A 230,686-nucleotide genomic window follows, 5' to 3' on the forward strand; every position below is an offset into this window, starting at 1 on the left:
GCTTGTTCTTTCGATGTTCTTACTTTTCCTGTATCTCCTTCAAACTTTGTATAATCGTATTTGCCATCAACATAAAATTCTGCCGCGGCACAATCTAAAGCAATCATTACATCATCACCTAACGTGTAGCCTGCTTTTTTAACTGCTATTGCAATTGTATCTAAAGCATCTTCTGTTCCGTCTAACGTTGGTGCAAAACCACCTTCATCACCAACAGCAGTGCTCAAACCACGATCGTGAAGTACTTTTTTAAGGTTGTGAAAAATTTCACTTCCCATCTGCATTGCGTGTGTAAAAGAATTTGCTTTTACTGGCATTACCATAAACTCTTGAAATGCAATAGGAGCATCACTATGAGAACCTCCATTAATAATGTTCATCATAGGTACTGGCAGTGTTTTAGCACTTACACCACCTATGTAACGATACAATGGTAATCCCAATTCGTTCGCTGCTGCTTTTGAAGCCGCTAACGAAACTCCTAAAATTGCATTAGCACCTAATTTTGATTTGTTTGGAGTTCCGTCCAAATCAATCATTATTTTATCTATTAACGCTTGTTCAAAAACATCGACACCTAATAACGTTCCCGCAATTTTTCCGTTTACATTTTCTACAGCTGTTAATACTCCTTTTCCCATATAAGCATCACCACCGTCACGTAATTCGACAGCTTCATGTTCACCTGTTGAAGCTCCTGAAGGAACTGCAGCACGTCCTATAAAACCGTTTTCGGTAATTACATCAACTTCAATTGTTGGATTCCCTCTTGAGTCAAATATTTGTCTTGCATGGATGTCTATGATAATACTCATACGGCTTGTGGTTTATGATTTTTAATGGATTCTATAAATTGATCGAATAAATACGATGCGTCGTGTGGTCCTGGACTTGCTTCAGGATGGTATTGTACTGAAAATACAGGTTTGCTCTTCATTTGAATTCCAGCAACTGTATGATCGTTTAAATGAATATGTGTGATTTCAACATCACTATGTGCTTCTGTTTCTTCTCTGTTGATAGCGAAACCATGATTTTGAGATGTAATCTCTCCTTTTCCTGTTAATAGGTTTTTAATGGGATGATTAATACCTCTATGGCCGTGGTGCATTTTAAACGTTGAAATTCCATTTGCTAATGCAATTACTTGGTGCCCTAAACAGATTCCAAATAATGGATTTTCACTTTCTATGATTTGTTTTGCAGTTGCAATAGCAGCTGTTAATGGTTCTGGATCACCTGGACCATTTGAAAGAAAATAACCATCTGGTTGAAAGGCTTTCAATTCTGAAAATGTTGCGTTGTACGGAAACACTTTAATATAGCAGTCTCTTTCAGCAAGATTTCGAAGTATGTTTTTCTTGATTCCTATGTCTAAAGCTGAAATTTTATACGTAGCGTTTTCATTTCCGAAGAAATAAGGCTCTTTTGTAGACACTTTGCTTGCCAACTCAAGACCCTTCATACTCGGTACGTCATTTAGTTGCTCTTTAAGGGCATCTAAATTATCCACTTCCGTAGTAATAACAGCATTCATAGCGCCATTATCGCGAATATAATTTACCAATGCGCGAGTGTCAACATCACTAATAGCTAACAAGTTGTTATCTGATAGAAAATTTTCAAGGGTATCTGTTGCGGCGGCACGAGATTGATGGTAGCTAAAATTGCGGCAAATAAGTCCAGAAATCTTAATGCTTTCCGACTCTACTTCTTCTAAATTGGTCCCATAATTACCAATGTGTGCATTGGTGGTAACCATTAATTGTCCAAAATAAGATGGGTCTGTAAAAATTTCTTGGTAACCAGTCATCCCAGTGTTGAAACAAACTTCTCCAAAGGCTGATCCTTCTTTTCCACCTACAGCTTTTCCATGAAAAATGGTGCCATCGGCTAATAAAATAAGTGCTTTTTTTCTGTTCTGATACTTCATAAAATCGAAATGTTTTGCAAAAATACTTTAAATGATGGAGGTTTACAATTAAGGAGTTATAACTTTTAAAAAAAATAAAATCCTTACTGAACCTTCTTTGATTATTGGGTATAAAAAAAGGGATAAACAGTAACTGCTTATCCCTTTTGAATTTTATAAACGATGAATCATTTATTCTTCTTCTTTAGTTGCTTTAGTTGCTACTGGAGCAGCTGTTTTAGCATCACCACCACGACGACTACGACGTGTTGATTTCTTCTTAGTTGTTTTACCAGCGTTGTAAATCTCGTTAAAATCAACTAATTCGATCATTGCCATATCAGCATTATCTCCTAAACGATTTCCTAACTTGATGATACGTGTGTATCCTCCTGGTCGGTCACCTACTTTAGTAGCCACTTCTCTGAACAATTCTGCAACAGCTTCTTTTTGACGCAATCTAGCCATTACAATACGACGGTTGTGCGTAGTGTCTTCTTTAGATTTTGTAATCATCGGCTCTACAAATTGTTTTAAAGCTTTTGCTTTTGCAACAGTAGTGTTTATTCTTTTATGTTCAATTAGGGAACAAGCCATATTAGCAAGCATTGACTTCCTATGTGCTGTTTTTCTACCTAAGTGATTTACTTTTTTTCCGTGTCTCATGACATTTTGTTTTAATCATCATCTTGCTACCAAATCAGCAATTAGCTGAGAGCAAAATATGATGTATTAATCTTTATCTAATTTATATTTTGCTAAATCCATTCCGAAGTTTAGACCCTTTACGTTTACAAGCTCTTCCAATTCAGTAAGAGATTTTTTTCCGAAGTTCCTAAATTTCATTAGATCATTTTTGTTGAAAGATACTAAGTCACCTAATGTATCTACTTCAGCAGCTTTTAAACAATTTAGAGCACGAACCGAAAGATCCATATCTACTAATTTTGTTTTAAGCAACTGACGCATGTGCAATGATTCTTCATCGTATGTTTCAGTTTGAGCAATTTCATCAGCTTCTAATGTAATACGCTCGTCACTAAATAACATAAAGTGATGAATTAAGGTTTTAGCAGCTTCTGTTAAAGCATCCTTAGGATTGATTGAACCATCTGTAATGATTTCAAAAACTAATTTTTCATAATCAGTTTTTTGCTCTACACGGAAATTTTCAATGCTATACTTAACATTTTTAATTGGTGTGTAAATTGAATCAGTAAAGATAGTACCAAGTGGTGCGTTTGCTTTCTTATTTTCTTCAGCAGGAACATACCCTCTACCTTTTTCGATAGTAATTTCGAAATTAAGGTTTACTTTACTATCCATATTACAAATAACTAAATCTGGATTTAGTACTTGGAATCCAGAAATATATTTCTGAAAATCACCAGCTGTCAATTGATTTCCTCCGTTTAAAGAAATAGTAACAGTTTCGTTATCAATTTCATCAATCTGTCTTTTAAAACGAACTTGTTTTAAATTTAAGATGATCTCTGTAACGTCTTCTACTACTCCTGCAATTGTTGAAAACTCGTGGTCAACACCTTCGATTCGAACCGAAGTAATTGCAAATCCTTCTAATGAAGAAAGTAATACTCGTCTTAATGCGTTACCAACTGTTAATCCGTAACCTGGTTCCAAAGGGCGAAATTCAAATTTCCCCTCGAAATCGGTTGAATTAATCATGATAACTTTGTCAGGCTTTTGAAAACTAAATACTGCCATAGTGTGACTCGTGTGTTTTTATTATTTAGAATATAATTCGACGATAAACTGCTCGTTTATGTTCTCTGGAATTTGAATACGTTGTGGAATAGAAACGTATGTTCCTTCCATTTTTTCTCCGTTCCAAGAAATCCATTCATAAACATTGTTAGCATTGCTTAACGAAGATTGAATAGCTTCAAGAGATTTTGATTTCTCTCTAACTCCCACTACATCTCCAGCCTGTAACTGGTAAGATGGAATGTTTACTTTTTCACCATTTACAGTGATATGACGGTGAGAAACAAGTTGTCTTGCACCCGATCTACTTGGAGAAATCCCCATACGGTATACAACGTTGTCAAGTCTTGACTCACATAATTGTAACAATACTTGTCCTGTAATTCCAGGAGCAGCAGTTGCTTTTTTAAACATGTTTCTGAATTGACGCTCTAATACACCATAAGTATATTTTGCTTTTTGCTTTTCAGCTAATTGGATTGCGTATTCAGATTTTTTTCCACGACGGCGGTTGTTCCCGTGTTGCCCTGGAGGGTAATTTCTTTTTTCGAATGATTTGTCATCTCCGAAAATAGCTTCGCCAAATTTACGTGCTATTTTAGTTTTTGGACCAGTATATCTTGCCATTTCTAAATTGATTTTGAAGGAAAAACTAAATTAAGGTCTTACGTTAATCCTCTAGTTCTTGTACCCTTCGAGTTGATATTTATTAAATAATTATAATAGATAAAGACGTTGCAGTTGCAACGTCTTTATTATTTCGTGTTATACACGTCTTCTTTTAGGTGGTCTACATCCGTTATGTGGCATTGGAGTAACGTCGATAATTTCGGTTACTTCAATTCCTGAATTATGGATAGAACGAATTGCAGATTCTCTACCGTTACCTGGACCTTTTACGTAAACTTTTACTTTACGTAAACCTGCCTCGTGAGCAACTTTAGCACAATCCTCTGCTGCTAATTGAGCAGCGTAAGGAGTATTCTTTTTAGAACCTCTAAATCCCATTTTACCAGCAGAAGACCAAGAGATAACATCTCCAGCCTTGTTGCTTAATGATATAATAATGTTGTTAAAAGAAGCTGTTACGTGAGCTGCTCCAACTGATTCAACATTAACTTTACGTTTTTTAGTAGTCTTGGTACCTTTAGCACCTTTTCCTGTAGCCTTTGCCATATCTCTAGGTTATTTAGTTGCTTTCTTTTTGTTAGCAACTGTTTTACGCTTTCCTTTTCTTGTTCTTGAGTTATTCTTAGTACGTTGCCCTCTTAATGGAAGACCAACTCTATGACGAATTCCTCTATAACAACCAATATCCATTAAACGTTTAATGCTTAATTGAATTTCACTACGTAATTCACCTTCAATTTTGAAAGATCCAACAGCTTCACGAATAGCTCCGATTTCATCATCGTTCCATTCACTTACTTTTTTGTCTTCGCTAACTCCGGCTTTACCTAAAATTTCTTGTGCACGGCTTCTACCGATTCCAAAAATATACGTTAACGCGATTACACCCCTTTTTTGTTTAGGAATATCTACACCTGCGATTCTTGCCATAACTTATCCTTGTCTTTGTTTGAACTTTGGGTTCTTTTTATTAATTACATACAATCTGCCTTTTCTGCGAACTATCTTGCAGTCGGCACTTCTCTTTTTAACGGATGCTCTAACTTTCATTACTTAGTATCTATACGTTATGCGAGCCTTCGATAAATCGTAAGGACTCATTTCTAATTTAACTTTATCTCCGGGTAATAACTTAATGTAGTGCATACGCATTTTACCCGATATATGCGCGGTTACTATATGACCATTCTCCAATTCTACACGGAACATTGCATTAGACAATGCTTCTACGATGCTCCCATCTTGTTCGATTGCTGATTGTTTTGCCATAATTACGCTACTGCTTTTCTATTTTTTCCTGACTTCATTAAACCATCATAGTGACGATTTAATAAGTAAGAGTTTACTTGTTGCATTGTGTCAATTGCTACACCTACCATAATTAACAGAGATGTACCACCATAAAATAAAGCCCAACCTTGTTGGATTCCTAATAACTTAACAACGAAAGCAGGGAAAATTGCTATCAACGCTAAGAATACAGATCCCGGAAGTGTAATTTGAGACATTATTCTATCTAAATATTCTGCTGTATCTGTACCTGGTTTAATTCCTGGTATAAATCCACCACTACGCTTAAGATCATCTGCCATTTTATTGGTAGGAACCGTAATCGCGGTGTAAAAGTACGTAAATACTATGATTAAAAGTGCAAAAACTATATTATACCACAAACCAAATATATCGCTAAAGGTTGCTTGCATAGTTTGAGCCCAATCACTACTAGATAAACTAGCTACTGCAGAGGGAACAAACATAATAGCTTGTGCAAAGATAATTGGCATAACTCCAGAAGCATTAAGCTTTAAAGGAATGAATTGTCTTGCTCCAAATATATTTTTCTCATACTCTCCTGATGCAGTTCTTCTAGCATACTGAACAGGTATTTTACGAACTGCCATTACTAACATTATAGAAAGTAAGATAATCACAAACCATATAACCAATTCAATAAGAATCATAATTAAACCTCCATTAGATTCAAATACTCTAGAAGCAAATTCTTGAGCAAATGATAATGGTAAGTTAGCAATAATACCTACCATAATTAATATAGAGATACCATTTCCGATTCCTTTATCAGTAATTTTTTCACCTAACCACATTGCAAATACACAACCTGTAACTAAAATAATAACTGAAGAGATGTAAAACATAGCCCCTTGACCCATTATAAAGGCTTCAGCTGGAACTCCCAATGCTGAAAGACCTGCCAAATAAGACGGTGCTTGAACCAAACAAATACCAATTGTTAACCAACGAGTAATCTGATTGATTTTCTTTCTTCCACTTTCTCCTTCTTTTTGTAATTTCTGAAGATAGGGAACTGCAATTTGCATTAACTGAACAACAATAGATGCCGAGATGTATGGCATAATTCCAAGAGCAAATACAGATGCTTTTGAAAAAGCCCCTCCTGTAAATGCATCAAGCAAACTACCAATTCCACCACCAGCAAAATTACCAGAGAAACCTGCTAACATTGAAGCATCTATACTAGGCAGTGTTACTTGTGCACCAAAGCGGTACACTAATAATAATCCCAAGGTAAGGATGATCCGATTTCTCAGTTCCTCTATTTTCCAAACATTTTTTATGGTATCAATAAATTTCATCCTCAATCTATTATTACATTGTTATTACTTCACCACCAGCTGCTTCAATTGCTTTCTGTGCTGTGGCAGTAAACTTGTGTGCAGATACTTTTATTTTTGCCTTTAATTCTCCTCTTCCTAAAATCTTCACCATCTCATGTTTGCGAGCAAGACCTAAACTAACAATAGTTTCAAAGTCAATAGTATCATTTATCTTTTTGTCGTCTACTAATTCTTGAAGTTTATCAAGATTAATTCCTTGATATTCTTTACGATTAATATTTGTGAAACCAAACTTAGGCACACGACGTTGAAGAGGCATTTGTCCACCTTCAAAACCAAGTTTCTTGGAATATCCAGAACGAGACTTAGCTCCTTTGTGTCCACGAGTGGCAGTACCACCTTTACCTGAACCTTGTCCACGACCTACGCGTTTCCCTTGGTTTTTAACCGAACCTTCTGCGGGTTTTAAGCTACTTAAATCCATTGCGTTTATCTTAAACGGTTTCCATAGAAACCAAATGTTTAACTTTATTTACCATACCAAGGATACTTGGTGTGCCTTCATGCTCTACAACTTGACCTATCTTACGAAGACCTAAAGCTTCAAGCGTTCTCTTTTGGGTTTGTGTGCGATTAATAGCACTTTTCACCTTTGTTACTTTGATTTTTGCCATCTTCTTATCCTTTAAACAATTTTTCCAAAGAAATTCCTCTTTGATCTGCAACTGTCTGAGCGCTTCGTAATTGTAATAAAGCGTCAAATGTTGCTTTTACCACGTTATGTGGATTTGAAGAACCTTGCGATTTAGACAATACATCGTGAACTCCTACTGCTTCCAATACGGCACGAACTGCACCACCGGCGATTACCCCGGTACCAGGAGCTGCTGGTAAAAGATTTACTCTTGCACCACCAAATTTTCCTTTTTGCTCATGTGGAAGTGAAGCTTTATGCAATGGAATACGCACTAAGTTTTTCTTAGCATCTTCAATTGCCTTAGCAATTGCGCTCGCTACATCTTTAGACTTTCCAAGTCCGTGACCTACTACTCCATTCTCGTCTCCTACAACTACAATAGCTGAAAATCCGAAGGCTCTACCCCCTTTTGTTACTTTAGTAACACGTTGTACACCTACTAAACGATCTTTTAATTCAAGTCCGCCAGGTTTTACTAATTCTACGTTTTTATAATCTTGATACATACTTACTTAGAATTTAAGGCCACCTTCGCGTGCACCTTCAGCTAATGATTTGATTCTTCCGTGATATAGGTAACCTCCTCTGTCAAAAGAAATTGCATCTACTCCAGCTTTTACAGCTTTTTCAGCAATTGCTTTACCTACTAATTTCGCCGCTTCTACTTTGTTAACTTTTGAAGCGTCAATGTCTTTGTCTCTTGAAGATGCAGCGGTAATGGTTTTCCCACTTACATCGTCAATAAGTTGCGCATAAATCTCTTTATTGCTTCGGAAAACTGCTAAACGTGGTCGTTGTGCAGTTCCAGAAATTGTCTTACGTATTCTAAAACGTAAACGATTTCTTCTATCTGTTTTTGATAATGCCATAACTTTATATCTTATGCAGATTTACCTGCTTTTCTTCTAATTTGTTCACCTACAAACCTAACTCCTTTTCCTTTGTAAGGTTCTGGCTTACGGAATCCGCGAATTTTTGCAGCTACCTGTCCAACGAGTTGTTTATCAAATGATGTTAATTTTACAATTGGATTCTTTCCTTTTTCAGAAATAGTTTCCACTACTACTTCAGGAGCAATATCTAGCACAATATTGTGAGAGAAACCTAAAGCTAAATCTAATTTTTGGCCTTGATTACTTGCACGATATCCTACTCCAACTAATTCTAGTTGTTTTGTCCATCCGTTTGAAACACCTTCAATCATATTATTAACTAAAGATCTATACAAACCATGTTTTGCTCTATGGTCTTTAAAGTCTGAAGATCTTTCAACTATTACTTGATTTTCTTCAACTTTCACTGTAACATCAGAAAACTCCTGTGTTAACTCTCCTAATTTTCCTTTTACAGTAATTACGTTGTCTTTAACATCAACTGTAACTCCTGCTGGAATTGCTACCGGGTTTTTACCTATTCTTGACATTTCTTTTGTCTTTTTTTAGTATACGTAACACAATATCTCACCACCTACTTTTTGTTCTCTAGCTTGCTTGCTTGTCATTACTCCATGAGAAGTTGAAACAATAGCGATACCCAAACCGTTTAAAACACGAGGAAGTTCTGTAGAACCTGCATATTTACGTAAACCTGGTTTACTAATTCTTTGAATCTTCTTGATAACTGGATCTTTAGTCAGTTTATCATATTTCAAGGCGATTTTAATAGAACCTTGATAACCTTTATCGTCATCAAACTTATAACTTAAAATATACCCTTGATCAAAAAGGATCTTTGTGATCTCTTTTTTTAAATTTGAAGCCGGAATTTCGACTACACGGTGTCCTGCTTTCACAGCATTTCTAACTCTCGTTAGATAATCCGAAATTGGATCTGTATTCATATATAGAAATTTGCGGAAGTGGTTTTCAATAACAATCGAACCTACAACCAATTTATAATTTACTTTTTAGCAAAGTAGTTACAAACTACAATACTACCAAGAAGCTTTTCTAACTCCTGGGATCAAACCTTGATTAGCCATTTCACGGAATGTTACACGTGAAATACCAAAGGTTCTCATATACCCTCTTGGTCTTCCAGTTAATTTACAACGATTGTGTAAACGAATTGGAGAAGCATTTTTCGGTAATTTTTGTAATGCTTCATAATCGCCAGCTGCTTTTAAAGCTTTGCGTTTTTCAGCATACTTATCTACCGTTTTTTGTCTCTTAACCTCACGGGCTTTCATTGATTCTTTAGCCATCCTTAGTTCTTTTTAAAAGGTAATCCTAGTTCAGTAAGCAATGATTTTGCTTCTTTATCAGTTTCAGCAGAAGTTACAAACGTAATGTTCATTCCTTCAATCTTCTTAACTTTATCAATATCAATCTCTGGAAAGATGATTTGCTCAGTAACCCCTAAAGAGTAATTACCTCTACCATCAAAGCCAGTAGCTTTAATACCATTAAAATCACGAACCCTTGGCAATGCAGATGTAACAAGTCTATCTAAAAACTCATACATACGCTCTCCGCGCAACGTAACTTTCGTACCAATTGGCATTCCTTTACGAAGTTTGAAGGTTGCAACATCCTTTTTAGAAATTGTTGCAATTGCTTTCTGTCCTGTTAAATTAGTTAACTCTTCTACTGAATAGTCAATTAATTTTTTATCAGCTACTGCAGCTCCAACTCCACGAGACACAACGATGCGCTCTAATTTTGGAACTTGCATTACATTTTTGTAGCCAAACTCTTCTGTAAGAGCAGTTATTACTCTGCTCTTGTATTCTTCCTTAAGTCTTGGTGAATATCCCATAACTATACTACTTGATTCGATTGTTTGGAAAATCTAACTTTTTTACCATCTTCCATTTTATATCCTACTCGTGTTGCTTTTCCAGTGTTTGGATCAACAAGCGATAGGTTTGAAATGTGTATTGGAGCTTCTTTTTTTGCAATTCCTCCTTGCGGATTACTTGCACTTGGTTTCTCATGTTTTGAAACCATATTAACTCCTTCTACAATTGCTTTGTTTTTCTCAATCAACACCTTCATTACTTTACCTTCAGAACCTTTATGTTCTCCAGCTGTAACAACAACAGTGTCTCCTGATTTTATTTTAAGCTTTGCCATCTTAGTTTTCATATTAAAGCACCTCTGGTGCCAATGATACTATTTTCATAAATTGTCTATCACGAAGCTCTCTAGCTACGGGTCCAAATACACGTGTTCCTCTCATTTCGCCTTGGGCGTTTAAAAGTACACAAGCATTATCATCGAAACGGATGTAAGAACCATCTGGTCTTCTCACTTCCTTTACAGTACGCACTACAACAGCAGTAGAAACAGTTCCTTTCTTTACTGATCCATTAGGTGTAGCATCTTTTACAGAAACTACAATCTTGTCACCAATAGAAGCATATCTTCTTTTAGTTCCACCTAATACACGAATAGTAAGAACTTCTTTCGCTCCTGTGTTGTCTGCAACTTTAAGTCTTGATTCTTGTTGTATCATGGTTACTTCGCTCTTTCAATTATTTCTACTAATCTCCAACTTTTAGTTTTACTTAAAGGTCTTGTTTCCATGATCTTTACAGTATCTCCTTCGTTGCAGTCATTTTTCTCGTCGTGTGCTACGTATTTCTTCGTTTTCAAAACGAACTTTCCGTACATCGGGTGCTTTACTTTTTTTACTTCAGCAACAACTATAGATTTCTCCATTTTGTTACTAGTAACTACACCAATACGCTCTTTTCTTAAGTTTCTTTTTTCTTCCATCTTTCAGCTGGGTACAAAATTACTGTACTTCTCTTTTAGTTAGTTCTGTCGCAATTCTAGCTATTGATCTTCTGTGAGATCTTAACTGTATTGGATTTTCCAACGGTGAAATGGTGTGAGCCATTTTAAAATCTGAATAAGCTTTTCTAGCTTCAGCAAGTTTCTCTTGTAATTCTGCTGTTGATGATTCTTTTATCTCTGATTGTTTCATAGTGATAATATCAATAAATTAAGCTTGAAAATCTCTAGACATAATAAATTTTGTCTTTACCGGAAGCTTTTGAGCTGCAAGACGTAATGCCTCTTTTGCAGTTTCCAAAGATACTCCTGAAATTTCAAACAAAACTCTACCAGGTTTAACAACTGCTGCCCAATACTCTACTGCACCTTTTCCCTTACCCATACGAACCTCAAGAGGCTTTTTAGTAATTGGTTTGTCTGGAAAAATCATAATCCATAAGGACCCTTCTCTTTTCATAAAACGAGTTGCAGCAATACGTGCAGCTTCTATTTGACGAGCTGTCAAGAAATTTGAATCTAAAGACTTAATACCGAAGGTTCCATATGATAATTGGTTTCCGCGTGCTGCGTTACCTTTCATACGGCCTTTCATTTGTTTACGGAACTTTGTTCTCTTAGGTTGTAACATTTTCTTTTCTTTAAAAAATTACTTTCTGCGACGTGGCTTGTTATTTCCACCTCGACCTGCAGGTGCTTTACCTCCTTTTTTGGCTAAGCCAACTAATGGAGAAAGCTCTCTTTTCCCATATACTTCGCCTTTCATAATCCATACTTTAACACCTAACCTACCATAAGTAGTATGTGCCTCAACTAAAGCATAGTCAATATCAGCTCTAAATGTAGATAAAGGAATACGACCTTCTTTGTACGATTCAGATCGTGCCATTTCAGCACCATTTAATCGTCCAGAAATCAAAACTTTAACACCTTCAGAATTCATACGCATTGCAGCAGCAATTGCCATCTTGATTGCACGACGATACGAAATTCTATTTTCGATTTGTCTAGCAATACTTGACGCTACTAAGTGCGCATCTAATTCAGGTCTTTTAATCTCATGAATGTTGATCTGTACTTCTTTATCAGTAATTTTCTTAAGCTCTTCTTTTAACTTGTCTACCTCTTGACCGCCTTTACCAATAATGATACCTGGACGAGCCGTTGTGATAGTAACGGTTACAAGTTTAAGCGTACGCTCAATAATTACTCTGGACACACTAGCTTTACTTAAACGAGCGTGAATATACTTTCTAATCTTATCGTCTTCGGCTAATTTATCGCCGTAGTCGTTTCCTCCGTACCAGTTGGATTCCCATCCTCTAATAATACCTAGGCGATTTCCGATTGGATTTGTCTTCTGTCCCATTTATTAGTTGCTTTGTGTGTTATCGTTAGCTCCAAGCACGAGTGTTACGTGATTAGAACGTTTTCTTATTCTGTGTGCGCGACCTTGTGGTGCTGGGCGAAGTCTTTTCAACATTGTCCCACCATCTACACGGATTTCTTTTACAAAAAGATCTGCATCCTCTATTGATGCTTCTTCGTTTTTAGCTTGCCAGTTTGCAATTGCAGACAATAACAATGTTTCTAAACGACGTGAAGCTTCCTTAGAACTGAACTTTAAAATATTAAGCGCTTTATCAACTTTCTCACCTCTTACTAAATCCGCCATTAAACGCATTTTTCTTGGTGATGTAGGGCAATTATTCAACTTAGCAAAGTACATTGTTTTCTTTGCTTCCTTGATTTGCTCTGCTCTTTCTCTTTTACGAACTCCCATGGCTTACTATTTTTTTCCTTTATTTTTTGCACCTGCGTGACCACGGAATGATCTTGTTGGCGAAAATTCTCCTAATTTATGTCCTACCATATTCTCAGTTACATATACTGGAACGAATTGACGTCCATTATGCACTGCAATGGTTTGTCCAACAAAGTCTGGAGTTATCATAGAAGCTCTTGACCAAGTCTTGATCACAGTCTTCTTATTAGACTCAACATTTTGTTGTACTTTCTTATCTAACTTAAAGTGAACGTAAGGTCCTTTTTTTAACGATCTTGCCATAGCTTATTTCTTTCTACGTTCTATAATGTATTTATTACTCATTTTAGTCTTAGAACGGGTTCTAAATCCTTTAGCAGGAATTCCGTTTCTAGAACGTGGGTGTCCTCCAGAAGATTTACCTTCACCACCACCCATTGGGTGATCTACAGGATTCATCACTACCGGTCTTGTTCTTGGTCTTCTACCTAACCATCTAGATCTACCTGCTTTACCAGATACTAACAATTGATGATCACTGTTTGAAACAGCTCCGATAGTTGCCATACATGTAACAAGAACCATACGAGTTTCACCCGATGGTAATTTTACTGTAGCATACCTACCATCTCTTGCCATTAATTGAGCAAATGCACCAGCACTACGCGCTAAAACAGCACCTTGACCTGGACGTAACTCTAAACAAGAAATAATTGTTCCTAAAGGAATAGCTGAAAGCAACATTGCGTTTCCAACTTCTGGGGCTACATTATCACCTGAAACGATGTTTTGCCCTACTTGAAGACCGTTTTGAGCAATTATATAACGCTTTTCACCATCTTGATAGTTTAACAAAGCGATAAATGCTGTACGGTTTGGATCGTATTCTATACTTGCAACAGTAGCAGGAACTCCTGCCTTGTCACGTTTAAAATCGATAATTCGGTATTTTCTTTTATGCCCACCACCTATATAGCGCATGGTCATTTTACCTTGACTGTTTCTACCACCAGATCTTTTGTTCGGAGCTAATAAACTTTTCTCCGGCTTATCAGTTGTTATGGCGTCAAATCCATTTACAACTCTAAATCGCTGACCTGGGGTGATAGGTTTTAATTTTCTTACTGACATTTTTGTCTAATTAAATCTAGATTTCTCTAGATGTTGTTGTAAAAATCTATTGTATCACCTTCCGCCACCTGTACAATTGCTTTTTTGTAAGCATTTGTTTTACCAGTTTGAACACCTGTCTTTGTATGACGGGTTTTTCTATCGGGGCGGACATTCATTGTGCGAACTGCAGTAACAGAAACTCCGTAAGTAGCTTCCACTACTTTCTTGATTTCTACCTTGTTCGCCTTTGGGTTTACTACAAATCCGAAGATGTTATTTTCTTCAGCATCCTTAGTAGCTTTTTCCGTAATAATAGGTTTAATTAAGATACTCATCTCGTTTCTATTTACTTAAGTTTGTTTCAATTCCTTCCAAAGAACCTTCAAACAACACAACGCTGTTTGCATTCATTATTTTGTAAGTACTTAAATGTGAGTTGGTTACAACTTCTGTACCTTTCAAATTGCGCGAGGACAAATATACATTATTATTTGAGTCTCCCAACACAAATAAAGATTTTTTGTTTTCAAGACCTAAATTCTTTAAAACAGCAGTAAAATCTTTTGTCTTTGGAGCTTCAAAATTAAGATCCTCAATCACTACAATTGCCTTGTTATTAGCCTTCATTGTTAATGCCGACTTACGTGCAAGACGCTTTAAGTTTTTATTCAATTTGAAAGAATAGTTTCTTGGTCTAGGACCAAACATTCTACCCCCACCTTTAAACAGACCAGACTTAATACTACCCGCACGAGCAGTACCAGTTCCTTTTTGTTTTTTAATCTTTCTAGTTGACCCAGAAATTTCAGCACGCTCTTTTGCTTTATGCGTTCCTTGTCTTTGATTAGCAAGATATTGCTTCACATCAAGGTATACAGCGTGGTTATTAGGCTCAATCCCATACACATCCTTAGAAAGTTCAACCTTTCTACCTGTGTCTTTTCCGTTAATATCTAATACAGCTACCTTCATTATTTCTGAATAGTTAGGTAAGCGTTTTTATGGCCAGGAACACATCCTTTTACCACAAGTAGATTCTTTTCAGCAACTACTTTCAACACTCGTAAGTTTTGTACTTTCACTTTTTCATTCCCCATTTGTCCAGCCATTCTCATTCCTTTGAATACTCTCGCAGGATAAGAAGCAGCACCAATAGAACCTGGAGCTCTTAAACGGTTATGTTGACCGTGGGTCGCTTGACCTACACCACCAAAACCGTGACGTTTTACAACCCCTTGGAAACCTTTTCCTTTAGAAGTACCCGCTACATCAACGAATTCACCTTCAGCAAAATGATCTACAGTGATTGTATCACCTAATTTATAATCCTCTTCAAATCCTTGGAATTCGGCGACTTTACGTTTTGCAACGGTTCCTGCTTTTTTAGCGTGGCCTTCGGCAGCTTTAATAGCAGTCTTTTTGTCATCGAAACCAAGCTGAAGAGCTTCGTACCCGTCAACCTCTTTGGTTCTGACTTGGGTGACAACACAAGGTCCAACTTCAATAACGGTACACGGCATATTTTTTCCGTTCGCGTCAAAGATGCTGGTCATCCCTATCTTTTTTCCAATTAACCCAGACATATTTAATTATTTAGTTATTAATATTAATTCTCTTTATTACTTCTGAAACAAAAACTATTTCAGAAAAAAACAGGGTCAAAATAAATTCAACCCTGAATGTTATTTTGTAACCGTTTTTCCCTCGCACGCAGCTTAGGACATGTCACGCTTCATCTATCGAGAAGCGACTACCTTCGTAGCACTATACTTTAATCTCTACTTCTACTCCACTTGGCAACTCTAACTTCATTAGAGCGTCAATTGTTTTTGAAGAAGAGCTATAGATATCCAATAACCTCTTGTAAGAGCTTAATTGAAATTGCTCTCTACTCTTCTTGTTTACGTGTGGCGAACGTAATACTGTAAAGATTTTTTTATGTGTTGGTAAAGGAATTGGACCTGTAACTACAGCACCAGTACTCTTTACGGTCTTTACGATTTTTTCAGCAGATTTGTCCACTAAATTGTGATCGTAAGATTTTAATTTAATTCTTATTTTTTGACTCATTGCTGAAATATTAATCGTTAGTTCCTCTTGCTGCTTTAATTACTTCTTCTGAAATATTAGAAGGAGTTTCAGCATAGTGTGAAAATTCCATTGTTGACGTAGCACGACCTGAAGATAATGTTCTCAATGTTGTAACATATCCAAACATTTCTGAAAGCGGCACTTCAGCTTTTACAACCTTAGCTCCTGCTCTATCACCCATGTCATTAACTTGACCACGACGACGGTTAAGGTCACCTACGATATCCCCCATGTTTTCTTCTGGAGTAATAACTTCAAGTTTCATAATTGGCTCAAGAATAACAGCTCCTGCTGATTTTGCAACAGCCTTAAAGCCCATCTTAGCTGCAAGTTCGAATGACAATGCATCACTATCCACAGGGTGGAAAGATCCGTCTGTTAATGTCACTTTTAAACTATCAACCTCAAAACCTGCTAAAGGTCCGTTTATCATTGCTTGCTTAAATCCTTTTTCAACTGAAGGGACAAATTCCTTAGGAACATTACCACCTTTAATTTTATTTTCGAATGTCAATCCTTCTGGAGCATCAGCATCAGCTGGACCTAATTCAAATACAATATCAGCAAACTTTCCACGTCCACCAGATTGTTTCTTATAAACCTCTCTGTGTTGCGCAGTACGCGTTACAGCTTCTTTATACTCAACCTGAGGTTGTCCTTGGTTAACTTCAACCTTAAACTCACGTCTTAAACGATCTACAATAATATCTAAGTGAAGCTCTCCCATTCCAGAAATAATAGTCTGTCCTGAAGCTTCATCAGTACGCACTTGGAATGTTGGATCTTCTTCAGCCAATTTTCCTAATGCCATACCTAACTTATCAACATCTGCCTTAGTCTTAGGCTCTACCGCGATACCAATTACTGGATCCGGGAAGTCCATCGATTCTAAAACGATTGGATGCTTCTCGTCAGACATTGTATCTCCTGTTTTGATATCTTTAAATCCAACAGCTGCTCCAATATCTCCTGCTTCGATAAAATCGATTGCATTTTGCTTATTAGAGTGCATTTGATAGATACGAGAGATACGTTCTTTTTTACCTGAACGGTTGTTCAAGATATAAGAACCTGCATCTAAACGACCAGAATATGCACGGAAGAAAGCCAAACGTCCTACGAAAGGATCGGTAGCAATCTTAAACGCTAATGCTGCGAAAGGAGCATTTACATCTGGCTTACGAATTTCTTCTTTATCAGTATCTGGGTTAATCCCGATGATACCCTCTTTATCTACTGGTGATGGCAAGTAACGACAAACAGCATCCAACAAGAATTGAACCCCTTTGTTTTTAAATGATGATCCACACACCATAGGAATGATAGACATATCCATTACAGCAGCACGAAGCGCAGCATGCACCTCATCTTCAGTAATAGAATCTTCATCCTCCATATATTTTTCTAATAGAGTTTCGTCATATGCAGCAACTTCTTCAATAAGTTTTCCACGTAGCATTCTTGCTTCAGCTTTCAACTCATCAGGAATTTCAACGACATCGAATGTTGCTCCAAATGATTCATCATGCCAAACTACAGCACGATTCTTCACTAAATCAACAATACCTTTAAAATCTCCTTCGTCACCAATGTTCAATACGATTGGCACAGCATTAGATTTCAACATATCCTTCACTTGCTGACAAACAGCTAAGAAGTTAGACCCTTGACGGTCCATTTTGTTTACGAAACCAATACGTGGCACTTTGTAATTATCAGCTAATCTCCAGTTTGTTTCAGATTGCGGCTCAACACCATCTACTGCACTAAACAAAAACACCAAACCATCTAATACACGTAATGAACGATTTACCTCAACAGTAAAATCTACGTGACCAGGAGTATCAATAATATTAAAGTGATAATCTTTAGTATCATCAACTGGTTGTGCATTTTCTAAAGGAAACTTCCAAGTACAAGTAGTTGCAGCAGAAGTAATTGTAATACCTCTTTCTTGCTCTTGCTCCATCCAGTCCATTGTTGCAGCACCATCATGTACTTCACCAATTTTATGACTTACACCCGTGTAGAAAAGGATACGTTCAGTAGTAGTGGTTTTACCAGCATCAATATGCGCAGCAATTCCAATATTTCTTGTAAATTTTAAATCTCTTTGTGCCATTTTTTAGAATCTGAAATGTGAGAATGCTTTATTTGCTTCGGCCATTTTATGAGTATCCATTCTCTTTTTAACTGCCGCACCTTCTTCTTTTGCTGCAGCAAGAACTTCACCTGCTAATTTTTGAGCCATCGACTTTTCGTTTCTTTTTCTAGCATAAAGTATTAACCACTTCATTGCTGTAGAAATCTTACGATCAGCACGTATTTGCATTGGAATTTGGAACGTTGCTCCACCAACTCTACGACTACGAACCTCTACGTGAGGCATTACATTAGATAATGCGTCTTTCCACATCTCTAATCCTGTTTTTTCGTCGTCTGTCTTTTTTTCTTCTACGATATCAATTGCATCGTAAAACACTTTAAAAGCAACCGACTTCTTTCCATCCCACATTAAGTTATTTACAAAACGTGTCACCAATTGGTCATTAAACCTTGGATCTGGTAAAAGCGGTCTCTTTTTTGCTGCTCTTTTTCTCATGTCTTCTTTTTAAAAGTTTTAAAAATTACTTTTTAGGGCGTTTTGCACCATACTTAGATCTACGTTGTGTTCTTCCTTCTACACCTGCGGTGTCTAAAGCTCCACGAACAATGTGGTATCTAACTCCTGGTAAATCTTTTACCCTTCCACCTCTAACCAATACTATCGAGTGCTCTTGTAAATTGTGTCCTTCACCAGGGATGTATGCGTTTACTTCCTTACCGTTTGTCAATCTAACCCTTGCTACTTTACGCATTGCAGAGTTAGGTTTCTTAGGCGTAGTCGTATATACACGCGTACACACACCTCTTCTTTGAGGACACGAATCTAAAGCAGCCGATTTGCTCTTCTTGGTTATTTTGGCTCTTCCTATTCGTACTAATTGTGAAATTGTTGGCATATAAAATATGTATTACACTTTTTTAAAAATAAAATACCCCTTTTTTAGGGTTGGCAAATGTAGAAATAAAAATCTACTAATCAAACCTTAATCCACTAATTTTAAGAACTGTTTGATTATTTTTTGAAATAGATATGAAAAACCAAGATGTAACGTTAGTTTTACAGACGAAACATCAAAGCATTTGAAACGCAAATTTAACTCCTTTTTATTCCTATATATATGCACTTGTTTGTTTTTAACAGCATACGCGCAAAATTTAACCCTTTCTATAAAAGGTGAAGTTGAAATTTCTGAAACCTTAACCGATTCATTACAAAAAGAAAAAACCTTCAATTCATATAAAGCGCTCAAAGCCGAAACAGATTCTATTTTTATTCGATTGCAGAAAAAAGGGTTTCTAGAAAGTAAGCTTCAAAAAATTGAAAAAGAAAACGACTCCTTATATAGTGCCCATTTTTACTTCGGAAAAAAATACAGCTCTATTAAAGTGTATTACTCAGAAGAAACCTTCAGTAAAAGAGAACTGTCATTGGTCTCTTCTGAAATTACCGACCAATATTTCATCCTTCCTTTCGAATTGATTGAAGCAGCCCTTCAGAAGTTAAACAATATAAAATCTGAAAATGGAAACACTTTCGCCAAACTAAGTTTGAAAAACATCTCCATAGAAAATAACACTATGCTAAGCGCCTCTTTAGCTTCAGACAAGGGAGTAAAGCGAACAGTCGACTCTATTGCCGTAAAAGGCTATGAAAAATTTCCGAGGTCTTACTTAAAACATTACGCAGGAATTAGAAAAGGAAAAACATTCAGTAAGAAAAAAATAAACTCTCAAAACGAACTGATAAACAACCTTCCGTTTGCTACTAGCATAAAAGCCCCTGAAGTTTTGTTCAGAAAAGATACGACCGTTGTATATTTTTACTTAAAAAAAAGGAATGCTAACCAGTTTGACGGTGTGATTGGTTTTGCCACAGATGAAGAAACCCAGAAACTTCAACTTAATGGATATTTAAACCTAGAACTCAACAACAATCTAAACTACGGCGAGCAGCTCCTTATTAATTATAAAGAGGATGGGGACGAACAAAGAGACATTAGAGTAAAAGCCAGTTTGCCCTATTTATTTAAATCGCCTTTTGGTGTTGGACTTGAACTCAAAATTTTTAGAAGAGACAGTACTTTTATTACTACAGAGCAACAAGCTAGAGTTACCTATCAAATAAATCCAACGTCTAACAGCTATATAGGATACAAGGGATATGAATCTAGCAACCTCCTTGATGAAACTGCGACAGGATCACCTATTGAAGATTTCACTTCTAAATTTGTGACTGTTGGAGCTTCCTATACCAAATCTCAAAGCAGTAGCCTGTTCCCTGTTAAAACATATTTTTCAATAGACACCGAAATAGGTTCTAGAGATTTAAAAAATACAAGTGACGATCAAATAAAACTCTCTACAATTGTAAATCATATTTTCAATCTTAATTACAAGAATTCATTTTTTATTCAAAACAGCACCAACCTATTAATTAGTGATAATTATTTAACAAATGAATTGTACCGATTTGGAGGAATTACAAACATGCGGGGGTTTAGTGAAAACAGCATAGACGCTTCTTTATTTTCTGTATTGAACACAGAATACAGGTATCAATTCAATACCGGACTATACCTTCATAGCATCATCGACATTGGTTATTTTGAAAACCAAACCTTAGACCTCAAAGAAAAATTATACAGCTACGGAATTGGATTAGGGCTAGAAACAAAAGCAGGATTACTACGATTAAATATTGCGAACGGGACTTCAGAAAACAAATCTTTTAACTTCTCAAACACAAAAATCCATCTTATACTTTCTTCAAGATTTTAAGATAAAAGCTGTCAATTACCAATACTTTATAACAAAATTTTAAGATAAAAAGTTGTTTTATTAACTTTTTATTAAGATTTTTACATTGGCTAATTCAAATAAATTATAAAATGAGAACAAAGTTTAGTGGTACACTAACACTCTTGATAGTGTTAGTGGTGCAGATTACGTTTGCACAAGAAAAAACAATAACCGGAACGGTAAGTGACAACTCGGGACTACCTCTACCTGGTGTAAATATTGTTATTAAAGGAACCTCCAACGGTACACAATCTGATTTCGATGGGAACTACGCTTTAAAAGCGTCGGTAGGCCAAAACTTAGTGTTTACTTATGTAGGTTTTAAGACTCAAGAAAGAACAGTGACAGCAAATTCAAGTAGCATTAGCATCGCTATGGAAGAGGATGCTGCTGTACTAGAAGAAGTTGTAATTACAGCGATTGGACTTGAAAAGAAAAAAGAGGATGACTTATCTTCTGCAACAACGATTCAAGCAGAAACAATTACCAAATCTGGAGAAGCCGGAGTGGCAACTGCTTTGGCAGGAAAAACCTCTGGTGTAAACATTATTAAAAGTGGTGGTGATCCAGGAGCTGGGGTTTTTATCCAAATTCGAGGAGCTAACACCATACAAGGAGATGATGAACCTCTGTATGTAATTGACGGAGTTTTAATCAACAACTTCAACTTTGGCGCTGGCGTTGCTGGTGTTTCGGAACAATCAAGACTAAACGATATTTCTTCTGAAGACATAGAAAGCGTTACCGTACTTAAAGGAGCTTCCGCAGTAGCTATTTACGGAACTGGAGCTGCAAACGGAGTTATTGTCGTAAAAACAAAATCGGGCAAAGGGAAACCTGGAGAATGGAGCCTAGATTATAAATCGGGAGTATATATTGACAAAGTAAATGAAACTTGGGACCTACAAGACAAATATGGTCAAGGTCTTAATGGTGTTTTTAATGACGGTGGAGGTACAAGTACTAGCTGGGGAGATTTAATATCTGCAAGAGCTGGCGGACCTGATGAAGTGAACGTAGGGAACCAACGTTTTGAAGCACAAGACGGAACTGTTTATTACCCAATTATCACTAAGAATTCAAGAGAATCATTTTTAGAATCTAATTTTGATGCTGTGATCGGGCAAGGAATAACTTTTGAGCACGACATTAGCCTTAAATATTCAGGCCAGAGCGGTAGCACCTATATAAGCGCAAACAATTGGGACCAAAAAGGAATTGTGAGAAATGGTTCTAATTATGTTAGAAAAACATTGCGTTTTAATAACACTACTAATTTTTCGGACAAGCTTAGCGCAAAGATCGGTGCAAACTATATAAAAACGGATGCTGATGCCATTCAAACAGGATCTAATTTAAACGGTTTCTACTTAGGACTTTTAAGAACATCTCCAGATTTTGACAATAGAGACTATAAAGGTACTTCCTTTAATGCGGCAGGCGCTCCTTCAATTAATGCCATGAGAGCATACCGTGGTCCATTAGGACCAACATCTGCGTACAACAATCCATTATGGACAATGAACGAACAATCAAATACAATTGAAGTTGATCGTTTTTTAATCGCTCCAGAATTAAGCTATAGTTTTAGCGATAATGTAACAGTAACAACTCGGTATAGCAAAGACACATATCGAGACAAAAGGCAAGTGTTTTTCCCGTACAACTCATCGACTGATATCGGGAATGGATTAGGATATTTTGAAATTGACGAACGTTTTGTAAGCTCACAGTATTTAACCGCTTTTATTAACAGTAATCATACTATTTCAGAGAAATTTAATCTGTCTTGGATTTTAGGAGCATCATACGAAAATAATGAATTTGAACAATTAGCTACCTCTGCTACAAATTTTTCAAATCCATATATTACGCTAGATGACTTAATCTCTATTGAAAATGCTGCAGCTGCCAATATAGATGCAATCGACTCTTACGACTTAGAAAAACAAGTGGGCGCTTATCTATTAGTTAACGGAGAAATTTTTAATCAAGTGTTATTTGAACTTACAGGGCGTGTAGACAGATCTTCAACCCTACCCGATCAAACATTCTTTTACCCTGCAGTATCTTTAGGTTGGAAATTCTCAGAACTAGTAAAAGGAAGTGAATTTTTATCCTTCGGAAAAATTAGAGGTACTTACGGAGAGGTCGCTGTGGCACCTCAAACTTATTCTCTTACAAATGGATTTGGAATTGGCGGCGTAAACTCTTCATGGGGTGACACCTTAGCAGGAGGTCAATACGGAAGCACAGCCTCTTTAGATGATGTACAAGGAAATGCTAATCTTGTGGTAGAACGCGTAAAAGAATACGAATTAGGAACTGACTTGAAATTTTTTAATAATCGTCTGTCTATGAGTTTCACATACTATGATAGAAAAACGGAAGATGTATTATTAGAGCAGGCTGTATCACCTTCTTCTGGTTTCTCCAACTTGAATAACAATGCAGCTACTATTACAAACAAAGGAATCGAATTTGATTTATCGGCTGCTATTATAAAAACAGAAGACTTTAAATGGAGCATCGACTTAAACTATAGCCAAAATGACAACTTGGTAACCAGCCCTGATGGAAATGGAGAAGTACTCTCCTTTTTAAATGGATTTGTTGGAACCTCTTCAAATGTTGTAGATGGACAACCTTTTGCTGCATTACTAGGAAACCCTCTCGCGAGAGACGAAGATGGAAATTTAGCGCTTAACGATTTTGGATTCCCTGTTGTTTCTGAAGATGGAGAAGAAGTTATTGGTGACCCGAACCCAGATTGGCGTGGAGGTATTGGAACCAAAATTAATTATAAAGGCGTGGAACTTTCTGCTCTTTTCGATTTTGTACAAGGAATGGATGTTTGGAACGGAACGAAAGGAGTTTTAAACCATTTTGGTGTATCTGAAGTTACTGCAAACCAAGTAACCGTATCTGCTGAAGAAGCGGCAACAATACTCAACTTTAATGGTGTTGCAATTGCAGACTTACCCTATTCGCAACTTAATGAGGATGGATCGTACACCGTACGTGGAAACTTAGACGACTTTGGCGCCGGAACCGTGTTATTAGACCAAGCTTGGTACTTAGGAACAGCTAGTGGGTTTAATGGTTCTCCAGAATTAAATATTGAAGATGCATCGTATGTAAAATTACGTGAAGTCTCTTTAGGTTACACCTTCCCTTCAAAATTCATCGAAGGTATTGGCTTAGACAACTTAAGCTTTTCTGTCTCTGGAAGAAACTTAGTAACCTGGACAAATATTGAAGGATTCGATCCTGACAATAATTTAACAGGAGCTTCTAAAGGTAGAGGTTTAGAATACTTTACAAATCCATCTACCGCAAGTTACTTTTTCACTTTACGAGTAGGTTTATAATATAAAAAAAATAACATCATGAAAAACTTAAAAAAATTACTTTATCTGTTTTCTGCTTGTGCCTTGTTCATCTCGTGTGACTCATTGGTAGAAGAAGTAAACTATCAGGATGATCCAAATACGGTAGGTTCAGTACCTACTTTAAATTTAATTTCGCAGGCTGAAATCATTGCTATCTACCTTACTGAAAGCGACGCTTCAAGATATGCCGCAATTAATTCAAATTCAATTAGCGGGAGCAACAACCAGTGGATTGGATATGAAACGTACACCTATTCCCCTGCCGATTTTGACGCCCTTTGGTCTAATATTTATATTGAAGGAATTACACAAGCAAGACTCGCAAAGGAGCAAGCTGAAATAGAACTAGACGATGATGCTTTTGCAACCGCCTGCTTTTTTGAAGCATACTTTTTGGGTGAATTAGCAGCTTCTTTTGGAGACGTTCCAGACTCTGAAGCCTTCATTCCTGGAAACACCAGTCCAATGTACGATGCACAAGCTACAGTACTAAATCACGTTCAGGAACTACTTAGCTTAGCCATTTCAAGAGGAAACACCTCTACGTTATACATTACTGACGCCAATGGAGGAACAACTAGCACATCAACCCTTGGGCAATTAGCACATAGCATGAAAGCGCGTTACTATATGATATCAAAAGAGTATGGTAATGCTCTAACGGAAGCACAATCTGGAATTAACACGATAGACGGAGGCTTATTCGGAACTCATGCCGATGCTACTGGTGCTCAAAACATGTGGTATAATTTTACCGCTATTTCTCGACCTGGAGATACAAGCCCCGTTGGAAGCTATCTTCAAGAGTTAATCATGGTAGATGGCTCTGCAGATAGACTACTAGCTACTCCTGGGGAAGCAGAACGATTTGATTTCTACTACCGTGGAAATAGAAACTACAACAATAGAGACGGTGGAATTTTTGACAAAGTAGCCTCCTTACCAATTATAGGATGGCATGAAACACAATTAATTTTAGCAGAAGCCGCCTATAGATCAAGTCAAGAAGGAGTCGCCAGAACTGCACTAAACGCTGTTAGAACTGCACTAGAAACACAATACTCCGGAAGTTTCCCCGCTTCTACAGCAACAGGAAATACCTTATTATTACACATCCTGGAAGAGAGGTATATTACACTTTGGCCTTCTCCTCAAACATGGCACGACATTACACGTACTAATAATGCCTTAGGCGTGCCACCAAAAACAGGTTCTGAAATGCCGCAGCGTTTCTTATACCCTCAAGTAGAATTAAATACGAATAGTAACGCACCTTCCCCTATTCCTAGTTTATTTACACCAACACCCATAAACTAGGAACTTAATACTCATATATTAAGTTTTAAAAGCCTGTTGATAACAACAGGCTTTTTTTTTGAAAGAATATTACTAAAATCACCTCTTTTCTACGAGATGATTTTTTACTTTTACAGCATGAAAAAAGAGACCACCATATTTGGTATTCATCCTGTTGAAGAAGCTGTTTCTTCAAATGTATTTATTGATAAGCTTTTTATACAAAAAGGAATAGCAAACCCAAAAATTGACGCTATTGTAAAAGATCTTGAAAAAAAGCATTGTACAATTTCGTACGTGCCCTTCGAGAAACTTACAAAACTAACACAAGGAAACCATCAAGGTATTATTGCAATAACATCTCCTATTGCTTTTCACCCTTTGGAAGAAATCGTAGAAAACTTTATTCATGCCAAAGAGAATCCTCTTTTTCTAATTTTAGATCAGATTAGTGATGTTCGTAATTTTGGAGCCATTTTGCGTACTGCAGAGTGTACAGGCGTAGATGCTGTTATTATCCAGAAAAAAGGAGGTGCACCTGTAAGTGGTGATGCGGTAAAAACATCGGCAGGAGCTATTTACAAAATTCCTATTTGCAAAGTAGATCATATTAAAGATGCCATTTACTATTTACAAGGTTCTGGTGTTGAAACTATTGGTGCTACGGAAAAAACCGAAGATAGTTTATATAGTTTGGAACTTAAAAAACCACTTGCCGTTGTAATGGGGTCGGAGGACAAAGGAATTTCTAAATCTGTATTAGCAATTTTAGACCACAAAGCTTCATTGCCTCTATTAGGAGAAATAAACTCCTTAAATGTTTCTGTTGCGTGTGGTGCTTTTCTATATGAAATCGTAAGACAAAGAACGCTATAAAGAAGATTCTTCTTCATTCGTGTTCTTTTTAAAAGTATAGACTACTCGAATAACTTTAGGTTTCTGAACTATAGGAGTTTCTTCTTCTATTTCAGGAACCTTTTCTTTTTCTATAAAATTTCCATTTTCATCAAACTGCTTTATAAAATCATCTTCTTCAGGATTAAAATCATCTCGTTCCCAAGCATACTTTTTAGTTTCAATAGGAATCTCCCTAAAAACTAATGCTAATAAAAGTCCGACGCCAAATCCAGACAAATGTCCCTCCCATGATATTTTAGGATCGATAGGTAACACATACCATAACAACCCTCCATACACAAATACGACCACAAGAGACAAAGCAATTAACTGGTATTGTTTTGAGAAAATACCTTTAAAGAATAAAAAGGCGGTTAGCATATACACAACACCACTGGCGCCAATATGATAAGAGGGTCTTCCTATAATCCAAGTAAACAAGCCACACAGCAAAACACCTAACAACAAGACTTTCCAGCGAATGTTCCTGTAAAAATAAAAGAGCGCTGTTGATAGTACAAATATGGGAATAGAGTTATTAAATAAATGCTTCAGATTACCGTGAATAAAAGGACCTAATGCTATTCCAACCAAACCTGAAATTTTCCGGGGATAAATTCCTAAATAGTTAAAGTCCCAGTTAAATCTTATTTCAGCCCAAAACACTAACCACATAAGCAGTACAAATGCTATTGGATATAAAATAACATCATTCGAAAAAAATAATCCTTTTTGTTTAGACATACGAAACCGTATTCAAAAAATGCTCCTAAATATAAATTTATGATAAAATGTCAGTCAAAAGGTAGTCATAATATTGTAATTTTACACCTTATGAGCGCACCCCTTGCAGAACGTATTCGTCCTAAGACACTGTCCGATTATTTAAGTCAGCAACACTTAATTGGTCCTAACGGAGCACTTACTGCACAGTTGGACTCTGGCGTTCTTTCGTCCATGCTATTTTGGGGACCTCCAGGCACAGGTAAAACAACATTAGCTACTATTATTGCCAATCAGTCTAACAGACCTTTTTACACTTTAAGCGCTGTTGATAGCGGTGTCGCTGCCGTAAGAGAAGTGATTGAAAAAGCAAAAAAAACAGACACCCTTTTTTCTACTAAAAGCCCTATTTTATTTATTGATGAGATTCATCGCTTTAGCAAATCGCAACAAGATTCTTTATTAGGCGCTGTAGAAAAAGGACTTATCACGTTAATTGGAGCCACCACTGAAAACCCTAGCTTTGAAGTAATACCCGCACTTCTTTCACGTTGTCAGGTTTATATTCTAGAAGCTTTCAGTAAAAAAGACTTAGAAGATCTTTTACACCGAGCTATTAAGGAAGACGAGCTCCTTTCAAAAAAAGACATCACACTGAAAGAAACTGAAGCATTGCTTCGTATTTCGGGTGGTGATGCTCGAAAATTACTGAATGTTCTTGAACTCATCGTTCTTTCAGAAAAAGAACAAGAAGTTATTATTACGAATGACATTGTGCTTCAGAAAGTACAAAAAAACACGGTGTTGTATGACAAAACTGGTGAACAACACTACGATATTGTTTCAGCATTTATCAAATCGATAAGAGGAAGTGATCCCAATGCGGCGGTGTATTGGCTGGCACGAATGATTGAAGGTGGCGAAGACATTAAATTTATAGCCAGAAGGTTGGTTATATTAGCTTCCGAAGACATTGGAAATGCAAACCCGACTGCGCTTGTACTGGCAAACAATACTTTTCAAGCGGTGACCACCATTGGATTTCCTGAATCACGAATCATACTGAGTCAGTGCACCATTTACCTCGCTACTTCTGCAAAAAGTAATGCTTCGTATGCTGCAATTAATGAAGCACAGCGATTGGTAAAACAAACAGGTGATTTATCGGTTCCATTATCCATTCGGAATGCGCCTACAAAACTAATGAAAGAGTTAGGCTACGGAAAGAATTACGAGTACGCACATAATTACGAAGGCAATTTTGTGCCGCACGAATTTTTACCAAAAGAGATTAGTGGCACTACATTTTACAAACCTGGAAACAATCCGAAAGAGACGCATTTAAAAAATTATTTAAAAAGCCTTTGGAAGGATAAGTACAATTTCTAGTTTATTTTCTTATACACTTCGGAAGTGTTTTCTTTTTGAATTATTAGATTTCCTAACGCATCAAATGAAACTTTGTAAAGTGCTTCTGAAGTTGTTACAAAATACAACTTCTCTGAAGAAGCTCCTTCAATATTCCCTAACAATAACAAACCATCACCAGTCGTCGTTGTTTCTTCATATAAGCTATAGCCTTCAGCAGTTTTCCGAAGTAAAAACGATTTCCCATTAAATAAATAATTTGAAAACTTAGCGCTTGGTAACGTTGCTACTTTGCTGTTTTCGGCAGGTGCATTTTTAATTTCTTTTGTATTACTATTTTCAGAAACAGGTGTCTTTATAGTAGTAGGAACAGTTGTTGCTGCTGTCTCGTTGCTTAACAATTCTACATCCTTTTGATCTACACGTAAACTTTTAAAGCTCACAAAGGCTTTTCGTAAGGCATCTTGATAAGAACTTTTAAATTCCTTAATCTTACTAGTTCCTTCAACACTCGTATAGACTACAAAACCATTGCAATCTTTTAAAGTAACTTGTAGTTTTTTCCGAAGTACGGAAGGCAACTTTTCTACATTAGCATACAAGCCGTCACACCTATTCGCATTGGGGGTTTCGCTATTCAAATACGCATTAAACCCATGCTTTTCTAAGTAAAACTTAGCCATTGAGTTTAATTCATATTTGTCTTTTCCATCTAAAAAGTCAAATTGATCTGGAACTATTACATAACTAAATTCACTTAGGTTTGTTGTTTGTGAAATAGCGGTAGAAAATCCACTTACTATCAAAAATGCTGCTATAAAAAACTTATTCATTCTCTGTCAATTTTTATATTGAATCCTAATTGTAAAGATACACTTTTTGCTTTTGCAAGATTTGAATATGCTAATAGATTATCTGCTGCAATGTAAAAATTAAACTTTCCCACATCTGCCACCAACCCCAAGCCAATATTTGAAGCCGTATAAGAATCTACTGTATAGGTTGCCTTGGCTGCCAAGAAACTTGCGAAGCGTCTGTAATAAAAAAGAGTTCCTGCCAATTGCGGACCTTTTGGTCGAAAGACACTGTAATACTGCAAACCGATTGACTGGTTTTTAGGAATAGATCCAGACATATTCATACAATTACAATCAGTACCACCATCGGTAGGCCTTCCGAAATTATAGGCAATACTCGCGTTTACTTTCATGGGGAGCATTTGCGTATAAGAGTTATACAAGGTATCGATAGGCACTTCTCTTTCCACTTCATCTTCCAAATCACTGTAATACGGAAGAGTACCTTCCTCATTTGCGAGAGGAGGAAAAATAAGCTCTATTCCGTCTAATGTATAATTGGTTCTAGCTTGATACGTTTCCACGTCTTTGGTGTGAAAAATAGCTCCAAAATCTAAAATACTTGCCGTCGCTGTAATATCTCTAGTAATATCATACGTCATTCCCACATCGAAACCTATCCCTAAATTTCCCCCTAGTAATGCGCGACCTAAAATCTCACTTGATACTTGGGATGAATTCTCTTCATCTTGCAATGATGCAATTCCAGAAGTTTCTACCGACATATTTACATTTTCAAGACTGTGCTCGTATATATTTGGACTATCGTTATCTCCCAATCGGGTTACAAATTTCCCCGAATTATTGGTGCTTTTAAAACTAGCCATACTGGAATATAATTTTGCTCGAAGACCAACCGTTAGTTTTTTCCCTATTTGCTTATTAACGCCAAAATGATACACCGTCATTAAATCGGCAGTAGTACTAATTTCACCTAAATCAAATTCATAATTTATGTAATCACTATTTCCTTCCCAAACTAAAATTGCCAAATCTCTTGGAAAGTAGAATACAAAATCTAATTCTTCATAAATTCCTCCTGAAAAATATAGTTTGTTTTTTGCGAGCCATCCAAAATTAATGAGTTCTAGTTGTTGGGTTGCTGTAAAGAAATCTTTCGAACTCATCTCGAAAATTTTATCTCGGATTCGTGTATTAATGTCTTCGGTAGCATTTGATGCTCCAAAAATATCGTGTACTGAAACACCAGAAGTACCAACATTAAGATGTATTTGCGATAATAACGGAATGCCGTAATGCGCTTTTTGAGTCAGTTTGGTTCCGGGGTTCAGCAGTAGGTTTTGTGGAATATCTTCCATTCCGTACAGCACTTGCTTATTTTGTGCAATACCAACCACACCCAAAAGGGCCAATGAATAAAATAGTAGGATTTTCATGGTATTATAGCTCTACGTAGTACGTAACTTTAGATTGAAGATTTAGGGCTCCTTCAAGATTAGCATTAGACGATGGGATGGTTACTGAAACAATTACCTTAGAGGCTTGTGTAAGGTCAACAATATCGGCACCCTCTACATTTTCTATAAATTCTGTAATTATTGGATTTGAAACTGTTCCTTGAGCAACAACTGTTTGAGCTGTATAGGTTGTATCGTTTTGAGGTGTCAAAAATTGAAAATCTGCTTGAAACTCTCGTTCTATACTATTGGTAAACTTAAAATAAAATTCTGCTCTTTTAAGGTTTCTCTGAACTTCAATATCATTTAAAAACCGAAGTTCGGTAGTATCACTAACTGTTAAAACAGAAGTTGAAGTTGCAGGATCATAAAAATCGCTAGCAGAAAGATTGAAATAAATTAAATCTAGATCTATGGTAGGAGTAAGATCTACATTGTCAACTTGATCAAAGTCGGTGTCTTTTATACAAGACACAAACACAAAAAATAGCAGAAATCCTGCTACTACGGGGGATAGGTTTGTTTTCATTAATGGGGATTTAGTATACTAACGTTTTAAATCCCTAAAAAGTATGTTTACAGAAACTTTTTTATCTCCAACAAACTGTCTATCAATTTATAACCTTCAGGGATGGTTTCATTACGGTAATTATAAAATAAAGTTTCCATACCCACGGTTTCGGCACCAAGTATATCTGCTTCAAATGAGTCGCCAATCATAATACTTTGCGAAGCTTTTGTTTTTCCCTTCTGAAGAGCGGTTTCAAAAACCAACGGATTGGGTTTTTTAGCCCCCACTTCTTCGGAAGAGGTTACGGTTTCAAAAAAATCGGAGATGCCACTATTTTTCAGTTTCAGTAATTGTACTTGTTGAAAACCATTGGTTATTATATGAAGCCGATACTTTTCAGCTAAATAATTCAGAATGTCCATTGAACCCTCCAAAAGATGATTATCTACTGGTAATTCGTCAATATAGGACTCTGCCATTGCATCGATACTATCTACGGGAAATGTAATGTCAAAAACCGAAAACGCATCAATTAATCGTCCACGACGCAACTCTTGCTTACTCACTTTCTCCTCTCGAAATAACCTCCAATAGTCTAAATTGATAGGTTCGTATGTTTCTACAAATACTTGAACATCCAACGCTATCTCGTGTGTTTTAAAAACACGCTGAAACGCAAAAAATGAATTTTTATCAAAATCCCAAAGGGTATGATCTAAATCAAAGAAAACATCAGTGATGGATTTATGAGTCATATTTTTGTAGTTTTTCTGAAAAAATGGAACGCCAAATTTTATTCTTTTCCGAAGAAGAAAAATCTCGATTTGTAAATAGCATGGTAAATGTTCCGTTTACCTTTTCGACAGACCGAAACACATTTGCAATTGTTTTTTTAATATCTGATTCATACTTTTTTTCGAATGCCGTTGTGGTCATTGCTAAAGGCTGAATAATTAAAGGCGTTTTAATTTCACTGTCTAAATCGTAAAACAAAAAAGGCGTACAGGTACCAGCTCTAAAACCAACTTCATTTTCATACACCATGGTATAATCTTTAGCAACTTCTAGCTCGACAAGGTTTCTATAAATTTCAGGAAGACTTACCAAAAACCGAGCGTTCATAGTACTAAGTACGCTACGATTTGTAATTTCTTCCATACGTTTTTTCTCTTTTTTTAAAATTTCGTATTCTTTCAATGCTTCAAATGAAAAGATAAGTCCCGTTTCATTGTAATCGGCCACATATTTCACCAACATTTTAAAGGCCAGTCGGTGTGTATTCATGCTTTCCTTAAAAGTAAGGCTATCTCCCAACAGAAAGAAAACAGTGAGTTTTGACTTGCTTTTTTTAGACTTGTTTACAATCCATTTAAAACTATGATACGGATCTTTCCGAAGTCGCATAATCACTCTTGTCCGCTCTATAACCGCTCTAAATTTTAGCTTTGACACATCGGAAGCATACCCTAATAAGGTTCGTAAAAACCCTCGTTGGATATAGGCAAAAGGCTGAGATGCTTCTACAATGGTATGCACTTTGGTTTTCTTTAGTGGAAATTCAAGATCTGGAAATGCCGTATGTAATACTTCTTTAAATTTATACGCCCAAACATCTACAACAGGCTGTTTTAAAAAGCCTTCTTGATACGCCAAACTTTCGGTCACAGGATACCGTCCAATTTCATCTTTTACATGTGGCAAATACTCTTCGTACCTACTCATTAAGTAAAAACTTGCCGCAAAAATATCGAAAGGTAACGCACAGTGTCCGCTGGTCGAAAAAAAGCATTTGGTGTCTTCCCAATCTTTAACTGTAATATCTATAGACTCAAATCCTTGCTGTGTTAAAAGCCCTTCGCTTTGCAAAAAAAGTTCATTCCCCATCGCTTGTTTTCCGTAGGAAAGTTTTGGACCCGAATGAGAAATTAGCTCCTCAATAACAGAAGTAAAACCAATTTCAATCCCTAAAATCCGCGTACAAATATGCCGAAAAGCATACGTAATTCTAGGAGTTATTTTTTGAGTATAGATTAATAGCATATACAGTTACAAGAGGTTTTCATCTGCAAAGCTAAAGTACGATTTTTCAGTAATAATAAGGTGATCCAACACTTTTATGTCTAAACTTTCGCCGGCAATTTTAAGTTTTTTTGTCAGACTTAAATCTGCTTGACTCGGCTTTAGTGTACCAGAAGGATGATTGTGAACCAACACTACTGCTACCGACCCCAATTGCAAGGCATTTTTAAACACCAACCGAACATCGACCAAAGTTCCTGTTATACCTCCTTTACTAAGCTGTAGCGTTTGCAGCACTTTGTTCGAATTATTTAAATACACAATCCAAAATTCTTCATGCGGCAAATCGCCAATTATAGGTTGCATTAGTTCAAAAACAGACTTACTCGCTGTTATTTTTTTTCGTTCTAAAGCTACTTCAGCGCGACGTCGTTTCCCTAATTCTAGAGCAGCAGTTATCGATATCGCTTTGGCTTCACCAATTCCTTTAAACTGCATTAGGTCTTTTACTGAAAGTTTCGCGAGTTCATTTAAATTATTTGCTACGGAAGCTAATATGCGCTGACTTAATGCTACGGCGCTTTCATTTCTACTTCCTGAAGCAATTAAAATAGCGATTAACTCGGCGTCACTTAAAGCTGTTTTTCCTTTTAGCAGTAATTTTTCGCGCGGTCGATCGTCTTCGTTCCAGTTTTTTATTGAAAAATAAGCATTTGGATCGGACATAGATTCAATATATAAAGCGGGGAGCTGAATCGTATTTATCCTAAAAGTTCTGAATACTATAAATATAAAGTTTAATTTTTTATTTTACCTTTCTGAAAACTTAAACCTTTCTATTATGAAGTCAATTTTTGAAGCTGATAGTTACAAAGAAATTAGAGATCGCCTCAATAATCTATCTGAAAACTCTAAGCGTGAATGGGGTAAAATGAGTCACGGACAAATGCTTCACCATTGTCAAGGACCTTTAAATATCATGTTAGAGAAAACAGACTACGGCATGAAGCCCAATTGGTTTGTAAAACTATTTTTTAAGAAGATGATGTACAACGATAAACCCTTTGGAAAAAATATGCCAACCGCTAAGTTTTTAAAAGAAAGCGCACCTAAAGATTTTAAGCAAGAAAAAGCGACCATAGAAAGTCTTTTAGAAGAAGCAAATGCACAGAGAGACAAAACAGATTGGAAACCTCATCCTGGATTTGGCTATTATACTGCCCAGCAATGGGGAAAAATTCAGTACAAACATTTAGACCATCATTTACGCCAATTTGGAGTGTAATACCCCATTGAAGAGGTGGCGCGAGTATCAAATTTGTATATTTTGAAACAAATTTTAGAATCGTGGCGTCCCGAAAATCATCAAACATTTACGCCAATTGGGCGTATAACAAACTTCTATCTTAATTAAAAAACACAACCATATAACAACCTTTTATGAAAAAATACATCCTATTTCTCTTAACTACTATTATTACCCTTACAAGTTATTCACAAACCTCTTTTGAAAAGGGGTATTACATTACAAATTCGAATGAAAAAGTAGATTGTTTTATTAAAAATGAAGATTGGAAAAACAATCCAACAAGCTTTGAATATTCTTTGCTAGAAAATAGCGAAACAAAAACAGAAAGTATTAAGGCCGTTAAAGAATTTGGGATTTATAACATTTCAAAATATATTAAAGCTACCATAAATATCGATAGATCTACAAATGCGATTAATAATTTAACCTATGATAAAGCACCAAAATTTAAAGAAGAAGTGCTTTTTTTAAAGGTTCTGATTGAAGGAGAAGCAAATTTATATCTTTATGAAGATGCAAATTTAAAACGCTTTTTTTTCAGTAAAGACGATTCAAATATCGAACAGTTAGTTTATAAAAAGTACTTAAGTTCACACACTAAAATAGGAAAAAACAACCAATACAAACAACAATTATTAAATGCACTAAAATGTAGTTCTATTGCTTCTAGTACTTATGAAAACCTACAATATACAACGAATAGCATCACTAATTTTTTCATTTATTATAATGAATGTGTTCATGCCGATATTACAAATTACACTTCTAAAGAAAAAAAGGATTTATTTAATTTAACCCTACGTCCTCGCATTAATAATTCATCTCTAAATATTAATAATGGTATTTCTGACGGAAGAGATGCCGACTTTGAAAGTAAAACTGGATTTGGATTTGGTGCAGAAGTAGAATTTATTTTTCCATTTAACAATAACAAATGGGCACTTATTATTGAGCCTACATATCAAAACTTTAAGAAAGAAATCGCAAGAGATGCGAGTAACGTTTCTGGAGGAAAAATGATTATTAATGTGGATTACAAATCAATTGAACTTCCTATAGGTATTAGACACTATTTCTTTCTTACCGATAACTCAAAAATTTTCCTAAACGCTTTATATGTTATGGATTTAAGCTCTAAGTCTTCTATAGAATACACAAGAGGGGATAATTCAAGTTTAAATTCTCTAAATATTAAATCAGGAAACAATTTTGCCTTCGGAATAGGATACAAATTTAATGACAAATATAGCTTGGAAGTGAGACACCAAACAAGCAGAGACATTCTAAAAGACTATGTTTACTACAACTCTGAATATAATACAACATCATTAATATTCGGTTATTCGTTTTTGTAACAAACAAATTATAAAAACACTTATATTACAAAGAAAGCGTATAAATGTATCCACCTCCACACCATCAGTCTGAAGACCTTCAAAAAATGATTGCTGTTATCAAACAGTATCCATTAGGCATGTTAATTTCAGCAAAAGAAGGGACACCTTACATAACACACATTCCTATCGTTTACAATGAGCAAACAGGCAAACTAGTAGCACATATTGATGCCTCTAATCCGCAATTAGCAACTTTACAAGATGGCGCCGAAGTCACCGTTGTTTTTAAAGGTCCGGACACCTACATTTCACCTAGTATTTACACCACGAAGCAACTCCCCACTTGGAACTATATTATCGTGCATGTTACAGGAACCATCACATTAATTAACGACCCTGAAGCGGCTAAAGAAACCATGGTTGCTATGACAGAGTTTTTAGAAGGAACTACTCAGAAATTTGTGTTGGAGAAAGATGACCCTAGAATGGACCGATTTATAAATTACATACAAGCATTTGACATTACCATTACAAACTGGGAAGGAAAGTTTAAGTTATCGCAAGACAAGAATCCTAAAGATTATGAACATGCCAAACAAGAACTCATAAAAAAATCCGGTGAGGATATCACCGGATTTATTGAAAATATGTATCGTTAATTTACTTAATATATTCCTTCACGGTATCAAAATCCAAACCTCCGTAATTTCCACTACTCATTAAAAGCAGTGAGGTATTCTCATATTCTTGTGAATATAAATAGGTTTTAAAATCGGCAGGATTGGTAAATACAATTAAATCGTCTCTATCAAAAGCTGCATCAATTTGCTCTGTTTTAATCTCTTCCAATTGTTTAATCATAACTGCATGTGGAGAGTAGAATACTACTGCACTATCTGCAGCATCCAATGCTCCTTTGTATTGCGATAAAAATTCCGGGTTCAAACTACTGTAGGTATGCAATTCCAAACAAGCAATTAACTTCCGATCTGGAAATTGACTTTTAACAGCTTCTGTCGTTGCTTTTACTTTGCTTGGCGAATGCGCAAAATCTTTATAAGCAACAGCAGTTTTGGTTTCTGCTATTTTCTCTAACCGTTTGCTAGCTCCTTTAAAAGTTGCGATAGCTTCATAAAAGTCGGCTGCATCTACCCCCATCAACTGACAAATCCAACGTGCTCCTTCTAAGTTGTTTAAATTGTGTTTCCCAAATACTTCAATAGGCATAGGGCCTTCTGGCGTATCTAACAATGTCTCTCCGTCCACAACGGTATAACTTGGAGTTTGGTACGGATATTTTTTTATGAGACTAGTAGAATCTTCCACCACTCTTTTTACTTCGGAATCTTCTTCGTTGTAAATAATCGCTCCGCCGTTGGTAATTTGGTTTAGAAAAATATCAAATTGCTCCACGTAGTTTTCATACGTAGGAAACACATTAATATGATCCCAAGCAATTCCGCTTAGCAAGGCAATGTTCGGTTTGTACAAATGAAACTTCGGACGTCTATCAATGGGTGACGATAAATATTCATCACCTTCTAAAACGATAAAATCATTATCGTCTGTGAGTTTTACCATCACATCGAAACCTTCTAACTGGGCACCCACCATATAATCTACTTCTCTATCGTGATAATGCATCACGTGCAAAATCATAGAAGTAATGGTTGTTTTTCCGTGGGAACCACCAATCACAACTCGTGTTTTGTGTTTTGACTGTTCGTATAAAAATTCTGGGTACGAATAAATCGTCAATCCTAATTCTTTTGCCTTTAGCAATTCCGGATTGTCTGCCTTTGCGTGCATCCCTAGAATAATAGCATCTATATCGGTTGTAATTTTCTCTGGAAACCATCCAAATGCATCTGGAAGTAACCCTTTGGCATCGAGACGCCCTTTTGAAGGTTCAAAAATTTCGTCGTCGCTTCCTGTTACGTGATCTCCTTTAAGATGTAGTGCCAATGCCAAGTTGTGCATAGCGCTTCCGCCAATGGCAATAAAATGTATACGCATTATTCCGTTTTTTTATTCGAATGGACGTTGTAGAACGTCTGTACTTATTTTTGTAAAGATATTGAATTTAACTCGCAATAGGGATTGCGGCAGCTAGCTTTTGCACGGCAAAACTACAGCCAAAAGCCTGCCTCTGCCGAGCAGGCAGGCCCGACGCGTTCCCGATTCATTGGGAATGGGGAAGGCACAAATATTACAACGAAAGAATATGCTGCCTCTCTTGTAATGCTTCTTTAAAATCAGGTCTGTTTTTCAAGGCCTTATCAATCCATGTAATAGCTTGATGTTTATCGCCCTGATTTTTATAAATCTGCGCCAAACGATAATACGCCCAATCTAATGGCACGCCGTCTTTCACCGAATGATTTTGAATGTAAGCTTGCAAGCACTTCACTCCAAAATCGAGTTCTAAATTGTACTGTGCTGCAATTTTACCAATTTGGTAATTTAATTGATTCCGCTTGTGGATCCGTAATGATTTTGAAGCGGTTTCAATAGCTTGTTTGGGCTGATTATTATTTTCATAAAGGGTAGCCAGTTTTTCGTAGGTATGTGGCGAACCTCCAGCTTTAATAGCTTTTTTATAAAAAACCTCAGCATCTTTTGGGCGATCGCTATACTCGGCGATGTAACCATTTGCTAAAAAACCATCTACTGCCGACACTTTTCCGAGCTCGTTTGCAAACTTAATCGCTTTCGCCTCACTTCCTCCAACAATTCCGGGCAACTGAATATAAAATTCGACCAATGCCCAACGAACATCAATGTGATTGGGATCTAGCTTGGCAGACGTTTCGAAAGCATCTCGGATGTCTCCAATGTAGGTTACAGCACGAATTTTACTAATACTAAGGGCCTTCATTCCTAAAGCAGCTCCGTATTTAAATTGATAATTTGCATTGTTTTTTTCTTCGGAAACTAAAGATTCAAAGAATTCGATAGCGGTGTCCCACTCATCCATATAGCCTGCAATATCGCCTAAGTATTCTCGCGTTTTTGCATCGTTAGGATGAGAGTTTAAATACTCTTGAAACAAAGGCCTTGCTTCTTTAAATTTTTCTTTTTGGTAATAATCTACTGCTTTCTGAAAGGTATCTTGCGAAAAGCTAGTTCCGGATACGAACAAAAAAAGACACAGAATATATTTCATAAATAATTTGATTTATTAAGAGATGAAAAAGACATCAAATTTAATTACTTTCTTGTTCTGGCGGATATTCTTTTAGGACTTTTGAAACAACGGCTTCATAATACGCTTCTCGTTGTTTGGGGTTTGCTTTTTCTTTGAGTTCACCGTCGGCAATGGCTTGCCAGATTAATGCGTCGTTGGAAGCTGCTACAAAATCGATGGTCAAGGCTTGGTTTATCACACGACCTCCAATTGGGATTCCGCCGCTTACCCCTACTCCAACAGCACCACCACCTCCTCCAACTCCAATTCCCAAGGTGTTTCTAGAGTTGGAAACTGTTTCCTTGGCGTAAAAGTTCACCAATAATTGCGGCGCTTCCGATTTTATAAATCCTTTTTGCTGAAGCACGCTGTCCATGACACGCATGATGCGTTTGTCGTCTAATTGGTTTAATCCTGACTTTATATCTGGATAAAAATTATAGGAAGTGTATTCTGAAAAGGTTACTTCTTTATCATAATCTACCGCTACTGAAGCTCCACAAGAAGCTAAAACGACTGAGACCAATAGTATAATTCCGTATTTTTTTAGGTATTGCATGCGCTATTTACATTTTAAAGAACCACCAAATGGGCAGCTATTTAAATGTACGCAAAAAGCAAGCCAGCAGATTGGATTTTATTATTCTTTAACAATTTTCTTGCTAATGACTCCTTAAACTATTCTGATTTAATAAGGTAAACCCTTACTACTTACTCAGTCTCTTTGTTCAACATTTCCCAAAGCTTGTCTTTCAACTCCATAAGGCCTTGTTGTGCTACAGAAGAGAAAAACAGGTATGGAATGTTATGAAACTCTTCGTCCAATACTTCTTTCATTTCTGCTTTTAGCTCATCGTCCAGCATATCGCTTTTCGAAATAGCCACCAAACGCTCCTTGTCCAATAATTCTGGATTGTACCGTTTCAATTCGTCTAGTAAAATGTCGTATTGCTCTTTAATGTCTTTTGCATCAGCTGGAATTAAAAACAGAAGTGTCGAATTACGTTCGATATGACGTAAAAAACGATGTCCAATTCCTTTACCTTCAGCAGCACCTTCAATAATTCCTGGAATATCTGCCATCACAAACGTACGGTGATCGCGGTATTCTACAATCCCAAGATTGGGCTTTAGTGTTGTAAATTCGTAATCTGCAATTTTAGGTTTTGCAGCGGTAATCACAGACAATAAGGTCGATTTCCCCACATTTGGGAATCCTACCAAACCTACATCTGCTAATATTTTAAGTTCTAATGTGAAATCTAATTCTTGACCGTCAATTCCGGGTTGTGCATACCGAGGGGTTTGATTGGTAGACGATTTGAAATGTGCGTTTCCGCGACCTCCTTTACCACCTTCTGCTAAAATACGCTCTTCACCATCTTCGGTTAACTCAAATAAAATCTCTTGTGTTTCTGTATCTCTCACAACCGTACCCAAAGGCACATCTACATACACGTCGCCACCATCGGCTCCTGTACTGGTTTGCTTGCTTCCTGGCAATCCGTGATCGGCTCTAAAGTGACGCTTAAATTTTAAATGGAACAAAGTCCATAAATTTTTATCTGCTTTGATAATAATATGACCTCCACGACCACCATCTCCTCCATCAGGACCTCCTTTAGGGATGTATTTCTCTCTGCGTAAATGCGCACTTCCTTGCCCTCCTTTTCCGGATGTCACATGAATTTTAACGTAGTCTACAAAATTTCCTTCAGTCATATCTATTTCCCGCGCGGGCGGGATTCTTATTATAATTAATTATTCAACGCGTTTATTTAATGCGTTAGGGATAGAGGTGGCATCCTCGCCATTGCTGCTCGCGCAGGGATGGAGAGATACAGCCGAAAGCCCGGCCCTTCGTAGTTTTGAGGCACGAAAAGCGTAGCAGGGAACGCCCTACAATTGATCGATTACAGCACTCAAACGTTCTGTAATGTCTTCAATACTTCCTACACCGTCAACACCAAAATATTTATCTTGATTTTGATAAAACTCTTTTAAAATATCAGTTTTTCTATAGTATTCGGCAATACGTTCTCTAATGACTGCTTCATTGGCATCGTCTGCTCTTCCACTTGATTTTCCACGCTCTAAAAGACGTCCAACCAAAATCTCATCATCAACTTCTAACGCAACCATTGCATTTATTTGTGATTTCTTTTCTTCCATCAACACCGCCAAAGCTTCTGCTTGTGCAGCTGTACGTGGAAAACCATCAAATATAAAACCATTTGCATCTGTATTTTTCTCCACTTCAGCATTCAGCATATTGATTGTAACCTCATCAGGGACTAAATGTCCTTTGTCCATATACGACTTTGCCAAGGTTCCTAATTCTGTTTCGTTTTTAATATTGTAACGAAACACATCTCCCGTAGAGATATGAACCAGTTGGTATTTTTGCTTTAAGACTTCTGCTTGTGTTCCTTTCCCTGCTCCTGGAGGGCCAAATAATACGATGTTTTTCATTCGTTTACTTTTAGTTCTGAATAATGATGTTAAAAATCGGCACATAAATAAAAGTGCAAAGATAACAATTGCAAAGAAGATTGTACCTTTGTAGTATGGCTAATTATTTTTCTTCAAACTTTACCCTTGGAATCCTTGGTGGTGGCCAATTGGGCAAGATGATGCTTTACGAAACTCGTAAATTTGACATCAAAACAAATGTCTTAGATCCTAGTGCTGATGCGCCTTGCCGCATTGCCTGCGATGATTTTACACAAGGTGACTTATTAGATTACGACACCGTGTATCACTTCGGAAAAAAGGTAGACGTCCTCACCTTCGAGATAGAAAATGTAAATATTGAAGCATTAGAACAACTTGAAGCAGAGGGAAAAAAGGTTTATCCGTCGTCAAAAACGCTACGGAACATTCAAAATAAAGGAACGCAAAAGCAGTTTTATAAAGAACATAAAATTCCGACCGCTCCTTTTAAAGTGTTTCAAAATAAAAACGAGCTGAATGAAGCCATCGTAAGAAAAGAGTTTCACTATCCCTTCGTTTGGAAAAGTTGCACAGGCGGTTACGACGGAAAAGGCGTCAGTATTATTAGAGATGCCGAAGATATTATTCCGCTGCCCGATGTGGAGTGCATTGCTGAAAAACTAATTCCTTTCAAAAATGAATTGGCAGTGATAGTAGCACGCAACCCCAAAGGAGAGGTAAAAACATATCCTGTGGTGGAGATGGAATTTCATCCAGAAGCCAATCAGGTGGAGTATGTTATTTGTCCGGCACGAATCGATGCTGCTGTTGCTGAAAAAGCGCGTGACATTGCGACCAACGTTTCTCAAACATTTAAACATGTAGGATTACTTGCGGTTGAATTATTTCAAACGGAAGACGACGACATTATTGTAAACGAAGTGGCTCCAAGACCACATAATAGCGGACACCAAACCATTGAAGCTAGTTATACCAATCAATTTGAGCAGCACATTCGTGCGATTCTAAATTTACCCTTAGGAAAAACAGATAGCAAAGCGGGCGGAATTATGGTGAACCTTGTGGGCGCCGAAGGACATACCGGACCTGTTCTTTACAAAAACATTGAAGAAATTATGGCGATGGAGGGTGTTACACCACACATCTACGGAAAAAAAGAAACGCGTCCATTTCGTAAAATGGGGCACGTTACCATTGTGAACGAGGATCTTTCCGAAGCCAGAAAAATTGCCGAAAAAGTAAAAAAAACCATTCAAGTAATAAGTGAGTAATCACAACACACCAACGTTAAAAATATATATATGTCGAAAGTAGGAATCATTATGGGAAGCACAAGCGATTTGCCAGTTATGCAAGACGCTGTTGAAATTTTAAGAGGATTTGACATTGAAGTTGAAGTCGATATTGTTTCGGCACATCGCACACCCGACAAGCTTTATGACTACGGGAAAAACGCCCACACAAGAGGTATTTCTGTCATTATTGCGGGCGCTGGTGGCGCTGCCCACTTACCAGGAATGATTGCGTCATTATCACCCTTACCTGTAATTGGTGTTCCCGTAAAATCGAGCAATTCTATCGATGGATGGGATTCTATCCTTTCTATTTTGCAAATGCCTGGCGGTGTTCCTGTAGCAACCGTTGCCTTAAATGGCGCAAAAAATGCTGGGATTCTAGCCGCACAAATCATTGGATCTGCAGACAAATGTGTGTTAGATAAAATTTTAGCCTACAAAGAAGGGCTAAAAATGAAGGTAGAAGAAGGTGCTAGACAAATGAAAAAGTAAGCACATGCTAAAATAGAATGCAGAAATTAAACACATTCTAATTTTAAACCTACTCAAGAAGAGGTCTCGACTGCGCTCGATCAGACAGCAGATAACAGACTGACATTTGAAAATTAAACATTATGAAAAACATCTTATTAACACCTTTCAATACCGCTCCATTTTCAAGCATTAAAAACGAGCATTTTTTACCCGCTATACAATCGCTTATCGAGACGACCAAAGCTGAAGTGGAAGCAATTGCTTCTAATCCGGAAGCACCAACTTTCAGCAACACTGTAGAAGCCTTAGAAAATACAGGTATGCAATTAGATCGTGTGACTAGTATATTTTTCAATCTGAATAGCGCCGAAACCAATGACGAAATTCAGAAAATAGCACAAGAAATATCACCGCTATTGACCGACTTTCAAAATGATTTATTGCTGAATGAAGCCTTATTCGCAAGGGTAAAAGAAGTTTTCAATTCAAAAGACCAACTTACTTTGACGGGCGAACAGCAAATGTTACTTGAAAAACAGTACAAAGGTTTTTCTCGAAACGGTGCAAATCTTTCTGAAGAAAAGAAAGCGACCTTACGTAAAATCGATACCGAATTAGCAAAGCTGAAACTTACGTTTGGCGAGAATGTATTGGCCGAAACAAATGCTTTCGAGATGCTACTAACGGATGAAAAAGACCTTTCCGGATTGCCTGAAGGTGCGAAAGAAGCCGCTGCCCAAACCGCAAAAGAAAAAGGCAAAGAAGGTTGGATGTTTACTCTAGATTATCCTAGCTACATTCCATTTATGACCTATGCCGATTCTCGCGAACTTCGGAAAAAAATGTCCTTGGCATTTGGCGCAAAGGCATTTCAAAACAACGCATCAGACAACCAAAAAAACGTATTACAAATCGCAAAATTACGTTTCCAAAGAGCTAAATTATTAGGCTATGAAAGTCACGCACATTTCGTATTGGAAGAGCGCATGGCTGAAAAACCACAACATGTCATTTCTTTCTTAAATGAATTGTTAGAAAAAGCAAAACCTGCTGCCGAAAAAGAATTTAGTGAACTTGAAGCTTTTGCTAAAGAATTAGACGGTATTGACCAACTTCAAAAATGGGACAGTGGCTATTATGCTGAAAAATTGAAGCAGAAGTTATTCGACTTAGACGACGAGAAACTAAAACCTTATTTTGAACTTAAAAATGTGATTAACGGGGTATTTACAGTGGCTCAAAAACTCTACGGACTTTCATTCGAAGAGGTTCAAGATATTGACAAATACCATGCAGATGTAAAAACCTATCGCGTAACTGACGCCGAAGGTGAACTCGTTGCTATCTTTTACGCCGACTTCCACCCAAGAGCAGGGAAAAGAGGCGGTGCTTGGATGACATCCTTTAAACCGCAACAAATTAAAGACGGTGTAAACGACAGACCACACGTTTCTATTGTTTGCAATTTCACAAAACCAACAGCTAGCAAGCCTTCTTTACTAACCTTTAACGAGGTTACTACTTTGTTTCACGAGTTTGGACATGCCTTACACGGTATGCTTGCCAACACAACCTATAAAGGATTAAGCGGAACTAGTGTATTTTGGGATTTTGTGGAGCTTCCGAGTCAGATTTTAGAGAACTGGTGTTATGAAAAAGAGACGTTAGAGTTGTTTGCGACGCATTACGAAACAGGCGAAGTAATTCCGATGGAATTGGTAGAAAAGATTAAAGACTCTGCTACGTTTCACGAAGGAATGCAAACCTTGCGTCAGTTGAGTTTTGGCTTGTTAGATATGGCGTGGCATGGTGCAGACCCAACAACTATAGAAGATGTAAAAGCGTTTGAAAAAGCGGCCTTCGAACATACAAGCTTGTATCCTGATGTTGCGGAAAACTGTATGAGCACTTCGTTTTCTCATATTTTTCAAGGCGGGTATTCGGCTGGTTATTACAGTTATAAATGGGCCGAAGTACTAGATGCCGATGCGTTTGCATATTTTAAACAAGAAGGTATTTTCAATAAGAAAGTAGCCGATAAATTTAAAAACTTTGTGCTTTCACAAGGAGGAACGCAAGACCCTATGGAGTTGTATGTTCAGTTTCGCGGACAAAAACCAAATCCAGATGCCTTGTTGAAACGCGCTGGACTTATAGATTAAAAGATAATATTCAGAAAAAATAAAAAAACGTGTATCCTTTTAAGGAATTTAAAGTCTACTTATTGAACTTTAAATTTTATTCCTATGAAAAATTGTCAATGCACAAACTGCGAATGCACAAATTGTAACTGCGGAAACTGTTTAGAAAGCAAGTGTCCGTGCACGAAATGTGAATGTAAAAACTGTACGTGTTGCTAAATACAAAGGTTGGCTTTTGGGTCAACCTTTAAAAAATCGTTTTATGAATATTGAAACAAGCACATTATGGAATAGATTCAATACGCAAGTGTACTTTTTTATTCTGAAAAAGGTGAAAGACAAAGACGCTGCTAATGAAATTTTACAAAATTCTTTTCTGAAAATTCATCTCAATATAGCGCAGTTGAAGGATGTCGAAAAAGCAAAAGCGTGGACGTTTCAAATAGCTCGCAATGAAATTATAAATTACTTCAAAGCGGAATCAAAAACCGTTCACAAATCGAATTTAGACGCCATTACCACTACTGAAAACTACGAAGAGCTATGTTGTTTTGAGCGGTTTGTAACGAACTTACCTAAAGAATACAACGAAGTTATAGACTTGGTCTATCTAAAAGGCAAAAAACAAGCGGAAGCTGCCGAATTACTCGGAATAAGTATTGCAAATGTGAAAGCCCGAATACGACGATCAAAAGCGATTTTAACTAAAAACTTTAACGAATGCTGCAAGTTTGACCTCAATGATGAAGGAAAACTCGTTGGAGAATCGAACTGTTCGTATCCGCACCAAGAAACAGCCATAAAAAATTAATTCTCACAACTTTCGTCATGAGAATTAACTGATGTAATTTTAGCAAGTAATTTAGTTTAAAATCGTTACTCTACGATTATTTTCTTTGAAACAGAATCTTTTCCATCTGTACGTAATGTTGCTACATACACTCCAGAAGGCAATTCTTGTAAAGAAAGAGTTCCTTTTGTTTCAGTAAGCGTTGCTTCAAACACTTGCTTTCCTTGCATATCAACCAATGCTATATGCTCAAAGCTTTTTGTTGCAGCGGTAACATCGTACGTTAATGTTGTAGTATTCACTGCTACAAAAACAGTAGATGCTTGCGTATCATCTACAGATAGCAAATAACTTTTGGAAGCTTCAATTAAATACTCAACACATAATTTTGTGAATTTTGTTGCATGTGTAGCGGTTCCAGAAACAGCAAAGGTGTCACTTGCTGTGTGGATATTCGGATTGTGATCGCCAAAGTTAGCTTCAAAAGGAAAAGAAGCTTTATATCCTTCATTGTTCCAACTAGCGTGATCTGAACATCCATAATTACATAGAGATGTTGCGTATGTTACTTGATGAGAACCCGCAGCGTTATAATGATCTAAAAGTTGCATTAAATATCCGTTCAATTCAGAATTTGTATAATCGGTAATAAAAGAAATGTCATTTGCAGAACCATTATAATTGGTCATATCAAATTGTACTACTGATGTTACGTTAACATTATTTGAACTGTACTCTTGTGCAATTTCTTCAGATCCTACCAATCCAATTTCTTCGGCTGCATACGCCATTACCTCGATAGTTCTTTTTGGAGTAAACCCAATTTCGAATAACGCACGCGTTGCTTCTGTAATGGTTGCGATCCCTGAAGCATCGTCATCTCCTCCTGGTGCATCGTTATTTCCTTGATTAGAGGTAGAATCTAAATGTCCTCCTACGATTACATATTCGTCAGGAATTTCGGCTCCTTCAATGGTCATAATTACAGATGGCATTTGCGTATTTACGTGATTAAACAAACGCACACTTACGTCTGTTCTACCATACGACGCTGCCATTGCTTCCCATTTTGCTTTTAAATCGACTGCAGCTTGGGTTGCAGAAGCTCTGTTGTGGTAACGTGTACCGTAGGCCTCTAATTCTAAAATATGATCTTCAATATTTTGTGTATTAATAACATCCAATGCTTGGTTTACAAATGCATCTTCTGTGATAGTATACGCCATTAAAGCTCCTCTACTCTCAATATTTCCTCTTTTAATAGCAGCTATAGCCGCCTCTTTGTTGGCTTTAAAAATATATCCCGGTCCGTGCACCAATACTTTGTCATGCACGTAGTGCCCTGCTTCTGGAGACATATAAACGGCTGCTTCATTTCTGTATTTCTCTAAGATTTCAACCTCATCGGGGAGATCATTTTTAAGTTCTAAAGCATCTTGCAATGCCATTGTTGCGTAAAAATTTTCGGTTTCCTGGGCATAAACTGTAAGTGCAAAACCAAAAGCAAGAATAAGTGTAAAGAGTTTGTTTTTTTTCATAATTGTTTCTGTGTAAGGAGCTATAAATGTAGTTTTTTAATAAAAGCCATGCTCAAATTTAGAACTATTTAACCTTTTAGAGACGATAGAAACTGAAACTTTTCGATTATTCTAGGCAAAACTTTCCTATTTTTGAAAAAAATCATCAGAAGAAAAACTATGTCTTCAGAAAAATTATTCCCTGAAACTTGGGTAGATCGATATTCGGACTACCTATATAACTATACTATTACGCGAGTTAATGACCACGAAATAGCGCAAGATATAGTTTCAGAAACATTTTTAGCAGCACTTAAATCGAAGGCGAATTTTAAAGGGGAAGCTTCTGAAAGAACGTGGTTGATTTCGATTTTAAAGCGAAAAGTGATAGACCACTATCGTAAAATTAACTCCCGAAAAGGAAAAGCGGAAGTTAGAATGAACTATTCTGATGAAGATTCGGAAGGAGATTGGTTAGAAGAACGCGTAAGCGACCCTTTTGACAAAACTGCTGAAGACACTATGGAAAATGAAGAGTTAGGATTGGCAATTTTAAATTGTTTAGGTAAGTTAAATGAAAAACAAGCGACCATTTTTAAAATGAAAACCATAGAAGGTTTTGAAACTGAAGCTATTTGTAATGAATTCAATATTACTGCGTCTAATCTATGGGTAATCATTCATCGCGCAAGAAAATCGATGGCCGATTGTTTAGAAGAAAATTGGTTTTAAAAAAGATATGAAGCTATTTATAAACTGTGAAGAAGCAGGTCACAAATGTGACAAAGCTCAATATAGCGAAGCAACTATATTTGAGAAAATTAAGTTATTGACGCATAAACTTTTTTGCGCCAATTGTCGCGGGTATTCATCTAGGAACACCAAACTCACCAAGGCAATAAAAAAATCGAAACCGCAAATCCTTCCGAAGGAACAAAAAGAAGTGATGAAAGAGCAAATTAGGCAACAATTATCAAAATAAGCTTTCTAATACAACGAAAAGTCCCCACCAAAAAATAGGTACACTCTCCACCCAAAAAGAAGCAAAATACCTCGTTTGTTTTTTTTTCGAAGCAATTAACAATACTCCTATTAGCAAACACACAAACAACAAGCTATACAAATAGTTTGAAGAAAGCACATCCTTAAAACCTTCTACTAAAATACACAACATCAATAAAACGACTCCAAAAAGTTTCGTTTTACGTATTCCTATTTGCTGCGGAAGGGTTTTTAGAGCAGTGACATCGTACCGAAGATCGCGTATTTCGAACGGAAGTATTAATGCTACCACGATAAAAAAGCGTTGTACAAATGTAAGCCAATCGTCTGTTGTTAATTCCACTTTTGAAGCTGCTAAGGGAACAAAAACGGTAACACCCGCCCAAACCACTGCTACGATAAAAATTTTTAATCCGGAAAAGGTTCTTAAATTCTTATGTTTCAGAAAGGGAACCGCATAAAAAAAAGTAAGCATTGCAAAAACTCCTACCATGACCAATGTGTGAACGGAAAGATGGAATAGAAAAAAGAGTAATATTCCGAAGCAAAAAAAAGAAAAAACCTGAATCGTCTTTAAACTATCTGTCAAATTTCGATGCTGCAATCCCGCTACTTCGGCATATTTCACAAAATTATACCCCGTTATGGTTCCAAAAAACACAAAACCTAACAAATAATAGGGAATTGCTAAGTCGTATTCCATTACGGTAACCCCTACCAAAGCAACCACAGCTAAAGCTACATGAATGCTAGAATTTATATAAAAACGAAAGAGGCGTTTTAGGAGGTTCATCGCGTAAAAATAGCGAAAGTGTTCATAACCTTCTTTTTTAGTTGAAAAATACTGCGTTTACTCTCTTTAAAAAAATAAAAAATAGTATTAAAAACCGTATTTTTGCACCCTAATTTCAAATGCAAATTAATGAACACAGATTCTTTTGCCTTACGTCACATTGGTCCTCGTAGAAGCGACCTTTCTGAAATGCTTAAAACCGTTGGAGTTGACTCGATGGAGCAACTAATTTTCGAAACTGTTCCAGACGATATTCGTTTACAGAAGGAACTAAACCTCGATCCAGCCTTAAGCGAACATGAATACCTAGAACATATAAATGAGCTAGCAGCTAAAAACAAAGTTTTTAAAACATATATTGGTTTGGGATACAACCAATCCATCTCTCCTCCAGTAATCCAACGTAACATTCTTGAAAATCCGGGATGGTACACTGCATATACACCTTACCAAGCTGAAATCGCCCAAGGGAGATTAGAAGCCTTGTTAAATTTCCAAACCATGGTTATCGATTTAACAGGTATGGAACTTGCGAATGCTTCGTTGTTAGATGAAGCGACTGCTGCTGCAGAAGCAATGGCATTATTATTCGCTGTAAGAGAGCGCGACCAAAAGAAAAACAATGTTGTAAAATTCTTCGTTTCTGAAGAAGTATTACCACAAACATTATCGCTATTACAAACTAGATCGCAGCCTTTAGGAATCGAATTAGTCGTTGGAAATCATGAAACATTTGATTTTTCTTCGGAATTCTTCGGAATGATTCTTCAATATCCAGGAAAAACTGGACGTGTATATAATTATAAAGAGTTTATTGCAAAAGCAAAAGATGCACAAATTAAAGTTGCGGTTGCAGCCGACATCTTAAGCTTGGTAAAATTAGAATCGCCAGGTAATTTTGGAGTAGATGTTGTTGTAGGAACGACTCAACGTTTCGGAATTCCATTAGGGTATGGAGGCCCTCACGCTGCCTTTTTCGCAACTAAAGACGAATACAAACGTAGCATTCCAGGACGTATTATTGGAGTTACCAAAGATACCGATGGCAATCGTGCTTTGCGTATGGCACTTCAAACTCGTGAGCAGCATATTAAACGTGATAAAGCAACCTCTAACATATGTACTGCACAAGTACTTCTTGCAGTTATGGCTGGAATGTACGCCGTATATCACGGTCCGAGAGGCTTAGAAGATATTGCGACTAAATTGCACAATAAGGCAGTAACGTTGGCAGATTCATTGGAAAACTTAGGATACTTTCAAGCAAACGAAACCTATTTCGATACCATTGCCATTAAAACAGAAGCTTCAAAAATTAAAGCAATTGCTGAAGCCAATGAAGTGAACTTTTACTATCCAGACGACGCGACTGTTTCTATTTCTTTAAATGAAACAACTACGTTAAAAGACATTAATAGAATTGTACGCATTTTTGCCGAAGCTGCTCAAAAAGAAGCTTCAGAAATCACTGAATTACTTATTGGAAATAAAATTCCGAAGGAAGTAAACAGAAAAACAGATTTTTTAACCAACGAGGTTTTCAATTCGTATCACAGCGAAACGGAATTGATGCGCTATATTAAAAAATTAGAGCGTAAAGATTTATCGTTAAATCACTCTATGATTTCGTTAGGATCTTGTACTATGAAACTAAATGCTGCGGCTGAAATGCTTCCGTTAAGTGACCCTCAATGGGGAAACATGCACCCTTTTGTACCTGTTGCGCAAGCGGAAGGATACCAATTGATGCTTAGAAAATTAGAACAACAACTTACTGAAATCACTGGATTTGCAGGCACTTCATTACAACCAAACTCTGGGGCTCAAGGAGAGTATGCAGGGTTAATGGTTATTAGAGCGTACCACGAATCTCGCGGTGATGCACATAGAAATATTTGCCTAATCCCATCCTCTGCGCACGGAACAAATCCGGCAAGTGCAGTCATGGCTGGAATGAAAGTAGTTGTTACCAAAGCAACTGTTGAAGGAAATATTGATGTTGACGATTTAAGAGAAAAAGCAGCATTACACAAAGACAACTTAGCGTGTTTAATGGTAACATACCCTTCGACACATGGTGTGTACGAATCGGCAATTAAAGAAGTTACAAGTTTAATTCACGAAAACGGCGGACAAGTATATATGGACGGTGCAAACATGAATGCACAAGTAGCCCTTACAAATCCAGGTGCTATTGGCGCAGACGTTTGTCACTTAAACCTACACAAAACCTTTGCAATTCCACACGGTGGTGGAGGTCCAGGAGTAGGTCCAATTTGTGTTGCAAAACAATTAGTTCCGTTTTTACCAACAAATCCAGTCATTGAAACTGGAGGAGAAAATGCTATTTCGGCAATTTCAGCTGCTCCTTGGGGAAGCTCTTTGGTGTGTTTAATATCGTACGCATACATCACTATGCTTGGTGTTGACGGTTTAAAGAAATCGACACAATATGCTATTTTAAACGCAAACTATATTAAAGAACGTCTTAGCGGACATTTTGATGTATTATACACAGGAGAACGCGGTCGTGCAGCACACGAAATGATTGTAGATTGTCGTCCATTTAAAGAAAATGGAATTGAAGTAACTGACATCGCAAAACGATTAATGGATTATGGTTTTCACGCACCAACTGTTTCGTTTCCGGTAGCAGGAACATTAATGATTGAACCAACAGAAAGTGAAAGTAAGGCAGAGTTAGACCGTTTTTGTGACGCTATGATATCGATTCGCAAAGAGATTGATGCTTCAGAGAAAGACAATGCTAACAATGTTCTTAAAAATTCACCACATACCTTAACAATGGTAACTAGCGACACTTGGGAGTTTCCTTACTCTAGACAAGAAGCTGCTTTTCCGTTAGCGTATGTATCTGAAAATAAATTTTGGCCTACTGTACGTAGAGTTGATGACGCTTTTGGAGACCGTAACTTAATTTGCAGTTGCGAGCCTATTGAAGCGTATATGGAAACTAATGCATAGCACTGTTTTTTATACTAAAAGACCTTTCTACGGAAGGGTCTTTTTTTAATCAAATAACGCGCAACGACAATAATTACATTATAGAATTCTAGTTATTTAACCAAATAATTGTATAATACCCAAAAGAACGGAGTATTATTGAGAATTTGAGAAAGTAAAATTATTTCATTACTTCGGATGTTGTTAGGTTAGACCTTTTATGTACTTTTAAAAAAATTTTATAACAATGGGTGTTACCATTACAGGCATAGGCAGCTATATCCCCAGCGGAATTGCCAGAAACGATCAATTTGAAAACCACAATTTCTTTAATGAAGATGGTTCTCGATTTGGACATGAAAATGAGATCATTATAAAGAAGTTTAAAGCGATCACTGGCATTGCTGAAAGACGCTATATTAAAGACAATTTAACTACTTCAGACATTGCATCGTATGCCGCTCAAAAGGCGATTGACAATGCAAAAATTGACCCTGAAACGTTGGACTATATTATTGTAGCCCACAACTATGGAGATGTAAAACATGGCGATGCACAAAGTGATACCGTTCCTAGTATCGCAACACGTGTAAAGCACAATTTAAAAATTAAAAATCCTTCGTGTGTTGGATACGATGTCCTTTTTGGATGTCCAGGTTGGATAGAAGGTATGATTCAAGCGAATGCTTTTATCAAGGCTGGAATCGCAAAAAGATGTTTGATTATTGGCGCAGAAGCGCTTTCAAGAGTCATAGATCCACACGATAGAGATTCGATGATTTATAGCGATGGTGCAGGTGCGGCTATTATCGAGTTTACTGATGAAGCAAGTGGTATCTTATCTCATAAAACTGCAACATACACCTACGACGAGGCCCATTATATTTATTTTGGTCCCTCTAACAACCATGATTTAGAGGAAGAACGCCGTTACATAAAAATGTACGGTCGGAAAATTTACGAATTTGCGCTTAACAATGTTCCAGACGCTATGAAGGAATGTTTGGATGCAAGTGGTCAAAGCATTGATGATTTGAAAAAAATATTTATTCATCAAGCGAATGAAAAAATGGACGAAGCAATCGTAAAACGCTTTTATGGCTTATATGACAAACCGATTCCTGCCGATGTTATGCCAATGACCATTGAAGAGTTAGGAAATTCTAGTGTCGCTACAGTTCCTACTTTATACGATCTTGTTTTAAACGGGAAATTACAAGGTCAAAAAGTAAACAAAGGTGACATTGTGATGTTTGCTAGCGTTGGCGCTGGGATGAATATTAATGCAATTGTTTACAGAGTATAATAATGTACGAAGGCAAATTTCCAAAGAAGAGATACAAGCATACCTTTCAGTTTTTAGAAGAAGTTATTACAAAAGAGCATTCAATTTTAGATTTAGGAGTGTCCAATCCTTTTTCTGAAATTTTACAAAAGGAAGGCTACAATGTAACTAACACAGGAGGTGAAGACCTTGATTTAGATACTTCTGCTGTAAAAACGAACGACTATGATGTGGTTACAGCATTCGAAATTTTTGAACATTTAGTTTCTCCTTTTAATGTATTGAATGACATTAAAGCTAAAAAACTTATAGCCTCTGTTCCTTTAAAATTATGGTTTGCTTCTGCATATAGAAGTAAAACTGATAAATGGGACCGTCATTATCACGAATTTGAAGATTGGCAATTTGACTGGTTGTTAGAAAAAGCAGGTTGGAAGATTAAAAAAAGCATTCAATTTACCAATCCTGTAAAAAAAATAGGCTTTCGCCCTATTCTTAGACGATTCACACCAAGGTACTATTTGGTGTACGCCGAACGTATATAATGAAAATTTACATTGTCATACCCGCCTATAACGAAGAAGCTTCCATAACACGTACGCTTCAGTCGTTAGCGAAACAAAGCTTTTTACCGGAAAAGATTCTTGTGGTAAATGACAATTCAACAGACAACACTCAAAAATGCATCGATGCAGTTGCTGAAAAATATCCCTTCATCCACTCCGTTTCGTTTTCTTCCGAAGCAATACATCAACCCGGAAGTAAAGTAATTAACGCCTTTAATAAAGGACTAGAAACTCTTGACACAAACTACGACATTATCTGTAAGTTTGATGCTGATCTTATTTTCCCTGAAAATTACCTCCAACGCATTGCAGCCCTTTTTAAAGAAAATCCGACCTGCGGAATGGCTGGAGGATTTTGTTATATTGAAAAAAAGGGAGAATGGGTGTTAGAAAATCTCACCAATAAAGATCACATTCGAGGCGCCTTAAAAGCGTATCGAAAAGCGTGCTTCAACCAAATGAATGGTTTAAAGAATACCATGGGTTGGGATACTATAGACGAATTACTTGCACAGTATCACGGCTGGAGTGTAAAAACGGATCCTACGTTACACGTAAAACACTTAAAACCTACAGGCGCATCGTATTCAAAAGGCGCAAAATTTAAACAAGGAGAAGCTTTTTATAAAATGCGCTACGGAAAGATCCTCACGCATATTGCAGCTGCAAAATTAGCATTCAGAAAGAAGAGTTTCACCTACTACTTAAATTGTATAAAAGGATATCACAAAGCGAAAAAGAGTAATGCAGCATTTGTTGTTTCTGAAGAAGAAGGACATTTTATACGAACGCTTCGTTGGAAAGGCATTAAACGCAAATTTTTGTAACCTTATAACCTTCTTTTAACGTTATAAAATATCTTTATCCGTATTTTTGAAAAAGCAAAGTAAACAAACGTTATGAAATTAAAAACACCCCTTTTTATCCTCTCTATTGTAGCTGTTTTCACCTTTTCGTCATGTGTATCATTACAAGTAAACGAAAACGAAGTAACAGTAACTGAAACTACTGTCAAAAAACCTAAAAACATCATTTTTCTTGTTGGGGACGGAATGGGCTTAAGCCAAGTTTCTTCAAGTATTTACTACAATACGAACAAACCAAATTTTGAACGCTTCTCTACGATTGGACTGAGTAAAACTTCTTCATCAAGTGATTTAATTACAGATTCGGCAGCAGGCGCTACGGCTTTTTCTATCGGACTTAAAACCTACAACGGTGCCATTGGTGTTAACAAAGACACCATTGCCGTGGAAACAATTTCAGAAAAACTTTCGAAAAGAGGGTTCGGAATTGGTTTAATTTCAACTTCGTCAATTGTACATGCAACTCCTGCTAGCTTCTTTGCACATTCAAAATCCAGACGTTTGTATGATGATATTGCCGCTTTTTTACCTACTTCAAATGTAGATTTCTTTGCTGGCGGAGGTCTTAAGTTTTTCAATAAGCGTAAAGACGGAAAAAATTTAATTGAAGCGCTTCGGAAAAATGGGTATGATATTAATACAACTGAATTAACCGAGACTGTTTCAGACAAAAAACAAGGATTTCTATTGGCTGAAGATGGTATGCCGAAAATGATTGAAGGCCGTGGTAATTTTTTAGAAAAAGCTACAAAATTGGCGCTTCAGAAATTATCGAAAAACGACACAGGCTTCTTTTTAATGGTTGAAGGTTCTCAAATAGATTGGGGAGGTCACAACAACGAGGCAGACTACTTAATTAGCGAATTAATCGATTTTGATGCTACACTTGGAGCCGCTTTAGATTTTGCCAAACAAAACGGAGAAACGTTAGTCATTGTAACTGCCGATCATGAAACTGGAGGATTCACTTTATCGTCTGATAGTGGAGATTACAACAAAATTAAACCTACTTTTTCTACGAGTGGACATTCCGGAACAATGGTTCCTGTTTTTGCTGAAGGTCCTGGAGCTACTCTATTTAATGGTATTTATGAAAATACTGAGATTTACTATAAAATGCTCTCACTGCTTTCTGAAAAGTAAGGTTTCAGTCCACTTTTAAAAAACAGTCTGTAATATTTGTTACCTTAGCTTTAGCTATACTGATATGAAATACATCGAAGACATTGGTTCTTACTTTATAATGCTAAAAAAAATATTTAGCAGTCCTACTAAGACGTCTGTTTTAAAGGAATTAATTTTTAAAGAAATCGACGATTTAATTATCGATTCGATTCCGATTGTAGCGTTTATTTCATTTTTCGTAGGTGGTGTAGTCGCCATCCAAACAGCTTTAAATATTGACAATCCATTAATTCCAGAATACTTAGTTGGTTTTGCAACACGCCAATCCATTATTTTAGAGTTTGCCCCTACCTTTTTGTCTATTATTATGGCGGGTAAAGTAGGGTCTTTTATTACTTCCAGTATTGGCTCAATGCGAGTTACAGAGCAAATTGACGCCCTAGAAGTTATGGGTATTAACTCACTTAACTATCTTGTTTTTCCAAAGATAGTAGCGATTATGTTTTACCCATTTGTAATCGCTATCGCTATGTTTTTAGGAATTTTAGGCGGATGGGTTGCCGCAGTATATGGCGGATTTAGCTCCTCAGATGCTTTTATACAAGGACTACAAGAAGACTTTATTCCGTTTCACATTATATATGCATTTATAAAAACGTTTGTTTTTGCAATCATTTTAGCGACAGTTCCATCTTGGCAAGGTTATTACATGAAGGGTGGTGCTTTAGAGGTTGGTAAAGCAAGTACAAATTCATTTGTTTGGACCAGTGTCCTTATTATCTTATCCAATTATATAATAACACAACTTCTTTTAAGCTCATGATAAAAGTAGATAACATAAAGAAAAGCTTTGGAGAAGAGGAAATTCTAAAAGGAATTACAACTACTTTCTACAAAGGAAAAACCAATCTTATTATTGGGCAAAGTGGTAGTGGAAAAACAGTACTACTCAAATGTTTAATCGGATTGTTTAAACCTGATGATGGCAATATTTTTTTTGAAGATAAAGCCATTCAGAATATGGATGATGAAGAGCAAAGAACCCTAAGAGAAGAAATAGGCATGCTATTTCAAGGCGGGGCTCTATTTGATTCGATGACTATTGAAGAAAACGTCATGTTCCCACTTCGAATGTTTACCAAACAGAAAAAATCGGAGATGCTTGGGCGAGTAAATGAAGTTCTAAAAAGAGTAAAACTTGAAAATGTAAACAAAAAGTTTCCAGCCGAAATCTCTGGAGGAATGCAAAAAAGGGTTTCGATTGCTAGAGCTATTGTAAATAATCCAAAATACTTATTTTGTGACGAACCAAACTCAGGTTTAGATCCAAAGACAGCAACTGTAATTGATAATTTAATTCAAGAAATTACACACGAAAATAACATTACAACCGTAGTGGTAACTCACGACATGAATTCAGTAATGGAAATTGGAGAAAAAATTGTATTCCTTAAAAACGGCCTTTTAGTATGGCAAGGAGACAATGATCAAATTTTTAAAACAGACAATCAAGACGTTACCGATTTTGTATATTCTTCCAATTTATTTAAGAAAATAAGAGATATTCAAATTAGCGAGCAATAACATTAAGCCCCCTAACCTTTTAAAAATCAAATAATTTAGTTTAATTTTAGCTAGACTAAATTATCCACCATGAAAAAAGGCTTCCTTTTTACTGCCCTCCTTTTTAGCAGTACGTTTCTATTTGCACAAGTATCATTCACCAATCAAAGTTCATTACTTGGAAATTACACAGATTATTCTGAAGTTGCCGTAGATGTAAACAACGACTATCTAGACGATTATGTCCGGATATCGCAAAACGGTATCGGAATAGATTACCAACAAGGAGATCATACATTTAACTCTGTATGGATTCCTATGCCGATTCAAAACGTTCCCGATTGGAGTGTTGCTGCAGGTGACTTAGACGATAACGGACATATCGATTTTGTATTAGGACATAGCTCCCGAGTTTCTTTTCTACTAGCTAACAATGACGGAACAAGTTATTCTGAAATTACACATCCTGAATACATATTCTCTCAACGCTCTACCATTGCCGATATTGATAATGATGGCGATTTAGATTCGTTTGTGTGTCACGATGTGGATTTAAGTCATCCCTATCGAAACGATGGTAACGGGAATATGACCCTAGACCAAACACTAATTCAAACTGTTAATGCCCCAGGAAATTATGCTGCCGTATGGGTAGATTACGATAATGATGGCGACCAAGACATGTACCTTACCAAATGTCGTTCTGGCGCTAGTCCTGGCGACCCTTTTAGAGACAATGCTATGTACACAAATGATGGCTTTGGTGTGTTTACTGAAAATGCGGGTAGTATAGGAATGAAAGACAACGCACAATCATGGTCTACTGTTTTTGAAGATTTTGATAATGATGGTGACTTTGATGCTTTTATAGTAAATCACGATTTTCAAAATAGATTTATGCTAAATGATGGAACAGGAAATTTCACCGATATTATTGGCACGACTCAAATAAACCCTGACGACTTAGGTGCTTGGGAAAATCAGGCAGCCGATTTTGACAATAATGGTTTTGTCGATATTTTTTCTGAAATGTCTAATGAAATATACTTGAACAATGGAGACCTTACCTTTACAGGAATGAGTCTTGATTTTGATGAAGGTGCTATAGGTGACTTTAACAACGATGGTTTTTTAGATGTTGTAAACGACGGAAACCTTTTTATAAACAATGGAAATGCGAACAACTGGGTGAAATTTACGCTTGAAGGCGTTGAAAGCAACCCCAACGGAATTGGAGCTCGCATTCAGATTATGGGAAATTGGGGAACGCAAATGCGAGAAGTTAGATCTGGAGAAGGTTTTAGCCATATGAACTCCTTGGTAGCACATTTTGGAATAGGCTCTGAAACTGAAATAGATCAAGTGGTTGTTACATGGCCTTCAGGAACAGTAGATATTTTTGACACGCTTGACCCGAACATACATCATGTGATTGTAGAAGGAAGTTCTCCATTAGCAACAACCGACTTCAACATTGAAAACCTTTCTTTTTATCCGAATCCTTCAACAGGAATTTTAACTCTTTCAGAAAAAGGGTTTGAAAATGCACAGGTACGTATTATAGATGTGAATGGTAAAATTGTACTAACCACTTATATTTCTTCAGAAAACAGCGTTAACATCACTTCTATCCCTAGCGGAATTTACTTTTTACAACTAACACAAGATACCAAACGAAGTACTTTTAAATTCATAAAAGAATAAAACACGAATTCATAAATTCAATAAAAAAGCCTCTTTACAAAGAGGCTTTTTATTTGTATTATTTAACAACAAGTGTGTCTTTCTTCAACTTATACTTAAGCCACTCATAGAGCTTCTTTTTATCCTTTTTAACAGACTCTACCGTGCTTCCTGCTCCCCAAGTAACATTAAAAATTGTAAGTGTATCAATCTTCTTAAAATTAGAAACAAGCGTATTAGAGTAACTTAATGTCTCAATATTATCGTAATTAATTTTTGCTTCAGCACAAATAGACTCAAAAGGAATCATATCATCTTCAAGCCTACTCAATCTTGAAACTTTCTCTTCTAAATAAATAATTTTTTGATTCTTCGTTAATAAATCTAACGAATCTCTAGAACGCAACTCTTCCATATATCGAACCTCATCTTGAAAGTTATTGTCCTTCACATTTTGATTGATTAATAACTTCGTGTCCTCTAGGGCACTATAACTCAATAACCTATTTTTCAAGATATCCAATGTAGATGACGCAATTTGATCGGTACCAAAAGAAGTTAACTCAATAGTAGATATGTCATTCTCTCTAAAGTGGTATGTAGCATACTTTTTCATGTAGGCTGCATTTGGCAACGCGTCTAATTCTTTTTCAATAAACTCTTTGGCACTATTATTAAAAGCACTTTCTCGTAGTACATTGATAAATGTAAACGTTGCTGGAACCATCACTAAGATAGCCAAAAAGGAAGCAACTCTAGCTATATTTTTACGACGCTTAGAGTTTACATATTTAATCATTGGAAAACGCAACAACTTAAGTACGATAAAGGTTGCTAAGGCAATAAAGATGGTATTTATAATAAATAAATACATAGCTCCCATTGCAAAATTCAATCCTTTAGAGTTATCTGTAAATGCTTCAGCTAAACCGTATCCTACTGTACACAAAGGCGGCATTAAGGCGGTTGCAATTGCAACTCCAAAAATTACACTGGCAATAGTTCCTTTTTTAGTCCGAGCTATAATAAGTGCCAAACCACCAAAAAATGCAATTAAAACATCCCGAATATCTGGTTTTGTTCTCGCTAGTAACTCTGACGATTCTTCACGTAACGGAAACAGCCAAAAGAATAAAAAGGCTGTAAGTACACTCAGCAAAATCATAATCCCGAAATTGATTAATGATTTTTTTAAAGTATCAATATCATTAATAGCAAGTGAAAGTCCTATTCCTAAAATGGGTCCCATTAATGGAGAAATAAGCATGGCTCCAATTACCACAGCTGTCGAATTTGCATTCAACCCGACAGATGCCACAAAAATGGAACAAACAAGAATCCAAGCAGTAGCACCTTTTAAAGGAATATCTCCTTTAATAGCTTCTACTGTACTCTCTCGATCCGTGTCGGCTCTAAAATCTAATAGCTCTACAAAGAATTTCTTTAAACTTTGAAACAATCCTTGTGCATCCTTTTTTAAAGCTGCTTTATTTTGATCGTTAGAATCTTCTGTTTTGAATTGATTATGCATTGTGATTAGGTAAAATTTACGCCAAATTTATGTGATATCTCTGTTAATAATTCCTTAATTTTTTGCTCTTTTTTCTTCGGAAACAAAAGTAATACATCGTCTGTATCTACTACAATATAATCAGTTATCCCATCAATAACAACTAGCTTTTCTGAAGCTGTATATATCATATTGTCTGAAGCATCTACCAAATGAGTAGTAGCGCGTACTGTAGCATTATTATCCTCGTCTTTTTCAAGCTTATCGTGCAATGCACCCCAAGTTCCTAAATCGTTCCAATCGAAAGTGGCCTTCTTCACAAAAACGTTGTTTGCTTTTTCTAGAATACCATAATCGATCGAGATATTTTCAGCCAAACCGTACTGTTTGTCTATAAATTCTTTTTCTTCCGAAGTATTAAAAACTGAATTACCTTCTTCAAACAAAGCTGTCATCGTAGGCATATACGTTTCAAAAGAAGCTGTAATACTTTTCACGCTCCATATAAAAATACCTGCATTCCATACAAAATTACCTTCAGCTATAAATTGTTTTGCGGTTTCGTAATTTGGCTTTTCTCGAAATTGCTTTACTTTTTTTATTTCTGAAGTCGAATTCTTTTCATTTTCAATATACCCATAACCAGTATTCGGAAAGGTGGGCTGAATCCCTAAAGTGACCAACATGTCATTATTTTGAGCCGCAGTAAAACACACCTCTACATCGTTTGCAAAAGCGGCCTCATCTTCAATCCAATGGTCGCTAGGCGCCACTAGCATCACTGCATTGGGATTTTGTTTTTTTATTTTTAACGCCGCCATTAAAATACACGGAGCGGTATTGCGCATGGCAGGCTCTAAGATAACCTGCGATTGATTTATTTCTGGCAGTTGTTCTAACGTAATATCTAAATAGCGATCATTGGTTAGAATTACTATATTTTCCGAAGGGATAATAGCATTTAATCTCGAAAATGTTTTTTGCAATAACGTCTGCCCTGTTCCTAACATATCGTGAAATTGTTTTGGAAACCCTGCTCTACTTACCGGCCAAAATCGGGAACCAATTCCGCCTGCCATTATCACTGCATAATAATCATTCTTCATATTGTTATTTTAAAAATTCCACTTCGGCATTCGGGTTAAATAAATACACGCGTCCTGTTGCTACTTCTAAACATTCAAAACGTTTAATACGTTGTTTTCCACGCTTAAAAATTTTACCATTATACAACCTAAAATGCCCTCCTAAGGGTATTTCAAATATATAGTTTTTATCGTTTGGAGCATCGTAGTGTTTTAGCGCCAGCGCCAATCGCGTATCCGTATCACTTGTAGCCTTTGGGTTTTTAAAATGAAGCGCCAACAACGGCAGCAACTGACTGGGAAAAACTTCGGGTCTAATAAACGGAAGCATGAGTTGTTGAAACGTATGCTTCCACTCTCTTCCATGTGGTTTGATGCGTCTGCCAAACTTTTGAAATGCCACTAAATGTGCAATCTCATGAATTAAAGTGATAAAAAAACGAAATTTATTCAGGTTTGAATTTACCGTAATCTGATGCGCACCATCGGGTAACTTCCGGTAATCTCCATGACGGGTTACACGTTCGTTTACGATTTTAAGATGCACATTATTCATTTTAATCAACTCAAACGTTGGAATAACGGCAGCTTCAGGAATGTATTTTTCAAGGACTTCTGTCATATTTCATAAATACCAAAAACAAAGGTGAAAGCCTTTCTTTAGCACTTCAAAAATACCTAGTCTACTTTAATCAAACACATATTTTAGATAAAAAATAATTCATACATTTCTCTAAATCTCAAAGGGTTATATTTTTTTATTTAAAACAATTCTAAATAGACTTTGAAATCACAATTCCTCAAAGTACATTTGCACTCAATTTATATTTAATCTAAATAAAGATAGTGCCGAAATGAAGTATTTTTCTACCATCCTTTTCATACTTTTCACACATATTGTATTAGCGCAAGAAGCAGCAACAATTACTGGATCTGTAACCGACGACAGCAATAGTCCCGTTCCATTTGCAAGTGTTTATATTGTCGACCTTAACATGGGAACTGCAGCAGATGCTAATGGTCACTTTTCTATAGAAAATGTTCCCTATGGGACTTGGCAGCTAACAGCAAGCGCTTTGGGATATACAATTTTAACACAAACCATTACCTCTAAAGAACCAATCCTTAACGGTGTTAATTTTCAATTGACACATAACAATGAACTTGATCAAGTAGAGGTTTTTGGGAATCGAAACGACCATCCAGATAAAATAGAATCTATTACACGCTTACCGTTAAAACCGTACGAGCAGATTCAAAGTATTTCCGTTCTTTCCGAAAAATTAATTGAAAACCAAGGCGCTTTATCTATAGCCGAAGCTACCAAAAATGTCCCTGGAGTGTACACATTTGCTACGTATGGAAACAAACGTGAAAGTATGTCTTCACGTGGTTTTAGAGGAATTCCAATTTTAAAAAATGGAGTACGCATACACTCCGATTTTCGCGGTGTTGGTATTTTAACCGACATGCAAGGTGTGGATAATATTCAGGTTTTAAAAGGAAATGCTTCCATAACACAAGGAGTCGCAACAGATTTAGGGAGTCCGGGTGGAATTATAAATATTGTAACTAAAACCCCGAAATACACCTCTGGCGGAAGTGTGAGTCTTAGAGGAAATAGTTTTGGTCAAGTTCGCCCTACCTTTGATGTATATGGCCCACTAAACAAAGAAAAAAATATCGCATTCCGTTTAAATGGTGCTTTAGAAAGAGCTGATAGTTTTCGGGATATGGTAGAAAAAGAAAGCTTCTACTTCAATCCTTCTTTTGAATGGGAAATTAATGAGAAGACAACTGTAACACTAGAATTAGATCACTATTACGACAGTCGTACCCCCGATTTAGGAACCGTTAATTTAGGCGAAAATGATGTGAATGCAATTTATGATCTTCCGCATTCTCAATTTTTAGGATTTGAAAATGATCGTTCTATTACTCAAAATACTACCTACGCGATTAGAATGGATCGAGAACTAAGCGATAAACTTACGTTAAAAGGTGCCTTCTATAGTTCTTCCTTAAAACTTGATGATAAAGGAGCGAGTTTAGGTAATGCCATAGAAGAAAACGAAGTAAAACTATACAATACGCGGCAACGTAGTTATTCAACTTCCACTCGAAATGACAATAATAGCGTTCTACAATTCGACTTAATTGGTGATGATATTTACACCGGCTCTATAAAACACACCTTCCAAGTTGGTTTCGACTACCGTTCTTCACGTTTCAGTACTACAAGTCAATCTGCAGGAGTGGTAGACACCATAAATGTATATCAGAATATTGAAAACCGGTTGCCAGATGTTTCGCTAGGAGAAGCAAGTGTTAACGGTGGAAAAACAAACTCTTTAGGATTCGTTGCACAAGATGTAATTTCGTGGAATACCTGGTTAAAAACATTTTTAGGCGCACGTTTTAGCTCAACAGAAACACTATCTGAAGTAGAAAACACACGCAGCGATGCCTTTAATCCATTAGGTGGAATTATCATTTCTCCCATTAAAAATATAAATATTTTTGCTTCCTATACAAATAGTTCTTATCCTCGTACAGCCTCCCGTTTAGGATCTAATGGAGAAGAATTAGGAAACGAACGCTACGACCAATTAGAAACAGGCCTTAAAACCACTTGGCTTAACGATCGATTGCGTTTCAACTTGACACTCTATAAAATAAACAACAAAAACATAAACCTTCCTGTGTATGATGAAACTTGGGCAAACATCCTCTACTATCAAAAAGGTGGAAATGACCAACGTCAAGGGGTGGAAGTAGAAATTACAGGACGTCCTCTTGAAAACTTAGAACTTATCGGTGGTTATGCATACATCGATGCTCAGTATAAAGATCATACTTCTTTTGTTTATGGCTCAGCGCCATTAAATACACCAAAGCATACATTTAATGCCTACGCTAACTATACCTTCAGAAGTAACACATTGGAAGGACTTACAGTAGGTGCAGGAGCTTATTATACAGGAGAACGTCCTATTAATGATTGGTCGTCTGGTCCTGTCACACATCAAGGAATTGTACCCAACCAACAACCTTTTAATGTGGAAGCCTATACGTTAGTTAATTTTCAAGCACAATACAAATTTGACAAAAACTGGAGTGTTCAATTTTTATTGAATAATGTTTTCGACAAAATAGGATACAATGCATACCGAACAAGCTATATAAATCAAACAGATCCTAGAAGCTTTGCAGGAGTATTGCATTATAAATTTTAATTTTTTTTGAGTTGTTAAGTGGTAAGGGCATGACTTAGGTTGTGCCTTTAGTATTGTTTAAAATTCTTGTTATGAAAAAAAGAAAATATACCCTTCGGAAATGTATCAACGATATTCATCTTTGGTTAGGAATTGGTAGTGGAATTATTCTACTGGTAATATGTTTAACTGGAACCGTACTCACGTTTGAAGAAGAGATAAAAAGTCTTTTTGAAGAAGAAATTACTGTGGTTCCTGAAGCCAATACACTTTCCATAGAACAACTCACAAAAAAACTTGCTGAAGAAGGAGACGTAATGCGTGTAAGTATTAGCCCTGAAGCCACAAAACCCTATGAGTTTTCAGTAAAAACAAGCAAGAAAGACAGACGTGGCACTACTTTTTTTATGGACCAATACACAGGAACATATACTAAATCTGCTCCAAATGTATTAGATGGCTTTTTCATGACAATGTTTAAAATGCACCGCTGGTTACTTTTAGACATCTCAATAGGAAGACCCATTGTAGGTATTTCTACTATTATATTTTTAATCCTTTCCATTACTGGTATTGTACTTTGGTTTCCGAAGAAAAAATTAAAAAAACTAAAATGGAAAAATTTAAAGCCTGGGTTTAAAATCGCTTGGCATGCAAAATGGAAACGCCTTAATCATGACTTACACGTTACTTTGGGCTTTTACACCGCTATTTTTTTAGTCATTATGTCGCTTACAGGCTTGTTTTGGTCTTTTGAATGGTATAGGGATGCCGGAAGCGCAGTACTCGGCACAGAGGTTTTTGCAGGTCGCGGTGGTGGGCCAAAAATAAATTCAAAAGTTGATTCGAATGCAATAGATCTTAATTTTGCCAAAGTACTAAAGATTACAAAAAACGAATTACCTTTTGAAGGAACCACTGTTTTGCAAATTCCTAAAAGCAAAAAGGACATCTACAGTGTTCGAAAATACCACGATCAAGATTTTCTACAAACAGCAACAGACGAGCTTAAAATTGATCGCGATGGGACGATTATTTCAAAAGAACTTTTTTCTGAGAAACCTTTAAATGTTCAAATTGCAAGTTCTATAAAACCGCTGCACATGGGAACAATTTTTGGATGGTTCTCAAAATCTATCTATTTTATTTCCTGTCTAATCGCCACGAGTCTTCCTGTAACTGGAATCATTATTTGGCTGAATAAACTAAAAAAGAAACCCAAGAAGCCTTCTTCTAAAAGCATCAATTAAGGAGTAGAGCTGGAAACCTGTAAAATCTTTCCGTTGTAAAATTTATTTCCGTTTAATGAAAAGTCTAAAATATAGGCTGCCATTTCTTTCGCTGTCAATGGCGCTTCATACCCTGGAAACGCTTCTTCTAACATTTCAGTCTGAACTGCTCCCAAAGCCAATGCATTAAACGACGGACCCGTTTCTTTATATTCTTCCGCCCAAAGCTCTGTAAGCGTTAACACCGCACCTTTACTGCTGCTGTATGCACTTAACCCAGGAAACTTCATACTTCCTTGTATGCCGCCCATACTACTTATGGTAAGTACGTGCCCTTGCTTCGGAAGAAAAGGTAGTACCGCTTGTGTAATCGCCGCAACACCAAATACATTAACTGCATATACCTTTTGAAAATCGTCCATTTTTATTTCTGAAAAAGGCGCATTCACTAGTAATCCTGAGTTATTGATAAGCACATCTACCTGTGACCAGTTCTCCTTCACAAATGTTGAAACCTTTTCAATGGAAGAAGCTTCCGTGATATCGAATGAAAAGGCGGTACAATTTTTCAGTCTTAAATCAAGAATGGGCTGTGCGTTTCGTGAAAGAGCCAAGACGTTGTGTCCTGCTTCAGCAAATAACTGCACCAATTCAAAACCAATTCCCCTACTGGTTCCTGTTATAATAATGTTTTTCATAGTTTTTTAAAGATACATAAATCCCGCTATTTTCAGACAAACTGAACCTAGCGGGATTTTATAATACGCGTCTTTGCAGCGTGTAAACAACAAGGACTTTGATTTTATATTACACAAACATTGTTACTGGATTCTCAATGTATTGTCGCAAGGTTTGTAAAAACTTTGCGCCTGTCGCTCCATCAACTGTGCGATGATCGCAAGCCAAGGTAACTGTCATTGTGTTTCCAACAGCAATTGCTCCATTTTTAACTACTGGTTTTTCAACAATAGCTCCTACCGATAAAATGGCAGAATTTGGTGCATTAATAATAGAAGTAAACTCTTTTATACCGAACATTCCTAAGTTAGAAACAGTAAAGGTACTTCCATCCATCTCTTGAGGCGTAATTTTCTTGTTTCTAGCTTTTCCTGCCAACTCTTTTACATTCGCTCCAATTTGAGAGAAGGTCATTTGGTCTGCAAATTTCAATACAGGTACTAAAAGTCCTTCATCTACAGCAACAGCAACCCCAATATGTATGTGTTTTGCAATACGCGTTGCATCACCTGTCCATTGACTGTTTACTTGTGGATGCTTACGCAATGCCATCGCACACGCTTTTACCACCATATCATTGAATGATATTTTCACATCTGGATTTGAATTAATAGCGACACGGGCAGCAATTGCGTGGTCCATATCCAACTCTACCGTTAAATAATAGTGTGGTGCACTAAATTTAGATTCGCCCAAACGTTTTGCAATGGTTTTACGCATTTGAGAGTTCTTAACCTCTTCAAAGCTTTCAACCCCTACTGGCGTATATGCTTGCGCTCCACCTGCTGTAGGTTGGTAATTTTCAATATCACTTTTTACAATACGTCCATTTTCACCACTTCCTTGAACTTGCGCCAAGTTAATTCCTTTATCTTCCGCCATCTTTTTAGCTAGAGGAGATGCAAAAATACGTCCGCCGTCATTAGTTACTGCAGGTTGTGAAACGGATTTCTTAGCAGTTGTTTCAGTTTTAGAAGCCTCTTGTTTTGGAGCTTCCTTTTTTTCTTCTTTTACTTCGGAAGCTTTTTCAGCTTTGTTGTAGCTTTCCGTAAGACCAGAAACATCGGTTCCTTTAGGACCAATAATCGCGAGTAACGAATCTACGGGAGCAGACTCACCTTCTTGAATTCCAATTTTCAGTAAGACACCACTGTTGAAAGATTCAAACTCCATGGTGGCTTTATCGGTTTCAATTTCAGCTAAAATATCACCTTCTTCAACAGCATCACCTTCTTTTTTAAGCCAAGTAGCAACTGTCCCTTCGGTCATCGTATCACTAAGACGAGGCATAGTAACCATAACAACCCCTTCAGGTAATTCAGTTTCCTTTGAGCTAGTCTCTTCTTTCGTTTCTGTTTTAGTAGCCTCCGCTTCTTCTTTCGAATCTGAAGCTTCTTCTTTTTCTTCTGACTTTCCGTCGCCAGAAATCAGACTTGAAATATCTTCGTCTTTTTCACCTATAATTGCCAACAGTGTATCTACAGGAGCAGTTTCCCCCTCTTGAATACCAATATGAAGCAATACACCTTCGTTAAAAGATTCAAACTCCATGGTGGCTTTATCGGTTTCAATTTCGGCAAGAATATCACCTTCATTTACTGTATCGCCTACTTTTTTAAGCCAGGTTGCTACAGTTCCTTCTTCCATTGTATCGCTCAATCGCGGCATGTTGATTACTTCTGCCATATCAATTATAATTTATGTGGTAAAAAAGGGTAGTTTTCTTGATCGTACACTACGTCGTACATTACGTTTTTGTCTGGATATGGAGATTCGTCTGCAAATTTTTCACACTCACTCACCAAGTCTTTTACACGCTTGTCAATTTTCTTTATTTCAGCTTCTGTAGCATATTTCTTTTGGTAAATAGTATGCAATACACTTAAAATAGGATCTTCTTCTTGTTTTTTAGCCACCTCTTCTTTGGTACGGTAATGTTGTGCATCACTCATAGAATGACCTCTATAACGATACGTTCTTATTTCTAAGAATGTAGGTCCGTCACCTCTTCGTGCGCGTTGAATGGCTTCGTCCATTTCTTTCGCTACCAGTTCTGGTTTCATTCCATCTACTGGACGACAAGGCATTTCGTACCCTAATCCTAATTTATAAATATCGGTATGATTTGCTGTACGTGCTACAGAAGTTCCCATTGCGTATCCATTGTTTTCACAACAAAATACAACTGGAAGTTTCCAAAGCATTGCTAAGTTGAATGTTTCGTGAAGGGAACCTTGACGAACCGCTCCATCTCCCATAAAGGTTAATGTTACAGCATCGCTCCCATTATATTTATCAGCAAATGCAAGTCCAGCACCTAATGGAATTTGACCTCCAACAATACCATGACCTCCATAAAAACGATGTTCTTTAGAGAAAATATGCATCGAACCTCCCAAACCTTGAGATGTCCCTGTAGCTTTTCCATACAATTCCGCCATTACACGTTTAGGATCTACGCCCATCCCGATAGGTTGCACGTGATTTCTATACGCAGTAATCATCTTATCTTTTGTTAAATCCATAGCGTGCAAAGCACCTGCTAATACAGCTTCTTGCCCGTTATACAAATGCAAAAACCCTCTAACTTTTTGATTGATATACACTTGCGCTAATTTATCTTCAAATTTGCGCCAAAAAAGCATGTTCTCATACCAGTCTAGGTATGTTTTTTTTGTAATTTTCTTCATCTATAAATTGTAACAGTTTCCGAAGTGAAAACTCATTGCACGAAAAACAAAAATAGCATATTAAAAAGTTTTAAAAAAGAAGTATATCTTCAAATTCAAAAAAAGAAAGGTAAATTTTAAAAAGGACAATAAACTAATTTACTAAAAACACCAAAAAGCTAGGATTAACAAAGGGTTTACTGCTAATAAGCCTCGTGTTTATGGCACACTAAAGATGTAAAAATTAATTAACTTTTATTCCCAACAGCTACAATTTCACCTTGAAATTTAGGTAAAATTAAACATGTGTTTATTCTTTACTTCTTAAAAAAAAGGATTAAAACAGATAAGAGCCATCAAAAATAAGTGGCAATAAATCTTTTATAGAATTTGCCTTAATGACTTTTCCAGATTCGCCCATAAAGTAGATAGCCATCGGTGACTTTTGTTTTACCTCGTACTCTGCCAATGATTGTCGGCAAGCGCCACAAGGAGGAATAGGCGTAGTAATGGTTTGTTTTAAGGATCGCGCGGTAATAGCGAGGGTGGTAATTGGCACCCCTGGATATAACGCACCTGCCTGAAAAACTGCGACACGCTCGGCACACAAACCTGACGGGAACGCTGCATTTTCTTGATTGTTTCCCATTACAATCTCACCAGTTTCTAACTGAAGTGCTGCTCCCACATTAAAATGTGAATAAGGCGCATATGCGTTTTCACGTGCAATATGCGCCTTATTCATTAAGTCTTGCACGTTTTGTGGAAGTTCCGAAATAGCTTCGTAAACTTCTAAATGTGCCTCAATAGTTATTTTTTTCAAATTTCTAGTATTCGTCGTATTCGTCTCCAAAATTGAAAGTCAATCCAAAACGAAGACTTCCTTCTAATGGACTTACTACTTTCGAAGTAGAGAATAAATAAGAGATATCAAAGTTAATGGCAGTATATCTAAATCCAGCTCCTAATGACAAGAACTTTCTAGACCCTGCTTCTTCAGCTTCATTAAAATACCCTGCACGGAATGCAAATGCATCTTGATACCAGTATTCTGCCCCTAATGCCCAAACGTATTCTTTCAACTCATTATCACCATCACCAAAAGAAGAAATCATTCCACTAAAGAAACTTTCTTTGTAGTAGTCATCATTTCTATCAATTGTACCGTCTCCGTTAGAATCGCTAGGTGTAGGAACTAATAACTTATCTATTTCTAAAGACACTCCTACTTTATTGTATTCGTCCAAGATAAAGTCGAATCCACCTCCTAAAGCAAGATTGGTAGGAAGGTTACTTTCTGAACCAGCATCGTCATATTTAATTTTCGGTCCAATATTCGAAATATTGAAACCTAATCTCCAACGTCCGTCAAAATCACTATATGCAATCTCTTCACTTTGGTAGTAACCTGCTACATCTACGGCAAATGTACTTGCTGCGTTCCCTTCACTTGTACTTGACTGACCAAGTTTTAAGTCAGAGTTAATAAAACGACCTGCAACAGCCATAGAGAAACGCTCACTTAATCGAAGTGAATACGAAACATCTAACATTAATTCGTTCGGCTTTACAATAAGTGGTTCTTGATCTGGAGTATCTCTAAGTTCAATTTCTCCAGCACTAAAATAACGGAAACTTGCACCTACAGCACTTTGTTCGTTAATACGGTTATAATAGGTTACATTTCCTAAAAATATATCATTAACTAATTTACTTAAGTATGGTGTATATGTAATACCTACTCCTTGTTTTTTAAGAGCAAAAGCATACTTTGCAGGGTTCCATTGTTGTGAAAACGCATCTGCAGAGGTTACAACACCAATATCTCCCATACCCGCTGCACGAGCATCACCAGCAATTAAAAGAAACGGAACTCCTGTTGTAATAACACCTTGAAGTGATCCTGTTTCTGTTGGTTCTTGTGCGTTTGCGTTAAATGCTACTAAAGTTATTAGTATTGAAATAAAGAATTTCTTCATGAGGTTCAAATTTTGGACAAATATAATTTTAATTTTTAAAGGATAACAAGTTTTTCAAATTTTTCAACTTGCTTATTGGTTAACGTCGATTTTACCGTAATCTTATATACATAGACACCTTTTCCTATTCTATCGCCAAAATCGTCGGTTCCATCCCAAGTAATCTCCCTCGACAAGAAACCATCGGTAGTTACAATTTGATTTTGCGTCCATACTACCTTTCCAGTAACAGTGAACACCTGTACTTGAACTTCTAAAGGCTCGTACGGACGATTGTGATTGAACCAAAATTCGGTATAATTCACAAAAGGATTTGGGTAATTTAATACGTTTGTTATTTCAAGAGCATCATCTCCCGCTACTATAAATTGTATTTCTTCAGTAGAGGAATTATTATACACATCCCAAGCTTTTAGGGTTAAAGTATGTAATCCATCTTCCAAGTCACGTAATTTATAATTAAGTGTTCCTTTGGTAAAATCATCAACATCTGCTTGATAATATTCATTTACCACATACGGATTAGACTCATCTCCATCTAATACAGCCACAATATCATGTCCTACTCCACTTGAGGTATTAATACCATTCGTATCTTCTATTTTCGCCAATAGCACGGGAGAATCATTTGTAATTCCGCCAGAAATAAAACTCTCGTCATTCATAAATAGATTAATAAGCGGCCCTCTATCGTCCTCCGGAGCATTTTCATTTAAACCACCTACTTTAAAATCAACGTTTACACCTCCTTGATCTTGCAGCACATTGTCTCGCTTTGCATATAAACTAACACGACCATTTCCTACTGGGATTTGGGTATCTCTCGGCATCACAAATTCAAATTCAAAATTACCATTGGTTACCGTGGCTTGTCCGTTAAACAGAACCTCTCCTAACGTGATGAAATCAAGAATAAAGCCCGAATTATTAGCTCTATCATTCCCTAAGGTTTGTCGGTTTACGTTTTTATCAAAAAGTTTTGCTTCTAAAACACCATTGTATCCCGTTAACTTCTGACCGTTTTGATTTGTTACTTCTCCTTCAAAACGAACTTTACTAAGTGCTTTTAGAGTGTCTGTCGCTTGAGCAATTGGCACTCCGTTTAAAGTTGTTATCCGTATATCTTTCTTCGGAAAAGCAAGTGGAAGCGCAGGATCTCCTATAAAAAATACAACACGTCGCTCTTCACTATTAATATTATTTTTTGAAAGACGTAGTCCTTCAGCTGGCGTATTAGGATTTTCTACTCCAAACCCATAAAGCTCTGAAGCCAATGCTTCATTATAATCTATCCCTAACGAAATATTTATAGACCTCGTTGTAGTCACCAGCGATATCGCTCCTCCCTCTTTATTCTGATAGGTAAGTTCTCCTGCAGTAATCCGCAACGGATTATCAAACTTTGTAAACTCACAGGTTACTGTTATTACACAAGGGTATTTGTATTTATTTTGAAGGTTTTGAGCGGCTTCTTTGGTGTAAATAAATTCATGAGCCAATCCATCTTCACCTCCGTGACCGAAATAGTCTATAATTAGCGCCCCTAATTCTATATTATTTTTAATAGCTTCATTGACGGCAGGATATCTATTTCCGCCTGCTGATGTTTCTTGCTGAAAAGCATCTGAGTGAATCTTTTTTACATTTACAAAGGGTTTTTGTTCAGAAATAACATCTCCCAAAGCATCTAATTCAATTTCTAAAATTTGATCTCCATTGTCAACATCATCCGAAATTAATAAGAAATTGTTTCTCCAATTACCGTACGACTCTTTCAAACTGTAATCAATAATTTTTTGCACCATTGCATTTGCATGGGTCACTTCATCTGTTAAAATTCTTCCTACCGCTATATCTAGCAAATCGTCTGCACTCATCGTTCCTTCATCTTCATCCATCATTCCGAAGTAATCATCAGACACATACGAATAATGATTACTTACACTAGCCACCGTATGAAATGAAGGTACTACATTGTTGTTGTTTGAAATTCTATTTTTATAATCGACAGAAGTATCGCCAAAAAAGCACAAATATTTCACTCGATTTTCTTCCGAAGAAGCATTCTCATAAACATATCGTATAAAATTTCGAATCCCACCAATATCTTGCTGCCCCGAACTAAACTCTTCATAAATCATATCGGTAGTAACTACTTTCGTAGTTAATCCAGATACATTTTTATGATGATTTGCAAGTTTAAGTGCTGGCTGGATTAGATAAGGAGCCGTAATTATTAAATAATCAATATCCTTAAAACTTCCCGTTTCGTCATTAAAAATAGTTCCTTTTAAATCTTGATTAACCACCTGCGAATTAGCTATACGGACGGGCGCATAGTAATCATTAGGATGCACGGCGACGTACTTTCTTAAAAGCCCCATCTGAGCCTTAAATGTAAATGTACTTTCAGAAGCTTCATTTTGCTTTGCCGTAATTTGGTTTGTATTGGTAACATCCCAAACCTGAGTAAATTGAGAAGCATTACTTATTTGGTATTCTCCAACACCTGTCATCGCAGTAACACCATTATATTTAAACGGCAATTGTCCTTCTACTCCTGTTAACTGACGCAAAGCTTCAATACCTATATAATCTAAATACCCAATACTTGAAGGATTCCCTCCATTGTTATAAGCAAGATCTACCGTTACTGTTGATGATCCAGAGGCAGGTACTTCTCCTCTAAAATCGTCTACAGACAATACACTTTGCCCACTAAGTCCTGCAAAATTTAAGGGATCTAAACTTGTTCCATTTACCGAAAGAGCCATTGATGTGACACTTTCAGAAGTAGCTCCAGCTTTCACCACCACAAACATGGGATCACCATTAGAGACGATGTTAGGAAAATCAAATTCAAACGTTTGTTCACTTTCAATATCAAATCTATTTCCATACCATCTTCTTCCTACCAACCCAGGACTTGACTCGTCTAGTTCATGAAATTTGTAATCATGAAACTGAGTAATTGGAACTCCCGCTCCCACTGGCTCTACCATTGGTTGTACACGAAGTCCCGCGCCACCTTCAACCGTTACATAATAATATGCTTCATCACTATAAGGATTGATATTAGTATCATTTAACTGTCCGGTAGCAGACAAATCTCTAAAATCATCAACTGTATCATCATACCCCTGTGTACTTATTCCGTAGAACAAAATAGCATCTCCAGCATCAAAAGACCCATCTTCTTCGCCAATGACTTGAATGGAATTTTCAGGCAAATCAAAATCTGTATTTAACGAATTTAAAAACGGTAAGGGTTTTCCTCCATGTCCGTAAATTTTCAAATTACGAGGGTTAATTCCGTCGGTATTCATTCCTAAGTCATTCAAAAAAGACTTATCTATTTTATGAATACCTGTTTTTTCAACTTTAAATTTATACCAAGCTCCCGAAGCTAAAACTGAATTGGATAATTGAATTCTATTCTGAGTGTTTTTTGCATTCGTTTTTCTATAATCTGCAGAAAACGAAACTATTTTCCTCAAAACTCCATTGACATTTACTACTGGAGAAATTGAAAGAATTGTATATGTTATATTTCGTGCTTTTTTACTTCTAATAAAATACTCGGGCGTAGCAGGAACTAATGCGCTATTTACTTTTGCCAATTCTTCTGCGGAAAGTGAAGCGTATACAATATTGCTTACTCGTAAACTAGAAGGATCTGCGAAACCATTATCTTCCCATTGCTCACTATATTGAAGTGTTCTATCTGTCAACTGAAGATTCAACTTCGAGAAGGCCTTTTCTTTATAGGTCAGATAATTAGTCTCGGAAGGAGCCTCGCTAAGACTAGAAGATTGATTGTCCCAATCTATTGAAAAGGTTCGAACTTGCGCTTTCACAATGAAAGGCAGTAATAGTAGACTTAAAAAAAGGAAAAATTTTTTCATTAATATCAATAACGCTTCAAATATACACTTAGTATTATATCGGTTTCAAACTTTATTTTATTATAATTCAAATAATAATTATTAAAGTAATACGTTTGCATTTGTGTTAGTGGTAAAAACCACAAAAAACTAACATTGTATTAATGCTAAAATATTATTGCAATTTTATCGTTAATTACTATATTGCGAACCCAATTTCTTCATAATTGAAACTATGAACTTAAAAAAAACATTAGTATTACAGCTATGCATTGCTATAGCTGCAACTTCATTTTTAGTGAGTTGCAACAAATCACGAGACTACAAAGATAGTTCTAGAGCTACTGGTTGGAAGATGAACTCCAAAGAAGGAGGATTTCAATACAACCCAAAAGCGAAAGAACAGGAAACTGGTCCTGGCTTAGTCTTTATCGAAGGTGGAACTTTCACCATGGGTAAAGTGCAAGATGATCCTATGCACGACTGGAATAATAGTCCTAACCAACAACACGTTCAATCTTTCTACATGGATGAAACTGAGGTGACAAACCTTATGTATCTAGAATATTTAGATTGGATAAAAAATGTTTTCCCTCCATCCGACGAAAATTATCGTAGAATATACGAAGGAGCATTGCTTGACACTTTAGTTTGGAGAAACAGATTAGGGTACAACGAAGTAATGACAAACAACTACTTACGTCATCCTGCTTATGGTGATTACCCAGTAGTAGGTGTTAGTTGGATTCAAGCCGTTGAATTTAGCAACTGGAGAACAGATCGTGTGAATGAATTAATTCTTGAAAAAGAAGGTATCACTACAAGAAATGCGCGTTACGAGGTAGAGCCTGGCGAAACATTTAGCACAGAAACCTATTTAAATGCTCCTACTTTAACGTATGGCGGTAACGACTCTATTACTAGAGGAGGAAAACGTTCACAAGGAATCGCTAAGAAAAGCAAAGACAGTACTGGACTATATATCCAAAGAAAAGATGGTCTATTAATGCCATCGTACCGTCTTCCGACTGAAGCAGAATGGGAATACGCAGCTTTAGGTCTTGTTGGACTTCGTAACTACAATGTATATAGAGGAAGAAAAAAATATCCTTGGGATGGTCAATACACTCGTTCAGGAAAAAGAAGAAGCCGTGGAGATCAAATGGCAAACTTCAAACAAGGTGATGGAGATTATGGTGGTATTGCTGGATGGAGTGATGATGGTGCCGATATTACTGCTGAAGTAAAATCATACGAACCAAATGACTATGGTTTATACGATATGGCTGGTAATGTTGCAGAATGGGTTGCCGATATCTACCGTCCTATTGTTGATGATGAATTTAACGACTTTAACTACTATCGTGGTAACGTTTACACTAAAAACTCAATCGATAAAGATGGAAAAGTTAGAATTGTAACTGCCGACTCTATTGTATACGACACGTTAAGTAACGGTAGAATTGTCGCTAGAAATTTACCTGGTGAAATCTTACAAGTACCAGTTGACGATAAAGAAACATACTTAAGAACAAACTTTTCTGAAAGTGATAACCGTGATTACCGCGATGGAGACAAACGTTCTTCACGTTACTACCAATCATTTGGCGAAGATGAAGAAATGGACGAATCTGAAAGAATGTATAATTCTCCTAAGAACAAAGTATTTGCCGATAGCTTAGGAAACTTAGACCGTCAATTTGACAAATCGTCTAACAGAACTACATTAATTAACAACGAAGTTCGTGTGTACAAAGGTGGTTCTTGGAAAGATCGTGATTACTGGTTAGATCCAGCACAAAGAAGATACTTCCCAGAAGATATGGCTACAGATTACATAGGCTTTAGATGTGCTATGTCTCGTGTAGGTTCTAAATCTAAAAAAGGGAAAAGACCTAGAAATTAATCTGAATTTAATTTATAATTTAGCCCTCCTTTTCCATTCGGAATTGGAGGGTTTTTTATTACATTTATTTCTATGAAAATTGAAACAGTTTATCAGCATTTTATAGCAAGTACAGGAATTTGCACTGACACCCGAAAAATTAAAAAAGGGTGTTTGTTTTTTGCACTAAAAGGAGACAACTTTAATGGAAATAAATTTACTGAAGAAGCGCTAACTAAAGGAGCTTTAAAAGTGATTATCGATGAAGAAGAGTATCACAAACCCACCGGAGAAACCATTCGGTGCCCTAACAGCCTAGAACTGCTTCAAGAGCTTGCCACGTATCACAGAAAGCAATTAAACATCCCAATTATAGCATTAACAGGAAGCAATGGTAAAACAACAACCAAAGAGCTTATAAACGCTGTTTTAAAACAAAAATACAATACTACTGCCACCGTTGGCAATCTCAATAATCATATCGGAGTACCGCTTACACTCCTTTCTATGACAAAAGATACCGAAATAGGTATTATCGAAATGGGTGCCAATCATCCAAAAGAAATTGCGCTTTTATGTGAAATCGCACAACCAGATTATGGCTATATAACAAATTTCGGAAAAGCGCATTTAGAAGGCTTTGGAAGTATTGAAGGAGTTATAAAAGCGAAAACGGAACTATACGAATACCTTCGTAAACACCAAAAGACAGTATTTATTAATGCAAATGACCCTATTCAAAAATCTCTTTCAGAAGGCATACAAAGAAATACTTTCGGAACGGAAGGTCAAGATATAGGTGTAACTCTCCTAAATAGCAAGAAAGAACTTGTAGTTTCTTTTAAAAATTTAGATATCAAAAGCAATTTAATAGGAATTTACAACTTTAATAACATAGCTGCTGCAATAGCGATTGGTGATTATTTTAAGGTTTCTTCGGAAAAAATTAAAACTGCAATTGAAGCTTACACTCCCACAAACAATCGCTCGCAACGGATTGAAAAGGATACAAATCAAATTATTCTAGACGCCTACAACGCCAATCCAACAAGTATGCTTGCTGCTTTAGAGAACTTTAAACAAGCGGAAGGTGACAACAAAGTACTTTTTCTAGGCGATATGTTCGAACTAGGCGCTGAAGCAGCTTCAGAACACCAAAAAATAACAGATTACCTTACCGAAAACAACCTTGGCACAACGTATTTATTAGGAAGCAACTTTTTTAAAACAAAATCAAACGCTTCAAATATTTTACAGTTTGAAACTTTTGAAGACTTTAAAGCACAATTTTCAGAAAAGAGTATCCAGAAAAGTTTCATCCTAATTAAAGGATCTAGAGGCATGGCCTTAGAAAGAATTACGGAACTTCTTTAACCGTAATTACACGATAAAAATCAATTTTAGAAACTATCGCAACTTCCTTTTTTCCTCTAAATTAAACTTCCGAAGAAAAGAAATTACACCCAAAATTTTTAACACCAATCCTTCGTTTTAACATCTTATTATGTTAAAATTTCACTAGCTTGGTTAAAGAGCGTTAAAGTCCCTCTCTCAGCTCAAAATAGTTCTTACATTAGTACTAATCAAACACTTAAAACTCACATTTTTGAGTTTGTGTTTGAGTCAAACAAACTAATAATTAAAACTAAAAACAATATGTCTAAAACTGGCAATACCCTATTAGGGATCGTAGCAGGAGCAGCACTAGGAGCAACTTTAGGAATTCTATACGCACCTGAAAAAGGAACAAAAACTAGAAAAAAAATAAAAAAGAATGCAGTGCACGCTAAAGATGACATTATAGCTAAAACAAACGAGCTTACTTCGCAATTAAATTCTAAATTTAATGTGCATAAAGAAGAGTTTGGAACCAAACTAGACTCCATGGTAAGTGAAATGAGCGATAAAGCAGAAGATGTTATTTCTACGTTAGAAAAAAAATTAGCGACACTTAAAAAGCAGAATGAAAAAGTAAGCTAAGATGATTATGGACACGTTCAAATCATCTAAAGAAGAACTAATAGACGGAGGCTCGCATTTAAAAGAGTACGCTAAGAAAGAATATGAATACTCGAAATTAAAGATATTCTTTCAAATCGCTAGTTTAACTACTAGTATTGCAAAAGCGATTTTAATTGGTACAGCGTTCACCCTATTTACAGTTTTTATCTCCTTTGCCTTAGCCATAGGCTTGGGTCAATTATTTAACAACATGTATTTAGGATATATCGCTGTAGCTGGACTCTATCTTTTAATTGCAGTATTCATCTACGCGTTTAGAAGTAAATTAGAACGATTTATAGTGCAAAAATTATCCAAAACTTATTTCGACGATGAAAACATATAATTCACTCAAAGATATCGAGCTTGATCTTAAGAAAATGAAGTTGGAAAAGCAGATTTTAGTGGAAGAAATGAAACTAAATGTACATCGAATTGATGAAAACTTTTCATCGAACATTATTATGAGCACGTTACTTCCTATCGCGAAAAAGTTTGGAATTCCTTATTTGATTCATCGGATTTTCAAATAAAAATCTGAAAACATTAAAAAAACTCTCAACATTCAATTTGTTGGGAGTTTTTATTTTAAAACTCCTTTTTTTGCTACCCTCACAAAAAGCTGAAATACAACCTACTACTTTAGATCGAAACAAGCTTTTAAAAAAGGTGCAAAAAAAATCAATTATTTTTCAAATAAATGTTTGTGGAAACTAAAAACTAACTTATATTTGCCCTCGCTAACAATAAGGGCGATTAGCTCAGCTGGTTCAGAGCACTTGGTTTACACCCAAGGGGTCGGGGGTTCGAACCCCTCATCGCCCACAAAAAAAATCTCGAATTTTATTCGGGATTTTTTTATGCCTTATTTTTACAACACTTCCGCAACTACAAACGTACTTCCACCCACAAAAACAACATCACTCTTTGTTGCGGTTAACAAAGCATCTTTGTACGCCATTTTCACCGAAAGATACACTTCACCTTCCAAACCAAATTTCGCTGCCTTTTCTTCCAACACTTTTACTTTAAGTCCTCTTGGCACATCTGGTCTACAGAAATAATACTTTGCCTCTTTTGGAAACAGCGGCAATACCGTATCCAAATCTTTATCATCTACAGCTCCCAACACAATATGCAACGCATCGTACTTTTCAAGACTCAGTTGTTTCATCACTAACTGAAGCCCTTCTTTATTATGTGCTGTATCGCAAATTACTTTTGGTTGTTCTTTTAAAATCTGCCAACGCCCCATTAAGCCAGTATTCGGTATAGTTCGTAACAAGCCATTTTTAATGCTTTTTTCTGAAACCTTCCAACCTTTCTCTTGCAGTATAAGCAAGGTCGCCAGTACGGTTTTAATATTCTTTTTTTGATAGCTTCCTTTTAAGTCTGAAGCATAGGAAGCCTTTTTAGATTTTTCGGCAAATACAATGAGCGCATTCTTATCTAGCGCAACCTCTTGAAATATTGTTTTTGTTTCTGAAACAGTTTCACCAATCACAACAGGAATGCCTGACTTTATAATTCCAGCTTTTTCAGCAGCAATTTGCTGAAGTGTTGTTCCCAAAAATCGCATGTGATCCAAACCAATATTCGTAATAACCGATACTTCTGGTGTAATTATATTCGTACTATCCAATCGCCCTCCTAACCCTACTTCTATAATTGCAATATCAACTTTTTCTTTTTTGAAGTAATCAAACGCTAATCCTACAGTCATTTCAAAAAAGGACAACGAATGTGTTTCAAAAAAAGACTTGTGCTTCGATACAAAAGCAGAAACCGTTCGCTTCGGAACCATTGTCCCGTTTACTTTTATTCGTTCTCTAAAGTCTTTTAAATGCGGTGAGGTATACAAACCCACCTTATACCCTGCTTCTTGTAATACAGAAGCTAACATATGGCTAGTAGATCCTTTTCCGTTGGTTCCCGCTACATGAATTGTTTTAAAACCAGTATGAGGAGTTCCTAAATACTCTGCCAAAAGAAGGGTATTGGAAAGATCTGCCTTATAAGCAGATTTCCCTACCCGTTGATACATGGGCAATTGTGCAAAAAGCCACGCTATGGTATCTGAATAGTTGATAATAGTCTATTTTACAATTAATTTCTTAGTAACTTGAGACGTTCCGCTAGTTATTTTAACCCAATACATTCCTATTGAAAATTCTTCAACTGAAAACTGAATTGAATTTTCTCCTCCTGAAAATTTATGTTCAAAATAGGCCCTTCCTAAAGCATCATACACAATCACTGAAACAATTTCGGAAGGATTCTTCATCGAAATCGTAACAAGATCTGAAGCTGGATTTGGAGCCACCGAAACACTTTCAGCAAAATCAAAACCATCTACATTCGCCTCTCCTACATATATTTTATACATAGAACGCCCATAGGTTGCCGCGTACAAATAACTCGATTCAGAAGAATTCATAAACAAATCGGTCACCACTACTGACGGTAAGTTTTCACCAAATGGTTCCCAATCTTCACCTGGAGATTGAACTCTCATAACACCAATATCGGTTGCAAGAAAGACACCTTCCCAACCACCAATTTCAATATCACTTACAGGAATATTTGGAAGATTTCTAGTAATATCAATCCAAGTCTCCCCTCTGTCCTCACTATAAAAAACATGTCCTCCATCTTCGCCATAACGATACCCGGAAAAAGTAACATAGACCCGTTCCGATTCGTAAGGATCGGCTTTCACTTTCGTTACCCAACGCTCTGGTAAATTTGCAGACAATTGTTCCCAAGTAACTCCTCCGTCGTCCGTACGCCACACATTACCATCGTCAGTCCCTACAAAAATTAAGTTGGTGTCAATGGGAGATACATCAATGGTTGTTATGGTTCCAAACGTAAGATTCCCAGAATTCGTACCATTGCTTAAATCTCCACTTATCGCAGTCCAGTTACTTGCTGCATTCGTTGTTTTATACAAACGCTGTGTTCCATAATACAACACTTGCGAATTTAATGGATCTTGTGTTACAGGCGTATCCCAATTTTTGCGATCTCCAGAAGAAATCCCATTAGTAGCTCCAAAAAACGAGGCTCCATTATTGGTTGACTTCCCTAGATTTCCATTTTGTGACAATGCATAAATTACATTTGTATTCGTAAAATCGACTAAAGGCTGAAAACCATCTCCCCCATAAATAATATTCCAATCACTTAAACCTCCTGAAGTAGTTCTGCTGGTGCTATTATCTTGAGCGCCACCATAAATCTTACTTGGATTTAGCGCATCCACATACATTCTATAAAATTGAGTGATGGGCAAATTAAGGTTCTTAACCGAAGAAGCCCCATCGTTGGTACTTTTATACAATCCGCCGTCATTCCCCAACAACACCTCACCAGCTACAGAAGCATTAAATGCCATGGCATGCTGATCTACATGCACATTTGAAAATGAGTCAGACCAATTGGCCCCTCCGTTTGTTGACTTCTGAACTTCAAAATCTACATTGTAAACAATATCTTCATCAGTAGGATCGACAAAAACACCTCCAAACCACCAGTGAAAACCTACATTTGTTAATTGCCCTGTATTTTTCTCTACCCAAGTAGCACCGCCGTCATCGGTTCTATAAAACCCTTCAATACTACCTGCCGTATCTACATATCGTGCATACAACACATTAGGATTCGATTGAGAAATATCAATATTTATACGTCCTTTATCTGCCGCAGCTGTTGGCAAACCATTGGTTAATTCTGACCAGGTTTCTCCTCCATCTGTAGATTTATACAGCCCTGAAGTTTCTCCACCATATTGACGTCTATTAGGGCGTCTAATCCGCTCCCAACTTGCAGCATATACAATATCTCCATTGGTTGGATGCATTGCCATATCTATAATTCCTGTAGAGTCGCTTACAAATAATTTTTGTTCCCAAGTTGCTCCACCATCGGTCGTTTTATACACACCGCGATTCACATCGTTTCTAAAAAGTGGCCCCATAGCTCCTACTAAAACAGTATTTTCATCATTTGGATCGATTAAAATCTTTCCGATACTTCCTACATCTGGCAATCCTTTCGACTCCCATGTTAGTCCGCCATCGGCACTTCTAAACATTCCATTCCCGTCGTACGCTAACGAGCCTCCTCCAGCATTTACTTCTCCAGTTCCTACCCAAATAATATCGGTATCATTTTTTGAAATTTCTATATCTCCTATAGACAACATTTCTTGCTCGTCAAATATGGGATTCCAAGTCACTCCCCCATCAATTGTTTTGAACACACCACCAGAGGCAGCTCCTATATAATACGTTTGCGGCTGATCTATTGGAATCTCAATGTCGGTAATTCTTCCCCCTATATTTAAAGGCCCTGCAAATTCCCAAGGCAGTGCTGAACTCGAACGTCGTGGTTGTTGTTTTTTCCAAGCAATAGCTGCTGCGTATGCATCTGTTTTTAGCGTTCCTGTGGGATACGCGCGTTGCATAAACATAAAGTCGTGTGGTTTTTCTTCGGAAGGTTTTTCAGAGATATCACCCTTAGAGGAAGGCGCATTGCAACCCAGTATTGAAAGAAAGAAAATTGAAACCAGAATTATACGAGTCATAGCATTGTGTTTATACTGCTAAAGATAGTTAAATTCTAATTTGAAATACGGGAAGCGTTATTCTGAAAGGCTAAATTTATAGATAATTTTTCCTATTTGTTTTGCGGGTGCTTTATCGTCGCTGTTAAATCGTGTTGCTAACGCCGCTCTTTTTGCTGGTTCCAACAAGCATTTGGTATTGTTTGTAGTTCCGCGAACTCCTGCTGTAGCACTAATGACTTTACCATTACGATCTACCTCAATACTGACTACTACCGTTCCAGCTTCATTACAGTCTTGTACAAATTTCTCTTTGTTTAATGCTTTACGCCCCCCTAACAAGTAATTTCCATCACCGTCTAAGCCTTTTCCTGTTCCGTAGTAACTTTTAGCATTTGGATCACCGTTCGGGTCTCCTTTATCGCCAGGGGTTTTATCGTCGCCTTCTCCCCCTGAAGCAGTACCGTCACTTTTTGGACCATTAATCAAACTAGATAATGCATCGGTTGTTTTCTTGTCTGGCTTTGGATCGGGTTTTTTAGGCGGTTCCTTTTTAGGCGCTACCTTTTTAATTGGCGTTTCCTTTTTCTCTACCTTTTTTTCCTCTTTTTTAATAACAGGCGCCTCCTCATTATCTTGCGTCACCACCTCTTCTTTGATTTCAGATTTTGGTTGTGTTACAGGTTCAGGTTCGGTTTCTTTGGGTGCCGATTTAATAGCTTCGGAAGGTTGTATGTCTCCAGAGCCGGTTTCGGTCGTTCCAAAATTAACTGCAATTCCTTGTTCTGGTGGTGGGTCTAAATAGGTAAGTCCTACATAAAAAAGCAATAGCAAGATAATCACGTGTAACACTACCGTGATTGCCATGCTCTTTTTTTTATGTTCGGTATCTAACAGACTCAATGGAAAAGGTATTAATATTAGTACTTGTTTTGCAAGAGGGATTGAGTACACTACCGTGTAGTGACGAAAGCCCGACGCGCCCAAAGGCGGGTCTTGCCCAAAAATTAATTAGGACGTACTGCTAAAACGACTTTAAAGTTATTTTTATTAGCGATGTTCATTACAAAAACAGCGTCTTCGATAGGCACTCCTTCTTCGGCGCGTAATATAATCGTGGGTTTGTCTTCTCCAGCGAGAATGGTTTTTAATTCCTTTTCTATGCTGTATTCGCTAACACGCTCTTTGTTTACATAGTAAGCGCCATCTTTGGTGATGCTTACCGATGCTTTTTGAACGTTGGTGCTTTTTCCTTTTGCTTTTGGCAAAATAAGATCTAACGCATCTGGCGTTATGGCTGGCGAGGTTAGTAAAAAGAAGACCAATAACAAGAATACAATATCTGTCATGGAGCTCATACTAAACTCTGCACTTACTTTATTTCTACCTCGTAAATTCACTAAACTGGTTCGTTTAAGATGTCTAAAAAGTCAACAGCCGTTGCTTCCATTTGGTGCACAACTTTATCTGTTTTTACCACTAAATGATTGTATCCCATATACGCAATAATCCCCACAATTAATCCGGCTACGGTTGTTGTCATTGCGGTGTAAATACCTTCGGCTAGGGTTCCCATTTCTGCTTGCCCACTACTTGTTGCTAATTCATGGAATGCCAAAACCATACCAATTACGGTTCCTAAGAATCCAATCATTGGAGCAGCACCTGCAATTGTTGCTAAAATACTTACGTTCTTTTCGAGTTTGTACACTTCTAACTTCCCAGCATTTTCGATGGCTGTATTGATATCTTCTAACGGACTTCCGATTCGAGAAATACCTTTTTCAGTAAGTCGAGAGACTGGACTATTTTGTGAAGCACATAGTGTTTTTGCAGCTTGAATGTTCCCCGAAGCTACATTATCACGAATCTGATTCATAAAGTTACCGTCCATTTTTGAAGCGCCTTTAATTGCAAACAAACGCTCAAAATAAATATAAACGGCCACAAAAAGTAGTATAAAAAGAACTCCAATGATGATTTGACCTCCAAGGCCTCCATTCATAAGAAGTTCCATAATAGAAAGCGTCTTTTCTTCTACAACAGGCTCTACCGCCCCTGCAGCTTCTTGAGCGCTTTCTTGAATTAAGTAGTTAAGCATAAAATTACTTTTGTTTTAGTGAATAACGGATATCGTTTCTATAAATTGTTATACGTGGTGAAATAGAACTCTCTCGATGAATAAAAAGACCCCTGCCCCAGCTATAAAACCAATAAACGCTAACCAGCTTATTTTCTTAAGATACCAGATAAAATCGATTTTTTCCATTCCCATTGCAGCTACACCTGCAGCAGAACCGATAATTAACATACTTCCACCTGTTCCTGCAGAATACGCAATAAAGTGCCATAATACAGCATCTGTAGGTGCATCGTACATTCCCATAGAAGCAGCTACCAACGGTACATTATCAATAATCGCCGATAATACTCCTAAAAAGATTACCACAATATCTTGGTTTGGAATCGCTCCTTGTAAAATTTCGGCAACATATCTAAGGGTTCCGACGTCTTCGCCCCCAACAGTTCCATATACTAAACTTTCCAATCCTGCTACTGCCATTAAGATTCCTAAGAAGAAAAGAATACTTGAAATTTCAATTCTAGATAGGGCCTTATGCGCAGAGTATAAGTGTCTTCGTTCTTTCGTGAAGTCTTCTTCAGGGTGAATATATTCTGAAACCAACCAAACAACCCCAAGGGCTAACATCATTCCAATATATGGAGGTAAGTGTGTAATTGTTTTAAAAATTGGCACAGAAACAATCATTCCCAATCCTAAAAACAACATTGTTTTACTACTTAATAATTTATCGGTTTCTTCTTCATCCTCAGAGTTTACCTCTATTTGGCCTTTAAAAGCAGGCATATAACTTGCGATTCCGAAAGGAATTACAAAACACACAATAGAAGGTATAACCACAAATTCGATAAGTCCTGCTGCTGTAACGTTTTTAGCAATCCAAAGCATTGTTGTTGTTACGTCACCAATTGGAGACCAAGCACCCCCTGCATTTGCTGCAATTACAACCATTGCTGCAAACCAAAGGCGTTCTTCTCTACTAACAATAAGTTTTCTAAGTAGAGTAATTAATACAATTGTAGCTGTAAGGTTATCAATTATAGCAGAAAGTATAAAAGCCAACACTCCTATAATCCATAATAACTTTCGTTTACTCTTCGTTTTAACAGCCCCTTTAAGCACCTCAAACCCTTGGTGTAGATCGATAATCTCCACAATGGTCATAGCTCCAATCAGGAATATTAAGATTTCAGCCGTTTTCCCTAAGTGGTGTAACAGCGTATTTTCAAAACCATGTTCAGCGGCTTCTCCACCCGTAAGGAAGCTAAAAGCATTGTCATGCGAGTCGATTACATCGAACCAACCAGCGTGAAAACCAATAGCCAATACAGCCCATATTAATGCTGCCATGATTAAGGCAGGCACCGTTTTATCTAACTTTAATGGGTGTTCAAGCGTTATCGAAAGGTATCCAATAACGAAAATTAAAATAATAATTGATTCCATATAATTGTGAGGTTATTTATTATACTAATTGCTTTAATGCAATCTCAAAAGCGGTACTACTAATGTTCGTTTTAGAACTATTATTGTTAAATGTATTCTGAATTGCATTTTTAATCGTGATAGATGTATCATTAAAAATAGCTTCATCTGTCATTTGCACTTTACGCTCCATAAAGTATGCAAAAACTCTAGCCATTCCGCAATTACTAATAAAATCTGGAATTAAACTTACACGCTCATCGGTGTATTCCATAATAGATCCGAAGAAAATTTCTTTATCTGCAAAAGGTACATTCGCACCACAGCTAATTACTTCCAATCCAGTATCGATCATAGAAGAAATTTGTTCTTTTGTAATCAATCTAGAAGCGGCACAAGGTGCAAAAATTTCACATTCTAGCGTCCATATTTTTTCGTTGATCTCTTCAAAAGAAATCATATTATCTGCTTTTAGCGTGTTTCCGTCTTTATTTAGGAACATCTGCTTTATCTCATCGAAAGAGAAACCGTCTTTGTTTATAACTCCGCCAGCTCTGTCTATAATTCCGACAATCTTTGCTCCCATTTGCGCTAAATAATACGCTGCGGCAGCCCCAACATTTCCAAAACCTTGGACAATGGCACGTTTCCCTTTAATATCGCCACCATAAATATCGTAATAGTGATGCACAGCTTCCGCCACACCATATCCAGTAATCATGTCGGCAACCGTATATTTTCTTGTCACGTCTGGAGAATAGGCTGTATTTTCTAATACTTTTATCACACCATGACGCAATTGCCCAATGCGGTTAATTTTATCAGCTTCCGTAGGAGAAAAGTGTCCATTAAACACTCCTTCTTGTGGATGCCAAACCCCACTTTGCTCTGTAATTGGGATTACTTCGTGAATTTCATCTACATTTAAATCACCACCTGTTCCGTAATACGACTTTAATAACGGTGAAACTGCTTTGTACCAACGCTCTAAAACACCTTTTTTACGAGGATCTTTTGGATTAAAATTGATACCCGATTTTGCACCACCAATTGCTGGTCCAGAAACTGTAAATTTCACTTCCATTGTTTTGGCTAGCGACAATACCTCGTTCATATCCAAACCTTCACGCATACGCGTTCCTCCACCAGCAGCACCGCCGCGAAGAGAATTTATAACTGTCCACCCTTCGGCTTCAGTTTCTGGATCATTCCAATGAAAAACAATTTCAGGAGTTTTATTTTCGTACTTGCTAAGTAATTCTTTCATTAATAAGGTGAGTTAATTTTCATCTGTTTTTTTAGATGTGCATAGGCAAATATAAAAAATTGACGAAGGCTTACGATTGATTTTATGTAATTTTTATGCAAAGAAAATCATTCCGCCAGAATGATCCTTAGAAGCACCCGTTACACTTGCCAAACAATTTACTTCATTTCGCAATTTCAACACCCCTAACAGACCGAATATCAAGGCTTCTTTAAATTCTATCATTTTCGCATCTGGCACAATTAACGCTACATCTTTAGAACGTTTTATCATTTCAAGTAAATACCGATTGTAAGCGCCTCCACCTGTAACAAGTACTTTCGATCCTTTGTTAAATTGTCGTGCAATTACCGCAGCAATATGATCGGTAACTGTGCGCAATTTATAGGCATCACCATAGCGCTTATTATTCAATATGGGCAAAAACTCATTCTGAACCCACTCCAATCCTAAAGATTTCGGTGGCAACAGTTTGTAATACGGTATTTCTCGCAGTGCTGAAGACAAAGACAAACTAAATTTTCCATGTCGCGCCATTTCTCCACCATCATCGTACGGTTTTCCATAAGCCTCAGCCAACGGGTTTAGCACAATATTTACAGGACAAATATCGTACGCTATACGTTCGCCGTTTCGTTCAAAAGAGCAATTTGCAAAACCTCCCAAATTCAAACAGTAATCGTATTCTTTAAAAAGCAACGCATCGCCAATAGGCACCAACGGAGCTCCTTGTCCGCCAAGCGCAACATCTTCCACCCTAAAATCGCACACTACTGTTTGTTGAATCAGTTTTGCCAGTTTCGGTAGATTTCCAATTTGCAATGTAATTCCGTTGGCGGGCTGGTGTAGAATAGTATGTCCGTGACTGCAAACAGCATCTAGGTTTTTAATTGTATGTTTCTTAACAAACGTAAGAATCACTTCGGAAAGGTACTCGGTATATTCTAAGTTTAAGGTCTCGAGGGCAGCTTCAGAGTGCGACACCGCCTCTTGCAATTTTTGTTTCCAAGTGGAAGGATACGCAACCGTTTCCGAAGCAAAAAGCTCAAAACTCCAGGCATTCGTTTCAGAAAATGTAAAAACTATCTCACATAAATCAATCCCATCAAGAGAAGTTCCACTCATAACTCCTACCACATGATAGCTGTTTTTTTTCATCATTTGAATTACATTTAATGCATAAAAATAGCATTCAAATTGAATACTTTTGAAAATTAATCCATCTTTTTCAAAAAAGACTATTAAAAAATCAACAATCGTAGCCTTAGCCTGTTTGAGATTTGATTAATAAACGGTATCTTTGCGCCACTTTTCACACAAAATATAATTACGTATACCTATGGATTTTAGTCTTTCCGAAGAACATATAATGATACGCGATGCAGCTCGCGATTTTGCAAGAACCGAATTATTACCTGGTGTAATAGAACGTGATAACGCTCAGAAATTCCCTACAGAGCAAGTTAAAAAAATGGGCGAACTAGGATTCCTAGGAATGATGGTTGACCCAAAATACGGCGGTGGCGGTATGGATACGATTTCCTACGCGATTGTGGTTGAAGAATTAAGTAAAGTAGATGCTTCATGTTCAGTTATCGTATCGGTAAACAACTCTTTAGTTTGTTACGGTTTAGAGACCTACGGAACAGAAGATCAAAAACAAAAATACTTAACCAAATTAGCAACAGGACAATCAATTGGAGCCTTTTGCTTGAGTGAGCCAGAAGCAGGAAGTGATGCAACTTCACAAAAAACTACGGCTATCGACAAAGGCGATCACTACATTCTTAACGGAACTAAAAACTGGATTACCAATGGTGGTACTGCAGATTTTTACTTGGTAATCGCACAAACAGATAAAGAAAAAAAACACAAAGGAATTAACGCTTTTATTGTTGAAAAAGGCTGGGAAGGTTTCGAAATTGGACCTAAAGAGGACAAGTTAGGAATTCGTGGTAGCGACACCCATTCTCTTATCTTTAACGACGTAAAAGTGCCTAAAGAAAATAGAATTGGTGAAGACGGATTCGGATTCAAATTTGCCATGAAAACATTGGCAGGTGGACGTATCGGAATCGCAGCGCAAGCTCTTGGAATTGCAGGAGGTGCGTACGATTTAGCTCGCGAATATTCTAAAGTTCGTAAAGCTTTCGGAACCGAAATTTGCAACCATCAAGCCATTGCTTTTAAATTGGCAGACATGCACACAAGCATCGAAGCAGCCCGTCATTTAGTAATGAAAGCTGCCTGGGACAAAGACCAAGGCAACGACTACACCATGAGTGGTGCCATGGCAAAACTATACGCTTCGCAAGTTGCGATGGACGTTTCAGTAGAAGCAGTTCAAGTACACGGTGGAAACGGTTTTGTAAAAGAATACCATGTTGAACGTATGATGCGTGACGCGAAAATTACACAGATTTATGAAGGAACTTCAGAGATTCAAAAAATCGTAATCTCCAGAGGATTATTAAAAGACTAATACGTTTCATTTGCGATTCGCATTAAGAATCAATCACTATAGAACCCGGCTTTATGTCGGGTTTTTTTATGGGCAAGCACCCCGTTTTTAGAAATAAAAAACAGGGCACCGTGCTATTCGTTTCTACGCCACTCCGCCGTTGGCGGATGCGGGGTATCCACTGCTATCACTCTTGCAAAAGCAAAAAGGCACCTTACAACTTGTAACAATATTTCAGTTCGTCAGACTAATTAGTCGAAGCTTTTCAAAAATTGGGTTTCCAAACTCAATTATTTTCACGAAATTGAAACTCCAAAAAACAAATTAAAACAACCTTAAAATTAGATTCGCGCTATGTCTGACGATTTTGACTTATTAGAAACCGATTCCTCTTCCTCAAAACAAGAAAAAGTAGATGTAAACTGGGGTAAAACTGTGGACCAAATGAAGTCCAAACTCGCTCAAGAAGACGATCCAGAAATACGCCAAAAAATACTTAATGCGACCCTAGACGATGTGGTAGGCATGGCAGAAAAAGACAGAAGCTCTTTACTAGATGCTATTAAAGACCTTACCGATTACCAAGACGAAGTCGGAATCATTTTCGAAAAATTTTCTACGCTGAATCCGTCCGAACAAAAGGTTATCGACGATGCTCAAAAAGCATTGGAACGTGCCAAAATAGAATTGGAAGATGCTCAAAACGTAAAAGACAGCTGGTGGAACAACCTTTGGGGACGCAAAGCCAAAATAAAGAACAAAACTTCCGAATTAGCCGCTGCGCAAAAAGTGAGAGATGCTGCCGATATGAAAGCCAAAGAAATGTTTCAGCAACGTATCGAAACGGCAGACGTACAAACATTATTAAACGAACTTTCGTATAAAAGCCAGGCAGCTGTTACCCGTTTAAAAAATCGTGAGGTTGAAATCAAAGAAGTAGAAGACAAACTTCAAGTTGCCATTGTAGAAGCGAGTAACAACCACACCAAAGCACTTGAAAAAAAGAAAGAGACGGAAGACAAACTGGAAGAGCAATACGCATTGCTAAAACAAGCCAGACAAGAACTAGACGAAATTGCCGACAAACAATCGTCTGCCTATTCTGAAGCGATAGGAAAAATAACCACTATCGAACAGAAAGTAGAAGAACTAGAAGGTCTTAAAAACGCCTACACTACACTTGCGGCGAGTAAAGATAGTTTTGTACACAAACACAACTTAACGATTAAAGTACTTACATCGCTACGTAGTAACTTACAAACACACCGCGCCAAACTAAAAAGTGATACCGATGAGCGTCTTAAATATTACGAAGGATACGTAGTAGCGTTAAAAGCTAGAACCGATCAAGAATTTGCCGCTATTTTAGAACACTTGGGTGTAAAAACCGATGAGCATATTGGACAAACCTTAGCCGCAATGCATACTGCAAGTGCCAAAGCACGTCAGGAAATGATGGACAATATTCCGGTACATGAAAAAGTAATGCAAGGAGTTTATGGAAGTTATGCCGAATCGTTACAAGAAATACGCGAGAAAGATGCCGACATTCAGAAGAACTTTGCAAACCGCTACGGGATTGATATGAAAGAGATTTTTGAAGAGTATTACGCAAGCGAAAAAGGAACGCCTGCAAACGACAATCCGACGCCCGAAAAACCAAAACCAGCAGCCGAAGACGATTTGTTAGGATAATCCAAACACACTGTGTAATAATTGAGCGTTTTAAATACCTTCAATAACACGGTACACCAAACTGAAATCATTCGAAATCTGTACACATTAAAATGTCAATAAACCAAATTGTAACACCACTCGATAGTGCTGTTCTTGAAACCAAAGAACAGTACTCGGTGTACTTCAAGATAATAAATCATGCGTTTTCTGAGTTGGTAAGCAAAATAGCGCAACACAACATTTGTTCTACAATCGAAACCACTTTCATGGAGCAATACTGTGAGTTGCTTTTGTATTCGCTAGAAGCTTTTAGAGTCAAATATTTGTTCGACAGTGAAGAGAAAATGAAGGTAGATTTAACCGAATCTGGTTTTCCAAATTACTTGGAGTTTCGTTATCTTTTAAACGATTTAGAACTTAAAAACGAACACATCAGTAAGCTTCCGAAGGTAGAAGAACTAAAGGCCGAATTTTTAGAAACCTTACTGAAGAACAAGGAAGAAATTTCGGAACGGAAATTACACCAAGCAGCTTCTATTGTGTATTACAATTCGGTAGAACAGAAGTTTATTTTTAAACGTTTTGTACAAGGAAAAATCATTGCGAATGTCGGTACTGCAGCTTCCGAAGGAGAATATATGGTTAGTTGGTCGTTTTACGACGTAACCTATAACCGCCCATTTATTTGTTTTATGTATTTCGATTTATACAAAACGAGTATTTCAGAATACACACAACAGATTTACGAAGTTTTAGAAACCGTTGCCGATAGAGACATGTCAATGGATATGATGGCGTATGCTATTGACAAAAAATTACCGAAAGTCTGGCCTAAGAAACTTAAAAAAGTGGACATGGGTCCTTTTCATAATGTTTTTGCGAAAGATGAATTAGAGATTACGCACGTCATTTTAAAAGGGATAATTGAGAAAAACTTAGATCTTTCGGCGTTTGCTTTGTCGCTAACCATAAAAACAACCAACAGCACCGGGAATTTTTCCGAAGGAAATATTTTCAACAAGCAATACTTACAAGTTTGGGAAAACTCCAAACCTCAAAAATATGTATTTACGTCGCATAGAGTGATGCAAACCCTTTACGACCAAATACCCGACACCTTACACGCTTTAACCCAAGACCCAATCGAAATTTCGGCTTTAACTTTATAACTATGGAACACAACAGTACATTTCCTATTAAATTATCTGAACTTGAAGCCCTTCGAGAGGAAGCCACTTCGTATTTAAAAGGCGTACAATGGGAACAGGGAAATAAAGCTAGAAGTCGCGATAAAGACCAAAAGGACGATTCTATTTTACTGTACCTTTCGAAAGCAAATAATGGCGGAAGCACTGAAGTGACTTCGGTCGCTAAAACCATTGCAAGTGTTAAGAAACGCTTGTTGCCCGATTCGGTCGCCATTCCGTTGCACCTTAACAGAGCCTTGTTTGCCCTGCAGGAAGGGTTAACTATGGGGATTTGGCTAAAAGACAGTTATTACGATGCTTCCGGACTCTCAAGTTTAAACGAACGCAGAGGAAGTTTAGATGCAGCGCAACGCCGTGAGTTTGATTCGAAAATGCAAACGGCTACGGCTTTTATGCTCTTCGGAATTGCCTACAGAACTTTATTCGATTTAAAACAAGTGGCTTCAGACGACCTTAGTGTGATGAAAAATAAAATCTCATCCATTCCTGAAGTGTCTCTTTTATCACCATTGAAAGGAATTTCATGCTTGTTATTCTATTACGATGGTTTCTTAAATCACAACGAGATTATTACTTCAGACAAAGACGTAGTCGATTTTACCGTGGTCTTTTTTGAAAGTATTATTTCTGAAATTCAGTTGCGCATCAATTCCTTAGAATACACTGAAGTCATTACCGACCGAACCTATAAACTTGAAAAAAGTGAATTCGCTGTTTCAGGCTGGGAAAACACATTTGAAGGCACTGCGAAAAGTGTAGAATTCAACAAAATTGAATTTGAAGAAATTGTAGGGAACCGCGATGCTAAACATTTTGCGCGAAGACTAACCGAGCGAATGTTGAGCTATGATTTTGAAGCACAAAAAAATCCTTTTCAAGAATTGGGTGGTTTTATGCCCGTTTTTATGGGCTACGGAATTCCAGGAACAGGAAAAAGTATGCTCATCGCTGCCATTGCCACTCGCTTGAAAAAACATTGTGAAGCTTTAGACATTCCGTTTTTGTTTCATCCCATGCCAGATACGCTTATCTCAACCTTTCAAGGAGGTTCGGCCGAAAAAATGGTGCAATGGATGAAGCCCTTACAAGATCCTAACAAACTAATTTTCGCGCCTATTGACGATGCGGAAAACAATTTACAAGAACGAACTACACAAGGAGTCTCGGCTGGAGTTAAAGAAGTGATCGGTGTGTTTCTACGATATACGGAAGGCGCCTATGCGATTAACTACGGAAACAGCTCGATTGGTTTGTTTACGAACCTTCCTGAAATGCTTGATAAGGCAGTAATCTCAAGAGTGCAAGGACGTTTTAAAATTGACGGAGCTCGTACCCTACCCGATTTTATAGATCAGGATTATTTATGGTGGCGAAAACTAGAAAAAACAATGCCCGATTTCGTGAATATGAAGAATCCCGAAAAATACGACTTCCTAAGCGAGCAAGGGTTGGCTAAAAACTTGGGCGAAATCATGAACGTGAGCGACAAACCTTCCGAAGCAAAAATTTTAGAAATTTATGAGCAAACGGAAGCAAATCATTCAAATACCGAACATTTGTTTTTTGCCGAATTGTATAAAAACGTTCAGAAATCATTTCCGTTTTTCTCTTCTCGAGACATTCGGAACATACAAAGTGCTGTTTCACTTCGCTTAACTGATTTTGATCTTCCTCAAGCTTGGTTTGACGATGCTAGTTTGTATTTCAAAAAAGACTACGACACCAAACTTTCGATGCTTCAAGACTTGATGAAGCAAAACATGAAAGGCTTGAACTTTTCAGACATTCGCCGTCAGGAAGTGATTCGCTATTTAGACAACGTAGCTACCATTGCAGACACCGACTTTAAACGTCAGGTAGAAGGCAGAATTCACGATATGAATGTGCAAGTAGAAGCCAGACGTCAATTTGAAGAAAAAGAGTAAAACGATAAAAATTGAGATTCCTGTGTTCGCAGGAAATGAATATGGATAAATTAAAAGCAGCAGGATTATACGGTGGCGCCTTGGTTCCACTTTCAGGATCGTTGGCAAAACGCTATAACGGCTGTCTCGAAATGATGGGAATTACACCTACTGCCCTATCGCACTTTTCTATTGATGCGATGGGCTGGAGCCCTGAAATTGCTGAAGAGAAAAAGGACAATTATTACCTAAATATAGGAGAGGCCAACGTAAATGCAATTATTATTTCGCCAGCTCAAAACAACAAACCTGTGCACATGCCGTCGCATAGTTTTGATCGTGATTTGCTGAATGCAGTATTTGTCGCTTACGAAAAACCCATTCGAGATATTACTAAAGATTCCGCTATTTGTGTGCAGTTAGACCAGCATATTGACACCTTTTATGAAGCTTTCGATTTGTTGCGCTACGGAAAGATTACCGTTAATTTTAAAATTTTAAACGATCTTGACAAAAAACAAGAAGCCCAATTTGAACTCATTAAAAAGTTTCAAGAAGGGAATGCTTTTTTAGATCGTGAAGTACATAAAGAACTACTAGCATCGTCGCGTGCTTATGGCGATCTTCGGAATCGAAAACTAGACCTTGAACCTTTTTCATTAGAGGTGAGTTCTTTTTACACAAGAGCTTTTGGCGGTGTTTTTATTCTGAAAGATTTTTTGAAGCCCATCATGATTTTTGAATCGAAAGAAACCTTCAACGAAGCGATAAAAAATGACACGTTTGATGTACTTCTGTTTCATATTGAACACGACGAATTGTTAGAATCGTTAAAGAGTCATTTAATTTTAGAAAGCAATTTGAAGAAGTCGGTAAAAACCCCGAGTTACGAACGAATTAAGAAGCATCTGTTCTCTCGCCATGTTAAAAGTCCGCAGCAACCCTTCAAAGAGATCTTCGACAGTCATTTTCTGTTTCTTAAGTATTTGAATGAATTGGATATTGCTGTTCAGAAAAAAATAACAGGCGTCGAATTGTATTTTCAGAAATTAATTATCGACAAATCGTTACAACAAGAAGATTATATCGACAAACCTTTTTACAAAGCATTGCACCAACCGCATTCATCGCTTGAAGAAGATCAAAAACAACTGATTTGGAAACTAATTTCAACAATAGCGCCGCTAGACCCGGTCTATTTATTTTGGTATAACAAAGCGCAATTTTACAAAAACTACGCTTCTTGGGACGAAACCTATCAAGATTGGGTAATAGATTGTATCTTAGAAGAGAACAAAAAACAATAACCTATGACACTGGAAATCATCATTTTTATACTCGCCATTCTCTTCGGAATTGTTTTTTACTGGAGAGAAGCAAAAAACAATGCGTTGTATCGTTTTTGCAACAAAGTAACGCACTCGAAAGAGCTTCAGATGAAACTTGAGAACAGAAAAGGATTTATTCACCAACAACCGTTCTTATTGCGATTGGTTTGGGTTACGTTGTTCTTTTTAGTGATTGCAATTGTACTTACAATCATTATTCCGTTTACGGTGAATTACCTTCAGTACTTTATTGCAGCCATAGTAGGAACGCTTATCGGAACCTATATTGCTTCTTTATTTTTGTTCGCGAAGGAAAAAACGAATAAAGAAAATCTTGAAAAAACCTTTCAGAAAGGAAAAGATATCATCGATGATTTTTCTGAAGATGTACGTGAAAAATTTGAAGACGAAGTACAACCGGAAACCACTGAAATTCCGAAGAAAGAACCTGAAGCGCCTCAGAAATCGGCACGAGAACGATTAAAGGACAAAGGGATGATTAAGTAACGCATTCAATTAACGGTACTATATCATAACACAGTACGTCAACCTGAACTTGTTTCAGGTTCCCTCTTCAGGTATTTAAAACCTGCTTGATGTGACGCCGAAGCAAATTCGGAATGACGTGAAAATGATAGTATGTGACATAGTACGGATATACATTAGTGTATTCTTTTAAAACAACGAAAGATGATAAAAAAATATTGGCAAAAAGGAGGAAAACAAAAGCGCATCGTTGTACTAAGTGCGTTTGTATTGGTATTGTTGCTTTTCTTTTTACGAGACAACTACCAGCCTGCTTTATTGTTTGTTCGTAAGTATGTGTTCCTTATTTTAATGGGCGGACTCTTTTTAGGATTTACACTTTCAAAATTTAGAAGTGCGTTGACGGCTGGAAAACGAGTTTTAATCCTCATCGGAATTGTTGTCTTTTTTGGCGCGGGTTGGTTTTTAGGTTGGAAAATGGAATTGTACCAATTTATGCAAACCTATAATGTGTTTAACAACTTAAATTTGGTTGAGATTAGCGAATTGCCACTCACCCAAAACGAACGCATTCAGCCCTACAATAATATTGTAACCATGGCCTACGAGTCGATTGGTGAAACGCAAGAAGTTTCGGCACCGCAATTAGTGCGTGTAGATAGTACGAACCAATGGACCATGGCGGTACAACCTGCTGAAGAATATATGTGGCAACGTATGAACGACAATACCGAAGAGTTGTTTTCGGTTCCGAGTACGTCGCCGTTTCCTCGTTTTTCTGATAAAAGTAGAATTCCGATTACGTTTGCCATTGGAGAATCGTTAGCGTTTAGTAGAAACACCTACAATGCCGTAGTGCAACGTTTTAATTTCTTTCAACTGTTTACAATGGAGCCGAGCGAGGTTTTCTATATGAAAGACGACACCGGCAAGTGGGTTCAGGTAGTGAGTTTAATTAAATGGAAAGGGTTTTTCTTTCCGTATCCTTCGTATGGAGGTGTGATGGTTATAGAGCCTGGCGAACATGATTTTGGAGATTATATGGAACGTATTACCATTGGAAAAGGAACCTATATCTCGCCAAAAGAAACACAAAACCATCCTTTTTTAACGCGTCAAAATACGCTGAACGAGAAAGTATCGCGTTTGCAAGCACAATCGCTTCAGTTTTTAGGTGGATTTACAGATCCGTTGCCTTGGAATATGGAAACAGCCGTGAAAATTCCAGATTTGGCCGACGATCAGAATCAGCAGCCTTTTGTTACCGATTTCAATTTTGAAGGCATGAATACCGATGCGTTTAGCGGACTCTACCACTGGTTTGGTTTGGAACCTATTGGCGAAGAACGCACCAGTTTGGCATTTAGCGTACTCGTTCCTGCTGACGGAACGGATGCGTTGTACTACTACAATCACGCAGCCAAAAAAGAAGGACTTGCGGGTGTTTCGGCAATGCCATTAAAAGTGATTGAATCTAAAAAGGAATACGATTGGTCGGTAAACAAACCTGTTGAATTTAGACCTTTTGTTAAGTATATAGCGGGAAGAAAACGTTTATTTGTACTTAGTACGATTGCCGCAAAACGAGAAGGAAACAAAAAATTTGACGGTGCTGCAACACCCGATTTGGCACTAATCGATTTGGAATACAGAGATGTTATTTGGGTAGATGCCAAGCATCCTTCACAATGGGAAACGACTATTTTAAATCAGTTAGGCGAAACTTGGAAGGCTTCAGAAGGACTTACCGATAAAGAATTGTATCCTAATAAGATTGAAATTGATGTAGTGCCCATTCAGCAGCTTGACAGCCTTAACATTGATACACTTTCCGAAGAAAATATTGAAGTGGTAACCGATACCATTTCAAAGTAGTAAAAATTGGAGACGTTTTTCGTTTTCTAAGTACCCTAAATATGATTACATTGTGTAACATCCATTAAGACTTAAGGATCACTTGTATATTGCGTCAATAAATTTTTATTATGAAACTAAACTTATTGTCCTGCGATACTCCAAGACCCGACAGAAGAGCGATAGCCAAATGTATTGTAGAGATTTCTTCAAATATGGCTGAATCTTTGTCGTATGAACTTACAGCTATTCTTTTAGATGGAGACGCTGTTGATATTGAACTAAATGATAAAAACTCAGGTTCTGCTTTAAGAGCTCTACGAAAACTAAGTATTGATTACGAAATTATAGAGTGACTCAAAATAGAAAGCTATGTATGTTTGGTTTTCGCTAATCTGCTTATTGCAGTAAGAAAGGAGAAAATGTATTAGTTGACGTAGAAAACGAAGATACCTCATTGTAAATGCACCTTGTGCTTACAAAACTTGAAGTATACTGTTTTAAAAAAAATAACTATCTTAGTTTCTGACAAAACCACAACACTTACATTTCTGATTTACAGCTAGCTAAAACCAACACACAACTAAGATGAAAAGTTTCAATTCGTTGCCCATTTCCCCACTATACCATCCCCTAGCACCGTGTTTATAAGACCATTTATATATTAATTTAAGTAAAAACTATTTGTATGCAGTCAAAAATTTTAGGGTTATGTTTCGTAGTTCTTTTCTTCTCTTGTAAAGAAGAAGCAAAAGATAAAGCAATCGCAGAGCGTGAAATTCAACAATACACCATTGAACAATTTATGGACAATGAAGCTATTGGTGGCGGAAGTTTTTCAGCAGACAATAGCAATTTACTTATATCAAGCAATCGATCGGGTATTTATAACGTGTACACCATTCCTGTAAAAGGAGGCGAAATGACGGCCATTACTAAATCGGATAGCACCTCTATTTTTGCAGAATCCTATTTTCCGAATGACAACAGAATGTTATTAAGTGCCGATGGAAATGGGAATGAAATTGATCACTTATTTGTAAGAGATTTAGACGGAAATATTAAAGACATCACTCCAGAAAAAGAGGCTAAATCAGGCTTTTATGGATGGTCTAAAGATGATCAATATTTGTATTTTGGTTCAAATAAAAGAGATCCTAGATATTTTGATATATATAAAATGTCTATTGCCGATTTTTCTTCGGAAATGATTTATCAAAATAATGACGGTCTTGATTTTGAAGGTATGTCCAATGATGAATCGCATTTTGCGCTCTCAAAATCGATTAACACCAACGATAGCGACCTTTTTCTTTACAATGTGAGCACAAAAGAAATGACGAAGATTAACGAAAATCAGAGTGCAAATTCTGCTCAGGATTTTTCAAACGATAATTCTACCTTTTATTACACCACCGATGATGGTGGCGAATTTTCATATTTAGTCTCTTACAACCTAGGAACTAAGAAAAAGGAAAAAGCACAAGAAAGGTCATGGGATATTATGGGGAGTGGTTTTACTTCTGAAGGAAAATACATGGTTATGTACGTGAATGAAGATGGTAAAAACGCTATAGAAGTCTTAGATTCTAACACAATGACACCTATTGACCTGCCCGACTTTGGGGATAAAAGTATTACGAGCGTAGGTTTTAGCGATGATGAAAAATGGATGCGCATGTATGTAGGAGGTTCTAATACTCCTTCAGATTTATACACCTATAATTTTGAAACAAAAGAACAACACAAACTTACAAATGTTTTAAACAAAGAAATCAATGCAGACGATCTGGTAACGGCGAAAGTGATTCGTTATCCTTCATTCGACGGTACTGTTATTCCTGCAATATATTACCTACCTAAACAAGCTTCCGAAGCAAACAAAGTGCCTGCGATAGTTTGGGTACATGGGGGGCCTGGAGGACAAACGCGCCAAGGGTTTAATTCACTTATTCAATATATGGTAAATCACGGATATGCAGTATTAGCCGTAAATAATCGTGGGAGCAGTGGCTACGGAAAAACTTTTTTCCAAATGGACGATTTAAACCATGGAGAGAAAGATTTACAAGATTGCGTAGAAGGTAAAAATTGGTTGGCTTCTCAAGCTGAAATTGACGGTGATAAAATTGGAATTCTCGGCGGGTCTTATGGTGGATATATGACCATGGCTGCGCTTACCTATGCTCCTGAAGAATTTGATGTGGGTGTAAATTTATTTGGTGTTACCAATTGGATTCGTACGTTAAAAAGCATTCCACCGTATTGGGAATCACAACGTAAGTCATTGTACTTGGAACTAGGAGATCCTTATTCGGCAGATTCGGTTCGACTGAAGCGTATTTCTCCACTGTTTCATACAGACAAGGTAACCAAGCCGTTAATTGTATTACAAGGCTCTCAAGACCCAAGAGTATTACAAGTAGAAAGTGATGAAATTGTTGCGGGTGTTAGAAAAAATGGGGTTCCCGTAGAATATGTATTATTTGAAGATGAAGGACATGGTTTCGTTAAAAAAGAAAATCAGATAGAATCATACCGTAGAATTCTAAAATTTTTAGACACGTATCTTAAAAAGGAAACGGCACCAACTGATGGCACTACAACAGAAAGTATAGAGATTAAAAGTGAAACAGAATAACACTTACTTTTTCTGATTAAAAATCTTTTTCCGAACTCGTACAATGGCATGGGCTATTTTTGGGCTACTCGAAAACGCATCCGAAAATGTCATGCTTGCAAGTAAAGCGATTAGAGCCAAGGTTCCAATGGCGCCTCCGTACCCGTCGAAGAAACTGCTTTTATTAATGTAGATCACACTAAATATAGATCCTGCCACGATTAGGCGCGTATAACTTCCATTTTTGGAAGAAACCATTCCGATGAAGGAAGCGCCTATAAATACAATTTGAATATTTTTTGTTAGATAGTCGTTGAGTAAGTTTGGAAACACATAAAAAAATAATCCTACTAATAATGAAAGTAACGCAGAAGCTCGAACGGCTCCTTGGTTTAAACGTTTGCTCACGTAAAACGTAAGTGTTGCTCCAAGAATCCCAGTTAGTATAATAATGATATCATTCATAGCACTATCCAGTTAATTAAAGAAACAAGAACCACTCCCACAAAAGCAATTGTACCAAGTTTTCCGCCGATACCTAGAAATAAGTTTTTAGACAACATATAAAAGACTCCTGCTAAAATTCCGGCGGCAACTACAAAACCTATTGAAGGTGTTATTGCTACGCTTGACATTCCGACAAAAGCACCGCAATACATTGCGTTTGGCAACTTTTTAAGATAAAAAGACTCTTTACGCAATAAGGGCAAAAAAGAGGCCACAGTTCCAGTAATTCCTGCAGCTAAAACACTTCCTAGATTTCCATAAACATTTAGCACATAACAAACAACTGCTCCAATAGGAACCCAAATCACTACCGAAACCTGTTCGTATGCATATTCATGATGGTGCAAATCTAAGTACCTATATCCAAAAAAAATAGTCAGTAAAATTAGAAGTATTGATAGTATGGCGGCAAAGTTGTCGGTTTCGTATTTCTCTTTCACCGTGACTGCTAAAAATACAATTTGAAGTAGCAAGACAGTTAGTACTATGAAAAACCGAATGACTTTGTGTTTACTCATTAAAAATTATTAGTGTTTACTACAAGAAGTTTCTATAGTGTATAAAACATTATAAAAAGAAATCCCACACCAAGCCGAAACGAATCACAGCATCGCGATATGGATATCCAGGTGCTGAAAAGTATTCACTTTTATTGGAGAACAATGTATTAAAATGCTCCCATTTAAAGAAGATACGCGTTTGTTTAATTTTCGCATTAAAGAAAAAATCGACAAGTGGAAAACCACCTATTTCTTGATCGTTTTGCACATAGAATTCGGCCAACACAGGATCGTAGGCATTCATATGGTACGTTGTAAAATACTTAAAATTGATTCCTGTTTGCAAGAACAATGCTCTTTTAAATAAATGATCTTCGTAATAAACCGTGTTTCGAGTAAGTATTTGAGGCACGTTAAAAACAGACTCCCCATTAAGAACTTGTTGGTACATCACTGTATTTGCTAATCCCCATTTTTTATAACGAAACTCTTTTTCAGCTTTAATCTTTAAGTAATCAACCCGATCGTTAAACTGATTTGGTGTTGGTGTAGAATCGTTGGCTTTTATCCCAAAATAGGCATAATCATCAATTCCCGTATAACTTACCGAAGCATTCAGAAGTTTCTTAGATTTCAAATCAAAACGAAGTTCTTGTGTTTTTACATTATTCAAATTGTTTTGCCAATTGTAATTTATGTAATCACTTTGATATAGTTGAAAATTAAAATTTGGCGCTACAGAATGAATTGTAAGAGATGCTTCCGCTTTATTGTCGGCATCTAGTGCATAAGAAGCAGCTCCTCTTAGGTAATTTCCATCGTAATCGCCAGCGACATTGATCGCTCCTTTTCCGGAAAGTTGAAATCCACGATACTCTTTTTCATAAGTGGCTCCCACTTCCACGATACTCCCTTTCAAACGATTGGTGATACGCCCGTCTTCTAAAATGAGGACTGAATCATATCCATAATTATAATTGGTATATCCTGCGAAGGCACTTAGCTTTCCGAAGACAGAACTATTGAAATTTGCAAAAGCTTTCGCATTAAAATCTTCTAACTTCACGGTCTCTTTCAAATCAGCCGTTTCAAAAGATTCACCAAAACCATCATACGGACTGGTTTGTCGGTATTCGTAAAATTTATCCTCGTACGAAATACTATTTCCAATGGTTAACACAGAATAATTACTACTGTCGCGCTTCGAAATTAGCTCATATTCGTGTTCTCCATAGAATCGAAGTCCTTCCAATTTATTTTCGGCATTTTCAAAATTCACATCAAGACGTCCTCTATCGGAAAACTCAGAATCGTCATTTATAAACAATTCTAAGGAAGCATCTGCGAGTCCGCCGTTCTCTTCATTCAACACATCTTGGGCAGTCATATGTGCCTTAATTTTATACCGTTTGTTTTTTGTGTGGTAATTGGTTGTAAACGTAAAATTACCTGTACTTGTTAGCATTTGCTGGTACGCTCCTAACGAACGAATCCCTTTATAAGCGATTGAAAAATTAAATTGCTCGGAAGTATTTACCGTAAAAAAAGCATCCATTTGCTGTCCTTGACGAAAAGCTGTTTTAAAATACAATTCAGTTAAAGGTGTCGGAACGTGGTAATAGTTAATAGCTTCAATTTCGTGATAATTGAAATGATGCGACTGTGCGGCAAAAAGTGGTTTTAAATTAAGTCGGTCAAAATTATAAGCCAACGAATTATACGTTTGTCCAACATTGGAAAACGGCAACAATTCAAAATCATCCTTGCGTAGGTAATTAAATTTATAATCCTTCTGAATGGAAAGTGTTGTGTCTATATAAGTAGTATCGCGTTGGGCCGAAATAATACGGTACAAATCAATGGGGGGCTTTTCAGCTTTTCCTTTCGTATTATTTGACGCTGTTTGGGTTCTAGTGTTTTGAGCAGATCTATCTCCAGCAGGTTTATTTTGTGCATACACGATTGTTGACACACACATCCACAGAACTAGCAAAAAGGTTTTCTTCATCAATATTTTCCTTACGTTGCAAAATAACAAAATAAGCGCCAACTTTCAAGCACCAATCTTCAAAGAAGTTGCTTCAAAAATGAGTTTGCGAGTTGGTTCAATCTTCGTTTTTTGTAATTTGCACCCAATGTTAGAATTAAAAATACACAAGCATTTGTTAGAATGTGGTACCGACGAAGCGGGACGTGGTTGTTTATCGGGCCCTGTTACTGCGGCTGCGGTAATTTTACCAGACGATTTTAGTCATCCATTTTTAACCGATTCTAAACAGCTTTCAGAAAAAAAACGCTTACAACTGAAAGAAATTATAGAGGCCGAAGCTATTTGCTATAGTGTGACGCATGTAATGATGGAAGAAATTGACAAAATAAACATTCTTAACGCTTCCATTTTGGCAATGCACCGCTCTATTAAAAAGTTAACAACGCAACCTGAATTTATTGCAATTGATGGCAATCGTTTTAAGCCCTTCGGAAAGATTCCGTATGAATGTGTGATTAAAGGAGATGGAAAATATTTACACATTGCTGCAGCTTCCATTCTTGCAAAAACTGCGCGTGACGCTTATATGGAAGATTTACACGAGAAATTTCCTGCGTATAATTGGAAACAAAACAAAGGCTATCCCACCAAACAACACCGTGCTGCCATTTGCGAACACGGCACTACACCGTTTCACAGAATGAGTTTTAAACTCCTCCCCGAACAATTGCGTTTGGATGTTTAAACTGTTTTTCTACGTTGTTGAAAACCCGTCAATAAAGAATTGTTAATATGTACGAACAGCCAAAATTGATTGTTATTTTTGTAATATGAAGTGTTTTCTGAAAAACGTATTTTTTGTGCTTTCGCTATTGGTTTTATGGCGCTGCGACACCCCTGTTACAACCACTGGAGATCTTATCGATTATGTACCTGAAGGTGCTTCCGTTGTATTTAAAATTTCGGAAGTTCCCGATCCTGAAACGGGTTTTACAACCTTTACATCGGATGTGAATTCCAATACGGTACTTTCAGAAATTCAGAAAAAAGGACTCTTTAAAGGACTATCAGAAAGGGCTAATTTGCTAAAACATTTAACGCCTACTGCAAAAAGCATTGTGTGTATTACGGAAACAAACACTGTTTCAGACGTTACTTTTATTACGAGGTTAACCTCTAAATTATTCACCGCAGATTCTATCCCAAACAAAACCATTGAAACGATTACGTATAACGATAAAACGCTTCAAAAAATCACCATTGATGCACAAACATCGTTTACAACAATAAAAGACAGTGTGTTTATCGCTTCTACTTCGCAAGCTGTTTTACAAGGGATTTTAGATGGGAAAACAGAAAAAAGCAACACATTTAAAAAAGTGTTTTCAATTAACAACGGTAGTGATTTTACGGCCATTACAAAAGGAGAAAAAGTAACGCTAAACGATTCGCTTTCGGTTGATTTTACAAGTTGGACGGCCATGAGTATTACCGTGTTGCAAGACGGAATTACAGCGACGGGTGTTAGTATTGCCAATGATTCAGTGCCGCAAGTATTAGCCGTCTTTAAAGGTCAAGTACCACAACAAAACAATATAGCAGCCATACTTCCTACCGAAGCTACAGCGGCGTATTCGTTTACATTTAGCGATGCTGAATTGCTTCAGAAAAAACTACAAGTATTTAAAAAAGATTCTACAAAACTGACAACCACAGGTCTTTTCGGATCTGTAAATGAGGTTGGACATATCACCCTTTCAGAAGGGAATGCAATTGTTTTAAAGAGTATCGACCCGATGCTTACCGATGAAGCCTTGGCTCGTTTTGTTTCAGAAAAAAATACCTTTCGAGAAATTGATATTCGCACCTTTAGCGAGCCTAAATTATTTCGAAATGCTTTTTATCCTTTGATTAGTACAACGCTCCCAACCCTTGCGTTTCAGTTAGACGACTTTTTTGTTTTTACTGAAAATGAAGCCACCGCAGAGCAGCTTATTTCGGCTTATAAAAATAATGGCTGTTTGGACAAAAGCGCATATTATGAAATGCACCAATCGGAATTAGCCGCTGCATCATCGTTCGTACTTTTTAAAATGCAAGGTGCCATTCCTACCAATCTTTCTGGATTTTTCACCACTTCTGAAAGCTCTGAACACAACATTTCTCTCAAAAAATATCCATTAGCCGTGTTGCAATACAGTTATGACCGTGATTTTGCACATGTTAATTTTGTTTCGGAAGAAGCTTCAGAAAAGAAGCAAACTACAGGGACTGTTTCGGAAGATTTTAATGTGAAATTCACCAATCAACTACTTGGAGATCCGCAGTTTTTCAGCAATCACAAAACAAACCAAGAGGACATTGTGGTGCAAGACATGACCAACGCATTATTTTTTATCTCTTCCAACGGAAAAGTATTGTGGAAAGAAAAATTAGACGGCCCTATTTTAGGAACTATTACTGAAGTAGATTTACTACGGAACGGGAAAAAACAACTTGCGTTTACCACGAAACACACCTTTTACATTCTAGATCGTACAGGAAAAGCTGTTGCGCCGTTTCCTATAAAATTTAAAGACCCTATTACACAACCGCTTTCCGTTTTTGACTACGACAACAACCGAAAATACCGTTTTATAGTAACACAAAACGAGGAAGTATTTATGTACGACTCGGAAGGAAAAGCGGTAAAAGGATTTACTTTCAAAAAAACCAAAACACCAATTGTATTATCGCCGCAACACATTCGATTGGGCAATAAAGATTACATTGCAATTGCCGAAGAAAGTGGAAAGCTTAATTTACTAAGTCGGGTTGGAAAATCGAGAGTTACCGTTTCGAAAAATTTTCAATTTTCAGAAATACCTATTCAAAAAGAAGGTTCTAATTTTGTTGTTATTACAAAAGATCACAAAAAAGAAAGCATTTCACAAGCGGGTAAAGTGACATCGCTGCCTTTGCAAGTTTCAGACAATTATCATTTTGCCATGATGGGAAGCACCAAGGTAACATTAGATGATAATTTATTGCGAATTAACGGTCGCCTTGTTGAGCTTCCGTTTGGTGTGTATACACAGCCAAAATTATTTCTTGCCAATCGAAATACGTATGTTTCAATTACCGAAACACAACAAAACAAAGTGTATTTGTTTAAAAAAGACGGAGAACTTATTTCTGGATTCCCTGTTTTTGGTAGCGCGAGTGCTTCCGTTGAAGAAAGCTCTAAAAAAGGAAAGCTCATCCTTGTTGTGAAAGGTGACGCGAAAGAAATTTTAAAATATACGATTCAGTAAACACGTCTTTTCTGCATCGAGAATTGAAACCTTTATTTTCTATTTTCCAAATCTGATGGTTTTTATACCCGTATTTTTCAGAATAAAATATATTTTTGAGCAAATTCAATTCAGAAGAAAGCCATTTCGCTAATGTATAGCCCTATGAAAAATATTATTTCCCTCCTGTTAGTCTTATTTTCAACAACAATTGCTATTTCGCAAAGTTGCAGTACTTACTTTCCGCTTACAGAGGATGCTACTTATCAAATGACAAATTACAAAGATGGCGACACTCCCGTTTCTGTAGTTGATTATGCGGTTACTGAGGTTACAAAAAAGGATGGAAAAGCGATAGGAACTGTTCATTCAATTACGAAAGATGCCGCAGGAGCTGTCATTTCGGAAATGCCCTATAAAGTGTATTGTAAAAATAATGTGTTCTCTATCGATATGGAATCGATGATAGATCAAAAAACGTTGGAACAATACAAAGAGATGAACCTTAAAATGACTAGCACAACGCTAGATTACCCAAATGATTTATCGATAGGAAGTACGCTTAAAAGAGCTTCTATAAAAATGACAATGGATATTGCTGGAGAGTCAACGAGTATTGACATGGTTATTGGTAATAGAAAAGTGATTGGAGAAGAAACCATTACAACTGCAGCAGGCAGTTTTAAATGCTTGGTACTAACACGTACCTTTAATTACACAATTCCTTCTTTAAATATGTCCGAATCCTTTAAAACAAAACTATGGCTTGCTGAAGGACCTGGAATTGTAAAGCAATTGGATTACAATGCAGACGATGTTTTAACGATGAGAAGTGAGTTAACAAAATATAGTCAACCAAAATCAAGAAGGAGACTACAAATAATGCATTAACTAAGAAACGTATGGTTTTTAGTTGCTTACGAAATAGCTTCAGAAGCGACTTCTGCTTCAAAAAGGAGCAAGAAATGTTTTAATAATTTTGTTTTAACTTCTTCCATAGAAACAGACTCTTTTCCTAGTTCTAAATTTAAAGAGGTTACTGCCTTTCCTTTAATTCCGCAGGGAATCATATGATCAAAGTAGCCAAGATCCGAATTTACATTTAGAGCAAATCCGTGCATGGTCACCCAACGACTTGCGCGAACACCCATGGCACAAATTTTACGAGCAAAAGGAGTTCCTACATCAAGCCAAACACCTGTTTCTCCTTTAGATCGTTCGGCCTTAATACCGTATTCTGAAAGTGTATTTATGATCATCTCTTCCAAAAAACGCATGTATTTATGAATGTCTGTAAAGAAATTTTCTAAATCTAAGATGGGATAGCCTACAATTTGCCCTGGGCCGTGGTAGGTAATATCACCTCCTCGGTTAATTTTATAATACGTAGCATTAATTTGGGCTAATTTTTCTTCGGAAATCAATAAATTAGAGAGGTCGCCACTTTTTCCTAACGTATAGACATGCGGATGTTCTACAAACAACAAATAATTTGGAGTTTCAACTTCAGTTTCTTCTCTTCGATTTTTGATTTTAAGATCAATAATTTCTTTGAAGAGTTCCTCTTGATAATCCCAAGTTTGTTTGTAATCCTTTACTCCTAAATCTTCAACTACGACCTGTTTATTTAAGGACATTTATACAGTAATTTTAAAGAGCAAAATTAAGGATAAACACCCCTACAATTTAAAGATTTAAGAAGATTTTAGGTCTCGATTAAAGAATATTTCAATTATTACACCCTTTAAACCGCATTTATTGCACTTTCAATCCCTAAAAGTTTAAAAATAACATTAAATTTATGGCATAAATAAGGATGAAACACCCTTTTTTAAATACTAAACGCAATAGGAAAACAAAATAGTGTCTTTAAAATGATATATTTGTTTTCTACAAAATTAAATTAATCTATTATAAATGTTATGAAAAACTACCTATTAAAGGCTTCGTTTGCACTAGCAATTTTCTTTGCTGGTTTTCAATCACAAGCTCAAAATGCAACTAATGTATGGGAGTCTGTATCTTCAGACAGGACCCAGTCATTAGAAAAAGAAACAAGAAAAGCAGAACCGTCTAACTACGATTTATTTAGACTAAACACAGCTAATCTTAAAGCAATGCTTAGTGAAGCTCCTTCAAGAGACCAACTAGCAACTTCTCAAGTAATTATTCAATTACCAACATTAAACGGCGAAATGCAAAGTTTCCGTGTTGTAGAAGCTCCTACTTTCACTGAAGGTTTGCAAGCTCAATTTCCTGAAATCAGATCGTATGCTGCACAAGGAATTGATGACCCTACAGCAATTGCTAGATTTAGTGTTTCTCCACTTGGTTTAAACGCTATGATTTCTTCTGCAAATCATGAAACTACTTACATTGACCCATACACAAGAAACAAAGAATTCTACATTGGGTATTCAAGAAGTTCTATGCCTGCAGACTCTAACACATTTGAGTGTTTAGTTGAAGATTCTAACGAACCAACAATAGACTACGAAGCAGTAGCAGCTTTAAAAAATGCTGACGATGGTAAATTAAGAACTTTCAGATTGGCTTTAGCTTGTACTGGAGAGTATGCAACATACCACTTAAACAACCAAGGGATTCCTACCACTGCTACAGACGCTGTTAAAAAAGCAGCTGTTTTAAGTGCGATGAATACTTCTATGACTCGTGTAAATGGAATTTACGAAAGAGATCTTTCAGTTACAATGGTAATTGTTCCTAACAACACAGACATTATCTTTTTAAATGCAGCTACAGACCCTTACACAAACAATGATGGTGCGGTTATGTTAAACCAAAACCAAACTACATGTAACAACATTATTGGATCTGCAAATTATGACATCGGTCACGTATTTAGTACTGGTGGTGGAGGTATTGCTCAATTAAACTCTCCTTGTACTGCTAGTGGAAAAGCTAGAGGTGTAACAGGATTGCCTGCTCCAATTGGAGACTTTTTTGATGTAGATTACGTAGCGCACGAAATGGGTCACCAATTTGGTGGAAACCACACTCAAAACAACAACTGCCAAAGATCTTCAGCTTCTGTAGAGCCAGGTAGTGCTTCAACTATTATGGGATACGCAGGTATTTGTGCTCCTAATGTTCAAACACATAGTGACGATTACTTCAATGGAATTAACATTTTAGAAATGTGGAATAACATTTCTGTTGGAAATAGTACTTGTGGTGTTCAAACAAACACAGGAAACAACCCTCCAACTGCAGATGCAGGAGACAACTTTACAATTCCTAAGTCAACTCCTTTCGTATTAAAAGGTATCGCTTCTGATCCAGATGCAACAAACACTCTTTCGTACAACTGGGAACAAAGAGACAATCAAGCAGCAGCAATGCCACCACAACCAACATCGACTGTAGGGCCAGCTTTTAGATCATTACCATCTCAAGCAAGTCCAGACAGATACATGCCAGCATTACCTACAGTATTATTAGGTTCTACTCAAACTACTTGGGAAGTTGTTCCTTCAGTAAGTAGAGTTATGCGTTTCAGATTTACAGTTAGAGATAACGCAGCAGGTGGGTCTTCTACAGCTAGTGATATCACTGCTGTTTCTGTAGATGACAGTGCAGGTCCGTTTGTTGTAACTTCACAAGCTACTAACATTACTTGGAATGCAGCTCAAACAAGAGAGGTTACTTGGGATGTTGCAGGAACTGATTCTGGTACAGTGAACAGTCCAAATGTTGACATTTTACTTTCTGTTGATGGAGGTCTTAATTTTGATATTACGCTTGCAAGTGGAGTACCTAACAATGGTTCAGCTAACATTACTGTTCCTTCTAACATTGACACAACAGATGCTAGATTAATGGTTGCTAGTTCAAACAACATTTTCTACAATGTAAATGCATCTAACTTTACAATTGATAGTGAACTTAGTGTTAATGATGTTAATTTTTCTGATTTAGCAATTTACCCTAACCCATCTAACGGAACTTTTAAAGTGAACTTTACACCACTTTCAACTTCTGAAATCGCTATCTCTTTATATGATGTAAGAGGAAGAGAAATCAACACTCAAGTATTTGAAAGTACTGGAGCTACATTTAACGAAACATTTAACTACTCTAATTTAGTAGCTGGAATGTACTTCGTAACTGTAAAAAACAATGGATTAAGCCAAACAATGAAAGTTATCATTGAATAAGGAACTTTGTTCATTCATATAAAAAAAGCGGGACTTGTTATAAGTCCCGCTTTTTATTTATATAATACTCTTCTTTTTCTAAAGAGAAATATTTTTTGAAAAGTGATTTGTTTTTTGAGAAATTCCATCCACTACATAAGAAGCATCTACAGTAAGTTGATCTCCTTTTTTAGAAAGTTGTAAAGCTCCATTTTCAACTTTATAAAATCCAGCTTCTCCTCTACAAAAACACTGCTTTCCAAATAAGAAATTTACAGTTTGTAAAGTTCCATCTTTCAATGCTAAATCTGCATCCGAATTTTTAATTTCAAATTGAACTGTCTCTGAATAATCGCCATCTGCAGTTCCTTCAGGACCTTTTTCCATATACGAGTATTCAACCACAATATTCTCTCCAGGTGTAATCACTGGATATAATTGTCCCGTTTCATCTTCTTTAATCGTTAATGACGAATTTTTCATCACCTTTACGTTACAAGCTCCAGCATCTGGACACACACTTTCTGTAATTGCCATAGTTTCTTTTGAATCAGTTTTGGTAGTCTCGGCTCCTCCGGTTGTACTCTTACATGCGTTTATCATGATTAGAGGAATTAAAAAATAAAATGCTTTCATGTATTTGTGATTAAGGTTATTATTGATTTATATCTGCTTTTAACGCTTTCAAATATAGCTTATTTTTCTAACTCCACTTCTACATCTAAAATGTCAGGGTTTTCAATATACGCTACAAAATCACGATGAACTTCAATTGTTTTTCCATCTAAAGAGTAGGTTGCATCATCTACTGACGACTTTTTAATTCTCTTCGGAAAGGTATATTTTAATGTATATGTCATGCCCGACATAAATGCTTTCGCAGTCTGCATACTATCTATTTTCATTTGGTGTCGCTCCGCATCCATGATATAAGCGTCTCTTTTAAAAACATTTTTTTCAAAAGAAAAACGAACACCCACCGTTTCTTCTGAAGCATCATCGGGACTATTTTTCTTGCTATTAGACATTTCTGGCATTAGATTGGCACCTTCATTTAAGCCTTCAACCATATTATTAGCTTCGCTCACTTGTTTGAAATCTTGATACAATTCCAATTGCATTTCTGAAGATTCGGTATCCATTACCATATGAAACGTATAATCTTCAAGCTTTTTTAAGCGTTGTTGTTCTGCTTCAGAAAGCATCGAAATACTATCCTTCTTCGATTCTAAAAACTGTTTCATCACTATAATAGAATCTACTTTTATTTTAGTGGTATCAAAACCCATTCCGCCGAAAGACATCATATCGTCCATATTTAAATGCATCGTTATACGACCGCTACCATTTTCATTTAAAACCATGGTTTCAGTAAACTGGCAACTGATTAATAACATTGAAAAAACAACTACTAAAAAACGTTGTAACATAAATTAATTCTTAGGATTATTAATAATAATTAAAGCGGCAATGACACCTGGAATCCATCCGCAGATCGTTAAAATCAAAACAATCACAATAGACCCGCATCCCTTATCCAAAACGGCCAAAGGTGGAAACAAAATTGAAAGCAATACTCTCCAAATACTCATAGTACAAATTTACAAATTAAAAAAAACTGACCCTCTTATAAAGTACATTTAGCAATCTCAAAAAACAGTTCGAAAACCAAATTTTAAAGCGACCATCCATTATATCAAGGTTCACATTTTATTTGTCCTTTACAATTAGCTTTTGTTACACCTATTGATTTACAATTTGATTGTACTTATATTCGTACTTTACTTCCTTATGAATCGAAACCAACTTGTTTACACCTTTCTTTTTTGTTTAGCGACACTATCGAGTCATGCACAGTATCAATTTTCTGGGCACGTAGACACACAAGTAATCGATGGCAATGTATACCTTTCGGTTGTAGAAGACTACCGAAAAATTTCTGGGGTGTATCCAGAACAAATACTAAGTAAAACAACACCCGACACTACCGGATATTTTTCTTTTTTTGGTAATAATCTACCCTCCGAAAACAGAATTTATCGCATTCACGTAGATACCTGCAACGAAGCAGACCAAAACACCTCTCACTTCACAAGCCATTGCCCGAACAGCAAAGAAATCATTTTTATCGCCAATAATAATGACACCCTTACGCTTCCATTTAGCTTCGATAATGAAATGTTTTGCAAAGTAGTTTCTAAAAATGAAAAAGCAAACGCCTTTTTAAAAATAGACTCTTTAAAACACGATATGAGTTTTGCCTTCGGAACCTATCGAAGTGAAGCCAATAGAAGCATGAATTCAAAAAAATGGTTTCATATTTTACAAGAATATGGCGAACAATTACACGAACCCTTGGCCGAATTATACAGCTATGCATTTTTGTCGGACAGGACACAGAGTCTTCATTCGTATTATTTGGAAGACCTAAAAACCAATCCGTACTACGACAACTTATTAGAACGTCTTACCACAGCTTATCCAAACAGTCAGTACGTTTCACAATACAAAGCAGAACTAACATCTGATAAGTATATTATTTCTGAAAACCATACCATTAAATATCCGTGGTGGTTGTACTTATTAAGCGGCATCGCATTAGTTTCCATTTTGGGGAATTTTTATTTCTTCGGAAAGTTAAAAAAGGCAACCGCACAAATTCCGTCTCTTGAAGCATCTCTTTCCAAACAAGAGAAAAAAGTGCTCGATCTTATTTTGGAAGACAAAACCAATAAAGAAATTGCTGCGGAGATGTTTGTGAGTCTTAGCACTGTTAAAACGCACATCAACAATCTTTACAAAAAACTACATGTTTCTTCTCGAGAAGAAGTTAAGAAACTCAATAACTAGTCTTAGCAAAAACCTGATTTAAAACACTTTAACTCATTTCAACCTAGGACTAGACCTCTTTTCAAACCGCTAATTTTTCACTTTATGGGTCGTTTGGTATAGCTTCGTTTCAGAAACTAAAACCAAAAACAAATGAAAAATTTACTATTTCTATTATTCAGTCTATCCGCTTTAATAGCACCCGCACAACCTTTCAATCAAGAAATCGCGAGAGATGATACTTCTGTATTACTTGGAAAAATAAACAAAGACATCCTTCTAAATGGAACCTACAAAGAATGGTTTGAAACCCACTACAACGAATACCAACCCAATAAAGAACAACTATCTATTATAAAAAATAAACTTCCAGAATACACCATTACTGCATTTTTCGGAACTTGGTGTGGCGATAGTAGAGAAGAGCTTCCTCGCTTTTACAAAGTATTAGACGAAGCTAATTTTCCTTTAGCACGGTTAACAACGGTAGCCGTAAACAATGAAAGAGACCACTACAAACAAAGTCCCGGTGGCGAAGAAGAAGGACACACCATTCATAGAGTCCCTACGTTTATCTTTTACAAAGACGGAAAAGAAGTAAACCGAATTGTAGAACATCCCGTTAGTTCGTTTGAAGCCGATGTTGTAGAAATCCTTCAGCAAGAAAACTACATCCCCAATTATCAAGCGGTCACCACTGTATCAAACACGCTAGCAGAAATGGGATTGCAAAAGTTTCAGAAGAAATCGAAAAAACTCCTTCCGAAGTTAAAAAAAGAAGCCAAAAGTCTTTCGGAATTAAACACCTACTCTAGCGTACTATTTTATTCAGAACAAAAAGATGAAGCGATTGCTGTTGCAAAACTAAATACCTTATTATATCCTGAAGAAGCCTATACGTACGAGAATTTAGGGAACAAACTATACCTTACTCATAAACTACCGGAAGCACTTGAGTATTATAAAAAATCGTTTGCGTTAAACCCAAAAAACGAAAGGGTGCAAAAAGCGATCGCAAAAATTGAAGAAACCCAACAAGAAGCTAAAAAGTATTAAATACACCTAGAACCGAATTTATACCTAAAAAAGGCCAACGAAATTGAAAAACCCGTTGTTTGTCTCTATATTTGCGTCTTATTTTACACAAACATTATGCAACTTTCTGAACTCGAATTAGTACGAAGAGACAAACTAAACCAATTACGCAATTTAGGCATCAATCCTTATCCTGCCGACTTATACCCTGTAGATGCTACTAGTAAGGGGATAAAGAAGGATTTCAAGGAAGGTAAAAAGGTGACTATTGCAGGTAGATTAATGTCGAGACGTATTCAAGGTCCTGCTTCATTTGCAGAGCTACAAGATTCGGAAGGGCGTATTCAGGTGTATTTTAACAGGGATGAAATTTGCCCTGGAGAAGACAAATCTCACTACAATAATGTGTATAAAAAATTACTCGATATTGGTGATTTTATTGGAATTGTAGGTGAATTGTTCACCACCAAAGTAGGTGAAAAAACAGTGATGGTAAAAGAGTTTGTATTGCTTTCGAAAGCATTAAAACCCTTACCACAGCCTAGAGTTGATGCGGAAGGAAAAGTACACGATGCATTTACAGATCCAGAACAAAGATACCGTCAGCGGTACGCCGATTTGGTAGTGAATCCGCATGTGAAAGAAATATTCATGAAGCGCACCAAGCTTTTTAATGCCATGCGTACTTTCTTTAATGAGCGTGACTATTTCGAGGTAGAAACCCCTGTATTACAACCCATTCCTGGTGGTGCAGCAGCACGTCCGTTTACAACACATCACAACTCGTTAGACATTCCATTATACATGCGAATTGCGAACGAATTATACCTAAAACGCCTTATTGTTGGTGGTTTTGATGGTGTGTATGAGTTTTCTAAAAACTTCAGAAATGAAGGAATGGACAGAACGCACAATCCTGAGTTTACTGCGATGGAAATCTATGTAGCGTACAAGGATTACAACTGGATGATGGATTTCTGTGAGCAGTTGTTAGAATTTTGTGCTACGGAAGTAAACGGAACTACAAAAGCGACTTTTGGGGAACATGAAATAGATTTTAAAGCCCCTTATGCACGTGTTACCATGGCAGATTCTATCAAACATTTTACAGGATTTGATATTAATGGCAAATCGGAAGATGAAATTCGAAAAGCCGCACAAGAAATGGGCATCGAAGTAGATGACACGATGGGGAAAGGAAAACTGATTGATGAGATTTTTGGCGAAAAATGTGAAGGAAATTACATTCAACCCACTTTTATCACTGACTACCCTAAAGAAATGAGTCCGTTGTGTAAAGAACACCGAGACAATCCAGAGCTTACCGAACGCTTTGAGTTAATGGTCTGCGGAAAAGAAATCGCAAACGCATACAGTGAGTTAAACGACCCTATTGATCAACGCGAACGTTTTGAAGCACAGCTAAAACTTGCCGACAGAGGTGATGATGAAGCAACGGCTTTTATCGACTACGACTTTTTAAGAGCTTTGGAATACGGAATGCCTCCAACAAGTGGAATGGGAATTGGAATGGACCGTTTAATTATGTTCCTAACCAACAACGCTTCTATTCAAGAAGTTTTATTTTTCCCGCAAATGCGTCCGGAAAAGAAAAAAGTTGAAATGTCGGAAGACGAAAAAGCTGTGTTTACACTTCTAAAAGCAAATTCTCCTATGGAACTGAACACGCTAAAAGAACAAAGTGGATTAAGCAACAAAAAATGGGATAAGACGATTAAAGGCTTAACCAAAAGCAAAATTGCTACTGTCGAAAAAAACAACGAAGGCCTCTTTGTTAAGCTAGCTTAAATCACACTTATATAACTAAGTATAAAAAAAAGGGAGTAGCAAAAGCTACTCCCTTTTTTCGTTTGTAAGAATAATCATTTCTCATAAATTATTATTATCCTAAAAAATAAGGTTACTTTTATAAAAAACTAACTCTTAATCTTTAATCAATGAAAGTAATAGTATCTCTCTTGCTATGCATGTTTACACTGTCACAGGTAGTAATAGCGCAAGAAAACAAAGAACAAGTAGCCCAAACATGGCTTACTGAAAACGTACAAAATTTAAAAGCCAATCAGAGCTTTGCCTTAAATTCTAGCAGAGCTGGTCTTTCTGGAGAAACATTTAGATACCAACATACCGTTAATGGTGTGGAAGTTTTTGACTCGTCAATTGCGGTTCACGTCTCAAAAAAGAACAAAGTAACCTATCATTCTAGCACCTTCGACGAATCGATAGAAACAATTAACACAACACCTTCTATTTCTGAAAATGAAGCATTACAAGCTGCAATTACTGCATTAAGAATTGAAGGAGTAATTTATCAAGAAGAAGTAAAACTATATGTTTACAACAAGCTTGATGCTACAAAATTAGTATATCGAGTTACTACAATGTCTGAATTTTTAATTGGATACTGGGAAACGATTGTAGATGCTCAAACTGGAGCTGTTCTTAGCACTAACGATATTTCTATTTATGAAAAAGAAAAATCAGCAGAACCACAATATACAGGAAGCTCTAAAAAAAAAGCGGGAAAAAGAAGCGAAAGTGTTGGCTTTTCGGCGGTAGCTAATGGAACTGCAATGGTGTTTGATCCAGACCCATTAACAAAAACTCTTAATATTTACGGTGGAAACTACTCTGACAACAACGATGCTACAAATGCTGACTTAGATGCAGCTAGAACTGCGGTAACTCTTTTAGACATCGAACAAACAGGATCTGATTATAGATTAAGAGGTCCTTATGCTGAAATTGCAGAATTACAATCACCTGCGACTGGATTATTTATTCAAGATTCTCCTGATTTTGACTTCACGAGAGATGAGCAAGGTTTTGAAGCAGCAAACTGCTACTACCACCTAGACAAAGCAATTAGACATATTAATGAAGATTTAGGAATTACACTTGTATCTATTTATAATGGAGGTGTTGTTCGTTACGACCCACACGCTTTTAACGGAGCAGATAACTCATCATACGGTGGTGGAAGCCTTAACTTCGGAGAAGGTGGTGTTGATGATGCTGAAGATATGGATGTAATTTTACATGAATTAGGTCACGGACTTCACGATTGGATTACTAACGGAAACCTTTCTCAAGTAAATGGATTAAGTGAAGGTACTGGAGATTATTTCGCGAACTCTTATAAAAGAGGCTTAGGACAATGGCAAACTTCAGACCCATCCTACTATTATGTATTTGGATGGGATGGTCATAATCCTTATTGGCCAGGACGTGTAACAAACTACACAGCAATGTACCCAGGAGGTCTTACAGGTAGTATTCATACAGATGGTCAAATCTGGGCAACTGTATTATTAGAAATCTGGGAAATTATTGGAAAAGACAAAATGGACACCGCTGTACTAGAAGGTTTAGCGATGACAAACAGTTCTACCAACCAACAAAATGCTGCTATTGCAGTGCGTCAAGCTGCCATCGATATGGACTACACATGTGCTGAGATTGATGCGTTCACAGAACGTTTTGAAGCTAGAGGATATGTATTACCTCCTTACTCTTGTACAGGTTGTTCAATTTCAGACATAGAAGCGACAAACTTTTCTGCTTGTGATGACAATGGAACCAATACTGATCCATCTGACGACTTCTTTACAGCAGATATCGTAGTTACTTTTGAAAACACACCAGCAACTGGTACTTTAGACTTAACAGGTGATGGTACTGCTTCAGTTTCGGTAGCAGGTTTAGTTTCTCCTTACACATTTACAGGAGTAACACTTCCTTCAGACGGTGAAGCGATTGACTTAACAGCTGCTTTTTCTGATGACGCTGCTTGTTTGGTTAACGAATCTAATGCAGGTACTGCTCCAGAACCATGTAGCGCACTTGGTGTTGCCGATATAGATGCTGTATTAACAATATCACTATATCCAAACCCAGTAGATGATACTATAACATTCTTAGATGTTACGAAAGAGTACAATGCGACTGTTTATAACTTACTAGGTCAAAAAATACTAGAACAAACAATCGACACTAACGCTAACACGTTAAACGTTTCTAACGTTGCAACTGGAGCCTATATTATTAAAATAGAAGGTTACAGCGATGTTTTAAAGTTTATCAAAAAATAAAAACAGCCCCTTTTTAAGGAGCCGTTTTCATCATCAAAACAGGTATTTCTAACCTATAGGAATACCTGTTTTGTTTTTTTATTATTTATCTTGTTCGTCTATCCATTTAATGTCTCGCACGTTTTTCTGAACGGCAACAACACCAAATAATGCCAATGCAAACGACATTCCGTAGAACCCTTTCTCACTTAATTCTAAATCGGCATTCCACAAACCGATCACTAATAATACAATTGAAGCGATAGTTGTAAACCAACTAATTCCATAATAGATATCTGTTACGGGCACTCCTTCTTGCCTGTCTCGCACACTTTTCTGAACGGAAACGACCGAGAATAACCCAAATAGTAAAATGGTAAAATAATATCCTTTTTCATTAAGCATCATGTTTACATTCCACAGTCCGATGCAATACGAGACCATTCCTATAAATAGTGCCGACCAAGAGGCAGAAACAAATGCTGCAGTAGGTCTGCAATTAAACTTTTCTTCTTTTTTGTCTTTTGACGTTGAACTTTTTTTGTTCTCTATTGCGTCACTAAAAAATTGATTTTCCATAATAAATTGTTTTGATGATTATTTATTGATGATGGTACAAATATGCAATGCTTCTGAAGTGTGAGAAATAGCATTTTTACAAAAAACTTACGATTTAAAATATCAATAAATAATAAAAAGCTAATAATTAAAGCTATTTTTGAATAATAATCTTACGATTTAATGAAAGCTTTATCTACTATTATTTCCATTCTTTCTGAAGAAGAACAACAAGAATTCCTGCGATTTCTTCAGAAAAAGAACCGAAGAGGCGATACCAAAAACAGTGCGCTCTTTAAATTGATTGTAAATGGAAAAACCGAGAACCTTGATGTAATACTCTACGGAAAAGCAGCTAGAAATGCATATCATGCACTCTGCAAACGACTTCAAGACAACCTAATTGATTTTATTGCTTCTAAAAGTTTCGCTATTGAAAGCAATGAAGAAATGGAGATATTAAAACTCCTTCTCGCTGCTCGTATCTTTTTTGAACACAAACATTATAAAACAGCCTTTAAAACACTTGAAAAAGCCGAACGTAACGCACAGCAACTCGATGTCTATTCTATTCTTACTGAAATCTATCACACAAAAATTCAGTATGCACATTTACATCCGAAACTAGCACTTTCAGAAATTATAGCAGAAGCACAATTAAACTTAAAGTACTTTCAGCAAGAGCAACATCTAAATATGGCGTACGCTACTATAAAAGCGAAATTAAAAACAACCCCTAAGCAATCGATCAACGACATTATTTCCGAAGCCTTCTCAGCTTTCAATATTGAAATAAACAAAGCACTTACTTACAAATCGCTCTTTCAATTAATGAGTACTATTACAACGGCTGCGAGATTGCAAAGCAACTTTTACGAGATTGAAAACTTCATGTCTCAGACGTACGCGGTAATTTCAGAAAAACAAAAAGACATTACTACCGACAAGCATTTGTATTATCATATTGAGATATTGCATGCGATGGCCGTGACGCTTTTCAGAAATAAAAACTTTACGGCTTCTAAAGCATTTTCAGAAAAAATGGAACTGGAAATGGAAAAGAAAAACGGTGTTTACAAACAACGCTTTCAAGAAAAACTGATTCTAAACAAAGCCTTGGTTCAAATTTATACGGGAGAGTGTCTTGCCGCTACCGAACTCCTTCCGAAATATGCAAAAGACTCCTTAGATATTCAGCTTACTTTGGCAATGGGACTCTTTCAGCAAAATAGATGGAAAGAGGCCTATCAAATTTTTAAAGACTTACACCATAGCGATGTTTGGTATGAGAAAAAATCGGGTTGGCTCTGGGTTTTAAAAAAATCGATTCTCGAAATTTTAGTGCTAATAGAATTAGATCGTCTAGAACTTGTCCTTTCACGATTGCAAAGTTTCACCTCTAAATTCTCAAAACGCTTAAAGGAAGGAGATGAATTACGGGTACTAAACTTTATAAAACTAGTAGGCTTGTATTACGAAAATCCAAACGCGGTACAATCGGAAGCATTTAAAAATAAAGTCGAAGCTTCTTTCAATTGGATTGGAAAAGAACGCGAAGACATTTTTGTTATGAGTTTTTACGCTTGGTTAAAAGCAAAAATGGAACAAAAAGACGTGTACGAAGTCACTTTAGAATTGGTGCATTAAAAAAAACACCGCCCTCAACTTAAAAGCGAAGAACGGTGCCACTCACCAACCATTAATTTGTAGATTACAAAAAGTTACTCTCCTACTTTTCGTAAAAACTCAATATCATTTTCTACGGTTAACAACAACACACTGGTCGCAGTGCAAAACACCGGACTCGTAATACAGTGATGACCGTTCCAGCTTCCATCGGTATTTTGAATCTTTAAAATTCGTCCGCTCATATTATCGTACCATTTTTTCCAATCTTCATCTTTATTCACCACCATCGATTCCCCCGTTTGCAAAAAACTCAAAAACTCTTCACCGCCATTGTTTCCAAATCCGTTAAGCACATCATTTTGTTGCGCTTTATCTTTCGCAGATTGATACACATTATACGACGTTGAATACAGCAATGCTTCCGATTCGTCCAAACCAGCCGTTTTTAAATTGGCAACCGTCATAGGAGCATCTTTTTTCAATTTCCCTATTCTCTTAGCTTCATTCAAAGATTCTTCTGCCTTTCTCGCTTCTTTCGCACTGGCACGAACACTGCTGCTTACTGCGTACAACATAACACCTGCACCATCTTCGGTTTTTACATTTCCTGTTTCGTCGTTGTAATTTCCTTTTTGATAGTTTCGAGAGCGTTCCATCACTTCTTCATCCACTTCAGCACCGACTGCTTGTGCAGATTCTAAAGCACTATTTGCCAAGCCACTTTGCAATACTCCTGCCCAACCAGCTCCAGCTTGTTTACCATTGCCATCGGTTCCTTGTTGTATTTTTGAAACACAGATATCCAAACAACGAGCTACGCGTTTTTTATCAATGCCTTTAAGGTCGCGGTCTAATAAACTTGAAAGAAACTGAGCCGTTAACACAGCGTCTATATTCTCTCCCAATTTTGTTTGTATTTGCGTCCCGCGAACTTCTGTGATATACGGACTATCGGAAGGCGTGTTCTCCACAGTTTCAAGCAAATAATTTATGGCTCCTTTTAAGTTGTTGGCATACGCCCCTTTTTTTAAGGTAGTTCCGCTTCGTAAAAAAGCAGTTGCCACCATTGCAGTGGTTGCTGGATCGGCAGAAACAGCGTGCGGATTTTTAACATGTTGCGCACTATGACTTCCTGCGCCATAACCGCCGTTTGCTAATTGTGCCTCTCGCAACCATGAGAGTCCGTCGCGTACCGATAACCCAACATTTTCATTGGTCTTATACACATCAAAATCTGTAGAAGACTGCTCTCCCATGACCGTCATAAACACACAACCCTTTTCAGATTGCAGTGTTCTTTTTGTTTCTGGATAGGTTGCTTCTGAAGAAAAGAAAGCGATTAATACACTTACAACTACCGCTGGAAAACCTAGTAACATCAATTTTGTTTTCATAATTCTGTTTTATTTTTCACCGAAGCTATTGTAAACAGGCACTTTAAAAAACATAGGATTAGGCAACACTCTTTCTCATTGAGGGAACTTTACTGCTGAAAGAGTTTAGATTTTAACAACCCTATGGTAAACAACACAATGTATTTTCCTATTTTTAACAATAAATACCACTCAAATGAAGATTGTATCTCAGTTATGTAACTTTTTCTTAATACTCTTATTAATTTCCTGCGGAAGTGATGATAGCCCTGTAGCTACAGAAGACACTGAAGCACCTTCTACTCCTTTACAATTGACAGCTTCAAGTATTACTGAAACTTCAGCGCAACTTAGTTGGGAAGCGGCTACAGATAATGTAGGTGTTGCCTCCTATCAATTGTACGAAAATGGAACCTTAACTGAAACTGCGATCAACGCAACCTCATTCGCCGTTACGTCACTTTCCGAAGAAACAACCTATAATTTTAAAGTAACTGCTATAGATGCTGCTGGCAACGAATCTGGAGCCAGCAATACGGTTACTTTTTCAACAATTGCTGCACCGCTTCGATTTGAGACAAACTTATCGGATATGGGAATTTATACTGGCACGTTTTCCGATTTAACGCCTGCCGATGGTGTTCAGTTATACGAATTGAATAGTACATTGTTTACCGATTACGCAAAGAAACAACGTTTGGTTCGGCTTCCGAATGACACAAAACTAGAATACAATAATTCTGATTTACTTCCGAAGTTTCCAGACAACACCTTAATCGCTAAAACTTTTTATTACTATGTAAACGAAGGAGATCCAAGTCAAGGAAAGCAAATTATTGAAACGCGTGTGCTTTTAAAAATTGAAGGTTCTTGGCAAGTTGGAAATTATGTATGGAACGGAAGCATGACAGATGCTGTATATAGTGAAGCTGGAAGTGTTGACCCGATAAGCTACATTGACACAAATGGAGAAACACAAAATATAAATTATGTGATTCCCTCAAAAACGGACTGTTTTACCTGTCACAATAACGATGAAAATACATTTCCTATTGGAATGAAACTGAGAAGTATGAATTTTACACCGAGTTATGTGAGCCAGAATCAGTTGGATTATTTCTCTGGAATTGGATTGCTAGATGGTGTAAATTCAGCAAGCATTTCTATTCTTCCCGATTGGACAGATGAAAGTTTAGACATTTTTTCTCGTGCAAGAGCATATATTGACATCAATTGCGCGCATTGCCATCAACCTGGCGGACCTGTTTCTAATTTTGGTCTTGATTTTAGATTAGAGACTCCGTATGAAGGTACTGGAATTTACGCAAATAGAGGTGAAATTGAAGCGCGTACCCAAAGCAACATTCCGTCGTATATGATGCCACAATTAGGCAGAACCATTGTACACAATGAAGCGGTTGTTATGTTATTGCAGTACTTAGATGAAATTGAACCTTAAAAACGATTACGATTTATTTGCCAATTGACCACAAGCTGCGTCAATGTCTTTTCCACGACTTCTTCGAACGGTTACAGGGATTCTGTAGCGCTCCAACGTATTTATATACGCATCTATCGCGGTACTTTTGGCTTGTTGAAACTCTCCATCGTCGATAGGATTGTATTCAATCAAATTTACTTTACAAGGCACGGCTTTACAGAACTGCACCAAAGCTTCAATCGCTTCAGTGTTATCGTTTATTCCGTCCCAAACAATGTATTCGTAAGTGATTTTTCGGTTGGTTTTTTCATACCAATAAATCAGCGAATCTTTTAAATCGGGCAACGTAAAACTTTTTGCAAAGGGCATTATTTGCTCTCGCGTTTCCTGAATTGCCGAGTGCAACGAAACTGCCAAATGGAATTTCACTTCATCATCGGCCAATTTCCGAATCATTTTAGGAACCCCAGAAGTTGAAACAGTAATTCGCTTTGGAGACATTCCTAAACCACCTTCCGAAGTAATCTTATCGATTGACTCTAGAACATTCTTATAGTTCATTAAGGGTTCTCCCATCCCCATAAACACAATATTAGAAAGGGGTCTGTCATGGTACAACCTACTTTCTTTATCAATAGCGACTACCTGATCGTAAATCTCATCAGGATTTAGGTTTCGCATTCGTTTTAAACGAGAGGTCGCACAAAATTTACAATCCAAACTACACCCCACTTGCGAAGAAACACAGGCAGTTGTTCTGTTTTTGGTAGGTATCAACACCGATTCTACGATGAGTCCGTCGTGTAATTTTACGGCATTTTTAACGGTACCATCGTTACTACGTTGGATGTTATCAACTTCAATATGATTGATCACATAATTGGCTTCTAAATGGGCACGTGTTTCCTTAGAGATATTTGTCATATCCTCAAAACGGTGTATTCCTTTACTCCACAGCCACTCATATACTTGATTACCACGGAATGCTTTGTCACCAATACTTTCAAAGAAAACGCGTAGGTCTTCTTTGGAAAGTGATCTTATATCTTTTTTTTCTGAAGTCATTGAATGCAAAAATACAGAATTCAATATTCAATTATGCCTATTCAAGATGCAAACTTCTGAATAGCACTTCTGAATAGAAAAAAGGAGTGGCAAAATAAAAAGGATAAGAAATATTATCGTTCTACAACAATCTTCTTAGTGATTGTAGATTCAGAATCGGCATCTAAAAGATACAAGAAGTAAATCCCTTCGTTAAAACTTTCAAGAGAGATAGTGTTCATTGTATTCGACAAAGAACCTTCCATTAATTTCTGACCTAATGTAGAAAATAACTTGAACGACAAATTAGGGAATCTACTGTTTAAGACTGTAATGTTAGTAGCCGTTGGATTAGGGTAAATTTCAAGTGCCCCAATTTCTTGAACTTCTGGTACGTTCAGAATATTTTGTAAAGATTCAGTGCTAGAAATACCACTTCCCGTAGGATCTAACCAATCGCTTAATCTTGTTTCTGGTGTTGCACCCGCATTCCATGAAACGCCAAACCTTCCGTAGATATCATAATCGTTATTGTTCTGAAACCCGTCGCAGAAAGATTGCCCAGCATATAACTGCCCAATAATTTTACCGTCTTGATTAAATAAAGGAGAACCTGACGAACCACTTTCGGTAGTTCCAATTTCCCAGCCATCGCCTGTTCCAACCGACACACCACCAATAAGCCAGACTTCAGTTCCGTTGGCGTTTTCTTTCACAGCACCAGAATCGTCTCGACAAATTTTCATGATATCTCCATTAGGATGATGAATCCCTACTTCGAATAAAGGGTTTTCGTCTCTATTATCCCAACCGGCAAAGGTAACATCCCACGATTCCGGAATTGCATTATACATTTCGACCAGCGCAAAATCTGTTAGCGCATTGTTTGCTTTTAATTCGGCACCACTCATGGTAAAATTCGTTTGCAAATCTGGACTTTCTTCGCCCGTTGCGCACACAGGCCCTGGACTCATCCAATTAAACCGAACGGTCCAAAAAGCAGGATCGCTATTATCCAAACAGTGATTTGCGGTAAGTAAATACGGTGTTTTGTCTGCTTGCGAATTGTTCACTAAAGCGGCAGAACACAAATAGCCATTTCCTAAGGTTAATAAAGCAACTGCTTTTTTTACCACATCTTTTTTACTGTCAAAATCATCTCCAATAGGACAATTTACATCATAATTACATGCTCCAGAATCATTCATACCGCGATTTGCTCCTACAAATTGAGAAACACGATCCATTCGATATCCATGAATTATACTACCAATAGAAATATTCGCCTCTTCATTCACACTCTCTGGCTCAAAATATTCAATCCAGATTAGATCTCCTGTCACAAACCAAGATCCTAATATTTTATTGGCTCGGTTTTGTTTAGAAGAATAGGTCTGTGACACTTCAGAACGATCGCTATTATAAAGATGAAGTGTTGTTCCTTTTGGCAAGTAGAAACTATTAAAATTCACACTTAAATTAAGTGCGTTTGGCGATTTTATAGCACCGCGCCATATTCTTCCAATATTCGGAATGTCTGTCCATTGGCCTGTTTCAGAAAAATCGATATCAAGCCTTCTTTCAACTCCATAACGCCAAGGAAGTGTTTTATCTAAATCATTTATACTATCCTCTACAGCCAAAGCTTCTAAGTTAATAGACGGAAGCTGAACAATAGGAACATTTGTTGTGATAGGTAGTCGCCAACTAACAGGAACTGTTTCTATCTCTTGCGAAAAAGAGCTTAGAACAGTAAAGCAGATAAAACATAGAAGTAAAAATCGTTTCACTCGTAAGGTTTGTTAGTTAGCAAACAATCATACTAAAATAGCTATTTAAATTGGGATTTGAAAATCAATTTGTTACAAAATAAAAAACCCCGATGAAACATCGGGGTTTTAGTAGAATTATTGAACGTTACTTAGATAATAAGCATTGCGTCTCCGTAGGTATAGAACCTGTATTTTTCTTTAATTGCTTCATCGTACGCTTTCTTAATAAAATCGTGTCCTGCGAATGCAGAAACCATCATTAATAAAGTTGATTTTGGCGTATGGAAGTTCGTTATCATCGCATTTGCAATACTAAAATCGTATGGAGGAAAAATAAACTTATTTGTCCAACCCGAATATGCATTTAATCTATATCCTGAAGACACCGAGCTTTCTAGAGCACGCATTGCAGTTGTACCTACAGCACACACACGTTTTTTTCTTTCAATCCCGTTGTTGATAATTTTTGCTGCAGCTTCATCAATGATCATCTCTTCAGAATCCATTTTATGCTTCGAAAGGTCTTCAACCTCAACAGAGCTAAACGTACCTAGACCTACGTGAAGTGTTACTTCCGCAAAGTCAATTCCTTTTATCTCTAAACGTTTTAGCAAATGCTTCGAAAAGTGCAATCCAGCAGTTGGTGCTGCTACTGCTCCTTCATTTTTTGCAAAAATAGTTTGGTAACGCTCTGCATCTTCTGGCTCTACCTCTCTTTTAATGTATTTTGGAAGTGGCGTTTCACCAAGTTCGGTTAGTTTATTTCTAAACTCTTCATACGAACCATCAAACAAGAAACGCAATGTTCTTCCTCTTGAAGTTGTATTATCGATTACTTCAGCAACTAATGTTTCGTCATCGCCAAAGTATAATTTATTTCCAATTCTAATTTTACGTGCAGGATCTACCAACACATCCCAAAGACGTGTCTCAGGATTTAACTCACGCAACAAAAACACTTCGATTCTCGCTCCTGTTTTTTCTTTATTTCCGAACAAACGTGCTGGAAAAACTTTTGTGTTATTAAGAACCAAAACATCATCTTCTTCAAAATAATCGATAAGATCTTTAAACATTTTATGCTCAATAGTTTGCTCTTTTCGGTTTAACACCATTAATCGAGCCTCATCTCTGTTATCGGCTGGGTATTCGGCCAAAAGTTCGTCTGGAAGATTAAATTGAAAAGCAGAAAGTTTCATTCCCATAGTTAAATATTTATGTGTGTAAAAGGTGGCAAATATACAACCTCAGCATAGGCGTTGTCAAGTAAATAGCGAATTATTATTGAAAATCTGCAAGAACACCCATTTTCTGTATGTCCTCCCAAAAGCTTGGAAAGGATTTTGTTACCACCATCGGGTCGTTCATACAAACCAAAAACTGAAGTGCAAGTGGCGCAAATGCCATTGCCATTCTATGATCAGAATAGGTGTCTACGACAATAGTTTCTTTTGTTTTTTCTGAAAGGGCTTTGATATTACAAGATTCTAGCTGTAATGAATCGTTAGTAATTGAAACTTGAGCGCCAAATTTTTCAAGTTCATTTTTCAGTGCTGAAAGGCGATCGGTTTCTTTAATCTTCAGTGTATGTAAGCCTGTGAGTGTACAACCTATTCCTAATCCAAAACAAGTTACCACGATAGTTTGTGCTATATCGGGCGTGTTAGCAAGGTCAACAATAAGATTGGTTACATGTTTCTCTTCGGAAGCTGATAGCGTTACGGATGTTTCCGAAGCATTAAAAACAGTTTTCACCCCCAACTCTTTATAAATTGAAGCCAATGCTGCATCACCTTGAAGGCTTTTTTCCGAATAACTACTTATTGTTACTGAAGGTATTGCGCCCAAGGCTACAAAACTGTAAAAATATGAAGCCGAACTCCAATCCGACTCTACAACACATTCTGTTTGTGAAACATTGCTCTTTGGATGTACTGTTAAGGTATTTCCTTTAAATGTATTTTCAATACTTAAAGCATCTAACAATGCCAATGTCATTTTTATATACGGCACCGATGTGATTTTCCCTTCTAAAGAAATGGTGAGCCCGTGAGGCAATGAAGGCGCTATAAGTAACAAGGCAGAAATATACTGACTGCTTACATTTGCTTTTAAAGTTACTTGGTTGTGAATGATTTTCTTTCCCGAAATTTGCAATGGCGGATACCCTTCTTCTTTCAAATACGTGATAGAAGCTCCTAGAGAACACAACGCATCTACTAAAATTTTAATCGGTCTTTCGTGCATTCGTTTGCTTCCCGAAAGTGTGATTTCGGCACCTTCTTTGGTTGCAAAATAGGCAGTTAAAAACCGCATTGCTGTTCCGGCATGATGTACATCTACCAATCCACTTTCTACTTGCAATGCTTTTTGAAGTACGCGAGTATCGTCACTTTCTGAAAGATTTTTTATTGCAATAGAAGGATACAATGCTTGCAACAACAGTAATCTATTTGATTCACTCTTTGAGCCCGTTACTTTAATGAAAGTTTCTTTTTTAGAGACTCTCGTATGTTTCAATAATGCTTTCATTAATGACGCTCTTGATCTTTCAATTTTGCTTTAAACTTTCCGAAGGTTACAAAAAAACCATATACAAGTCCTGCTGCTAAAACTCCAACGATAAATTTAAGAGGATCTCTTTCAGAAAAAAATGTTGCACTAAAACCATCGATAGCCCATTTAATAAGAACGAATACTGCCGAAAAAATCACCGCTAATGAAACTACCGATTTCCAAAAGCCTTTATGATTCATTACTTTTTTTATCATTATTGCAATTTTTTATTGTTGTGATGGCGATCGTGATCGCGCTTGGTTTTTAAATCTAGTTTTTTATTGAAAGCTTCTTGAAGGTTCACTCCGGTCTGATTTGCTAGGCATAACACCACAAAAACCACATCGGCTAATTCTTCTCCTAAATCTTTATTCTTATCACTTTCTTTTTCACTTTGCTCTCCATAACGGCGTGCTATAATTCGAGCCACCTCACCTACTTCTTCTGTAAGCTGCGCCATGTTTGTGAGTTCATTAAAATAACGTACTCCGTGTTCTTTAATCCAATCATCAACTGCCGCTTGGGCGTCTTGAATATTCATATTTTATGCTTTAACTAATACTATTTTTTCTTTCTCTTTTTCTATTAAAAGTTCGTAAAACTTTTTAAGACTCAAATATTCATCTGCACCGATAAAAGGCTCATTAACAGAATATTCTACTGAAATTTGAATTTTCCCTCCTGCATTTGACAGAGCATATCGAAAACCTAATACATTTCGCTCGGCTACAAAACTAGCACTCTCCGGCATCGACTCTACTTGATATCCTTCAGGAATAGCAATTGTAACAAGGTATCTATCCTTCACAGGGTACATAAAATCTATTGGATACTTTCGATCGTCTAATTTAAAAGGACTTTCTTCAGTAGCCAAATATAACAAAGGAGAAAGATACAACTTCCCGCCAACCTCTTCAACAGCATCTGTTTTTTCAAAATCGTAACTTAGAACAACAGGCTTATATAATGTTTTTAAATTTTCAAATTCAATATTAGACACTTCTATTTCGCCCTTATCTTTCTCGATTATTTTACGAACATCGTCTTTATTAACATTTGCGTAATTATCTCTATAGAGTTTAGAATAATGACCTGTAAACCTACTTTTTAAAGACCCTGTCGCTGCTAAATCTTCATTAATAGCAACCGTAAGAAGGGTACTTTCTACCGCAGGCTTAGTTGGAATTAAAGGCACCCATGTAGAGCTTCCTTCCTCACGAATGATACGCCCTTTCCAGTTTAATAGTTCTGGTTTTAGAATATCAATTTCGGCTTCCTTATCTGTAGCATCAAGCAATAAAACATGATTGCTAATCTCAACCCCACAAATTAAATAGTTAAACCCATTTCTGGTAGGAAATAAAGGAATTCCATTTTTCTTAGTACTCAATAGAATAGGGTTTGCATTTAACCCTGCATAGCGCAACATTGCCGTTAGCATTAGATTAATATCTGCAACATTCCCTGTACCTTCTTTAAAAGCATTTCTAACTCCGTTTTGAGAATAAAGACTATTGAAGTTATTCCATGCCATTTTCTTTTTTACAAACTCAAAAATTAGCAGTGTTTTTTCTTCAGGACTACTTACACCACTAAGCAATGTATCAATTTCGTCTTTGAAATAATTGCTTTTATTTAACTGTACTCCAAAACCACTAGAATTATAAATAGAGTTAGAAACAGCTTCCCAAGTAGTTGCATAGCTATCCACACTAGAATTTGGATATTGAACGTATGACAACTCCATTTTTAATGAAGCACTATAATTATCTAGATAAGGAGCATAAGGCTCTTCTTTCAAGGCTGGAACATTATCAATATCTACAGTATAAATATTCTCTTTAAATGTGATATCGGTTCTTTCAACTTTACTTGCATCCCTTAAATCGGCAGCACTACCCGATCTAGTTCCTAATTTATAGGAATAAGACATTGTACGATCTCTAGCATTATTTTTAATTTGATAAGGCAGCCATCCGTTTTGATGTAATTTATAGTTATAATATTCTGGCACTGCAATTCGCAAACTCACTTTATTTACTGGAATTGTTTCTTGAAAACGATACTCATCAATTCCGTTGATATAGGCCGATTTTATGGAGTATTTGAATTCGATGACACACCCTTCTTTTAAATCGGGCATGGTAAATTTTTCTTCATTCCAAAACTCATTCACTTCTTCTTTAAAAATCCCACTTTTAGTCAGTTTTTTCTCTTGAACTTTACCCGACTCATCCAAATAATACGTGTATGCCTTCAGTCCCGTTAAGTCTTCTTCTTTACCTCCTTCAGCTTGATAAAGAATTATTTGTTTTGTAGCCCAATCAAACCCCTCTTTATCGTAAATTTTAATGCGCTCATGAAAATCTTCTACAATATAAAAACCCCAATCTACAGATTGTTCGTAACTCGCTTTATACTCTCTATACAAGATAGCTGCATGTGCTTCAGGGTCGGTAGGATGTGATTTTTCTTTAAGTTCTTCAACAGATACCTTTCCAAACTTGAAGTTTTGAGCTACGGAAATTTGAACTGTAAATACAAAAATAAATAAGAATAATGTGTTACGTTTCATGGGTTGGTTTTTAAATTGTTTTTGGCGTAATTAGCATTTTGGTTTTATCGTATTTCGCTATTTTTTTTCTGAAAGAGCGGTATTTAGCATAGTCTTCAGGAGGAAAAACTCCTTTAGTGATAAGTAACACTCGTGTATATTCAATTTTGTTTTTAGAAATCTCTTTGAAGCTAATTGTATAACTTCCAAACTTGCTTTCTAGGTGTTTTTCTTCTGGCAAACCTTCAAAAACATACCCTTCTGGTAATTCAATTTCAAAACGATCTACGTCTTTATACCCCATTGCAATATTTAGTTTCTGCTTTCTATTGAGAATTCTTGATGGAATGTATTGCGACTGATTAAATACATTGACGCAAAACAATAAATCATCACCCACAAGGGTGGTGTATTTAGGAGCATTAACCTCTAAATTTTCCGTAAAAACAATGTCTGTTCGATTATTATCTAATGTCGCTTTTTCAATTTCTAGCCCCGTTATATAGGACCATCTTTTTTTATAAGCAGTAATAAGATCTTCACTCGTTTTCTTTTCGAAATAGTATTTGTCGTCATATTGAAGTCCTTTAGACACTTCCTGAAAACTTGCTGCAATACCTCCTTCAGGATTGACCGCAATTTTTCCTACTGTTTCTTGTAAATTTTCTTCAGAGCTATATGCTTTTGTATGCACAATCTTGCCTCCTTCTGGTGTTATAATAAGCACGTCTCTATCGTCTGAAAAATTTCCGCCAAAACCAAACGGTGCATCTTGACTTGTACATTCTAACCAGATTATATCATCGCCTTCAGGAATTCCTAAAATAACGTGATTCCCTTCTATTCCTGAAAAGCCTTCAGTAATATCTAATTCATCATCTCCCGAATATAATATCGTGTAATACGATGGAACACCGACCGCATCTAATAACACCTTCATATAATTAGAAAGTGCCTTACAATCGCCATAACTTAATTTATCTACATCTGAAGCCAACATCGGTTTCCAGCCTCCAATACCAATTTGCACACTTATATAGCGCACCTTATCTTGAAGGTATTGATATATTTTACGTGCCTTTCCAATATTGGTAGTTTCATCTTTTACTAAAGATTTCATTTTAGCAACCGTAGCTTCTGGAACATCCTTTACATCATACAATAAATTACGTTCCATCCAAGCCCCATATTCGGCCCAATCTTTTGCTCGAGCTTCAACACCACTTAAATAAAACCTATCTAATGAAAATCGAGCTCGCGGAGCTATACTCTCAAAAGGCAAACTGCCTTCTTCATATTGGATTGCAGGAATATTGGTTGCTGTATACTCAAATGAATTTGGACCTTCCGAAGTATCTATAGTATATCCTTCAAAGTTTGTATGTAATGACCTTGGCTTATTTTCCGGGTCAAAAATCAACTTATAGGTGCTTTTTTTTGTGCTTGAAGCATAATCTTCTGTTGGCATCCATCCTTTAATAAAAGCGGTAGTAGAACTTTCAAGAGAAGAATTAAACACTAGTGTATAAGGATATGCTGCTGGAGTATAATTTAAATAAAGAACGCGATCATCACTGTATAAATTTACACCTCCTACCGCACTAGCGTCTGTGAAATCTTTTTTCTTGTAATGTTGAATTTCTTTACCAAATGCATCGTAAACACGTACTTCTGCTTTTTTAATTGTTGTATAATTATCGTAATGTAAATAACTATCTACATGTCGATTTCCATTTTTATTCAGCACAGTAATCGCACGATAAGACGTGTACATCATTTTTTTCTCTTCGGAAACATCTATCTCTGTATATTCACTTAGTAATACACTGTTAGCCTTATTAACTAACTCTAAAGGAATAGCCGCAATAGAATAATCTGTTTGCGAAAAAACACATTGAAAAACCCCTAAAAATAGAAGTAGGGAACATTTATACATAAGTTGCATTATATTGGGAGGGAGTAATAAAGGGTCAATATAAAAAGATTAATTAAAAAATAAAGAACTTATTCTCTTTTTTTAGAATCTATTAAAATTGTTACTGGCCCATCGTTTACAAGGGCTACGTCCATCATTGCGCCAAAAGAACCTGTCTGAACTATCCTACCCAACTGTTTTTCAAGCTGTAACACAAACAACTCATATAACGGAATAGCAACTTCAGGTCTAGCCGCCTTGATAAAGGAAGGTCGGTTCCCTTTTTTGGTGCTTGCATGTAAAGTAAACTGGCTTACTACAATAATATCGCCTTGAACATCCACAATCGAATTATTCATTGCATCATTTTCATCTGAAAAAACACGAAGCTTTACAATTTTTGCAACAAGCCAATCTATATCCTCTTGCGTGTCTTCTGCTTCAATCCCTAATAAAATAAGAAAACCATGTCCTATTGAAGCAATAATATTCTCTTCAACAGTAACAGAAGCTTTTTTAACACGCTGGATAACTATTCTCATTCGTTGGTATAGATGTCTTTTCGGTAGTGTTCTTCTTCCCCGTCAATTATTTGCAAATAACTTTTATAACGAGTCCATGCAATCTCTTCATTTTCTAAAGCCTCCTTTACAGCGCAATGCGGCTCTTCAATATGCAAACAGTTGTTAAATTTACAATGCTCTTTCAGTTTAAAAAACTCAGGAAAATAACCTCCTAATTCTTCTTTTTCAACTTCAACCACACCAAAACCTTTAATTCCTGGTGTGTCTATAATTTGTGCTCCAAAAGAAAGATCGAACATTTCAGCAAAAGTAGTCGTGTGCTGCCCTTGCATGTGCTGATTAGAAATTTCGGTCGTTTTGAGGTTTAAATTGGGTTCAATCGCATTTACAAGGGTCGATTTTCCCACACCACTATGTCCAGAAAACATACTTACTTTCCCTTTCATCATCTCCTTCAGCTTATCGATATTTTTTCCGGTAATGGCAGAGATCCCCATACACTCGTAACCAATATCACGATAAAGAGCTGCTAGGTATTTTACTTCTAGCAACTCGTCTTCGGTATACGTATCTATTTTATTAAAAAGTAAGATGGCTTTTATTTCGTACGCTTCCGCAGTCACCAAAAACCGATCTATAAAAGAGGTAAATGTGGGCGGATTATTAAGCGTGATGAGCAGAAAAGCAATGTCAATATTTGCAGCAATAATATGAGTTTGCTTCGAAAGATTTACCGACTTGCGAATAATGTAATTTTCGCGTTCTTCGATAATGGTGATAATTCCGATGGTTTCATCCCCTTTTGTTTCTACTTCAAACTGCACGTGATCTCCTACCGACACTGGATTGGTACTCTTAATTCCTTTAATACGAAACTTCCCTTTAATACGGCATTCGTAAAAAGTACCATCTTCAGCTTTCACCGTGTACCAACTTCCTGTAGATTTATAGACAACGCCTTTCTTCATCTTGCAAAGTTGCGAACTTTTTATTTATTTATGATCCTTTTCTGATGATTAATAGACTCTTGGTGAATCGCTTTATAGATTCGAAGCATAAATTCTTCACTCAATTCATTTTCTTCACCTTCCAAGATCATTTTACCTAGAATCTCGTTCCACCGTCTGTTTTGTAAAATGGCAACGTTGTTTTTCTTTTTAAGCATCCCAATAGAATCCGCAATTTTCATACGTTTCCCCATCATTTCAACCAACTTATTATCGATCACATCTATTTGTGTACGCAAGGTATTTAGCTCATTATTATACACCACAGTATCATCTTCAACCTTTCGAATGCGCAAATCTACCGTCATTTGATCCAACGTTTCTGGCGTAATCTGTTGTTTTGCATCACTCCATGCACTGTCTGGGTCGAAATGCGTTTCTACCATTAACCCATCGTAATTCAAGTCTAAAGCGGTCTGACATAAATCAAAAATGATGTCTCTACGCCCTGCAATGTGCGACGGATCTAAAATTAAAGGCAAATCTGGAAAGCGTGTTTGCAAATCAATCGGTATTTGCCATTCCGGATTGTTACGGTATTTGGTTTTTTCATACGTTGAAAACCCACGGTGAATTACCCCTAAATTATTGATATTAGCAGTATGCAAACGCTCTACAGCTCCCAACCAAAGTGATAAATCTGGATTTACTGGGTTTTTCACCAATACTACTTTATCGGTACCTTTTAAAGCTTCTGCAATTTCTTGTACAATAAATGGAGAAACGGTTGTTCTAGCACCAATCCACAAAATATCTACATCGTGCTTCAAAGCCAAATCTACGTGATTTGCATTGGCTACTTCCGTAGTTGTAAGCAGTCCCGTTTCTTCTTTTGCTTTTTGCAACCACTTTAAACCCAACGCACCTACGCCTTCAAAATTTCCTGGACGGGTTCTTGGTTTCCAGATTCCCGCACGTAATACTGTGGTATCTGTATCTTTTAATTGGTGTGCAATTTTAAGCACTTGTTCTTCTGTTTCTGCACTGCAAGGACCTGCGATAACTAATGGATGATCTAATCCAAAAGCGTCTAACCAAGATCTGAGGTTTTTATTATTTTCCATTTTCTAATACTTGTATTAATTGACTCGGTGTATTTTCTACGTTATGCTTGTATACCCCTAAAATTTTTAATTCTGAAACCGCTTTTTTCAACACCTTGGTTACTTCGGTGAATAACTGATAATCATCAAACATTACATCTACAAAGAAGGCGTACTGCCAGGGCTTCCCTACAATGGGTAATGATTGTATTTTTGTTAGGTTAATATTGAAGGTTGTAAACATCTGAAGCGTGTTTGACAAGCTTCCTAACGAATGCGACAACTCAAATTTTAACGTGGCTTTGTTTGCATTTTCAGCAGGTGCAATCGCTTCTTTTCCTATCAAAACAAAACGGGTCTGATTGTCTTTCTCATTCTGAATATTACTATCCAAAATCTCCAACCCAAATCGTTCAGCAACCTGTTTTCCCGCAATTGCAGCTACTCCTTTTAAATTTCCTTCTTTTATTTTTTTTGCTTCGGAAGCCGTATCCTTTCCTTCAATTATTTTAAGTTGTGGCGGAAGTTTCCGAAGATAATCTTTACATTGAAGCAATGCTACTGGATGCGAATGTACTTCGTCTATGTCGTAAATAGTTTGACCTCCTAACGCCATGATAAACATTTGAATATTTAAAAATACTTCGTCGTAAATCACCAATCCGCTCGCATCAATTAGATTGTAATTAGGCAAAATGGAACCTGCAATGGTGTTTTCTATGGCCAATACGCCAAAATCGGCACTCATGTTTTCAATACACTCGGTTACTTTTTCAAAGGTGTCACACATAATAAGTTCTATTTCTGTGTCAGGAAAAAGTAAGCGCGTTGCCATATCGTGAAATGAACTTTCGATTCCTTGGATTGCAATTTTCATAGCTTCAATTTTAAAAATTAGTATAAAAAAAAAGTCTCGGAATATATATCCGAGACTTTTAAATAATTAATATGATAATTAACTACATAGCGACCTCGGATCTTTCCGTAAAATAGAAAAACCAAAAGTTAAAATATGTAGTTACTGCTTTCATTCTGTAAATCTGAAATGCTAAAGTAATTAAAACTTTAAAACAACAAAGTCTTTTTTTCGTTTTTTTAATTATGTAATTTTACGCAACGAAAAAATATGTCCATACAAGTCACAAATATTACGAAAGAATACGGAACGCAAAAAGCACTGAATAACGTTTCATTTTCAATTCAAAAAGGAGAAATAGTTGGTTTCTTAGGCCCCAATGGTGCTGGGAAATCTACGATGATGAAAATTCTTACTACCTTTTTAAAGGCTTCGGAAGGCGACGCGGCTGTGAATAACTTTAATGTTTCAGAAGAAACGATAAACGTTCAGAAAAGTGTTGGATATCTTCCCGAACACAATCCGTTGTACTTAGACATGTACGTTCGCGAATACCTTCAGTTTAATGCAGACATTTATAAAATTCCAAAAACTGAAGTTGAAAAGGTGATAGAACGCACCGGACTTTTACCAGAAGCGCATAAAAAAATAGAACAGCTTTCAAAAGGGTACAGACAACGTGTCGGACTTGCAAATGCGTTGTTGCACAATCCGGAAGTATTAATTCTCGACGAGCCTACTACTGGACTCGATCCAAACCAATTAATTGAAATTAGAGAATTAATTAAAAACGTTGGAACCGAAAAAACAGTTTTACTTTCAACTCATATTATGCAAGAAGTTGAAGCGATTTGCGACCGCGTTATTATCATAAATAAAGGAGAAATAGTACTCGACAAAAAGCTAAGTGAGCTTACCAAAAACAAACAACAAATTGTAGAAGTTGAGTTCGATTACCGAGTTGAAGAAGTGATGCTACAACGCATCAACAACGTTGAAAAGGTTGAAAATACAGCGGGTTTTGTATATCAACTTTATTTCTCGACCGAAAAAGACATGCGAGGTGATGTATTCGACTTTGCTCATGACAACGGACTTAAAATTCTTCAGCTACATCAAAAAAACACCACGTTAGAAAAGCTGTTTATAGAGCTTACCAAAGACTAATATCTGTTACATCCGAATCCCGATTCCAAACTCGAAACCTTCCGCTTTTGCCCATTGCGATTTTACAGAAATAGTACCGAACATAGTACCGTCGAAAAAGTAGCGTTTAATCCCTAGTCTATTGTACACTCGGTCTTCAAACTCGTAGGGCCAATACACATAATACCCTAACTGCGTCATAAATGCGTTTTTATGAAAGCGAAACTCGTGTCCTATAAACATTCCCAATCGTCTGTAATCTTCCGTTCCTGTTAAGCCATCTTCAGGATACGCAATAGACCGATAGCGAATTAATTCTTTCAGAAAATCGGAGAAAAACACATCTACTCCTATTTGCAATGTGTTCTTGTACGAAATCCGTTTGTCTACATAAGATGAAAACACATAAAAAGGAAAATGTCCTTGTCCAATCACGTCGCTTTCGTTCCAACCGTATCGAAGTACAGCATTAATTTTAACCTGTTCTGAAAAAGATTTTTCTTGTGTTTCTTCTGAAGCAATATACTCAGGAAGCTGTTTGTTGTAAAACAGATAATTTATCCCAGCATTAAAAACTACCGAATTTGTACTTGTATTAGGAGCTCTGAAGTTCGCGTTGGAATAATGAATAAAAGACAAACCTGCCTGAAGTCCAAACCCTTTCCATAGATTTTCCCGAACGTAATTAAGCTTAAAAATAGTGGTGCTCAAAAAACGGGTTCCGTAGGCATTATTACTGAAATTGGTCTCTTTATCAAACGGATTGGTGGCATACGAAACTCCCGTAGCGGCCGAAAACAATAAATTCCGCTTTAAAAAATACCAATTGTAATGCGCGTACAACGCATATTGATCGCCAAGTGTTTCACTGTGCGAGTTTTGGTATCCAAATGTAAAACCCCAATCGGGATAGTTGTACTGTCGTTCTGCGAGATTAGCGCCAAAGGTCTTGCGATTGTACGTAATTAAAACACCTGTGGGATGTGCTTCAATTAAATGCGAAATATCTGTATTGTGTTCAAAAATATAGCCGTAAAAGGAGCTTACACCAATTGAAAACGGCTTCTGTTTCGTTTCTTGAGCCAACAGTGGCTGGAACAAAAAAGCAACAAACAAAAAAGAAAAAAGAGTTTTCATGGTATGGTATACTTCTATGCGAGAAGAAAATATTCTTTTTGTGCTTTACTCAAAAATGAGGCGACCTGTGTACAATTCAATTTTTTCAATTAGTGGCGGTCTATTTTTAGATATGACATTTCCAACACTTACCAATTTAGCGTAAATAGATTCTTGCGGATTTACAATAATGTCGTTGGTACTTCGGTGCAAATTTATAGAAACACTTTCAGCAATTAAACTTCCAGCGTCTACACTACAATCGCCAGAATACAAACCGATATTTAATGAATTGGTATGCCCTGACAAATAAAATCGAGACAAGCCATTTGCCACAATATCTAAACTACCCACGTCTAATTGTAGTTTAAAATCTCCATCAATATGATAGCCATCCTCTGTATTTTGATCTTCGGAAAGTAAACGCAATGAAGGAAAACTTAACACTCCTATACTTTCGGTAGGCAAGCCTGTACTTGAACGTATTTCGGTGATATTTGGCGAAGTAACATATACTTTGGTCAATCCATAATCCCGGACGAGATTACAGCTGTTGTAATTGTACACATTGAGTTGTCCATCGATTACCTTAACATCAATATCGTTGAGTAAGTTCTCACCCGTTTCAACAACTACTTTTTGTGTTTCTCCTTGCTGAATAAATAGTTGAACGCGCTCCCAAACTATTATTTTAGAAAATTCTTCTACGGTAAATTCTTCCTGAATACTATCGCCCGCTGCCTGAAAACAATCAAGCGCCTTGTCTGAATCACATCCAAAAAGGATGAATACTCCTAGTATATATAAAAACTTCTTCATACGTTTTAAAATCGAACTCCAACACCAAATTCTACACCTTCAGCTTTTGCCCAATGTGCTTTTAATGTAACTCCTGCAAATAGTTTGTCTTGGTAAAAATATCGTTTTAATCCCAAACGATTGTAAAATCTATTCTCGAAAGCGTACGGCCAGTACACATAATATCCAAATTGTGATACAAAAGCGACTTTGTTAAATCGTAATTCGTGGCCTACAAACAATCCTACTCGCTTATAATCTTCATCACCAGACACTCCATCTTCAGGATACGCAATGGATCTATAATTGATATCTTCTTTCAGAAATGTAGCAAAAAAAACATCGGCTCCTGCTTGTAAGGTGCTTTTATAATTGATCCGTTTATCAGCGAAAGCCGACACCACATAAAAGGGAAATTGCCCTTGTCGTATTACATCACTTTCATTTAAACCGAAACGAAAAACTACGTTGTACTTTATAGGCTCAGCATAACTTGAGCTTGGCGGATCGTTTTCATTAATATACTCTGGAAATTCTTCAGAATTGAATAAATAACTAACCCCAGCATTAAATGCCCAGGTATTTGTACTGTTATTAGGCGCTCTAAAATTTGCATTTGAAAAGTGAAGAACACTAAACCCTGCATGAAACCCAAATCCTTTAAACACATTTTCACGAACGTAATTTACCTTCAGAAAAGTGGTACTCAACAAATCTGTTCCGTAGGCATTATTATGTACATTGGTTTCCAAATCGTACGGATTTGTAGCATACGAAATCCCTTGACCTACACGAATCACTATGTTTCGTTTTAAAAAATACCAATTATAATGTCCGTATAGCGAATATTGATTTCCCAACACTTCGTTATGAGATCTATGATGCTCAAATGTAAATCCCCAATCTGGAAAATTATACCGACGTTCCCACTCATTAAAACCGTACGTTTTCCGATTGTAGCTAAGAATAAAACCACTTGGATGTTCGGTTATTAAATGTGCTATGTCTAAATTATGCTCTAAAATACTTCCGTAGAAATAATCCAATTCGACCGAAAAAGGAGATTTTTCTTCTTGCTGCGAAAAAAGAGAAAAGGAAATTAAAAAAGAGGCAATTAGAAGGTACTGTTGTTTCATAGGTTTTTAAGAAGCCTAAATATACACTAATCTTCAAACAATAAACGCCCTGTAAAGAATTCATTGACTAGAACGACTGGAGGCCTGTTAACAGCAATAATATCGCCTGTTCCGCGAATATCACCTATTATTTTATCGATTGGATGTACGATCATTTTATTCGCACTTCTTTGAAAAACAGATAGTTCCGAAATTTGTAAATTTTGCCCTTCAAAACGCGGATTTTCATCATTAAAACTAATTCTTGCAGTATCTGCAGTTCCAGAGATGTAAAATACACTTTGCCCGTTTGCCGAAACTTTAAAATTTTCACAATCTATCTGAAGGTAAAAATCACCTCCTTTACGAACATCTTCGATTCCGCCAGAAGTATCACTAGTTAGCAACAAATCAGGAAAACGCAACACACCATCGCTCGTAATATCGTACGAAGAGCTGTTACGTAATTCAGTAATATTAGGTGTGGTTACGTAGGCTTTAGTAATGCCATAATCACGTACAAAATTACACGTATTTTCATCTCTTATGACTAAAACTCCCTCTGTAACACCTACAAAAACATCATTAATTAGGTTTTCTCCTGTTTCAATAATTATCTCTTGTACGTCCCCTTGTTTGACAACTAAAGAGACCTCGCCTTCAATTCGGATGCTAGAAAACTCAGTGGTTTCAAAAGCAGTTTCAATAATGGTTCCTGTCTTTTGAAAACAATCGTTTCCGTTTTCAGAATTACAAGCACTAAAAACAACAAATAATATAAGATAGTAAGCTTTTTTCATCTAAGTTATATACGATATCCAATTCCAAATTCGATCGCTTCCGCTTTAGCTCCGTGCGATTTTAACGTAACTGCACCAAATATATGTTTGGTGAAATAATAATTCATACCAGCACGAATATAAACCCTTCCTTCAAACTCATACGGATAATACGCATAATACCCCACTTGTGTTACAAAAGCCAAATCGTTAAGATGCAATTCGTGCCCTACAAACACACCAACCCGTTTGTAATCTTCATCACCTGTAACTCCACTTGTAGGAAATGCTGCTGCAGTATATTCAGCTTGTTTTTGTAAAAATTTTGCGAAAAAGGCTTCCGCTCCTACTTGCAAGCTACTTAAAAAACTCACGCGTTTATTCGCATAGGCAGAAAATACAGCAAAAGGCTGTTGTCCTAAACCGATATAATCACTTTCATTCAAGCCGCCACGTACCACAAAATTAAAATTAATAGGTTCGATAAAGCGTTCAAAACTTGAACGGATATAATCTTGTTCTTTTTCTTCTGAAAAATCATATTGCACACCTATATTAATAGCAAGTGTATTTGTACTTGAGTTTGGTGCTTTTACGTTTCCATTGGAATAATGTATCAACGAAATCCCACCTTGTACACCAAATCCTTTGTAGATATGTTGCTTGTTGTAATTAAGCATCATGTAGGTAGAACTTACGAAAGAACTTCCGTAGGCATTGTTTTTAAAATTGGTCTCTATATCGAACGGATTGTTTGCATAAGTAATTCCGCTTCCTAATCTGAAAAATAAGTTTCGCTTCAGGAAATAAAAATTATAATGTCCAAAAACACCATAATTCTCCCCTAAAATACTGTTATGCGGATTGTGATATACAAACGAAAAACCCCAATCTGGATAGTTATAAGCTTGTTGCCAACGTTTCTTTCCGAAGGTCTTAAAATTATACCCTAAAATTAAACCGTCGGGATGATTTTTAACCAAATGCGAAATATCTTTATTATGACGCGCAATGGTTCCTGTAAAATAATTGACGTCTATAAAAGAAGTTGTTTCTTCGTTTTCTTGCGAAAACAAAGTGCTTGAAAAAAGCAAGATAAGTACGATTATTCTGTAGGTCATTCCTACAAATTAAAGAAATCTTTGTTTCATTAAAAAGGCAAGTGTAACAAATCGACATTTCCACCCGAAAGTATGATGCCTATTTTTTTATTTCTGAAACGTTCTTTCTCCTTAAGCAAAGCCGCGAAAGGCACAGCGCTAGAAGGTTCTATCACAATTTTCAAGCGTTCCCAAAGCAATTTCATCGCTGCTATAATTTCCGTTTCATCTACACAGATTATTTTAGGAACAAGCTCTTTTATAATAGGGAAATTGACATCGCCTAAGTTTGTTCGCAGTCCGTCGGCAATCGTTGGCGCAGTTTTATTTGTTTCTATTACACCACTTTGCAACGACCTAAAAGCATCGTCTGCAACACTGGGTTCTCCTCCAATTGTAATGCAATTTTTACCAAAATAATGAACCGACAACGCTGTTCCAGCTACTAAACCACCACCTCCAACGGGTGTAAGTACTACCTCTAGATCTGGATGGGTTTTTAGCAATTCGAAAGCGGCTGTTCCTTGCCCTAAAATCACGTTTAAATTATTTGATGGATGTATAAAAGTAGCGCCCGTTTCGGCTACAATTCGAGCTGCTTCTTGTTCTCTTGCAGCTAAGGTTGGTGCTGACTCTGTTATCATTCCGCCGTAACCTTTCACAGCTTCTTTTTTTACGGAAGGTGCATTACTTGGCATGACAATATATGCTTTTACCGATAAACTTTTGGCAGCCAATGAAAGCGCTTGCGCAAAATTCCCTGAGGAATGCGTTACAACTCCCCGACTCCGTTCTTCGTTACTTAATTGTAAAATAGCATTGACAGCACCACGCATTTTAAATGCGCCCATCTTCTGAAAATTTTCACATTTAAAATATACGGAAGCACCACAAATCGCATCTAACAAATGAGATGTTACTACGGGTGTTTGATGCACATAAGGCGCCACACGAACACTAGCTTCTTGAACGTCTTTTTTACTCGGAATCATAAAATGGCTTGCTGTACTATCTAAAAAAGAATTATTCTTTCGTAATAAGGTCGGCTAAGGAGGTATTTTCTAAAATCTTAAGATTGCTATCACGAACCTCAACCATTAAATTGTGTACACTACAATGGTCCTCGTCTGGACAATCGACACATTTTTCATAAAAATTTAAGCTCACACAAGGCACTAAAGCGATCGGACCTTCAAGCACTCTATACACTGCTGCTATTGAAATGTCTTCTGGACCTTTCATTAAATAATAGCCACCGCCTTTTCCTTTTTTGGACCCCAAGAAACCTGCTTTGCGAAGCGTTAACAAAATACTTTCTAAAAATTTTAAAGAAATATTTTCTGAAGTAGAAATTACTGAAATCTGCACAGGGGCATCTTCAATATTTCTAGCTAAATACGAAAGGGCTTTTAAGCCATATTTTGTTTTTCTGGAGAGCATAGCAAGTTAGTTAAAAGCTAAAATTAGCTAATTATTACGAATATTTAATAGTATTAAAACAATTCCTTTACAATAGATTTAATATTATCACTTTTTCCCATGGAGTAATAATGTAAAACGGGGATTTGTTTTTCTAATAGTTCTTTACTTTGTTGGGTACACCATTCAATACCAACCTCTCGAACAGCAGCATTGGTCGTACATTTCAAGACTTCTTTAATTAACGCCTCTGGTAAATCTGCATTAAAACGATGCGGAATTACATTCAATTGTTTTTTTGTTGACAAAGGTTTTAACCCTGGAATAATAGGTACGGTAATTCCTTCTTTTCTACATTTTGACACAAAATTGAAATATTTTTCATTGTCAAAAAACATTTGAGTGACAACATATGTCGCGCCATTTTTTATCTTCTTTTTCAGAAAATGAATGTCACTATCCATATTAGGCGCTTCCATATGTTTTTCAGGATAGCCTGCAACCCCAATACAAAAATCGGTTGGCGTCGAATTTTGCAATGCCGGATCTAAATAACACCCTTTATTAAGCGAGGTAATTTGCGATACCAATTCGCTTGCATACGAATGTCCTTCTTTTTCAGGTGTAAAATAGGTTTCGCTTTTCACCGCATCACCGCGCAATGCCATTACATTGTCTATCCCTAAAAACCCAAGATCGATTAAAAAATTCTCGGTGTCTTCTTTGGTAAAACCACCACACAAAATATGCGGAATGGCATCTACATTGTATTTATTCTGAATCGCAGCACAAATTCCAACCGTCCCTGGTCGTTTCCGAACTACTTTTTTCTGAAGCAATCCATTTGCCATTTCTTCATACACATACTCTTCTCGGTGGTACGTAACATCAATAAAAGGAGGGTTGAACTCCATTAAAGGATCGATCCCATCAAAAATAGACTGAATATTTTGACCTTTTAAAGGCGGTAAAATTTCGAATGAAAACAATGTTTCCCCTTGCGATTGTTCTATGTGCTCTGTTACTTTCATCTAATCTGCGATATTCGTTTGAAGCCATCTTTTGGCTGTTTCAAATGTTATATTTTTCCGTGTGGCAAAATCTTCTACCTGATCTTCCTTTATTTTTCCGAGGCCGAAATACCGTGCTTCCGGATTACCAAAATAATATCCAGAAACGGAAGCGGCCGGCCACATCGCCAAACTTTCAGTAAGGGTGACTCCAATGCGTTTTTCCACCTCTAAAAGCTTCCAAATAGTTTCTTTCTCCAAATGGTCGGGACAAGCAGGATACCCAGGCGCTGGACGAATTCCCTTATAACTTTCGGCAATTAAATCTTCATTACTCAAATTTTCATTATGCGCATATCCCCAATGTTTGGTTCGTACTTGTTTATGTAAATACTCCGCAAAAGCTTCCGCCAAGCGATCGGCCAATGCTTTAACTAAAATGGAGTTGTAATCGTCTAAGTTCTTTTCAAATTTCTGGGTTAATTCATCCGTTCCAAAGCCCGTCGAAACACAAAAACAACCTATGTAATCTTTCTTTTCAGAAGTAGTTGGTGCAATAAAATCGGCCAAGGCAATGTTTGGACGTCCGTCTGCTTTTTTACTTTGTTGTCGTAAGGTTCTAAATACAAATGTCTTTTCTTCGGAAAGTTTTACTTCAATATCATCGTCGGTGATCGCATTGGCTTCAAACAATCCGAAAACAGCTCTTGCCGTGAGTAATTTTTCAGAAATAATCGTATCCAACATCACGAGTGCTTCTTTAAATAATTCGGAAGCTTGTTCCCCAACCACCTCATCGGTTAGTATAGCAGGATATTTTCCATGCAATTCCCAACTTCGGAAAAAAGGTGTCCAATCAATATAGTCTTTCAGTAATGCCAAATCAAAATTTTCGAGCACTTGAATGCCTAGCATATTAGGTTTCGTAATTTCTGAAGCCGTCCAATCTATCTGTAGCTTATTTTTTCGAGCTGCTTTAATAGAAAGGAACTCTTTTACCGTTTGTCGTTTTAGAAAATTGTTTCTAAACACATCGTATTCGTTTTTCAAGTTCGCTTTAAAAGCTGTCGCCGTTTCTTTCTGAAGCAAATCGCCCACAATAGTTACCGCTCGAGAAGCATCATTTACATGTACCACCGCATTTTTGTACTGTGGGTCAATTTTTACAGCCGTATGCGCTTTGCTCGTTGTGGCACCACCAATGAGCAACGGAACGCTAAATTCTTGTCGCTCCATTTCCTTTGCGAGGTATACCATTTCGTCTAATGAAGGTGTAATTAAACCGCTCAACCCAATAACATCTACTTGATTCGCTTTGGCTTCGGCAATAATTTTTTCTGGAGCCACCATCACGCCCAAATCGATGATTTCATAATTGTTGCATGCCAAAACAACACCCACAATATTTTTACCAATATCATGCACATCTCCTTTCACCGTGGCCATTAATATTTTACCATTAAAGCTTACCACACCATCTTTTTCAGCTTCAATAAAAGGCAATAAATACGCCACTGCTTTCTTCATAACGCGCGCCGATTTCACCACTTGTGGTAAAAACATTTTTCCGCTTCCGAAGAGATCTCCAACCACATTCATCCCAATCATTAAATGCCCTTCAATCACCTCGATGGGTTGCTTTGCTTCCAATCGTGCTTCTTCAACATCTTCAATAATATAGGCATCGATTCCCTTTACCAAGGCTCTTGTAATTCGGTTTTGCAAGGGTTCTTCTCGCCACGAAAGATCGACTGTTTTCTCTTTTGCCGTTCCTACAACTGTTTCAGCAAATTCTAACAAACGCTCAGTTGCATCATCACGACGATCAAACATTACATCCTCTACATATGTCAATAAATCTTTCGGAATGTCATCATAGACTTCTAGCATTGTCGGGTTTACTATTCCCATATTCATTCCAGCTTGAATCGCATGGTATAAAAACACCGAATGCATGGCTTCGCGCACCGAATTGTTTCCTCTAAAACTAAACGAAACATTACTCACGCCGCCGCTCACACTGCAATACGGCAAATTTTGTCGCACCCAACGTGTGGCTTCAATAAAATCGATGGCATTTTTACGATGCTCATCCATTCCTGTTGCGACAGGAAAAATATTTAAGTCGAAAATAATATCCTCTGGCGCAAAGTGTACGTCGTTTACTAAAATATCATAACTGCGTTTTGCAATTTCTATACGTCTTTCATACGTGTCTGCTTGCCCCTCTTCATCGAAAGCCATTACAATGACAGCCGCGCCATAGCGTTTAATTAATTTTGCTTGGTGTTTAAAGGCAGCTTCTCCTTCTTTTAAACTAATGGAATTCACCACACATTTCCCTTGCACAACTTGCAACCCAGCTTCTATGATTTCCCATTTAGAGCTATCAATCATAATAGGCACACGAGAAATATCCGGCTCGGCAATCACAAGGTTTAAAAACTTCACCATTGCCTCTTTTCCGTCTATCAAGCCATCGTCCATATTAATATCGATGATTTGAGCGCCACCTTCCACTTGATGTCGCGCTATTGACAAAGCTTCTTCAAAATTGCCTTCTTTTATCAGGCGTAAAAACTTTCGAGATCCCGCAACGTTGGTTCGCTCACCTACGTTTATAAAGTTACTTTCAGGCGTCACCACAAGTGGTTCTAAACCGGAGAGTTTCAGGTATCTTTTCTGTGCTATTTTTTCTGAAGTTTCTTTCATGTCCTAAACGCTACTATTCGCAACAACTTTCAATTACTCTCGGCTTGTATTCCGAAGCAATGGAAGCTATCGCTTGTATGTGTTCTGGAGTGGTACCGCAGCAACCTCCAATTATATTGACTAATTTTTTCTCTAAATACTCTTTAATCTGTGACGCCATCTGCTCCGGACTTTCATCATACTCTCCAAAGGCATTTGGCAAACCCGCATTAGGATAGGCAGAAACACCCATACATGATTGTCGTGCTAAAACTTCTAAATGTGGTGTGAGTTGCTTGGCGCCTAACGCACAATTAAATCCAACACTCAACAACGGAATATGCGACACTGAAATTAAAAAAGCTTCAGCAGTTTGACCCGATAAGGTCCGTCCAGAAGCATCGGTAATGGTCCCGCTAATCATCACGGGAATGCTACTATTTCGTTCTTCTTTAATTTCTTCAATAGCAAAAAGCGCGGCTTTGGCATTTAACGTATCAAATACCGTTTCTACCAATAAAATATCTACACCACCATCTATCAACGCTTCTGCTTGTTGCTTGTATGCGATTCGCAATTCATCAAAACTCACAGCTCTAAAACCAGGATCGTTTACATCGGGCGACATACTCGCTGTTTTATTGGTCGGACCCATAGCGCCTGCCACGAAGCGAGGCTTGTGTGGTTCTTTTTTAGTGAACTCCGTCGCAACTTGCTTTGCAATTTTAGCCGACTCATAATTTAATTCATAGACAAAATCTTCCATGTCATAATCGGCCATGGCAATGGTGGTTCCTGAAAAGGTGTTGGTTTCAACTATGTCGGCACCAGCTTCAAAATACTTGGCATGTACTTCGGCGATTGCTTTTGGCTGTGTGAGCGACAGTAAATCGTTATTTCCTTTTACGGAAGTATGAAAATCTTTAAAACGTTCTCCTCTAAAATCTTCTTCGGAAAATTGATAGCGCTGTAACATCGTCCCCATGGCGCCATCGAGAATGAGAATTCGTTCTTGTAATGCTTTTTCTAAACTATTCATGATTACAATGTTACAAGTGCTTGTTCTATATCGTTTGTAATGTCTTCTATGTGCTCTAAACCCACTGAAATACGCACCAATCCTTCGGTAATACCCGTTTCCAGACGGTCACTTTCAGGTAGTCTACTATGGGTTGTAGAAGCAGGATGTGTTACAATGGTTCGGGTATCTCCTAAGTTTGCTGATAAAGAACACATTTTTAAATTGTTCAAAAAAGTGCGTCCGGCAGCAATGCCTCCGTGTAATTCGATACTTATAATATTTCCGCCTTTTTTCATTTGCTGTAGGGCAATCTCATACTGAGGATGCGATGGTAAAAAAGGATATTTTACTGTTTTAATTGCGGTGTTACTTTCTAGCGCAGTCGCTAATTGCAAGGCATTTTCACAATGTTTATCTACTCGAACGGCTAGCGTTTCCAAACTCTTTGACAAAATCCACGCATTAAAAGGAGACAAGGCTGGCCCCGAATTACGACTGAACAAATAAATTTCTCGAATTAAATCGGCACGCCCTACAGCAACGCCGCCCAAAACACGTCCCTGGCCGTCAATTAATTTTGTTGCCGAATGCAATACGACGTCGGCACCATATTTTATGGGCTGCTGTAAATAAGGTGTCGCAAAACAATTGTCTATAACAAGAAGGAGATTATGCTTCTTTGCAATAGCCCCTAAAACTGCTAAATCTAACAAAGCTACGGCTGGATTTGTAGGTGTTTCAGCATAGAGGATTTTGGTGTTTTCGGTAATAAGTGATGTGATTGTATCCACTTCATCCACCTTAAAAAAGGAGGTTTGGATATTCCACTTCGGAAGGTATTTTGTAAAAAGGCTATGGGTCGATCCAAACACGCTTCTGCAAGAAACAATATGATCACCACTATTCAACAAGGCAGCAAATGTTGAAAATATAGCAGACATTCCCGTTGCAAACGCATAGCCCGCTTCGGCACCTTCCAACGCACACATCTTTGAAATAAATTCTGAAGTATTCGGATTGGTAAATCTGCTGTAAATGGCGCGGTCTTTCTCTTCTGCAAAAGAGGCACGCATTTCTTCAGCATCATCAAAAACGAAGCTTGACGTTACATACAACGGACTAGAATGTTCTTTAAAAGAAGAGCGTTCTAGCTGATTTCGGATGGCTTCGGTTTCAAAATGCATCATTTTTTATATGTTTTCTCCGTTAAGCACAATGTGATAGGTTACCGGCACACACCCTGCTAATGTTAATGACACCGAACAATATTTTTCAAAACTCAACGCTGCAGCGCGTTTTGCTTTTTCAGGAGCAATGGGACCTTCCAAAGTAATGGTGACATGAATTGACTCAAAAGGTTTTGCATCGCCTGTATCTTTTCTCGTTCCCTCCACTTCTATCGCATACGATTCAATTTCCTGACGTTGTTTTTTCAGAATAGAAATAATATCAATTGCATTACATCCTCCTACGGCCATAAGCACCAATTCCATCGGACTTGCCCCTTGAACGGTATCTTCTGTTTTATTATCAATATTCACCACGACATTATTTGGCCCTTTGGCTTCAAATAGAAAATTTTCGTTTACTCTGTTTAATGTAACTTTCATGCGTTTTGTTTTAATTTACTCGATCGCTAAGACGTAAAATATCTCCAAAAACACCTCGGGCAGTGACAGTTGCTCCCGCTCCTGCGCCTTGAATAATGATTGGGTTTTCGCCATAACTTTCGGTATAGATTTCAAATAAAGAGTCACTCCCTTTAAGTTGTCCCAACATACTATTTTTAGGAACCGAAACCAACTTTACATCGAGAATTGCACCATCATTTTTTGACAAATCGCCATGTAAATCGCCCACATATCGCAACACGTGATCTTCCGACTGATTGGCTCTTTTTATGTGATACGGAACATCAAAATCGGTGAGACTTTTTAAGAATTCTTCTTTTGAAACATTTCGAAGCTGTTTCGGAATTAAATTCTGAATGGTAACATCTTCAAATTCATTGTGTAAATCCAGCTCGCGCGCCAGTATCAGCAATTTTCTTCCCACATCGTTTCCGCACAAATCTTCCCGCGGATCGGGTTCTGTAAATCCCTTTTCGATTGCTTTATGAAGTACGCTGCTAAATAATTCTTCTTTTTCTGAAAAGGCATTAAACAAATAGCTTAGCGAACCGGAAAACACACCTTTAATTCGTGTAATATTTTCACCTGAAAGGTGTAATAATTTAATTGTATCTATTAACGGTAATCCTGCACCAACATTGGTTTCGTACAAGTATTCTTTTTTATGAAGCGTCAGTTTATTTCGCAATCCATTGTAAAAATCGAGCCCTAATGTGTTCGCTATTTTATTGGACGAAACTAAATTGAAACCGCCCGAAATCAACAACGGATAGTTAGCTACGAAATCGGCATTTGCCGTGTTATCGATCGCAATACAGTTTTCAAGGCTGTTATTATGGGCGAATTGAATCACGTCTTCCACCGAATAAGGAATTCCTTCCGAAGTTTTTGTTTGCTCCCATTGCGCATCGATACCTTTTTCTTGCAGTAGCACACTTTTAGAGTTTCCGATGGCGAATATTGAGATTTCTATGTCCCGACGTCTGGAAATTTCTTTTTGCGATGCTACAATCTGGTTTATTAAGAGCGAACCAACATTTCCGTGTCCAAAAACCGCTACGTTGATTGTCTTTTTCTGAATACTTTCTAAATCAATCAAGGGTGATGGAGTTATTTGTGTTTGCGTTTCTAACATGTTGTTTTCTTTTATTATTTTGCTGAAAAGTGGGCGCTAACAGCGTTTGTAATTGTTCGTATTCAATTAAAAAAGCATCGTGCCCATGACTCGATTCTATGGTGTGATAGCTCACATTTTCTTTAATCGTTTTATAAGCCAAATAGGTTTCTTCAATTTCAGAATTCATAAAAAACAAATCTGAATCGACCCCAATAAGCACCACATTAGCTTTAATTTTTTCTACGGAAGCTAAAAAGTTACCGCTGTCTTTTGCAATATTAATGGTCATTAACAAGTGATTCATTAATTTATAAGCCTGCAATTGAAATCGTTCTTCCAATTTTTCGCCGTGGTAATGCAACCAACTTTCTACGTTATATATTTGTTTCTCTTCGTTAATCGTTCTGTTGAATTTTTGCTGAAAAGATTGTGGTGATCGGTACATAGTTACCGCGTGCATTCGGGCAATGTGCAATGGTTTTTCTGAATGTTCTAAAATCTGTTTTTGAATACTACAATTAGCCAACAACCAATCGGAAGCTTTCCAGTCGGTTGCTATTGGAATTAGATTTTCAAATAAATCTGGCGCCAACACGGCCATTTGCCAAGCAATGCTTCCGCCCAAAGAACCTCCAATAACGGTATGTATTTTTTTCAGTTCTAATTGTGCAATTCCCTTCAGAAAAATAGTCGCAATGTCGTGTACTGTAAAAGCTTCAGCCGAATCGAGAACAAAACCGTCATATCCATTTCCCGGTATGTTAAATGCCAAAACCGTAACTATTTCGGTATCGATACACTTTCCGAAGCCAACAATCGCATTCCACCAACCCGCATCCCCTGCAACCGTGCTATTTCCAGTAAGCGCGTGATTTACCACCACCACAGGCGCAGTGCCCAATGGCGGACCAAAAAGTTGATAACTCAACGGAAGCGTACCGCTAAAACCTAAATTTTGCGTTGTATGCGTAATATGTACCGTGTGTAAATTCATAAGATTTATTATAAAGCGACACTCCGTACGAGGTAACTGCCGCCTCTACAAAACAACATGTTAACTTAAAACTGTAGTGCCAATATGTGAAAAGGCAGCTTCAAGATCTTGCGTAAGGTCTTGGATGTTCTCCAACCCAACCGACAGTCTAATTAAATCTTTTGACACTCCTGTAGTTTCTTGTTGCGCATCGTTTAATTGTTGATGCGTGGTGCTTGCAGGATGAATAATTAAGGATTTTGTATCTCCGATATTTGCCAAGAGTGAGAATATTTTGGTGGTGTCTTGCACTTTTTTAGCCGCTTCGTAACCGCCTTTAAGTCCGAACGTCACGATACCACTTTGCCCGTTTGGCAAGTATTTTTGTGCTAAATTATAATATTCGCTTTCTGGCAATCCAGGATAATTTACCCATGCAACTTCGTCTCGTTTTTGCAACCATTTTGCCAATTCAAGTGCGTTTTCACTATGTTTTTTAATTCTGATTTCTAAGGTTTCAAGTCCTTGAATAATTTGAAACGCGTTAAACGGACTTAAGGCAGCACCAAAATCGCGCAAGCCTTCAATACGAACTTTCGCAATAAAAGCGGCTTCTTTTAGCACTTCGGAATACACCAATCCGTGGTATCCAGCTGAAGGTTCTGTAAATTCAGGAAACTTTCCGTTGGTCCAATCGAAAGTTCCCGCATCAATGATGACACCCCCAAGAGAAGTTCCATTTCCATTTATGTATTTTGTAAGTGAGTGAATCACAATGTTTGCCCCGTAAGCGATCGGATTTAACAAGGCTGGAGAAGCGACTGTATTATCAACAATCAATGGAATCCTGTTACTTTTTGCACTTGCCGCAATCGCTTCAATATCTAGTACATCCAATTTTGGATTTCCTAACGATTCGATAAAAACAGCACGGGTATTTTCTTGCACAGCATCGCTAAAATTTTGAGCATCTGAAGCATCTACGAAAGTGGTGGTAATCCCTAATCTTGGGAGTGTTACGTTTAACAAATTATAGGTTCCACCGTACAAACTACTAGAAGCGACAATATGATCTCCAGCTCGTAAAAGCGTAAGTAAAGTTGTTGCGATGGCTGCTGTTCCTGAAGCTGTTACTACTGCTGCAAGTCCGCCTTCTAAAGCTGCCAAACGTTGTTCTAAAACATCGTTTGTTGGATTGTTTAATCGGGTGTAAATAAACCCAGGTTCGGAGAGGCTAAATAAATTAGCTGCGTGTTCGCTATTGTTAAAAACATAGCTTGATGTTTGGTAAATTGGGACTGCTCGTGTACCTCCGTTTTGGGTTACGTCGTGTCCTGCGTGCAACGCTTGGGTTGCTTTTTTGTGTGTACTCATTTTCCTGTACTTTTTGAATTAATTAAAAATTTAAAACAAAAGCCAAAATGCATCGACCGTTTTGGTTGATGTACTTACTAGAAAAATGTTATTAAGAAAAAAAATAGAAATCACAAGACTGTAATTTCTTTTTCGTTATCTATCTATAAACTGCACGAAACAGTAATAAGTAGAATTTAGCACCTTCTTTACGAGTAAAGGGTTGCTAAGGTTTCATAGGGTCTAATCCCTCCGCCTTTCTTGATAACAGATTCAATAAGAGTTTGAACTTTGTGAGCACAAATATTCGTTCACAAAAAGTTAATATCCAAATTATTTTACATAAAACTTTAAAATTTTAGTTTTTCGTTACGGTAATTTGGCCAAATATTTTTGCCTAACCACTTGTCCAACAGGAACATCTGTAATTTTACTTTCTAGCCAAGAAATGATGTCTAAATATAAAAATGCACGGCTCTCATACGGATCATTTTCAAATTCTTGTAATTTTTTGTGCAATTTCACAAAGGCCTTTTTAATTTCGTGAGGGTAAATATCTTGCAATGCTTTTATAAATTTTATCATTTCTTTTTGCACTTCGTACAATTCGTCCATCTTTAATAAAAACTTATACGTACTTTTTAATAACGATTGTAAATGATAATCTTGTCCTGCTTCATAATGAGCTACTAAATTTAAAACGCGTGAAAAACAAAGTAAATCTTCCCGCATGGAAAGGGACTTATTAGAAATTATTTTTTTCAAATAGAAAATACATTCTTTGTTGTTTCCAGAACCAAAATGAAGACATGCAAACTTATAATACAAGGTCATTATGTGATGTTCATCTATCCGATCTTCAAACTTTTTAATATTCGTTTCAATTTCAGGAATAACGGTTAAACCCTCATTAAAACTACCGTCCATAAAATACATATTCACTTTATTGGTGCTTAAATAAAGAAATGTAAGGGCTTCCACATTATCATCTTTCGGAAATTCTTTCTGCTTCAGTATGGTTTCAAATTTTTCGAGATTCTCTTGAAATTTTGTTCTATTTCTACTTAAGAAAAGTGATTCTAGTAAGTAGTTGTTTCCTTTCAGAAAAAATACAGGATTCAGATAAATCATTCCTGGATACTGATAAAATAAATCGACCCATTTTAAAGAATACTTGTAACAGTTTAAAAAATCTTGGAGTAAAAAACTGTACCATAAATGTGCCTTGTACAACCATAGTTTTTCTCGAAATCCAAGGTCTTCAATTTTATATTTGGGCATTCGTTTGTTAAAATAGTTGGTGACCCAATTACTTTCTTCTTCGTTTTTAACGTATCCCGTTTTAAGAAAAACTCCGTACAACTGTAATGATAAATTCGATAATTTACTTGTAATTACATTTGCTGCACTCAACTCTTTTGCCTGTATGGTAAGCTCATCTGCACGCCCACTGATACTTCGTGTGATGTACTGCGACTCTATAATCTTCTCCATTTCTACAATCTCGTAGGCGAGGTTTTTCTCTTCATTCTGAATGGCAATGTCTTTCCACTTACTAAGCAATTTCAGACTTTGTTTATACAATCCTTTGTGATATAAAATAGAGGCAAAATCGAGTTGTTCCCGAATCTGAGAGCGTATATTTTGATGAGAAGGATTCAATTTTAAACTCACCAATATCTGACGGTACAAATGTGCTTTTACATTTCCAAGCTGTGCTTTTTTTACAACTTTTGTTTTTAATATTTGTGCTTCATCATAAGTTTTCAGTTTGTCTAAAACATTAAATAAATTTAGAAATTTAGAATCTGCATTCACACCAATTCGTCCCACATACAGCTTGAACTGACGTTTTTCCGACTTGGTTAGCGACTTAATAAGTACAAATAAATTATCTTTTTGATCCTTAGTCATAATGCATTTATTTCATTTAAACGTCTGATAAACAGATTTTTATGTGTTATTTTTATTAGTTAAACATCGTAAAACTAAATCTTTAGAGACCTTCTTAGCATACTCCAAAGTATATATTCGTAATACAATAAGAAAATATATTTTTATTAATGTTAGATACAAATGTCCAAATTTTTGACACAACGCTCCGAGATGGAGAGCAGGTCCCCGGTTGTAAACTAAACACTGAACAGAAAATAATTATTGCTCAGCAGTTAGACGAGTTAGGTGTTGACATAATTGAAGCGGGTTTCCCTGTATCAAGTCCGGGAGACTTCAATTCGGTATATGAAATCTCTAAAATCGTAAAAAACGCAACAGTTTGTGGCCTTACGAGAGCCGTACAAAATGATATCAAAGTTGCTGCGGAAGCATTAGTAAAAGCGAAAAAGCCTAGAATACACACAGGCATTGGCACTTCGGAAAGTCATATCAAGTACAAGTTTAAGACGACTCCTGAAGAAGTTATCGTTCGAGCACAAGAAGCCGTTCGCTACGCAAAATCGTTTGTTGAAGATGTAGAGTTTTATGCTGAAGATGCAGGAAGAACCGAAAATGAATATTTAGCACGTGTTTGTGAAGCTGCCATTAAAGCGGGTGCTACCGTTTTAAATATTCCAGATACTACGGGGTATTGTTTGCCTAGTGAATACGGAGCGAAAATTAAATACCTAAGAGAAAATGTTACCGGAATTCACAATGTGATTTTATCCTGTCATTGTCATAACGATTTAGGATTGGCAACCGCAAATTCGATTGAAGGCGTTATCAACGGAGCTCGACAAATAGAATGTACTATTAACGGAATTGGCGAACGTGCTGGAAACACTGCCTTAGAAGAAGTCGTCATGGTGTTAAAACAACATCCGTACTTGAACTTCACCACCAATATCAAAAACAAATTATTATACCAAACAAGTCAGTTGGTATCCTCTCAAATGGGCATGTACCCACAACCAAACAAAGCGATTGTTGGCGCCAATGCCTTCGCTCATAGTTCTGGAATTCATCAAGATGGGGTAATTAAAAACAGAGAAACCTACGAAATCATGGACCCAAAAGATGTGGGTGTTACAGAATCTGCTATTGTGCTTACCGCTAGAAGTGGCCGTGCTGCCTTAGCATATAAAGCTAAAAAAGTAGGGTACGAACTTACCAAACTACAACTGGATATTGTCTATGCTAATTTCTTAAATTTTGCCGACAGGCATAAAGACATTAAAGACAACGATATTCATCAAATCATTGAATCCTCCGGGCTTTACAAAGAAATATTATCTGCTTAAATGAAAAAAACACTCTTCGATAAAGTATGGGATGCGCACGTGGTCAATTCAATTGAAAACGGACCACAAATCTTATATATAGACAAACATTTAATTCACGAAGTCACAAGTCCGCAAGCCTTTCAAGAATTGGAAGAACGGAACATTCCTGTGCTTCGTCCAAACCAAATTATTGCCACAGCAGATCACAATACACCGACACAAGACCAACATTTACCTGTAAAGGATCTCTTGTCTAGAAATCAGCTTCAAAAACTATCTGAAAATTGTGAAAAGAACGGAATCACTTTGTACGAACTCGGACATAAATACAACGGAATTGTACACGTAATTGCACCCGAATTAGGGTTTACACAACCTGGAATTACCATTGTATGTGGCGACAGTCACACCTCAACACATGGTGCCTTTGGAAGCATCGCTTTCGGTATTGGAACCAGTCAAGTAGCGCAAGTATTTGCAAGCCAATGTCTGTTACTTACAAAACCTAAAAGTTTACGCGTTACCGTGAATGGCACCTTAAAAAAAGGAGTGCTTCCAAAAGATGTGATTTTGTACATTATTTCTAAAATCGGGACCAATGCAGGTACGGGATATTTTTGTGAATATGCGGGAACTGTTTTCGAAAATATGAGCATGGAAGGCCGTATGACCGTTTGTAACATGAGTATAGAAATGGGTGCTCGTGGCGGAATGATTGCACCAGACGAAACTACATTTGAATACATAAAAGGAAAAGAATTTGCTCCTAAAGGAACCGAATTTGATAAAAAGGTAGCCTATTGGAAAACACTTCCTTCAGACGAAGACGCTACATTTGATAAAGAATATTTTTTCGATGCCGACCAAATAGAGCCGATGATTACCTACGGAACCAATCCCGGAATGGGAATAAAAATTTCAGAAACAATCCCAACACTCGACGATGCTTCTTTTGAAAAGTCTTTAAATTATATGGGCTTTAAAGCCGGCGAAAGTTTGCTTGCAAAACCTATTAATTACGTATTTATAGGAAGTTGCACCAACTCTCGTATTGAAGATTTTCGCATCGCAGCTGATTTTATCAAAGGAAAACAAAAAGCCGAAAATGTTACGGCTTGGCTCGTACCAGGAAGCAAACAAGTGGAAGCACAAATTGTAGATGAAGGATTGCAAACCATTTTTGAAGCTGCTGGTTTCGAATTAAGACAACCTGGATGTTCTGCCTGTTTGGCAATGAATGATGATAAAATTCCGCAGAACGAATATTGTGTATCGACTTCAAATAGAAATTTTGAAGGCAGACAAGGACAAGGTGCTCGAACGATTTTAGCAAGTCCGTTAATCGCTGCCGCAACCGCCATTGAAGGTAAAATACCGGATATCACCAAATACTACCTCAACTAATGGAAAAATTTACACGCTTAACAAGCACCGCGATTCCGCTGGATATAGAAAATATAGATACCGATCAAATTATTCCGTCCCGCTTCTTAAAAGCAACAGACAACAAAGGATTTGGCGACAATCTATTTAGAGACTGGAGGTTTCAGAAAGACGGAACCGTAAACACTTCTTTTATTCTGAACAATCCAAAGTACAATGGAACCATTCTCATTGCAGGAAACAATTTTGGTTGTGGATCGAGTCGCGAGCATGCCGCTTGGGCATTAGCAGGCTATGGCTTTAAGGTCATTGTCTCTAGTTTTTTTGCCGATATCTTTAAAGAAAACTCACTAAACAACGGACTCTTACCTGTTCAAGTTTCAGAAGCATTCCTGAAAGAACTCATGGAGCTTGTAACATCCTCTCCAAAAACGGAACTAGAAATAAATCTCGAAGCACAAACCATTTCGGTTGTAAATACTGCCTTAACGGAAGACTTCGACATAAATTCATATAAAAAAATGTGCCTCATTAACGGCTACGACGATATTGATTACTTGCTGAGCAACAAAGATAAAATCGAAGCTTTTGAAGCAGCACAAACCCTATAAAATAACACTCCATGAAACTTAATATAGCCGTATTACCTGGGGACGGAATTGGTCCCGAAGTTACTCAACAAGCCATTAAAGTATTAAAAGCTGTTGCCTTAGAATTTGACCATACTTTCAACTTTAAAGAAGCACTTGTAGGTGCAATTGCCATTGAAGAAACCGGCAATCCCCTTCCCGACGAAACCATAAAATTATGTAAAGCAAGTAATGCCATTTTATTTGGCGCTATTGGCGATCCTAAATTCGACAACGATCCTTCTGCGAAAGTTCGACCAGAACAAGGATTGCTTCGCCTTCGGAAAGAGTTCGGAATGTTTGCAAATATTCGTCCTATCAAAGCGTACGAAAAGCTGTTAGACAAATCGCCTTTAAAGGAAGCAATCATTAAAGGAACCGACATCTGTATTTACCGAGAATTAACGGGCGGAATTTACTTTGGCGAGAAATCATTAAACGAAGAAAAAACAATCGCTTCCGATTTGTGTCAATATTCAAAAGAAGAAATTGAACGCGTTGCACATTTGGCGTTTAAAGCCGCTCAATCTCGAAAAAAGAAAGTAACGTTGGTTGATAAAGCCAATGTGCTAGAAACCTCTCGTCTTTGGAGAAAAGTAGTTACTGAAATCGCAAAAGACTATCCAGATGTTTCCTTAGACTTCCTTTTTGTAGACAATGCAGCCATGCAACTTATTCTAAACCCGAAACAATTTGACGTCATTTTAACCGAAAATATGTTTGGCGATATTTTAAGTGACGAAGCAAGTGTTATTGGAGGTTCAATTGGCTTATTAGCCTCTGCTTCTATTGGCGGCAAGGTTGGAATGTTTGAGCCTATTCACGGGTCGTTTCCACAAGCCAAAGGAAAAGGCATTGCAAATCCGATTGCTTCCATTTTAAGTGCAGCCATGTTGTTAGAACATTTTGGCTTGCATAAAGAAGCACGACGCATTCAACAAGCCGTAGAAAAATCGTTAGAATTGGAAATTACAACTTCCGATATTAGTACAAAAAATAGTGGTGTATCTACCAATCGTGTAGGTGATTTTATTGAAGACTTTATTCTACATCCAGAAGAAACAAACCTGAACCTAAATAATATTCACTTAGGACAATCGACTATTATATAACACGCAACCATTCAATTTAAAAAGGAAAAACCTATAATGCTGGCACAGCAATTATAGGTTTTCCTATTCTTAACAACTACTAACTATAAAACTCTTAAACTCTTAAACTCTTAAACCAAAAACTGAAAAAGTTCTGGTTTGTCATTTAAATAATCTCCATAGAAATCATACGCTTTCATTCGAACCACTAAAGGCTTCAAATCTTCAGGCGTTTTTAATTCCAACCCCACAACAGCAGCTCCATTTTCACGATTTGTTTTCTTGGTGTATTCAAAATGTGTAATGTCGTCGTTTGGTCCTAAAACTTCAGCAACAAATTGACGTAACGCTCCAGCCCGCTGCGGAAACTTCACAATAAAATAATGCTTCCGTTTCGCATACAACAGCGCGCGTTCTTTTATCTCGGCAGTACGCGTAATGTCGTTATTGCTTCCACTTACCACGCACACTACATTTTTCCCTTTTATTTCTTCGGAAAATAGATCTAAAGCAGCAATGCTCAAGGCTCCGGCAGGTTCTACAATAATTGCATCCTTGTTATACAAATCCAACATGGTTTGACATACTTTTCCTTCTGAAACAGAAATCACTGCATCGAGTGTTTCCCTACAAATTGAAAAATTTAAATCACCAACCCGTTGCACTGCGGCGCCATCTACAAACTTTTCGATAGATGTCAAAGTCGTATTTTCACCACGCTCGATAGAAATTCGCATGGAAGGTGCTCCCTCAGGTTCTACCCCAATAATTTTGGTAGAAGGAGACAATTGTTTAAATACACTACTTACACCAGCCGATAATCCGCCACCGCCCACGGGAAGAAAAATATAATCTAACGGTTCTAGGGCTTGTGCTAGTAACTCCAAACCAATGGTTGCTTGCCCTTCAATCACTTTTTCGTCATCAAAAGGATGAATAAACACTTTACTGTCTTCCTTACAAGAAGCCATTGCTAGTGTATTTGAATCGTCAAACGTATCGCCTTCCAATATCACTTCTACAAAGTGTTCGCCGAACATGTGTACCTGTTCAATTTTTTGCTGCGGAGTGGTTGCTGGCATATAAATAGTTCCGTTTATTTTCAGCAATTTACACGACAATGCAACACCTTGCGCATGATTTCCAGCACTTGCACAAACAATACCTTGCGCTCTTTCCGAAGCACTTAGAGAAACCATTTTATGATATGCACCTCTAATTTTATACGACCGAACGGGTTGTAAGTCTTCCCTTTTAAAATAAACGTTACTAGAAAACAACTTAGAATACCGTTCATTTTTAGACAAGGGCGTTTTGGTTATAACTCCCGCTAACAATGAGGCAGCTTTCTCTACGTCTTGCAATCTTGGAACATATGTGATCGTAGCCTCCATAGATTTATGCTAATACAGGTTCGGACTGTGTGATCACTTTCATTGCCTTCATTGCTGAACGTAATGTTTTCCCTGTCGCTTCAATTTCGTGTGCTTGAATGGCTTCATTTACTTGTATTAATTGAACATTATCAATTGGTTCGGTAGGATATGTACGTCCAATATCTGTTGGTTGTATTGTTTTCATAAAATCGACAAGCAATGGTTTCGCTGCATGATCGAACAAATAGCAACCATATTCCGCAGTATCAGAAATAATACGATTCATTTCAAACAATTTCTTTCTCGCAATGGTATTCGCAATTAACGGCAATTCGTGCAACGACTCATAGTAAGCCGACTCTTTTATAATCCCTGAAGCCACCATCGTATCGTACGCCAATTCTACACCCGATTTCACAAAAGCGACAAGTAACGTACCGTGATCAAAATAAGTTTGTTCACTAATATGATCGGACGTTGCTGTCGATTTCTCAAAAGCTGTTTTACCCGTTTCGGCACGCCATTGCAACAAATCGGAATCATTATTTGCCCAATCTTGCATCATTCCTTCAGAAAAGCGTCCGCTCATAATATCGTCCATATGCTTTTCGAATAAAGGTTTTAAAATTTCTTTTAATTCTTCGGAAAGTTCATAGGCGCGAAGCTTGGCCGAATTAGACAAACGATTCATCATATTGGTGATTCCTCCGTGTTTTAAAGCTTCCGTAATGGTTTCCCATCCATTCTGAATTAATTTTGAAGCATATTCTGGTGCAATTCCTTGCTCCACCATCTTATCAAAGCTCAAAATAGATCCTGTTTGCAACACTCCACAAAGAATGGTTTGCTCGCCCATTAAATCACTTTTTACCTCCGCTACAAAAGACGAAGCCAATACTCCAGCACGATGTCCGCCCGTTGCATACGCATACGCTTTTGCCTGCGCCCAACCTTTATTTTCAGGATCGTTATTTGGATGCACTGCAATTAAAGTGGGTACTCCAAAACCACGTTTGTATTCTTCTCTTACTTCCGTCCCAGGACATTTGGGCGCTACCATGATGACCGTAATATCGTCTCGCACTTGCATGCCTTCTTCCACTATATTAAATCCGTGCGAATACGATAAGGTCGCACCTTTCTTCATTAACGGAACAATACTTTTAACCACAGCGGTGTGTTGTTTGTCTGGCGTTAAATTGCACACCAAATCTGCTGAAGGCAACAACTCATCATAAGTTCCTACCGTAAATCCATTTTCTACGGCATTTTTATAAGAGGCACGTTTTTCTGAAATCGCTGCCTCTCGAAGTGCATACGACACATCCAAACCACTATCGCGCATATTCATTCCTTGGTTTAATCCTTGTGCGCCACAACCAATAATAACTACTTTTTCCCCTTCTAAAGCCGCGATGCCCTCTTCAAATTCTGAAGCATCCATAAAACGGCAGGTTCCTAATTGTTCTAATTTTTCTCTAAGTGATAATGTGTTGAAATAATTTTTCATTTTATTGTTTTTTTAAGCGCTAAAAGCTTGTAATAATGTTGATATTTTTAATTCTTCTTTGGTGACTGCAATACGTCCAGAACGTACAAATTGCATAATCCCGAAGGGTTTTAATTCGCGATACATGACTTCTATTTCATTTTTATTACCAGACACCTCCAGAACAAAAAAATCGCGTTCTACCGTCACAATGCGTGCGTGATTCGCACTAATAATGTTTTTAATTTGATCGTCTTCAAAAAGCAAATCACTCTTTATTTTAAAGAGACACGACTCCTGATAAATAATCTGATCGTCGGTGTGGTAATAAGCTTTAATCACTTCCACTTGTTTTTCTATCTGACCAATAATTTTCCGAATGCCTTCATCAGAAATTACGACCACGATAGCCCATCGCGTTACTCCTTCAATTTCAGAAATAGACGAGTTAATACTTTCGATGTTTATTTTTCTACGCTGAAAAATTGCAGAAATCCTATTGAGAAGTCCAACGTTGTTTTCCGTATAAATTGAAACTGTATATGTGTTTATTTGTTCGCTCATAGTTTTTTATTTTTTCTGAAAAGTTTCAGCCTTAACACAATCGTATGTCAGAGACAGAAGCTCCGGTTGGAATCATAGGAAAAACATTGTCTTCTTTTTCTACACAAACCTCTAAGAAATACGCCTCTTTACTTGCCATCATTTCTGAAACTGCTTCTTTTAATTCGTCGCGCTTTGTTACTTTTTTAGCCTCGATGGAATAACCTTTGGCAATGGCTACAAAATCCGGGTTTACCATTTCGGTGGAAGCGTAGCGTTTGTCGAAAAATAGTTGTTGCCACTGACGTACCATTCCGAGAAATTCATTGTTCAACACCACGATTTTCACAGGTATTTTTTGCTGAAAAATGGTTCCTAATTCCTGAATTGTCATTTGGTAGCCACCATCGCCTGCAATCATCACAACCTCTCTATCGGGTGCTGCCATTTTAGCACCAATAGCAGCCGGAAGTGCAAATCCCATTGTTCCTAATCCGCCCGAAGTAATATTACTTCTCGTCGTCGTAAAATTTGCATAGCGACAGGCAATCATTTGATGTTGTCCCACATCCGAAATAATAGCAGCATCTCCTTTACTCTGAATATTAATCTCATTAAGAACTTCTCCCATAGTTAACCCTTCTTTGGTAGGATGAATGTCGTTTTTAATGACTTTTTCAAACTCAACAGCATAGAGATCTTTAAATTGTTGGTGCCATTCAGGGTATTTTTTTTCTTGAAGTAGCGGTAATAATTGTTGCAAACTCTCTTTCGCATTTCCAAGAACCGCCACATCTGTTTTTACGTTTTTATCAACTTCAGAAGGGTCTATTTCAAAGTGAATGATTTTGGCTTGTTTCGCGTATGTTTTTAAATTCCCAGTAACACGGTCGTCAAAACGCATTCCGATAGCGATTAACACATCACATTCATTGGTTAACTTATTGGGCGCGTAATTACCATGCATTCCCACCATTCCAATGTTTAAAGGGTGTGCTGTCGGAATTGCAGAAGCTCCCAATATGGTCCATGCTGAAGGAATTCCAGCTTTCTCTATCACTGCTTTTAACTCCGCTTCGGCAGTTCCTAAAATAACGCCTTGTCCCCACACAATCATCGGTTTTTTAGCCGTATTGATTAAATCGGCTGCTTTTTGCAGGGCTGTAACATTTACGTCTGGAACGGGGTTATAACTTCTGATTGCCGTACATTTTTTGTATTCAAAATCGAATTCTTCAAACTGAGCATCTTTGGTAATATCAATTAAAACAGGCCCTGGACGACCACTCTTAGCGATGTAAAAAGCCTTTGCAATTACTTCAGGTATTTCTGAAGCTTTCGTTACTTGATGGTTCCATTTCGTAACTGGCGTTGAAATCCCAACAATATCAGTTTCCTGAAAAGCATCACTTCCCAATAAATGTGAAGACACCTGGCCTGTAATACATACCATCGGGGTAGAATCTATTTGTGCATCTGCAATACCTGTGATGAGATTTGTAGCTCCTGGTCCAGAAGTCGCCATGGCAACGCCTACTTTTCCTGAAATACGTGCATAGCCTTGTGCCGCATGAGTGGCACCTTGTTCGTGTCGCGTAAGCACGTGATGAATCTTATCTTGATACTTATACAATTCGTCATACACAGGCATAATGGCGCCTCCAGGATATCCGTACAAGACATCTACCCCTTCAGCCAACAAGCATCTTACAATTGCCTCACTTCCCGAAATACGTTCGGTGGTTTTTGGAGCGTTCTCTTTTTTACTTACTGTTGTTACTATTTCCATACGATACGTTTAAAATTCGTCTGTTACACATCCTTTTGATGCAGATGAAACCGTTTTTGCATATTTATAAAGAACACCGCGTTCAAATTTGAGGTTTGGCGCGGCCCATTCTTCTTTTCGTTTTTGTAATTCTTCTTCGGAAACTTCCAATTCAATGGAGTTTGTTTCCGCATTAATTGTAATAATATCACCATCATTCACCAATGCGATGACGCCTCCTTCTTGAGCTTCGGGAGTGATATGTCCAACAACAAAACCGTGTGTTCCTCCTGAAAAACGTCCGTCAGTTATTAAAGCCACATCTTTTCCTAAGCCTGCACCAATAATAGCAGCGGTTGGCTTTAGCATTTCTGGCATTCCAGGACCTCCTTTCGGACCTTCATAGCGAATCACCACCACGTCTCCTTTTACGACTTTCCCATCTCGAATCCCGTCATTAGCTTCATATTCACCGTTAAACACTTTTGCTTTTCCTCGAAATAGAAGTCCTTCTTTCCCTGTGATTTTTGCTACGCTTCCTTCTTTTGCTAAGTTTCCGTAGAGCATGCGTAAATGCCCTGTGACTTTAATTGGATTCTCTATCGGTTTTATCACATCTTGCCCTTCAGAAAGATCTGGAACATCTAAGAGGTTTTCAGCAATTGTTTTTCCTGTTACCGTTAAACAGTCACCGTGTAACAATCCTTTCCGAAGTAAATATTTTAATACAGCTGGAATTCCACCTACGGCATGAACGTCTTCCATGAGGTATTTTCCGCTAGGTTTTAAATCGGCTAAAAAAGGAGTGGTATCGCTTATCTTCTGAAAATCTTGCAACGTAAAATCGATGTTTGCGGCTCTGGCGATTGCCAAAAAGTGCAGCACAGCATTGGTAGAGCCTCCTAAAATAGTGACCAATCGGATGGCATTTTCTAACGATTTGCGGGTAATAATATCGGAAGGTTTTATGTCTTTCTCCAGCAAATTTCGGATGGCAGCTCCTGCTCGTACCGACTCTTCTTGTTTGGCATCGCTTAACGCAGGATTTGAGGCATTAAAAGGTAATGCCATTCCTAATCCTTCTATGGCAGAAGCCATGGTATTCGCGGTGTACATTCCGCCACAAGCACCTGCTCCTGGACATGCTTTTTCTACAATACTTTCATAATCGGTTTGCGTCATGGTGCCCGCTACTTTACTTCCCCACGCTTCAAATGCCGACACTACATCCAACTTCTGACCTTTATGACAGCCAGAATCGATGGTTCCGCCATACACTAAAATGGACGGACGATCCAAACGAATCATTGCCATTAAAGCGCCAGGCATGTTTTTGTCGCAACCTACCACAGTGATTAACCCATCGTAGCTCATGGCTTGCACAACCGTTTCCATAGAATCGGCAATTAGATCGCGCGAAGGCAACGAATAGCGCATTCCTGGGGTTCCCATAGAAATTCCATCACTCACACCAATGGTGTTAAAAATAAGTCCGACCACGTCTTCTTGTTTTGTTCCTTGCTTTACTAATTTTGCTAAATCGTTAAGGTGCATATTGCAAGGATTTCCTTCGTAGCCCGTACTCGCAATACCGATAATAGGCTTAAAAAAATCTTCTTTTGTGAGTCCGATAGCGTGCAACATGGCTTGTGCGGCGGGTTGCGTATCGTCTTGTGTTACTGTTTTACTGTATTTATTAAGTTTCATTTATGTAAGGATTCAAAAGAATTTGTAGCTAGATGTACTCGTATTGTTTGATAATTACGCGGTAAAATTGCGTTTGTAAAAGCTTCCGAAGTGATTAAAAAAAAGCTTCTCAAAGCGCTTAAAATATTTTGATTGATTTGCATAGAGTTTATAATTGGATTAAAATTAATTTTTTTGTGTTTTTAAAGAATCCCTACATTTTTTTATAGGGGAAACCCATTGGTATTACATTTCTTTTTATTTACTGACAATCAGATAGTTAGCTAATGTTGTTTATGATGTTCACTACTCAATATTTATGCATAAAAAAAGCCTGTATCGCGATTGATACAGGCTTTTTTTTAGAATATAGCAAGCTGCATCAACACCAAGGTATAATGATAATAATGACAAGTATGCTACTAATTAATTTCATAAAACTATTGTATAAAAAAAGCCTTCCGTTTTAAAGGAAGGCTTTTACATATGTTACGTAAATACCATTCCTCAGCCTTGCAAAATAATTGCAGGGATGCTACTAATGATATTTATAATTTGTGTATTCATTGTTCTTCAAATATTAGAAACTATTACGAGCTATCCAAATTTTTTACTGAAGTTTTTGTTGAAATGTTTTTAAGGTCGTTCCAATTTCGAACGCATAACCTGTTTGCGATAAAGCATATTCTATAGCACTAAGCGTTGCTACGAGGTCTTTTTCTGAAACCGATCCCATGTGTCCCACTCTAAAGTAAGTGGTTTTAATTTCTGGCAATAATCCTCCAGCAACAATGATGTCTCTATCCGACATCGCTTTTCTAAATTCAGCATCTTGAACACCTATAGGATAGTACACAGCTGTTAAGGTATTCGCAGCGTAGTCTTCGTTCTTCGGAAGAATTTTTAGTCCGATAGAAGCCACCGCCAAACGAAACGCAGTTGCCAATCGCATATGTTTTGCAATCCGTTTCTGGATGCCTTCCGAAGTAATTATTTTTAAACTTGTTTCTAGGGCTAGAATCAAATTTACGGGTGGTGTTCCGAAATAAGAAGGTTTTCTTTCTTGATACGCCTTCATAATTGGCAACCAATTTCCCCAATCTGCATAATAATTGGGCACTAATGTTTTTCTGTTTTTCCATGTCTGTAGTGCTCTTTCCGAAGCAACTAACAACGCCAACCCTGGTGGTACCCCCACTGCTTTTTGAGAAGCCGTAAGCACAACATCTAAACCCCAATCATCTTGCTTAATAGCTTCACCAGCCACAGAACATACACCATCCATCACACTCAACACCTTGTATTTTTGAGCTAATAATGCGATAGGCTCTGGCGCTACTAAAACACCTGTCGAAGTATCTACATGTGTAAACGTTAGCAGTTTGTATTGTTTTTGTTTGAGTTCTTCTTCAATTTCTTCTAGAGAAATGACATCGCCAATAGCTGCAGATAAAACCGTTACCTTGGCTCCGTAACGCAATAAAATATCACGATATCTTTTTCCGAAGTAGCCTGTAGAAATGACCAACGCATGATCGCCAGCTTCAATTAAGTTTGCGGCTGCCATGTCCATGGCCAGTGTACCGCTTCCAGCCACAACAAAAGGCTGACCTGCTGGTGCTTTCCAAACATCTTTCATTAGATCTAATGCGTTCCCGAACGATTCAATAAAATCTGGTGCTACGTGACTTGTTGTTTCAATACCCATGGCACGTGTTACTTCTGGTTCAAATTCTATGGGACCTGGGATCATTAATAATTTTCTTCCTTTCATAATTTAGTCATTAGATTCTAGGTAAATCATTTCCGTCCTTCAAAGGCAATTGAGAAGATCCCATTAAAAAAGCATCAATATGATGTGCAGCTTGTCGGCCTTCAGAAATAGCCCACACAATAAGTGATTGACCGCGCCTTGCATCTCCCGCGGCGAATATTCCAGGCGCACTCGTTTTATAATTTGCAATGGTTGCTTTTATGTTACTACGCCCATCTGTATCTAACACAAATTGATCTACTAAGGTTTTTTCTGGCCCTGTAAAGCCCAATGCGAGTAGCACTAAGTCACATTTCCACTTTTTCTCCGTATTCGGAATTTCTTTTAATTGTGGACGTTCTCCCTTTTTGAAATTCCATTCTACCTCAACAGTGACCAATCCTTTTAAATTACCTTCTTTATCACCTAAAAACTCTTTGGTAGAAATGCTCCAAAACCGTTCTACGCCCTCTTTGTGAGACGAGGTGGTTTTCAACTTCATAGGCCAATACGGCCACGGCTGATTTGCAGGTCTGCCAAGTGTTGGTTTGTCTAAAATTTCAAAATTAGTTACCGATGCTGCCCCGTGACGATTGGAAGTACCAATACAATCGGATCCTGTATCACCGCCACCAATGACTATAACATGTTTATCTTTTGCTGAAATAATAGCTTCAAAAGGAGTTTGTTTATCTACGTATTCGTTATTCAACTTCAGGAAATCCATTGCTTGATGCACTCCTTTTAAATGCGACCCTTTTATAGGAATGCTTCTTCTTTCGGTAGCACCATTACACAACAAAACAGCATCAAATTCAGCTTTTATTGTTTCTACACTTAATGAAACACCGACATTGGTGTTTGTTTTAAATGTAATTCCTTCTTCTTCTAAAATTTCGATTCTACGATCTATAATTGACTTTTCGAGTTTAAAATCTGGAATTCCGTAGCGCAATAATCCGCCAACTTTTGCATCTCTTTCAAAAACAGTTACGCTATGCCCTGCTCTATTTAATTGTTGTGCCGCTGCCAATCCTGAAGGTCCAGAGCCAATGATTGCAACCTTTTTATTGGTGCGCTGCGTAGGTGAATGCGCTACAATCCAACCTTCCTCGAAGGCGATTTCCACAATGTTTTTTTCTATGTTCTCGATGGTTACAGGATCTTCATTAATTCCTAACACGCAGGCTTCTTCGCAAGGTGCAGGACACAATCGCCCCGTAAATTCTGGAAAGTTATTCGTAGCATGTAAAATTTTAGCAGCCTCTTTCCATTTTCCTTTATATACATTGTCGTTGAAATCTGGAATTAAATTTCCTAAAGGACAACCACTAGTACAAAAAGGAACCCCGCAATCCATACAGCGTGCTCCTTGTTCTTTCAATCCCTTTTTCTCTAAAGGAATGGTAAACTCCTTATAGTTTTTGAGTCTTTCGCTTGCAGGATCGTACGCTTCAGTGATTCTGTCAAACTCCATAAAACCTGTTATCTTTCCCATTGTATTATAGTTTTATAAGTTTTTCTTGTTCTAATCTAATCAAGGCTTGTTTGTATTCTTCAGGAAGCACTTTCACAAAAAACGAAAGTTCTTTTTCCCATCCTTCTAAAATTCGCTGTGCTTTCGGACTCTGTGTGGCGTTGTAATGATTCTCGATGAGTTGTTTTAGTGTATTGATATCGTCCGTTTCAGAAACAATTTCTAAATTCAAACCAGCCACATTACAGTGCTTTTTAAAGGTGTTATTTACATCGTATACATATGCAATTCCGCCGCTCATTCCTGCGCCAAAATTTCGTCCTACTTCTCCTAAAATAACAGCAATACCACCCGTCATATATTCGCAACCATGATCTCCTATTCCTTCCACAACTGCTTGTGCGCCGGAATTCCGAACACAGAACCGTTCGCCTGCTTTTCCGTTGATGTACACTTCGCCAGCTGTAGCACCATACATGGCTACATTTCCAATAATCACGTTGTCTTCAGGAATAATCGTTGCTGTTTCTGGCACTCTAACAATGAGTTTGGCTCCTGAAAGTCCTTTCCCGATATAATCATTGGTGTTTCCGGTTACTACCAGCGTTAACCCTTTGGTTGCAAAGGCTCCAAAACTTTGGCCTGCAGAACCTTCAAAATTTATTTTCAATGTGTTTTCGGGCAAGCCTTGTGCGCCGTAGATTTTAGAAATTTCATTACTTAAAATAGCACCAATTGCACGGTCTTTATTGGTGATTTTAAAATCTAAACTGGTTTTTTCTTTTCTGAACAAAGCAGGATGTGCTTTCCGAATAATTTCAAAATCTAACGACTTCTCCAAATTGTGATTTTGAGTTGTTGTGTTGTATAGTTTTGTTTCTTCGGAAACTTTTACCTTATGAAGAATGGGCGATAAATCGATACCATGTGCCTTGTAATAATCGATGGCTTCATTTCGGTTAATTTTCTCAACCTTACCAACCATTTCATCTACTGTTTTGAAACCTAACTGCGCCATTATTTCGCGTAATTCTTGTGCCACGAAATACATGAAATTTACCACATGCTCTGGCTTTCCTTTAAACTTCTTCCGCAGTTCTGGATTTTGGGTTGCAATTCCGACAGGACAGGTATTTAAATGACACACGCGCATCATCACACATCCTGAAGCCACCAACGGAGCCGTTGCAAATCCAAATTCTTCGGCTCCTAACAAACACGCAATGGCCACATCGCGCCCCGTTTTTAATTGTCCGTCGCATTCAACCACGATACGGTTTCGTAAATTATTCATCACCAAGGTTTGTTGTGCTTCCGCAAGTCCCAACTCCCAAGGCAATCCTGCGTGTTTTAAAGACGTTAATGGTGACGCTCCTGTACCGCCATCAAAACCAGATATAAGAACTACATCTGCTTTGGCTTTAGCCACTCCAGCCGCTACGGTACCAACGCCGACTTCAGAAACAAGTTTTACATTAATACGAGCGGTTCGGTTTGCCGATTTTAAATCGTAAATTAATTGTGATAAATCTTCTATCGAATAAATATCGTGATGCGGCGGCGGTGATATGAGTCCAACATAGGGTGTTGAATTTCTTGTTTTGGCAATTTCAGGATTTACCTTCTCTCCTGGTAATTGCCCTCCTTCTCCCGGTTTGGCTCCTTGTGCCATTTTAATTTGTATTTCTGAAGCACTTGTCAAATAATTTGAGGTGACTCCAAAACGCCCAGAAGCAACTTGTTTAATTGCACTGTTTTTCCAATCTCCGTTCGCATCTTTATAAAAACGAGTTTCATTTTCTCCTCCTTCACCCGAATTACTTTTCCCTCCAATACGGTTCATTGCAACTGCCAAATTTTCGTGCGCTTCCTTACTAATAGAACCATACGACATGGCGCCCGTTTTAAAACGCTTTACAATATTGGTCCAAGGCTCTACCTCTTCAATAGGAATGGGATCGTAGTTGGTAAACTCGAACATTCCACGAATGGTCATTAATTGCTTAGACTGATTGTTTATGAGTTCTGAATACTCCTTATACGTTGCAGCAGTATTGGTTCTGACTGATTCTTGCAATTTTGCTATGGATAAAGGGTTGAACATGTGGTGTTCTTGATTCCGTCTCCATCGATATTCGCCTCCAATTTCTAAGTCTAACTCACCTTCAATGTCGCGACTTTCATAGACCTTTTTATAGCGTTTGCTAATTTCTTTTTCTATATGATGCAATCCAATTCCTTGAATACGTGTCGCTGTCTTCGGAAAATATTGATTCACAACTTCCGTATTAATTCCAATACACTCAAACAATTGAGAACCTCGGTATGAGTTGAGCGTAGAAATTCCAATTTTATTCATCACTTTCAGAATTCCTTTTCCAATGGCTTTGTTGTAATTCTGAATCGCTTCCAAAGAAGTTATAGCACTACTATTGAAATCTTCTACCTGATCTTCAATAATCTCGTTGACCATATATGGATTAATAGCACTTGCTCCGTACCCAAATAACAAGGCAAAATGATGCACTTCTCGCGGCTCGGCAGATTCAATAATAAGACTTACTTTGGAACGTTTCCCGAGTCGTTGAAGTCCGCTATTTACATACGAGCAAGCCAACAAGGCAGGAATTGGCGCCTGTGTTTCGGTTGAATTTCTATCGGAAAGAATTAAGATATTTACACCTGTTCCGGCGGCTTTTGAAGCTTCTTTTAAAATAGACTCTAACGCTTCTTCCAATCCGTTGTACCCTTTTTCAATGGTGTATAGTATCGAAATAGATGCTACTTTGAAGCCGTCATTATGCAAGCTTTTTATTTTATCTAAATCCTGTTTTGAAATCACCGGATTCTGAATTTTCAACTTTTTACAATGCGTTTCATTTATTTCAAAGATATTAGCATCGCTTCCTAATGTTAGACTAATATCTGTAATAATCTCTTCACGAATTCCGTCCAACGGAGGATTGGTTACTTGTGCAAAAAGCTGTTTGAAATAATTGTACAATAACTGTGGCCGTTGCGACAACACGGCAATTGGTGTATCACTTCCCATAGACCCAATGGGTTCTTTACTGTATTGCGCCATCGGTAATATAATGGTGTCAATATCCTCTTGTGTGTATCCAAAGATGACCTTTCGTTTTTCTAAAGAGGTTTCATTATAAAAAACAGGACAATCGTTATAAGGAATGTTTTTAAGTTGTAATAAATTGTGGTCTAACCAGTTTCGATACGGATATTTTGACGCGATTCTTTCTTTTATTTCTTCATCATTTACAATTCTCCCTTCATTCATATTCACCAAAAACATTTTACCAGGTTCTAATCGACCGTGATATTCCACATTCTTAGGATCAATCTCAATTACGCCAATTTCCGAAGACATTATAACGTAGCCATCTTTTGTAACCGAATACCGCGAAGGACGTAAACCATTCCTGTCTAAAACGGCACCGATATACTTTCCGTCGGTAAAAGGAATAGAGGCTGGACCATCCCAAGGCTCCATGACACACGAATTGAATTCGTAAAATGCTTTTTTGGTATCGGACATTTCAGGGTTTTTCTCCCAAGCCTCTGGTACTAACATCATCATTACTTCAGGAATAGAACGACCTGTCATTAATAACAGTTCGACCACCATATCCATAGAAGCCGAATCTGACTTTCCAGGTAGTACGATTGGTAAAATGGCTTTGATTTCTTTTCCAAATAGGTCACTTTCCAATAATTCCTGACGCGAATACATTCTAGAAATGTTTCCACGAAGCGTGTTAATTTCTCCATTGTGACACATATAACGGAAAGGTTGCGCCAAATCCCACGTCGGGAATGTATTGGTAGAAAACCGTTGATGCACCAATGCCAATCTCGTAACGAATAAAGGGTCGGACAACTCTTTATAAAATAATTTTATGTCTTCAGGAATCAATAAGCCCTTATAAATAATAATTTTTGTGGAAAGACTCGGCAAATAGAAAAACGCGCTTTCAGAGATTTTAGATGCGATAATCTCGTGTTCTGTTTTTTTCCGTGCGATGAAAAGCTTCAAATGAAACTGAAACTCACTTTGGTCTTTAGTTTCTTTACCTACAAATATCTGTTTAATGTAAGGTTGCGTTACGGCAGCAATTTCACCTAGCACAGTTTCATCAACAGGAACATCACGCCACCCAAGTACTTTTAAGCCTTGTTCTTGAAGGTGTTTTTCAAAAACAGTGATACAAAACGATCGTTGATTGCTCTTTTTAGGTAAAAAAACATTGCTTACTGCATATTCGTTTTCCTTCGGAAGTTTAAAATCACAATTCTTTACAAAAAATTCGTGCGGAATGTCAATTAAAATCCCTGCACCATCACCCGTTTTTCCATCCGAACTAACGGCACCTCGATGCTCTAAATTTTCTAAAATTTGAAGCGCTTTATGAATGATATCATTTGACCGAATTCCCTTCAAACTACATATAAATCCTGCGCCACAATTATCGTGTTCAAATTCTGGTAAATAAAGTCCTTGTTTCTGCATCATAACATCCTAATTTTAATTGCTATTTTACTCTAATATAACAACTTAAATAGCACACTTCATAATGCAAGAATCATTATTATGAATATCAAAATTTGACTGCTTCTAAAAAATGAAATCAACAATTTGAGGCCCTCAATTTTATCAATCATGCAATGAAAAATTACATGAAACTCAGCATTTATATCATTTTTTTCTCAACTCTTCTTCAATTTCACCTAAAAATTCACATCAAAAACACCAAAATTTGAATTAATTTTCAAAATTTAAATTGAAAATATATAAAAAATCAACTTAAAATAAGCACACCCCTTAAAAAAACACACTATAAATTAATAATACTATAAATTTCAAACATTACCCCTATTTTTTATAGGGGTAATGTTTCATTTTTTATATTTTTATCAAAAAATTTGAAAAATTTATTTAAGTATTATTCATTTTAAACACCAACTTAAAAACAGTCTTTTTTTGCCCAAAAATCACAATTCAAAGTAGCTTTTTTCACCTACTAAAAGAAGCTAGTTATTTCAATCATTTTTCAATTTAAATACACTAAAAAAAAACAACAATTAGCAACCTATAATTCATGAAAAAAATTGAAGCAATTATTCGGAAATCAAAATACAGCGCAGTTAAAGATGCACTGCACGATGTAGGCATCAATTTCTTCTCTTATTGGGACGTCACCGGACTAGGAAACGAGAAAGAAGGACACGTATATAGAGGTATTTCTTATAGTACGAGCGACATTCAGCGCAGATATCTTTCTATTGTAGTAAATGACAAGTTTGAAGAAGATGCAATTAACGCAATTTTAAAAGCGGCGGCTACCGGTGAAGTTGGTGATGGAAAAATATTTGTTTCAGAAATAAAAGACTGCTACCGAATACGAACAGGAGAAAAAGGCGCAAATACCTTAGAATAAATCATCAGTAACAACTCACTATGGAATTATTTACAATAAATAATGTATGGATGATGATCTGTACAGCACTTGTTTTCTTTATGCATCTTGGCTTTTCACTTTTAGAAATTGGATTGACAAGACAAAAAAACACCATCAACATCCTCTTTAAAAACACATTTATCATCACCGTTGGTCTTTTGCTATATGCAATTGTAGGCTTTAACCTTATGTATCCTGGAGATTTTAATGGATTTTTAGGGTTTGCTGGTCTCGGACTAGAAGCACCCTTAAATGCAGCTGGAACGTTAGATCTTACGTATAACGAAGGCTATACGTATTGGACCGACTTTTTATTTCAAGGCATGTTTGCAGCTACCGCAGCCACAATTGTTTCTGGTGCCGTAGCAGAACGCATTAAAATTGTTCCTTTTATGTATTTCGTGATATTTTATGTAGGAATTGTATATCCAATCGCTGGTTCTTGGAAATGGGGCGGCGGATTTCTACAACAATTAGAAACCCCTTTTTACGATTTTGCAGGTTCAACATTGGTACACTCTGTAGGAGGATGGGCTGCTTTGGTAGCGGTTTATTTACTTGGCTCCCGCATTGGAAAGTATAAAGACGGAAAACCACAGGCCATTCCCGGACACAACATTCCATTAGCAATGACCGGAGTATTAATCCTTTGGCTAGGATGGTTTGGATTTAATGGAGGCTCTGTATTATCTGCAAATCCTGAAGCTACTTCCTTAACCTTAGTAACGACTTGCTTAGCAGCTGCTGCAGGAGGAGTTGTAGCCTTCATGGTATCGACAATTTTACACAAAAACCTAGATTTAACGATGTTTTTAAATGGTATTCTTGGCGGACTGGTAGGTATTACCGCTGGCGCAGACCAGATGAGTCCAATGGATGCCATACTTATTGGTGGAGTTGCAGGAGCCATTATCGTTTTTGCCGTTTCTTTTATCGATAAGTTAAAATTAGATGATCCTGTAGGTGCTATTGCGGTTCATTTAGTCTGTGGAATTTGGGGAACACTTGCCGTGGGTCTCTTCGGAAACTTAGCAGGTTTCGCACAACTTGTAAGCCAGTTAATTGGTATTGGCGTCTATGCGGTATTTTGCACAAGCACTTCATTTATTATTTTATTTGCACTGAAAAAAACCATGGGAATTAGAGTCTCAGAAATTGAAGAATTTGAAGGCCTTGATGCACATGAACACGGTATGGATGCCTACCCAGACTTTAGACTGAATGAGCATTGATTAATTGTTTAAAATTGGTTATTTAGAAAAACCGCTACAAATAATTTGTAGCGGTTTTTTGTTTTCTAATATACCACACCTCTGTTATGCTGAATTTCTACTCGCATTGATATTTCCAAATAGAGATCGGGTGACAATTTTCTCGTAAATTTTGATTTGCTCCTCGTCTCGCACAGGTGCTTTTTCTAATTCTTGAATCTTCTTTAATGCAAATTGCTGAATGGTAAGCAACGGCAGCACAATAGACTCGCGAACATCGATTGAAGCTTTCCCTGCTTGTTCATTTTCCATCAATACAGAATATCCTGTAAGCTTCAGTAATAATCGTTTTGTGGTTTTGTATTCAGTATAAATAATGTTCCAAAAACTTCCAAATTCAGCATCTTCAGCCATATATTTTGTAAGATCGAAAAACGATTTAGACAATGACATCATACTGTTTTCAATCAACGTTTTAAAGAAACTAGATTCAGAATACAGTGACACTACTTTATCAAACTGTCCTTTATCTTCAAAATGTTTTAATGCCGTTCCTACGCCAAAAAATCCTGGCACGTTCTGTTTCAACTGACTCCAAGACCCCACAAAAGGAATGGCTCTCAAGTCACTAAAAACCAACGTATCCGATTTTCCTCTTTTGGAAGGTCGGCTTCCAATATTTGTTTTCGCATAGTATTTTAATGTACTCATTCGTTCCAAATACGGCAAAAACATAGGATGACTTTTAAAAGCTGCATACGTTTCATAACTAATCGTCGCTAACGAATCCATCACTTCAAGCGATGCTTTCGACATGCTTAAATTGGTTTCGTTCAAGCGATTCGCAATTCCCGAACTTATTAATTGTTCTAGATTATACTGAGACGAATCTAAAGTCCCAAAATTGGAACTAATGGTTTGCCCCTGAATGGTTAGTTGCACTTCTTTGTCTTCTATGGTAGGTCCTAACGATGCATAAAACTGGTGTGTTTTTCCACCACCTCTCGCTGGAGGTCCTCCACGACCATCAAAAAAGATCACCGTTACGTCGTATTTTCTTGAAACTTCGGTCAGCTTCTCTTTGGCTTTAAAAATTGCCCAATTGGCCATTAAATAACCTCCATCTTTGGTTCCATCACTAAAACCAAGCATGATGGTTTGTTTGTTTCCTCGTTGTTTTAAATGTGCGCTATAGGTTGGATTTGTATACAACTCTTCCATCACCAAATGCGCGTTTTCCAAATCGGTAATCGTTTCAAATAACGGCCCAATATCGACGGTCATTTTTTCCTGAAAGGCAATCAACTTTAGCATTGCAAACAATTGCATCACGTTTAATGCCGTTTGATTGTTGCTAATAATATAGCGGTTTGCAGCACGCTCTCCATTACTTTCTTGAATGGTTTTTATCGCCTTGATAGTTTCCAGCGTTTTTAAAACTTCTTCATCTTGAAACAAGGAAATATCTACAGCTCCTTCAACTTTCGATAAAATTGCTATTTGTTCTTTTTCTGAAAGTGAATTATAATTCTTCGGAAAGATCTCGCTACCATTTTCAATCAATCCTTCAACCATGGTCGAAAATACACTGTCATGCGCGCGGCTGTCTTGACGAATGTCTAACATCGCAAAATGAAACCCAAACAAATGAATTTTATTCAGCAAACTATTTAATTCGTTCACATACAGCGATTGGTGCTCTGCGATTACAATTTCTTTAATAGATTTTAATTCTGAAACAAAAGTGTCAAAACTTGCGTAGCTAATGGCTGAAGGATCTAAAACAGCATCGTATAATTGTTTTTCAATACCAGAGATACGGTCTTCAACTCCGGTAAACGTTAGTTTTCGTTTTAACGAACGGATGTCTTTGTAATAATTTTTTAAAATGGTTTCTTTCAGTCTTCTCGCAACTTTCAGTGTAGTTTCTGAAGTTACAAATGGATTTCCATCACGATCTCCTCCTGGCCAAAACCCAATATTAATAATGTCGTTTGCGATTGGTTTTCCGTCAAAAATGTTTTGTTGAATGTAGTCGTAAACGCTTCCGAAGGACTTATAAAAAACATTTTCCAAATACCAGATCAAACTCACTGCTTCATCGTAAGGGGTTGGTTTTTTATGTTTGAAAAAAGGCGTTTTCCCTAACTGTGCTAGCAAATCATTAATTTCTAACAAGTTGTTTTTCTTGATAGCCTTCGATAAATCGGTAATGATTCCCAATACAGAGCCGGGGTAAAACTGTGTGGGATGCGCCGTTAGTACAATTCGCACTTTAAACTCTTCCAAATACTGTTTTAGCTGTTCTTTCTTATTGGTAGAAGTTGCCGATTCTTTCAAACTTCGAAGTGTTCCAATACCGTCCATATTATTGACAATAGGAAAGGCGGCATCTTCTATTGCATCGAACAAAACAACTTGCCGTTCGATGTATTGAATAAAACGAAATAACAAACTTATCTGACTCTCGGAAGATCGTCTGGCTTGATACTTATGAAAAAAATCGGTTACAATCTTAGTAGGATTGTCGCCGTTTTCGAACCCTTTTTGGCAGGTTTCGTGGAAAAGAGGCAATAAAACGCCAGTTTTAGTAATACTATCAAACGGTAATGTCATAAAAATACTATTGTAAATTTGGTATTTTGACAATACGTTTTGATTAAATCGGGTAAGTTTAGGTTGTGTAGACATCTGCTTTTTAGTTACCCTTAAAAATACTAAAGACTGCTTACAAACAGCCATTCTAGATGCTTTTTTATGAAAAATTTCACGAAAACGTTTGAGGGAAAAACGAAACCGATTTAAACGAAAACATGAAACATGCAAATTAACATATCCTTATATTTTATAGTTATAATATTATCTGTATTTTTGTAGCCTTAAAAATGAGGAAAGATTTGACTGATTGCAACCTCAAAAAAAAATGCTAAAGGCAGTGTAAACTTCCTTCGACGTTTTCGTCAAATCGACCTATAATATTATAATTAAAAACCATTTTATGGCGTATTTATTTACTTCGGAAAGTGTTTCTGAAGGACATCCAGACAAAGTTGCTGACCAAATTAGTGACGCATTATTAGATAACTTTTTAGCTTTCGACCCAGAGTCTAAAGTAGCTTGTGAAACCTTAGTAACGACAGGACAGGTAATTTTAGCTGGAGAGGTAAAAAGTAACACTTACCTAGATGTACAAACTATTGCAAGAGATGTAGTAAACAAAATTGGATACACAAAAGGAGCGTATCAATTTAGCGGAGATTCTTGTGGTGTTATTTCGTTAATTCACGAACAATCTCAAGACATTAACCAAGGGGTTGATCGTTCTACTAAAGAAGAGCAAGGTGCTGGTGACCAAGGAATGATGTTTGGATATGCAACCAAAGAAACTGCGAACTACATGCCGTTAGCACTAGACATTTCGCATAAAATACTAATAGAACTTGCAAAATTACGTAGAGAAGGAACTGAAATTTCGTACTTACGTCCAGATTCAAAAAGTCAAGTAACCATAGAATATAGTGACGATAACGTTCCACAAAAAATTGTAGCGATTGTGGTTTCAACACAGCACGACGATTTTGACGAAGACGCACCAATGCTTCAAAAAATTAAAGATGATATTATTTCAATCTTAATTCCGAGAGTAAAGGCACAGCTTCCGAAGTACGTTCAAGAATTATTTAACGACGACATTACCTATCACATCAACCCAACAGGAAAGTTTGTTATTGGGGGACCTCACGGAGATACAGGTCTTACAGGACGTAAGATTATTGTAGATACCTATGGTGGTAAAGGAGCTCACGGTGGTGGTGCTTTTAGCGGTAAAGATCCAAGTAAAGTAGATAGAAGTGCCGCATATGCATCACGTCACATCGCAAAAAACTTGGTTGCTGCAGGTCTTGCTGATGAAGTGTTAGTACAAGTATCGTATGCAATTGGAGTGGTAGAACCAACTTCAATCTTAGTAAATACCTACGGTACCTCTCATGTAAACAAAACAGACGGAGAAATTGCAACTTTGGTCGCTAGCATCTTTGATATGCGCCCATCTGCGATTGAGTCTCGTTTAAAATTACGTAATCCAATCTATTCAGAAACTGCCGCTTACGGTCACATGGGAAGAAACCCAGAAACAGTAACGAAAGTTTTTGAAAGCCCTTACAATGGTAGAATTGAAAAAGAAGTGGAACTTTTCACTTGGGAAAAACTAGATTACGTTGACAACGTGAAAAAAGCTTTTGACCTATAGTTAGATCAAAAACAACATAGAAAAACCCTCTTCAGCATATGCTTTAGAGGGTTTTTTATTTGTCTCACTAAGTACGATTTTGGCTACTAGTTTTCGACTGCGCTCGAACCGACATTTATATAATATTGTAATTCTTGGCCTTTTGCACAGCTTCAATTTTAGAGTGTACTTGTAGTTTTTTATAAATATTTTCAATGTGTTTTCGGACGGTACTGGGCGATAAAAATAAATTTTCAGCAATGGCCGTGTAGCTCAACCCTTTGCTTAGTTGCTCCAACACCTCAACTTCGCGTTTTGACAACGATATTTCTTCTTGATCTCTCGGATTTTGAATGTCAATCGGATTCCGAAGTAATTTTAATGTTTTTAATGCGATGGAAGGATTCATCGCTGCACCTCCATTTAGCGTATCTACAATACCATTATACAAATCTTTTGGATTGATCTCTTTCAACAAATATCCATCGGCACCCGCTTTAATCGCATTAAAAATATGCTCGTCATTATCGAAAGCAGTGAGCATGATAATTTTTAGTTGTGGGTATTTCTGCTTTACAATCTGAGTGGTTTCAATACCGTTCAATACTGGCATTTCAATATCCATCAAAATCAAATCGAGGTTGTGATTTTCCTCCAATTTGGTTAACAATTCACTTCCGTTGTGAGACGTATGCTTCACCACGACATCTTCAAAAAAAGAGAGCTTCTCTTTAATCGCATGGATTAAAAAGGAATTATCATCTACAATGGCAATTTTTAAAGGCATCTATTCTTTTTTTTGAATCGCAAACAATGTATCGCTTCGTTCTCTTTCCGAAGTAAAAAACATCATTACAATTTAATTTTCGGCTGCACCAAAAGCGCTTCTTCTAGGTTATAAGTTAAAAAATTATACACATTTAAATGCGTTTGTCGTGTACTAAGTTGCTTTTTGTGCATTTCGAACGCTAATTGCAACTGTCCCAATTGGTCATTGTGTTGCATTCTCAAATTCTTGTTACGATACAAAAACACAATCATCACTCCTATACCAAGCAATGTAAAAAACACGACTATTACGATTTGTGAAACACTCATTTAGATCAATACTATAATTAAAATTAAGAATTCATCCTTCCATTTAACATACGGCAATTGTCGTATTTATGTGATTAGCGGAAAAGTAACCGAAACGGAAGTACCTTTATCAAGCGTAGACAAAACAACAGCCTTACCTCCAAGATCCTTTGCTCGTTTTTTAATGTTGGAAATTCCATTCCCCATCGCTGTCTTTTCTAACAAAAATCCGACACCATTGTCTGTTATAGTGACGGTAATTTGTTTTTGTGCTGCGGAAACTGACACGTTTATTTCTGAAGCTTTTGCATACTTAAAAGCATTGTTTACGGCTTCTTGAATAATGCGATACATGTTCATTCCTTGTACTGAAGTAAACGTAGTCTCCTTTGAAACAGTAGCAGCCACCGAAAAACGAAACTGAACCTCTTGCTTTACCGCGCCTGCTTTTTCTATAAAGTTAGAAATACGTCCTTGCAAATCTTCAAGCGTAATATCTTGCTTGTTCATTGCCCAAATAGTATCGCGTAGCTCGTAAATAGTTTGTGATGCAAAGGTGCTAATTGTACTTAATTTTTTAGAAATCTTTGAATTCTCCCCTTCCAACCCAAAGGTTAAATTATCGATAGACGAAATAATAAAGGTAAGTTGCGACCCAATATTATCGTGCAAATCTCTCGAAATTCGAAGTCGTTGTTCTTGCAATCTGTTTTGCGTTTCGATGCGTGCTAAAGCTGTTTTTAATTCGTTTTCTTTCCGCAACTGTTCATTTTTAAGTCGTTGCTGCTTATAAAATAGGTATCCTAACAATCCTAAAACCAACGCCAAACCTAGGCTTCCGAAGAGCAGCGTGTTTTTTTGTTCTATTTGCAATTCTCTTTCCGCGAGGTTTGCTCTACTTTCGGCCAAATCTCTTTCTTTTTCTGAAACTTTAAAACGAGTTTCTAGCGCCGCGACATTTTCAGCATTTTCAGAAGAAAAAAGACTGTCCTTTAAGCGAAGTGTTTTTGTAAGATAGTGATCGCCTACTTCAATGTTATGTACCGAATATTGCGTTTGTGCTGAAGCCGCATAAAAATCGACCGCCGACGCTTTTAAATCTGAAAACTCCTCCAAAAACGACTCGCCCTCCTTGATGTATTGCAAGGCTTTTTTATAATTCCCAATCGTATTAAATGCATGAATACAATTGGCATACGTACTAATATTCGCCCTTCTATCAATGTTTGATGTGTTTCTGCCCTCCAAAATTTCTTCGAGTAAAGCAATTGCTTTGCCAGGCGTATCCTGAAGCATGTAAATATTCGACAAACTCGTTAACAAATTATAGTACACGCCTTGCTCGTTCACCTCTTTCGCCATTTCGATGCCTTCCAAAAGTGCCTCTTCCGCTTCTTTATATTGTCCTTTTTCGGTTAAATTGATGGCGATATTATTGAACGATATTGGGATTTCATACCGAATGTCAAATTTTTTACGAATTTCAAGGGCTTTGAAATGGTACTCCAAAGCCTTATCTACCATTTCCATTTCTTGGTAAATAAGCCCTATATTATTGTAGTATGTGCCATTTGACTGTAGGTTATTTTGCTCTCGATTGAGCGCCAAGGCTTGAAAAAAGAAATCGAGTGCTTCTTGATTGTCTCCTTTATTCCAATGATACATCCCAAGGTTGTTGGTGATCTTTGAAGTCAGTTTCTTGTACTTTTGGGACCGACTTATAGCCAACGCTTTTTCAAAATAGATTTTAGCAGAATCTGACTTTCCAGTGACGTCCATTAAGATGCCGTAATTATTTGTGAGTTCTGCTTCGGAAAGTGATAAGTGTAAATTTTTCGCTTCGGAAATACTTGATTTCAATAACCGTTTTGCCTTTTCAGGATCGTTGAAGATATAATGAAATGTAACTTCTCGCACCATTCGAAGTCGTGTTGAATCATTTACATGTTTTGAAGCTTCTTGAAGGCTATCAATATGCTTGGTTGCAGACTGACTGAAGGCTATTCCGTAGAAAAGAAACAATACAACAAAGAATACGTGCTTCATAAAGGATTATTTTGATTCTAAAGTAAGAAAAAATAAAAGAGGTTGAATAAAAAGTAAAGTATGTTGTTAAACTGAAGGCATTTATAACCTATTAATTAGCCTGAAGTTAACCCTCTCGACAGCGTTCGAACCTACAAAAATTACTTTTTAAACAACCTCTTACAAGTTGCTCCCCACAACTTTAAAATAAATCTGGTTAGTTATTTATTTGGTCAAATCGTATGCGAATATTGAGTTTGAATCTGCTTTGTAGTATAAAATTCCGCCGCGATCATCCACTTGGTATTCTGGTTTTTTATCTTTTAAAACAATCTCTTTTTCTTTAGCTCCCGTGTCTTTGTTTAGCTTCACCAAACCAACACCTTCTTCTAATTTTGTCAATACAAACTGTGCATTTTCGGTGGCTGCTGTCGCTTTAAAACGTTTCAACATTTCTCCGATAGATTTCCCTGTTGCCATCGCCATATCGGCAGCTAGTCTAGCATCCCGTTCGCCACGAGCGGTATAGTTCCCTAATTTGTTTCTATTTTGATTTGCCGAATTTTGAGCGGCTGCTGCAGTGGTTGCTGCGGCTACTGCTGTAACTCCCGCCAAAATTGCACCCATCGCACTTTTTCCTGGCGCTCTGTAATACTCATGCCATTGCTGCTCTCCTTTCCAATCTAGGGTCATCATGTTTTGATCGCTCGTACGTAAAATTCCGCCCTCACGAATCTCAATGCTGCTCGGAGCTTCCTTCCCTTCAAATTTAGAGTCTGCCAACGTGCTTACTTCTCCCGACGTGGCATCGACCGCAAACAAAGTTTCATCGGCACTAATTAAATACCTATCATTTCCTGCATCGTAGGTAGAGCTAATAGCACCCGCACGTTTGTATTTTAAGGGCTTTTTCCAAACTTGGTCACCCGTTTGTAGGTTTACGATATTCGCATCTTCCGAAGTGATATAAATCAAACCCTGTGGTGTTTCAGACATGGTTAAAATATTCTCGCCTGTTTTTAATGGTTTTTTAAAGAGGGTGTTTCCGTCGTAGGATATTTTATTAATTCCTCCTTGATAGATTCCGAAGAGAATTCCATCTTCCATGATATAAAAATGTTGCACATACCCTTTTGTTTTCGGTGCTTTCTCCCAAAGATCTTCACCCGTAGCAGCGCTTAAAAACCCTATTTTAGATTCATTCTTCGCTGCAAATACACTCGTATTCCCACCATTATCTACATTGCTTACAATTGCCAATCCCTGTGGTAAGATTTCAAAATTAGCGACCTTTCCTTTTACCTTGGCGTTGTCTGCCCAAAGCTCCTCTCCATTAGGACCTAATTTATATACTTTGGTGTTTTTTCCGCTTTCAGACTCTTCAAAAGCATAAATATCTTTTTCGTTAGAATCGGAAACAAGCCAAGTAATTCCTTTAATTTTCGTTTCCCACAGCGTTTCTCCCGTCAATGCTTTCTTCGCAACAAGTCCTTGTGTAGTTGGCACTATAAGGCTATTTTTCAACAATAATGGACGTCCTGTTACGGCATACACTTTTGCAATTCCTACCCGAGTAGGGTCATTTAAGTTAAATATGTAGTCTTGCTGCCCTGTGTTTAAATCGTAGACGGCTACTGCATTCGCATAATTGTCTTCTGCGCGACGTTGTCCACTTACTACCAATTTGTTTTGAGGCATCATCACATCGCAGGTTGTAACAACTTTCCAACCGTTGTCTTCGGTACTAAATAATTTTTGTCCCGACATATAATCGATCACCGCTTTTTTGGTAGAAAGACTTGCAAATCCTGTCTGACCAATAATAACGTACGGCGCGTTTGGCACAAACGTAAGCTCTTCTGGTTTTACGCGTCCGTAGTCTGTAAAGTTAAAAAGCAGGGAATTACTACCAGGCTTTATCCCCACTAGGCCATCGTTGCTTGCCACAACCATAGTGCCCCCCTGCGTTAGTGTCATTTCATTAATTTTCGCGCCAACATCATATCTATAATCTGGCGCTTCGGCGCGTTGTGCAGTACTTACAGAAGAAGTAATGAATAGCAATCCGAAACATAAAAAGGTTGTTATTGAAGTTCTCATAATCGTGTTCATTTGGTTTTACACCTCAAAGATGCTGCAATGCCCAATCGATTTCAATAGGGCAATTGGCGTATAATTTTGATTCATCTAAAGGTATAGCGCATAAAAAACTGGAAGCATTATAAAAATAACACTCCCAGTTCCACGTAAAAACCTCAACACAGAGATTCTCGTACATGCGCTATATTCTAATTAATTTCTTGTGTACGCTACATTAAAAGCACCATTGGTCACCGAAACAGTATCTCCAATGTTATCTAAATTATAGCCTGTAAAACTGAACGTTCCCGAAACAGTGGTATCATCAAACGTTGAGATATTCACCTCTCCGTTATTTCCTTGTGCATTTCCAACTGTGGTGAATACAACCACAGTATTCGGATCTGGGTTACTTGGATCTGGCAAGTAGCTATACGTTCCAATGTTTACAAAATTCAACGAGTAGGTTCCTACACCGTCAAATCCTGTGATGATAAATTGAATATTTTCTGAGTCCATTGTTCCGCCACTTACAGCCATCGCTTGGAATTCGCCAGCTCCCGATAATTGCGCCGCAGTCGCTTCTGGAAACGATTCGTAGTTATTTCCATTCACTTTTGCTGTAAATTCTCCCGAACTAGCAGCCGTTCCTCCTCCATCGTCGTCTTTTTTACACGACGTTGCCATTAAAAGACTACAACTTAGGAATGTTATTAAGATTGATTTTGTAAAGATTTTCATAATGGTAGGGTTTTTAAGTTATTGAATACCACAAAGGTGGATTAAAAACCAAACTAGAATCAATACGGCATCTGTCGTATCCTTACAATGTAATGTGTGGGTTTTGTTGCTGAAAGTTTTCTATTTTTTGCTGAAGGTTTTTCAAGAAGGCTTGATGCGCTTCACTTTCGGGATAAAAAGGCCTGTGACGCAATCCTGATTGAATGCTATCAATTTCCTTCTGAAGCGGCGCCGTTTCCGAAGCAATCCAAGCTGTATTAAATCGTTCCCAAATAATAGCGATTGCCAACGCATTTGGATGCAGCATATCTTCCGCATAAAATCGATAGTCACGTAATTCGTCTAATAGCAACTCGTACGAAGGGAAATAATGCATTCTGTTTTTCGGTGCAATTAATTCGTGTAAACCTGCTAACAAATGTGCTTTACTCTGTGTATTTTCTACAAAACCATCTTTTAAATGCCGTACTGGTGAAACGGTATGCACAAAGGTCGCTTGTAGATTTACATCCTTAATTAAGGTAATTGTGTTTTCGATACTTGCGGCAACAGCTTCAGCTGAAAACAACTCTTTTAAAAATTTTTTCTGCGGAATTTTATGACAGTTCGCGACAAAGTTATCGGTTTCAATGAAGCGATACACCCAAGCCGTTCCGTAGGTAAACACGAAGTGTGTTGCAGTTTCAAGATACTCCTGAAGTAGTTTTAATTGTGTGTTCAATTTCCGAAGAAACGCTTCTTTATTAGCATCACTCAACAACGAATGAACTTCAAAACAATGCCATTGCTCGTTGTGAAAAAACAAATCTGCTTCCGTAAAAAGTGTTTCATTGAGTGCACGGGTCACTAACTTTTCAATCGCAACAGGATGAAATACTATTCCGAAGGGATTTTGAAGGGTGTTAAACTTGTAATACGCTAGTTTATCGCCGATATTCTCTACAAAACAAGACCCAAGCAACAAGACCTTTGAGTTGTAATCAATTGGGTTGTGCTCGGGTTGTATGTTTATTTGCGTGTAAAGTTTCATTGAAGAAACAAACGTGATTATTATTCAATATACGTAACGGCTTTTGCCAACGCTTCTGGAATACCGCTTGGATTTTTACCTCCAGCAGTAGCGAAAAACGGCTGACCCCCACCGCCACCTTGAATGTACTTTCCAAGTTCGCGAACAATTTGTCCTGCATTTAACTTGCGTTCTGTTGCCAAGTCTTTCGAAATGTAACAAGTAAGCAATGCTTTGCCCTCGTTTTGAGAACCAAATAAGATAAATAGATTGTCTATTTCGCCTCCTAATTCGAATGCGAGATCTTTCAATCCTGACGCATCTAAATCTAGTTCTTTTGCTAAAAAGTGAACGCCATTAATTTCGGTAACTTCCGATTTTAAATCTCCTTTTACATTTTTAGCTTTATCTTTCAACAGTTGTTGTACTTGTTTTTGCAACTGACTGTTTTCTTCTTGCAAACTTTCAACTGCTTTCACAGGATCTTTTACATTGTTCAATGACTTCTGAAGTTTTGAAAAAGCATCACTACGATCTATAAAATACTGTTTTGCAGCATCGCCTGTAATGGCTTCAATACGTCTTATTCCGCTAGCCACAGCACCTTCCGAAGTAATAATAAAATGCCAAATATCAGCTGTGTTTGCAGCATGCGTTCCGCCACAAAGTTCCATCGAGGTTCCAAATTTTATCGCGCGAACAGCATCGCCGTATTTTTCGCCAAACAAGGCAATAGCACCTTCGTCAATCGCTTGCTGGTACGGAATATTTCTACGCTCTTCCAACGCCAATCCTTCACGAATACGCGCGTTTACAAAGTCTTCTACTTGTTTCAACTCTTCATCGGTTACCTTGCTAAAGTGTGAAAAATCGAAGCGTAAATTTCGGCTGTGCACCATCGATCCTTTTTGCCCAACATGTTCGCCCAAAATAGTTCGTAACCCTTGGTGTAACAAGTGTGTTGCGGTATGATTTGATGCCGTTCTAAACCGTTGTTTCTCATCCACAACTGCTTTAAAAGTACCTTCAGGATTTCGAGGAAGGTGTTTTACAAAATGGATAATTAAATTGTTCTCCTTTTTGGTATCCACAACATAGGTAACTCCGCCATCTTGTGCTTCCAAATACCCTTTATCACCAACTTGACCACCGCCTTCAGGATAAAAAGGCGTAAGATTAAATACCAACTGGTACATTTCGCCATCCTTTTTGCTTTCCACTTTGCGGTAGCGTGAAATTTTAATTGTAGTTTCTAAAGTATCATACCCTACAAATTCTTCTTCCGCATCGTCAAATAAAACTTCCCAATCGCCCGTAGCAACTTTGGTTGCTGCACGAGAACGGTCTTTTTGTTTTTGTAATTCTTTTTCAAAACCAGCTTGATCTAATTCGTAACCTCTTTCACGAAGAATTAAGGCTGTTAAATCGATTGGAAAACCGAAAGTGTCGTACAATTCGAATGCTTTTTTACCCGAAATTGTTTTAGAATCTGCACTTTCAATGATATTTTCTAACAATACCAACCCTTGATCTAAAGTTCTTAAGAATGAATTTTCTTCTTCCTTAATGACATTGGTGATTAGGTTTTTTTCAGAAATTAATTCAGGGAACGCATCTCCCATTTGCTTGCTTAGCGTTGCCACCAATTTGTAAATAAATGGCTCTTTGGTATCTAAAAATGTAAATCCGTAACGAATTGCACGTCGTAAAATTCTACGAATCACATACCCTGCTCCCGTATTACTTGGTAATTGTCCGTCGGCAATAGAAAAAGCTACTGCACGAACGTGATCGCTAATGACACGAATGGCAATGTCTATTTTCTCGTCTTTACCGTATTTGCTATTGGTTACTGCTTCTATTTCACGAATAAGCGGTGTAAATACATCGGTATCGTAATTACTCTGTTTGTTTTGTAACACCATGCACAAACGTTCAAATCCCATTCCGGTATCTACGTGTTGTGAAGGTAATTTTTCAAGGCTTCCGTTTGCTTTTCTGTTGAATTGCATAAAAACCAAGTTCCAAATTTCCACGACTTGCGGATGGTCTTGATTTACTAATGAAGCGCCCGACACTTTTGCTTTTTCTTCCGCAGAACGAATATCTACGTGAATTTCGCTACAAGGACCACAAGGACCTTGTTCGCCCATTTCCCAAAAGTTATCTTTTTTATTTCCGTTAATAATTCGGTCTTCCGGTACAAATTGTTTCCACAACTCGTAAGCTTCTGTATCACGTGCTAAGTCTTCTGAAGCATCGCCTTCAAAAATAGTAACATATAAAATCGATGTATCAATTTTATAAACTTCGGTCAACAACTCCCACGCCCATTCGATAGCTTCTTTTTTAAAATAATCGCCAAAACTCCAGTTTCCTAGCATTTCGAACATGGTATGGTGGTAGGTATCCATTCCCACCTCTTCTAAGTCATTATGTTTTCCACTAACGCGTAAACATTTTTGTGTATCAGAAATTCTAGATTCTTTTACGGCTTTATTTCCTAAAAAATACTCTTTAAACTGGTTCATCCCAGCATTGGTAAACATCAAGGTTGGATCGTCTTTCACTACCATAGGTGCCGATGGCACAATAGCGTGTGACTTTGATGTAAAAAATTCTAAAAACTGTGAGCGGATTTCGCGAGATGTCATACTAAATAATTTATACTATATATATGCAGTTAGTGTACTATGGAAACAATTTCTATATTTGTGTAACGTTTCAAAATTTAACACTACCTATCACCGAGCAAAAATATGATTTTTTAGCGTATGTCTAAGGTTAAATATTACTACGATAGCGAAACCCTTTCCTATCGAAAGATTGAAAACAAAAAAGGAAGAAAATTAGGTATTATTGTCTTAAGTATTTTGGGCATGATATTGAGCGGTTTTATGCTCTTACTAATCTACATAAACCTGCCTTATATTGAAACTCCCAAAGAGAAAGAATTAAAGCGTGAACTAACAAATATGACGCTGCAATACGATCTATTAAATAAAAAAATGGATCATGCTGCCGCAGTATTACACGAGTTAGAAGACCGCGACAACAATCTATACCGTGTCTATTTTGAAGCAAATCCAATTCCGGAAGAACAACGAAAAGCAGGTTTTGGAGGTATAAACAGGTACCGTGATTTGGAAGGATATGATAATTCTAAACTCATTATATCGTCAAGCAAACGCTTAGATATTTTAACCAAACAAATTGTAGTGCAGTCAAAGTCATTAGACGAAATTGCAGTACTGGCTGAAGAAAAAGAAAAATTATTGGCGGCGATTCCAGCAATTCAACCTGTAAACAATGAAGATCTAACACGAATGGCATCCGGATATGGTTTTAGAACTGATCCTTTTACCAAAGCGCGAAAAATGCATTGGGGAATGGATTTTACAGCACCTCGTGGCACCCCTGTATATGCTTCTGGCGACGGGAAAGTAACAAGAGCAGACAATACAGCTTCTGGCTATGGAAACCACATTCGTATCGATCACGGGTATGGGTATCAAAGTTTGTATGCGCATTTGTATAAATACAACGTGCGTGCAGGACAACATGTAAAAAGAGGTGATTTAATTGGTTTCGTAGGAAGTACAGGACGCTCTGAAGCACCACACCTTCATTACGAGATATTTAAAGACAACCAACGCATCAACCCTATTAATTTTTACTACGGAAACCTAAGTCCTGACGAATTTACGAACATGCTTAGAGCTTCGCAGCAAGAAAACCAATCTCTTGATTAATGCACGTAGAACTACCTGAAAGACGCTATTACGGCATTGGCGAAGTTGCCAAAGCCTTCGATGTAAACACATCGTTGATACGCTTTTGGGAAAAAGAATTTGATGTTTTAAAACCTAAAAAGAACGCCAAAGGAAATCGGAAGTTTACTCCTGAAGACATCAAAAACCTCGAACTTATCTACCATTTAGTAAAAGAACGAGGCTTTACACTAGAAGGCGCCAAAACACATTTAAAAGAAAACAAACAAAAAACCTTAAACCACTTTGATATCATTCGGAAGTTAGAATCGATAAAAGCCGAATTACTTAAAATTAAAGAACACCTTTAACCTCAACACTATGAAAAAATCACTTATCGTAATTATTGCCATTGTGGCTATCCTTGCTATTGTAGGATTTACAATGGGACCTAAATTTTACAACACAGGAATACAACTTCAAGAAACCGCTACCGCGCAATGGGGAAATGTAGAAAGTGCGTACCAACGTCGTGCAGACCTTATTCCAAACATTGTAAACACAGCAAAAGGATATGCTGAATTTGAGCAAGAAACTCTTTTAAAAGTAACTGAAGCGCGTAGTAAAGCGACTTCAATTACGATTGACCCTTCAAATATTACGCCTGCGCAATTGGCACAATTTCAACAGGCACAAGAAGGATTAACTTCAGCTTTATCACGTTTATTAGCTGTTTTTGAAAGATATCCAGACCTTAAGGCGAATGAGAACTTTAAAGAGCTTATCAACGAGTTGGAACGTACCGAAAACCGAATCAATGTAGAGCGTAATCGTTTCAATGAAAGCGTGAAACCTTTCAACATTCACTTAAAAACATTCCCGAACAACATCATCAATAACTTTATTGGGAAGTTTACTGAAATGGCTTATTTTGAAGCAGACAAAGGTTCTGAAAAAGCACCTGAGGTTGAATTTGACTTCGGAAAATAATCGCTATGTCTAAAGTTGAAGATTTTTTAACACCTTCCGAGGAAGCAGCAGTAGTCGAAGCCATTCGTATTTCAGAAAAAAATACGTCGGGTGAAATTCGAGTGCATTTAGAAGCACACAGTAAAATTGACGCTTTTGATCGCGCTACGGAAGTTTTCGAATTTCTACACATGAGCAATACCAAACAAAGCAATGGCGTGCTTATTTATGTAGCTGTAGAAGACCGAACCCTCGTCATTATGGGTGATAGCGGCATTAACGATGTCGTAGCTCCTAATTTCTGGGAAAGCACTAAAGACAGTATGATTTCGCAATTTAAAGACGGAAACACCAAACAAGGTTTAATTGACGGCGTACTAAAAGCCGGAGAACAACTAAAGAAACACTTTCCGTATAAAAAAGACGATAAAAATGAATTGCCAGACGAGATTTCGATTGGATAATTCTTTTAAAAATATATTTTTCAATACAAAATAAAAAAATTACACCCATGATTATTGAACCTAGAACCCGTGGATTTATATGCCTTACCTCTCATCCAAAAGGGTGTGAGCAGAATGTTATAGACCAAATTGAGTATGTAACCTCAAAAGGTGAAATAGAAGGTCCTAAAAAAGTACTTGTTATTGGTGCTTCCACAGGATTTGGACTGGCTTCTCGCATTACTAGTGCATTTGGCTCTAACGCATCAACTATTGGTGTGTTTTTAGAAAAACCACCTACAGAAGGAAGACCTGCTTCTCCCGGTTGGTACAACAGCGCTTACTTTGAAGAGCAAGCACATAAAGCTGGTTTGTACGCTAAGAGTATCAATGGCGATGCTTTTTCACACGAAATTAAAAAACAAACTGTCGATTTAATTAAAGCTGATTTAGGAAAAATAGACTTGGTTATTTATAGCCTTGCTTCACCAGTGAGAGTGCATCCTGATTCTGGCGAAAAATTTAAATCTGTTCTAAAACCACTAGAAGGTGTTTTTACTAACAACACGGTCGATTTCCATACGGGCGTAGTTTCAGAAATAAGTATTGAGCCTGGAAACCAAGAAGACATCGATAACACCGTTACCGTAATGGGCGGTGAAGACTGGGGATTCTGGATAGACGCGTTGCAAGAAGCAGATGTGTTGGCACCAGGATTTAAAACGGTAGCTTACTCGTATATCGGTTCTGAACTTACAGAAGCTGTGTACAGAAAAGGAACGATTGGTCGTGCTAAAGATCATTTAGAGGCTACGGCTTTCACCATTACAGACAAGTTAAAAGCATTGGAAGGAAAAGCATACGTTTCGGTAAACAAAGCTTTGGTAACGCAAGCGAGTTCTGCCATTCCTGTAATTCCGTTGTACATTTCATTGCTGTATAAGGTGATGAAAGAAAAAGGATTGCACGAAGGGTGTATTGAGCAAATTCAGCGTCTTTTTTCTGAAAGATTGTATGCTGAAACTACGGAAACAGACGAAAAAGGAAGAATTCGAGTTGACGATTGGGAAATGCGTGACGATGTACAAGCGGAAGTTGCTAGACTTTGGAAGGAAGCAACAACTGAAACTTTGCCAACGCTAGGAGATTTAGAAGGCTATAACACCGACTTTTTCAACCTGTTTGGCTTTAAAGTGGAAGGTATAGATTACGATGAAGATGTAAATGAAATGGTTGAAATTCCAGGATTACAATAACAAATTAAGACCTATAAAAAATGTTCCAACTGTTTCAGAAGTATAAAATTGTTTCAATAGTAGCACTACTATTCTTTTTTTCTGAAACAGTTGTAGCACAATTTCAAATTCCGGAGAAGCCTAAAGAACAGACTTCGGTATATGACTACATTGATTTACTTTCCGCAGGACAAAAAAGCAGCCTTGAAAACAAGCTACTTCGCTATGCAGACTCTACCTCTACTCAGATTGTTGTTGCCATTATTGGAAGCTCTAACGGAGAAGAATTAGACCTTCTAGGCGCAAAATGGGGTCATAAATGGGGCATTGGACAAGCCGATGAAGACAATGGTATTTTAATCCTTCTTGCCAAAGACGACAGACGGGTTGATATAAACACTGGCTACGGAATTGAATACCGCATTACCGATCTAATGGCTGAGCGTATTATTAATCGCGTTATGATTCCGGAGTTTAAAACAGGGAGTTACTACAACGGATTAGACAAAGGTGCCGATGCTATTTTTGCAGCGCTTAAAGGAGAGTTTAAAGAAGACAGAACGTTCAAAAAAAATTCGGATAACTACAATTTCATTATTGTTATTGTAATCTTCTTTATCATTATTTTCATTTTAGGGTCGAAGAAAAACGGCGGCGGCGGTAAAAACGGTGGTTCTAGAACTGGATCCAGTTTGCTCGACGTTATTATTTTAAGCAATATGGGACGTACGGGCGGATTTGGCTCTGGCGGCGGAAGCTTTGGAGGCGGTGGCGGATTTGGCGGCGGAGGCGGCTTTGGTGGCGGCTTTGGCGGTGGCGGATTTGGTGGTGGTGGTGCCAGCGGTGGCTGGTAAGCTTTTTAAAAATCACTTCGGAAAGCACTACGGTATATTGCAACTACGCAATCCTTCAGAAAAAACGCTGACTCAAAACCACAGTAGGTTTTAAGCAATACACACTCCTGAAATAGCGCACACAAAGTCACTTCTGAAAACTTTCAGAAGAAAAACAAATACTACATACCCTTAAAAAGCCATGTGTTTTATTTCTTACGGAAATAGATGGTTACCGGAACCCCTTTAAAATCGAATTCCTTACGTAATTTATTTTCGATAAAACGCTTGTACGGTTCTTTTACGTACTGTGGCAAATTACAGAAAAACGCAAAACAAGGATGCGGTGTTGGTAATTGCGTAACGAACTTAACTTTTACGTACTTCCCTTTGTTTGCAGGAGGTGGAAACGCTTCGATTATAGGCAACATGGTGTCGTTAAGCACACTGGTCTTAATCTTTTTACTACGATTTTGGAATACTTCTACCGCCGTTTCAATGGCTTTGTAGATACGTTGCTTGTGTAAAACAGAAATGAACACAATTGGCACATCTGTAAAAGGTTCGCATTGTTGACGAATGTATTTCTCAAATTCTTTTACGCTGGCGTTGTCTTTCTCTACTAAATCCCACTTGTTTGCCAAAATAATAACTCCTTTGTTATTACGGTGCGCCAACCAGAAAATAGCTTGTACTTGTCCGTCGAAACCACGAGTGGCATCGAATACCAAGATCATCACGTCACAATGCTCGATAGCACGAACACTTCGCATTACAGAGTAAAACTCTAGATCTTCTTTTACTTTACTTTTTTTACGAATCCCAGCAGTATCTACCAAGTTAAATTCGAAACCAAAACGGTTGTATTTTGTATCAATACTATCGCGGGTGGTTCCTGCGATGTCTGTAACGATGTAACGATTTTCACCAATAAGTGCGTTGATAAAAGAAGACTTTCCTGCGTTTGGTCGTCCTACGACAGCAAAACGTGGTAAGGTTGCTTCTTCTCTTTTTTCTTCTTCAGGAAGTGCTTTTACAAGATCGTCTAATAAGTCTCCTGTTCCGCTTCCGTTGATGCTTGAAAGGTTGTAGTATTTTTCGAAACCAAGGTTGTAAAACTCAACAGCATCGTTGGTACGAGCTGCACTATCTACTTTATTAACAGCAAGAAAAATAGGCTTTTTAGATCTACGAAGTAATTTTGCAACTTCTACGTCCATTCCTGTGATTCCACTTTCAACTTCCACCATAAAGATGATTGCGTCTGCTTCTTCAATGGCAAGTTTAACTTGATTGTCAATTTCAGTTTCAAAAACATCGTCACTTCCAACAACATATCCTCCAGTATCGATTACTGAAAACTCTTTTCCGTTCCAATCACTCTTTCCGTAGTGACGGTCTCTTGTCACCCCACTCACTGAATCAACAATAGCTTCTCTTCGCTCTATTAATCTATTAAAAAGCGTCGATTTCCCTACATTGGGTCTTCCTACAATGGCAACTATACTCATAATCTTGGTTTTGAGGTGCAAAAGTAATCTTTTCTAGCTATACTATGTATCTAAAAAAGCTACTGTTTCTAATTTAATTGGGTTATTGGGGTCAGCTAGTTAAAAAAAGTGGTTTCAAATGGGTTTTAGTATCAATAAAATCTAGTAATTTAATCGACTCAGAATCTATTCTATGGAAATTTCAAATCAAATTGTACTCAGACCTCGGTTTAAACTAACGGTAAAACAATCGAAAGAAGCCATTGTGTCATTATTTGAAGCCGCGAATAAAAATCAAAAAGACTTCCTAACCAATATAGTCGATGAACATATTTTTATTCGAATTCCTAAAGAACAGCACCATTTCTGGACACCACACTTACATTTAGAGATAAGAGATGAAGGAGAAAATTATAGCGACCTTCATGGCTTTTTTGGACCCAACCCTAAGGTTTGGACCTTGTTCATTTTTTTACATTTTGTACTAGCAATTTTGTTTATTGGGTTAGGTATTTGGATTTATACAAATTCTAGACTTGATAAGAGCTACCTCCCACAAATGGCAGGAATGCTCTTTTTAATTATTTGTTGGATTGGGTTATATATTGGAGGTCGATTAGGAAAGGCTACTGGAAAACAACAGATGGAAGAATTGTATCAGTTTATGAATCAAACACTCCAATTGTAAGGCATGCTGTTACGAAGCGTTTAAATGTACTGCCTTCTTCTTACTTCTTATTATAACCAAAACGTTTTAGCTGTCTGATATCGTTTCGCCAGTTCTTATTAACCTTTACATACAGTTCGATGTGAATTTGTTTTCCGAAGAACTTTTCCAAATCCTTACGTGCTTCAATTCCAACCCATTTAATGGCCTGTCCTTTATGGCCAATAATAATTCCTTTTTGCGTTTCGCGTTCTACCATGATGACACTTCGAATGCGGATGATATCATCGTCTTCAAAAAACTCTTCGGTATCGATCTCTACGGAATATGGAATTTCCTTTTTGTATTGCATCAAGATTTTTTCACGAATCGCTTCGTTTACAAAAAATCGTTCTGGCTTATCGGTTAATTGATCTTTAGGGTAAAACGGTGGTGATTCTGGAAGCAACTCTATAATCCGTTTAAAAACTTCAGTAACTCCAAAATTTTCAAGGGCAGAAATTGCAAAAACCTCAGCGTTTGGCACTTTAGATTGCCATAATTCTAGAGCTTCAGAAAGGGAAGCTTCATCACCTGTATCTATTTTATTAATTAATAGAAGTACGGGTATTTTGGCATTGGTTATTTTATTGAAAAAGGCTTCGTCTTTTAATTCTTTCTCGCCTAATTCGACTAAATACAAAAGCACATCGGCGTCTTCAAAAGCAGATTTTACAAAATCCATCATACTCTCTTGCAATTGATACGCAGGTTTGATAATTCCAGGTGTATCACTTAATACTACTTGAAAGTCTTCACCATTCACTATTCCTAGTATTCGGTGTCTTGTAGTTTGTGCCTTTGATGTAATTATAGACAACCGCTCCCCAATAAAAGCATTCATTAGTGTGCTTTTACCAACATTTGGGTTTCCTATAATATTAACAAATCCAGCCTTATGACTCATATATAAGTTTTGTGCAAAGATAATAGAAAAATAAAGGTATTAGATGGGAAAAGAGATATAACAAAAAACGCCCCGCTTAGCACCCACTTTTTATTTAAAGCAATTTGTAGTTAAAACCAATGAGACGCGTAGGAAATTTCAACGAATAAGTATCAAAAACCACCCTAAACAGCTTTTTATATACGATACCGTGCTTAAACGTTAAAACTTTAACTATATTTGTTTTAACTATCTCCATTATTTAAGTGAACATTTCTATATTTAAAGAAGGATTTTTGTTTACGTATGAATCTAAACCCCAAATCGAAGCCTATTATTACTTCTCCTTTAACACTTTTAAAGGAACAACTTTTTGCGTTTGCAAAAGAAGACTCTAACGTATTTAATTTTATCTTCAACCAAGGAAATAAAGGCCTGCTCTTTTTTGATATAAAAAACCCTACATTAAAGCATATTAATGAAGTTTGTATCAAAAGACTCGGATACTCACCTGCTTCATTTTCAGAAAAAGAAGCTTCTGGACTACTTTCAAAAACTGAAGAAAAAGTCTTTCTTGAATCTCTGAAAAAAAAACCAAATACGCCTGAGAATTATACTGGAGAGCTTTTATTTCTGAACAGAGAAAAGAAAAAAATCATCATGACGTATGAAGGTTTTTTCTGCAAAGACAAAGGCAACAACAGCACTTATTTTCTATGTAAAATAACGAAAAAAAATATCTCAAAAACCAATTATAAAAACATCATCGAAGGTGCAGAAATAGCAACCTGGGAAGCCAATCTTGATACCAGGGAGGTTATTTTTAATGAAAACTGGGCTGCAATATTAGGATATTCTTATTCAGAGCTATTTCCTTTAACAATAGATCGAGTACGTTCTTTTATGCATCCTAAAGACTTAGAAAACTCACAAAAAATACTCATGACTCATTTAGAAGGGAACACTCCCTTTTATGAATTTGAGTCGCGAATGAAGCATAAGTCTGGGAAATGGATTTGGGTATTTTTAAAGTCTAAAGTTGTAATCTACACCCCTGAGGGCAATCCACAATGGATGGCTGGATACATTGAAGACATTACCTCAAAGAAAAATGCCTACGACATTCAAAATACCTTTATAGCACAAGCTCCTAGAGCCATGGCAATGTTTGACAATAACATGGTGCATATTGCAGCTTCTGAAAAATGGGTTTCTGATTTTGCATTAAACAAAGAAGTTATTGGAAAAACAATTTATGAAGTATTTCCAGAAATTGCTGATTCGTGGGTCGAATTACATCAAAAATGTCTTGGTGGTGTTTCTGAAAGTGGTGATGATGAAATTTTTAAAAGAGAAGATGGTAATATATTTTGGATAACATGGGATGTACGCCCTTGGTATACAAACGACAATATCGTTGGAGGGTTAATTATTTACCTAACCGATGTTACGAAACGAAAAAATGCTGAAGACAAACTCGTTATTAGCGAAGCTACCTTTAGAGAGAGTTTCTATAGCTCTGCCACTGGAATGCTTTTTGTATCGCAAGAAGGAAGATGTTTAAAATCTAATAATGCAGTCTCTGATATTTTAGGGTATAGTGCTAAAGAATTAACAAGTATCAATTTTCGAGATATCACCCACCCTGACGATCTTGAAATTGATGTAAGTTTTTTTAATGAGCTTGTAGCTAACAAAAGAAGTTTTTATCGCATCTCTAAAAGATACATTCATAAAGAAGGGCATATCGTATGGGTTCTTATGTCTGTTGCTAAAATTGATGACCATAAAGGAAAAACAATTTACTACATTACTCAATTAACAGATATTACAGAACAAAAGAAGGCACAGCTAGAAGTTTACAAAACATCTTCTTATTTACAATCTTTAATGGATGCCAGTACGCATGTTATTATTTTTGCCAGAAACATGGAAGGGTACCTTACTGTTTTTAATAAAGGAGCTGAAAATTTATTAGGATATAACAAAGAAGACGTTATACTAAAAGAAACCACAGATCTCTTTCATCATCCTTTTAAAGACAGCACATGTTCCAATGTTACAGAAGAAGAGGATATAAGAATACAGAAAGAGTTTTTATATTTTATGGAAAAAGAGGGGCATTACACCAATGAATCTACTTTTACACGAAAAGACGGGAAACAGTTTCCAGTGTTACTAACAGTAACTTTTATAAAAGACTCTGAAGGAGAAAAGATGGGGTTTTTAGGAATTGCCACAGATATTACTGATCTAAAGGCAATAGACAAAAAGATGAAATCACTTCTTTCTATTACGCAAGAACAAAACGAAAAACTTAAAAACTTCGCCCAAATTGTTTCTCACAACTTGCGGTCTCATTATGGAAATTCTGAAATGTTACTTGAGCTTTTTCAGGATGAACATCCATCACTTATAAACGACTCTACATTTAATTTTATAAAGGAAACTTCAGAAAAATTAAACCAAACCATTTCGCTATTAAACGATGTAGTGGTTATAAACTCAACCCCTATAAAAAAACTAGATACTGTAGACGTGCAAAAGCTATTAAATATCGTGTTGTTTAATACAAAATCAATGGCTAAAAATGCAAATGTTACGATAGAAAGTTATATCGATAAACCACTTTTTGTTTTAGGGATAAATGCCTATATTGAAAGTATCATACAAAACATCATAAGCAATGCGATAAAGTATTTTTCTGCGGAAAGAGATAGTTTTCTAAAAATTAGGCATCGTAAAGATGATAAATTTATTATCTTATCTTTTGAAGATAACGGACTAGGTTTAGACTTAAAAAAGCACGGCAATAAAATATTTGGTATGTACAAAACCTTTCATAAACATGAAGATGCTAAAGGTATTGGTCTTTTCCTATCGAGACAACAAGTAGAAGTCATGGGAGGTCGTATTGAAGTAGAAAGTACTGTTGATAAAGGGTCCATATTTAAAGTGTATTTACCCTATGAATAAGATTTCAACAGCCTGCATAATAGATGATGATAAAATATTTATCTATACCCTAAAAAAAATGATGGAACATGTAAATTTTTGTTCCAATTTTATGGTATTTAACAATGGCCTAGAAGCAGTAAAAGGACTCCAAGAAATTTCAGAAAAAAAAGAAACACTTCCCGATCTTATCTTTTTAGACTTAAATATGCCAATTATGGACGGTTGGGACTATCTAGAAGAAATTAAAGATCACTCTACTATTAAAAACATTAGAACCTACATCGTTACCTCTTCCATAGATCCTGTCGATTTAGACAAAACAAAAACCTTTGAAACCGTAACAAGTTACATCACAAAGCCTCTTAACATCAAAAAACTAAAAGAACTTTTAAACAGTCTTTAGTCTTTTTTTAAGCGGTTTACTAATTTTCCAACGGTTAAGCCTTGTATTAGTATAGAAAACACGACTACAACATAGGTAATTACCAAAAACAAATCTCTGTGCATTACCTCTGTAAGTCCTAATGCAAGTGCGATAGAAATACCGCCACGCAAGCCTCCCCACGTCATGATTAGATTGGTATTTGGCACAAAATCTAACTTCTTCTCAAAAAACTTTATAGGCAACAATAGCGAAGTATAACGACACGCCAATATAATTGGAATGGCCAATAATCCCGCAACAATATAATTTCCTTCGAAGCTTAAGACCAACATTTCCATCCCTATCAATACAAAAAGAATGGTATTTAGTAGAATATCTATAAGCTCCCAAAACTTATCCACATAACTTTCTGTAACTTCAGACATCGCGCTGTGACGTACAGTATCCATTCCTACCATTAATCCTGCCGTTACCATAGCCAAAGGTGCAGAAACATGAAATTTATGTGCAATAGCCGTTCCTGCCATTACAGTTGCTAAGGTCATGATTACTTCAATATCATAATCGTCAATAGATTTTAAAAACCTATATGTCACCCAACCTAATAACAACCCTAACGCAATACCCCCTATCACTTCTTGTCCAAATAATACTACAATATCCATCGGACTCACCGTATCTCCTCCTAAGGTTGCAATTTGGAAAATGGTTAAAAACACTACAACTCCTACGCCATCGTTAAAAAGTGATTCGCCTACAATTTTAGTCTCTAGTTTTTTTGGTACTCCTGCTTGTTTTAATATTCCTAAAACAGCAATGGGATCGGTAGGAGAAATTAACGCTCCAAATAGTAAGCAATAGATATATGCAACTTCTAGTCCTAACATTTGAAGCACATAAAACATGACCGTTCCTACCAGAAATGTAGAAACCAAAACCCCTAATGTAGCAAACACAAATACAGGCCATCGCTGTACTTTTAATTGCTCAAAATTGGTATGTAATGCTCCTGCAAATAATAAAAAGCTAAGCATAACATCTAAAAGAACCGATTTAAAATCTATGGTTGTAATAATATAACGTTCTGCATCTAATAAGGTCGTATCAAAATAGCTAAGTCCGAGAACCGCTAACGTAAACACGATCGTAATAAGCATTAAACCAATTGTATTTGGCAAGTGCAAAAAACGAACATTGATATATCCAAACAAAGCCGCAAGAACAACGAGCGTTGTAATAATTGAAAAATAGTCCATAATAAAGCTTGTATCTGGCTAAGGTAATAATTAAATCCATTTAACATCAACCCTACATTAGAAGAAATAACTATCTTTAACTTATGCAACTCCCCGTAACAAAACTGTATTTGTTATGGCATACATCTTAGACACCCCTCCGCTTCACATTCAGAAAAACTTAGAAGCACTTTCAACAGATTTAGACCTACAACTCCCTGCTAAAAAAGTAGACAAAAACCTTCTTATAGCCAGTTGGAACATTCGCGCTTTTGGAAATTTAACCCGAAAATGGGAATCGGAACCTACAGATTCTCCTAAACGAGATTTACATGCGCTACGTTGTATTGCTGAAATCATAAAACGTTTTGACGTAATTGCAGTACAAGAAGTAAAAGCCAACATTCGAGCCCTTCGAGATACTTTAAAATACTTAGGAAGCAACTGGTCTTTAATTCTCACAGATGTGACCAAAGGAAGCGCTGGAAACGGAGAACGAATGGCGTATATCTTCGACACTAGAAGAGTGCAATTATCTGGTCTCGCTTGCGAATTGGTCGTCCCTAAAGAATGGTCTAAAAACATTGGAAAAGACGCATTAGACGAACAATTTGTTAGAACTCCCTATGCCGTAAGCTTTAAATGTGGCTACCAAACCTTCATTTTAGTTACCCTTCATATTAAATACGGAAAGAAAACTGAAGAACGAATTAAAGAACTCAAAGGAATTGCAAAATGGCTGGCAGATTGGGCAAGCGATATTAATGCATACCATCAAAACTTAATCACTTTAGGCGATTTTAATATTAACGAACGGGGTGATTTACTAGACAAAACCTTTCTTTCCGAAGGGCTTTACGTACCACCAGAATTACAAAACGAAGCGGTGACTAGGTCTATATTTAATACCACAAAATACTACGATCAAATTGCATGGTTTAACAACAGCAAAAATGTTCCTAATTTGTCACTCAACTTTATAAATGGAGGACACTTCGACTTTTTACCATCAGCACTCTCCAATAGAAACATATCGAAAAGAAGTCTCTCTTACCTTCTATCAGACCATTATCCTTTGTGGGCTGAGTTCGAATTATAAATTCTTTAACTTCTGAAAGTGGGTATGTTAGCCGTAACAAAACTATCTTTGAATAGTTATACTAAGTAGTAGGCAACTATTTTAAAGAAAAATGCGTCTATATAAATACAAAGTAAAAACCATTATGACGTTTATCAAAAAGAGTATATTTATTTTTAGCCTTTTGGGAGCTATCACAGCTTCAGCACAATCCTTTTCTGCAAAAGTAGTGGATAAAAAAACAGGAGAGGCCATTCCATTTGCTACTATTGAAACGGGCGAAAATCAGGGGGTAATTACCAACGAGGATGGTTTTTTTACTCTTTCTGAAAACAACGAGAGACAACCACAAGATTCTATTTACATTTCATCTTTAGGATATGCCAGAAAAGGAGTTTTGCTTCAGCATGTAACGGAAAACACCATTCTTCTAGAACCAAAAGAGTTTGAAATTAAAGAAGTCTTTTTAACCAACAATCCGTTAGATTCCGAAGAAATTATAGACCGCGTAAAAGAAAATCTAGACCGTAATTATTCCACAGGTCTCAGTAATAAAAAAGTATTTTTTAGACAATCCGATTTTAAGAAAATGAATAAAATAGACTTCGGATTTCAGAAGTCTAGCATTGAAGAATTGAACAAAGAATTAATGGATAGTATTGCACTTATACTTCCAAAAACGGCTTCGCATTACACTGAAATTGCAGGAAATATTTACGGCGATTATACAACACCAAAGCTTCATATAGATAAGGCAGCCGAATTGTACGATAAGTCGAAAGACCTTTCTTCGGAAGCACTTACCGATCGTTTGGAAAAAATATTTAAGGAGAACATCAAGCCAAATTCCTATTTAAAAATTAAATCTGGTTTCTTCGGAACCAAAGTCGATTTAGAAGAAACCGATAATGAGTCACAAGATGGCAAAATGATTCAAATACGCACTGAAAACCCTGATGATGCCCCAACGCTACTTACCAACCAAAAAGAGCGTATTGCCGATATTTACAAGCAACTTTTCTTTAATGAAGATTCAGAATTAGACTTTTTAGACAAATCGAATCGGTACACATTCGAACTTAAAGACTACTCCTATATTGAAGATGCATCGGTGTATATTATCGAGTTTTCGCCCAAAGGAAAAAAAGATTTCAAAGGCGTTTTATACGTAACTACCGACGACTTTGCAATTGTCCGTTTGGAATTTGACAATGTCCGTCCGCTGAAAAAATTCGGGATGTTTGGTATCAACTACAGAAGATCCATCTTTAAAGGTAAAATGCTCTTCGGAAAAGACCAAAACGGAAAATACGCCCCGCGTTATATCGAGATTGAAGACGGGAGCACGTTCGGAATTGAGCGTCCGTTAAAAATAATTGAAAAGAACAAACACGTAAAAGGAAGACGCAAGCAAAACGAACTTTCATTAGAACTGAATATTCAAGGCGCGTCTCGCGTTAAGTATGAATTGGTGGTATTTGCTTCGGAAACTATTTCGCAAAGCACATTTAATGCTGCTACCGAAAACACGAACGTTAAAGCCACTCATTTATCGAGCTACGACCCTACGTTTTGGCAAGATTATACCATTATGGAACCCAACAAGGCCATACAAGCATTTAAGGTGATTGAAGAATAACCAATCACTTCGTATTTCATTTTTTAGTATCTTTAATCTCACACAAACAACTCACGTACAAATACGTACATTAAATACGTCCGTATTTGTATTTTGAGAATCCTTCCCCATTGGCCTAATTTTTCAACTAGTTCACATGGTACAACGAGATTATACAGACATTGTAAAAGAAACTTTAAACGCTGCCTATGGATTCAACCTTCAAAAAGAAGTGGAATTGCCTAAAGGACGCCCTTTCAAATTTTCTTTAGGAGATCCTGAAAATAAGGTTGTTGTTGATATAAGACCTCTTTCTGAAAGCATAGAAATCGAATTTATTTCTAGCGACATAGTACCATATGTTGGAGAAGCAATGTATATTTTTGGGCCTAGTGTACACTACTTTTTAGTGTATGAAGCCGGTTTGTATTCTAGCGATATCAGCCAATTAGAATCTATAATTTCTGATGATTCTGGAGTGAATATTTCAATTTTAGACCAAGATAGCATTCAAGATCTTAGACTACGGCATCTCCCATCCGAAACTGTTGCGGAAAGCGAGGCTACTAAAACCACTAAAAAATCACAACAATCTTCCACATTTGATGAAGCTGCTGAAATAGACGCTAATGCTCCGAATACTTCCATCACAGAGTACAACTCCTCTGAATTTTTAGCACTTCCCGAAGTTCAAAGCAGGCAGTTTTTTGTGGTGGGTACACAATGGGGTGCTTACGAACAATCTCAGCGATTTATAGACCAAGGTATTTGGGATAATGGTACGAATGAAGATGTAAAACAACTGGTAAACACCATTCAAGTAGGTGATATCTTAATTCAAAGAGCCGATGCAGAAAACCAGAAAATTTCTACATTACACATTAAAGCTATGGGCGTTGTAACACAGCTTCAACAAGACAACAGCCCCATGAAGGTAAATTGGGCACTTCATGGTTTTGGATACAGTATCCCTTCTATTGAATCGTATCACGACAGTATTGTACAACCTTCAAAAGAAGAAATTACGCTCCTCATAGAGACATTTAACGATTTTCAATTAGGAGATTTTGTAAAACATCTCACGCCACTTCCGCTCCCTCACAACACGCAAACTATTGCCGGAATTTTAAGTGACGCCGATATTGGCGTAGATTATTTAAATATTACAAAAGACATTGCAGCTTTTTCACGTGTGATTGCCGCCAAAAGCTTTTTGCCGCCTTTGGCGATTGCACTCTTCGGAAAGTGGGGTTCTGGGAAAAGTTTTTTTATGCGAAAACTGAAAGAACAAATTGAAGAGTTAACGGTTCAAACGGAAGGAGATCATTTTTGCCGCGGAATTGCACAAGTTCATTTTAATGCGTGGTCGTATATGGACTCTAATCTTTGGGCAAGTATAGTTACTCGTATTTTTGAAGGATTGCAACAATACATTAGTAACGACACCACTGCTAAAAATGTAAAAAAAGAAGTTGAAAAAGCCTTAACCTCAAAACTGAATAGTACGAATCAAGAACTGGAAACTCTTAAAATTGAGAAAAACTTGATAGACAACAAACTTTCTGTCTTGAAAACCAAAAGAAAGAAATTAGAAGATGACCTATCAAAAAAAATAAAAGAGATAAAAGAAAATACATTGGTTTCGGTGTTAAAAAATGTGGATGCAGAATTTGATGTACAAAACAAAATAGAAAAAGCGATTCGCACCAATAAATCAATGAATCAAAACGTTGAAGATTTTAAGGAAATTATTCCTGAAAAATATTGGAAAACGCCGGATGAGTTTTACGAACAAGCCACTGCGATAACAACCTTTTTAAAAGTCTTTTTCGACAAAAATAAATGGTGGAAAAACATCTTATGGCTTCTCGGCATCATCATTATTATTCTAGGGGTACCCTTGGCAGTATCGTACATTGGTGCCGTTGTCGGACTTACAAACCTTCGTCTTTCACCCGAAACATGGTCGCTACTTACAGTTGCCGGTGGTCTTGCAATTCGCGGGATAAACACCTACACCAAAATGCAACCTTTAGTGGCTTCCTTTTGGGAAATTCGAGAAGACTACGCCCTTAAAAAAGAAGAAGCGACACAGTCTTTTGCACAACAACAAAAAGCCCTTACCGAAGAAATAGAAAATTATCGTCGAGAAATAGAAGGGCTTAATCAACAAATTATTTTATCTACCCACGAACAAGCAACCCTTAAGTTTAGATTAAAAAACACGCTTTCTACTGAAGCGCTGCACTCCTTTATAGAACGGAAAAGTGAAAGTAAAGACTACGCCAAACATTTGGGCATTATTTCGACCATTCGGAAGGATTTTGAAATTTTAAGTGAGCTTTTCACCGATCATAACGACGAAGTAAAAAAGGTTAAAAAAGAGGCCGCAGAGCAGTTTAAAAACTATTTTGAACACCCTCTAGAGCGCATCATTTTATACATAGACGATTTAGACCGATGCCCTGAGGAGCGTGTGGTAGAAGTATTGGAAGCAGTGAATCTCTTGATGGCCTATCCGCTATTTGTGGTGGTGGTAGGTGTGGACCCGCGCTGGGTTAAAAATGCGTTGTACAAACGGCATCAATTGCAATTTACCTCACAAACGGAGAACAGTCATGTCGAGTTAATTAAACCATCGGCGTATTTAGAAAAGATTTTTCAAGTGCCTTTTAACCTCAAAAAACCCTCAGATACTAGTGTGAAATTTATGCTGAAATCACTTGCAGAAACACAACCAGTTGCTATTCTTTCTTCGGAAAATGCTTCGGAAAGTTTTACAGGTTCGTTGGACGATACGGCTACTATCGAAACTACTACGGAAGCTTCAGAAGGAACCGAAAACAAAAATGAAACGCTTCTGAAACCAAACGATGCAAATGAAGAATCCGTCTCCTTAAACACAGATCCGTCCCTTTCCGAAGTAAAAAAACCACAGCCTATCGAAATAGAATCGCTCACCTTTTCAAAAACAGAAATAACACTCATTCAAACCATGTCGCCCATTGTGGGTGGGAGTCCGAGAGCGATTAAGCGATTTATCAATATTTTTAGAATTGTAAAAGCACACGAAGATTACCCTAACAATTTGTCGGCAGATGAGACCAAAGTTGTATTGTTTTTACTGGCACTTCCCTTGGGAAATTACAAAAAATTATACGCTCCTTTTATAGACAAAATGAAAAATCATAGCGAAATTGAAACTTTTGAAAGTTTTTTTATGAGTTTTAAAGACGCAACATACAATGGCAAAGAAGTACAAGTATTAGCTTCCGAATTGCAGGAAATTATCACCCTTGATAAAAACAATTTGGGAGCAACTCCGTTGGCAAGTTTTTCGAAACAGTTTCCGTTACTGAAACGATTCTCGTATGTAATTGATTAATTATAAAAACAATTTAGAAACAGCGTTGTATTCTATTTCTTTAAAGTGTGAAATCACCTTATCGGCTTTTGAGTAATCCTGATTTTTAGAATGATAACTGTTGTAACCCACACAGTAAATATTGGCTCCTTTCGCGGCTTGAATTCCGTTGGTAGAGTCTTCAATCACCATGCATTCGCTGGTGTGATGTCCAGAAGCTTCTGCAGCTTTGCTAAAAATTTCGGGATGCGGCTTGGATTCTTTTAAATCGGCACCACTTAATTTCGCCACAAAATATTGATCGAGATCAAAGCGGGTAAAAATTCGATTGATGTTAGGCATAGAAGCCGAAGATGCCAAAACAAGAGTCAATCCGTTGCTGTGATAGTCTTTAATACGTTCTTCCACACCTTCAATAAGCCCTAGAGATTCGTCGGTATCAAAAAGATGTTTAAAGTATTTCCTCTTGATGGACACTAGATTTTCTGGCGTTGTATCCAATTCAAAATGAGTGACTAATTTTTTACAAATATTGATGGTAGATTGCCCCGTAAAACTTTCGTAAAGAGCGTCAGAAACGGCAACAGAAGCCTCATCAAACATACTGTAATAGGCTTTTTTATGAAGCGGTTCTGTATCTACAATTACTCCATCCATATCAAATAAAACAGCTTTAAGCATCTCTTTCTTTTTTTTTGCTAAGATATGGAAACCTATATAAATAACATCCTTTACTACTCGTACAAAACCCGTAAATGATCTCATAATTTAGTATCTTGGAGCATCGAACTGGGCGTTCAATACACATTCATTTAATATTTACAATCATGAAATTAGGAGCATTTTCAATAAGTCTTAGCGTTAAAGACATTCATAAATCAAAAGAATTTTACGAAAACTTAGGGTTTGAGGTTTTTGGTGGCGCAATCGAAAAAAATTATTTAATTCTGAAAAATGGGGATTCTCTTATCGGAATATTTCAAGGAATGTTCGAAAATAACATTCTAACGTTCAATCCAGGTTGGGATACAAACGCAAACACATTAGAGCAATTTGATGATGTTCGCGACATTCAGAAACATTTAAAAGAAAAAGGAGCACAATTACTTAGTGAAGCAGACGAATCCACTTCAGGACCTGCTAGTTTTATGGTTCTAGATCCCGACGGAAACACCATTTTGGTCGATCAACATGTCTAGTTTTTATATGCCAAAAGAGAGGTAAGAGACTTGATACCTGACATATATCATATTTTGCGATTCCAATGCTACAAAAGGCATATTTAACTAGAATAAAAATTGATTATTCGTTATTTTTGCAAAAACTAATAGTGTCTTGAAAAAGGTTTTTTTATTCATCTTACTACTTTCCTTTTCGGTAAGGCCTATTTTCTATGTGTCTAATATTCTCTATTACGAACTGAATATTGATTACATCATTGAAACCTATTGTGTAAATACCGACAAACCAGAATTACAATGTAATGGTAAATGTCACCTATCAAAACAACTACAATTAGTTTCACAAGAAACGAATGACTCGGAGGGAAACCTCATCACCAACATTATTTCTGAATCTTTTTTCCCCGTTTATTTTCAATCTGAAGACACGATCAATTTTGACACTTCTTTACTCACCATTGTTCGGCTTCAAAACTTCTACTATAGCGAAAACTACGCGTACAAGCTAGACTATCAGTTACTCAAACCTCCCATTTCATAAAGTTTACATATAAAATTATTTTTTTCACAAGGCTTTAGGTGCTTGCCTAAAACAGTACCTTATATTTTAAACTTTATACAAAATGAAAATATCAAAAATAGCATTAGTATTAATGCTAAGCATCTCTATTATATCATGTTCAAGTGACGATGACAATAACACTGAAGACTTAACAGGACAAAAAGGACAATTGGTTCTAAAATTTGACAATGGCGTAGGCGACCAAGATTTCATCTTTGGAACTTCGTACAATAAATCGAATGGAGAATCGTACAAACTAGACCAATTAAAATACATTATTAGCAATGTAAGCTTATTGGATAGCGAAGGAAACACATTTGAGTATCCTACCGAAGACAATGTATTTTTAGTAGATGAAGCCAATGGAAACAATGCAGGTGAAATCTGGATTACCCTTGACAATGTAGATGCTGCAGATTACACGTCTATCTCATTTGGTGTCGGAATTGACCAAGAACGTTACTTACGTGGAGCAGACGGACAAGGTGATTTTTTACAAATAGCACAAGATGCAGGAATGCTATGGTCATGGGCAACTGGTTTCCGATTTGTTAGATTGGACGGAGTTTTCTCTTCAGATACAGTGACAGACCAAGCGTTAAACATTCATATGGGAAGTGTTGGAACTTCATTAGACAACTATAGAGAAGTAACATTACCGTTTCCAAACTCGGTATTAGTAAGACCTTCAATGACACCAGAAGTACATGTAAAAACAGACATCGCTACCATTTTTGATGGTCCAACGCCTGTTAATTTCATGGATGGATACGACCAAGTACATACAGATCCTATTGAAACGCCTATTATCGCAAACAATATGATGGAAATGTTTGAAGTACACCACGTACACAATAACTAAGCCTATAAAAAAATGAGGAAGGCACGTCTATTAGATTTGCCTTCCCTATTTCATAATAGTTAATACATTTTTTTATGAAAAAGCTACTATTAATATGCGTGCTTATCAGTTTTATGTCTTGCGACAAAAGTGATACGATTGTTGAGTATGAGGCTATTCCTATCGATTTTACAATCCCTTCAAATTTCCCTGCTTTGCAATACAACTTGGACAACAATCCACTTACAGAAGCAGGTTTTGAGTTAGGGAAGCAATTATTTTACGAAGGAAAGTTATCGGCAAACAACTCTATTCCGTGTGCCTTTTGCCACGAGCAAGCTTTTGCCTTTACGCATCACGGACATACCTTAAGTCATGGTGTAAATGGCGGAATTGGATTGCGAAATGCACAACCCATTCAGAATTTGGCCTATCAGTCAGAATTTATGTGGGATGGCGCCGCTACGCATTTAGATTTACAACCCATCATTCCGCTTACAAGTGAACTTGAAATGGATGAAACATTGAGCAATGTAATTGAAAAATTAAAAGCCGATGAAATCTACCAAGATGCGTTTGCGCGTGCTTTTGAAGATGGAAAAATAAATTCTGAAAACATGCTGAAAGCATTGTCTCAGTTTATGATTGTAATGGTTTCCTCCAACTCGAAATACGACAAGTATGTGCGACAAGAAGAAAACGTACAGTTATCACAAATTGAAACAGACGGCCTAAATTTTTTCGAAAATAAATGTGCTAGTTGTCACGCTACCGATTTGTTTACAGACCAATCGTATCGAAACAATGGACTGCCCGTTAACCCAATGCTCGATGACAAAGGAAGGTTCAATATTTTTGAAAACCAGGACGACTTGTACAAATTTAAAGTCCCTAGTTTGAGAAATATTGAAAAAACGTATCCTTACATGCACGACGGACGACTTTCAACTTTGGAAGCTGTGCTTGATTTTTACGATGCTGGTGCCGTAGACAACGGTAATGTAGATCCTATTTTACTCAGAGCCGATGGTTCCTACGGAATCTCACTTACTGCCTATGAAAAAGAAAGCATTATCGCTTTTCTAAAAACCTTAACAGACAATGAATTTTTACAAGATGAACGATTTTCAGAATATTAATATCAAACCATTTGCCATAGCAACCCTTTTGTGCTTTATAAGTTTTGGTAGTGCCTATGCTACAATTATAAAACCTAAGGACTCAATTAGTTCACAACGCTTTCAGTATATGTCTATAAACACATTAGAGGATGATTGCGATTTATGTGGCTGTACCACGAGTGGTGGAAGTTCTGCTTTTGGTGATTTAAGCATGTCTAATTTTGTCGGAGTTCGATACATCTACCAAAACTTTGAATCTAAAGACGGGATTTTCAGTAATTCACCCATCAGTAAAGAGCAATTTAACACCTATCAACTTTGGGGGCGTGTACCGATTAATGAATCATTCTTTTTAAGTGCGATTATTCCGTATCAAGATTTAAATCGAAACTTTGAAGACAGAGAAGAGCATCTTAGTGGGCTAGGTGACATCAATGTAATTGGATGGTATCAGTTTAAGTTTTACAAAAAGGAACAAAAAACTGACGGTACGATGGATTTTGTGGTGGAAAGAGAACGTTCTAATCACACCTTAAACGTTGGATTGGGAGTGAAACTACCAACAGGTGAATTTGAAGAGCAACTCACCGATAAAGTTAATCCAGGATTTCAAGTGGGAACCGGTAGTTTAGATGCTTTTACCACTGCTATTTACGGGTACAAAAAAACCAATCTAGGTTTTGCCACTACCCTCGCCTATTACTTCAAAACAAAGAATAAGAACGAATATCGCTTCGGAAATCAATTTAGTTATGCGACTACTGTTTTTTATGACATTGCTTCTGAAGAAAGTATCATTAAACCTTTTATCGGATTTTCGGGAGATGTGTACAATTCCATAGAGCAATACGACGAAAAATTACCCGATACTGACGGTTCTATTTTTAATGGTTCTGTTGGCTCTGAATTTGTCTACGGAAAGTTTTTATTGGGCGCAAAATACACCTTACCAATTAGTCAAAACTTATTTGGAGGAAACGTAGAAGCAAAAAATAACCTTGCCGTTTACTTCAATTATGCGCTTTAAAATTATCGCATTCAGAATAAAGACTTTTTAAATGAAATTTTTCAGAACTTTAAACGTCAAATGAAAGAGATTAATAATTTCAATTATTACATGAAACAGTAATGAATAAGAAACAAAAAAGAAGTTGGATTCAGAATGGTATTTTTGCTGTAATAGCGATTACACTTTACGCCACGGGATTACACACGGAAGTTATCGGATTTGTACAACGAGGGCTACTTGCAACAGGGCTCATGAATCCGAATGTTGAAGTAATTGCACAAGTAAATTACAACACAACGGAAGGTGAAAATAACACAACTGATCCATCGGATCCTTTTACCAAAGCTGATTTTAATTTAACATTGATCGACGCCAAAGGAAATGAGGTTTCATTAGGTGATTTTAAAGGCAAGGTAATTTTTATGAACTTATGGGCAACATGGTGCCCACCCTGTATTGCCGAAATGCCTAGTATAAAGGAATTGCAAGATTATGTGGGTGATGATGCTGCTTTTGTAATGCTATCGCTCGACAAGGATTTTGAAAAAGCCAAAGCTTTTAATACACGGAAAGGCTATAACTTTCCAATTTATACACTCGCAACTAATCTCCCAAAAATGTACCAGTCATCTTCCATTCCAACAACATTTATTATTGATGCTAAAGGAAATTTACGAATGATACACAAAGGCATGGCCGATTATAGCACGATGGATTTCAAAAACTTTCTAAATAGCTTAAAATAGTTTTACTTTAAAAATAGATTAGATACTAAAAAAGCTGACTTAAAAGTCAGCTTTTTTGTTGTTATTTCTCACAATTTAGCATCCAATGGATTCCAAATTTATCTGTGCACCTTCCAAAGTAACCCCATTCACGCTCCTTAAAATCGTGATGTACTTTACCTTCAGCTGAAAGATCATTAAATAGTGTTTCTGCTTCACTCTTATCAGTTAAATCAATACTCAAATGTACTTGGTTTCCACTTGTAATGGGAGTATCTGGAGCAGCATCATAAGCCATAAAATGAACTCCTTTTCCACTTAACTCTGCGTGCTGCAATTTGTCTCTATAGTGTTCAGGAATGTCCATCTTAGCATCCTTGTACGTTTGCTTATTTTGAATGGTAGCATTAAATAGTGTTGAATAAAATTTTAAAGCTTCTTGACAATTTCCGTCAAAAGCTAAATAAGATTGGATTTTCATAGCTGTTTTTTTTAGTTTGTAACTTTCTATTCAATGTAATAAGAAATTGTAAAATTTTTCAGCAGTTTAAAGTTGTTTTAACAAGGTTTATTATATGTTTAACACACTAATAAACAACATACTAAAGCACAACTATCGTTTTAAACTAAAGAGCATTAATGAGAAAAATTGATGTCCAAAAAAGAAGCATAAACAAGAGAGAAAAACCTCCCTTTCAAATGCATAATTAGGTAATAAATAAGACAGCTATCATGGCATTTTAAAACACCATGGCTTCAATATTAATTATTTTTATCGGCGATATCCTTCATTAAAATAGCATCAATTTCTTGGTTGTCTGCACTGTGTAATACTGAAATATCACCCGTGTTTTCAAAAATAACGGCTTGAACTTCTGACAACTTATGAACGTTTGCTTCTCGTAATTTTGCCATCAAATCGCTCATACCAACATTGCATTTTTTAAGATTGTCTTGCAAAATTTCTCCATCCAGCATGATTAACTGTGGCTTATTGGTAAATAGACTTTTAAACCAAGAGTTCTTTCTAACTAAAAAAGAAAATAGAGTTTGGAAAGCAATTATCATTAGCAAAGCCAATCCTCCTTTTACTAGACTTTGATTCTCGTTTAAAATGATGGATGCTAAAATAGATCCTATCGCAATCGTGGAAGCAAAATCGAAACTCGACATTTTAGCAAAAGTGCGCAACCCAAAGATTCGAGTTATAACAATGATGATTGAAAATATTCCGAAAACAGATCCAACAAGTAATAGTAGTGATTGTAAATCCATAAAATTAGCTTTTACTTTTATCTATTTCATTGCATTTCAAATCGTATTGTCGTTCTTGATATGCCTTACACATTTTTTCAAACTCTTTAGGAACAATCGTTCTAAAAGCTTGGTCATCTTGCGGGATCACGTTCACCATTTCATCAATCATTATTTGTGGGTCAAATTGATTCTCAAGTAACTTCTTAGAGGCCTCTATAATGGTTTTCTTATTGGTGAAATAGTAGTCATCATCATGCCACTGTTCAAAACTCTCATACATTCTATCATTAAATCCCGTTTCAAAAGGCCCTGGGTTAATGCTAGCTACACTAACACCAAACGAATGCAATTCGTCTCTCAAACTCTGCGCAATAGATTCGAGGGCGTGTTTGGAAGCATTATACGCTCCTAAGTAAGGGGAAGTGGTGAGTCCTGCAATGGAAGAAACAAATACAATTTTACCCGAACCTCTTTCTTGCATGGCTCTTATAAAAGGTTGTGAGAATTCAAGCGTAGAAAACACATTTGTTTCCATTACTTGTCTAATAAGTCCAACAGGCATTTCGCCTACGGGACCCGATTGTCCCATACCAGCATTATTTACAAGGATATCAATATCGTACCTAGCGGCATTTTGACAATCTAAATCACTCAAAATATCTAGTTTAATCACCTCAACTTTGTCTTCGATTTTGTGTTCTTTTAGTTCTTCTAATAGCTTGGATTTTTGCTCCCAAACTTGAACACCTGCTATCACTTGATGTCCTTTCTTCGCTAATCCAATTGCTGTTCCTTTTCCTAATCCGGTACCTGCACCGGTAATCATTATTTTTTTCAAAATTTCTCGTTTTTAATTGGTTCTATCTTAAAATACGGATACGAATCCTAGATGTATGTTTATACTTTGTTAATTAGCATTAGTTTAGCAATTAGATTTCAACGTCTTTGGTGAAATTTTCCAGAGATGGATTTCCTTCCGTTTGTGTGAAATTTAAATTACTCGAAAGTTCAAACAGATGCGCTTCCGTTTCAAAAAAGTGCATCATATATCCTGCTGTATTGACAAAAACAACGATATCATCAATCTGTGGAAGTTGTGGCAAAGTGATTTTTCGTTTGAGTAATACATCTCTTTCCAAACAATAGGCGCCTGTAAAATAAACTGCGACCTCTTCTTCTGAAGGGTTCTCGTTATAAAGTACAAAGGGATCTAATAAGAAGTCTGCACTGGAACTCATCATCTGACTCATATTCATATCGAGTCCGACCAACCATTGTCCTTTGGCATCTTTCTTTCTATGAACCACTTTCGCTACGGTAATTCCCACCTGATTTAAAAGGGATCTTCCAGGTTCTAGTCTAAACTGAATGTTTTGTTTTTTTAATTTGTAAGCATTAGAATGACCCGCAGCATCCTTAAAATCGAGCACATTCCGAAGAAAATCAATTCCATTACATTCATTGTAAAAAGGATAGGTATTTAATTTTCCTTCTAAAGCACCATTGATATTCTTATACCCTAAACCGTTATTACTAAATGTTCCTGTCGGCAAATGATGCAATACCGCATGCTGTAAGTTTTTAGTAAATGCCTCCCACTCTTCTTTACTTTCCAAATAGTTCATGGTAATACCGCCACCAATATCGATGAATTTGATTTGTATATTTCGGAGTACTAACTTTTCAGCCAACGAAAGACAGTCACTCAATGCTTTACCGCGCTGGGTTGTACTGTAACCGTCTAAATGAAAGTGCAAGCCTTCAATAGCGATAAAATCCTTGTATTTTTCTTCTTCCAAAATGGAGATTGTATCTTCTACTAACATATCAATATCAAACCCAAACCGACTGTACAGTTTTTCATTTTCAACCGTAAAACCACTCATTCGCAATCCTACTTTTGCTTTTTTCTGAAGCTCACTCGCTATTTTGTACGTTAAGTTCCATTCATCTAGGTTGTCTAAAATGATTGGAATCTCATGTTGTATGGCTAGTTTTATTTGATTGGGAGTTTTTATAGCCGATGTAAGTACCACATTCTTAGCGGTACCTCCCAATTGAACACATTGCTCTAGCTCTCTAAAACTTGCAGTATCTACACCAATTCCTAGTTCAAAAGCGCGTTTTACAAGACTCACACATTTATTCGCCTTACGAGCGTAGTAAATTTGATAGGCAATTTCATAGTGCTCGATGGCTTCTTTAAAAACAGTTACATTTTCTGAAAATGAGTCTAAGTGATGAATGTTTGCAGGCGAACCATATTCGTGTAAAACATCTTTCAACAACGGTCCATTTTGGAACAAGTGGGTCATCCAAGAAGACGTAATAGGCGTTAATCCGTTTTCAATATTTCCTTTTATGTATTTCATAGTTTTAATGTGAGTTTTTGAAAGGTCAACACTGCATTCATAACATTTTCGGCCCAGGTTGAGGCGTTGTTATTTCTAGTTCGCGACAACGTATCATTATCAAAGGTGTTTCCTTCCGTAGGGGTTCCGTAGAACGTTATAGTAGGAGCAATGTCACCTTCCGCAGTAATGGCATTTCCTGTTTGTGTGAGATGTATTATGGGTGTAGAATCTTCAGAAGTTTCCGCAGTATTTTCAGAAAGAAGTCCTCGTGACAGTAAATTTTCAAAAAGGAGCGATCTGTTTTTTTTGTCGTTCCCTCTAGGTATCGTCGCGTTGATTAAAAAGTCAAATTCTGAACGATTCAATTCCGTAGTGAGACTGTATTTTTCAGAAGACTCATCAAATTCGAGTTGTGCGTTTTTTACATAATTGAAGTTTAAAAGTCCTGCTTCGGAAAGTGCTAGCACCTTTTTCATGTTGCGCAAAGGAGGACCATACGAAATACGATTGAACAATCCGAAGTAATACGTGTCGAACTTATTTTTTGATTCCGCAGTTAAAATTCCTGCCGAATATATTTTGTTAAACTCCCCACTTATTTTAGGCCAACAACTATACACAGCAGTGATGGCGTGATTCTTTTCCACAGCATCTATGTCTTCCCGAATTTTGGCTACCACCATTTCTGTGGTCAGCAATGGATTTGAATGAAAATAATTTTCGATAGCTTTCCAATGAAACCTTTTACTTTCATACAAACGATGAAAGCTCTCTACTTGATTACGAATAGACAGAAAGTCAGTGCTACATTGCAAGAGTACCTTTTTGGAAAGAAATAGCTTGGTGTAATAAGCAACGTAAAATTCTTTTAAAATGAACGGCAAAATGTGTTCTTCAAAATCGACGTGTTTAGCATTGAGCAGGTCATCGACAAATGAAGGTGTAATATATCGCAACGGAAGATTTTCGTCGGAAGCCCCATCTCTTGGAATCATTGGCAAACCCGAACGAGAAAACACCGCAATTTGGTTAGGTTCCTTACCCGAAGCGATGTATGTTAACTTTCCGTCTTTCTGAGTTTTAAATATTCCTCCTTTTCCTTCTGAAAGTGCTAAGACAGCATCAATAAAGGTCAATCCAAACCCTTTTACAATTACAGAAGAGGATGAAGTGATTTTTTTCAATGTGTCTGAAACGGGATAGATGAAATTGATATAAGCATCCTTCTGATTGGATGTTAAAGTTGCCGGTCGGAACCAATAATGTCCGGTTGTAAAGAGTATCGTTTGAAAGGAAAGATGGGGATTCCACCCTTCCTTTTCTGTTTTAAGATGATAGGTTTCTTCTGTTTTTGTTACATCAACCACCGTATCTACATGTGGTATCACAGTACAATTCTCATCTAAAGCGTTACAAAGTGTAGCAAAGCAATGCGTAAGATATTCCCCTACTGTTGCGCGAGAAGAATAGTTGTTTTTAGTTGGTTTTGGTTGAGAGGTAGATCCGTTTCTTTTCCAATCCTCAAAAGATTCGATAGGGCAAATCATCTTTGGATCTTCAGAAATATTAAAATCAATTTTATGGTCGGGATAATTCATCAGTAAATAATCTGGCTGATCATTTCTATACACATCTCCAGCACCCAAAAAAGGTGTTCTGTTAAATAGATGAATTTCAATTTCGCTCAAACACTTTGAATGATGGATTTGTGAAACCAACCGTTCAAAACCATACAACCCCTTAGGTCCGAAACCTACGATGGCGATTTTAAATTTCTCAGAAGTAGTTGGGCTCGTTTTAATCATTTTTCAGAAACGATGGGTTAGACACCTCAAAATTATCTAGGATCCAATTTTTATTATAAATGGTATCAATGTAGCGTTCTCCTCGATCACTTATCATCATTCCGCAAGTGCTATTCTTCGGAATGTTGCGTGCATATTTTTTAATGGCTGAAATGGCACCTCCAGAAGAACCTCCTGCTAAAATCCCTTCCGAATGTAACAAGTTCCAACAGCCTTCCACACAGTCTAGATCGGTCACTTTCACCGAGTCATACACAAATTCTTTTCGCAAGAAATGAGATTTCACACTCGAACCGTGACCTGGAATCAACCGATTGGATTTTTCATTTCCAAACAAAACACTTCCCACGGCATCTACGGCAATTAGTTTGGTCGGCAATCCATTTCGCTGAATATACTCTGCGCACCCCATGAGTGTACCGCAAGTACTTACAGCTACAAAAAGATAGTCTAAAGGAGCATCGAGTGCGTTATAAATTTCATCCATTGTAACTAAATAGGTCTCTGGATTTTTTGGATTTTCGTATTGGTTGGTCCAAAAACTATTGGGAATTTTATCCAATAACTCTTTTACTCGACACAAACGTGCCCCCAAATATCCATCTTCAGGATGCGGTTTTGTTACATAATCGATGGTTACCCCGTAGGCCAAAAGCAATTTCTCTGTTTGCGCATTGAGTTTTGGATCTACAACAACGATTAGCCTTAATTTGTAATACAAGCAGGCTTGTGCCAAGCCTAACGCCATATTTCCAGAACTGGATTCGATAATAGTATCGCCTCTTTTTACTAGCCCTAATAACATCGCCTCTCTTAAAATAGAAAGAGAGGTTCTATCTTTCAAACTCCCACTAGGATTGGCAGCTTCTAATTTTCCTAGCACATTAAAATTGTACGCTTTAAAAGTTTGCGAAAGTGATACAAGGGGCGTGTTTCCAATAGCATCTAAAATAGAAGCACAAGGTGTTGAGGTTTTGGTTTTGACAGTTGGTAGCATGAGTATTGTGTTAGGTTGGTATTGATTCTAGTTAGGGTTAGACATTCAATTTTTTCACAGGTTGCTTTTTACTTTTTCTGTCTTTAAGCATTTGATATCCATGATAAAGGACTTGAGCTATGGTGAAAATTCTAAAAAACTTTTTCATAATTAAGAGTTTATTTAAAGGTTAAGATTGAATTCTTGAAGATTCCTATTTCGTAGAAATTGAAAATCATGTTTAAAAAAACCATCATTCAAATCATTAAATGATGGCTTATACATGACAGTTCAATTTCTAATCATTCACTATAAAAGCGTGAATAACGCCAGGAATCCACCCAATCATTGTAAGAATTACACTGATTAAAAAGGTAGTACCCAAACCGTGTTTTAAGAACACTGGTAATGGTGGTAAAATGATATTTAAAATGATGGTTACTAATGACATAATGTTTATAGTTTAGCGGTTAATGTTATACAAAAAAGTGATTTAAAAAGTAGTTGAAACGCTAATTAAAAATCCATTTTTTGTGTACGTTGTACTCAAAGCTAGTTTAAAGAATCCCTGTTAACAAGCTATTTAGGAAAGGTTTAGCTATTTGTTGTAACGAAATGTTAAAGGGAAAAAAGGGCTGTTTTTCATTTAAAAATGGCTAAAAATAGCACCTTTTTCGGAAGTCTAAATTCTAAGGTAACGCTATCTACTACATGCTTTTTACACTAGAAATTGGAGGCGTTTTTGATCCCCTCACTAGAAGGAAGTTTTAGGTATTCGAATTTAAAAATGTGCTTTTATTTTAACTTTCTTTACTGAAAAGCATTTGGCTACATTTTCAATCGTGTTTTGGCATTGTTATTTTTTACAAATATGCTTGGCAATCATATATTGCGTAATGGGCTTTAGAGTTTTCCCTGTTTGTGGATGAAGTCCTAGATCGGTAAAGTACTCCAATTTGCCTTTGGTGTTTTTTCCATACCATATTTTCACTCCTTTATCGTCCTTGAAAAAAGAAGTCTCACAATTGACTTCTACTTGTCTAAAGTTTTTAAAACGGTCTTCATTGCATAATTTCAAGGCTCCATTCTGCAGTAATTTAGCGTCAAATTCAGTTTCCACATAGCGATCTACTTCCCAGACCATCCAGCATTCTCGATTCATGTACATCACGATACTTATGACACTTAGGGAAAGCAATAACACTGCAATTCCAATTTTCACGATCATTGTTTTTTTCAGATTTGAACCACTTTTTTTTAAGAGAGACTCTTCCGAAGTACGCTGATGCTTATTTGAAGGATTTTCTTCTTGAGCACTTGCTTTTTCAGGAGCCAATAACAACACTCCTCCATCATCAATTTTCGTTTTTTGCTTGCTATTTTTCAACACAAAATCTTCATAATCTTCATAGCCCAAATACGCGCAAAGTGCTTGCACCACCTTCAACTGCTTTATTTTAATTTCAGTATCCGGCGCTTTAACCGCTTTGTTATAATAATCTCTCAAACTTCTAGAGGTAAAAGGAAACTTAGACGCTTCTTCAATAAAATCAGAAAGCAGCTTTGCCGAAGAATTCGTTGAAGGGGTTAGAACGCCTTGTTTCTTCTGGTTTTCGGATGCCTTTTCAAAAGCAGCTAGTAGTAATTTTCTATGCATTCTAGTTGTATGTTTCGGAAGTTTTTAAAGCTACAAAATTGTGCTCTAATAGGGATGGAAATTCTTTTCCAATAGGTTTCCATCCAATTTCCATTGGTTCTTTTCCATTCCCTCTTTCTTTGTTGAAGAATGATTGACAGCCTTAGCGTAATAGGGCTTTACGACATTTTCATTCTAACAAGGAGCTGCAAAGTGAAGGGATATTCCCAATGAGAAGTAGGTATAAAACTTCGCTTCTGCACTCCATACTTCTCATCTAGGGAAAGACGTCTTTTCCTCTTTTTTTCAAGCGATACAATTCGCACCCATCACTGAATACTCATTCGGACAGCCACAGGTATGTCCTATTTAAAACAAATACAAAATGAAAAAATTAGCACTAATACTTTTTACGGTTTCCCTCAATTTGGGACTTTTTTCTTGTTCACCGCAAGCAATTTCAGAAGATACTAACGCCCCTCAAGCTTGTTGTGGTGAAGATGGTCATATTCCGCCACCACCACCCATTGGAGGATAGTACAACTTATTAATTTTGTACTTACATTTGAGGGATGAAAACAAAAACGGTTTCATCCCTCTTTTTTTCGTTTCTCTGGATGGCGCTCTTCGTGTCCACACCCGTTTGTGCTCAGAGTCAGCCAGCAATTGACAGCAGCACGTATCATTACAACAGCATTATCCAACTCACCAATAGCGACGCCATACATGCTGCCTTTTTATACTTTCAGAAAAGCAGCGAACAAAACCTTCAGAAAGGCGATACTTTAAAAGCGGTATCTAATCTGAGATTAATGGCGATAGGACAAAACGAACTAGGGTTTGTTTTTGAAAGTGAAAAAACAGCCGTTAAAGCCCTAAAGTTACTTGGGGATGGTATCGCTTCCGAAGCGGTTATAGATGCTAAAATTGGGCTTTACAATGAACTCGGCATGCTTTACAGCAACAATTCCAATTACACCAAAGCCTTAGAACTATACAACAAAGCGTTACAGATTGCTCAGAAGTCAAGAGATAGTTCCATTTTGCTAAACAATAAGGCCAATGTGTACAAACATATGGACCAATTTGAATTGGCACGAGAACAGCTTGATATTGTCTATAAAAAAAGTAAAACTGGAAAAGACAGCATTCAAATAGCGAGGGCGCTCAACAATTTGGGCTATGTGCAATCACTTCTAGGTGTCCCCGAAGGACTCACCAACATGCAGACAGCACTTCGTATTTGGAGCGATCACGAATTTAACACAGGAATCTATTCTGGCTATAAAAATTTGACGCGCTATTACAAAAACCAAGAGAATACCGAACAAGCGCAGCTGCATGCAGACAAGGCGTATGCAACCGCTAAAAAGATAAATAGTGTTCCGTATATTAAAGACGCCTTGTCGTTATTCATGGAAATTAGCGACGATCCTACTGTGGTTGCATATAAAAGAATGAACGACAGTATCGCCAAGGCAAAACAACTTCAGGAAAACAAATTTGCCCTTCTGAAATATGATCTTTCCGAAGAAAAAGAGAAAACAGAAGCCAATAAACTACTCACCGAAACGCAAAAACGACGAACGCTTTTATTTCAAAGTATTGGAGTTTTCATACTTCTTTCGGGTGTGTTCTTGTACCTTCTTCTGAAAGCCAAACACAAAAAAGAAAAATTGCAACAAGTCTATGCTACGGAAACTCGGATTTCTAAAAAAGTACATGACGAAGTCGCCAATGATGTGTACCAAGTAATGACGAAAATCCAGGGAGCTACGGTAACTTCTGAAAGTTTATTGGACGATTTGGAGTCTATTTATACCAAAACGAGAGATATTTCCAAAGAAAATAGCGCTGTAGATGTCACAGAAAATTTTGAAGCCACTCTGAACGATCTCTTGCTCTCGTACCAAAACGATGCTGTATCGATTGTGACTAGAAACAGCAGTGCCATTCCGTGGAAGACTATTTCCGAAGCCAAAAAAACGGCCTTATACCGCGTGTTACAAGAATTAATGACCAATATGCGAAAACACAGTGAAGCAACAGCGGTCGCTATTATCTTTCAGCAAGAAGGGACTAAAACGCTTGTTACATATAGCGATAATGGGATGGGTTGCGACTTAAAAAAGCACAATGGATTGCAGAATGCGGAAAACCGTATTCATACCGTAAAAGGAACGCTTACTTTTGAATCGGAAATAGGAAAAGGGTTTAAAGTAAAAATGACGCTGTAAAAAAATGTTTCAAAAGGTATTAATTTCAGACGATTTAGGAAGTATCAATCAAGGGGTGCATAATTGCTTGCAGTCGCTAGGCATAAAAAATATTGTGCAAACACAGTATTGCGATGATGCCTACCTTCAGCTTAAAAAGGCAGAAAAAGAACAAGAGCCGTTCGATTTATTAATTACAGATCTTTCGTTTAAAACCGACCATCGGGAACAAAAATTTCCGTCGGGAGCACATCTTGTAGAACAGCTTAAAAAGGAACATCCTTCCTTTAAAATCATCGTGTATTCGGTAGAAGATCGGCTTCAGAAAGTACGTTCCTTACTGCAAGACCACCATTTGGACGCCTATGTGTGTAAAGGAAGAAATGGTCTCGCCGAATTAACCCAAGCCATCACCGCTGTACATACCGACCAACAATTTACTTCACCGCAAGTGGCGAATGCGACACAGGCCAATGTAAAACTCGAAATAGACGAATACGATATTGAATTGCTAAAACGCCTTGCCAATGGACATTCGCAAGAGGAAATTAGCCAACAGCTAAAAGACGCACACATTACGCCTAGCAGTTTGAGTTCGATAGAAAAAAGATTGAACAGACTCCGAATTCATTTCAAGGCAAACAATGCGATTCATTTAATTGCCATTGTAAAAGACATCGGATTGATTTAAAATCTCCAAAAAAAGGTTTCCCGTAAACAACCCACATTTCAAACCTATAATTTTGCACTCCTTTTAGTACACTTTAGTAATATTGGGGAGTATAAAAAAGTGGCTTTAAGTCTCCCTTACGGTTTTCCGTAAGGGTTTTTTGTTTTATTGGGGTAGGTTTGGGGGAGAAACAAAACCCAAAATTACGTAGTTACCCCTATCCCACAGCAAGGGAGAAAGAGGTACTTTTAAAATTGTAAAGAACAGGTAGTATTCATAAAACAACGTCAATACCATTGAAACCAGCATCAACTCCCACCCAACACCCTAAACTGCTATTTGCTAGCGGTCTGCTCGTACTTAGTATGGCACTCCCCTCCTTTGCGCCTTCGGTATCGAATGTGTACATCTGCAAAGGACCTTCCAGTAAAAAATACCATTACAAAAAAGACTGCCGCGGACTCTCAAACTGCTCTACCGATGTGTATCCGGTATCCCTTTCGGATGCCAAACAGTTTGGAAGAACACTGTGTGGCTGGGAGGATTAATTTGGGGTGACGAATATCTAAAACACATAACACTTTAACAAATATCAAACACTATACCTATGAAAATAAAATTAATCTTAGTAGCACTCTCTCTATCTTTTTTAAGCTGTAAAAGCTACGTTCAAGTATACGAAACAAAAGCAGATAACATTAAAACAATAGAAAACGCGTATGTTTTCGAAAATGACTCTTTAACTATTACCTATAACTTTTGGCAAGAAAAAGGATTGATGGAATTTGTTATTTACAATAAACTTGAGGTTCCATTATATATTGACTGGAGAAAATCTTCGTACGTAGATAATTCAGTTAAGTTAAACTATTGGGAAGATGTTGAAACAACCAATGCATTATTCAGAAGCTATTATTCTACTTCATTCTATGGCATGCGTAACTCAAGTGGTAGATCAACAGCAACCAAATCAAAACAAGAACGAATAACCTTTATTCCACCTAAAGCTATTTATTCACGTGCTCAATACTACTTATTACCTAGAACTGATCTTATTTTAGATAAAACCGATTCTTTCAAAGAAGTGCCGTTATACGATACATCAAAAAAGAATACCAAAGTGTATACAAAGGCATTTACAAAAGAAGAGTCTCCCCTAATATTTAGAAATTTTCTGACGTTCTCACTTACAGAAGCATTTAATTCCGAATTTTATGTCGATAATCAATTTCATATTAGTAAAATACTTAAAATGGAAGACAAACATTTTTATGGAAAGGATGGAAAACTTGTCCGTACAAGAAATAAAAATCTCCCTTTTCAAGACGATCGTTATTTCTTTATTAATCTAGCACACCAGAAAAAGACTTTTAAAGTAAGAAGGGTTCATATCAAGTAAACAAGCCGTTACTCGCATTGCCTAAACCCTAACTTTCTTCTATATTTACAACAAACAAACAGATTTTAATGTTCGAACAAACTTTTAAAAATATAGACGACCTGCTTTACAAAGATTCTGGAGCAGATAGTGAATTAGATTACATAGGGCAAACCTCTTGGGTGATGTTCCTGCGCTACTTAGACGAATTAGAACAAGACAAGGCTGATGAAGCCGAATTAAAAGGCGAAGAGTATACTTTTATTTTAGATGAAGAGTACCGTTGGCCAAAATGGGCCATGCCAAAAGATGCAGATGGCAACGTAGATCATCACATTGCCTTAACAGGACCAGATTTAGTCGCTTTTGTAGATGGAAAGCTTTTTCCGTACCTCGCGAGGTTTAAGCAAGAGGCAGACAATGCCAATACGATTGAATATAAAATTGGAGAAATCTTCTCTGAACTGAAAAATAAAATTCAAAGTGGGTACAACCTACGGGAGATTTTGGAATATGCCGACGCACTTCCTTTTCGTGCCTCTACAGATAAGCATGAGTTAAGCCACTTGTACGAAACCAAGATTAAAAACATGGGAAATGCAGGGCGTAATGGTGGGCAATACTACACCCCAAGACCGCTTATTCGTGCCATGATTAATGTAATTGACCCGCAAATTGGCGAGAAAATTTACGATGGCGCCGCAGGCTCTTGTGGCTTTTTGGTGGAAGCGTATGAGTACATGTACGAGCGCATGGAAAAAACAACCGACAACCTTAAAAC

General features: G+C 37.1%; 208 protein-coding genes, 1 tRNA gene, 2 pseudogenes and 1 riboswitch (2 of these 212 only partly in view). Of the genes and pseudogenes, 81 read left to right on the forward strand and 130 right to left on the reverse strand.

The features are described from left to right. The 34 genes from eno to rpsL form a co-directional block, all read right to left on the reverse strand. On the reverse strand, positions 1-815 hold the 5' portion of the coding sequence (gene eno / locus BLQ00_RS00290) for a phosphopyruvate hydratase (protein ID WP_093139284.1). The gene continues 478 nt to the left of window position 1, outside the view; only the first 815 of its 1,293 coding nucleotides appear in the window; its start codon is at positions 813-815; its stop codon lies beyond the left edge, outside the window. Then, positions 812-1,933 (reverse strand): glutamine-hydrolyzing carbamoyl-phosphate synthase small subunit, encoded by a 1,122-nt coding sequence (gene carA, locus BLQ00_RS00295; protein ID WP_093139285.1) that lies wholly within the window; start codon positions 1,931-1,933, stop codon positions 812-814. Before carA ends, eno begins: the two co-directional genes overlap by 4 nt. Positions 1,934-2,104: 171 nt before the next feature. Beyond that, complete coding sequence (gene rplQ / locus BLQ00_RS00300; RefSeq protein ID WP_093139287.1) at positions 2,105-2,578, reverse strand: 50S ribosomal protein L17; 474 nt, start codon at positions 2,576-2,578, stop codon at positions 2,105-2,107. 66 nt (positions 2,579-2,644) lie between these two features. Continuing rightward, a complete protein-coding gene (locus tag BLQ00_RS00305; RefSeq protein ID WP_093139288.1) occupies positions 2,645-3,637 on the reverse strand; it encodes a DNA-directed RNA polymerase subunit alpha in 993 nt (330 codons plus the stop codon). A gap of 21 nt (positions 3,638-3,658) precedes the next feature. Further along, on the reverse strand, positions 3,659-4,264 hold the full coding sequence (rpsD, locus tag BLQ00_RS00310; protein ID WP_093139290.1) for a 30S ribosomal protein S4: 606 nt from the start codon (positions 4,262-4,264) through the stop codon (positions 3,659-3,661). A 138-nt stretch (positions 4,265-4,402) separates the two neighbouring features. Then, positions 4,403-4,813 carry a 30S ribosomal protein S11 gene (gene rpsK, locus BLQ00_RS00315; RefSeq protein ID WP_093139291.1) on the reverse strand — a complete coding sequence of 137 codons (411 nt, stop codon included), beginning with the start codon at positions 4,811-4,813 and terminating at the stop codon, positions 4,403-4,405. 9 nt (positions 4,814-4,822) lie between these two features. Next, a complete protein-coding gene (gene rpsM / locus BLQ00_RS00320) occupies positions 4,823-5,197 on the reverse strand; it encodes a 30S ribosomal protein S13 (protein WP_093139293.1) in 375 nt (124 codons plus the stop codon). Positions 5,198-5,200: 3 nt separating this feature from the next. Next, positions 5,201-5,317 (reverse strand): type B 50S ribosomal protein L36, encoded by a 117-nt coding sequence (gene ykgO, locus BLQ00_RS00325; protein WP_009779203.1) that lies wholly within the window; start codon positions 5,315-5,317, stop codon positions 5,201-5,203. Between the two features lie 3 nt (positions 5,318-5,320). After that, positions 5,321-5,536 (reverse strand): translation initiation factor IF-1, encoded by a 216-nt coding sequence (gene infA / locus BLQ00_RS00330; RefSeq protein WP_068763107.1) that lies wholly within the window; start codon positions 5,534-5,536, stop codon positions 5,321-5,323. Between the two features lie 2 nt (positions 5,537-5,538). Next, positions 5,539-6,882, reverse strand: coding sequence for a preprotein translocase subunit SecY (secY, locus tag BLQ00_RS00335; protein WP_093139294.1), 1,344 nt, complete (start codon positions 6,880-6,882; stop codon positions 5,539-5,541). A 13-nt stretch (positions 6,883-6,895) separates the two neighbouring features. Continuing rightward, the gene (gene rplO, locus BLQ00_RS00340) at positions 6,896-7,348 is read right to left on the reverse strand and encodes a 50S ribosomal protein L15 (protein ID WP_093139296.1); all 453 of its coding nucleotides are present in this window, start codon (positions 7,346-7,348) and stop codon (positions 6,896-6,898) included. A gap of 10 nt (positions 7,349-7,358) precedes the next feature. Next, positions 7,359-7,538 carry a 50S ribosomal protein L30 gene (rpmD, locus tag BLQ00_RS00345; protein WP_093139297.1) on the reverse strand — a complete coding sequence of 60 codons (180 nt, stop codon included), beginning with the start codon at positions 7,536-7,538 and terminating at the stop codon, positions 7,359-7,361. 4 nt (positions 7,539-7,542) lie between these two features. Next, positions 7,543-8,067, reverse strand: coding sequence for a 30S ribosomal protein S5 (rpsE, locus tag BLQ00_RS00350; RefSeq protein ID WP_093139299.1), 525 nt, complete (start codon positions 8,065-8,067; stop codon positions 7,543-7,545). A gap of 6 nt (positions 8,068-8,073) precedes the next feature. After that, positions 8,074-8,430, reverse strand: a complete 357-nt coding sequence (rplR, locus tag BLQ00_RS00355; protein WP_093139301.1) for a 50S ribosomal protein L18 — start codon at positions 8,428-8,430, stop codon at positions 8,074-8,076. A gap of 11 nt (positions 8,431-8,441) precedes the next feature. After that, positions 8,442-8,984 (reverse strand): 50S ribosomal protein L6, encoded by a 543-nt coding sequence (gene rplF, locus BLQ00_RS00360; RefSeq protein ID WP_093139302.1) that lies wholly within the window; start codon positions 8,982-8,984, stop codon positions 8,442-8,444. Positions 8,985-8,999: 15 nt separating this feature from the next. Further along, positions 9,000-9,401 (reverse strand): 30S ribosomal protein S8, encoded by a 402-nt coding sequence (rpsH, locus tag BLQ00_RS00365; protein WP_093141823.1) that lies wholly within the window; start codon positions 9,399-9,401, stop codon positions 9,000-9,002. Between the two features lie 93 nt (positions 9,402-9,494). After that, positions 9,495-9,764, reverse strand: a complete 270-nt coding sequence (gene rpsN, locus BLQ00_RS00370) for a 30S ribosomal protein S14 (protein ID WP_093139304.1) — start codon at positions 9,762-9,764, stop codon at positions 9,495-9,497. 2 nt (positions 9,765-9,766) lie between these two features. Then, the gene (rplE, locus tag BLQ00_RS00375; RefSeq protein ID WP_093139305.1) at positions 9,767-10,318 is read right to left on the reverse strand and encodes a 50S ribosomal protein L5; all 552 of its coding nucleotides are present in this window, start codon (positions 10,316-10,318) and stop codon (positions 9,767-9,769) included. A 2-nt stretch (positions 10,319-10,320) separates the two neighbouring features. After that, positions 10,321-10,635, reverse strand: coding sequence for a 50S ribosomal protein L24 (rplX, locus tag BLQ00_RS00380; protein ID WP_093141825.1), 315 nt, complete (start codon positions 10,633-10,635; stop codon positions 10,321-10,323). Positions 10,636-10,648: 13 nt separating this feature from the next. Next, positions 10,649-11,017, reverse strand: coding sequence for a 50S ribosomal protein L14 (rplN, locus tag BLQ00_RS00385; protein WP_093139307.1), 369 nt, complete (start codon positions 11,015-11,017; stop codon positions 10,649-10,651). Between the two features lie 2 nt (positions 11,018-11,019). Beyond that, a complete protein-coding gene (gene rpsQ, locus BLQ00_RS00390; RefSeq protein WP_093139309.1) occupies positions 11,020-11,280 on the reverse strand; it encodes a 30S ribosomal protein S17 in 261 nt (86 codons plus the stop codon). A 19-nt stretch (positions 11,281-11,299) separates the two neighbouring features. Beyond that, complete coding sequence (rpmC, locus tag BLQ00_RS00395) at positions 11,300-11,491, reverse strand: 50S ribosomal protein L29 (protein WP_093139310.1); 192 nt, start codon at positions 11,489-11,491, stop codon at positions 11,300-11,302. A gap of 18 nt (positions 11,492-11,509) precedes the next feature. Next, positions 11,510-11,929, reverse strand: coding sequence for a 50S ribosomal protein L16 (gene rplP, locus BLQ00_RS00400; RefSeq protein WP_093139312.1), 420 nt, complete (start codon positions 11,927-11,929; stop codon positions 11,510-11,512). An 18-nt stretch (positions 11,930-11,947) separates the two neighbouring features. Then, complete coding sequence (gene rpsC / locus BLQ00_RS00405; RefSeq protein ID WP_093139313.1) at positions 11,948-12,667, reverse strand: 30S ribosomal protein S3; 720 nt, start codon at positions 12,665-12,667, stop codon at positions 11,948-11,950. A 3-nt stretch (positions 12,668-12,670) separates the two neighbouring features. Next, positions 12,671-13,081, reverse strand: coding sequence for a 50S ribosomal protein L22 (rplV, locus tag BLQ00_RS00410; RefSeq protein WP_093139315.1), 411 nt, complete (start codon positions 13,079-13,081; stop codon positions 12,671-12,673). A 6-nt stretch (positions 13,082-13,087) separates the two neighbouring features. Next, entirely contained in the window at positions 13,088-13,366 is a 279-nt protein-coding gene (gene rpsS, locus BLQ00_RS00415; protein ID WP_093139317.1) for a 30S ribosomal protein S19, read from the reverse strand. A gap of 3 nt (positions 13,367-13,369) precedes the next feature. Next, entirely contained in the window at positions 13,370-14,194 is an 825-nt protein-coding gene (gene rplB / locus BLQ00_RS00420) for a 50S ribosomal protein L2 (RefSeq protein ID WP_093139319.1), read from the reverse strand. 26 nt (positions 14,195-14,220) lie between these two features. Continuing rightward, on the reverse strand, positions 14,221-14,511 hold the full coding sequence (gene rplW / locus BLQ00_RS00425) for a 50S ribosomal protein L23 (RefSeq protein WP_093139321.1): 291 nt from the start codon (positions 14,509-14,511) through the stop codon (positions 14,221-14,223). Between the two features lie 7 nt (positions 14,512-14,518). Then, on the reverse strand, positions 14,519-15,148 hold the full coding sequence (gene rplD / locus BLQ00_RS00430) for a 50S ribosomal protein L4 (protein WP_093139322.1): 630 nt from the start codon (positions 15,146-15,148) through the stop codon (positions 14,519-14,521). Then, the gene (gene rplC, locus BLQ00_RS00435; protein ID WP_093139324.1) at positions 15,148-15,759 is read right to left on the reverse strand and encodes a 50S ribosomal protein L3; all 612 of its coding nucleotides are present in this window, start codon (positions 15,757-15,759) and stop codon (positions 15,148-15,150) included. Before rplC ends, rplD begins: the two co-directional genes overlap by 1 nt. Before the next feature lie 181 nt (positions 15,760-15,940). Next, complete coding sequence (gene rpsJ, locus BLQ00_RS00440) at positions 15,941-16,246, reverse strand: 30S ribosomal protein S10 (RefSeq protein WP_010181931.1); 306 nt, start codon at positions 16,244-16,246, stop codon at positions 15,941-15,943. Between the two features lie 10 nt (positions 16,247-16,256). Continuing rightward, positions 16,257-18,389: an elongation factor G gene (gene fusA, locus BLQ00_RS00445; protein WP_093139326.1), complete on the reverse strand. Its 2,133-nt coding sequence runs from the start codon at positions 18,387-18,389 to the stop codon at positions 16,257-16,259. Between the two features lie 3 nt (positions 18,390-18,392). Beyond that, the gene (gene rpsG / locus BLQ00_RS00450; protein WP_093139328.1) at positions 18,393-18,869 is read right to left on the reverse strand and encodes a 30S ribosomal protein S7; all 477 of its coding nucleotides are present in this window, start codon (positions 18,867-18,869) and stop codon (positions 18,393-18,395) included. Between the two features lie 25 nt (positions 18,870-18,894). Next, positions 18,895-19,269: a 30S ribosomal protein S12 gene (gene rpsL, locus BLQ00_RS00455; RefSeq protein ID WP_093139330.1), complete on the reverse strand. Its 375-nt coding sequence runs from the start codon at positions 19,267-19,269 to the stop codon at positions 18,895-18,897. A gap of 232 nt (positions 19,270-19,501) precedes the next feature. Here rpsL and BLQ00_RS00460 point away from each other — a divergent pair, with 232 nt between their 5' ends. The 4 genes from BLQ00_RS00460 (at position 19,502) to rlmB (ending at position 26,736) form a co-directional block, all read left to right on the forward strand. Further along, a complete protein-coding gene (locus BLQ00_RS00460; protein WP_093139331.1) occupies positions 19,502-21,151 on the forward strand; it encodes a POTRA domain-containing protein in 1,650 nt (549 codons plus the stop codon). Between the two features lie 110 nt (positions 21,152-21,261). Continuing rightward, positions 21,262-24,543, forward strand: a complete 3,282-nt coding sequence (locus BLQ00_RS00465; RefSeq protein WP_093139333.1) for a SusC/RagA family TonB-linked outer membrane protein — start codon at positions 21,262-21,264, stop codon at positions 24,541-24,543. Positions 24,544-24,561: 18 nt separating this feature from the next. Next, positions 24,562-25,881 (forward strand): SusD/RagB family nutrient-binding outer membrane lipoprotein, encoded by a 1,320-nt coding sequence (locus BLQ00_RS00470; RefSeq protein ID WP_093139335.1) that lies wholly within the window; start codon positions 24,562-24,564, stop codon positions 25,879-25,881. Positions 25,882-25,998: 117 nt separating this feature from the next. After that, positions 25,999-26,736: a 23S rRNA (guanosine(2251)-2'-O)-methyltransferase RlmB gene (gene rlmB / locus BLQ00_RS00475; RefSeq protein WP_093139336.1), complete on the forward strand. Its 738-nt coding sequence runs from the start codon at positions 25,999-26,001 to the stop codon at positions 26,734-26,736. Here rlmB and BLQ00_RS00480 read toward each other — a convergent pair. Then, positions 26,731-27,501, reverse strand: a complete 771-nt coding sequence (locus tag BLQ00_RS00480) for a rhomboid family intramembrane serine protease (protein ID WP_093139338.1) — start codon at positions 27,499-27,501, stop codon at positions 26,731-26,733. The two genes, rlmB and BLQ00_RS00480, sit on opposite strands and share 6 nt — an antisense overlap. 90 nt (positions 27,502-27,591) lie before the next feature. Between BLQ00_RS00480 and BLQ00_RS00485 the strand changes: the two genes are divergently transcribed. Then, entirely contained in the window at positions 27,592-28,869 is a 1,278-nt protein-coding gene (locus tag BLQ00_RS00485) for a replication-associated recombination protein A (RefSeq protein WP_093139340.1), read from the forward strand. On the opposite strand, the gene BLQ00_RS00490 is transcribed toward BLQ00_RS00485, so the two are convergent. From BLQ00_RS00490 to radC, 6 genes are read right to left on the reverse strand one after another with little or no spacing between them, the layout of a single operon-like run. Continuing rightward, on the reverse strand, positions 28,866-29,681 hold the full coding sequence (locus BLQ00_RS00490; RefSeq protein ID WP_093139341.1) for a hypothetical protein: 816 nt from the start codon (positions 29,679-29,681) through the stop codon (positions 28,866-28,868). The genes BLQ00_RS00485 and BLQ00_RS00490 overlap by 4 nt on opposite strands. Next, entirely contained in the window at positions 29,678-31,102 is a 1,425-nt protein-coding gene (locus BLQ00_RS00495; protein WP_093139343.1) for a DUF5723 family protein, read from the reverse strand. The genes BLQ00_RS00490 and BLQ00_RS00495 overlap by 4 nt, the downstream gene beginning before the upstream one ends. A gap of 4 nt (positions 31,103-31,106) precedes the next feature. Then, a complete protein-coding gene (locus tag BLQ00_RS00500; protein WP_093139344.1) occupies positions 31,107-31,652 on the reverse strand; it encodes a hypothetical protein in 546 nt (181 codons plus the stop codon). Positions 31,653-31,699: 47 nt separating this feature from the next. Continuing rightward, positions 31,700-32,389 carry a YjjG family noncanonical pyrimidine nucleotidase gene (locus BLQ00_RS00505; protein WP_093139346.1) on the reverse strand — a complete coding sequence of 230 codons (690 nt, stop codon included), beginning with the start codon at positions 32,387-32,389 and terminating at the stop codon, positions 31,700-31,702. Continuing rightward, positions 32,379-33,674 carry a DUF7033 domain-containing protein gene (locus BLQ00_RS00510; protein WP_093139347.1) on the reverse strand — a complete coding sequence of 432 codons (1,296 nt, stop codon included), beginning with the start codon at positions 33,672-33,674 and terminating at the stop codon, positions 32,379-32,381. Before BLQ00_RS00510 ends, BLQ00_RS00505 begins: the two co-directional genes overlap by 11 nt. Positions 33,675-33,680: 6 nt before the next feature. Further along, positions 33,681-34,379, reverse strand: a complete 699-nt coding sequence (radC, locus tag BLQ00_RS00515; protein ID WP_093139349.1) for a RadC family protein — start codon at positions 34,377-34,379, stop codon at positions 33,681-33,683. A gap of 115 nt (positions 34,380-34,494) precedes the next feature. On the opposite strand from radC, the gene BLQ00_RS00520 reads away from it, so the two are divergent. The 3 genes from BLQ00_RS00520 (at position 34,495) to BLQ00_RS00530 (ending at position 36,958) form a co-directional block, all read left to right on the forward strand. After that, complete coding sequence (locus BLQ00_RS00520; RefSeq protein WP_093139351.1) at positions 34,495-34,938, forward strand: DUF1569 domain-containing protein; 444 nt, start codon at positions 34,495-34,497, stop codon at positions 34,936-34,938. Positions 34,939-35,093: 155 nt separating this feature from the next. Further along, the gene (locus BLQ00_RS00525) at positions 35,094-36,317 is read left to right on the forward strand and encodes a porin family protein (protein WP_093139352.1); all 1,224 of its coding nucleotides are present in this window, start codon (positions 35,094-35,096) and stop codon (positions 36,315-36,317) included. A 44-nt stretch (positions 36,318-36,361) separates the two neighbouring features. Continuing rightward, positions 36,362-36,958, forward strand: a complete 597-nt coding sequence (locus BLQ00_RS00530; protein ID WP_093139354.1) for an FMN-binding negative transcriptional regulator — start codon at positions 36,362-36,364, stop codon at positions 36,956-36,958. Position 36,959: 1 nt separating this feature from the next. Here the strand turns inward: BLQ00_RS00530 and BLQ00_RS00535 are convergent, their stop codons facing one another. The 5 genes and pseudogenes from BLQ00_RS00535 to BLQ00_RS00555 form a co-directional block, all read right to left on the reverse strand. Then, complete coding sequence (locus BLQ00_RS00535) at positions 36,960-38,315, reverse strand: UDP-N-acetylmuramate--L-alanine ligase (protein ID WP_093139355.1); 1,356 nt, start codon at positions 38,313-38,315, stop codon at positions 36,960-36,962. 193 nt (positions 38,316-38,508) lie between these two features. Then, complete coding sequence (locus tag BLQ00_RS00540) at positions 38,509-39,465, reverse strand: tetratricopeptide repeat protein (RefSeq protein WP_093139357.1); 957 nt, start codon at positions 39,463-39,465, stop codon at positions 38,509-38,511. Positions 39,466-39,505: 40 nt separating this feature from the next. Further along, complete coding sequence (locus tag BLQ00_RS00545) at positions 39,506-40,045, reverse strand: DUF4136 domain-containing protein (protein ID WP_093139358.1); 540 nt, start codon at positions 40,043-40,045, stop codon at positions 39,506-39,508. A 152-nt stretch (positions 40,046-40,197) separates the two neighbouring features. Beyond that, positions 40,198-41,208, reverse strand: coding sequence for a GTPase ObgE (gene obgE, locus BLQ00_RS00550; protein WP_093139360.1), 1,011 nt, complete (start codon positions 41,206-41,208; stop codon positions 40,198-40,200). Positions 41,209-41,385: 177 nt separating this feature from the next. After that, positions 41,386-41,958: pseudogene (locus BLQ00_RS00555) on the reverse strand (adenylate kinase); the annotation flags it as partial. Positions 41,959-42,053: 95 nt separating this feature from the next. On the opposite strand from BLQ00_RS00555, the gene BLQ00_RS00560 reads away from it, so the two are divergent. The 4 genes from BLQ00_RS00560 (at position 42,054) to BLQ00_RS00575 (ending at position 46,661) form a co-directional block, all read left to right on the forward strand. Next, positions 42,054-43,211 (forward strand): 5-(carboxyamino)imidazole ribonucleotide synthase, encoded by a 1,158-nt coding sequence (locus BLQ00_RS00560; RefSeq protein ID WP_093139363.1) that lies wholly within the window; start codon positions 42,054-42,056, stop codon positions 43,209-43,211. Positions 43,212-43,241: 30 nt separating this feature from the next. Then, positions 43,242-43,727, forward strand: coding sequence for a 5-(carboxyamino)imidazole ribonucleotide mutase (gene purE / locus BLQ00_RS00565; RefSeq protein ID WP_093139364.1), 486 nt, complete (start codon positions 43,242-43,244; stop codon positions 43,725-43,727). Between the two features lie 122 nt (positions 43,728-43,849). Continuing rightward, positions 43,850-45,871: a M3 family metallopeptidase gene (locus BLQ00_RS00570; protein WP_093139366.1), complete on the forward strand. Its 2,022-nt coding sequence runs from the start codon at positions 43,850-43,852 to the stop codon at positions 45,869-45,871. A 241-nt stretch (positions 45,872-46,112) separates the two neighbouring features. Continuing rightward, positions 46,113-46,661, forward strand: coding sequence for a sigma-70 family RNA polymerase sigma factor (locus tag BLQ00_RS00575; RefSeq protein WP_308425262.1), 549 nt, complete (start codon positions 46,113-46,115; stop codon positions 46,659-46,661). A 65-nt stretch (positions 46,662-46,726) separates the two neighbouring features. Here the strand turns inward: BLQ00_RS00575 and BLQ00_RS00580 are convergent, their stop codons facing one another. After that, positions 46,727-48,178: a M20/M25/M40 family metallo-hydrolase gene (locus tag BLQ00_RS00580; RefSeq protein ID WP_093139368.1), complete on the reverse strand. Its 1,452-nt coding sequence runs from the start codon at positions 48,176-48,178 to the stop codon at positions 46,727-46,729. A 159-nt stretch (positions 48,179-48,337) separates the two neighbouring features. On the opposite strand from BLQ00_RS00580, the gene BLQ00_RS00585 reads away from it, so the two are divergent. Together BLQ00_RS00585 and BLQ00_RS00590 are read left to right on the forward strand one after the other, a co-directional pair. Next, on the forward strand, positions 48,338-48,889 hold the full coding sequence (locus BLQ00_RS00585; protein ID WP_093139369.1) for a sigma-70 family RNA polymerase sigma factor: 552 nt from the start codon (positions 48,338-48,340) through the stop codon (positions 48,887-48,889). Between the two features lie 7 nt (positions 48,890-48,896). Next, positions 48,897-49,139, forward strand: coding sequence for a hypothetical protein (locus tag BLQ00_RS00590; protein ID WP_093139371.1), 243 nt, complete (start codon positions 48,897-48,899; stop codon positions 49,137-49,139). Here BLQ00_RS00590 and BLQ00_RS00595 read toward each other — a convergent pair. Beyond that, complete coding sequence (locus BLQ00_RS00595; RefSeq protein ID WP_093139372.1) at positions 49,131-49,952, reverse strand: UbiA prenyltransferase family protein; 822 nt, start codon at positions 49,950-49,952, stop codon at positions 49,131-49,133. The genes BLQ00_RS00590 and BLQ00_RS00595 overlap by 9 nt on opposite strands. Positions 49,953-50,081: 129 nt before the next feature. Between BLQ00_RS00595 and gcvP the strand changes: the two genes are divergently transcribed. The 8 genes from gcvP (at position 50,082) to BLQ00_RS00635 (ending at position 60,025) form a co-directional block, all read left to right on the forward strand. Continuing rightward, entirely contained in the window at positions 50,082-52,937 is a 2,856-nt protein-coding gene (gene gcvP, locus BLQ00_RS00600) for an aminomethyl-transferring glycine dehydrogenase (protein ID WP_093139374.1), read from the forward strand. A gap of 226 nt (positions 52,938-53,163) precedes the next feature. Further along, positions 53,164-54,222: a 3-oxoacyl-ACP synthase III family protein gene (locus BLQ00_RS00605; protein WP_093139376.1), complete on the forward strand. Its 1,059-nt coding sequence runs from the start codon at positions 53,164-53,166 to the stop codon at positions 54,220-54,222. A gap of 2 nt (positions 54,223-54,224) precedes the next feature. Beyond that, a complete protein-coding gene (locus BLQ00_RS00610; RefSeq protein ID WP_093139377.1) occupies positions 54,225-54,746 on the forward strand; it encodes a class I SAM-dependent methyltransferase in 522 nt (173 codons plus the stop codon). Then, positions 54,746-55,594: a glycosyltransferase family 2 protein gene (locus tag BLQ00_RS00615; RefSeq protein ID WP_093139379.1), complete on the forward strand. Its 849-nt coding sequence runs from the start codon at positions 54,746-54,748 to the stop codon at positions 55,592-55,594. The genes BLQ00_RS00610 and BLQ00_RS00615 overlap by 1 nt, the downstream gene beginning before the upstream one ends. A 72-nt stretch (positions 55,595-55,666) precedes the next feature. Beyond that, a complete protein-coding gene (locus BLQ00_RS00620) occupies positions 55,667-56,776 on the forward strand; it encodes an alkaline phosphatase (protein ID WP_093139381.1) in 1,110 nt (369 codons plus the stop codon). 64 nt (positions 56,777-56,840) lie between these two features. Further along, positions 56,841-57,581 carry an MlaE family ABC transporter permease gene (locus tag BLQ00_RS00625; RefSeq protein ID WP_093139382.1) on the forward strand — a complete coding sequence of 247 codons (741 nt, stop codon included), beginning with the start codon at positions 56,841-56,843 and terminating at the stop codon, positions 57,579-57,581. Further along, complete coding sequence (locus tag BLQ00_RS00630) at positions 57,578-58,342, forward strand: ABC transporter ATP-binding protein (protein ID WP_093139384.1); 765 nt, start codon at positions 57,578-57,580, stop codon at positions 58,340-58,342. Before BLQ00_RS00625 ends, BLQ00_RS00630 begins: the two co-directional genes overlap by 4 nt. A gap of 69 nt (positions 58,343-58,411) precedes the next feature. Further along, entirely contained in the window at positions 58,412-60,025 is a 1,614-nt protein-coding gene (locus BLQ00_RS00635) for an FG-GAP-like repeat-containing protein (RefSeq protein WP_093139386.1), read from the forward strand. A gap of 58 nt (positions 60,026-60,083) precedes the next feature. Here BLQ00_RS00635 and BLQ00_RS00640 read toward each other — a convergent pair whose 3' ends face one another. Genes BLQ00_RS00640 through BLQ00_RS00650 form a run of 3 tightly spaced genes read right to left on the reverse strand, consistent with a single transcriptional unit; the run spans position 60,084 to position 63,221 of the window. Further along, positions 60,084-61,535 (reverse strand): DUF389 domain-containing protein, encoded by a 1,452-nt coding sequence (locus BLQ00_RS00640; protein ID WP_093139387.1) that lies wholly within the window; start codon positions 61,533-61,535, stop codon positions 60,084-60,086. 5 nt (positions 61,536-61,540) lie between these two features. Then, on the reverse strand, positions 61,541-62,620 hold the full coding sequence (locus BLQ00_RS00645) for a mannose-1-phosphate guanylyltransferase (protein WP_093139389.1): 1,080 nt from the start codon (positions 62,618-62,620) through the stop codon (positions 61,541-61,543). Positions 62,621-62,624: 4 nt separating this feature from the next. Further along, positions 62,625-63,221: a SprT-like domain-containing protein gene (locus BLQ00_RS00650; RefSeq protein ID WP_093139391.1), complete on the reverse strand. Its 597-nt coding sequence runs from the start codon at positions 63,219-63,221 to the stop codon at positions 62,625-62,627. 232 nt (positions 63,222-63,453) lie between these two features. Here BLQ00_RS00650 and BLQ00_RS00655 point away from each other — a divergent pair, with 232 nt between their 5' ends. Continuing rightward, positions 63,454-65,835 (forward strand): TonB-dependent receptor, encoded by a 2,382-nt coding sequence (locus tag BLQ00_RS00655; protein ID WP_093139392.1) that lies wholly within the window; start codon positions 63,454-63,456, stop codon positions 65,833-65,835. Between the two features lie 71 nt (positions 65,836-65,906). Continuing rightward, the gene (locus BLQ00_RS00660; protein WP_093139394.1) at positions 65,907-67,064 is read left to right on the forward strand and encodes a PepSY-associated TM helix domain-containing protein; all 1,158 of its coding nucleotides are present in this window, start codon (positions 65,907-65,909) and stop codon (positions 67,062-67,064) included. Here BLQ00_RS00660 and BLQ00_RS00665 read toward each other — a convergent pair. From BLQ00_RS00665 to porU, 6 genes are all read right to left on the reverse strand, one after another. Further along, positions 67,061-67,741: an SDR family NAD(P)-dependent oxidoreductase gene (locus tag BLQ00_RS00665; protein ID WP_093139395.1), complete on the reverse strand. Its 681-nt coding sequence runs from the start codon at positions 67,739-67,741 to the stop codon at positions 67,061-67,063. The two genes, BLQ00_RS00660 and BLQ00_RS00665, sit on opposite strands and share 4 nt — an antisense overlap. A gap of 109 nt (positions 67,742-67,850) precedes the next feature. Beyond that, positions 67,851-69,467 (reverse strand): pyruvate dehydrogenase complex dihydrolipoamide acetyltransferase, encoded by a 1,617-nt coding sequence (locus tag BLQ00_RS00670; RefSeq protein ID WP_093139397.1) that lies wholly within the window; start codon positions 69,465-69,467, stop codon positions 67,851-67,853. Between the two features lie 5 nt (positions 69,468-69,472). After that, the gene (gene pdhA, locus BLQ00_RS00675; RefSeq protein WP_093139399.1) at positions 69,473-70,471 is read right to left on the reverse strand and encodes a pyruvate dehydrogenase (acetyl-transferring) E1 component subunit alpha; all 999 of its coding nucleotides are present in this window, start codon (positions 70,469-70,471) and stop codon (positions 69,473-69,475) included. A gap of 316 nt (positions 70,472-70,787) precedes the next feature. Then, the gene (locus tag BLQ00_RS00680; RefSeq protein ID WP_093139401.1) at positions 70,788-71,273 is read right to left on the reverse strand and encodes a cytidine deaminase; all 486 of its coding nucleotides are present in this window, start codon (positions 71,271-71,273) and stop codon (positions 70,788-70,790) included. A gap of 4 nt (positions 71,274-71,277) precedes the next feature. Continuing rightward, the gene (gene porV, locus BLQ00_RS00685) at positions 71,278-72,429 is read right to left on the reverse strand and encodes a type IX secretion system outer membrane channel protein PorV (protein ID WP_093139402.1); all 1,152 of its coding nucleotides are present in this window, start codon (positions 72,427-72,429) and stop codon (positions 71,278-71,280) included. Positions 72,430-72,464: 35 nt separating this feature from the next. Then, positions 72,465-76,334 carry a type IX secretion system sortase PorU gene (porU, locus tag BLQ00_RS00690; protein WP_093139404.1) on the reverse strand — a complete coding sequence of 1,290 codons (3,870 nt, stop codon included), beginning with the start codon at positions 76,332-76,334 and terminating at the stop codon, positions 72,465-72,467. Positions 76,335-76,548: 214 nt separating this feature from the next. On the opposite strand from porU, the gene gldJ reads away from it, so the two are divergent. The 6 genes from gldJ to BLQ00_RS00720 all read left to right on the forward strand — a co-directional run bounded on the left by gldJ (position 76,549) and on the right by BLQ00_RS00720 (position 81,024). Beyond that, on the forward strand, positions 76,549-78,219 hold the full coding sequence (gene gldJ / locus BLQ00_RS00695) for a gliding motility lipoprotein GldJ (RefSeq protein ID WP_093139406.1): 1,671 nt from the start codon (positions 76,549-76,551) through the stop codon (positions 78,217-78,219). A 72-nt stretch (positions 78,220-78,291) separates the two neighbouring features. Continuing rightward, positions 78,292-79,572: a UDP-N-acetylmuramoyl-tripeptide--D-alanyl-D-alanine ligase gene (locus tag BLQ00_RS00700; RefSeq protein ID WP_093139408.1), complete on the forward strand. Its 1,281-nt coding sequence runs from the start codon at positions 78,292-78,294 to the stop codon at positions 79,570-79,572. A gap of 282 nt (positions 79,573-79,854) precedes the next feature. Continuing rightward, on the forward strand, positions 79,855-80,178 hold the full coding sequence (locus BLQ00_RS00705; RefSeq protein WP_093139409.1) for a YtxH domain-containing protein: 324 nt from the start codon (positions 79,855-79,857) through the stop codon (positions 80,176-80,178). Between the two features lie 7 nt (positions 80,179-80,185). After that, positions 80,186-80,545 carry a hypothetical protein gene (locus BLQ00_RS00710; protein WP_139149337.1) on the forward strand — a complete coding sequence of 120 codons (360 nt, stop codon included), beginning with the start codon at positions 80,186-80,188 and terminating at the stop codon, positions 80,543-80,545. A gap of 34 nt (positions 80,546-80,579) precedes the next feature. Beyond that, positions 80,580-80,732, forward strand: a complete 153-nt coding sequence (locus tag BLQ00_RS17500) for a hypothetical protein (RefSeq protein ID WP_175445391.1) — start codon at positions 80,580-80,582, stop codon at positions 80,730-80,732. A 217-nt stretch (positions 80,733-80,949) separates the two neighbouring features. Continuing rightward, a tRNA-Val gene (locus tag BLQ00_RS00720) sits at positions 80,950-81,024 on the forward strand. Positions 81,025-81,070: 46 nt separating this feature from the next. Here BLQ00_RS00720 and BLQ00_RS00725 read toward each other — a convergent pair. The 8 genes from BLQ00_RS00725 to BLQ00_RS00760 all read right to left on the reverse strand — a co-directional run bounded on the left by BLQ00_RS00725 (position 81,071) and on the right by BLQ00_RS00760 (position 90,702). Continuing rightward, entirely contained in the window at positions 81,071-82,288 is a 1,218-nt protein-coding gene (locus BLQ00_RS00725; RefSeq protein WP_093139414.1) for a bifunctional folylpolyglutamate synthase/dihydrofolate synthase, read from the reverse strand. 6 nt (positions 82,289-82,294) lie between these two features. After that, positions 82,295-84,787: a T9SS type A sorting domain-containing protein gene (locus tag BLQ00_RS00730; protein WP_093139416.1), complete on the reverse strand. Its 2,493-nt coding sequence runs from the start codon at positions 84,785-84,787 to the stop codon at positions 82,295-82,297. Between the two features lie 57 nt (positions 84,788-84,844). Then, complete coding sequence (locus BLQ00_RS00735) at positions 84,845-85,633, reverse strand: energy transducer TonB (protein ID WP_373287751.1); 789 nt, start codon at positions 85,631-85,633, stop codon at positions 84,845-84,847. A gap of 140 nt (positions 85,634-85,773) precedes the next feature. Beyond that, positions 85,774-86,166, reverse strand: a complete 393-nt coding sequence (locus BLQ00_RS00740) for an ExbD/TolR family protein (protein WP_093139417.1) — start codon at positions 86,164-86,166, stop codon at positions 85,774-85,776. Continuing rightward, complete coding sequence (locus tag BLQ00_RS00745) at positions 86,166-86,867, reverse strand: MotA/TolQ/ExbB proton channel family protein (protein WP_093139419.1); 702 nt, start codon at positions 86,865-86,867, stop codon at positions 86,166-86,168. Before BLQ00_RS00745 ends, BLQ00_RS00740 begins: the two co-directional genes overlap by 1 nt. 48 nt (positions 86,868-86,915) lie before the next feature. Further along, the gene (gene nhaD, locus BLQ00_RS00750) at positions 86,916-88,295 is read right to left on the reverse strand and encodes a sodium:proton antiporter NhaD (RefSeq protein WP_093139420.1); all 1,380 of its coding nucleotides are present in this window, start codon (positions 88,293-88,295) and stop codon (positions 86,916-86,918) included. A 19-nt stretch (positions 88,296-88,314) separates the two neighbouring features. Then, entirely contained in the window at positions 88,315-89,541 is a 1,227-nt protein-coding gene (locus tag BLQ00_RS00755; protein ID WP_093139422.1) for a Glu/Leu/Phe/Val dehydrogenase dimerization domain-containing protein, read from the reverse strand. A 93-nt stretch (positions 89,542-89,634) separates the two neighbouring features. Continuing rightward, positions 89,635-90,702, reverse strand: a complete 1,068-nt coding sequence (locus tag BLQ00_RS00760) for an anhydro-N-acetylmuramic acid kinase (RefSeq protein ID WP_308425261.1) — start codon at positions 90,700-90,702, stop codon at positions 89,635-89,637. Positions 90,703-90,880: 178 nt separating this feature from the next. Here BLQ00_RS00760 and BLQ00_RS00765 point away from each other — a divergent pair, with 178 nt between their 5' ends. From BLQ00_RS00765 to BLQ00_RS00805, 9 genes are all read left to right on the forward strand, one after another. Next, the gene (locus BLQ00_RS00765) at positions 90,881-92,023 is read left to right on the forward strand and encodes an acyl-CoA dehydrogenase (protein ID WP_093139425.1); all 1,143 of its coding nucleotides are present in this window, start codon (positions 90,881-90,883) and stop codon (positions 92,021-92,023) included. 333 nt (positions 92,024-92,356) lie between these two features. Then, positions 92,357-93,697, forward strand: a complete 1,341-nt coding sequence (locus BLQ00_RS00770; RefSeq protein WP_093139426.1) for a microtubule-binding protein — start codon at positions 92,357-92,359, stop codon at positions 93,695-93,697. A gap of 92 nt (positions 93,698-93,789) precedes the next feature. Next, positions 93,790-94,848, forward strand: a complete 1,059-nt coding sequence (locus BLQ00_RS00775) for a hypothetical protein (RefSeq protein ID WP_093139428.1) — start codon at positions 93,790-93,792, stop codon at positions 94,846-94,848. A gap of 2 nt (positions 94,849-94,850) precedes the next feature. Beyond that, positions 94,851-96,812 (forward strand): AAA family ATPase, encoded by a 1,962-nt coding sequence (locus BLQ00_RS00780; RefSeq protein WP_093139429.1) that lies wholly within the window; start codon positions 94,851-94,853, stop codon positions 96,810-96,812. A gap of 11 nt (positions 96,813-96,823) precedes the next feature. After that, positions 96,824-98,098, forward strand: a complete 1,275-nt coding sequence (locus BLQ00_RS00785) for a DUF6638 family protein (protein ID WP_229792588.1) — start codon at positions 96,824-96,826, stop codon at positions 98,096-98,098. A 3-nt stretch (positions 98,099-98,101) separates the two neighbouring features. Continuing rightward, positions 98,102-98,626, forward strand: a complete 525-nt coding sequence (locus BLQ00_RS00790) for a YtxH domain-containing protein (RefSeq protein ID WP_093139432.1) — start codon at positions 98,102-98,104, stop codon at positions 98,624-98,626. Positions 98,627-98,809: 183 nt separating this feature from the next. Beyond that, positions 98,810-100,480, forward strand: coding sequence for a hypothetical protein (locus BLQ00_RS00795; RefSeq protein WP_093139434.1), 1,671 nt, complete (start codon positions 98,810-98,812; stop codon positions 100,478-100,480). Between the two features lie 110 nt (positions 100,481-100,590). After that, on the forward strand, positions 100,591-100,815 hold the full coding sequence (locus tag BLQ00_RS00800) for a hypothetical protein (protein ID WP_093139435.1): 225 nt from the start codon (positions 100,591-100,593) through the stop codon (positions 100,813-100,815). A 332-nt stretch (positions 100,816-101,147) separates the two neighbouring features. Then, entirely contained in the window at positions 101,148-103,100 is a 1,953-nt protein-coding gene (locus BLQ00_RS00805) for a S9 family peptidase (RefSeq protein WP_093139437.1), read from the forward strand. Positions 103,101-103,103: 3 nt separating this feature from the next. On the opposite strand, the gene BLQ00_RS00810 is transcribed toward BLQ00_RS00805, so the two are convergent. The 3 genes from BLQ00_RS00810 to BLQ00_RS00820 are packed head-to-tail and all read right to left on the reverse strand — an operon-like array spanning position 103,104 to position 106,094. Continuing rightward, positions 103,104-103,544 (reverse strand): hypothetical protein, encoded by a 441-nt coding sequence (locus BLQ00_RS00810; RefSeq protein WP_093139438.1) that lies wholly within the window; start codon positions 103,542-103,544, stop codon positions 103,104-103,106. Continuing rightward, the gene (locus tag BLQ00_RS00815) at positions 103,541-104,104 is read right to left on the reverse strand and encodes a hypothetical protein (RefSeq protein WP_093139440.1); all 564 of its coding nucleotides are present in this window, start codon (positions 104,102-104,104) and stop codon (positions 103,541-103,543) included. The genes BLQ00_RS00810 and BLQ00_RS00815 overlap by 4 nt, the downstream gene beginning before the upstream one ends. Positions 104,105-104,153: 49 nt before the next feature. Next, positions 104,154-106,094, reverse strand: a complete 1,941-nt coding sequence (locus tag BLQ00_RS00820; RefSeq protein ID WP_093139441.1) for a putative porin — start codon at positions 106,092-106,094, stop codon at positions 104,154-104,156. A 127-nt stretch (positions 106,095-106,221) separates the two neighbouring features. Here BLQ00_RS00820 and BLQ00_RS00825 point away from each other — a divergent pair, with 127 nt between their 5' ends. The 3 genes from BLQ00_RS00825 (at position 106,222) to BLQ00_RS00835 (ending at position 110,239) form a co-directional block, all read left to right on the forward strand. Then, a complete protein-coding gene (locus BLQ00_RS00825; RefSeq protein ID WP_093141833.1) occupies positions 106,222-106,821 on the forward strand; it encodes a ribonuclease HII in 600 nt (199 codons plus the stop codon). Positions 106,822-106,936: 115 nt separating this feature from the next. Continuing rightward, positions 106,937-109,369, forward strand: a complete 2,433-nt coding sequence (locus BLQ00_RS00830; RefSeq protein WP_139149338.1) for a hypothetical protein — start codon at positions 106,937-106,939, stop codon at positions 109,367-109,369. 144 nt (positions 109,370-109,513) lie between these two features. After that, on the forward strand, positions 109,514-110,239 hold the full coding sequence (locus tag BLQ00_RS00835; protein WP_139149339.1) for a DUF3108 domain-containing protein: 726 nt from the start codon (positions 109,514-109,516) through the stop codon (positions 110,237-110,239). 26 nt (positions 110,240-110,265) lie between these two features. Here BLQ00_RS00835 and lipB read toward each other — a convergent pair whose 3' ends face one another. Next, on the reverse strand, positions 110,266-110,985 hold the full coding sequence (gene lipB, locus BLQ00_RS00840; protein ID WP_093139446.1) for a lipoyl(octanoyl) transferase LipB: 720 nt from the start codon (positions 110,983-110,985) through the stop codon (positions 110,266-110,268). A gap of 285 nt (positions 110,986-111,270) precedes the next feature. On the opposite strand from lipB, the gene BLQ00_RS00845 reads away from it, so the two are divergent. Next, a complete protein-coding gene (locus BLQ00_RS00845; RefSeq protein ID WP_093139447.1) occupies positions 111,271-113,526 on the forward strand; it encodes a zinc-dependent metalloprotease in 2,256 nt (751 codons plus the stop codon). Positions 113,527-113,604: 78 nt separating this feature from the next. Here BLQ00_RS00845 and BLQ00_RS00850 read toward each other — a convergent pair whose 3' ends face one another. From BLQ00_RS00850 to BLQ00_RS00860, 3 genes are read right to left on the reverse strand one after another with little or no spacing between them, the layout of a single operon-like run. Continuing rightward, the gene (locus tag BLQ00_RS00850) at positions 113,605-114,141 is read right to left on the reverse strand and encodes a hypothetical protein (protein ID WP_139149340.1); all 537 of its coding nucleotides are present in this window, start codon (positions 114,139-114,141) and stop codon (positions 113,605-113,607) included. A gap of 59 nt (positions 114,142-114,200) precedes the next feature. Continuing rightward, entirely contained in the window at positions 114,201-114,935 is a 735-nt protein-coding gene (locus BLQ00_RS00855) for a hypothetical protein (RefSeq protein WP_139149341.1), read from the reverse strand. A 3-nt stretch (positions 114,936-114,938) separates the two neighbouring features. Then, positions 114,939-115,097 carry a YqaE/Pmp3 family membrane protein gene (locus BLQ00_RS00860; RefSeq protein WP_093139452.1) on the reverse strand — a complete coding sequence of 53 codons (159 nt, stop codon included), beginning with the start codon at positions 115,095-115,097 and terminating at the stop codon, positions 114,939-114,941. Between the two features lie 199 nt (positions 115,098-115,296). Between BLQ00_RS00860 and BLQ00_RS17845 the strand changes: the two genes are divergently transcribed. The 4 genes from BLQ00_RS17845 to BLQ00_RS00880 all read left to right on the forward strand — a co-directional run bounded on the left by BLQ00_RS17845 (position 115,297) and on the right by BLQ00_RS00880 (position 121,481). Beyond that, complete coding sequence (locus BLQ00_RS17845) at positions 115,297-116,355, forward strand: helix-turn-helix domain-containing protein (protein WP_093139454.1); 1,059 nt, start codon at positions 115,297-115,299, stop codon at positions 116,353-116,355. A 132-nt stretch (positions 116,356-116,487) separates the two neighbouring features. Next, complete coding sequence (locus BLQ00_RS00870) at positions 116,488-117,390, forward strand: thioredoxin family protein (RefSeq protein ID WP_093139455.1); 903 nt, start codon at positions 116,488-116,490, stop codon at positions 117,388-117,390. A gap of 96 nt (positions 117,391-117,486) precedes the next feature. After that, entirely contained in the window at positions 117,487-119,178 is a 1,692-nt protein-coding gene (gene lysS, locus BLQ00_RS00875) for a lysine--tRNA ligase (protein WP_093139457.1), read from the forward strand. 149 nt (positions 119,179-119,327) lie between these two features. Beyond that, positions 119,328-121,481 (forward strand): T9SS type A sorting domain-containing protein, encoded by a 2,154-nt coding sequence (locus tag BLQ00_RS00880; protein ID WP_093139458.1) that lies wholly within the window; start codon positions 119,328-119,330, stop codon positions 121,479-121,481. A gap of 81 nt (positions 121,482-121,562) precedes the next feature. On the opposite strand, the gene yiaA is transcribed toward BLQ00_RS00880, so the two are convergent. Then, positions 121,563-122,039 (reverse strand): inner membrane protein YiaA, encoded by a 477-nt coding sequence (gene yiaA / locus BLQ00_RS00885; protein WP_093139460.1) that lies wholly within the window; start codon positions 122,037-122,039, stop codon positions 121,563-121,565. A gap of 162 nt (positions 122,040-122,201) precedes the next feature. On the opposite strand from yiaA, the gene BLQ00_RS00890 reads away from it, so the two are divergent. Further along, on the forward strand, positions 122,202-123,665 hold the full coding sequence (locus BLQ00_RS00890; RefSeq protein WP_093139461.1) for a hypothetical protein: 1,464 nt from the start codon (positions 122,202-122,204) through the stop codon (positions 123,663-123,665). A 74-nt stretch (positions 123,666-123,739) separates the two neighbouring features. Here the strand turns inward: BLQ00_RS00890 and BLQ00_RS00895 are convergent, their stop codons facing one another. Then, on the reverse strand, positions 123,740-125,041 hold the full coding sequence (locus BLQ00_RS00895; protein ID WP_093139463.1) for a prenyltransferase/squalene oxidase repeat-containing protein: 1,302 nt from the start codon (positions 125,039-125,041) through the stop codon (positions 123,740-123,742). A 175-nt stretch (positions 125,042-125,216) separates the two neighbouring features. Here BLQ00_RS00895 and BLQ00_RS00900 point away from each other — a divergent pair, with 175 nt between their 5' ends. Next, entirely contained in the window at positions 125,217-126,479 is a 1,263-nt protein-coding gene (locus BLQ00_RS00900; protein WP_093139465.1) for a fibronectin type III domain-containing protein, read from the forward strand. Between the two features lie 6 nt (positions 126,480-126,485). Here BLQ00_RS00900 and rlmN read toward each other — a convergent pair whose 3' ends face one another. The 12 genes from rlmN to BLQ00_RS00960 all read right to left on the reverse strand — a co-directional run bounded on the left by rlmN (position 126,486) and on the right by BLQ00_RS00960 (position 139,753). Further along, positions 126,486-127,526, reverse strand: a complete 1,041-nt coding sequence (rlmN, locus tag BLQ00_RS00905) for a dual-specificity RNA methyltransferase RlmN (RefSeq protein ID WP_093139466.1) — start codon at positions 127,524-127,526, stop codon at positions 126,486-126,488. 113 nt (positions 127,527-127,639) lie between these two features. Continuing rightward, entirely contained in the window at positions 127,640-129,295 is a 1,656-nt protein-coding gene (locus BLQ00_RS00910; protein ID WP_093139468.1) for a T9SS type A sorting domain-containing protein, read from the reverse strand. Positions 129,296-129,426: 131 nt separating this feature from the next. After that, on the reverse strand, positions 129,427-130,476 hold the full coding sequence (gene queA, locus BLQ00_RS00915) for a tRNA preQ1(34) S-adenosylmethionine ribosyltransferase-isomerase QueA (RefSeq protein ID WP_093141835.1): 1,050 nt from the start codon (positions 130,474-130,476) through the stop codon (positions 129,427-129,429). Between the two features lie 82 nt (positions 130,477-130,558). Next, positions 130,559-131,809 (reverse strand): 3-phosphoshikimate 1-carboxyvinyltransferase, encoded by a 1,251-nt coding sequence (locus BLQ00_RS00920; protein ID WP_093139469.1) that lies wholly within the window; start codon positions 131,807-131,809, stop codon positions 130,559-130,561. After that, positions 131,809-132,048, reverse strand: a complete 240-nt coding sequence (locus BLQ00_RS00925; RefSeq protein ID WP_093139471.1) for a hypothetical protein — start codon at positions 132,046-132,048, stop codon at positions 131,809-131,811. Before BLQ00_RS00925 ends, BLQ00_RS00920 begins: the two co-directional genes overlap by 1 nt. Continuing rightward, positions 132,048-132,374, reverse strand: a complete 327-nt coding sequence (locus BLQ00_RS00930) for a nucleotide pyrophosphohydrolase (protein WP_093139472.1) — start codon at positions 132,372-132,374, stop codon at positions 132,048-132,050. The genes BLQ00_RS00925 and BLQ00_RS00930 overlap by 1 nt, the downstream gene beginning before the upstream one ends. Before the next feature lie 3 nt (positions 132,375-132,377). Beyond that, positions 132,378-134,408, reverse strand: coding sequence for a DUF3857 domain-containing protein (locus tag BLQ00_RS00935; protein ID WP_093139474.1), 2,031 nt, complete (start codon positions 134,406-134,408; stop codon positions 132,378-132,380). A gap of 10 nt (positions 134,409-134,418) precedes the next feature. Further along, complete coding sequence (locus tag BLQ00_RS00940) at positions 134,419-136,323, reverse strand: DUF3857 domain-containing protein (protein ID WP_175445392.1); 1,905 nt, start codon at positions 136,321-136,323, stop codon at positions 134,419-134,421. A gap of 68 nt (positions 136,324-136,391) precedes the next feature. Continuing rightward, a complete protein-coding gene (gene dtd / locus BLQ00_RS00945) occupies positions 136,392-136,844 on the reverse strand; it encodes a D-aminoacyl-tRNA deacylase (protein WP_093139477.1) in 453 nt (150 codons plus the stop codon). Further along, the gene (gene rsgA / locus BLQ00_RS00950; RefSeq protein WP_093139478.1) at positions 136,841-137,794 is read right to left on the reverse strand and encodes a ribosome small subunit-dependent GTPase A; all 954 of its coding nucleotides are present in this window, start codon (positions 137,792-137,794) and stop codon (positions 136,841-136,843) included. Before rsgA ends, dtd begins: the two co-directional genes overlap by 4 nt. Before the next feature lie 20 nt (positions 137,795-137,814). Beyond that, positions 137,815-138,897 (reverse strand): bifunctional 3-deoxy-7-phosphoheptulonate synthase/chorismate mutase type II, encoded by a 1,083-nt coding sequence (locus BLQ00_RS00955; RefSeq protein WP_093139480.1) that lies wholly within the window; start codon positions 138,895-138,897, stop codon positions 137,815-137,817. Then, complete coding sequence (locus BLQ00_RS00960; RefSeq protein ID WP_093139481.1) at positions 138,887-139,753, reverse strand: prephenate dehydratase; 867 nt, start codon at positions 139,751-139,753, stop codon at positions 138,887-138,889. Before BLQ00_RS00960 ends, BLQ00_RS00955 begins: the two co-directional genes overlap by 11 nt. Before the next feature lie 249 nt (positions 139,754-140,002). Between BLQ00_RS00960 and gldA the strand changes: the two genes are divergently transcribed. Then, complete coding sequence (gldA, locus tag BLQ00_RS00965) at positions 140,003-140,899, forward strand: gliding motility-associated ABC transporter ATP-binding subunit GldA (protein WP_093139483.1); 897 nt, start codon at positions 140,003-140,005, stop codon at positions 140,897-140,899. A gap of 6 nt (positions 140,900-140,905) precedes the next feature. Here the strand turns inward: gldA and BLQ00_RS00970 are convergent, their stop codons facing one another. The 16 genes and pseudogenes from BLQ00_RS00970 to BLQ00_RS01045 form a co-directional block, all read right to left on the reverse strand. After that, positions 140,906-142,015 carry an acyloxyacyl hydrolase gene (locus tag BLQ00_RS00970; RefSeq protein ID WP_093139484.1) on the reverse strand — a complete coding sequence of 370 codons (1,110 nt, stop codon included), beginning with the start codon at positions 142,013-142,015 and terminating at the stop codon, positions 140,906-140,908. A gap of 45 nt (positions 142,016-142,060) precedes the next feature. After that, a complete protein-coding gene (locus BLQ00_RS00975) occupies positions 142,061-142,813 on the reverse strand; it encodes a head GIN domain-containing protein (protein WP_093139486.1) in 753 nt (250 codons plus the stop codon). A 5-nt stretch (positions 142,814-142,818) separates the two neighbouring features. After that, a complete protein-coding gene (locus BLQ00_RS00980) occupies positions 142,819-143,928 on the reverse strand; it encodes an acyloxyacyl hydrolase (protein ID WP_093139487.1) in 1,110 nt (369 codons plus the stop codon). A gap of 26 nt (positions 143,929-143,954) precedes the next feature. Next, entirely contained in the window at positions 143,955-144,707 is a 753-nt protein-coding gene (locus BLQ00_RS00985; RefSeq protein ID WP_093139489.1) for a head GIN domain-containing protein, read from the reverse strand. Between the two features lie 5 nt (positions 144,708-144,712). Next, complete coding sequence (locus BLQ00_RS00990; RefSeq protein ID WP_093139491.1) at positions 144,713-145,807, reverse strand: acyloxyacyl hydrolase; 1,095 nt, start codon at positions 145,805-145,807, stop codon at positions 144,713-144,715. A 29-nt stretch (positions 145,808-145,836) separates the two neighbouring features. Further along, the gene (locus BLQ00_RS00995) at positions 145,837-146,778 is read right to left on the reverse strand and encodes a pyridoxal-phosphate dependent enzyme (RefSeq protein ID WP_093139493.1); all 942 of its coding nucleotides are present in this window, start codon (positions 146,776-146,778) and stop codon (positions 145,837-145,839) included. Positions 146,779-146,809: 31 nt separating this feature from the next. Continuing rightward, positions 146,810-147,226, reverse strand: a complete 417-nt coding sequence (locus BLQ00_RS01000) for an RrF2 family transcriptional regulator (RefSeq protein ID WP_093139495.1) — start codon at positions 147,224-147,226, stop codon at positions 146,810-146,812. 53 nt (positions 147,227-147,279) lie between these two features. Continuing rightward, positions 147,280-148,236, reverse strand: a complete 957-nt coding sequence (gene metF / locus BLQ00_RS01005; protein ID WP_093139497.1) for a methylenetetrahydrofolate reductase [NAD(P)H] — start codon at positions 148,234-148,236, stop codon at positions 147,280-147,282. Beyond that, the gene (gene metH, locus BLQ00_RS01010; protein WP_093139499.1) at positions 148,237-150,927 is read right to left on the reverse strand and encodes a methionine synthase; all 2,691 of its coding nucleotides are present in this window, start codon (positions 150,925-150,927) and stop codon (positions 148,237-148,239) included. A 13-nt stretch (positions 150,928-150,940) separates the two neighbouring features. Further along, a complete protein-coding gene (locus BLQ00_RS01015) occupies positions 150,941-151,945 on the reverse strand; it encodes a homocysteine S-methyltransferase family protein (RefSeq protein WP_093139501.1) in 1,005 nt (334 codons plus the stop codon). Between the two features lie 2 nt (positions 151,946-151,947). Next, a complete protein-coding gene (locus tag BLQ00_RS01020; RefSeq protein ID WP_093141837.1) occupies positions 151,948-153,111 on the reverse strand; it encodes a trans-sulfuration enzyme family protein in 1,164 nt (387 codons plus the stop codon). Between the two features lie 6 nt (positions 153,112-153,117). Beyond that, positions 153,118-153,537: an OsmC family protein gene (locus tag BLQ00_RS01025; protein ID WP_093139503.1), complete on the reverse strand. Its 420-nt coding sequence runs from the start codon at positions 153,535-153,537 to the stop codon at positions 153,118-153,120. A gap of 10 nt (positions 153,538-153,547) precedes the next feature. Beyond that, positions 153,548-154,630: pseudogene (locus BLQ00_RS17895) on the reverse strand (homoserine dehydrogenase family protein); the annotation flags it as partial. Between the two features lie 19 nt (positions 154,631-154,649). After that, complete coding sequence (locus BLQ00_RS17900; protein WP_093139506.1) at positions 154,650-155,669, reverse strand: alpha/beta fold hydrolase; 1,020 nt, start codon at positions 155,667-155,669, stop codon at positions 154,650-154,652. Between the two features lie 60 nt (positions 155,670-155,729). Next, complete coding sequence (locus BLQ00_RS01040) at positions 155,730-157,022, reverse strand: O-acetylhomoserine aminocarboxypropyltransferase/cysteine synthase family protein (RefSeq protein WP_093139508.1); 1,293 nt, start codon at positions 157,020-157,022, stop codon at positions 155,730-155,732. 132 nt (positions 157,023-157,154) lie between these two features. Next, positions 157,155-157,272, reverse strand: a riboswitch (SAM riboswitch). 98 nt (positions 157,273-157,370) lie between these two features. After that, positions 157,371-158,915 (reverse strand): hypothetical protein, encoded by a 1,545-nt coding sequence (locus BLQ00_RS01045; RefSeq protein ID WP_093139509.1) that lies wholly within the window; start codon positions 158,913-158,915, stop codon positions 157,371-157,373. A gap of 149 nt (positions 158,916-159,064) precedes the next feature. On the opposite strand from BLQ00_RS01045, the gene BLQ00_RS01050 reads away from it, so the two are divergent. The 4 genes from BLQ00_RS01050 to leuB are packed head-to-tail and all read left to right on the forward strand — an operon-like array spanning position 159,065 to position 163,346. Continuing rightward, positions 159,065-160,240 carry a 2-isopropylmalate synthase gene (locus BLQ00_RS01050; RefSeq protein ID WP_093139511.1) on the forward strand — a complete coding sequence of 392 codons (1,176 nt, stop codon included), beginning with the start codon at positions 159,065-159,067 and terminating at the stop codon, positions 160,238-160,240. Further along, positions 160,241-161,626, forward strand: a complete 1,386-nt coding sequence (leuC, locus tag BLQ00_RS01055; protein ID WP_093139512.1) for a 3-isopropylmalate dehydratase large subunit — start codon at positions 160,241-160,243, stop codon at positions 161,624-161,626. Beyond that, positions 161,626-162,216 carry a 3-isopropylmalate dehydratase small subunit gene (leuD, locus tag BLQ00_RS01060; RefSeq protein WP_093139514.1) on the forward strand — a complete coding sequence of 197 codons (591 nt, stop codon included), beginning with the start codon at positions 161,626-161,628 and terminating at the stop codon, positions 162,214-162,216. Before leuC ends, leuD begins: the two co-directional genes overlap by 1 nt. An 11-nt stretch (positions 162,217-162,227) precedes the next feature. Continuing rightward, complete coding sequence (gene leuB, locus BLQ00_RS01065; RefSeq protein WP_093139515.1) at positions 162,228-163,346, forward strand: 3-isopropylmalate dehydrogenase; 1,119 nt, start codon at positions 162,228-162,230, stop codon at positions 163,344-163,346. A 110-nt stretch (positions 163,347-163,456) separates the two neighbouring features. Here the strand turns inward: leuB and ilvA are convergent, their stop codons facing one another. The 8 genes from ilvA to gltB form a co-directional block, all read right to left on the reverse strand. After that, complete coding sequence (ilvA, locus tag BLQ00_RS01070; RefSeq protein WP_093139517.1) at positions 163,457-164,719, reverse strand: threonine ammonia-lyase IlvA; 1,263 nt, start codon at positions 164,717-164,719, stop codon at positions 163,457-163,459. 4 nt (positions 164,720-164,723) lie between these two features. After that, positions 164,724-166,211 (reverse strand): ketol-acid reductoisomerase, encoded by a 1,488-nt coding sequence (gene ilvC, locus BLQ00_RS01075; protein WP_093139518.1) that lies wholly within the window; start codon positions 166,209-166,211, stop codon positions 164,724-164,726. Positions 166,212-166,223: 12 nt separating this feature from the next. Then, positions 166,224-166,754, reverse strand: coding sequence for an acetolactate synthase small subunit (gene ilvN / locus BLQ00_RS01080; protein ID WP_093139520.1), 531 nt, complete (start codon positions 166,752-166,754; stop codon positions 166,224-166,226). Between the two features lie 31 nt (positions 166,755-166,785). Next, positions 166,786-168,522 (reverse strand): biosynthetic-type acetolactate synthase large subunit, encoded by a 1,737-nt coding sequence (ilvB, locus tag BLQ00_RS01085; RefSeq protein ID WP_093139521.1) that lies wholly within the window; start codon positions 168,520-168,522, stop codon positions 166,786-166,788. Between the two features lie 9 nt (positions 168,523-168,531). Continuing rightward, on the reverse strand, positions 168,532-170,208 hold the full coding sequence (gene ilvD / locus BLQ00_RS01090) for a dihydroxy-acid dehydratase (RefSeq protein WP_093139523.1): 1,677 nt from the start codon (positions 170,206-170,208) through the stop codon (positions 168,532-168,534). A gap of 589 nt (positions 170,209-170,797) precedes the next feature. Next, positions 170,798-171,961: a pyridoxal-phosphate-dependent aminotransferase family protein gene (locus BLQ00_RS01095; RefSeq protein WP_093139524.1), complete on the reverse strand. Its 1,164-nt coding sequence runs from the start codon at positions 171,959-171,961 to the stop codon at positions 170,798-170,800. Positions 171,962-171,971: 10 nt separating this feature from the next. Continuing rightward, positions 171,972-173,438 carry a glutamate synthase subunit beta gene (locus BLQ00_RS01100; protein ID WP_093139526.1) on the reverse strand — a complete coding sequence of 489 codons (1,467 nt, stop codon included), beginning with the start codon at positions 173,436-173,438 and terminating at the stop codon, positions 171,972-171,974. Positions 173,439-173,442: 4 nt separating this feature from the next. Continuing rightward, entirely contained in the window at positions 173,443-177,945 is a 4,503-nt protein-coding gene (gltB, locus tag BLQ00_RS01105) for a glutamate synthase large subunit (protein ID WP_229792587.1), read from the reverse strand. A gap of 586 nt (positions 177,946-178,531) precedes the next feature. On the opposite strand from gltB, the gene BLQ00_RS01110 reads away from it, so the two are divergent. Both BLQ00_RS01110 and BLQ00_RS01115 read left to right on the forward strand, forming a co-directional pair. Next, a complete protein-coding gene (locus tag BLQ00_RS01110; RefSeq protein ID WP_093139527.1) occupies positions 178,532-178,870 on the forward strand; it encodes a P-II family nitrogen regulator in 339 nt (112 codons plus the stop codon). 20 nt (positions 178,871-178,890) lie between these two features. Further along, positions 178,891-180,123 carry an ammonium transporter gene (locus tag BLQ00_RS01115; RefSeq protein ID WP_093139529.1) on the forward strand — a complete coding sequence of 411 codons (1,233 nt, stop codon included), beginning with the start codon at positions 178,891-178,893 and terminating at the stop codon, positions 180,121-180,123. A gap of 84 nt (positions 180,124-180,207) precedes the next feature. Here BLQ00_RS01115 and BLQ00_RS01120 read toward each other — a convergent pair whose 3' ends face one another. Beyond that, positions 180,208-182,793 (reverse strand): phosphoenolpyruvate carboxylase, encoded by a 2,586-nt coding sequence (locus BLQ00_RS01120; protein WP_093139530.1) that lies wholly within the window; start codon positions 182,791-182,793, stop codon positions 180,208-180,210. Positions 182,794-183,100: 307 nt separating this feature from the next. Between BLQ00_RS01120 and metK the strand changes: the two genes are divergently transcribed. Next, positions 183,101-184,354, forward strand: a complete 1,254-nt coding sequence (metK, locus tag BLQ00_RS01125; protein WP_093139532.1) for a methionine adenosyltransferase — start codon at positions 183,101-183,103, stop codon at positions 184,352-184,354. 115 nt (positions 184,355-184,469) lie between these two features. On the opposite strand, the gene BLQ00_RS01130 is transcribed toward metK, so the two are convergent. From BLQ00_RS01130 to alaS, 7 genes are all read right to left on the reverse strand, one after another. Continuing rightward, complete coding sequence (locus BLQ00_RS01130; RefSeq protein WP_093139533.1) at positions 184,470-185,120, reverse strand: response regulator; 651 nt, start codon at positions 185,118-185,120, stop codon at positions 184,470-184,472. 65 nt (positions 185,121-185,185) lie between these two features. Then, entirely contained in the window at positions 185,186-185,431 is a 246-nt protein-coding gene (locus tag BLQ00_RS17505) for a hypothetical protein (RefSeq protein ID WP_175445393.1), read from the reverse strand. Between the two features lie 66 nt (positions 185,432-185,497). Continuing rightward, positions 185,498-187,456 carry a tetratricopeptide repeat-containing sensor histidine kinase gene (locus BLQ00_RS01140; RefSeq protein ID WP_093139536.1) on the reverse strand — a complete coding sequence of 653 codons (1,959 nt, stop codon included), beginning with the start codon at positions 187,454-187,456 and terminating at the stop codon, positions 185,498-185,500. 204 nt (positions 187,457-187,660) lie between these two features. After that, complete coding sequence (locus BLQ00_RS01145; protein WP_093139538.1) at positions 187,661-189,535, reverse strand: outer membrane protein assembly factor BamB family protein; 1,875 nt, start codon at positions 189,533-189,535, stop codon at positions 187,661-187,663. Positions 189,536-189,727: 192 nt separating this feature from the next. After that, positions 189,728-190,255 (reverse strand): Riean_0653 family protein, encoded by a 528-nt coding sequence (locus BLQ00_RS01150; protein ID WP_139149343.1) that lies wholly within the window; start codon positions 190,253-190,255, stop codon positions 189,728-189,730. 82 nt (positions 190,256-190,337) lie between these two features. Beyond that, positions 190,338-191,285 carry a GSCFA domain-containing protein gene (locus BLQ00_RS01155; protein ID WP_093139541.1) on the reverse strand — a complete coding sequence of 316 codons (948 nt, stop codon included), beginning with the start codon at positions 191,283-191,285 and terminating at the stop codon, positions 190,338-190,340. Between the two features lie 20 nt (positions 191,286-191,305). Beyond that, on the reverse strand, positions 191,306-193,918 hold the full coding sequence (gene alaS / locus BLQ00_RS01160) for an alanine--tRNA ligase (protein WP_093139542.1): 2,613 nt from the start codon (positions 193,916-193,918) through the stop codon (positions 191,306-191,308). Positions 193,919-194,038: 120 nt separating this feature from the next. Between alaS and BLQ00_RS01165 the strand changes: the two genes are divergently transcribed. Genes BLQ00_RS01165 through BLQ00_RS01190 form a run of 6 tightly spaced genes read left to right on the forward strand, consistent with a single transcriptional unit; the run spans position 194,039 to position 198,475 of the window. Next, positions 194,039-195,016: a M23 family metallopeptidase gene (locus tag BLQ00_RS01165; RefSeq protein ID WP_093139544.1), complete on the forward strand. Its 978-nt coding sequence runs from the start codon at positions 194,039-194,041 to the stop codon at positions 195,014-195,016. Further along, on the forward strand, positions 195,016-195,345 hold the full coding sequence (locus BLQ00_RS01170) for a MerR family transcriptional regulator (RefSeq protein WP_093139545.1): 330 nt from the start codon (positions 195,016-195,018) through the stop codon (positions 195,343-195,345). The genes BLQ00_RS01165 and BLQ00_RS01170 overlap by 1 nt, the downstream gene beginning before the upstream one ends. A gap of 10 nt (positions 195,346-195,355) precedes the next feature. Further along, complete coding sequence (locus BLQ00_RS01175; RefSeq protein ID WP_093139547.1) at positions 195,356-195,964, forward strand: LemA family protein; 609 nt, start codon at positions 195,356-195,358, stop codon at positions 195,962-195,964. A gap of 5 nt (positions 195,965-195,969) precedes the next feature. Further along, positions 195,970-196,407, forward strand: coding sequence for a TPM domain-containing protein (locus BLQ00_RS01180; RefSeq protein ID WP_093139548.1), 438 nt, complete (start codon positions 195,970-195,972; stop codon positions 196,405-196,407). Between the two features lie 47 nt (positions 196,408-196,454). Beyond that, positions 196,455-197,642 carry an enoyl-ACP reductase FabV gene (gene fabV, locus BLQ00_RS01185; protein WP_093139550.1) on the forward strand — a complete coding sequence of 396 codons (1,188 nt, stop codon included), beginning with the start codon at positions 196,455-196,457 and terminating at the stop codon, positions 197,640-197,642. 20 nt (positions 197,643-197,662) lie between these two features. Then, positions 197,663-198,475 carry a TPM domain-containing protein gene (locus BLQ00_RS01190; RefSeq protein ID WP_093139551.1) on the forward strand — a complete coding sequence of 271 codons (813 nt, stop codon included), beginning with the start codon at positions 197,663-197,665 and terminating at the stop codon, positions 198,473-198,475. Between the two features lie 188 nt (positions 198,476-198,663). Here BLQ00_RS01190 and der read toward each other — a convergent pair whose 3' ends face one another. Continuing rightward, on the reverse strand, positions 198,664-199,968 hold the full coding sequence (der, locus tag BLQ00_RS01195) for a ribosome biogenesis GTPase Der (RefSeq protein ID WP_093141842.1): 1,305 nt from the start codon (positions 199,966-199,968) through the stop codon (positions 198,664-198,666). 169 nt (positions 199,969-200,137) lie between these two features. On the opposite strand from der, the gene BLQ00_RS01200 reads away from it, so the two are divergent. Then, positions 200,138-200,632 (forward strand): GTP-binding protein, encoded by a 495-nt coding sequence (locus BLQ00_RS01200; RefSeq protein ID WP_093139553.1) that lies wholly within the window; start codon positions 200,138-200,140, stop codon positions 200,630-200,632. Between the two features lie 40 nt (positions 200,633-200,672). On the opposite strand, the gene era is transcribed toward BLQ00_RS01200, so the two are convergent. Then, a complete protein-coding gene (gene era / locus BLQ00_RS01205; RefSeq protein ID WP_093139554.1) occupies positions 200,673-201,557 on the reverse strand; it encodes a GTPase Era in 885 nt (294 codons plus the stop codon). Between the two features lie 285 nt (positions 201,558-201,842). Here era and BLQ00_RS01210 point away from each other — a divergent pair, with 285 nt between their 5' ends. Both BLQ00_RS01210 and BLQ00_RS01215 read left to right on the forward strand, forming a co-directional pair. Beyond that, positions 201,843-204,512, forward strand: coding sequence for a PAS domain-containing protein (locus tag BLQ00_RS01210; RefSeq protein WP_093139556.1), 2,670 nt, complete (start codon positions 201,843-201,845; stop codon positions 204,510-204,512). Next, the gene (locus BLQ00_RS01215; protein ID WP_093139557.1) at positions 204,505-204,897 is read left to right on the forward strand and encodes a response regulator; all 393 of its coding nucleotides are present in this window, start codon (positions 204,505-204,507) and stop codon (positions 204,895-204,897) included. The genes BLQ00_RS01210 and BLQ00_RS01215 overlap by 8 nt, the downstream gene beginning before the upstream one ends. On the opposite strand, the gene BLQ00_RS01220 is transcribed toward BLQ00_RS01215, so the two are convergent. Further along, positions 204,894-206,135 (reverse strand): cation:proton antiporter, encoded by a 1,242-nt coding sequence (locus BLQ00_RS01220; protein ID WP_093139559.1) that lies wholly within the window; start codon positions 206,133-206,135, stop codon positions 204,894-204,896. The two genes, BLQ00_RS01215 and BLQ00_RS01220, sit on opposite strands and share 4 nt — an antisense overlap. A 115-nt stretch (positions 206,136-206,250) precedes the next feature. Between BLQ00_RS01220 and BLQ00_RS01225 the strand changes: the two genes are divergently transcribed. The 3 genes from BLQ00_RS01225 (at position 206,251) to BLQ00_RS01235 (ending at position 212,195) form a co-directional block, all read left to right on the forward strand. Next, on the forward strand, positions 206,251-207,213 hold the full coding sequence (locus BLQ00_RS01225; protein WP_093139560.1) for an endonuclease/exonuclease/phosphatase family protein: 963 nt from the start codon (positions 206,251-206,253) through the stop codon (positions 207,211-207,213). 91 nt (positions 207,214-207,304) lie between these two features. After that, positions 207,305-208,831: a carboxypeptidase-like regulatory domain-containing protein gene (locus BLQ00_RS01230; RefSeq protein ID WP_093139562.1), complete on the forward strand. Its 1,527-nt coding sequence runs from the start codon at positions 207,305-207,307 to the stop codon at positions 208,829-208,831. Positions 208,832-208,967: 136 nt separating this feature from the next. Beyond that, complete coding sequence (locus BLQ00_RS01235) at positions 208,968-212,195, forward strand: P-loop NTPase fold protein (RefSeq protein ID WP_093139563.1); 3,228 nt, start codon at positions 208,968-208,970, stop codon at positions 212,193-212,195. Here BLQ00_RS01235 and BLQ00_RS01240 read toward each other — a convergent pair whose 3' ends face one another. Then, positions 212,196-212,855, reverse strand: a complete 660-nt coding sequence (locus BLQ00_RS01240) for an HAD family hydrolase (protein ID WP_093141845.1) — start codon at positions 212,853-212,855, stop codon at positions 212,196-212,198. It abuts the gene before it with no gap. Between the two features lie 146 nt (positions 212,856-213,001). Here BLQ00_RS01240 and BLQ00_RS01245 point away from each other — a divergent pair, with 146 nt between their 5' ends. From BLQ00_RS01245 to BLQ00_RS01270, 6 genes are all read left to right on the forward strand, one after another. Beyond that, the gene (locus tag BLQ00_RS01245; protein ID WP_093139565.1) at positions 213,002-213,373 is read left to right on the forward strand and encodes a VOC family protein; all 372 of its coding nucleotides are present in this window, start codon (positions 213,002-213,004) and stop codon (positions 213,371-213,373) included. A 136-nt stretch (positions 213,374-213,509) separates the two neighbouring features. Next, a complete protein-coding gene (locus BLQ00_RS01250) occupies positions 213,510-213,896 on the forward strand; it encodes a hypothetical protein (protein ID WP_139149344.1) in 387 nt (128 codons plus the stop codon). Between the two features lie 82 nt (positions 213,897-213,978). After that, entirely contained in the window at positions 213,979-214,779 is an 801-nt protein-coding gene (locus BLQ00_RS01255; RefSeq protein ID WP_229792586.1) for an MbnP family protein, read from the forward strand. Between the two features lie 74 nt (positions 214,780-214,853). Beyond that, positions 214,854-215,897, forward strand: a complete 1,044-nt coding sequence (locus BLQ00_RS01260) for a cytochrome-c peroxidase (protein ID WP_093139569.1) — start codon at positions 214,854-214,856, stop codon at positions 215,895-215,897. Continuing rightward, the gene (locus BLQ00_RS01265; protein ID WP_093139571.1) at positions 215,860-216,906 is read left to right on the forward strand and encodes a transporter family protein; all 1,047 of its coding nucleotides are present in this window, start codon (positions 215,860-215,862) and stop codon (positions 216,904-216,906) included. Before BLQ00_RS01260 ends, BLQ00_RS01265 begins: the two co-directional genes overlap by 38 nt. Before the next feature lie 101 nt (positions 216,907-217,007). Further along, positions 217,008-217,634 (forward strand): TlpA family protein disulfide reductase, encoded by a 627-nt coding sequence (locus BLQ00_RS01270; protein ID WP_093139572.1) that lies wholly within the window; start codon positions 217,008-217,010, stop codon positions 217,632-217,634. A 61-nt stretch (positions 217,635-217,695) separates the two neighbouring features. Here BLQ00_RS01270 and BLQ00_RS01275 read toward each other — a convergent pair whose 3' ends face one another. The 8 genes from BLQ00_RS01275 to BLQ00_RS01310 all read right to left on the reverse strand — a co-directional run bounded on the left by BLQ00_RS01275 (position 217,696) and on the right by BLQ00_RS01310 (position 225,662). Continuing rightward, the gene (locus tag BLQ00_RS01275; RefSeq protein ID WP_093139574.1) at positions 217,696-218,094 is read right to left on the reverse strand and encodes a VOC family protein; all 399 of its coding nucleotides are present in this window, start codon (positions 218,092-218,094) and stop codon (positions 217,696-217,698) included. A gap of 281 nt (positions 218,095-218,375) precedes the next feature. Continuing rightward, the gene (locus tag BLQ00_RS01280; protein ID WP_093139575.1) at positions 218,376-218,888 is read right to left on the reverse strand and encodes a DUF421 domain-containing protein; all 513 of its coding nucleotides are present in this window, start codon (positions 218,886-218,888) and stop codon (positions 218,376-218,378) included. Between the two features lie 4 nt (positions 218,889-218,892). After that, entirely contained in the window at positions 218,893-219,708 is an 816-nt protein-coding gene (locus tag BLQ00_RS01285; RefSeq protein WP_093139577.1) for an SDR family oxidoreductase, read from the reverse strand. A gap of 91 nt (positions 219,709-219,799) precedes the next feature. Beyond that, a complete protein-coding gene (locus tag BLQ00_RS01290; protein ID WP_093139579.1) occupies positions 219,800-221,242 on the reverse strand; it encodes a type III PLP-dependent enzyme domain-containing protein in 1,443 nt (480 codons plus the stop codon). After that, complete coding sequence (locus BLQ00_RS01295) at positions 221,239-223,029, reverse strand: FAD/NAD(P)-binding protein (protein ID WP_093139580.1); 1,791 nt, start codon at positions 223,027-223,029, stop codon at positions 221,239-221,241. The genes BLQ00_RS01290 and BLQ00_RS01295 overlap by 4 nt, the downstream gene beginning before the upstream one ends. Beyond that, the gene (gene sbnA / locus BLQ00_RS01300; RefSeq protein WP_093139582.1) at positions 223,022-224,026 is read right to left on the reverse strand and encodes a 2,3-diaminopropionate biosynthesis protein SbnA; all 1,005 of its coding nucleotides are present in this window, start codon (positions 224,024-224,026) and stop codon (positions 223,022-223,024) included. Before sbnA ends, BLQ00_RS01295 begins: the two co-directional genes overlap by 8 nt. A 277-nt stretch (positions 224,027-224,303) precedes the next feature. Then, entirely contained in the window at positions 224,304-224,456 is a 153-nt protein-coding gene (locus BLQ00_RS01305) for a YqaE/Pmp3 family membrane protein (protein ID WP_093139584.1), read from the reverse strand. Positions 224,457-224,861: 405 nt separating this feature from the next. Continuing rightward, the gene (locus BLQ00_RS01310; protein WP_093139585.1) at positions 224,862-225,662 is read right to left on the reverse strand and encodes a hypothetical protein; all 801 of its coding nucleotides are present in this window, start codon (positions 225,660-225,662) and stop codon (positions 224,862-224,864) included. A gap of 364 nt (positions 225,663-226,026) precedes the next feature. Between BLQ00_RS01310 and BLQ00_RS17510 the strand changes: the two genes are divergently transcribed. The 6 genes from BLQ00_RS17510 to BLQ00_RS01335 form a co-directional block, all read left to right on the forward strand. Then, a complete protein-coding gene (locus BLQ00_RS17510; RefSeq protein ID WP_175445394.1) occupies positions 226,027-226,179 on the forward strand; it encodes a hypothetical protein in 153 nt (50 codons plus the stop codon). 34 nt (positions 226,180-226,213) lie between these two features. After that, complete coding sequence (locus BLQ00_RS01315) at positions 226,214-227,878, forward strand: ATP-binding protein (protein WP_093139587.1); 1,665 nt, start codon at positions 226,214-226,216, stop codon at positions 227,876-227,878. 4 nt (positions 227,879-227,882) lie between these two features. Then, positions 227,883-228,548, forward strand: a complete 666-nt coding sequence (locus tag BLQ00_RS01320) for a DNA-binding response regulator (RefSeq protein WP_093139588.1) — start codon at positions 227,883-227,885, stop codon at positions 228,546-228,548. A 275-nt stretch (positions 228,549-228,823) separates the two neighbouring features. Then, positions 228,824-229,075 carry a hypothetical protein gene (locus BLQ00_RS01325; RefSeq protein WP_229792585.1) on the forward strand — a complete coding sequence of 84 codons (252 nt, stop codon included), beginning with the start codon at positions 228,824-228,826 and terminating at the stop codon, positions 229,073-229,075. 59 nt (positions 229,076-229,134) lie between these two features. Then, positions 229,135-229,926, forward strand: coding sequence for a hypothetical protein (locus BLQ00_RS01330; protein ID WP_093139591.1), 792 nt, complete (start codon positions 229,135-229,137; stop codon positions 229,924-229,926). A gap of 68 nt (positions 229,927-229,994) precedes the next feature. Further along, a protein-coding gene (locus tag BLQ00_RS01335; RefSeq protein WP_093139593.1) for a class I SAM-dependent DNA methyltransferase crosses the window boundary here: on the forward strand, positions 229,995-230,686 show its beginning. 763 nt of this gene lie beyond the right edge of the window; only the first 692 of its 1,455 coding nucleotides appear in the window; its start codon is at positions 229,995-229,997; the stop codon falls past the right edge of the window.

It is taken from the genome of Ulvibacter litoralis, from assembly GCF_900102055.1.
GTDB lineage: Bacteria > Bacteroidota > Bacteroidia > Flavobacteriales > Flavobacteriaceae > Ulvibacter > Ulvibacter litoralis.

Excerpts from the sequence above, each read along its gene's own strand:
- fabV (WP_093139550.1), top strand. The coding sequence starts at position 196,455 with ATGATTATTGAACCTAGAACCCGTGGATTTATATGCCTTACCTCTCAT.
- BLQ00_RS00605 (WP_093139376.1), top strand. The coding sequence starts at position 53,164 with ATGGGTGTTACCATTACAGGCATAGGCAGCTATATCCCCAGCGGAATT.
- BLQ00_RS01175 (WP_093139547.1), top strand. The coding sequence starts at position 195,356 with ATGAAAAAATCACTTATCGTAATTATTGCCATTGTGGCTATCCTTGCT.
- rpmC (WP_093139310.1), bottom strand. The coding sequence starts at position 11,491 with ATGAAACAATCAGAGATAAAAGAATCATCAACAGCAGAATTACAAGAG.
- BLQ00_RS00855 (WP_139149341.1), bottom strand. The coding sequence starts at position 114,935 with ATGTTACAACGTTTTTTAGTAGTTGTTTTTTCAATGTTATTAATCAGT.
- BLQ00_RS00485 (WP_093139340.1), top strand. The coding sequence starts at position 27,592 with ATGAGCGCACCCCTTGCAGAACGTATTCGTCCTAAGACACTGTCCGAT.
- rplB (WP_093139319.1), bottom strand. The coding sequence starts at position 14,194 with ATGTCAGTAAGAAAATTAAAACCTATCACCCCAGGTCAGCGATTTAGA.
- BLQ00_RS01200 (WP_093139553.1), top strand. The coding sequence starts at position 200,138 with ATGGAAATTTCAAATCAAATTGTACTCAGACCTCGGTTTAAACTAACG.
- BLQ00_RS00925 (WP_093139471.1), bottom strand. The coding sequence starts at position 132,048 with ATGATAAAAAAAGTAATGAATCATAAAGGCTTTTGGAAATCGGTAGTT.
- BLQ00_RS00880 (WP_093139458.1), top strand. The coding sequence starts at position 119,328 with ATGAAAGTAATAGTATCTCTCTTGCTATGCATGTTTACACTGTCACAG.
- BLQ00_RS00935 (WP_093139474.1), bottom strand. The coding sequence starts at position 134,408 with ATGAAACGTAACACATTATTCTTATTTATTTTTGTATTTACAGTTCAA.
- rplX (WP_093141825.1), bottom strand. The coding sequence starts at position 10,635 with ATGGCAAAGCTTAAAATAAAATCAGGAGACACTGTTGTTGTTACAGCT.
- BLQ00_RS01165 (WP_093139544.1), top strand. The coding sequence starts at position 194,039 with ATGTCTAAGGTTAAATATTACTACGATAGCGAAACCCTTTCCTATCGA.
- BLQ00_RS00520 (WP_093139351.1), top strand. The coding sequence starts at position 34,495 with ATGAAGTCAATTTTTGAAGCTGATAGTTACAAAGAAATTAGAGATCGC.
- BLQ00_RS17505 (WP_175445393.1), bottom strand. The coding sequence starts at position 185,431 with ATGAGTGTTTCACAAATCGTAATAGTCGTGTTTTTTACATTGCTTGGT.
- BLQ00_RS00770 (WP_093139426.1), top strand. The coding sequence starts at position 92,357 with ATGTCTGACGATTTTGACTTATTAGAAACCGATTCCTCTTCCTCAAAA.
- BLQ00_RS00730 (WP_093139416.1), bottom strand. The coding sequence starts at position 84,787 with ATGACTCGTATAATTCTGGTTTCAATTTTCTTTCTTTCAATACTGGGT.
- BLQ00_RS00610 (WP_093139377.1), top strand. The coding sequence starts at position 54,225 with ATGTACGAAGGCAAATTTCCAAAGAAGAGATACAAGCATACCTTTCAG.
- BLQ00_RS01150 (WP_139149343.1), bottom strand. The coding sequence starts at position 190,255 with ATGAAAATCTTTACAAAATCAATCTTAATAACATTCCTAAGTTGTAGT.
- rpsL (WP_093139330.1), bottom strand. The coding sequence starts at position 19,269 with ATGCCAACAATTTCACAATTAGTACGAATAGGAAGAGCCAAAATAACC.
- radC (WP_093139349.1), bottom strand. The coding sequence starts at position 34,379 with ATGTCCGATCCAAATGCTTATTTTTCAATAAAAAACTGGAACGAAGAC.
- BLQ00_RS01170 (WP_093139545.1), top strand. The coding sequence starts at position 195,016 with ATGCACGTAGAACTACCTGAAAGACGCTATTACGGCATTGGCGAAGTT.
- BLQ00_RS00570 (WP_093139366.1), top strand. The coding sequence starts at position 43,850 with ATGAAAAACATCTTATTAACACCTTTCAATACCGCTCCATTTTCAAGC.
- porV (WP_093139402.1), bottom strand. The coding sequence starts at position 72,429 with ATGAAGAAATTCTTTATTTCAATACTAATAACTTTAGTAGCATTTAAC.
- rpsH (WP_093141823.1), bottom strand. The coding sequence starts at position 9,401 with ATGAATACAGATCCAATTTCGGATTATCTAACGAGAGTTAGAAATGCT.
- rpsJ (WP_010181931.1), bottom strand. The coding sequence starts at position 16,246 with ATGAGTCAAAAAATAAGAATTAAATTAAAATCTTACGATCACAATTTA.
- ilvA (WP_093139517.1), bottom strand. The coding sequence starts at position 164,719 with ATGGAGGCTACGATCACATATGTTCCAAGATTGCAAGACGTAGAGAAA.
- BLQ00_RS00615 (WP_093139379.1), top strand. The coding sequence starts at position 54,746 with ATGAAAATTTACATTGTCATACCCGCCTATAACGAAGAAGCTTCCATA.
- BLQ00_RS00710 (WP_139149337.1), top strand. The coding sequence starts at position 80,186 with ATGGACACGTTCAAATCATCTAAAGAAGAACTAATAGACGGAGGCTCG.
- BLQ00_RS01115 (WP_093139529.1), top strand. The coding sequence starts at position 178,891 with ATGGAATTATTTACAATAAATAATGTATGGATGATGATCTGTACAGCA.
- BLQ00_RS00745 (WP_093139419.1), bottom strand. The coding sequence starts at position 86,867 with ATGCTTAACTACTTAATTCAAGAAAGCGCTCAAGAAGCTGCAGGGGCG.
- leuB (WP_093139515.1), top strand. The coding sequence starts at position 162,228 with ATGAAACTTAATATAGCCGTATTACCTGGGGACGGAATTGGTCCCGAA.
- BLQ00_RS01100 (WP_093139526.1), bottom strand. The coding sequence starts at position 173,438 with ATGGGAAAGATAACAGGTTTTATGGAGTTTGACAGAATCACTGAAGCG.
- BLQ00_RS00595 (WP_093139372.1), bottom strand. The coding sequence starts at position 49,952 with ATGAACCTCCTAAAACGCCTCTTTCGTTTTTATATAAATTCTAGCATT.
- BLQ00_RS01305 (WP_093139584.1), bottom strand. The coding sequence starts at position 224,456 with ATGTCATTAGTAACCATCATTTTAAATATCATTTTACCACCATTACCA.
- BLQ00_RS01320 (WP_093139588.1), top strand. The coding sequence starts at position 227,883 with ATGTTTCAAAAGGTATTAATTTCAGACGATTTAGGAAGTATCAATCAA.
- rlmB (WP_093139336.1), top strand. The coding sequence starts at position 25,999 with ATGAAAAAAGAGACCACCATATTTGGTATTCATCCTGTTGAAGAAGCT.
- nhaD (WP_093139420.1), bottom strand. The coding sequence starts at position 88,295 with ATGGAATCAATTATTATTTTAATTTTCGTTATTGGATACCTTTCGATA.
- BLQ00_RS01290 (WP_093139579.1), bottom strand. The coding sequence starts at position 221,242 with ATGAAATACATAAAAGGAAATATTGAAAACGGATTAACGCCTATTACG.
- BLQ00_RS00645 (WP_093139389.1), bottom strand. The coding sequence starts at position 62,620 with ATGAAGAATGATTATTATGCAGTGATAATGGCAGGCGGAATTGGTTCC.
- gltB (WP_229792587.1), bottom strand. The coding sequence starts at position 177,945 with ATGATGCAGAAACAAGGACTTTATTTACCAGAATTTGAACACGATAAT.
- BLQ00_RS17900 (WP_093139506.1), bottom strand. The coding sequence starts at position 155,669 with ATGAATTTACACACGGTACATATTACGCATACAACGCAAAATTTAGGT.
- BLQ00_RS01240 (WP_093141845.1), bottom strand. The coding sequence starts at position 212,855 with ATGCTTAAAGCTGTTTTATTTGATATGGATGGAGTAATTGTAGATACA.
- BLQ00_RS17845 (WP_093139454.1), top strand. The coding sequence starts at position 115,297 with ATGAATCGAAACCAACTTGTTTACACCTTTCTTTTTTGTTTAGCGACA.
- BLQ00_RS00490 (WP_093139341.1), bottom strand. The coding sequence starts at position 29,681 with ATGAATAAGTTTTTTATAGCAGCATTTTTGATAGTAAGTGGATTTTCT.
- ykgO (WP_009779203.1), bottom strand. The coding sequence starts at position 5,317 with ATGAAAGTTAGAGCATCCGTTAAAAAGAGAAGTGCCGACTGCAAGATA.
- BLQ00_RS00535 (WP_093139355.1), bottom strand. The coding sequence starts at position 38,315 with ATGCGTATACATTTTATTGCCATTGGCGGAAGCGCTATGCACAACTTG.
- BLQ00_RS00815 (WP_093139440.1), bottom strand. The coding sequence starts at position 104,104 with ATGAGTAAACACAAAGTCATTCGGTTTTTCATAGTACTAACTGTCTTG.
- obgE (WP_093139360.1), bottom strand. The coding sequence starts at position 41,208 with ATGACTGAAGGAAATTTTGTAGACTACGTTAAAATTCATGTGACATCC.
- BLQ00_RS00525 (WP_093139352.1), top strand. The coding sequence starts at position 35,094 with ATGAAAAAATACATCCTATTTCTCTTAACTACTATTATTACCCTTACA.
- BLQ00_RS00760 (WP_308425261.1), bottom strand. The coding sequence starts at position 90,702 with ATGATGAAAAAAAACAGCTATCATGTGGTAGGAGTTATGAGTGGAACT.
- BLQ00_RS00860 (WP_093139452.1), bottom strand. The coding sequence starts at position 115,097 with ATGAGTATTTGGAGAGTATTGCTTTCAATTTTGTTTCCACCTTTGGCC.
- rplN (WP_093139307.1), bottom strand. The coding sequence starts at position 11,017 with ATGATACAACAAGAATCAAGACTTAAAGTTGCAGACAACACAGGAGCG.
- sbnA (WP_093139582.1), bottom strand. The coding sequence starts at position 224,026 with ATGCTACCAACTGTCAAAACCAAAACCTCAACACCTTGTGCTTCTATT.
- rpsC (WP_093139313.1), bottom strand. The coding sequence starts at position 12,667 with ATGGGACAGAAGACAAATCCAATCGGAAATCGCCTAGGTATTATTAGA.
- rplD (WP_093139322.1), bottom strand. The coding sequence starts at position 15,148 with ATGAAGGTAGCTGTATTAGATATTAACGGAAAAGACACAGGTAGAAAG.
- BLQ00_RS00470 (WP_093139335.1), top strand. The coding sequence starts at position 24,562 with ATGAAAAACTTAAAAAAATTACTTTATCTGTTTTCTGCTTGTGCCTTG.
- BLQ00_RS00810 (WP_093139438.1), bottom strand. The coding sequence starts at position 103,544 with ATGAATGATATCATTATTATACTAACTGGGATTCTTGGAGCAACACTT.
- BLQ00_RS01130 (WP_093139533.1), bottom strand. The coding sequence starts at position 185,120 with ATGCCTTTAAAAATTGCCATTGTAGATGATAATTCCTTTTTAATCCAT.
- BLQ00_RS01295 (WP_093139580.1), bottom strand. The coding sequence starts at position 223,029 with ATGATTAAAACGAGCCCAACTACTTCTGAGAAATTTAAAATCGCCATC.
- BLQ00_RS00305 (WP_093139288.1), bottom strand. The coding sequence starts at position 3,637 with ATGGCAGTATTTAGTTTTCAAAAGCCTGACAAAGTTATCATGATTAAT.
- rplR (WP_093139301.1), bottom strand. The coding sequence starts at position 8,430 with ATGGCATTATCAAAAACAGATAGAAGAAATCGTTTACGTTTTAGAATA.
- porU (WP_093139404.1), bottom strand. The coding sequence starts at position 76,334 with ATGAAAAAATTTTTCCTTTTTTTAAGTCTACTATTACTGCCTTTCATT.
- BLQ00_RS00650 (WP_093139391.1), bottom strand. The coding sequence starts at position 63,221 with ATGACAGAAGTCCTTGAAAAATACATTCCTGAAGCTGCCGTTATTCCA.
- BLQ00_RS00850 (WP_139149340.1), bottom strand. The coding sequence starts at position 114,141 with ATGAAAGCATTTTATTTTTTAATTCCTCTAATCATGATAAACGCATGT.
- rpsK (WP_093139291.1), bottom strand. The coding sequence starts at position 4,813 with ATGGCAAAGGCTACAGGAAAAGGTGCTAAAGGTACCAAGACTACTAAA.
- rpsS (WP_093139317.1), bottom strand. The coding sequence starts at position 13,366 with ATGGCAAGATCGTTAAAAAAAGGACCTTACGTTCACTTTAAGTTAGAT.
- BLQ00_RS00620 (WP_093139381.1), top strand. The coding sequence starts at position 55,667 with ATGAAATTAAAAACACCCCTTTTTATCCTCTCTATTGTAGCTGTTTTC.
- rpsN (WP_093139304.1), bottom strand. The coding sequence starts at position 9,764 with ATGGCTAAAGAATCAATGAAAGCCCGTGAGGTTAAGAGACAAAAAACG.
- BLQ00_RS01225 (WP_093139560.1), top strand. The coding sequence starts at position 206,251 with ATGGCATACATCTTAGACACCCCTCCGCTTCACATTCAGAAAAACTTA.
- BLQ00_RS00845 (WP_093139447.1), top strand. The coding sequence starts at position 111,271 with ATGAAAAACTACCTATTAAAGGCTTCGTTTGCACTAGCAATTTTCTTT.
- BLQ00_RS00735 (WP_373287751.1), bottom strand. The coding sequence starts at position 85,633 with ATGGCAATCACGGTAGTGTTACACGTGATTATCTTGCTATTGCTTTTT.
- BLQ00_RS00660 (WP_093139394.1), top strand. The coding sequence starts at position 65,907 with ATGAAAAAAAGAAAATATACCCTTCGGAAATGTATCAACGATATTCAT.
- yiaA (WP_093139460.1), bottom strand. The coding sequence starts at position 122,039 with ATGGAAAATCAATTTTTTAGTGACGCAATAGAGAACAAAAAAAGTTCA.
- rpsD (WP_093139290.1), bottom strand. The coding sequence starts at position 4,264 with ATGGCAAGATATACTGGTCCAAAAACTAAAATAGCACGTAAATTTGGC.
- BLQ00_RS01180 (WP_093139548.1), top strand. The coding sequence starts at position 195,970 with ATGTCTAAAGTTGAAGATTTTTTAACACCTTCCGAGGAAGCAGCAGTA.
- BLQ00_RS00795 (WP_093139434.1), top strand. The coding sequence starts at position 98,810 with ATGATAAAAAAATATTGGCAAAAAGGAGGAAAACAAAAGCGCATCGTT.
- gldJ (WP_093139406.1), top strand. The coding sequence starts at position 76,549 with ATGAACTTAAAAAAAACATTAGTATTACAGCTATGCATTGCTATAGCT.
- BLQ00_RS01315 (WP_093139587.1), top strand. The coding sequence starts at position 226,214 with ATGAAAACAAAAACGGTTTCATCCCTCTTTTTTTCGTTTCTCTGGATG.
- BLQ00_RS01255 (WP_229792586.1), top strand. The coding sequence starts at position 213,979 with ATGAAAATATCAAAAATAGCATTAGTATTAATGCTAAGCATCTCTATT.
- BLQ00_RS00900 (WP_093139465.1), top strand. The coding sequence starts at position 125,217 with ATGAAGATTGTATCTCAGTTATGTAACTTTTTCTTAATACTCTTATTA.
- BLQ00_RS01015 (WP_093139501.1), bottom strand. The coding sequence starts at position 151,945 with ATGAATAGTTTAGAAAAAGCATTACAAGAACGAATTCTCATTCTCGAT.
- rplO (WP_093139296.1), bottom strand. The coding sequence starts at position 7,348 with ATGGATTTAAGTAGCTTAAAACCCGCAGAAGGTTCGGTTAAAAACCAA.
- rplW (WP_093139321.1), bottom strand. The coding sequence starts at position 14,511 with ATGAGTATCTTAATTAAACCTATTATTACGGAAAAAGCTACTAAGGAT.
- BLQ00_RS01260 (WP_093139569.1), top strand. The coding sequence starts at position 214,854 with ATGAAAAAGCTACTATTAATATGCGTGCTTATCAGTTTTATGTCTTGC.
- BLQ00_RS00560 (WP_093139363.1), top strand. The coding sequence starts at position 42,054 with ATGGCTAATTATTTTTCTTCAAACTTTACCCTTGGAATCCTTGGTGGT.
- BLQ00_RS01210 (WP_093139556.1), top strand. The coding sequence starts at position 201,843 with ATGAATCTAAACCCCAAATCGAAGCCTATTATTACTTCTCCTTTAACA.
- BLQ00_RS01025 (WP_093139503.1), bottom strand. The coding sequence starts at position 153,537 with ATGAAAGTTACATTAAACAGAGTAAACGAAAATTTTCTATTTGAAGCC.
- gcvP (WP_093139374.1), top strand. The coding sequence starts at position 50,082 with ATGAACACAGATTCTTTTGCCTTACGTCACATTGGTCCTCGTAGAAGC.
- BLQ00_RS00700 (WP_093139408.1), top strand. The coding sequence starts at position 78,292 with ATGAAAATTGAAACAGTTTATCAGCATTTTATAGCAAGTACAGGAATT.
- rplF (WP_093139302.1), bottom strand. The coding sequence starts at position 8,984 with ATGTCAAGAATAGGTAAAAACCCGGTAGCAATTCCAGCAGGAGTTACA.
- BLQ00_RS00500 (WP_093139344.1), bottom strand. The coding sequence starts at position 31,652 with ATGAAAACAAACCTATCCCCCGTAGTAGCAGGATTTCTGCTATTTTTT.
- BLQ00_RS01050 (WP_093139511.1), top strand. The coding sequence starts at position 159,065 with ATGTTAGATACAAATGTCCAAATTTTTGACACAACGCTCCGAGATGGA.
- pdhA (WP_093139399.1), bottom strand. The coding sequence starts at position 70,471 with ATGAAGAAAATTACAAAAAAAACATACCTAGACTGGTATGAGAACATG.
- BLQ00_RS00670 (WP_093139397.1), bottom strand. The coding sequence starts at position 69,467 with ATGGCAGAAGTAATCAACATGCCGCGATTGAGCGATACAATGGAAGAA.
- alaS (WP_093139542.1), bottom strand. The coding sequence starts at position 193,918 with ATGACATCTCGCGAAATCCGCTCACAGTTTTTAGAATTTTTTACATCA.
- BLQ00_RS01110 (WP_093139527.1), top strand. The coding sequence starts at position 178,532 with ATGAAAAAAATTGAAGCAATTATTCGGAAATCAAAATACAGCGCAGTT.
- BLQ00_RS01275 (WP_093139574.1), bottom strand. The coding sequence starts at position 218,094 with ATGAAAATCCAATCTTATTTAGCTTTTGACGGAAATTGTCAAGAAGCT.
- queA (WP_093141835.1), bottom strand. The coding sequence starts at position 130,476 with ATGAAACTTTCTGCTTTTCAATTTAATCTTCCAGACGAACTTTTGGCC.
- gldA (WP_093139483.1), top strand. The coding sequence starts at position 140,003 with ATGTCCATACAAGTCACAAATATTACGAAAGAATACGGAACGCAAAAA.
- BLQ00_RS01280 (WP_093139575.1), bottom strand. The coding sequence starts at position 218,888 with ATGGATTTACAATCACTACTATTACTTGTTGGATCTGTTTTCGGAATA.
- infA (WP_068763107.1), bottom strand. The coding sequence starts at position 5,536 with ATGGCAAAACAATCAGCAATCGAACAAGATGGGAGCATCGTAGAAGCA.
- lysS (WP_093139457.1), top strand. The coding sequence starts at position 117,487 with ATGCAACTTTCTGAACTCGAATTAGTACGAAGAGACAAACTAAACCAA.
- BLQ00_RS00635 (WP_093139386.1), top strand. The coding sequence starts at position 58,412 with ATGAAAAAAGGCTTCCTTTTTACTGCCCTCCTTTTTAGCAGTACGTTT.
- BLQ00_RS00625 (WP_093139382.1), top strand. The coding sequence starts at position 56,841 with ATGAAATACATCGAAGACATTGGTTCTTACTTTATAATGCTAAAAAAA.
- secY (WP_093139294.1), bottom strand. The coding sequence starts at position 6,882 with ATGAAATTTATTGATACCATAAAAAATGTTTGGAAAATAGAGGAACTG.
- BLQ00_RS00890 (WP_093139461.1), top strand. The coding sequence starts at position 122,202 with ATGAAAGCTTTATCTACTATTATTTCCATTCTTTCTGAAGAAGAACAA.
- BLQ00_RS00780 (WP_093139429.1), top strand. The coding sequence starts at position 94,851 with ATGGAACACAACAGTACATTTCCTATTAAATTATCTGAACTTGAAGCC.
- BLQ00_RS00540 (WP_093139357.1), bottom strand. The coding sequence starts at position 39,465 with ATGAAATATATTCTGTGTCTTTTTTTGTTCGTATCCGGAACTAGCTTT.
- rplQ (WP_093139287.1), bottom strand. The coding sequence starts at position 2,578 with ATGAGACACGGAAAAAAAGTAAATCACTTAGGTAGAAAAACAGCACAT.
- rpsE (WP_093139299.1), bottom strand. The coding sequence starts at position 8,067 with ATGTATCAAGATTATAAAAACGTAGAATTAGTAAAACCTGGCGGACTT.
- BLQ00_RS01040 (WP_093139508.1), bottom strand. The coding sequence starts at position 157,022 with ATGAGTACACACAAAAAAGCAACCCAAGCGTTGCACGCAGGACACGAC.
- BLQ00_RS01120 (WP_093139530.1), bottom strand. The coding sequence starts at position 182,793 with ATGTCTACACAACCTAAACTTACCCGATTTAATCAAAACGTATTGTCA.
- BLQ00_RS01190 (WP_093139551.1), top strand. The coding sequence starts at position 197,663 with ATGTTCCAACTGTTTCAGAAGTATAAAATTGTTTCAATAGTAGCACTA.
- BLQ00_RS01310 (WP_093139585.1), bottom strand. The coding sequence starts at position 225,662 with ATGCATAGAAAATTACTACTAGCTGCTTTTGAAAAGGCATCCGAAAAC.
- rplC (WP_093139324.1), bottom strand. The coding sequence starts at position 15,759 with ATGTCTGGGTTAATTGGAAAAAAGATAGGGATGACCAGCATCTTTGAC.
- BLQ00_RS00870 (WP_093139455.1), top strand. The coding sequence starts at position 116,488 with ATGAAAAATTTACTATTTCTATTATTCAGTCTATCCGCTTTAATAGCA.
- BLQ00_RS00495 (WP_093139343.1), bottom strand. The coding sequence starts at position 31,102 with ATGAAAATCCTACTATTTTATTCATTGGCCCTTTTGGGTGTGGTTGGT.
- BLQ00_RS00575 (WP_308425262.1), top strand. The coding sequence starts at position 46,113 with ATGAATATTGAAACAAGCACATTATGGAATAGATTCAATACGCAAGTG.
- BLQ00_RS00970 (WP_093139484.1), bottom strand. The coding sequence starts at position 142,015 with ATGAAAACTCTTTTTTCTTTTTTGTTTGTTGCTTTTTTGTTCCAGCCA.
- rplP (WP_093139312.1), bottom strand. The coding sequence starts at position 11,929 with ATGTTACAACCTAAGAGAACAAAGTTCCGTAAACAAATGAAAGGCCGT.
- BLQ00_RS00585 (WP_093139369.1), top strand. The coding sequence starts at position 48,338 with ATGTCTTCAGAAAAATTATTCCCTGAAACTTGGGTAGATCGATATTCG.
- BLQ00_RS00940 (WP_175445392.1), bottom strand. The coding sequence starts at position 136,323 with ATGTATAAATGTTCCCTACTTCTATTTTTAGGGGTTTTTCAATGTGTT.
- BLQ00_RS00590 (WP_093139371.1), top strand. The coding sequence starts at position 48,897 with ATGAAGCTATTTATAAACTGTGAAGAAGCAGGTCACAAATGTGACAAA.
- BLQ00_RS01235 (WP_093139563.1), top strand. The coding sequence starts at position 208,968 with ATGGTACAACGAGATTATACAGACATTGTAAAAGAAACTTTAAACGCT.
- BLQ00_RS00480 (WP_093139338.1), bottom strand. The coding sequence starts at position 27,501 with ATGTCTAAACAAAAAGGATTATTTTTTTCGAATGATGTTATTTTATAT.
- rpsM (WP_093139293.1), bottom strand. The coding sequence starts at position 5,197 with ATGGCAAGAATCGCAGGTGTAGATATTCCTAAACAAAAAAGGGGTGTA.
- BLQ00_RS00465 (WP_093139333.1), top strand. The coding sequence starts at position 21,262 with ATGAGAACAAAGTTTAGTGGTACACTAACACTCTTGATAGTGTTAGTG.
- BLQ00_RS00530 (WP_093139354.1), top strand. The coding sequence starts at position 36,362 with ATGTATCCACCTCCACACCATCAGTCTGAAGACCTTCAAAAAATGATT.
- metF (WP_093139497.1), bottom strand. The coding sequence starts at position 148,236 with ATGAAAGTAACAGAGCACATAGAACAATCGCAAGGGGAAACATTGTTT.
- rsgA (WP_093139478.1), bottom strand. The coding sequence starts at position 137,794 with ATGAAGAAAGGCGTTGTCTATAAATCTACAGGAAGTTGGTACACGGTG.
- BLQ00_RS00790 (WP_093139432.1), top strand. The coding sequence starts at position 98,102 with ATGACACTGGAAATCATCATTTTTATACTCGCCATTCTCTTCGGAATT.
- BLQ00_RS01140 (WP_093139536.1), bottom strand. The coding sequence starts at position 187,456 with ATGAAGCACGTATTCTTTGTTGTATTGTTTCTTTTCTACGGAATAGCC.
- BLQ00_RS00545 (WP_093139358.1), bottom strand. The coding sequence starts at position 40,045 with ATGCAATACCTAAAAAAATACGGAATTATACTATTGGTCTCAGTCGTT.
- BLQ00_RS01330 (WP_093139591.1), top strand. The coding sequence starts at position 229,135 with ATGAAAATAAAATTAATCTTAGTAGCACTCTCTCTATCTTTTTTAAGC.
- BLQ00_RS01220 (WP_093139559.1), bottom strand. The coding sequence starts at position 206,135 with ATGGACTATTTTTCAATTATTACAACGCTCGTTGTTCTTGCGGCTTTG.
- BLQ00_RS17510 (WP_175445394.1), top strand. The coding sequence starts at position 226,027 with ATGAAAAAATTAGCACTAATACTTTTTACGGTTTCCCTCAATTTGGGA.
- leuC (WP_093139512.1), top strand. The coding sequence starts at position 160,241 with ATGAAAAAAACACTCTTCGATAAAGTATGGGATGCGCACGTGGTCAAT.
- purE (WP_093139364.1), top strand. The coding sequence starts at position 43,242 with ATGTCGAAAGTAGGAATCATTATGGGAAGCACAAGCGATTTGCCAGTT.
- era (WP_093139554.1), bottom strand. The coding sequence starts at position 201,557 with ATGAGTCATAAGGCTGGATTTGTTAATATTATAGGAAACCCAAATGTT.
- BLQ00_RS00835 (WP_139149339.1), top strand. The coding sequence starts at position 109,514 with ATGAAAAATATTATTTCCCTCCTGTTAGTCTTATTTTCAACAACAATT.
- BLQ00_RS00705 (WP_093139409.1), top strand. The coding sequence starts at position 79,855 with ATGTCTAAAACTGGCAATACCCTATTAGGGATCGTAGCAGGAGCAGCA.
- BLQ00_RS00510 (WP_093139347.1), bottom strand. The coding sequence starts at position 33,674 with ATGCTATTAATCTATACTCAAAAAATAACTCCTAGAATTACGTATGCT.
- rplV (WP_093139315.1), bottom strand. The coding sequence starts at position 13,081 with ATGGGAGTTCGTAAAAGAGAAAGAGCAGAGCAAATCAAGGAAGCAAAG.
- ilvD (WP_093139523.1), bottom strand. The coding sequence starts at position 170,208 with ATGAAACTTAATAAATACAGTAAAACAGTAACACAAGACGATACGCAA.
- BLQ00_RS01270 (WP_093139572.1), top strand. The coding sequence starts at position 217,008 with ATGAATAAGAAACAAAAAAGAAGTTGGATTCAGAATGGTATTTTTGCT.
- BLQ00_RS00930 (WP_093139472.1), bottom strand. The coding sequence starts at position 132,374 with ATGAATATTCAAGACGCCCAAGCGGCAGTTGATGATTGGATTAAAGAA.
- lipB (WP_093139446.1), bottom strand. The coding sequence starts at position 110,985 with ATGTCCTTAAATAAACAGGTCGTAGTTGAAGATTTAGGAGTAAAGGAT.
- rpmD (WP_093139297.1), bottom strand. The coding sequence starts at position 7,538 with ATGGCAAAAATCAAAGTAACAAAGGTGAAAAGTGCTATTAATCGCACA.
- BLQ00_RS00825 (WP_093141833.1), top strand. The coding sequence starts at position 106,222 with ATGTTAGAATTAAAAATACACAAGCATTTGTTAGAATGTGGTACCGAC.
- BLQ00_RS00775 (WP_093139428.1), top strand. The coding sequence starts at position 93,790 with ATGTCAATAAACCAAATTGTAACACCACTCGATAGTGCTGTTCTTGAA.
- rpsG (WP_093139328.1), bottom strand. The coding sequence starts at position 18,869 with ATGAGAAAAAGAGCAGCAAAAAAGAGACCGCTTTTACCAGATCCAAGG.
- BLQ00_RS00630 (WP_093139384.1), top strand. The coding sequence starts at position 57,578 with ATGATAAAAGTAGATAACATAAAGAAAAGCTTTGGAGAAGAGGAAATT.
- BLQ00_RS00895 (WP_093139463.1), bottom strand. The coding sequence starts at position 125,041 with ATGAAAACAAAATTGATGTTACTAGGTTTTCCAGCGGTAGTTGTAAGT.
- BLQ00_RS00920 (WP_093139469.1), bottom strand. The coding sequence starts at position 131,809 with ATGAAAGCATTATTGAAACATACGAGAGTCTCTAAAAAAGAAACTTTC.
- BLQ00_RS01230 (WP_093139562.1), top strand. The coding sequence starts at position 207,305 with ATGCGTCTATATAAATACAAAGTAAAAACCATTATGACGTTTATCAAA.
- BLQ00_RS00980 (WP_093139487.1), bottom strand. The coding sequence starts at position 143,928 with ATGAAACAACAGTACCTTCTAATTGCCTCTTTTTTAATTTCCTTTTCT.
- leuD (WP_093139514.1), top strand. The coding sequence starts at position 161,626 with ATGGAAAAATTTACACGCTTAACAAGCACCGCGATTCCGCTGGATATA.
- BLQ00_RS01155 (WP_093139541.1), bottom strand. The coding sequence starts at position 191,285 with ATGAAACTTTACACGCAAATAAACATACAACCCGAGCACAACCCAATT.
- dtd (WP_093139477.1), bottom strand. The coding sequence starts at position 136,844 with ATGAGAATAGTTATCCAGCGTGTTAAAAAAGCTTCTGTTACTGTTGAA.
- BLQ00_RS00955 (WP_093139480.1), bottom strand. The coding sequence starts at position 138,897 with ATGGAAAATAATAAAAACCTCAGATCTTGGTTAGACGCTTTTGGATTA.
- BLQ00_RS00960 (WP_093139481.1), bottom strand. The coding sequence starts at position 139,753 with ATGAAAATTGCAATCCAAGGAATCGAAAGTTCATTTCACGATATGGCA.
- metK (WP_093139532.1), top strand. The coding sequence starts at position 183,101 with ATGGCGTATTTATTTACTTCGGAAAGTGTTTCTGAAGGACATCCAGAC.
- BLQ00_RS01145 (WP_093139538.1), bottom strand. The coding sequence starts at position 189,535 with ATGAGAACTTCAATAACAACCTTTTTATGTTTCGGATTGCTATTCATT.
- ilvN (WP_093139520.1), bottom strand. The coding sequence starts at position 166,754 with ATGAGCGAACAAATAAACACATATACAGTTTCAATTTATACGGAAAAC.
- BLQ00_RS00580 (WP_093139368.1), bottom strand. The coding sequence starts at position 48,178 with ATGAAAAAAAACAAACTCTTTACACTTATTCTTGCTTTTGGTTTTGCA.
- BLQ00_RS00990 (WP_093139491.1), bottom strand. The coding sequence starts at position 145,807 with ATGACCTACAGAATAATCGTACTTATCTTGCTTTTTTCAAGCACTTTG.
- BLQ00_RS00995 (WP_093139493.1), bottom strand. The coding sequence starts at position 146,778 with ATGATTCCGAGTAAAAAAGACGTTCAAGAAGCTAGTGTTCGTGTGGCG.
- rlmN (WP_093139466.1), bottom strand. The coding sequence starts at position 127,526 with ATGACTTCAGAAAAAAAAGATATAAGATCACTTTCCAAAGAAGACCTA.
- BLQ00_RS00640 (WP_093139387.1), bottom strand. The coding sequence starts at position 61,535 with ATGCATAATCAATTCAAAACAGAAGATTCTAACGATCAAAATAAAGCA.
- metH (WP_093139499.1), bottom strand. The coding sequence starts at position 150,927 with ATGAAAGAAACTTCAGAAAAAATAGCACAGAAAAGATACCTGAAACTC.
- BLQ00_RS00655 (WP_093139392.1), top strand. The coding sequence starts at position 63,454 with ATGAAGTATTTTTCTACCATCCTTTTCATACTTTTCACACATATTGTA.
- BLQ00_RS01020 (WP_093141837.1), bottom strand. The coding sequence starts at position 153,111 with ATGCATTTTGAAACCGAAGCCATCCGAAATCAGCTAGAACGCTCTTCT.
- BLQ00_RS00665 (WP_093139395.1), bottom strand. The coding sequence starts at position 67,741 with ATGAAAAACATTATTATAACAGGAACCAGTAGGGGAATTGGTTTTGAA.
- BLQ00_RS01000 (WP_093139495.1), bottom strand. The coding sequence starts at position 147,226 with ATGCTCTCCAGAAAAACAAAATATGGCTTAAAAGCCCTTTCGTATTTA.
- BLQ00_RS01095 (WP_093139524.1), bottom strand. The coding sequence starts at position 171,961 with ATGAAAGGAAGAAAATTATTAATGATCCCAGGTCCCATAGAATTTGAA.
- BLQ00_RS01215 (WP_093139557.1), top strand. The coding sequence starts at position 204,505 with ATGAATAAGATTTCAACAGCCTGCATAATAGATGATGATAAAATATTT.
- BLQ00_RS00765 (WP_093139425.1), top strand. The coding sequence starts at position 90,881 with ATGGATTTTAGTCTTTCCGAAGAACATATAATGATACGCGATGCAGCT.
- BLQ00_RS01245 (WP_093139565.1), top strand. The coding sequence starts at position 213,002 with ATGAAATTAGGAGCATTTTCAATAAGTCTTAGCGTTAAAGACATTCAT.
- BLQ00_RS01045 (WP_093139509.1), bottom strand. The coding sequence starts at position 158,915 with ATGACTAAGGATCAAAAAGATAATTTATTTGTACTTATTAAGTCGCTA.
- BLQ00_RS17500 (WP_175445391.1), top strand. The coding sequence starts at position 80,580 with ATGAAGTTGGAAAAGCAGATTTTAGTGGAAGAAATGAAACTAAATGTA.
- BLQ00_RS00975 (WP_093139486.1), bottom strand. The coding sequence starts at position 142,813 with ATGAAGAAGTTTTTATATATACTAGGAGTATTCATCCTTTTTGGATGT.
- BLQ00_RS00985 (WP_093139489.1), bottom strand. The coding sequence starts at position 144,707 with ATGAAAAAAGCTTACTATCTTATATTATTTGTTGTTTTTAGTGCTTGT.
- BLQ00_RS00820 (WP_093139441.1), bottom strand. The coding sequence starts at position 106,094 with ATGAAGAAAACCTTTTTGCTAGTTCTGTGGATGTGTGTGTCAACAATC.
- ilvC (WP_093139518.1), bottom strand. The coding sequence starts at position 166,211 with ATGAAAAATTATTTCAACACATTATCACTTAGAGAAAAATTAGAACAA.
- BLQ00_RS01265 (WP_093139571.1), top strand. The coding sequence starts at position 215,860 with ATGAATTTTTACAAGATGAACGATTTTCAGAATATTAATATCAAACCA.
- ilvB (WP_093139521.1), bottom strand. The coding sequence starts at position 168,522 with ATGGAAATAGTAACAACAGTAAGTAAAAAAGAGAACGCTCCAAAAACC.
- BLQ00_RS00755 (WP_093139422.1), bottom strand. The coding sequence starts at position 89,541 with ATGAAAGAATTACTTAGCAAGTACGAAAATAAAACTCCTGAAATTGTT.
- rplE (WP_093139305.1), bottom strand. The coding sequence starts at position 10,318 with ATGGGATATTCACCAAGACTTAAGGAAGAATACAAGAGCAGAGTAATA.
- carA (WP_093139285.1), bottom strand. The coding sequence starts at position 1,933 with ATGAAGTATCAGAACAGAAAAAAAGCACTTATTTTATTAGCCGATGGC.
- rpsQ (WP_093139309.1), bottom strand. The coding sequence starts at position 11,280 with ATGGAAGAAAAAAGAAACTTAAGAAAAGAGCGTATTGGTGTAGTTACT.
- BLQ00_RS00505 (WP_093139346.1), bottom strand. The coding sequence starts at position 32,389 with ATGACTCATAAATCCATCACTGATGTTTTCTTTGATTTAGATCATACC.
- BLQ00_RS00805 (WP_093139437.1), top strand. The coding sequence starts at position 101,148 with ATGCAGTCAAAAATTTTAGGGTTATGTTTCGTAGTTCTTTTCTTCTCT.
- BLQ00_RS00800 (WP_093139435.1), top strand. The coding sequence starts at position 100,591 with ATGAAACTAAACTTATTGTCCTGCGATACTCCAAGACCCGACAGAAGA.
- fusA (WP_093139326.1), bottom strand. The coding sequence starts at position 18,389 with ATGGCACAAAGAGATTTAAAATTTACAAGAAATATTGGAATTGCTGCG.